This window comes from Streptomyces natalensis ATCC 27448, assembly GCF_000935125.1.
GTDB lineage: Bacteria > Actinomycetota > Actinomycetes > Streptomycetales > Streptomycetaceae > Streptomyces > Streptomyces natalensis.
Window position 1 is genome coordinate 747,735 of record NZ_JRKI01000029.1, and the last position, 180,205, is coordinate 927,939.

A 180,205-nucleotide genomic window follows, 5' to 3' on the forward strand; every position below is an offset into this window, starting at 1 on the left:
AGCGCCAGACCGTGGCGATCTCCCGTTCGCTGCTGGGCGCGCCCCGTCTGGTGCTGCTCGACGAGCCGACCGCGTCCCTGGGCATCGAGCAGACCTCCCAGGTCCTGGACATGGTCGACCAGCTGCGGGAACGCGGGCTGGGGGTGCTGCTGGTCAGCCACAACATGGGCGATGTCAAGGCCGTCGCGGACTGGGTGGCGGTGCTGCGGCTGGGCCGCAACAACGGGTTCTTCGATGTGACCAGCACCTCGCACGAGCAGATCATCTCGTCCATCACCGGGGCCACCGACAACGCCGTCACACGCCGTCAGACACACGGGTGGGAGCTGGAGCTGTGAGCCGCACCTGGACGCCGGGAAAGCACAAGCCGGCCGACACCGCGCCCCGGCCGCCGGGACGGTTCGGGCACCGCGTACGGGGCGCCGCCGCCTCCCTGGGCCGCCGCTTCCGCAGCGGCGAACTCGGCTCGGTCCCCGTCGTGCTCGGCCTGCTCATCGTCTGGATCATCTTCGAGGCGCTCAACGCCGACTTCCTCTCCCCGCGCAATCTCTCCAACCTCAGCGTGGACATCGTCGGCACCGGCCTGATCTCGATCGGCATCGTCTTCGTCCTGCTGCTCGGCGAGATCGATCTCTCGGTCGGGTCGGTGAGCGGTCTGGCGGCGGCCGCCTTCGCCGTACTGAACGTCAACCGGGGGATGGCGGAAGGGCTCGCGGTGCTCCTGGCCGTGCTCGCGGGCACCGCCATCGGCGCCGTCCAGGGGTTCTTCTTCGCGAAGGTCGGTGTGCCGTCCTTCGTGGTGACCCTGGCGGGCCTGCTGGGCTGGAACGGGCTGATGCTCTACATCCTGGGCACCAGCGGCACCATCAACCTCTCCGACAAGGGCCTGGTCGCCATGCTGACCGGCCACTACTTCACCCATGTCGCCGCCGCCTACGGCCTGGCGGCCCTCGGCACCGCCGGGTACTTCCTCGCCTCGTACCACGACGCCCGGCGCCGGCAGGCGGCCGGCGTACCGTACCGGCCGATGCGCGGGATCGTGTGGCGCACGGCCCTGCTCGCCGCGATCGCCCTCGCCGTGGCATGGGTCCTCAACCAGTTCGAGGGCCTGCCCCTGGCGCTGCTGATCTTCCTGGTCTTCCTGGTGGGCCTGGACTGTGTGCTGCGCCGTACGCCCTACGGACGGATGATCTTCGCCCTGGGCGGCAGCGTCGAGGCCGCCCGCCGTACCGGCCTCAACGTCGCCCTGGTGCGGATCTCGGTCTTCATGATCTCCGGCACCATGGCCGCGATCGGCGGCCTGTTCCTGGCCTCCCGGGTCTCTTCGGCCAGCCAGACCTCGGGCTCGGGCAATCTGCTGATGGACGCCATCGCCGCCGCGGTCATCGGCGGGACCAGCATGTTCGGCGGCCGCGGCCGCACCTGGTCGGCGCTGCTGGGGGTGCTGGTCATCCAGTCGATCGCCTCCGGCGTGGCCCTCATGGGCATCCAGACCGCCGTCCAGTTCATGATCACCGGCGGGGTGCTGCTCGTCGCCGTGGTCATCGACTCGCTCTCGCGCCGCGCCCAGAAGGCCCACGGCCGGGTGTGAGGCGGCGGCCCCGGCCATGACCCATCGGACGGGCCCTACCACGGCCTGGCGCCTTCGGCGAGCGCAGCGCGGCACCCGGTGGGGGCATTCCGGCGCGGTTGCGGATGGCGTTCCTCTGCGCAAAGCATGGAGAGGAATGTGCGCTCTCGAAACATCTTCCCGACATGCCTTCTCGAAAAGCCTCTGCTCGAAGGGACGGCAACCTCATGGTCATGGAATACGGACAGCATTGGGGCTTCGCCGCCGACAGCGGCCGCCTCGGCGCGGCGGTCGGTGAGGCCATGCGTGCCGTGGAGGCCCTGAGCGATACGGTCGAATACGCCCCGGAGGGCTATCAGCAGGCCCTGGACGCCCTGCGCCGCTACCCCGACGAGGAAGTCACCGCGGTGTTGCGGCGCGGCTGGGAAACCCTGCCGGAGTCCGCCTATCCCGACCGCTGGGGCGTCGTCCAGGTGCTCACGGACCTCCGGCTCACCTCCGCCACGGAGGTGTTCGAGACGATACTGACCACGCCCATCCCGCCCGAGCGCACCCCGCAGTACCCCTACCCCTATTCCACCGTCGGGGAGGAAATCACCCTCCGCACCACGGCCGTTGAAGGGCTGACCCGCCTGGCCGCGCAGGACGATCCCGGTGCCGTGGACCTCCTCATCCGGCATGTCACCGATGACGACCGCAGCATTCAGACCGCGTGTGTGCGGGCGCTGCGGGACCTGGGCGAGGACGCCGGGGTCGATGTGTCGCCCCTGGTGCCGGACGAGGTCCAGGAGTTGCTGCGGCGACCGGGCTGACGGGTCGAAAGGATGATGCGCCATGACCGACATCCAGGACCGCGGGCAGACGACCATCGCCGACGTCGTCGTCGCCAAGGTCGCCTACCTGGCCGCTGTGGACGTCCCCGGCGTCCACGCGCTGGGCAGCGGAATCTCCCGGTCCGTCGGGGCGCTGCGCAAACGCGTCCCCGGAGGACCGGCAACCACCGTGCACGGCGTGAAGGTCGAGGTCGGCGAGAAACAGGCGGCGGTCGATCTGGACCTCATCGTCGAGTACGGCGAGATCATCCGCGAAGTGGCCGGTGCCGTACGGGAGAGCGTGATCCTCGCCGTCGAGCGGATGACCGGCTTCGAGGTGGTCGAGGTCAACACCGCGGTGAGCGACGTCAAGCTGCCCGAAGAGGAGGAGGAGGCCGAGGCGGAACGCGTGCGGTAGCGCGCCCGCCCCGCGTGCGGGAGCGGGGCGGTCCGCAGCGCCCCGCTCAGCTCGGCCTCAGCCTCAGCCGGTCGTCGTCAGACCGTGCCGGGCCAGCAGCGGTCCGAGGTCCGGATCGCGGCCGACCACGGCGCGGAACGCCGCCATCGGATCGACGCCGGCGCCCCTGCCGAGCAGTTCGCGGCGGAAGATCTCGCCGCTCTCGCGCACCGTCTTGCCGTTCTCCCCGAACCAGCGCACGGTGTCGGCGTCCAGTACCTCGGCCCAGCGGTAGCCGTAGTACCCGGCCGCATAGCCGCCGGCGAAGATATGGGCGAAGTAGCCGGTGCGGTAGCGCGGCGGGATCGCGGGCAGGGCGACGCCGTAGCGCTCCAGCGCGGCCCGCTCGAACGCCTCGGCGCCGTCCGCGTCAGGCAGTTCACCGTCGGCGGGCAGGGTGTGCCAGGCCCAGTCGAGGAGCGCGGCCGCCAGATGCTCCACCACCCGGAAGCCGACGCCGAAGTCCTCCGCCTCGCGCAGCCGGGCCGGCAGATCGGACGGCATGGGCTCGCCGGTGCGGTGATGCCGGGCGTAACGGGCCAGCACCTCGGGCCACTCCGCCCACATCTCGTTGACCTGGGAGGGGAACTCCACGAAGTCACGCGGCACACGGGTGCCCGACAGCAGCGGATAGCGCACGTCGGAGAAGAGTCCGTGCAGCGCGTGGCCGAACTCGTGGAAGAGGGTGGTGACCTCGCTCCAGGTCATCAGCACGGGCTCGCCGGCCGGCGGACTGGCGATGTTGAGGTTGTTGATGACCACCGGTTTGTGGCCCAGCAGCCGGGACTGGGGTACGAGGGAGTCCATCCAGGCACCGCCGCGTTTGGACGCGCGGGCGAAGAAGTCGCCGATGTAGAGCCCGAGCGGGGTGCCGTCCGCCTCGAACGCCTCGAAGACCCGGGCGTCGGGGTGGTGGGCGGCCAGATCGCGGCGCTCGGCGAAGGTGATGCCGTAGACCAGCTCCGCGGCATGGAAGACGCCGTCCCACAGCACCTTCTCCAGCTCCAGGTACGGGCGGAGCGCGGCCGCGTCCACGGCGAAGCGCTCCTTGCGGATCCGCTCGGAGTAGAACTGCCAGTCGGCCGCGCGGATCCCGGCCACCCCGGCGGCCTCGGCCAGCTCCGCGCCCTCGCGCTCGGCGTTGGCGACGGCCGGGCCGATCATCCGGGCGAACATCTCCTCGACGGCCTCGGTGGTGCCCGCGGTCCCGTCGGCGACCACCCAGGCGGCATGGCTGGGGTGGCCGAGCAGCGCGGCCCGTTCGGCGCGCAGGGTGGCCAGCCGGACGGCGACCGGGCCGTTGCTGACCAGTCCGCGCCCCAGGGAGGCGGCAAGCAGCCGCTCGCGCAGGCCCGGGTCGGTCAGGGAGGCGAGCTGGCTCTGGTTGGAGAAGTTCTTGAGGCTGAGCAGGAACCCTTCGCGGCCCCGGGCCCGGGCGTCCTCGGCGGCGGCCGCGATCTCGTCCTCGGGCAGGCCGGCCAGCTCCTCCGCGCTGTCCACGGCCACGGCGGCCGCGGCGGTGTCCGCACGCAGATTCTGCTGGAACTGCGTGCACAGCGAGGCGATTTCGGCGTTCAGCTCGCGCAGCCGTCCCTGCTGCTGCGGGGTGAGCCGGGCCCCGGCCCGGATGCGCAGGGTGTGGTGGCGCTCCAGGACACGCGACTGCTCCTCGTCCAGTCCGAGCTGTTCGCGCCGGGCATGGAGGGCGTCGAGCCGGGCGAACAGGGCCGGATCCAGGAGCAGGGCGTCGTCGTGCGCGGCCAGCCGGGGGGCGATCTCGGCCTCGATCGCCTGGAAGGCGGCGTCGGTGTCCGAGCTTGCCTTGTTGCTGAACACCCTCCGCACCCGGCCGAGCACGGCGCCGCTGCGCTCCAGCGCCTCGACGGTGTTCTCGAAGGTCGGGGGCTCGGTGGCGGCGCCGATGGCCGCCACCTCGGCCAGCTGCTCGGACATGCCGCGCTCGAAGGCCGGCAGGAAGTGCTCCTGCCGGATGCGCGCGAACGGCGGCAGCTCGTAGGGCAGTTCGCTCGGCTGGAAGAAGGGATTCGACGTCACGAAATCGAGCGTACGCCCCGGAGCCGTCCCGGGTCCGGCGGTTGTGGACAGCGGCGGCCGGCGGGCCCGCCACCGGCCGCCGCGTCCCTCACACCGCCCGGTTCATGCGGTCTCGTTCCCGCCGTCCTTCTGTCTCGCGGCCGGGGCGGCGTATCCGGCCGACTGCAAGCGGATCCTCGCGGCGGCGGGGCGGGCGGGCGGGCGGGCGGGCGGGCGGTGCAGCATGCGCGGGAGATGACGCCCGGCTCTTTCGACGCCGTGGTCGACGCCTGCCGGGAGGCGGGCTTCCGCCCGGTGCTGGACGACACCGCCTCGGGTTCCCACGCCTGGGCCGGTGTCGCCGCCGGGCGCGGGATCAACCTCGTCGTGGCGTCGCCGGCCCATCAGCTCCCGCGCGGCATCACGCTCGTACCGCTGGCCGAGCCCCGCCCCGGCCTGCGGATCGACGCCGTCTGGCGGGCCGACCAGCCGCATCCGGCGGTGCCCGGTTTTCTGCACGCCTGCGCCGAACCGGCCCGGCGGAAGGGGTGGCCGACGGGCGGGTGACGGGGCGGTCACAGGGGGCGATCCTTCGACATGCCGGGGACCGCGGAGCCTGGTTGGCTGAGAGATGAGGTAGGGCGACTTTCGCCAACGACCAAGGAGTGATCATGGGCGCTACGGACGAAGCACGTCAGCGTCTCCAGCAGATGCGCGAGAAGGCCCAGCAGCTGACCGAGGCCGCGGAGAAGACCACGGACCCCAAGGAACGGCAGCGCCTCCAGGAGAAGGCACGCAAGCTCAAGAGCCAGACCGAGCAGGAGAGCAGCATGGGCGGCGGGGACATCTTCCCCTCGCAGTGAAGACAGCTCGTCGTGAAGACGGCTTGCAGTGACGTCAGCTCGTCGTGAAGACGGCTCGCACTGAAGACAACTCGCAGTAAGGCCGACGCGGGTGGCCCCCGGCCCGTAAGGACCGGAGGCCACTTCTCTTGCCCGGAGGCCGAGTTGGCCCGCTGACCACGGATGCTTCCCGGGACATCCGACACATCCGCCCCCGCTGCTTGGGTGATCATCCGACCCTGGCCGAGGAGCCGGTTGTCCGCCGACGCCGCGTGGTTGAGTCTTCCCATGGCTGACAAGACCGCTGTCCCCGACCTGGCCCCCGCCCCCGCGCCCGCGGTTCCGCAGGCCCTGACCGACGCGCCCGGCTACCAGGTGCGCCGGCTCCACCAGGCGTATGTCGCGCTGTGGGGACGCGCGGTGGACGCGACGCTCACCGGGCCGCAGTTCGCGGTGCTGACGGCCGTGCATGCGGCTCCCGGACGCGACCAGCGGTCGATGGCGTCGGCGGTGGCGCTGGACACCTCCACGATGGCGGATGTGGCCCGCAGGCTGGAGAACCGCGGTCTGCTCGTCCGCCGTACCGACACCGCCGACGGCCGCCGCAAGCTGCTGTACCCGACCGATGAGGGAGAACGGACCCTGCGCGCCGTCCATGAGCGCGCCCGCTGCCTGGGCGAGCGCCTCCTGGAGCCGTACGACGACGAGCGCCGCGCCGACCTGTTGCGTCTGCTCACGTCCCTGGCCGACCGCTGGGAGGGCCTGGCCACGGGCTGCTGACCGGCCCCGGACGTCCCCCGTCCGCGGGCGCGCCGCCCGCCGGAAGTCGTGGTGCCATGGAGAGACAGTCCGGCACGGGAATCCGGCAACGGCCCGGCTGACGAAGGGATACGTCACCATGAGCGGCGCGCCGTCGCCGGCCGCGTGCCTGCGTTCGCTGCGGGCCGTGGTCCTCGACACCGACGGGGTGATCACCGACTCCGCGCGGGCGCACGCGGCCGCCTGGAAGGGCGCCTTCGACGCCGCTCTGGAGGCCGCCGGCGGGCAGCGGCCGTTCGATCCGGTGGGCGAGTATCTGCGGTATGTCGACGGGCGGTCGCGGCAGGACGGGGCGGCCGCGTTCCTCGCCTCCCGTGGTCTGCGGCTGCCGCTGGGGGAGCCGGACGATCCGCCGGGGACCCGGACCGTGCGGGCGGTCGCGGCCCGTAAGGACGCGCTGTTCACGGCCGGTGTGCGCGCGGACGGCGTCGACGCCTGGCCGGGCACGGTGCGGCTGCTTCAGGTGCTGCGGCGCGAGCGGGTGCCGTGCGCCGCGGTCTCCGCCTCCCGGCACGCGACCGCGCTGCTGTCGGCGACGGGGGTGCTCGCGCTGCTCGATGCCGTGGTGGACGGCAACGAGGCGCAGCGGCTGGGCCTGCCGGGCAAGCCGGATCCGGCGCTCTTCCTGGAGGCGGCCCGGCGGCTGGAGGTGCCGGCCCGGGACGCGGCCGTGGTGGAGGACGCGCTGGCCGGCGTGGAGGCCGGACGGCGGGGCGGCTTCGGCCTGGTGGTGGGCGTGGACCGTACGGGCAGCCCGGCCCGCGCGACCGATCTGCGCCGCAGCGGCGCGGACCTGGTCGTGGCCGATGTGGGCGAACTGCTGACCTCCGGGGAGGGCTGATGGACTCGGGCTGGACCTGGTCGTACGAGGGCTACGACCCGCAGGCGGAGCGGCTGCGGGAATCCCTGTGCACGCTGGGCAACGGCTATTTCGCCACCCGGGGCGCGGCGACCGAGACGCTCGCCGGCCCGTTGCACTACCCGGGCACCTATGCGGCGGGCTGCTACAACCGGCTGACCTCACAGGTGGCGGGCCGGCAGATCGAGAACGAGGACATGGTCAACCTGCCGAACTGGCTGCCGCTGCGCTACCGCATCCGCCCCGACGACGCGCCTCCGGGCCCATGGCTCTCCCCCGACCACGAGCAGCTCGCGGAGTTCCGGCAGACGCTGGATCTGCGGCACGGCACGCTGACGCGCTGGTCGACGTACGAGGACGAGGACGGGCGCCGGCTGAAGGTGAAGCAGACCCGGCTGGTCCATATGGAAGATCCTCATCTGGCCGCGCTGCGCACGCTGTTCACCGCCGACGGCTGGGCGGGCCAGGTCGAGGTGTCGACGGGGATCGACGGCGATGTCCGTAACGAGGGGGTGGCGCGCTACCGGGAGCTGGCCAGTCGGCACCTCGGCGACTGGGAATGCGGACGCGAAGGGTCCGACATCGTGTGGCTGAGCTGCCGCACCCTCGATTCGGACGTCCGGATCGCACTGGCCGCCCGGATCCAGGTCGGCTCGGGGCGGGGCGTGCCGCCTCGTACGACCGCGCACACGGCCGAGGGGATCGGCCAGCGGCTGCGGCTGCCGGTCCTCGGGACCGGCGGAACCGCCGTCGTCGACAAGACGGTCACGCTGTACACCTCGCGCGACCCGGCGATCGGCAGCCCGCTGGAGGCGGCCGTGGACGGCGCGCTGGCAGCCCCGGAGTTCCCCCGGCTGCTGGCCACGCACCGGGCCGCCTGGGAGCACCTGTGGCAGCGGGCGGAGCTGGAGGTGCCCGGGGAGGCGGGCGAGATCCTGCGGCTGCATCTGTTCCATGTGCTCCAGACGCTGTCCCCGCACACCGCCGAACTGGACGTGGGCGTCCCGGCCCGCGGGCTGCACGGCGAGGCGTACCGCGGCCATGTCTTCTGGGACGAGCTGTTCGTGCTGCCGTTCTTGAACCTGCATCTGCCGGAGGTCTCCCGGGCGCTGCTCGACTACCGTCACCGGCGGCTGCCCGCGGCCTGCCGGGCGGCGCGGGAGGCCGGCCGGGCGGGGGCGATGTACCCGTGGCAGAGCGGCAGCGACGGCCGGGAGGAGACCCAGCAGCTGCACCTCAATCCGCGCTCGGGACGCTGGCTGCCCGACCATTCGCATCTCCAGCACCACGTCGGCTCGGCCGTCGCCTACAACGTGTGGCAGTACTGCCAGGCCAGCGGCGACCGGGAGTACCTCTACGGCCACGGCGCGGAGATGCTGTTGCAGATCGCCCGGTTCTGGGCCGACTGCGCGCGCTGGGACCCGGCGCTCGGCCGGTACCGCATCCACGGGGTCGTCGGTCCGGACGAGTACCACGACGCCTATCCGGGCGCGGCCGAACCCGGGCTGGACGACAACGCGTACACCAATGTCACCGCCGCCTGGGTGCTGATGCGGGCGCTCGATCTGGGCCGGGAACTCCCCGAGGCGTTGCGCCGGGAGCTGTGCGAGCGCGAGCACCTGCGCGACGATGACCTGGCCCGCTGGGACGATGTCGCCCACGGGCTGTATGTGCCCCACCACGACGGCGTCATCAGCCAGTTCGCGGGCTATCAGGAGCTCGCGGAGCTGGACTGGGCGGAGTACCGCAGGCGTTACGGCGACATCCGGCGGCTGGACCGGATCCTGGAGGCGGAGGGCGACACCGTCAACCGCTATCAGGCGTCCAAGCAGGCCGATGTGCTGATGCTCGGCTATCTCTTCTCACCGGACGAACTCACCGAGGTCTTCCGCCGGCTCGGCTACACCCTCGACGACGACATCTGGCGCAACACCGTCGCCTACTACCTCTCCCGTACCGCCCACGGCTCGACGCTCAGCGCGCTGGTGCATGCCTGGGTGCTGTCGCGGGTGCGGCACGCCGACGCCTGGTCGTACTGCGAGGAGGCGCTGACCGGCGATGTCGCCGACCTCCAGGGCGGCACCACCGCCGAGGGCATCCATCTGGGCGCGATGGCGGGCACCCTGGACCTCGTCCAGCGCGGTATGACCGGCCTGGAGACCCGCGACGAGGCGCTGTGGCTGGCCCCGGCGCCGCTCCCCCAGCTCTCGAAGTTCGCGGTACGGATCCGCTACCGGCGGCACTGGGACATCGGGCTCCAGCTGCGCGCCGAGCGGGTCCGGGTCGCCGTACCGGACCTGGGGAACGGGACGGTCGAAGTGCGGCTCGGCGGGCGGCTGTTCACCGTCGCCCCGGGAACGACCCGCTGGCTGGACCTCCCGGCCACCTCCGGCTACCCCACCCGATGAAGCCCGGAAGAAGCCCGGAGAGCCCCTAGGGCGTCCCGAGGCAGCCCCGAGGAAAGGAGCCCGCCATGACCGCCAGCACGGATCTGCTCATCGATGCCTTCGGGCGCATCCGGGAGAGCGTCGACGATGTGCTCTCCGGACTCGGCACCGCCGAACTCGGCGCCCGCATCGAGGACGAGGCCAACAGCATCGGCTGGCTCGTCTGGCACCTCACCCGGATCCAGGACGACCACCTCGCCGATGCGGCCGGCACCGAGCAGATCTGGACCGCGCAGGGCTGGTACGAGCGGTTCGGGCTGCCGTTCGCGGACTTCGACACCGGTTTCGGCCACTCCCCCGACGATGTGGCGGCCGTCTCCGGCATCGGCCGGCAGCTCCTGAACGGCTATCACGGCGCGGTGTACGACAACACGGTGCGCTACCTCAAGGAGCTGCACGTCAAGGACCTGGAACGGGTCGTCGACGAGGGCTGGGCACCACCGGTCACGCTGGGGGTGCGGCTGGTCAGCGTGCTCGCGGACGATCTCCAGCACGTGGGGCAGGCGGCGTTCATCCGCGGGGTGCTGCGGAGGGCGTAGGGCGGGCCTGCGCCTGCGCCTGTGATCAGCGGGCGCCCTCGGCGCTGGAGGCGCGCACCACGAGCTCGGGCGTCAGGCGTACCGCCCGGCGGGAGGCGAAGCCGGCCGGGCGGTGGGTGAGCAGGCGGGTGGCCTCGGCGGCGAGTTCGGGGACCGGCTGGCGGACGGTGGTCAGGGCCGGGTCGGCCAGGCCCGCCAGGGGGATGTCGTCGAAGCCGGTGACCGCGACCTCGCCGGGGACGTCGGCGCCCAGTTGGCGCAGCCGCTGGAGGGCGCCGACGGCGATGAGGTCGTTGGCGCAGACGACGGCGTCCGGGCGCGCGGGCCACAGGCGGTCGACGGCGGCGCGGCCCCAGGCGACGGAGAAGTCACCCAGTTCGGTGCGGCCGGGCGCCTGCGGGCCGAAGGCGGCGGCGCCGGTCTCGTAGGCCGCCCGCCGTTCGACGGCCGTGGACGCGGTTCCGGCGGCGCCGATGAAACAGGGGCGGCGGCGGCCGGTGGCGGCCAGGTGGTCCAGGACGAGGGCCATTCCGGCGGCGTTGTCGACGGCGACGGAGTCGGCGACACCGGGGCCGCAGCCGCGGTCCAGGAGGACGAGCGGGACGCGGGCGGCCGCCTCCAGGACGGCGTCCCGGCTGTGGTGTTCGTCGGCCGGGATCAGCAGCAGGGCATCGATCTGCCGGTCCAGGAGGGCGCCTATCCGGGCGGCCTCGGTCAGCGGGTCGTCATCGCAGTCGGCGAGCAGGACGGCGCGGCCCTCGGCGTGCAGGGCGTGCTCCAACTCCCGTACCAGGGAAGGGAAGAAGGGGTTGGTGATCTGCGGCAGGACCAGGCCGACGGTGCCGGTGGAGCGGCTGCGCAGGGCGCGGGCGACCTGGTTGGGGCGGTAGCCGAGGCGTGCGGCGGCCTCGCGCACCGTGCGGGCGGTTTCGGCGCCGACCGGACGGGTGCCGGCCAGGACGCGGGAGACGGTGGCCACCGAGCAGCCGGACGCCCGTGCGACGTCCTTCAGGGTCACTTCGGCCACGCTGCTGCGCCCCTTTGCGCTCGGTCAGGACCCGGGTCGGGCCCGGGTGGCGGCAAACGTTATCACCGCCCTTCCAGCGCGTCCGCGCCGATGAGCAGCAGGTCATATGCCTCACACTCCGTTGACATTCGGCCGGTCGATGGGCGAAATTCCCGGAGAACGTTTTCCCGGGGTAGCAGCCTTCTGCGGGCGCGCCTACGAGACGTCACCCCCGCACCACCACCGCAGAGCAAAGGGGCTCCTCCGTTGGCCAGAAAGATCATTCTCGACTGCGACCCGGGGCACGACGACGCCGTCGCCATGCTGCTGGCGCACGGCAATCCGGACGTCGAGCTGGTCGCGGTGACCACCGTGGTCGGGAACCACTTCCTGGAGAAGGTCACGCGCAATGCGCTGTCCGTGGCCACCATCGCCGGTATCACCGGCGTCCCCTTCGCCGCCGGCTGCCCGCGTCCGCTCGTACGCGACATCCAGATCGCGCCGGAGGTCCACGGCGAGACCGGTCTGGACGGCCCCGAGCTGCCCGAGCCGGCGTTCGCGCCGGACCCGCGGCACGCCGTCGACCTGATCATCGACACCGTCATGGCACACGAACCGGGCGAGATCACCCTGGTGCCGACCGCGGGGCTGACGAACATCGCGATGGCGGTGCGCAAGGAGCCGCGGATCGCGGAGCGGGTGCGCGAGGTCGTGCTGATGGGCGGCGGCTTCCACGAGGGCAACTGGAGCGCGGTCGCCGAGTTCAACATCAAGATCGATCCCGAGGCCGCCCACATCGTCTTCAACGAGAAGTGGCCGGTCACGATGGTGGGCCTGGACCTGACCCACCAGGCGCTGGCCACCCCCGAGGTCGAGGCGAAGATCGCCGCCGTCGGCACCGAGCCCGCGCGCTTCGTCCTGGAGCTGCTGGACTTCTTCCGCGAGGCGTACCGCGAGAACCAGGGCTTCGAGCACCCGCCGGTGCACGACCCGTGCGCGGTCGCCTATGTCATCGACCCGGACGTGATGACCGTCCGCAAGGCCCCGGTCGACATCGAGCTGCGCGGTGAGCTGACCCTCGGGATGACCGTGACGGACTTCCGCGCGCCGGCGCCCGCCGACTGCACCACCCAGGTGGCCGTCACGCTCGACCACGAGCGGTTCTGGAACCTGATCGTGGACGCCCTGGAGCGGATCGGGGAGGGCGGCGCGGCATGAACACCCTGACCACCGACCGCCGCCCGGCCGAGGCGGCCAAGGGATCCGGCGTCCGGATCTCCGTCCTGGTCATCGCGCTGCTGGCGGCATGTTTCGCGTTCCAGCTCAATGCGAGCATGCTCAGCCCGGCGCTCACCAGCATTCAGGAGACCCTCGGCGCCAGCCCCGCGGAGATCGGTCTGACCCAGACCGCGTTCTTCACCTCCGCGGCGCTGTTCTCCCTGTTCCTGCCGCGCCTGGGCGATGTCGTCGGCCGCCGCAAGGTGCTGGCCGGCATGCTCGGCCTGATGGCCGTGGGCTGTGTGGTCGCCGCGCTGGCGACCAGCGTCCCGATGCTGTTCGCCGGCCGCATCATCCAGGGCGCCTCCGGTCCGGTCGTCCCGCTGTGTCTGATCATGCTGCGGGTCGAGGTCACCGAGCCCAAGCGGTACGGCACCCTGCTCGGCGTGATCACCGCCGTCAACGGCGGTATCGCCGGTGTCGACTCCCTGGCCGGCGGCTATCTCGCCGACCACCACGGCTTCCAGTCGGTGTTCTGGGCGATGGCGGTGGTCGCCGCGGTGGCCACGGCGCTGATCGCCACCCTGACGCCCGAGTCCAAGGCGCCCGAGGCGACCCGTATGGACTGGCCCGGCGTCGCCTTCCTCGTCGTGTCCATCGGTGCGCTGCTGATCGCGCTGAACGAGGCCGGCAAGCTCGCCGCGGCCGACTGGTCGCTGATCGCGGTGCTCCTGGTCGTCGCCGTGGCCGCGTTCGCCGCCTTCTGGCGGACCGAGAACGCCAGCGGCCATCCGCTGGTCGCCACCCGGCACCTCAAGCAGCGCGGCACCTGGGCGACGCTGCTGACCACCGTGCTCACCATGACCGGTGTGTTCGCCGTGATGAACGGCCTGATCCCGGCGTTCGCGCAGGACGCCCGGGCCGGACTGGGCATGAGCGCCGAGCAGTCCGCCTGGTGGACCCTGACGCCGTACGCGCTGGCCGGTCTCGCCATGGGCCCGGTCGCCGGCCGGCTGGCCGCCACCTTCGGCTACCGCCGTGTGCTGCGCTGCGGCCTGGTCGGCTCGGTGGCGACCGTCGCCTTGATGTTCCTCACCCTCGGCAGCCACTCGCGTCTCCTGCTGCTGGCGGCCTCCCTCCTGGTGGGCATCGCCTACGCGGGCGTGGCGAACATCGTCCTCAACGGGCTGGGCATCGTCCTGTCCCCCCGCGAGAACCCGGGCTTCCTGCCCGGTCTGAACGCGGGCGCCTTCAACCTCGGCGCGGGCCTGAGCTTCGCGCTGCTGTACGCGGTGAAGACCGCCTGCGACCCGGCGGACGCCACGTCCCACGCCGGGTACACGGCCGGCATGATCGCGGGCGTCGTCATCATGGCCCTGGCCATCGCGACGTCGTTCCTGATCCCCAAGCCGGTGGCCGCCGAGACCACCGCCTGAGCACGCCGCCACCGGGTCACCGCCCGTCCCCGAGACAGGCGGTGACCCAGGCGTGGAAGGCCCCGATGTGGTGCTCGCTGGGCACCAGCACCCCGCCGTCGCGGTAGGCGCGGGAGTCCATGGCGGGCTGGGTGCGCTCGCAGGCGGCGAAGTCCTGGGCGTTGACCCGGTGGAAGAGCTCGACGGACCGCGAGACATCGGCGCCGGAGGCGACGACCTCCGGCAGATACAGCCAGTCGCATTCGACGCGCGTCCGGTCGGCGGCCATCGGGAACATCCGGTGGACGATGACATGGTCGGGGACGAGGTTGAGGAACGTCTGCGGGCGGACGGTGACCGCGTAGTAGCGGCGGTCCTGGGCGTCCTCGATCCCCGGCAGCCGGCCGAAACCCGCGCTGCCGTCCACGGTGAACCCGGCCGCCTCCTCGGCGAATTCCGCGCCGTGTCCGACGTAGCACTGCGCGGCGAGTCCCTCCGCGAACTCCGGGAGCACCTCGGTCAGTTCGGGGTGGATGGTCGCGCAGTGATAGCACTCCATGAAGTTCTCGACGATCAGCTTCCAGTTGGCCCGCACGTCGTAGGTGATCCGCTTGCCGAGGGCGAGGCGCTCGGTGCCGTAGCGGTCCAGGGCGGCGGCGTCGCCCAGCCGTTCGGCCGCCGCGCCGATCACCGTCTCCTCGAACGACGGCGGCTGATCGGCGAGGCACACCCAGGCATACCCCAGCCATTCGCGCAGCGGGACGGCGACCAGACCGCGGGCGGTGCGGTCGAGGTCGGGCATCTTCCGGAGGTTGGGGGCGGCCACCAGGCGGCCGTCGAGGTCGTAGGTCCAGGCGTGGTAGGGGCACTGGAGGCTGCGGCGGACCTCGCCGGACTCGTCGGTGCACAGCTGCGCGCCGCGGTGCCGGCAGACGTTGAGGAAGGCGCGCAGCGCGCCCGAGCGGTTGCGGGTGATCAGTACGCTCTCCCGGCCGATGGGCACCGTACGGAAGGCGCCCGGCCGCTCCAGGTCGGCGGCGCGCACCGCGCAGCACCACAGCCGCTCGAAGATCTTCTCCTGCTCCTGACGGAAGAGGCCGGGGTCGGTGTAGTGGTGGCCGGCGAGGGTGGCGATCAGGGTGGGGGACGTCGGGGTCGTCGTCACGGGCGTACTCCTGGTGTGATCGAGCTCGCCTCCGGGGCGGACTCAGGCGGGCGCGGCGGCGAGGCGGTGCGGGTCGAACAGGCCGATGGGGTGCGCGGTGGCACCGGTCAGGGCCAGGTCGGCGAGGATCTCGCCGACGACGGGCACGAACTTGAAGCCGTGCCCGGAGAACCCGCAGGCCACGGTGACCGAGTCCGGGTGCGCGGGATGCCGGGCGAGGACGAAGTGCTCATCGGGAGTGTTGGAATACATGCAGGTGGCGGCCTTGAGGAAGGTGCCGGGCAGATCGGGGAGGCAGCCGGACATCCGGTCCGCCATGGCCGCCACCTCGTGGTCGTGCACCGTGCGGTCGATGGTCTCGGGAGTGCAGACGGTGCCCTTGCGGAAGAAGGCGACCTTGGCGCCGAGGTCCGGTCCGTCGATCGCGGGGAAGCCGTAGACCTGGACCCCCGCCGCGTCCTCCCAGATGTAGACGGGGTGGTGCGCGGGCAGGAACGGGCGGATTCCGCCGCGCGGTTGGAACCAGTACATGAGGTGCCGCTCGATGGTGAACGGCACCCCGAGGTCGGTGAGCAGCTGCGGCGCCCAGGCGCCCGGACAGATCACCAACTGGCCCGCGGTGTAGGTGTTTTCGGCGGTGTGGACGCGCACGCCGTCGCGGTAGGGCTCCCAGCGGACCATCGGCTCGTCGAAGTGCAGCGCGGCGCCCTGCCGGGTGGCGAGCTGGAGGTGCGCGGCAACCAGGTTCTCGGGGCGGACCAGGCCCGCCCGCCGCTCGTACAGCGCGACCTCGTCGTCGTGCGGGGTCAGGGTCGGGAAACGACGGCGGATCTCCGGGGCGTCCAGCATCTCGTGGGGCAGATCCCACTGGAGGGCCGAGCGCAGGGAACCGGCCACCGTCCGCGAGGCGGGGCGTCCGACCATCACCCCGCCGCACAGGGTGGCGATCTCCCGGCCGGTCGCCCGCTCCACCTCCGCATACAGCTCGTACGCGCGCAGCAGCAGCGGCACATAGGCGGGGTCCTCGAAGTAGGACTGCCGGGTGAGGCGCGAACCGCCGTGGCTGGAGCCGCGGTGGTGGACCGGGCCGAACTTCTCCAGGCCGAGCACGCGGGCTCCCCGTGCGGACAGATGGTGGGCAGCGGCGCTGCCCATACCGCCGAGACCGATCACGATCACGTCATGGGTGGGGGACATGGTGGCCTCCTCGCGGCGACTGCGCTCACGTCAGGATGTGGGTCATCTTCGCGTCGAACAGCGGCTCTTCGGCGACGGTCGCGGGGAGCCGCGCACCGAAGTACTCGATATGGACGCCCGTGCCGGGGGCGAGCGGCGGCAGCCAGGCGTAGGCGATGCAGCGGCCGAGGGTGTAGCCGTAGGCGGCGCTGGTGACGTAACCGGCCACGGCATGGATGGGGGCACCTCCCGTGCATGGGGGTCCCCCCGCTCGAGCGGAGTCGAGAGTGGGGGAGGAGTCGAGAGTGGGGGAATACACCGGTTCCTTGCCGAGGACGACCGCCGCCGGGTCGTCGAGGAGGAGGGGCGTCAGCGTACGGGCCAGCGGGGCGTCGTCCAGTGCCGCCCGTCCCAGGAACTCCTTGTCCCGGCGGACGGCGAAGCCGAGGCCCGCCTCGTACGGGGTGTGCTCGTCGGTCATGTCCACGCCCCAGGCGCGGTATCCCTTCTCCAGCCGCAGGCTGTTGAACGCGCTGCGCCCGGCGGCGATCACCCCGTGCTCCCGGCCCGCCTCCCACAGCGTGTCCCACAGCCTCAGGCCCAGGTCGGCGGTGGTGTACAGCTCCCAGCCCAGCTCGCCGACGTAACTCAGCCGCAGCGCCGTCACCGGCACATGGCCGAGGTAGGTCTGCCGGGCGCGGAAGTAGCCGAAGCCCTCGTGGGAGAAGTCGTCGCGGGTGAGCGGCTGGACGAGGTCGCGGGCGAGCGGCCCCCATACGCCGATGCAGCAGGTGCCGGAGGTGACGTCGCGAAGGTGAACTCCGGCGGGCGCATGGCGCAGCAACCAGTCCAGGTCGGAAGGGGAGTTGGCGCCGATCTGGAAGCGGTCGTGGGCCAGGCGGGCGACGGTGAGGTCGGAACGGATGCCGCCGGACTCGTCCAGGAGGAGGGTGTAGGTGACCGCGCCGGGCTTTTTGCGGACGTTGTTGGTGGTCATGTGCTGGAGGAAGTCCAGGGCGCCGGGGCCGGTGACCTCCAGTCTGCGCAGCGGAGTCATGTCGTAGAGGGCGACCCGCTCCCGTGTCGCCCGCGCCTCGGCGGCGGCGATCGGCGACCAGTACCGGGCCGACCAGGCGTCGCGCTCGGGGAGGCGGATGCCGTCGGCGAGCGGGGCGTTGGCCTCGTACCAGTGCGGGCGCTCCCAGCCGCCGCCTTCCAGGAAGTACGCGCCGAGTTCCTGCTGACGGGGATGGAAGGGGCTGGTGCGCAGTGGGCGGGGGTGCTCCATGGGCTGGAGCGGGTGGATGATGTCGTAGACCTCGACGAAGTTCTGGGCGCCGCGATCGGCGGTGTAGGCGGGTGAGCGCTGGGCGTCCTCGAAGCGGGCGACCTCGCATTCGTGGAGGTCGGCGGCGGGGCGGCCGTCGGTCATCCACTCGGCGACGGCCTTGGCGGCGCCCGCGGAATGGGTGACCCAGACCGCCTCGGCCAGCCAGAATCCGCGCAGCTCACGGGATTCGCCGAGGAGGGGCATGCCGTCGGGGGTGAAGGAGAAGACGCCGTTGAAGCCGCGCTCGACGGTGGCTTCGGCCAGCGCGGGCAGCAGGTCGAGGGCGTCCTGCCAACTCGGGGCGAAGTCCTCCTCGGTGAACGGCAGCGAGGACGGCATGAGGTGGGGGTCCCTCCTGCTCGAACGCAGCTGTGAGCTTGGGGGAGCCTCGTCGTAGGCAGGGACCCTGAGGGGGTCGACGGGCATCGGGCGGTGGGCGTAGGAGCCGATGCCCAGGCGGCTCCCGGAGGGGTCGAGATGCTCGCGGAAGTACAGATCGCGGTCCTGGAAGCGCAGGATCGGCCGGATCGCCTCGGTGCCCGGGGCGTGGGCGCCGGTCAGTTCGGGCAGCGGTGCGGTCGTGGCGTACTGGTGGGCCAGCGGCAGCAGCGGGACGTCCACACCGGCCATCGCCCCGATCACCGGGCCCCAGAATCCGGCGGCGGAGACGACGTGGTCGGCGGGGAAGGTGCCGCGGTCGGTGACCACCGCGGTGATGCGGCCGTCCGCCTTTTCGAGGCCGGTGACGGTGTGCCGGTCGAGGAAGCGGGCGCCGCGGCTCTCGGCCCGTGCGATCTGGGCGCGGCAGGCGGGCAGGGCGCGGGCCAGGCCGTCGTCGGGGGTGTGGAAGCCGCCGTGCAGGCGGGTCTCGTCCAGCATCGGCCACAGCTTTTTGCACTGCTGCGGGGTGAGCAGTTCGCCGCGTACGCCCCAGGAGGCGGCGAGTCCGGCCTTGCGGTGCAGATCTGCCCAGCGGGCTTCGGTGGTGGCGATTTCGAGGCCGCCGACGGGGAGGAAACAGGGCAGTCCGTCGGCGTCGAGGGAGCCGAACTTCCGGACGGTGTAGGCGGCGAACTCGGTCATGGTCTTGGCCGGATGGGTCTGGAAGACCAGGCCGGGGGCGTGTGAGGTGGAGCCGCCGGGGGCCGGGAGCGGGCCCTGTTCGAGGACGGTGACCTCACTCCAGCCGCGGGCGGTCAGCTCGTCGGCGAGGGAGCAGCCGACGATGCCGGCGCCGATGACGACCACGCGGGATCGGTGTGCGGGCGTACGGGACATGGCCCTCCTCCTGGCGACGCCAGTGTTGCGCACTGCACGACTGGTTGCGCGATAGGAGACATCGCGCGCCGGGAGACATCGTGAAAGCGGCGCCTCGGCAGCGTCAAGAGGCCCGGGACGGCTCGTCACAAAAGGCCGGTTACGGACGCGGACACGGCGGCGGGGCCGAAGCAGCCGCTCCGGCCCCGCGCCCCTCCCCCAGCCGTCTGCCGGGGGACCCCCACCTCGCTTCGCTCGCCCCTTGCGCCTCAGCCGCTCAACAGGCGTATCCCATCCGCCGCGAGAGCTCCGCCGCGGCGACGACGGTGCGCTTGACCACCTCCGCGAGCCGGTCCTCGGCCAGCCGGTAGGCGGGCACCGACACGCTGATCGCCCCGATGACCGTCCCGTCGTGCGCCCGTACCGGCGCGGCCACCGCACGCAGCCCCAGCTCCAACTCCTCGATGGCCAGCGCGTATCCGCGGTCGACCACCTCCGCCAGCTCCCGGCGCAGCGCCGCGGGCGAGGTGAGCGTCCGCTCGGTCAGCCGGGGCAACTTCCGTGCCAGATAGGCTTGTTGGACCGCATCCGGCTGATGGGCGAGGAGCGTCTTGCCGCTGGAGGTGGCGTGCAGCGGGGTCCGCCGGCCGAGCCAGTTCTGCGCGGTGACCGAGGCCGGGCCGCGGGCCTGCATGATGTTGACGGCGGCGGTCTTGTCCAGCACCGCGATATTGACCGTTTCGCCCAGCTCGTCGGCGAGGCCCCGGCACACCGGGGCGCCCTCCTGCGAGATGTCCAGCCGTACGGCGGCCGCCCCGGCCAGCCGCAGCACCCCCGCGCCCAGGTAGTACTTGCCGCGCTCCTGCTCCTGCGCGACCAGCCCCCGGTTCTCCAGCACCCCGAGCAGCCGGAACGCGGTCGATTTGTGCACGCCCAGCTCGTCGGCGACCTCGGTCACCCCGGCCTCTCCGTGCCGGGCGAGGATCTCCAGGACGCTCACCGCGCGGTCCACCGACTGCACCGCACCGGCCGGCCCTTTCGCCGCCCTGGGCGCCACCCGCTCCGCCGCCGTGTCGGTCATCGCGCCGACCCCGCCCTCTGCCAGTGCCCTCGCCGCATCGATTCCGCTCCTTCGGTCGTCGTGGTCCACGCCGACGGAGAGCGCTGCGCCATCGACGACATCCGCCCGCACCGCCGGGCCTCGCCCGGCGCCCCGCGCAGGGGGTGTCTGGTCGACTGCCCGCTGTGCGCCACTTCATTCGATCTGTCACCGACGGCGGCCCGGCCGGTGTCCGACGGGGCGGCGTCCACCGGCCCGCTTGACACCCCGCCCCCGTCGGGTCGACTATCCCGGGGTGAACCTGTCAGACAGCCAGACAGCTGGCGAGATGCCGAGGCGTGTCAGCGCGATGGAGGCGGTGCTCGGCCACCTCCGCGGCGCGATCGAGCGCGGCGACTACGCGGTCGGGGACAAGCTGCCGTCCGAGGCGGAGCTGTGCCGACGACTGGAAGTGAGCAGGCCCGTCCTGCGCGAGGCCCTGCGGGCGCTCCAGACCATGGGGCTCACCGTCTCGCGCACCGGCAAGGGCACCTTCGTCGTCTCCGACGGCGCGGTCGCCGACCCCACCTTCGGCGACTACGCGGCCAGCGATCTGCTGGAGGTGCGCCGCCATGTGGAGATCCCGGTGGCCGGGTACGCCGCCGTGCGCCATACGCCCGAGGACCTCGATCACCTGACCCATCTGCTGGAGCGGATGGAGCGGGAGACCGACACCACGGCCTGGGTCGCGATGGACACCCTCTTCCATCTGGCCATCGCCCAGGCGGCGCGCAATCCGGTCTTCCGGCGGGTCATCGAGGAGATCCGCGATGCGCTGGCGCGTCAGTCGGCCTTCCTCAACGAACTCGGCGGACGGCGCGAGCAGTCCAATCGCGAGCACCGGGCGATCGTCGAGGCGCTGACCGACCGGTCCGAGCAGGACGCCGCCGAGGCGATGGCCCACCACCTCGCCCGCGTCGAGTCGACGCTGTCCACCATCGTGCGGCCGGCCCACCGTACGGCCCCCTCCCCCTCCCCCGACGCAGAGGACCAGGCGTGAGCGAGCGGAGCGTGGGGGTCCCCCCGGCCGGAGGCTGGGGGAGAACAATCAAGAGGTGCGCGCCTCGCGAATGCGGGGCCGAGCGAAGCGAGGTTTCGGCATGAGCGAACAGTCCCTTCGGCAGTCACCGCCGTCGTCCACCCGCCGCACGCCGGGCGCGCCGCCCGATGTGCGCGAACCGGCCCATGCGCCCGTCGCCCATATGGTGCGCGGCGGTCTCGTCGAAGGGGTCCACCACGGCTCGGTCGTCGTGCTGGCGGCCGACGGCAGCGTGGAATTCCAGGCGGGCGACATCGAGGCGGCGTTCTACCCCCGCTCGGCGCTCAAGCCGCTTCAGGCGGTCGGTCTGCTGCGGGCGGGGCTGCCGCCGCTGGACGACGCCTCGCTGGCGCTGACCGCCGCCAGCCACTCCGGCGCGGCGGTCCACCTCTCGGCGGCCCGGCGGCTGCTGCGGTCGGCCGGGCTGACCGAGGACGCACTGCGCAACGTCCCGGATCTGCCGTACGGCGCCGAGGAACGGGAGGAGTGGCTGCGGCGCGGCCTGGGCCCCACCCGGCTCGCGCAGAACTGCTCCGGCAAGCACGCCGCGATGCTGATCACCGCCCAGGCACGGGGCTGGTGCCTGGACAGCTACCTCGATCCCGGGCATCCGCTCCAGTGGGAGCTGGCCGCGGCGGTGGAGGACCTGACCGGACAGGGCATCGCCCACGTCACGGTCGACGGCTGCGGGGCGCCGCTGTTCGCCGTCTCGCTGCACGGTCTGACCAGGGCGGCGGCCCGGCTCGCGACCGCCGCACCGGACACCGACGAGGGCCGGATCGCGGCCGCCATGCGCGCGCACCCGGAGATGATCGCCGGGGAGGGGCGGGACGTCACCCGGCTGATGCGGGCGATACCCGGGATGATCGCCAAGGACGGCTTCGAGGGCGTACAGATCGCGGCGCTGCCGGACGGCCGGGCGGTCGGCGTGAAGATAGCCGACGGCGCCGACCGCGCCCGGATGCCGGTGACGGCCGCGGCCCTGGAACGCTGCGGGCTCGACCCCCGGATCCTGGCCCCCTTCGCCGCCGCACCGGTCATCGGCGGCGGTGAGCCGGTCGGTTCCCTGCGCGCCGCGGGCACGCTGGCCCCGCACTCCGCCCCGTAGCCGCTCCCCCACCCCTCTCCCGCAAAGGACACCCGCACCATGACCGCCGCCTGCCCCGGCCACCGCCGCGAACACGATCTCCTGGGCGACCGGGACATACCCGCCGACGCCTACTGGGGCGTGCACACCCTGCGCGCCACGGAGAACTTCCCCGTCACCGGGACGGCGATCTCCGCCTACCCGCACCTGATCAACGCCCTCGCCGCCGTCAAGGAAGCCGCCGCGCGGGCCAACCAGGACCTCGGGCTGCTCGCCCCCGAGAAGGCCGACGCCATCGCGGCCGCCTGCCGGGAGATCCGGGAACAGGGCCTGCTGCACGACCAGTTCGTCGTCGACGTCATCCAGGGCGGCGCCGGTACGTCGACGAACATGAACGCCAATGAGGTCATCGCCAATCGCGCCCTGGAGATCCTGGGCCGCGCCAAGGGCGACTACGGCAGTCTGCACCCCAACGAGGACGTCAACCTCGGCCAGTCCACCAATGACGTCTACCCGACCGCGGTCAAGGTGGCCACGGTCATCGCCGTCCGCGAACTCCTTGAGGCGATGGGCCTGTTGCGCGAGACCTTCGCCGCCAAGGCCGAGGAGTTCCGCGACGTCCTCAAGATGGGGCGCACCCAGCTCCAGGACGCCGTGCCGATGACGCTGGGCCAGGAGTTCTCCGCGTATGCGGTGATGCTGGAGGAGGACCAGAGCCGGCTGGCCGAGGCCGCGCTGCTCATCCACGAGATCAACCTCGGCGCCACCGCCATCGGCACCGGTCTCAACGCCCCGGAGGGCTATGCGGAGGCGGCCCGCCGCCATCTGGCCGCGCTCACCGGCCTGCCGCTGGTCACCGCGGCCAACCTCGTCGAGGCCACCCAGGACTGCGGGGCGTTCGTCCATCTCTCGGGCGTCCTCAAGCGCATCGCCGTCAAGCTCTCCAAGAGCTGCAACGACCTGCGGCTGCTCTCGTCCGGTCCGCGGGCCGGGCTCGGGGAGATCAATCTGCCGCCGGTGCAGGCGGGTTCGAGCATCATGCCCGGCAAGGTCAACCCGGTGATCCCCGAGGTCGTCAACCAGGTCGCCTTCGAGGTGATCGGCAACGACGTCACCATCACCATGGCAGCGGAGGCCGGTCAGCTCCAGCTCAATGCGTTCGAGCCGATCATCCTGCACTCCCTGTCGGAGAGCATCCCCCACCTGGGAGCCGCCTGCCGCACCCTGGCCGACCGCTGCGTCGCGGGCATCACCGCCAACACCGAGGCGCTGCGCGCGACGGTGGAGAACTCCATCGGCCTGGTCACGGCGCTCAACCCGCACATCGGCTACACCGCCGCGACCACCATCGCCCAGGAGGCGCTGGCCACCGGGCGCGGCGTGGCCGAACTTGTCCTGGAAAGGGGCCTGCTGCCGGCCGACCGGCTGGCGGATCTGCTGCGGCCGGAGGTGCTGGCGGGGCAGTAGGCGCCGCCCGCCGCCGTGGTCGGCGCCGCCGATTTGGCGAATGTCACAGATCAATGGCGCCGACAATTCCGGACATTACGCCCGTTTCTTGAGGGTGGTCGCGGCCGGTCCCCGTATCGTCACCGTCGTCCCTTTACGGAAATGTGCCGTAATCCATGGCACATCGGACGGCCGGAACGGATGTCCCTCATGCGCGCATCGCTCACGTCTCGCCGTGCCCGACGCGGCCTGGCCGCGGTCGTGGCGGCCGGCACGCTGCTCACGGTCGTCAGTGCGGCGACCCCCGCGATGGCGAGCACCGCCAGTTCCCCCGCGGGCGCCTCGCAGGTGGAGTGCAGTTCGGACAAGCCCGGACTCGCCTCCACGCTGTCGCACGACATAGCGGCCGCCCTCGACGGCCGCAAGGGCCAGTCGGCCATGGCCCTCTACGACCGGACCACCGGGACCACCTGCCGTTACCGCGCCGCCGAGCACTTCGACTCCGCGAGCGTGGTCAAGGTCACGGTGCTCGGGGCGCTGCTGCACCGGGCCGACGAGGCGCACCGTCGCCTCACGGCGCAGGAGGACCGCTGGGCCACCGCCATGATCACCAAGTCGGACAACGCCTCGACCGACGCCCTCTGGCACGAGATCGGGCTCGCCGGGGTCGAGCGGTTCCTGGATCTTGCGGAGATGCACGACACGGTGCCGGGCACGGGCGGCTCGTGGGGGCTCACCCAGATCACCGCGGACGACCAGCTGTCGCTGCTGCGGCTGCTGACGTCGGAGAACGACGTCCTGACCCCGGCCGACCGGGCCTACGCCCTGGACCTGATGCACCGGGTCGAGGCGGACCAGCAGTGGGGGGTGCCCGCGGGGGCGCCCGCCACGGCCACCGTGCACGTCAAGAACGGCTGGCTGCCCCGCAAGACCAACGGCTGGCGGGTGCACAGCGTCGGCGTCTTCACCGGCGGCGGCCATGACTACGGCATCGCGGTCCTCTCGCACGGCAACCGCACCATGCAGGACGGCGTGGCCACCATCGAGGCGGCCGCGCGGCTGATCCAGCGCGATCTGACGTCGTAGCGGTCGGGCGTCGCCCGCGCCGCGTCAGCGCAGCCGGGCGATGAGGACGGCGACGTCGTCGTGGTCGTCCGGATCGCGCAGGGCCTCCAGGAGGCGGTCGCAGGTCTCCTCCAGCGAACGGTCGGGGGCGTCCAGCAGGCGCAGCAGCAGCGCCAGGCGCTCGTCGAGGGGGTCGTGGCGGGTCTCGACCAGGCCGTCGGTGTAGAGGACCAGCCGGTCGCCGGGGCGCAGGTCGAAGGTGGTGTCCTCGAAGGGGACGCCGCCCACGCCGAGCGGCACGCCGGTGGGCAGATCCAGCAACCGGGGCGGCTCGCCGGTGCGCATCAGCACCGGGGGCAGATGTCCGGCGACGGCGATGCGGCAGGCGGCGCGGTGCGGGTCGTAGACGGCATAGGCGCAGGTGGCGTACTGGTCCAGATCGGCGGTGATCTTGTCGATGTGCCGCAGGACGCCGGCCGGCGGGATGTCGAGGTCGGCCAGCGTGGAGGTGGCGGTGCGCAGCCGTCCCATGGTGGTGGCGGCGTTGATGCCGCTGCCCATCACATCGCCCACGACGAGCGCGGTCTTGTCGGCGACGAGGGGAATGACGTCGAACCAGTCGCCGCCGACCTCCAGGGTGGTGCCGGCGGGCCGGTAGCGGGTGGCGATCTCCAGGCCGGTCCGCTGGGGCGGGCGGCCGGGCAGCAGGCTGCGCTGGAGGGTGACGGCGGCGTCGCGCAGGCTCTGGTAGAGGCGGGCGTTGTCGATGCAGACGGCGGCCCGGTCGGCCAGTTCACCGGCCAGGGTCAGATCGTCCTCGTCGAAGGGCTCGGGATTACGGGCGCGGGTCAGGCACAGCGCGCCGAGCACCCCGCCGCGGGCGATCAGCGGCGTGGTCAGGTAGGTGTGGACGCCGGCGCGGGCCAGGAGGGCTGCGGCCTCGGGGTCGCGGGCGATCCGGGCGAGGTCCCGGTCGTCGACATGCGGGACCAGGATGGGGCGCCCGGTCCGTACGCACTGGGTGACCAGCCGGTCGGCCCCGTAGCGGGCGAGGTGGCCGGGCGGGTCGGCGGCGCGGACCGCCTCGCTGGGGTAGGCGGCCTTCACGGCGAGGGCCCGGAAGAGCGCGGGGCGGGCGCCGGGCTCGGCGGGCCGGCGGTCTTCCAGAACGGAGTCGAGGACGTCCACCGCCGCCACGTCGGCCAGTTCGGGCACCGCGACATCGGCCAGTTCGTGGGCGGTGCGGTCCACTTCCAGCGTGGTGCCGATACGGGACGAGCCGTCGGCGATCACGGCCAGGCGCCACCGGGCGCGGGCCGCCTCCGTGGCGGCCCGTTGCCGGTCGGTGACATCCACCAGCAGGCCCGCCACGCCCAGGACCCGCCCGGCGGGGTCCTCCAGCCGGTAGTAGGAGACCGACCAGGTGTGATCGTGGCCGGGATCGGCGGGGGTGCGGCCCACGGTGTACTCGTCGACCAGGGGGCGGCCGGTCTCCAGGACCTGCCGCAGTGCGGCCTCGATCTCCGCGGCGTCCAGGAACGGCAGCACTTCGTGGACCGTACGGCCGAGATGGTCCTTGGCCGGGATGCCGTTCATCCGCTCCAGCGCCGGGTTGACGGCCAGATAGCGCAGATCGGTGTCGAGGACGGCCACCCCGATCGGGGACTGCGCCACCAGCCGCGTGGACAGCGCCACATCCCGTTCCACCTGGCTGAGCGTCGCCTCGTCGGTGGCGATGCCCAGCGCATAGAAGTCGCCGCGGTCGTCCAGCAGCCGCATGTTGCGGAACTCCACCAGCGGCATGCTGCCGTCCTTGCGGCGTACGGGAAAGGACCCGGCCCAGACCTCGCCCGTCCCCATCACCTCGGTGAACAGCCGAAGCACCAGGTCAAGATGTTGGGGAGGGACCAGCAGCGGTCCCGCGTGGTGGCCCAGCGCCTCCTGCGCCGTATAGCCGAACAGCGCCTCGGCCTGCGGGCTCCACAGCACGATCCGGCCCTCGGCGTCCAGGACCACCGCCGCCACGCCGAGCAGATCCAGCAGCCCGCTGCGCTCCGCCGACCCGGACGCCCACTGCCCGTCCGCGGAGCCGAAGGGGACCCCTGTACTCATCGCAGGCACTCCCTCCGCCGGTGAACGCGCACCTCGCGGTCCATCCATGGTCCCCCGGACCCGGGCGAATGCGCAGCACGGTCGCCGCTGCCGGGCGCGGGGGCGTGGTCAGCGGTCGGCCGCGGCACGGCGGCGGGGCTTGGCGCGGATATGCATCCGCTCGCCCTGGCGGCCGAAGATGCTCAGGACCTCCACGGGCCCCTCGCCGGTGGTGCCGAACCAGTGCGGCAGCCGGGTCTCGAACTCGGCGGCCTCGCCCGGTTCCAGGGTCAGATCGTGGTCGGCCAGGACCAGCCGGAGCGTGCCGGAGATGACATAGAGCCACTCATAGCCCTCGTGGGTGCACGGCTCGGGGGTCTTGCGGGTGGGCGGGAGCACCATCTTGTAGGTCTGGTGCGGGCCGGGCTGGCGGGACAGCGGCAGCACGGTGGTGCCGTTCACGGTCCGGGGCGTGATCCGCACCCGGGGATCGCCGACCTCGGGCGCGCCGACCAGTTCGTCCAGCGGCACCTGATGGGCCTGGGCGATGGGCAGCAGCAGTTCCAGGCTCGGGCGGCGCTGCCCGGACTCCAGGCGGGACAGGGTGCTCTTGGAGACGCCGGTGGCCTCGGAGAGGGCGGCGAGGGTGACGCCGCGCTGCGTACGCAACCGCTTGAGGCGCGGGCCGACCTCGTCGAGGACCTGGGCGATGGCGGGTGCGGGCTCCATGGCGCCCATTGGACATGGTCGTCCCCGAAACGGCAATAGGGGTTGTCGATTATGGACAGGGAGGGGCGGACCGAGCACCCGACGCGGGCGGCGCCGTCCGGACGGCGCCGCCCGCGTCACCCGCGTCGGCGGGAGGGCTCGGACGTCAGGATTCGTTCCGGTCGCGGTCCTGCATGGCCGCGGTCATGACGTCGTTGACCGCGGTCTCGGTGGCCGCCTTGGTGATGCCGAGGCCGGACAGGACGCCCGTACCGGCCTCGCGTTCCAGCAGGGCGAGCAGGATGTGCTCGGTGCCGATGTAGTTGTGGCCCAGGCGCAGGGCCTCGCGGTAGGTGAGCTCCAGCGCCTTCTTCGCCTGCGCGTCGAACGGGATCAGGGCCGGCAGCTCCTCGGCCGCGGGCGGCAGCGCCGCGGTGGCGGCCTCGCGGACGGCGTCCGCACTCGCCCCCTGCTCCACCAGCGCCCTGGCCCCGATCCCGTCCGGCTCGGTCAGCACCCCCAGCAGCAGATGCTCGGGACGGATGGTGTCGTGGGAGGCCGCGCGGGCCGCCTCCTGGGACGCCACCACGGCCTTGCGCGCCCGCGGGGTGTAGCGGCCGAACGCCTGCTGCGCATCGAAGTCCGCCGGTTCGCCGGATCCCTTGGGCACGAAGCGCTTCTGTGCCGCCTGCTTGCTGACGCCCATGCTCGTGCCGATCTCCGTCCAGGACGCGCCCGAACGGCGCGCCTGGTCCACGAAGTGGCCGATCAGATGGTCGGCCACATCGCCGAGGTGCTCGGCGGCGAGCACCGCGTCGGAGAGCTGGTCGAGTGCGTCGGTGTGGACGTTCTTGATGGCCTCGATCAGATCGTCGAGGCGGACCGGATTCGTTGTGCGGTCTGAATTCCCCATGCGTCAACCATAGGTTGACGACCAGGGGAACGTCAACCCTTGGTTGACGATCGTCGACACCGCTCCCTCCGGCTGACGGCGAACGTGGCCGAGGCGCGGTCCGTGCACACCGCCTGACCCTCTCGTCGGGTCCGGCGGGCGGGGTGGGACGATGTGCAGGTCATGGATGCGGGGCAGATACTTCGGGGGCTGCGCGCCGCGGTGTTCGCCGCGGTGTGTGTGCTGCTCGCTGCGCTCGGACACATGGCGATGTCGGATACCGCGGTGCCCGGGTGGATGCTGCTCACGGCCGGCGCGGCCACCGCGTCCGGCGCCTGGCTGCTGGCCGGGCGCGAACGCGGCCCGCTGCTGGTGGGGTTGCTGACCGTCGGCACCCAGGCCGCCCTGCACAGCGCGTTCTCCCTGGGCCAGGCGCTGGCCGGCGCGGGGGCCGAGCGGGCGTCACTGGCCCAGCAGTGGGCGAACACCTGGCTGTGCGGTGCGCAGGGGATGTCGCCGGCCGACATCGCCGCGGCACACCGGGACATGGCCGGGATGCCGGGCATGGACGCCATGGCGGGCACGGGCCGGACGCCCGCCGCCCACGGGATGCATGCGATGGGCGGCGACGCGGCCGGCATGCTCGCCGTCCACCTCCTGATCGCCGTGCTGAGCGCATGGTGGCTGTGGGGCGGTGAACGGGCGGCGTTCCGGCTGGTACGGGCCGTGTCGGCACGGGTGTTCCCGCCGCTGACGCTGGTGCTGCGCATCGTTCTGCCCGAGACGCCGCCTGCCGTACGGCGCGCCCGGCAGGAGCCGCGGCGTGCGGTGCGCCGACTGCTGCTGGCCCATACGAGGTCGTTGCGGGGTCCTCCGCGGGAGCCGGCTGTCGTCTGACAGCACGGTCGAACTCCCTTCACCGGCCGCCCGCGCGGCGGCCGGATCATGCCATGGACTCCCGAGGACTCCGAATGATGTGTGCGATGACTCCTGTCCGGACGGGGCGCTGCGGCGACCCGTCAGCCGGACGCCGACCGCGACCGCAGACGGTCCAGCAGCGCCTCGGCCGACGCCGTATCGCCCTCGGCGGCGACGGCGGCCCGGCCGAGGTCCGCCGCCAGCTCCCGTGCCCGCGCCTGCCACTGGCGGCAGCCCGCGCAGCCCGACAGATGGGCGTCGAGCCGGCGGTCGGTGACGCCGGGCGGCAGTTGCTCGCCGTCGAGGCGGGCGGAGAGGGCCGTACGGATGCGCGCGCAGTGCATGGGCCCATCCTCCCCGACGCGCGGACGGGCGGCGAGGGGCGGTCGCGCCATGCGGGATGACGAGGCGGTGACGCGGTGGGCGCTGGCCGCCCGCGGCGGTGACGAACGGGCCGTGGAGCAGTTCGTACGGGCCACCCAGCTCGACGTACGGCGCTATGTGACGCATCTGAGCGGCGATCCGCAGGCCACCGACGATCTGGTGCAGGACACCTATGTCCGGGCGTTGCGCAGTCTGCCGGGATTCGAGGGCCGGTCCTCGGCGCGGACCTGGCTGCTGACGATCGCCCGGCGGGTGGTGGCGGACCGGATCCGTGCGCTGGCCGTACGGCCCCGGCTGGCGGCCACCGACGACTGGCAGTCGGCGGCGGAACGGGTGCAGCCGCGCGGGGTGCCGGGCTTCGACGAGGGCGTCGCCCTGACGGAGCTGCTGTCGGCGCTGGGACCGGGGCGGCGCGAGGCGTTCGTGCTGACGCAGCTGCTGGGGCTGCCGTATGCGGCGGCCGCCGGGGTGATGGGCACTCCCGTGGGGACCGTCCGGTCCCGGGTGGCGCGGGCGCGGGAGACGCTGATCGCGCACCTGGCGGAGGCGGAACGGGCCTGGGAGCCCGCCGCCGACGACCGGTCGCGCGCCCTCGCCGACGCAGTGGCCTGACGGCCCGTCAGGCCACCTCCGTCGCCTCGGCCCCCGCACCGGTCCGTCCGGTGCGGGGGCCGTCGGCTGGGGGCCGCTCAGAGGCGTACCCCGGCCTCGGGCGCGGGAGCGGCGGACGGCCGGACGCCCCGCCCGCGGCGCAGCGGGGAGCGCCAGGCGCGATGGCCCAGCAGGCCCAGGACGGCGGGCAGCAGCAGGGCTCGGACGACCAGCACGTCGAGGGCGACGGCCAGGACGAGGCCGACGCCGATCGTCTTCAGGAAGACGACGGCGGAGAAGGCGAATCCGCCGACCACGACGGCGAGCAGCAGTCCGGCGCTGGTGAGGGCGAGGGGTGTGCTGTCCCCCGCGCCCCCGTCATCGCCCGGCGAGCGTCCTGACCGCCCGCGCCCGGACGGTCAGCGGCGGGCTGTCGCGGAAGTGGAGGGTGAAGGTGAGGCGGTCGCCCGGTGCGAGCCGGGGCGGCGGGGTGACCATGACGTCCAGGCCGGACGGGGTCATCCGCAGGGTGCCGCCCGCCGGAACGGTGACGGCACCGGCCATCTCCATCCGGCCTGCGTTGCGCCCGATGTCGACGGTGCGGCTGAGCATGGCGCGACGTCCGGGCGGGGCGGTGACGCCGGTGAGGACGTCGTTCGCGGTGCCGGTGTTGCGCAGGGTGAAGAACGCGGCGGTGGACTCCGTGCCGTAGGGAATCAGCACCCGGCCCTCGGCGGCGCGGAGGCGTGCGGGGGTGCCGGCGTTGCCGGTGGCGGTCCAGGCGGTGAGGGCGCCCAGTGTGACCAGCCAGACGAGCAGCGGTACGGCGGCAGTCCGCAGGCGGTTCATGAGGTTCACGAGGTGCATGAGGTCTCCCCGGGAGCGGACGTACGGGGGCGGCGGGAGCGCCGGGCGGGCCCCATGGCCTGCCGGGCGGATCCCGTTGCCTGCCGGGCGGATCCCGTTGCCTGCCTGGCGAGTCCCGTTGCCTGTCGCGCCGGCTGCCAGGCCCGTAGGCGGAGGCTGTTGCCCACCACCAGCAGCGAACTGGCGGACATCGCGGCGGCGGCGAGCATCGGATCGAGCAGGCCGACGGCGGCCAGCGGCACGGTGACGAGGTTGTAGCCGAAGGCCCAGACGAGGTTGGCGCGGATGGTGGCCAGGGTGCGGCGGGCCAGCCGTACCGCGTCGGCGATGGCCTGGAGGTCCTCGCGGACGAGGGTGACGTCCGCGGCGCCGATCGCGGCGTCGGTGCCGCTGCCCATGGCGATGCCGAGATCGGCGCATGCCAGGGCCGCGGCGTCGTTGACCCCGTCGCCCACCACGGCGACCCGGCCGCCCCGTTCCTTCAGGGTGGTGACCAGGGCGGCCTTGTCCTGCGGGGTGGCGCGGGCATGGATCTCGGTGACGGCGAGATGTCCGGCCACGGCGCGGGCGGTGGCCTCGCGGTCCCCGGTGGCCAGAACGGGCCGCAGGCCCAGGCGGCGCAGATGGTCGACGGCCCGGTAGGCATCGGGGCGCAGCGCGTCGCCGACGGCGAGCACCGCCTCGGGGGTGCCGTCCACGGTGACCAGGACCGCGCTGTGCCCGGCGGCCTCGGCCTCCCGTACGGCCTCGGGCAGCGGCGCCGGAAGGCCGGCCGGATCGCCGGGCGGACGGCCGACGGTCACCCGGCGCCCGTCCGCCGTCCCGCGGACGCCCTCGCCGGGGGTGGCGCCGAAGTCCCGTACGGATGGCAGCGGTTGGTCGCCCAGGCCACGGAAATGGGCGGTGACCGCCCGCGCCAGCGGATGTTCGGAACCGTGCTCCACGGCCGCGGCCAGGCGGAGGGTCTCGGCCGCGGCGAGGCCGTCGGCGCGCGGGGTGAGGGCGGTGACGCTCATGGCGCCGGTGGTCAGGGTGCCGGTCTTGTCCAGGACGACGGTGTCGATGCGGCGCAGCCGCTCCAGGGCCCGCGGACCGCTGACCAGGATCCCGAGCTGGGCGCCGCGCCCGGTGGCGGCCAGCAGCGCGGTCGGGGTGGCCAGGCCCAGGGCGCAGGGGCAGGCGACGACCAGGACCGCGACGGCCGCGGTGACGGCGGCCTGCGGAGCCGCTCCGGCGCCGAGCCAGAATCCCAGGACCGTGACCGAGACGGTCAGCACGGCGGGGACGAAGACGGCCGCGACCGTGTCGGCGAGCCGCTGCACCGCGGTCTTGCCGGTCTGGGCGTCCTCCACCAGCCGGGTGATCCGGGCGAGTTGGGTATCGGCGCCGACCGCGTCGGCCCGGACCACCAGCAGCCCGCCCGAGTTGACCGCGCCCCCGACCACCCGTGTACCCGGCCCGGCTTCGACCGGCCGGCTCTCCCCGCTGACCAGCGACAGGTCCAGGGCCGAACGGCCCTCCGTGACGGTGCCGTCGGTGGCCACCTTCTCCCCCGGCCGTACGAGGAACAGCTCGCCGACGCGCAACCGGTCCACCGGAATGCGGTGTTCGGTCCCGTCCCGGCGTACCGCCACGTCCTTGGCGGCGAGCGCGGCCAGCGAGCGCAGCGCGGAGCCGGTGCCGCGCCGGGCCCTGGCCTCCATCCGGCGCCCGGCCAGCACGAACAGCACCACGCCCACGGCCGCTTCCAGATACAGCTGCGCGCCCGGGTCGCCGGCCGTGGGCAGCAGGGTGAACGGCATGGTCATACCGGGCGCACCGGCGCCGCCGAGGAACAGGGCGTAGACGGACCAGCCGAAGGAGGCGGCCACACCGAGGGAGACCAGGGTGTCCATGGTCGCGGCGCCGTGCCGCAGGCCGCGCAGCGCACGGGTGTGGAAGGGGGCGGCGCCCCAGACGGCGACGGGGGCGGCGAGCACGAAGCACAGCCACTGCCAGTGGCGGAACTGCCAGGCGGGGACCATGGACAGGGCCAGGACAGGGAGCGAGAGCAGGGCCGTCACCAGGAGGCGGTGGCGTTCGGCGCGGGTGGTGTCGTCCCCGGCCGGGGGCTGCGTGGTGTGCGCGCCGCCGGTCCGCTCGCCGTGCGCCCCGCCCTCGCCGGCCGGCTGCGCCGCCGGTTCGGGCAGCTGCGCGGTGAAACCGGCCGCCTCGACGGTGGCGATGAGGTCGTCGACCGGCAGCGTCACCGGATGGCTGACGCGGGCCCGGCCGGTGGCCAGGTTCACCGAGGCCGATACGCCGTCCAGCCGCCCGAGTTTCCGCTCGACCCGGCCGACGCAGGCGGCGCACGTCATCCCGCCGACGGTGAGGGTGGTGGTACGGGAGGGCACGGGCGGCGCGGTTCCGGGCGGGGGTGCGGCCGTCATCGTGCGCCGCCCATCCCGGGCATCCGGCCCATGTCTCCGGCGGGCCCGGGGACTTGGGTGCGGGTGCCGCCCTGGGGGTGCAGGCCCGGCGCGACCGGTCCGGCGGCGGCGCCGGCTCCGTACGCGAGCACGAAGAGCACCGCCAGGAGGGCGAGGAAGCCCACAACGGACCGGGCGGGCAGGAGGCGCCGGACGGCCGGGGGAAGCGCGGGCCGGCTGCGGTCGGCCGAAGAGACCGCGGGGACCGGAGAGGGAGTCATCGCCGCTCCTGAGTTGGGGGTGGAGATGCGCATCCTGGCAGGCCACGGCGGGTTCGAAGGCTCAAAAGTCCCCCGGGCGACGCGTGAGGTTTCTCCCTCGTACCGGCCGGAACCGGGCCGCCCGCCGCGCCGACTACCTGGGTTTGCGCACCCGGCGCGGTGCGGCCGGGCGGGACCTCTGTGGGCGAAATCCCCCCGTTCCGTGGGAACTCCACGCCGTCGCCGCCCGACCTCTCCCACGCCGCACCGTCCGGGCGCGGCGCAGGAGACGACCAGAGGAGACCACCGGCATGGCCGCAGCGCCGGAGCCCGTAGAGCTGTACGGGACGGACTACACACGCGACCCCTACCCCCTCTACGCCGAACTGCGGGCGCGCGGCCCGGTCCACCGGGTCCGTTTCCCCAGCGGGGTCTGCGCCTGGCTCGTCACCGGCCATGAAGCCGCCCAACGGGCGCTGACCGACCCGCGGCTGGGCAAACACCACTCCCGGGGCAACGCCGCCTGGCGGGCGCGGGCCTCGATCATGCCCGAGCCGCAGCACTCACAGCTCCAGGTGCATCTGCTGCACCAGGACCCGCCCCAGCACACCGCGATGCGCCGGCTGATCACCGACGCCTTCGCGCACCGGCGTATGGAGGAACTGCGCCCCCGCTTCCAGGACATGGCCGATGCCCTGCTCGATGCGCTGCCCGGCACCGGGCGCGCGGACCTCGTCGAGGGCTTCGCCGCGCGCTTCCCGTTCCAGGTGCTGGCCGAAGTCATCGGCCTGCCAGGGCAGTTCGCGGACCGCTTCGACCGCGACTGGGGCAAGGTCGTCCAGCCCGTCGGCCCCCAGGACCCCGGCCGTCCGGCGTACGAGGCGCGGCTGCGCGGCCTTCAGCGGTACATCGCCGATCTGGTGGCGTACAAGCGCCGCGAGCAGGGCGCGGATCTGCTCTCCCGGCTGGTCGCCGCCTGCGACGACGGTCGGCTGCGGCCGCCGGAGCTCGACTCCATGGTCTTCCAGCTGCTGGTCGCCGGGCAGGAGCCGGTCACCAACCAGATCACCACCGCCCTGGTCGCCCTGCTGCGCCACCCCGAGCAGCTGGAGACGCTGGCCGCCCGGCCGGAGCTGCTGCCCCGTGCCGTCGAGGAACTCCTGCGCCACGACAGCGCATTCGAGCTGACCACCTGGCGCTTCTTCGCCGAGGACGCCGATCTGTACGGGACCCGTGTCCCGGCGGGCGATTCGGTGATCGTCTCCCTGTGCGCGGCCAACCGCGATCCGCGCCGCTTCCCCGACGCCGACGCCCTCGACCTCGACCGCTCCCCCAACCCCCATCTCGCCTTCGGCCACGGCATCCACTTCTGCCCCGGCGCGGCGCTCGCCCGTATCGAGCTCCAGGTCGCCCTGGGCACGCTGCTGCGCCGGCTGCCGGGCCTGCGGATGGCCGTACCGGAATCCGAACTGACCTGGATTCCCGCGGTCCTCGCCCGCGGGGTGGACCGGCTTCCGGTGGCGTACGGGCCCGGCCACACCGCCTCCCCGGCCACCGGCCACCACACGTCCCCGGCCACCGGCTGCCCCGTCCTCCACGCCCCGGACGCCGCATGCTGACCGCCGCGCCGCGACCGCACCCCGGCCCGACCGCCGGCCACCTGGCGACCGCCGAGGCGATCCTCGCCCTGCTCCTCCCCCACCGCCGCACCCTGGACGACGGCCCCCACGAGCCCGGCCCGGCCGCCTGCGGCCCCCAGCTGCGCAGGCTCCTTCCGGCCATCGCCGCGGGCGCACCGGTCTCCTTCACCCTCCCCGGCTTCCCCTGCAAATCCCCCAACCCGGCGAAGGTCCTCGGCCACCTCCCCGACGAGGGCGAACGGCTCGCCCTGCGCTTCCTGGACGGACTGTGCGCCCGGATCGCCGCCGTCCACCCGCCCGGCGCGCGGATCGTCCTGTGCGCCGACGGCCATGTCTTCGGCGACCTCATCGGCGTCCCCGACGCGCATATCGACGCCTACGGCGACGCCCTGCGCGCGCTGATCCGCAGCGAGGGCCTGGCGCATCTGCGCCTGTTCGATCTGCGCGAGGTGCTCGGCGATCTCCCGTACGACGAGAAGCGCGCCCGGGTCCACGCCCGCCACGCGCCGACGCGGGAGGCCCTGCGGGCGCGGATCCGGGCCGGCGACGAGGAGACCCGGCGGCTCTACCAGGGCATCACCCGCTTCCTCTTCGAGGACACCGCCTCCTTCGCCGGGACCCGCTCGGCGCTCCAGCGCGACTGCCGGGCCCGTGCCTACGGCGTGATCCAGCGCAGCCGGGCCTGGGGCGCGCTGATCGCCGAACAGCACCCCGAGGCGGTCCGGCTGTCCATCCACCCGCAGCCGCGCGGTGCGGCGAAATTCGGCATCCGGCTGCTCGACGCACCGGATGTGTGGATGACGCCGTGGCATGCCTGCGTCCTCCAACACCGGGACGGACGGCTGGAGTTGATGCGCCGGGCGGATGCCGAACGGCTCGGCCGGCTGGTGCTGCACCAGGGGCGGCCGAGCCATTTCGAGGCACGGTGAGCGCCTACGCCGTACGTCGGTGATCGAAGGCGATCAACGGGTCCCCGGTGAGCGGGTGTTCGGTGACTGCGGCCCGCACGCCGAAGACCTCGGCGAGCAGGTCGGGGGTGAGTACCGCGCGGGGCGGGCCGGAGGCCACCACTGTGCCCTGGTGCAGGACGTGCAGGCGGTCGCACAGGGACGCCGCCGCGTTCAGGTCGTGCAGGGAGATCAGGGTGGTGCGGCGCTGGGCCCGCAGCAGGGCGAGGAGTTCGACCTGGTGCTGGATGTCGAGGTGGTTGGTGGGCTCGTCCAGCACCAGGACCCGCGGCTCCTGTGCGAACGCCCTTGCCAGCAGGATCCGTTGACGCTCGCCGCCCGAGAGTGCGGAGAAGCGCCGGGAGGCGTGGCGGGCCATGCCGACGGCGGACAGGGAGCGCGCCACGATCTCCCGGTCACGGAGGTCGTCGCCCGCGAAGGCCCGCTTGTACGGCGTGCGGCCCATCACCACCACCTCCGCCACGGTCAGCTCGAAGTCGCTGCCGCGTTCCTGCGGAAGCGCGGCGACCTGCCGGGCGGTCTGCCCCGGGCTCAGGGCGCGGATATCGGTTCCGGCCAGCAGCACCCGCCCGGCGGTGGGCCGCAGATGGCGGTAGACGGTGCGCAGCACGGTGGATTTGCCGCTCCCGTTGGGGCCGACCAGCCCGGCGATCTCGCCCTCGGCCGCCACCAGGTGGACGCCTGCGACCACGTCCCGGCCCGCGTAGCCCACGTGGAGATCCTCGATCTCGACCTTCATCGGCCCGTCTCCATCCGCCGGTCCAGGATCAACAGCAGGGCGGGGGCCCCGATCATCGCCGTGACCACCCCCACCGGCAGCTCCTGGGTGTCCATGGCCGTACGGCACACCACGTCGACGATCTCCATCAGCACCGCGCCGGTGAGCGCGGCGAGCGGGAGCAGGCGGCGGTGGTCGCCGCCGATGAGCAGTCGGCACAGATGGGGCACCATCAGGCCCACGAAGGCGACCGCTCCGGAGACGGACACCAGGACGCCGGTCAGCAGGCCGGTCACCACGAAGAGTTCGCGGCGCAGCCGGGTGACGGACACGCCCACGGCGGCCGCGGTCTCATCGCCCATGATCAGGGCGTTCATGGCGCGGGCGCGGGACTGGAGGGCGAGCAGGGCGGCGGCGACGGCGAGCGCGGGCAGCCACAGGACGTCCCAGGTGGCCCCGCTCAGGCTCCCCATCAGCCAGAACAGCACGCTGCGGGTCTGCTGTTCGTCCCCGGCCCGGAGCACCAGATAGCTGGTGAAGCCGGACAGGAACTGTCCGATGCCGACGCCGGCCAGGACCAGACGCAGGGGGGAGAATCCCCCGCCGCGCCGGGCCATGCTCCACACCAGCGCGAAGGCGCCGAGCGCCCCGGCGAAGGCGGCGGCGGACAGGCCCAGCGGACCGTCGGCGCTCATACCCAGCACGATCGCGGCGACCGCGCCGAGGGAGGCGCCGTTGGAGATGCCCAGGAGATACGGATCCGCCAGCGGGTTGCGGACCAGCGCCTGGGTGGCCGTACCGATCAGGCCCAGTCCGGCGCCGACCAGCGCGGCCAACAGGGCGCGAGGGACCCGGAGCTGCCAGACGATCAGGTCGTCGGTGCCGGGCCGGGGCGCGGCGCCGCCGAGGCGGCGGAGCACCACGGACCACACCTCGCCGGGCGCGATGGTGGTGGAGCCCAGCGCCACGGCGGCGGTCAGGGCCACCGCCAGGGCGATGCCCAGCCCCAGGGCGAGCGGCGCCGGGCGCACCGTACGGCGCATCCGGCCGGTGACCGCCGCCACTACCGCCCGGCCCGGAAGGCGCCGGGGTGGATCGTGTGCGCGATCCGCTCGACGGTGTCCGCGGTGCCGACGCCGGCGATCGTCGTACGCTCCGAGCCGATCCGCAGGAGCCTGCCCTCGCGCACCGCCCGCAGCCCCTTGGTGGCCGGGAAGCTCTTGAGGAACGCCTCGGCCCGGTCGTACGCCTTCTCGGTCGCCGCCGCATCGCCCCGGTTGCGGACCGCGAGCTGGATCCAGTCGGGGTTCTTGGCGACCACGTCCTCCCAGGAGACGGGCCGGAAGTCGCCGTCGCATCCGGCGAGGACGTTACGGGCCCCGGCCTGGGTGATCACGGCGTTGGCGACCTGCTTGCCGCAGACCGCCATGGGCTGTTTGGTGCCCGCGTCGAAGTCGAAGAAGAAGTAGCCGGGGCGTTTGTTCTCCGGGATGTCGCCGAGGGCCTTGTGCACGGCGGCGGTCTTCGCCCGCATACCGGCCACGAGCTGCCGCGCCCGCGGGGCGGTGCCGGTCACCGCGCCCAGCCGCATGAGATCGCCCTCCACACCGGACAGGTCCTGCTGCGGCCCCTTCGCCATCGAGGCGCAGGCGGTGGAGGCGAGGGAGACGTGCTTGATGCCCGCCGCCCGGAATTCCTCCTCGGTGGGTGCGCTGCCCGCGCCGCCCATGTTCCGCATCGAGGAGAAGGTGTCGACGTAGAGGTCGGCGCCCGATCCGAGGAGCTTTTCCTTGGCGATGACGGTCCTGCCGAGTACCGGCACCGTGCGCGCCTGCGCACCGAGCTTGCCGGTCAAGGCGCCCTTGCCGGGCGGGAATCCGGTGCCGATGACGCGGTCGCCGGCGCCGAGCCGCAGCAGCATCTCCAGGGCGGCCGCATTGCTGGTGACGATCTTGCGGGGGGCGGCGGTGAAGAGGGTCTTCGCGCCGTGGCAGTCGGCCACCGTCACCGGGAAGCCGCCCGCCCCGCGTCCGGCCGCGTCCGCGTGCTTCCCCCCGTCGGCCGCTCCCCCGCACGCGGTCGCGGCCAGCGCGACGGCCACCGCCATCGCCGACATCTTCAACGGACGCATCGGACCTACTTCCCTGTGACTCGCTGCTCGCGGGCCGCCGTTACGGCCCGGCACAGGTAGTCGGCCCGGTGGCGGCCGCGGTTCCCGCGCGTCGTCAGGGCGTCGGACGCCTCAGGTGTTCAGGCCGCTGCCCTGGGGCCCGTAGAGGTCGAGCAGGCGCATGCGGGTGTGGTGCAGCCGGTCGGCGACGGTCTCGGCGACATAGCGGTAGACGGCCCGGCCCAGGACGGGATCGGACTCGCACAGGGCGCGGACCACCGTGGCGTCGAATTCCACGGCCTCCACCGGGCCGGTGGTCCCCGCGCCCAGGTGCCACAGGTAGGGCGGGAAGAGCCAGGACCAGCCGAGCAGCTCATCGCGGCCGAGGGTCTCCACGACCACCGCCCGGCGGCCGGGTACGTGCTGGTCGAGGGCGACCTTTCCGCTGCGGATGATCCAGAAGCGGTCGGCCCGCCGGCCCTCCTCGAACAGCCGGGTCTCGCGGGGCAGGGACACCTCGCGGGCGACGTCGGTCAACTTCCGGCGCCGGTCCGGCGGCATCGCATCGAACAGGTCCTTCGCTCTGGCCATCTCATCCTCCGTCTGCCGGCTGCTGCCCGCTGTGCACGATATGCGGTGCTTTACGGGGATGCCGGGAGCGGCTCGGCGGCCGGGCGCAGGGACGGCGGGCCTTCCGGGACACGGGCCTCCGGGACAACGGCCTCAGGTCAGCTGACGGCGGACCAGCTCATGGAGGTGCCCGCCGGTGTCGGCCAGCAGGGCGGCGGGGGCACCCTGCTCGACCACGCGACCCTGCTCCATCACGATGACCCGGTCGGCGTCCATGACCGTGGACAGCCGGTGGGCGATCACCAGCCGGCTGGCGCTGAGTTTGCGGGTGCTGTCGATGACGATGCGCTGGGTCTCGTTGTCCAGGGCGCTGGTGGCCTCGTCGAAGAAGAGGATCCGCGGGCGGCGGATCAGCGCCTGGGCGATCATCAGCCGCTGCCGCTGCCCGCCGGAGATCGCACCGCCCCCGGCGATCATCGTGTGCAGTCCCATGGGCATCCGCTTGATGTCCTCGGCCAGGCCCGCCATCTCGGCCGCCTCCATGGCCTCCTCCGGGGTGAAGGACTCGGCGCCGCAGATGCAGTCCAGGATGGAGCCGGTGAGCGGCTGGGCGTTCTGGAGCACCACCCCGCACTGGCGGCGCACCGCGGCCTGGTCGAGCGCGGCCAGGTCCTGGCCGTCGTAGAGCACGCTGCCGGAGGTGGGGCGGTCGAAGCCGATCAGCAGGCGCAGCAGCGTGGATTTGCCGCAGCCGCTGGGGCCGACGATCGCCACGAACTCGCCGGGCCGCACCTGAAGGGAGACGTCGTCGAGGACCAGCGGGCCGTCGTCGGTGTAGCGGAAGGAGAGCTTCTTGGCCTCCAGGGCGCCGGTGAGGGTGCCGGGCTGGGCGCTGCCGCCGCGGACCTCGGGGGTCTCGTCCAGGACCGGTTTGATCTGCTCGAACATCGGCAGCGCGGCGGCCGCCGAGACAAAGGCGCCGGTGATCTGGGTGACCGAGGTCAGCAGCATGGTCATGGAGGTGCTGAAGGTCAGAAAGGATCCGGCCGACATGCTGCCGCGGGCCGGTCCGGCCAGCAGCATGAACATGGTCAGCGTGCACAGCGGCAGATAGACGGCGTTGAGGACGGTGGTCAGGTTCTTGATCCGGCCGGCCTTCTGCTGGAGTTCCCGCGAGCGGGCGAACTCGCGGGCCCAGGCGGCGTACGCAAAGCTCTCCGCCGCCGCGACGCGCAGTTTGGGCAGTCCGCGCAGGGTCTGGAACGCCTGGTTGTTGAGCTTGTTGGAGAGTTTGATCAGGTGTCGCTGCCAGCGCAGTTCCCACAGACCCATGGCGAGGAAGACCGCGCCGATGACGAGCAGCATCCCGATCGCCGCCAGCGCCAGCGGCACGCTGTACACGAGCAGCAGGACGAGGTTCATCGCGCCGACGGTGACCGACTGCACGGCCACCGGGCCGATGCCGGACAGCACCCGGCGGATGCCGCTGATGCCCATGGCGGCGCTGGCCAGCTCGCCGGTGGAGCGTTCGGTGAAGAAGCGGGTGGGCAGCCGCAGCAGCCGGTCCCATACGGCGGGCTGGAGGGCGGCCTCGATCCGGCCTTCCATCCGCAGCACGGTGAGGTTCTGGAGCAGCATGAAGGCGGCGGTGACGACGCTGCTGATGATGACGGCGAGGGCGACCTGGACGATCAGGCTGCGCTCGGCGGCCGGTACGTAGACGCCGAGCACCTTGCCGGTGGCGATCGGGACCAGCGCACCGAGGCCGACCGTCACCAGGCCGCTGAGTGCCAGATTGCGCAGGTCCATCCGGGTGTCGCGCAGGCTGAAGCGCATCAGCCGCCACAACGTCATCGGCCGCTCGGGCAGCGGGCGGTAGAACATCACGGCGTTCGGTGCGAACTCGTCGGCGTTGTCCTTGCCGATCCGGATGCGCAGTCCGGACGCCGGGTTGACGGCCTCGTAGCCGCCGCGGCGCCACAGCAGCGCGACCGGCGCACCGGATTTGGCGCGGTGGCCGACCAGGGGGCCGGTGTCCGTCCGCCACCAGCGGTGGCCCAGGCGGACCGCGCGGGTGCGGATGCGGGAGCTGACGGCGATCTGCTCGACGGGGGTGATGCGGTCGTTGACCGCGCCGCCCCTGGGAGGTTCGGTCAGGGTGATCCCGGCGGCCTCGGCGACCGTACGGCAGACCGCGAAGGTGGCGTCGGCGGTGGCGCGGTCCTCGGACCCGCCGCGGCCGCCGCGGTCCTGGCGGCCGATGGAGGCCAGCAGCGCCTGGTCGGCCCGCTCGCGGACCGCCTCGCCCGCCTTGATGCCGGCCGCCGTACGGTCCTCGTGCGCCCGCTCCAGCTGCTCGATCCAGCGGTCCACCGCCGACAGCAGCCGGTATTGCTGATTGACCATCTGCTGCCACATCGCGGCGTCGACGAGCAGATCGCCCGCCGCCTCCGCGCTGTAGGAGGCGCCGTACTGGACGCTGCCGGGCGGCACCGGCATCCACAGGATGTCGTCGTCGGCGACCGCGTCGTCACCGGGCCGGCCCTCCAGCGGGGCCTCGAAGAGCACGCCCAGGCTGCGGGCGGTGCCGAGCGCGAAGGCGTGCTCCAGGGCGGAGGGTGCGCCGCCGCCCAGGGTCCCGTTGGGGTCGTAGCCGTCCTCGTATCCGTAGCCGACCTCGTGGCCGACCTCGTGGCCGTACTCGGGGCGCGGCAGTTCGCGCAGCGGGATGCGGCGCAGTGTGCAGTCCTGGGAGGGGCGGCCGAGGAGGGTGTGCTGGGGGCCCTGGACCGGGCCGAGCAGCAGGGTGCCGGTTTCGAGCCGGCCGAGGAAGTGCCAGTGGCCTTCCTGGACGGCGTCGACGGCGAAGAGGTCGAGAGCGCCGCCGGTGACCAGCCACAGGACGTGCGGGCCTTCCAGGGGGACGCTGCGCAGGCCGGTGCAGTCGACGGGGGTGCCCAGTGCGCCCATCGCCTGCGTCACCGCGTCGAGCTCGTCGGGTCCGGTGACCGCGGACGGGTGGGTGGATGCCACGTCAGTGCTCCTTGACCAGCTCGGCGTAGGCGCCGCCGGCGGCGACCAGGTCCTCGTGCCGGCCGCGTTCGACGACCACGCCGTGGTCGAGGACCACGATCTCGTCGCTGTCGCGGACCGTGCTCAGCCGGTGGGCGATGACCACGCAGGCACAGCCGCGCCGCCGCAGATTGTCGATGATGGTCTGTTCGGTACGGGCGTCCAGGGCGCTGGTCACCTCGTCCAGGACCAGGATGCTGGGCCGCCGGACCAGGGCGCGGGCGATCTCCAGGCGCTGGCGCTGGCCGCCGGAGAAGTTGCGGCCGTCCTGTTCGACGCGGCTGTAGATGCCGTCGGGGCGGCGGGCGATGACATCGTCGTAGAGCGCGGCGTCGCGCAGCGCGGCGATGACGGCGTCGTCGGGGATGGACGGGTCCCACAGCGCGACGTTGTCGCGGACCGTGCCCTCGAAGAGAAAGATGTCCTGGTCGACGAAGGACACGGAGGCGGCCAGCGCGCTGCGGGGGATGTCCTCCAGGCGCTGTCCGTCGATGCGGATGGTGCCTTCCCAGGGGCTGTAGAGGCCGGATATCAGCCGGGAGACGGTGGATTTGCCGCTGCCGGAGCCGCCGACGAGGGCCACCTGGCGGCCGGGCCCGACGGCGAGGGAGAAGCCGGTGAGCAGGGGTTTGTCCAGCGGGCTGTAGCCGAAGGTGAGGTTTTCCAGGGTGACGTGGCCCTTGAGGCGGCGGGTGTCGGTGCCGGCCCCGGGGCGGGAGTAGAGGGTGTCGGCGGGGAAGGACTCGACGTCCTTGAGGCGGGCGACGTCGGCGGCGAAGTCCTGGATGCGGCCGGCGACTCCGTTGAGCCGGGTGACGGGCGCGGTGAAGCGGGTCACCAGCGCCTGGAAGGCGACCAGCAGACCGATGGAGATATGGCCCTCGACGGCCCGCAGGCCGCCGATCCACAGGATGAGCGCGCTGTTGAGGGTGGCGAGGGTGGGGGCGACGACCGCCAGCCAGGCGCTCGGCACGCCGAGCCGCTGCTGTTCCTCCAGGGTGGTGGCGTGCTGGCCGGCCCAGCGGCGGAAGTAGCCGTTCTCGCCGCCGGTCGCCTTCATCGTCTCGATGAGCTGGAGGCCGGTGTAGGAGGTGTTGGTCAGCCGGGCGGTGTCCGCGCGCAGCTTCTGGGTGTGGGTGGCGCGGATGCGGATCACGATGCGCATCGCGACGACGTTGAGCAGCGCGATGCCCACGCCGATGACGGTCAGCTGGGGGTCGTAGGTCCACAGCAGGAACGCGTAGAGGATGACGACGATGCCGTCGACGCCGGCCGCGGCCAGGTCACGGGCCAGGGTTTCGGCGACCGCGTCGTTGGACTGGAGGCGCTGGACGAGGTCGGCGGGGCTGCGCTGGGCGAAGAAGGTGACCGGCAGCCGCAGCAGATGGCGCAGGAAGCGGGCGCTGGTGAGGGTGGAGGAGATGATGCGGCCGCGCAGCAGATTGGCCTGTTGCAGTCCGGTCAGGACGGCGGTGAGCGCGACCATCGCGGTCATCGAGGCGAAGAGCGGCCCCAGCAGCGAGGTCTGGTTGCCGATCAGGAACATGTCGATGTACGTACGACTGAGCGCGGGCACCGCGGCGCCGACCGCGACCAGCAGCAGGCTGGCGAGCAGGGCGGCCAGCAGGGTGCCCTTGGTGCCGCGCAGCCGGGCGGGCACGGCGCCCAGGATGCCCGGTTTGCGGCCGCCCTTCTCGAAGGACTCCGACGGTTCGAAGACCAGCGCGACACCGGTGAAACTGGTGTCGAAGTCCTCCGTCGCCACGAAACGGCGGCCCTTGTCGGGGTCGTTGATGTGGACGCCCTTGCGGCCGAGTTTGCGGCCCGTGCCGTCGTAGACGACGTAGTGGTTGAACTCCCAGAAGAGGATGGCGGGCGCCTGGACCTCGGCGAGCGCGGCCGGTTCCATCTGCATGCCCTTGGCCGTCAGTCCGTAACTGCGGGCGGCCTTGAGCAGATTGCTGGCGCGGGAGCCGTCGCGGGAGACGCCGCAGGCGATCCGCAGTTCCTCCAGCGGCACATGGCGGCCGTAGTGGGCCAGGACCATCGCCAGGGAGGCGGCGCCGCATTCGACGGCCTCCATCTGGAGGACGGTGGGGGTGCGGACGGCCTTGGCCTTCGTGGGCTTGGGGGCCGGGGCGGGAGCCCGGCGGGAGCGGCGGCCGGGTGCGGGTTCGGGGCGGTGCCGGCGGCGGCCCGGGGGCGGCAGCTGCTGCGGGGCGGGGGCGCCGGCGGCGGGTGGCTGGGGTGCGCTCACGGAAGCAGCCAATCGATCGGATGCTGCTCGGCCAGGTGGACGGCGCCGCCGGCCATGGTCATGGAGTCGACGGCGAAGGGCGGGCCGTCGGAGGTGGACCAGGCGTAGCCGGACCGGGTCTGCGCCGAGCGGTCGAGCTTGACCAGGACGGCGACGGGCGGGCCGTGCTGCGAGAACTGCTCGCCGAGCTGGCTGCTGCCCAGGTAGGTGCCGATGCTCTGGCGGGTCTGGGTGGCGCGGCCGACCGCCTGCACATGGCCGCGCAGCACGCCGTACTGCTGGCTCGGGACGGACTGGACGGTGAGGTCGACCGAGGCGCCCACCGGGACCGACGCGGCGCTCTCGGCCGGGACGTAGAGCGTCGCGGTCAGCGGGTCGTCGGGGCGGGCGATCCGTTCGACGGAGGCCACGTCCGCGCCGGTGGTGACGACCGAGCCGATGGTGGCGACCATGCCGGTCACCCGGCCCGCGGCGATCGCGCGCACGACGGCGGTGGTGCCGCGCTGCGTACGGACCTTGAGCACGGGGGCGTTGGCGGCGACCGGCTTGCCCTCTTGGGCGAGTACGGCGGTGACCTGGCCCGCGACGGGGCTCTGGAGGATGTAGCTGCCCTGACCGTGGGTGAGGATGCCCGGCGCGTCGAGGGTGGAGGAGACGGTGCCGTTCACCGCCCAGACGGCGGCGCCGATCACCACGGCGACGGTGACGATCAGTACGAGCCAGCCCTGGGGGCGGGCGAAGCGCACCGGAAGATCGATGTCCTCCGGTGACTGCAGCTTGGAAAGGGCCTGTTGGCGGAACTGCACGACACTCTTCCCTCAACTGCCATGGTCTGTCGGGACGGCACGGACACGACGAAGGCGCCCGGCCTTCACTGCGCGGCCGAGCGTACGGTGTCCTGTCCGGGGCGTGGAAGCCGGGTGCCCCGGAAACCGGCCAAAGCCTGGTGTTCCGGGGCAGCCGACCGGCATGTCGGCAAAGAGGGGACGCCGACGTGCCATGGCGCTCAGAGGCCGGTGGCGAGGCCCGTGACCTGGGCGGTGTTGACGCCGGTCGCGCCCTCAACGGTGCCGGTGACGGTGCCGAGGGTGCCCGCGACGTTGAGGCCGGTGGCGCCCGCAACGGTGTTGGTGGCGGTGTTGAGCAGGCCACCAACGAGGCCGCCGGCCACGTTGTCCAGCTCGTTGTCAGCGATCTCCTGGGTCTGAATCTCGCGCATGATGATTCCTTTCGGATACATATTTCACATTGCTACGGCCGAGTCGTCCGACAGGGCGATACGGCCCCGGCAACGGGTGTGCCGGGACGCGAAATCGAGAACCCCTGTGCGACTTCCGCGGTGCGATGGATCAAAGCATGCAGGCGTGCTGGTCTGCTAATCCGACGACCGCAGATCCGGACCCCAAGCCTCCACCGAATTACGTGACGTGGATACATGTTCATGACTTGGTGGCAGCTTCTTCACAACTCCCGACGCCCCGGCCCCACCGTTTTGGCGCGCCCTTTACCCCGAACGCGACATTCCCGCCCCAAACCATGGATCCGCAGGTCAAGCCATGAATGGCCCGCACTGGACGGTGCCGGGGCGGTGCCGTCGATGTGGAGATTTTCTGAAGGCTGACAATTTTTGCGCGACTCTGACGCGGCGCGCCCGCAGATCCGTAGAGGTTGCCCGTGGCACCTATCAACGGGATGTTGCCGCGCATTAACCACGTATGAATCCCCGGCGCTTCCCGGGCGATATTACCGGGAATGCACGCCGCAATCCTCACAGCATTGTGACAGAAACCTATCGGCTATCCAGAGAACGGACATAACCGTATAACGACGTCACGCGGGACGCGGGGGAAATGCGCGGTTCGCGACGGAGCGCCCGCCACCGATGGCAGCCGCGCCCGCCCTGCGGCACCGTGACGGGAGGGGGCCGTGGACTACGCAGGGAGGGCTGGACATGGATCCGGTCGAGGCGCTGGAGCGGATCGCCTTTCTGCTGGAGCGGCAGGGCGCGGTGACCTACCGCGTCCAGGCCTTCCGTACGGCCTCCGCGGTGATCGGCCACCTCCCCGCCGACGAGCTGCGGCGACGCGCGGCGAACGGTTCGCTGGCGCGGCTCAAGGGGCTGGGGCCCAAGACGACCCGGGTCGTGGCGGAGGCGCTGTCGGGCGGCGTACCGGAATATCTGGCGCGGCTGACGGAGGAGGCGGGCGGACCGCTGGTCGACGGGGACCGGGGGCTGCGGCTGCGGCGGGCGCTGCGCGGCGACTGTCATCTGCACTCGGACTGGTCGGACGGCGGCAGCCCCGTGGCGGCGATGGCCCGCGCGGCCCGGGATCTCGGCCATGAATGGTGTGCGCTGACCGACCACTCCCCCCGCCTCACCGTCGCCCGCGGGCTGAGCGCCGAGCGGCTGCGGGAGCAGCTGGCGCTGGTGGCGGAGGTCAACGCCCGCCTGGCCCCGTTCCGGCTGCTCACCGGAATCGAGTGCGACATCCTCGACGACGGCGCGCTGGACCAGGAGCCGGAGCTGCTGGCGCAGCTCGATGTGGTGGTGGCCTCGGTCCACTCCAAGCTCCGGATGGAGCCCCGCCCGATGACCCGCCGTCTGCTCGCCGCGGTCGCCAACCCCCTGGTCGACGTCCTGGGCCACTGCACCGGCCGCCAGATCACCGGCAGATCGCGCCCCGAGTCCCGCTTCGACGCCGCCGAGGTCTTCGCCGCCTGCGCCGCCCACCACACCGCCGTGGAGATCAACTGCCGCCCCGACCGCCTCGACCCGCCCCGCCGCCTGCTCCGCCAGGCCCTGGAGACCGGCACGCTCTTCGCCGTCGACAGCGACGCCCACGCCCCGGGCCAGCTGGACTGGCAGATCTACGGCTGCGCCCGCGCGGAGGAGTGCGGCGTACCGGCGGAGCGGGTCATCACCACTTGGACGGCAGGGGAGTTGAGGGAGTGGACACAGACGGGGCGGGTGCCGGAGCGCTGAGCCTGTCCGATGGGTCAGGCCCCAGAACCTGGGCGACGAGCCCCCGGGCGGCGCGACCGTTGCGCCTCCCCTCCGCCTCACCCATGTGTGCCATTCATCGGACTTACGGGCCAACTGATAAGCCGGACAGCGCCAGTTCGCCGGGCCGGCATCGGTGCGCGGCGGTCGGGAGACTCGGCGCGTCTCCGAGTTTGTGCATGACCTTTCGTATTAACCTCCGTTCACTGTATGAAGTTGATCGCTTACCGATCGCTTCCGTTCGATCTATCGGAGATGACATGCGCAAGCTTCGCAAGGCTGCCGTCGTGGTAACCGTCCTCGGAAGCGTCGGCCTGCTCGGTGCCGGCACCGCTTACGCCGGCGGCGGGACCAGCGACTACAGCCGCACCCAGACGGTCCGCGAGGGCTCCTACCAGCCGCAGTCGAGCGGTGGCCACCGACACGGCAAGTCGCACGCCCGCAAGACCTACATCCGGCAGACCACCTCGTGCAGGACCTTCGAGAAGAACAGCGACGTCCTGGGCGAGATCGGGGCGGACGACCCCCTGTGGATCCTCACGCACGGCCTGCGGTCCAGGCCCGAGGTGCAGAAGACCCGGATCGGCTCGTCCGAAGGGTGCAACAACATCATCCGTCTGTAACGGATGGGGCGGACAGCGGAAAGGGGTCCCCGGGCCGAGCCTCAGGCACGGCCCGGGGACCCCTTTTGCGACCCTTCGCCGGGGCGCGCCGCGGGGGTCAGCCGGGCCGTCAGCACGTACGCGACCACCACCGCCACGATCACCAGCGGCAGGACGGTCAGCCCCGGGCGGCCCAGCAGCAGGGCGGCCATCAGGACGGAGGTCAGCGGCAGGCGGAGCATGGCGACCGTCATGGCGCCGATGCCCATGGCGGAGGCTGCGGTGATCTGGAGGCCGGGGAGGTGGGCGAGGGCCACGCCGCCGACGGCGCCGATGAACATCGCCGGGAAGATGGGGCCGCCGCGGAAACAGATCAGGGATGCGCAGTAGGCGAGCCCTTTGCACACCACCAGGAGCACCAGCGCCGCCGCCGAAAAGCCGGCGGTGTGGTCGAACAGCGAGCCCAGCGCGGACTGGCCCGAATACAGCAGTTCGGTGGCGGGCTCGCCGGTGGCCTCGGCGAAGGCGATCGCCAGGCCGGCGACCGCGAGGGCCATCGCCACGGTGACCGGGAGCCGGTGACGGATGACGCGGCCCTTGAGGGCGAGGGAGAGGCGCCGTACGCCGCATCCGGCGAGGGCGGCGAGCGCCCCGATGACCAGGGCCCAGCCGAATTCCGGGAGGGTCGGGGCGGCCGCCTCGGGGACATGGTGCAGGGTGAGGGAATAGGTGCCGAGGCCGGTCCAGTCGCCCAGGCCGGTGAAGATGAGCGCGCCGATCCCGGACGCGAGCAGACCGGGCACCAGCACCGCGCCGAGCAGCGCCCCGCCCTGACCCGAGGTCTCCATCAGCAAGAACGCACCCAGGAGCGGCGAGCCGAACAGGGTGCTGACCGCCGCGAAACTGCCGGCGGCGCCCACCACCCCGACGGCCTGCTCCGGTGCGTCCCGCCGGAGCAGCCGTACGGCGCCGGCCGCCAGCCCGCCGCCGAGGGCGATCAGCGGCGCCTCCGGGCCGAGCACCGCACCGCAGGCGAGGGTGGCCAGCGCCGCCAGCACGATCCCGGGGAGCGCGGCGAGCGGCGGCGGGCCGCTGAACGCGAATCCGTCGGCCGGTTCATGGCCGCCGTCGCCCGGGAGGTGACGGATGATCAGCACCACCAGCAGTCCGCCGGCCGCGAGCAGGGGCAACGGCCACCAGACGGGGGAGGCGGAGAAGCCGAGCGCCGTCGGCAGATCGTGGTAGAGCAGCGGTTCCAGCTCATGGACCAGGGCGAGGAAGCCGAAGGCCGCGGCGCAGATGGGCAGGCCGAGCAGCGCGGCCAGCAGCAGGAGCCCCAGATAGCCGCGGCTGCGCAGCAGCGCCGCCGGGTCCTGTGGCGCCCCGGCCGGAGCCCCGCCCACCGGTCCCGACCGCCCGACCGCCATGCGCCTCGCCTCCGCCTCGCCGTGCGGGATCCGGAGCCGGGAGGACGCCCGGCGCGCCGTCCGGCCTCCGCCGTGCCGAGCCTGCCACGGCCGCACCGGGGCGAAAGGGACGACACGGCCGGGCGGCGGCGTCCCGGCCCGCCGGATCACCCCTGGGGCGCCGCCGCCTCCTGGAGGGCCGTCAGCACCGGCCGCAGCAGGGGGTGTTCCTCGGCCCCGCGGCGTACGGCGGCGAAGACCCGCCGGGTGGGGGCGACGCCGTCGACGGGCCGGACCACCACCCCCGTCAGGTCCATGTCCGCGAGCGCCGAGCGCGGTACGAGGGCGACCCCCGCCGCGGCCGAGGCGAGCGAGACCACCGCGCGGAAGTCGTCGGAAAAATGCTCCAGCCGCGGCTCGAATCCGGCGTATTCGCAGGCCAGGACGACGACGTCATGGCAGGGGTTGCCGGTGTAGGGGCCGATCCACGGATCGGCCGCGAGATCCGCCACCGCCACCTGTGCGGCGTCCGCGAGACGGTGGCCGACGGGCAGGACGGCGTCGAACGGCTCGGCGTACAGCGGGACGCGGGTCAGCCGGGGGTCGTCGGCGCGCGGCGCGCCCCGGTATTCGACGGCGACCGCCACATCGACCTGCCGGTCGAGGACCATCACCAGGCTGGCGTCCCCCTCGGCGTCCTGGACGCGGACCCGGATGCCGGGCGCGCGGGCGGCGAGCGTGGTGATCGCGGGCGCGACGACCAGCGAGATGCCGGTGGCGAAGGCCGCGACGGTCACCACGCCCGCGTCGCCGGAGCCGTACGCGGCCAGCTCCGACTCGGCGCGCTCCAGCTGGGCCAGGACGGCGTTGGCGTGGCCGAGCAGGATCTCGCCGGCGGCGGTGAGCGTCACCCCGCGGGCGCTGCGTTCGACCAGGCGGTGGCCGGTCTCCTGCTCCAGGGCGGCCAGCTGCTGGGAGACCGCGGAGGGGGTGAGGTAGAGCGCGGCGGCCGCAGCGGTGACCGTACGGTGGTCGGCCACCGCGCGCAGGATGTGCAGCCGCCGTGCTTCGATCATGTTTCCAGTTTCGCAGGGGCCGGCCGGATCACTTCCCCAGGGCGGCCCGCGCCGCGATGAAGGCGTCCACGGCCCGGTTGACGTCGTCGGTGGAGTGCGCCGCCGACAGCTGGACGCGGATGCGTGCCTGGCCCTGGGGGACGACCGGGTAGGAGAAGCCGATCACATAGACGCCGCGCTCCAGCAGCAGCTCCGCCATCCGGGCCGCCTCGGCCGCGTCGCCGATCATGACGGGGGCGATGGCGTGCTCGCCGGGCAGGATGTCGAAGCCTTCCTCGGTCATCCGGGAGCGGAACAGGGCGGTGTTGGCGTTGAGACGTTCGCGCAGGTCGCCGGCGGACTCCAGCAGGTCGAGGACCTTGAGGGAGGCGGCGGCGATCACCGGGGCGAGCGAGTTGGAGAAGAGGTACGGGCGCGAGCGCTGGCGCAGCAGGGCGACGATCTCGGCGCGGGCGGCGACATAGCCGCCGGAGGCGCCGCCGAGGGCCTTGCCGAGGGTGCCGGTGATGATGTCGACGCGGTCCATGACGCCGTGGAGTTCGGGGGTGCCGCGGCCGCCGGGGCCGACGAAGCCGACGGCGTGCGAGTCGTCGACCATCACCATCGCGCCGTAGCGGTCGGCCAGATCGCAGATCTCGCCCAGCGGTGCGAGATAGCCGTCCATGGAGAACACGCCGTCGGTGACGATGAGCTTACGGCTCGCGCCGCCCTCGGCCGCCTCCTTCAACTGCCGTTCCAGATCGGCCATATCGCGGTTGGCGTAGCGGAAGCGGCGGGCCTTGGAGAGCCGGATGCCGTCGATGATGGAGGCGTGGTTGAGGGCGTCGGAGATCACCGCGTCCTCGGGGCCGAGCAGGGTCTCGAAGACGCCGCCGTTGGCGTCGAAGCAGGAGGAGTAGAGGATGGTGTCCTCCTGGCCGAGGAAGCCGGAGATCCGCCGCTCCAGCTCCTTGTGGACCTCCTGGGTGCCACAGATGAAGCGGACCGAGGCCATGCCGTAGCCCCAGCGGTCGAGGGCCTCGTGGGCGGCCGCGACGACCTCGGGGTGGTCGGCGAGGCCGAGGTAGTTGTTGGCGCAGAAGTTGAGGACCTCGCCGGGGGTGCCTCCGGCGGTGACCGCGACGGTGGCGGACTGCGGGGTGCCGATGACGCGCTCGGGCTTGTGCAGTCCGGCCTCCCTGATCTCGTCGAGGGTGGTGCGCAGGTCGTCGCGTACGGAGTCGAACATCGGGGTTTTCTCCAGGAGTTGGGGTGGGACGGGACCGGGGGTCAGGCTGTCCAGTCGAGGATGACCTTGCCGCCGCGGCCGCCGGCCGCGTCGTCGAAGGCGGCGTCGAAGTCCTGGTAGGGGTAGCGGCCGGTGATCACCGGGGAAAGATCGAGGCCGCCTTCGAGGAGCACGGACATCGCGTACCAGGTCTCGAACATCTCGCGGCCGTAGATCCCCTTGATGGTGATCATGGAGGTGACGATCCGGGACCAGTCGACGGCGAATTCCTGGGCGGGCAGGCCCAGGACGGCGATCTTGCCGCCGTGGGTCATGTTGTCGATCATGTCGCGCAGCGCCTCGGGGCGGCCGGACATCTCCAGGCCGACGTCGAAGCCCTCGCGCAGGCCGAGCGCGCGCTGGCCGTCGGCGATGGAGGTTTCGGCGACGTTGAGCGCGAGGCTCGCGCCGACCTTGCGCGCCAGTTCCAGGCGCGGCCCGCTGACGTCGGTGATCACGACGTTGCGGGCGCCGGCGTGCCGGGCGACGGCCGCGGCCATGATGCCGATCGGGCCGGCGCCGGTGATCAGGACGTCCTCGCCGACCAGCGGGAAGGACAGCGCGGTGTGCACGGCGTTGCCGAACGGGTCGAAGACGGCGGCGATATCGAGGTCGACGGGGTGGCGGTGCACCCACACATTGGCCGCGGGCAGCGCCACGTACTCGGCGAAGGCGCCGTCGCGGCCGACGCCGAGGCCGATCGTGGCGCGGCACAGATGACGCCGTCCGGCCAGACAGTTGCGACAGCTCCCGCAGACGAGATGGCCCTCGCCGCTGACCAGATCGCCGGGGGTGATGTCGGCGACGTCCCGGCCGGTTTCGACGACCTCGCCGACGAATTCATGGCCGAGGGTCAGCGGGGCGCTGATGGACCGCTGGGCCCAGCCGTCCCAGGAACGGATGTGCAGATCCGTTCCGCAGATGCCGGTGCGCAGCACCTTGATCAGGACATCGCCCGCGCCTACGGCCGGCTCGGGCACCTCCGTGAGCCACAGTCCGGGCTCCGCCTTCTGCTTGACCAGTGCTTTCACCGTGGACGCTCCCCGTACGTGCAGAGACCTGCCGGGGGCGCTTTTCGGCCGCCCGGTCCGTGTCAGAAATCTCCCGCACACGGGCCGGTCGGTCCATCGAGGTTTTCTTAAGCGGGGTCACAGCTGTCCTGTACGCCCCCTGGATGCATGGCCGCCCCGGGGACTCCGCGGGCGGTGCCGGGGCGGCCGCGGAAAGGACGGCAAGGATTTCCTCCGGGTTTGTGATGCCATCGGCACGGCGAAAGTCGTGGAGCGAAAGAGGCATTCCGCTGAGACGGTCGGCGGCCATATCCCTTCCCCGCCCCGGACTCATTCCCCTCGAAATACTTAAGCGAAATAGTTAAGCGAATCCGGTGCGCGCGAAGGTGCAGGCAGGGGCTATACGAGGACCCCGAAAACAATGTCCTGAATCGGATTGCCCCGCGAACGATCGGCTGACTAACGTCCTTTCCGCTGAGCAGTAGCCAGCGAACACCGCCTCATGATCGGGGAGTTCCATGGAAACTCTGTCAGTATTCGTCCCTCGCCCGGCCGGCGTTCTCGACCGGGAGCCGGAGGTCTTGTTCCTCGACGGCGCGCAGGAGGTGCAGGCCGATGCCTGCCCCATCACCATGTGCGCCGACCACTGCGTCGGTACCCACACCGGCTGAGCCCTCCGCGGAAATCCTGAAATCGCCCGGCTGACGGGCACGGCCCCGAGAGGGATGCACTGTGACGCATTGGCAGGCGGAGGACGCGCTTGCGGTCCTGGGTGACGGGGCATCGCTCTCGGGGTTCGCCACGACCACCGGCCCCTTATGGACGCATGTCCGCCCGCACGAGGCGGCCCCGCTTCCCGACGACGGCTGGAAATTCCATATCTCCTCCCGGGCGGCCACCCTCCCGGAGCTGGCGGACCGCCTGCTTCCGGTTCTTCTGCGGGAGTGCTGTCACTTCAAAATCGCCCGCTCCGACGAGGTCCTGTCCCGGCTCAACTCCGGCCTCCGGTACCCGGCCGCCATCGGCAAGGCCGTCACCGTCTATCCGGAGCAGTCCCGCGTCCGCGAACTGGGACTGCTGCTCGCGGAATTACTCCGGGGACACGCCGGCCCCCGCGTCCTGAGCGACCGCCGGGTGGACGGCCGGGCGCCCGTGTACTACCGGTACGGCCCGTTCCGTTCCCGCTGGTCCTCCGGGGCCCAGGGCCTGCCCGTCCTGCGGATCCACGGCCCCGGCGGTGAGGGCTTCGACGCGGCGGCCACCCTCGCCTACCGGCAGCCCTCCTGGGTGGCCGATCCGTTCGTCACGGGCGACGGTTCCCGGCCGGTGCGCGAGGCCGAGCCGGAGCTGCTCGGTGGCCGGTTCCGCGTCGTCGAGGGCGTCTTCCAGGCGGCGCACGGGAACGTCTACCGCGTCCTGGACGTCCGCTCCTACCGGCCCGGTGCACCGGCGCTGATCGTCAAGCAGGCCCGCGCATACGTCGGCGAGTCCGCCGGGGGAACCGACGTCCGGGCACGGCTGCGCAACGAACGGCGGATCCTTGAGGCATGCGCCGCCGTGCCCGGTATCCCGCGCTTCCTCGATCATTTCTCGCACGGCGACGACGAGTTCCTGGTGACCACCGATGCGGGCGGCACCCATCTGCTCAAAGTGATCGAGAGCGACGGCGCCATGCTGCCGCCGCCCGCGAACGACCCGGCCGGGACCGCCGGGCGCGCCTTCGCCCGGCTGGCCGCCGCCCTCGGCGACACGCTGCACGCCCTGCACCGGCGCGGAGTGGTCATGCGCGATCTGACCCCGCGCAACATCGTGCTGCGGGACGGCCGCCCCAGCATCATCGACTTCGGCATCTCGGCGCTGGACGGCTTCCATCTGCCCGGCGGCACCCCCGGATTCGCTCCCCCCGAACAGCTGGCGGACGAGGACCCGCCGCGCGTCGAGGACGACCACTACGCGCTGGGCATGGTGCTCGCCCATGCCGCCACCGGGGTGCTGCCCCTGCCCGGTGCGGCCACCGCCGTGCTCGCCCGTACCCGGATGCGGCAGACCCTGGCCGCGGTCCACGGCGGCGGCCGGCCCGGCTTCGCGGCGCTGATCGCGGATCTGACCTCCGGCGACCGCGCCACGGCGGGCCGGGCGGCCGACCGGCTGCGCGACGGGTCCTGGCTGACCGAGGCGCCCGGCCGCGACCGCGCCGTGCCGGTCCTGCCGGAGGTGGGGACGGAGGTCTGCGTCCGGCTCGAGGAACGGACCCTCGGGCTGCTCGTGGACGGGGCCGGGGAGTACCAGTTCGGCGGCGAGCCCGGCGATTTCGCCGCCGTGGACGCGGCCGTGTACTCCGGTGGCGCGGGGATCGGCCTGGAGCTGCTGCACCACCGCGGCCGGCCGGGGGTGGACGAGCTGCTGGAGCGGCTCGCGGCGCACTCCGTGACGGCCCTGCACAGGGTGGCCCCGGCACCGGGGCTGTTCTCGGGACGCACCGGCACCGAGATCTTCCTCGCCGCGGCCCGGGCGGCCGGGGTCGCCATGCCCCACGAGGTGCCGCCGGCGTCCGGCAACGGCGCCCGGGACGGGGAACTGGACGTGATCAGCGGCCGTGCCGGGGTGGGCCTGGGCGCGCTCCTGCTGGGGGATGTCGAAACGGCGCACGACCAGGCGCGGCGGCTGGTGGCGCAGCCGGGCCTGAGCGTGCTGCCGCCGCTCGGCGCCTCGATCGCGCAGAACCCCGCGTTCGGCTATGCCCATGGCTTCGCGGGGGCGACCGACTGCCTGATCGCGGTCGCCGCGCACACCGACGATCCGCAGCTGCACGGTGCGGCGCGGCGCCGCGCCCGTGCCCTGGCCGAACGCGTCCTCCGGTTGGTCGCGGGGGGCGAGGTCGCCGCGGCCTCCCCCATGACGGCCTCGTGGTGCCGCGGGCTGGCCGGCGCCGCACGGGTCCTGCTCCATGCCCATCTGCGCTACGGCGAGGCCGCGTTCCTGACGTCGGCGCAGGCCGCCGCGTCCGCCTGCGCCGCCTTCCTGCCCCGGATGAGCAGACCGGGCCAGTGCTGCGGCATCGCCGGGGTCGGCAGCATGCTCGTGGACATGGCCCGGGCCACCGGTCAGGAGCGGTTCCAGGAGGCGGCCCGGACGGCGGCCCGTCAGCTGCTGATCCGCAGTTACGGCCCGGACGACGCTCCCCTGTTCGTCCACCCCGACTTCCAGCAGCTGCCCTACTCCTGGTCCCAGGGGTACGCCGGCGTCCTGGCCTTTCTGCGCCGCCTGAACCGGCCGGACACCCCGGAGCCGCTGCCGTCGCCCGCGGGCATGCTCAGCGCCGCGCCCATGCCTCGGCGAACATCTCGTGCAGCGGGCGCGGCGGCAGCAGACGGGTGAACGGGCCGTCCAGTTCGCGTTTCCCGGTCGCCGCGGCCAGATGGGCGTCGAGTTTGGCGGTCTCCAGGGGCAGATGGGGCGCCTTGAGGTCCGTCCAGCCGCCGGGGAGGAAGGCTGTCCGCCCGGCGCGGCTGCGCTTTTCGGTCACGACGGCCCCGGTGGCGGCCAGTTCGGCCTGGACGGTGCGGTGCCGGGCGGTGCTCCAGCCGTTCCACCGGCGGACGTTGCGGTCGGTGGGGCGGGCCAGGGTGGCCAGCTGGAGGTGGAGCGCGGCGGCGTCGCGGCCCACGCCCAGTGCCCCGGCCGCCTCATCGACCAGCTCCGGCACGCTCAGCAGCGGGTTCGCCTCGTAGCCGCCGGCCGGTACGGGGGTGTCGGCGGCGCGGGCGGCCAGGTCGGCGATGCCGTCACGCAGCACCCGAATGCGCTCGATCTCGCCGCGCAGCTCGGTCATGCCCAGCTCGGCGCACAGCCGCGCCATCGCCGCATACGTCCCGGGCCGGCCGAAGCCGGCGGGGCGCAGGAACACCGAGCTCCAGCCGCCGGCCACCTGGACGAGCAGCAGCCCCTGGTCGTAGTACATCGGCGGGCGGGCCCGGTCGCTCAGCGGCGGCTCCAGGGCCACCACTTCGTACCGCTCCGGCCCGAACAGGGCGCTCATCCGCTCCTGGTCGAGCGCGAAGCGATCGCTGCGCAGGCGGACGAGCAGGTCCGGGGCGTCCAGGCGGTCGGCCAGCCGCGCGCAGAGCGCCGGCAGCCCGGCGAGGGCCCGGTCGCCGACGGGGCGCTCGGTCAGCGCCCAGGACAGGGCGGAGGCCAGATCGCGGTACGGGGTGTCATAGCTGGGCCGCTCGCCCGGGGAGCCGTCGGCCGACACCGGGTGGACGTACAGCGAGCCGTACTTGTTGGCGACGATGACCCGGCGCAGGTCCTCGGTCAGCAGACCGCCGCCCCGGGGATCGCCGAGCGCCGCCGCCATGCTCTCGTCGGCGCCCAGTTCCTTCTCCAGTTCGTCGCTCAACTCCTCGTCCAACGGCGGACGTTGGCCCAGGAGAGCGGTCCAGGCGCCGGCCATCCGCTCGGCGGCCGCCACCGGTCCGGAGGCGGTCCACAGCTCCGCCGGGTCGTCGGGCAGGCCCGCCGCGAGGACACGCATCCGGTCCGCGATGCCGAGCCGCCCCGCCAGCGCCTCGGCCGCGCTCGCGACCGAGGCCGTGGCCTGGAACGGCTTGGCGCGCAGCAGCCGCGCGGTCTCCCCGTAGCCCGGCCGGGTGGGCAGCCCGGCGAGCGCATGCACGGCCACCGCCCGGCGGACCCCGCTGCGGGCCACGAAGGCCGCGACGGCCTCGGGCGTCAGGCGCAACGGGCCGTGTTCGGAGAGCAGTTGCAGCAGTCGCGTCAGCCGGCTCGCGTCATCGCGGGTGACGGTGACCGTACGGATCTCGGTGGCGCCCTCGGGCACCGGCGCCGAGGCGGGCTGCACAAAGCGGTAACTGCCGGTGGGCCGTAGCTCCGCGGTGGGCTCCGGGGCGGCGCCCTGGCTGCCGTCGCCCATCCCGGTGGCCACCGCCCGGCCCGTCGCGCACAGCGGGCGCAGGGCCTCGCCCGAGGCGCGGCCGAGCCGCCAGCTGCCGGGCTCGGCGAACGGGGACGCGGCCCAGGTGCGCAGCAGGGCGCTCAGCGCGGCGCGGTCCTCCTCCGGCGTGGCCGGGCAAAGGCAGCGCCAGGCGGCGGCCTCGATGCCGTCGCCCAGCAGCACCGCCCAGTCGCGGGGCCGGGCGGGCGGACCGACCCGGCGGGTGGCGTCGTCGATCCGGCCGCGCAGGAAGGCGCCGTCGGCGGCGATCGCGGCGACCGTGGCGGGCAGATCGGGGACCTTGGGCGCGTTGTAGGCGACGGAGTACGCGAGCAGGTCGCGCAGGGCGGTGACCAGCGCGGTGTCGGTGGTCTCCGCGGCGGGGCGGACCCGGGCGCCGGAGACGATCAGCGCCGCCCGCTGCGACACGGCGCGGCGGCGCTCCAGCAGCCGGGCGGCGGTGCCCACGGCCCGTATCACGCCGTCCAGGACACCGGGGTCGCGCACCTCCGGCAGCACCCGGGCGGCCGCGGCGCGGACCGCCTGCTCGCGGTCGGGTGCCTCGCCGTCGGTGCCCGCCTCCAGCAGGGCCTGCACCGCGTCCGCTTCGACCGTCCGCAGTGCCTTGGAGGACTCGGCGTCCCGCGGGGTCAGGAAGTGCCAGAAGGCGGGCGGCGGGAACATCGGCCCGTCGGCGGCGGCGCCCCCGGACCGCTTGCCGTGCGGGAAGCCACGCACCTCCCACAGCAGGGAGTTGTCCGTTGCTGCGTAGCAGCGCATCGGGGAGTGGTCGGTCACCACAGCCTCGGCGCCGCCTTCCGGCAGCCGGACAACGCCCCAGGGATCCTCGCCGGGATGGGTGACACGGAAGGTGGCGCGCCGTCCGTCGATGCCCTCCAGCAGATAGCGCACCGGGGCGTTGCCGCCGTGTTCCCAGTGCAGGACCCGGCAGCCGGAGACGCCGTCCACCTGGCCCAGCGGGGAGTCGGGGGCGCCGGGCGGCAGCGGGGCGAGGGTCTGCATGTCGTGCGTGCGGAACAGGCCCGCGGGCGGGGCGGCGGCGAGGAACGGCGGCAGGGCGGTGTTGTCGGTACGCCGGCCGGTCTCGGGATCCATCTCCCGCCAGGCGTCGTCGCGGCCGCCGCGCCGCTCCCCGAAGAGGCAGGAGCTCCACAGCCGCACGCCGTCGCCGAGTTGCTGCTCGAAGTGGTCGATGCCCTCGCGGCCGCCCGGCCTGAGCACCCGGGTGCCGTCGTAGCGGCCGCCGCCGTCGGGGGTGGCGAACTGGTAGCCCAGGGCGCCGTCCGTGCTGCCCCCGTAGGGGACCAGGCCGAGCGCGTGCTCGGGTGTGAAGACGGCCTCGGGCTCGTCGGCCCAGAAGGCCCGCTCCGCGGAACGCCCATAGTGCTTGCCGGTGTTCCAGCCGATCAGAAAGCTGCCGCCGACGAAGAACACCGAGTGGACGGCGGCCTCTTCGGGGAGGGCGAAGGTGCACGAGCCGCGCTCCCCGCTGTGGTCGACGGCGATCGCCCGGTCCCGGGCGAAGACGGTCAGCACCGGCCAGGTGCAGGTCACACCGCTGACGGCCGCCCCGCCGCCCAGGCTCCGTACGGCGTCCTCCAGGGCGGGCCAGGCCAGTTCCTCGGGCAGGCCGGCGCGCAGCGTCCGCAGCAGGGGGCCGACGCCGTCGAGGGCCTCCAGCGCGGTGTCGATGCCGTCGAGGGCGGCGATGGCGAGCGGAGCGAGGGCCTTGTCCAGTGTGGTCATGGCCTCCTGCGCCGCGCCCAGTCCGCCGTCCGCGACGGCGTCCAGCAGCCGGGTCACCCGCTCGTGCAGCGCCGCGTCGGTCCCCTCGGCGAGCGGCAGCCGCGGCGCGCCGGCCCGCGGGGCGCGCGGCGCGTACGACGTGCCCGCCAGGCGGACCCCGAACACCGGGTGGGCGGCCAGCGCACGGTAGTCGCGCCGGGCCGCCGGGCCCCAGAACGTCAGCCCCACGCGCGGTCCGGGGTCGGCCACCGCGATGCCGTTGGCCAGGCAGATGTCGACGAGGTCGGCGTCGAGGAGCGTGTGGCGGAAGCGGGAGCGGTGCAGGGTGACCTCGCCGCCCTCGGCCCGGATCCGCGCGGCGATACGGGGCACCAGGGCGTACAGCTCGTCGGGCATGGGCTGCCGCCGGACCCCGGCGTTCGAACCGCGGTAGGAGTAGTGGAACGCGAACCGGCCCAGCCACTCCCCCAGTCCGCCCGCCGGGACGATCCGGCCCTCCGTCAGGGCGTCGTCGACCCCGGTGGCCGCCAGCAGCCGCAGCCAGGCCGCACCGTCGGTGACCGAGGTCGGGAACAGCTCCGCCAGCGCCTGGCGCACCGGCGCCGCGGGCGGCACCTGGGCGAGGACCGGCCCGAGACCGTCGAGCAGCGCATCAGGGAGGGGGCGGCCCTTCGACGCCACGAGGAGGTCGCCGAGGGCCTGGGCGCTCTGGGCGCTGCCGAGCCCCGCCGCCTTGGCCGATGCCTGCACCCTGCGGTGCAGATCGTTCCCGGGCGCGCCACCGCCGACGAGGAACGCCCGCAGGAACCGCAGGAACTCCTGATGGGCGTCGGCCGCTTCGAGGGTGGCGTGCAGCCGCCGCTGATGGACGGCGATCTCCTTGCCGGGCAGCGCACCGAGGCGGGCGTAGAGCAGGACGTTGGCCCGGTGGTACGCCTCGTCGACCGACAGGCCGTGCGCCTTCTCGGCCGTGCGGGCCAGGCCGTATGCCGTACCGGAGTGGCGCGGCAGCCAGGGGCCCAGGCGATGGCCGACGGTGTCCCAGAACCACGGCAGATACGCCGCCGGAAGCCTGTCCGCGCGGCGCTTGAACTCGTCCATGAACCGGCCCGGTTTGTTCACCGCGCGACCCAGGCCGTCCGTCACCGTCGCTATCAGGTCCTGGGCCTCGCCCTCCCCCTCGGGCGCATGCAGCCGCGCCCAATCGAGGAAGACGGTCGAGTTCTTCGGTTCGGCGGGCGGCATGACAGGCAGTGCAGACATGTCTCGAATCCTGGCATGCGGCACTGACAATCGGCCGCCGGGCGCCGGGCGGGAGGGTACGGGGCCCGGTGCCGGGGCCGGCGGAATTCATCGCACCTTGAGTGGGCCCGAGACGGCGGTGGGCGGGCTGCGTACGACTGGGTGGCAACAGTTGCCCCGGCCGCCGCCGGCGGCGGCCGCCCCAACCCCAGCTGGAGGTCAGTGACGTGAGCCCCCGACAGCACAGCCGCAGGCAGGCGGGCCATCGGCAGGTGAACAAGCGCACCGGCGCCATCGCAGGCGCCTCCGCCGCCGCCATCGCCGCGGCCGCGTTCCTGCTGCCCAACGCCCATGCCAGCACCGACACGACGCCCACCCTGCGCACCTTCAGCGCCCCGTCGGCCGCCCGGCTCGCGGCGACCCTGAAGTCGGACCTCGGGGACAAGGCGGCCGGTTGGTACCTGGACGGCTCGACCGGCCACCTCGTCATGAATGTGCTGAGCAAGGAGGAGGCCGAGCGTGTCACGGCCAAGGGCGCGGTCGCCAAGGTCGTACGCCACAGCATGGCCGCCCTCGAACAAGGCACGCGGACGCTGCGCGCCACGGCCTCCGTCCCCGGTACGGCCTGGTCGATCGATCCGCGGACGAACAGAATCGTGGTGCTCGCCGACCGGACCGTCACCGGACGGAAGATGGCCGCCCTCGCCAAGGCCACCGGGCAGATGGGCGAGATGGTGACCGTCAAACGGTCGGCGGGCGAATTCCGGCGCTACGACGGCGGGGACGCGGGAGCGGGTACGGGAATGGACGGAGGAGGGATCGGCGGAGGAGGGATCGGCGGAACGGATGCCGGATCCGGTATGGGAGGTGACTCCGGCGCGAGCACCGGAGGCGACGCCGGAACGGGAGGAGACGCCGGAACCGGAGGCGACGCCGGGGCAGAAATCGGCGGCGACTCCGGAGCCGGAACCGGAGGAGACGCCGGCGCGGTTGCGGGCGGGGACGCCAGTGCGGGCGCAGGTGGCGACGCCAGTGCGGGCGCGGGTGGCGACGCCAGCGCCGGCGCAGGCGGCGACGCGGGAGCCGGCGGTCAACAAGGCGGCACCGGAGCCGGCGGTCAACAGGGCGGCAACGGTGGCCAGTCCGGCGCCACGCCCGCCGGCGGCGACGCCATCTTCGGTGGCAACGCCCGCTGCTCCCTCGGCTTCAACGTCACCGTCCAGGGCGCCCCGGCCTTCCTCACCGCGGGCCACTGCGGCAACGACTCCAAGACCTGGTCCGCCGACCAGGGCGGTCAGCAGCTGGGCACCGTGAAGGACTCCAAGTTCCCCAAGACCGACTTCGCGCTGGTCACCTACGACGATGCGAGCGCCAAGCCGCAGAGCGCGGTCACCCTCGGGAACGGCAAGACCCAGCCGATCACCAAGGCCGCGGAGGCCGCCGTGGGCATGAAGGTGCAGCGTTCGGGCAGTACCACCGGGGTCCACGACGGGACCGTCACCGGTCTCGACGCCACCGTGAACTACGGCAACGGAGACATCGTCAACGGCCTGATACAGACGGACGTGTGCGCCGAACCGGGCGACAGCGGCGGTTCGATGTTCTCCGGGGACTCGGCCGTCGGGCTGACCTCCGGTGGCAGCGGCGACTGCACCAAGGGCGGGGAGACGTTCTTCCAGCCGGTCACCAAGGCGCTCGAAGCGACGGGCGCGAAGCTCGGCGCCGGGAACTGACGGCACACAACCGACAACGCACGAAGCCCACTTGACCCCCACCATGGCGAGGGCCCCGCACCGTACCCGGCGCGGGGCCCTCGCCCCCTTCCCGAAATCTTCCCTCAGGGCTTCCCTCAGCCTTCCCTCAGGGCTTCCCTCAGCCTTCCCTCAGTGCGCGATCCCATCGATCAGCTCCCGCGCCCCCTGCCGCAGCAGGGCCACCGCCACCGACGTGCCGAGCGTCTCGGGGGTGAGCGGTCCGGCCCATTCGTGGGCGTTGAGGACCGTCTTGCCGTCCGGGGTGAACACACAGGCGCGCAGGGACAGTTCGCCGCGCCGGTCGGTCGTCGCAAGGCCCGCGATCGGGCTGTTGCAGTGGCCCTGGAGGACGTGCAGCAGCATCCGCTCGGCGGTGGTCTCGCGGAAGGCCGCGGGGTCGCCGAGGCCGCTGACCGCATCGATGGTGGCGGTGTCGTCCTCGCGGCACTGGAGGGCCAGGACGCCCGCGCCGATCGGCGGGCACATCTCGTCGACGGACAGGATCTGGGTGATCACGTCCGTACGGCCGATGCGCTCCAGCCCGGAGACCGCCAACAGCAGCGCGTCGGCCTCGCCCGCGGCCAGCTTCGCCATCCGGCGGTTGGCGTTGCCGCGCATCGGGACGCAGGTCAGCTGCGGATGCGAGGCGGCGAGCTGGGCGATGCGCCGTACCGAGGAGGTGCCGATACGGGTCCCGGCGGGAAGTTCGTCGAGGGTGAGACCGCCGGGGTGGATCAGCGCGTCGCGGACGTCGTCGCGTGTGAGGAAGGCCGCGAAGGCCGTGCCGGCGGGCAGCGGCCGGTCGCCGGGGATGTCCTTGACGCAGTGCACCGCGAGGTCCGCCTCGCCGGCCAGAAGGGCGGCGTCGACCTCCTTGGTGAACGCGCCCTTCCCCTCGACCTGCGAGAGGGCGCCCATCCACCGGTCGCCGGTGGTCTTGACCGGGACGACCTCGGTGGCGGTGGCGGGGTGCAGCGCACGCAGTTCGGCGCGAACGCGCTCCACCTGGGCCAGGGCCATGGGCGAGTCACGGGAGACGATGCGGATCAGTTCTGGGGAACGGAGCGGCTCTGGGGCGGACATGACGCCACGATAGACCCTCGGTTCCGGTGATCCGGGGCGGGGCCGCGGTGGCCGCCTCTCCGTTGGCCAGAGCCTTCCGGGGGCCGAAGTCAGGGCGCCGAGACGGTGAACAGGCCGCCGTCGGGGTCGCGTATGACGGACTGGACGCCGGTGCCCTCGGGGCTCTGGGTGATGGGGGTGACGGTGCCGCCCGCGGTGACCGCGGCGGCGGTGACCGCCTCGATGTCGCGCACCGGGAAGTAGACGTGCCAGCGGGGGCGCACCCGCGGGTCCGGGGCGGACTCGACGGCGCCGCCGCGCAGGGTGGCGACGGTGTGGGTGCCGTCGCTGACGATCACCTGCTCGTGCTCGTAGGCGACGTCGCAGCCGTCCGGGGTGGCCCAGTCGAAGACCTCCGCGTAGAAGATGGCGGCCTCGAAGGCGTCGCGGGTGCGCAGTTCCAGGCAGGCCGGTGCGCGGCCGTGGCCGACCGACCAGGACAGGGTCTTGCCCTCCCAGAAGCCGAAGGTGGCGCCGTCGCGGTCGGCGGCCAGGGCGGCGCGGCCGGGGCCGAGTTTGAGCGGGCCGACGGCGACGGTCGCGCCGCGCTCGCGGATGCGGGCCGCGGTGTCGTCGGCGTCGGCCACCGCGAAGTACGAGGTCCAGGCCACCGCGACCTGGAAGTTCTGGGCCAGCGCGCCGATCCCGGCGACCGGCTCCCCGTCGGACATCGCGACCGAGAACTCGTCGCCCAGGCTGGCCGGCCGGAAGGTCCAGCCGAGCACCGCGGAGTAGAACTCCTGCGCCGTCTTCAGGTCGCGGGCCAGCAGGCTGACCCAGCACGGCGCACCGCGTCGGGGGACGACGGGCTTCAGGGGGGACATGAAGATCTGCCTCCTCGTACTCACCGCCCTTTCCCACTGTGCCAGCGAGCGCCGGGGGCGGCGACCGGGATGGCCTCCCCCGCACTCCCCTCACCGGGCGCAACCACATACGGCCCAGGCCCCGGCCCGCCACACCGCGGGTGGCCAGAGCGGTTGTGCCGCTCTTGATCAGGATCGATGCTGGAGGTACTGAACCGGGCTGGGTTGATGCCATGAACGCATGGAATGGGGTGGAGAGCGCCGACTTCCGTGGTCCCCTCGACGTCACCAGGGCGGCCACAGCGGTGCTCGACGCCCGCGACCTGGTCATCGGCTGGAGCCCGGCGGCCGAGCGGCTGCTCGGGTACCGGGCGCAGGAGATCGTGGGGCAGCCCCTTAAGACCCTGCTGCCGCATCTGGGCACCGGTACGGCGGGGGAATCGCCGCCGGTGCGGATGCCGGGCAGCGTCTCGCGTACGGCGCGGCACCGCGACGGGCGGCTGCTGTCGGTGGCGACCTCGATCTGCCCACTGGCCGACACCGGGGGCATCGCCGGCACGCCCGCCCGGGTCCTGGTGGCGGCCGAGCTGGACGGGCTGCGGGCGTGGGAGTCGCAGCAGGCCATGCTGCACGGACTGGCCACCCAGTCGCCGGTGGGTCTGGCGATCTATGACACGGAGCTGCGGCTGACCTGGTTCAACGCCACTTACGGGCGGGAGATCGGGCTGCCGCTGCGGGAATTCATCGGCAAACAGGCCGATGAGCTCTATCCGCGGGGCGAGTTCGTCACCGAGGGGTATCCGCGCAGTACCCAGGCGGTGATGGGGCAGGTGCTGGACACCGGTGAGCCGGTCGTCGATCTGCATTTCGTGGGGCAGCTGCCCACCGATCCGGGGAGCGAGCACGTGTGGTCGTGCTCCTACTACCAGCTGCACGACGCCGACGGCCGGGTGCTGGGGGTGTGCGAGGACGCCTTCGACATCACCGGCCGCTATCAGGCGCAGCGGCGGCTGAACCTCCTGGTGGACGCGGGCGCCCGGCTGGGGACCACGCTCGATATGACCGTCACGGCCCGGGAGATCGCCGAGGTGGCGGTGCCGGAGTTCGCCGCCACCGTCACCGTCGATCTGGTGCAGTCGGTCCTGGAGGGTGAGGAGCCCGAGCACGGGGTGGGGCTGCCGACGCTGGTGCGGGTGGCGGAGCGGTCGGCCGGGGAGAGCGGGGGCACCAGGACGGCGAACGGTGCGCACCGGGTCGTTCATCCGCCGGGCTCGCCGCAGTACCGCAGTCTGTCGTCGGGCGGGATCGTGCGGGTGGAGAGCACCATGGTCGTGCCGCTGCGGGCCGGTGGCACCCCGCTGGGGCTGGTCACCTTCGTGCGCGGCAGGCATCCTTCCGTCTTCGACAGCGGCGAGGTCGAGCTGGCCGACGAGCTGGTCACCCGTACCGCGGTGTGTCTGGACAACGCCCGCCGCTACACCCGTGAGCACGCCGCCGCCCTGACCCTCCAGCGCACGCTGCTGCCGCAGCATGTGGCCGCGCAGTCCGCCGTCGACCTGGCCCACCGCTATCTGCCCAGCGACAACACCGCCGGGGTCGGTGGCGACTGGTTCGATGTCATCGGGCTGTCCGGGACCCGGGTGGGGCTGGTGGTCGGGGACGTGGTGGGCCACGGTCTCCAGGCGGCGGCCACGATGGGCCGGATGCGGACGACGGTACGGGCGCTGGCCCGGCTGGATCTGTCCCCGGACGAACTGCTGAGCCGGCTGGACGACCTGGTGGGGCAGCCGACGGGGGAACGCACCGGCACACCGGGCGCCGAGGCCGGCGAGGACGTGGCCACCGGGGTGACCTGCCTGTACGCCATCTACGACCCGGTCTCGCGGCATTGCACCATGGCGCGGGCCGGGCATCTGCCGCCGGCCGTCGTCGACCCCGAGGGCCGGCTGTCGTTCCCCGATCTGCCGGCGGGCCCGCCGCTGGGGCTGGGGGGCCTGCCGTTCGAGTCGCTGGAGATCGAGCTGCCGGTGGGCAGTCTGCTGGCGCTGTTCACCGACGGGCTGGTCGAGGGGCGCGAGCGGGACATCGAGGCGGGGCTGCGGACCCTGGGACGGGTGCTGGGCGAGAACCGCAGACCATTGGAGGAGCTGTGCGACCGCGCGGTGGCCGAGCTGCTGCCCGCCGGCACCGCGGCCGACGACTCGGCGCTGCTGCTGGTGCGCACCCGCGAGCTGGATGCCCGGCAGGTCGCCGCCTGGGAGCTGCCGGCCGAGCCGGCGGCGGTGGGCCGGGCCCGCGAGCTGGCCACCGGGCAGCTGCGGGCGTGGGGCCTGGAGGAGCTGTCGTACGCCACCGAGCTGGTGGTCAGCGAGCTGGTCACCAATGGCGTACGGCATGCGTCCGGGCCGCTGCATCTGCGGCTGCTGCGCGATCTGACCCTGCTCACCGAGGTCTCCGACACCGGCCACACCTCGCCCCATCTGCGGCACGCCGCGAGCGACGACGAGGGCGGGCGCGGGCTGTTCATCGTCGCGCAGCTGGTGCAACGCTGGGGGACGCGGTACACGCCGTACGGGAAGACGATCTGGACCGAGCAGGGGTTCCCGCCGGGCTATCCGGGGACGCCTCGCCCGGTCGGGTAGGGCCGGTGTCGGAAGTCCCGTCGTCCGCCCGAAGGGCGGGCCCCGCGGTGTCCGGTGCGTGCGATCGCAAGGCGGAGGGTCGCCCCGATACTGGGCGTATCGGGGTGATCCCGACAACGCCGCGAGCGTGCGTGCCGGGCGCCGCGGGGCAGGGGGCACCTCCCGGACGAAGTCTGGGGGAGGGACTTCCGACACAGGCCCTACGGCCCGTGGGCATGCGCCGGCGGTACGCCGTGCGGGTGTCGGCGGGTGGGCCGATGATGGAGGCAAGCGGCCGCCCTGGGATTCGGCGGGCGCGGGACAAGGAGGACCTGTGACGAGCAACGGGAGCCAGAAGTCGGCCGCGCCGCGGCCGGTGGAGCTGTACACGGGTGGCGAGCGGCCCTTCGATGCGGAGGACCTGGTCAAGGCTTCCGGGCGGGAGCCGACGCCCGAGAGCCTGAAGTGGGCCCAGCGGCTCATCGACGAGAAGGGACCGGCCGCCATCGAGCGGTATCTGCCGTGACGTCCCGATGATCACGGAAACCCGGACCTCGCGCGGCTGAGCGCTGCGTGGGAGCCGGGTTCGCCGTCGGCCGCGTACGGGCCGTGCGGCGCGGCTAGTGTGTGGCGATGACCATCGAACGTACGGGCCCGCCGCTGCGCGCGGGGGAACGCGAGTCGCTCCGGGCGAGCCTCGACTTCCACCGGGCGACGCTCGCCCTGAAGACCGACGGCCTGGACGCCGGACAGCTGCGGCGCCGCTCGATGCCGCCGTCCGGGCTCTCGCTGCTGGGGCTGGTGCGGCATATGGCGGAAGTGGAACGCACGTGGTTCCGGCGGGTGATCGCCGCGGAGGACATCGGGCTGGTGTGGTCGCCGGAGGGCGACTTCCAGGTGGCGTACGACGCGGCCGCGGCCGACCCCGAAGAGGCGTTCGACGCCTGGCGGACCGAGATCGAGCACGCCCGGCGCATCGAACGGGCCGCGGAGTCCCTGGAGGTGACGGGGTATCAGCCGCGGTGGGGTGAGCATGTCTCGCTGCGGACGGTGATGCTCCACGTGATCCACGAGTACGCCCGGCACAACGGCCATGCGGACTTCCTGCGCGAGGGGATCGACGGGGTGGTGGGGGTCTGAGGAACGCGCTCCGGGGCGGGCACCTGCCCCCGTCCCGGCGGGGGCGGGGGCGGGGGCAGGCGCGGTGCCGCCGGGTCAGTGCGCCAGGAGCCGGCGCAGCCAGTTCAGCGGCGCGACCGCCGCTTCCCGGGAGAGCGCGGACTTCGGGGCCATGCCCGTGAAGCCGTGGAAACCGCCCGGCCAGACGTGGAGTTCGGCCCTGCCGCCGGCCTGCCACAGACGCGAGGCGTAGGCGATGTCCTCGTCCCGGAAGGTCTCGGCCGAGCCGACGTCGATGAACGCCGGCGGCAGCCCGGACAGGTCCTCGGCGCGGGCGGGCGCGGCGTAGGGCGAGACGTCCGGGCCGCCGCGCGCCGCTCCGAGCAGTGCCGTCCAGCCGGTGTCGTTGGCCGTACGGTCCCAGACGCCGAGGCCCGCCATCTGGTGGCTGGAGGGGGTGTCGTTGCGGTCGTCGAGCATGGGGCACAGCAGCAGCTGCCCGGCGAGCTCGGGGCCGCTGCGGTCGCGGGCCATCAGGGCCACGGCCGCGGCGAGTCCGCCACCGGCGCTGACGCCCGCGACGACGATACGGCCGGGGTCGACACCGAGGTCGGCGGCGTGCCCGGCGGTCCAGAGCAGACCGGCGTAGCAGTCCTCCACCGGTGCCGGGTGCGGATTCTCCGGGGCGAGCCGGTATCCGACCGAGACCAGGGCCGCGCCCAGCTGCCGCGCGACCTCCGCGAAGCCCAGGGCGCCGCTGCGGTGATCCCCGACGATCATGCCGCCGCCGTGGATCGCGTAGAGGGCGGGCGTCGGCGCCTTCGCCCCCACCGGACGCAGGATCACCAGCGGGACCTCCGGCTCGCCCTGCGGCCCCGGGACGGTGCGGTGCTCCACCTCGAAGGCGCCGTCGAGGGAGAGCAGCTCGTCCGAAGGCACCGCTCTCATGGGCGAGTTGCGCAGGTCGGGGATCATCTCGGGCCGGATGGAGGGCGACATGTCCTGGCCTATGGCCTCCAGGGCGAGAGCCAGTTCGGGGTCGAACGGCGGCGGCGGGCCGATGGGGGTGGGCCGTTCCTGGGCGTGCCGGGTTTCGGTCATCTGTTCTCCTCGGGTCCGGTGCCTGGGTCGCGTACGGAATCCCCGTCGTCAACCACGGACATCCTGCCCCGCCATGGGCGCCCCGTGCCGCATCACGGGGCGGAGAGGCTCCGCCGGGCGAGGGGGGCGGCCGAGCAGGACGGTCAGCAGCGCGCCGAGCAGCGCGAGGGCGCCCGCCAGCAGGAAGACCGCGGACAGGCCGGCGGCGGCGTAGGCGGTGCCCAGGAGGGCGATGCCGAGGGCGAGGCCGAGTTGGCGGGCGCCGTTGGCTGCCGCGGCGGCGACACCGCTGTGGGCCGAGGGCGCCGCGGCCATGGCCGTGGCCGGCAGTACGGGCGAGACCAGCCCCGCGCCGGCGCCGGTGAGGACGAGGCCGGGGAGTAACACCGGCCAGGACGAGCCGGTTTGCGCGGCGAGCAGGGTCAGATCGCCGATGCCCACCAGGAGGCAGCCGCCTGCGATGGCCCACCGCGCGGGGACCCGGTGCAGTGCGCTGCCGGCCAGCGCGGAGGTGACGAAGAAGGCCAGCGGCTGGGCGGTCAGGACGAGCGAGGTGGCGAACGCGCCGAGTCCGTCGTGGTGCTGGAGCCGGAGCGAGAGCACCGGCAGGAAACCGAAGGCGGCCGGATAGTAGGTGCCGGAGGCGATCAGCAGTCCGTTGAAGGCGCGGGTGCGGAACAGGGCGAGGGGGAGCATGGGGTGCGCCGAGGCCCGTTCGACGAGGACGAAGACGAGCAGCGCCGCGGCGCCCACCGCGAAGCCCAGGAGCGTGACGGGATCGCCCCAGCCCCGCTCGCCGCCGCGGACGAAGCCGAAGGTGACGCCGGTCGCGGCCAGGGTGAAGGCGGCGATCCCCGGCCAGTCGATGCGGGCCGGGGTACGGGCGTCGGCGGCCAGCACCTTCCAGGACAGCAGCAGGGTCGCCAGGCACAGCGGGACCGCGCCGTGGAAGAGCCAGCGCCAGGACAGGAACTGGGTGAGCATCCCGCCCGCGACATTGCCGACGCCCGCGGCGGCCCCCGCGACCGCGCCCCAGACGGCGAAGGCGCGGGCCCGGTCCCGGCCGCTGTAGGTGAGGCCGATCAGCGGCAGCAGGGTGGCGAACATCGCGGCGCCGGCGATCCCCTGGACGGCGCGGGCGGCGATCAGCAGCGGGGCGTCGGGGGCCGCTCCGCAGGCGAGGGTGGCCAGGGTGAAGACGGCGAGACCGAGGAGGTAGAGCCGTTTGCGGCCGAGGGTGTCGCCGAGCGATCCCATGCCGAGCAGCAGTCCGGCCAGGGCGAGGGTGTAGACGTCGACGATCCATTGCAGGGCGCCGAAGTCCGCGTGGAGGTCGCCGGCGATGCGCGGCAGCGCCACCGTCACGATCGTGGCGTAAACGAGCAGGAGGAAGGTGCCGAGGCAGGTGGCGACGAGGGGCAGCCACGTGCCGCGGCCGGCCGAATTCCGGTCGGGCAGGGGTGAGTTCATACGGCTCACCCTGCTGTAATGCTCTTATGCAGCTGAACCCTTACGGGCGCGATCTCGTCCGCTTTGTGATCGACCTCACGAACACGCCTCCGACCTGCGCCGGGGAGCTGGCCGAACGCTGCCGGGCGGGCGGCATGCTCCTGGAGGACCCCGTGACGGACACGGATCTGACCGAGGTGCTGGCGTTCCTGACGCGCTGGGCAAAGGTGGTGGACGCCGCCACGGACGCCCGCCGGGCGGCCCTGCTCAACGAGCTGCTCGCGGAGTTCGCCGAGCATCCCCGGCTGACCGACCACGGGGGCGGCATCTGGCACATCCACTATCGCGACGATCACCGGACCCCGGCCGGCGTGCTGTGCGCGGTGGCCGCCGTCGGCACCGCACTGCATCTGACCTCTCTGGGCATGCACCGGCTGGGCCGCTGTGCGCTCGCCGACTGCCGCCGGGCCTATGCCGACTTCAGCCGCGCCGGGCGGCAGCGGTACTGCTCCCCCGCCTGCGCCAATCGCGATGCGGTGCGCCGGCATCGCGCCAAGAGGGCGACGATGAGCCGATCATGACGGGTTTTCCGCCCCGTTCATCCGTCAACTATTCGTAAATGTCGGCCAATTCGACGGCGACTTCCAGCCACCCCGCACTCCGCTCGACTACCCACACACGGCGCGGCACCGCACCGTTTCGGCCACCCTCGGCCCCCGCGATCGCCGCTTTCCCTGCACGCCGGACCCGCTCCGGACACATTCCCGGCACGTTCCTGCGGCGTTGGCGGCGCCGCCACCCTCCGTACAGTGAGCCGTCGCCTGCTCAGGCCAACCGGCGAGTATCTGACGCTGCGCCAGGTCAGCGGGAAAACGTCCAAAGACCAACTGCGATTAGCGGACGCTACTTTCCGGAAGCATGCGATCACATGTAGCGTTCGACTGAACCTGAGCCGCGGCTTTGCACCATGTCACGGCCGGGCCACGGGACTGGGCGTGCACGCTTCCGGTACGAACGGAGCGAAAAGCCCCGCCGACCGCACCGGGGGCGCGCCGCGCTCGTCCCGTAGTGCCGTTGCACACCGAACGTCGAGCACCGCCATGTCTCTGTCCGTACACGCCTGCTTTGCAAGAGGAATGGGCCCAGATCATGTTTATGAACTCCTCGACGACCCTTGTCTTGCGACCAGAGTCGGAGTTCGGCCTGCCGGCCGACGCCGCCCCCGACGACGGGCCTCCGCTGGCGGTCGACCGGCTTCCCGACGGCAAGTGGCAGCTGACCCTGCACGACCTCGAACCGGTGTCGGTCCACCGGCTGCCGGACGAGGTGCACATCATCCTGGCCCCGCCCTGCGGGGAGCCACTGCGCCCCACCACGGCGAAGACGCCGCCGCCCCCGGAGCCGGCCCCGGACCCGATACGGATCGATACCGCGGCCCGCACCGTATACATCGAGGGACGTCAACTCGATCTGCCACGGCTGGAATTCGACCTGCTCGCCCACCTGGTACTGCACCCCCAGCGCGCCTTCACCCGGCAGCAGCTGATGGACGCCCTGTGGCCCACCTGCCGCTCCAGCGCCCGCACCGTTGACGTCCACATCGCCCGCCTGCGCCGCCGACTGGGACCGGGCTGCCGCGACTGCATCAGCACCGTCTTCGGCATCGGCTACAAATACCTGCCGACCCCCTGAACCGTCCCGCATCCCTCACCCGGCCGGTTCCCGCACCCGGCACGGTCGTTCTTCGGCCCTGTACGCCCCCACACCGGCGCCCCCCGTACGCCGGTGCGGGGGCCGGGGCACGAGGTCATCCGGCCGCCGGCCGCGCCGGCCCGGGCTCCTTGCGGACGAAGGCGCGCCGCAGGGCGTGGTACGGCTGGTCCGGGCCGAAGAACTGGGCGTGCATCCGGGCCAGTTCGTCCGCCCGGTAGGCGGCGAGCGGCCGCCGCGCCTCATCCCGTTCCCGGGTGGCCTTCTTGGCGGCGATCCGCGGCTGGCAGGCGGCCGACGCGGCCAGCCGGGCGGCGAGGCGAGCGGTCGGTGCGGTGAAGTCCTGCGGGGCGCAGTCGACGATCCGGTCCGCCAGCCCGCACCGCTGAGCTGCGGCGGCCGTGACCGGCAGCGCCCGCTCCATCAGCTCCGCGGCCGCCTCCGGGCCCACGCGGCCGGGCAGGGTGTAGGTCCAGTACTCGGATCCGTACAGCCCCATCAGCCGGTAGTGCGGATTGAGCACCACGCCCGAGCGGCACCAGACCTCGTCGGCCGCCAGCGCCAGCATCGTCCCGCCCGCCGCCGCGTTGCCGCCCAGCGCCGCGACCACCAGCCGGTCGGTGGTGGTCAGCACGGCGTGGACGAGGTCGTCCATGGCGTTGATGTTGGCCCAGGACTCCTCGGCGGGGTCGGCGGCGGCCTCGATGACGTTGAGGTGGATGCCGTTGGAGAAGAAGTCCCGGCGGCCGCCGAGGACCAGCACGGACGTCGGCCGGGAGCAGGCGTGGCGGTAGGCGGCCAGCAGCCGGCCACAGTGGTCGGTGGACATCGCGCCGCCGGGGAAGGAGAAGCGCAGAAAGCCGACCGGGCCGTCCTCGTGGTAGCGGATATCGGCCCAGGTGCGTCCCGCGGCGGTGCCGTCGTCCGCCTCCAGCGGCGCGGGGATCTCGGGTACGGACGGCAGCCGGTCGCCCAGCGCCAGGGTCGCGGGCAGTTTGACGGTACCGGGCCCGCCCGGGGTGCGCGGCGGGCGCAGTTCGGGGATCCACACCGCGCCGTCGACGGTCGCCCGGCAGATCGCCCCGCACCGGGTGGCGAGGATGTCGCCCGGCTCGCCCTTCAGGGTGTCCTCGGGGTGGCCGCCGTGCAGGAACCAGGTCGCGCCGAGGAGTTCATCGCGGACGCCGGGCCGGGAGTCGGCGGCGCGCAGGGTGCGCAGGACCGTCGCGGCCGGGGCGCTGCGCCAGTCGATCCGGCGCTCGCCCTGACGCAGCGGCGGCCGGGCCCGGCCGGGCCGTTCGGCGGCGGGGAGGGAGTGCTGGGGCCGCGGGCGGTAGGTGCCGGAGGCGAAGCGCGCGACGGCGGTGTGGACCGCCGCCATCGCCGCATCGGCGATCTCCCCGCGGTAGAGGTCGCTCTTGCCGACCTCGGGGACGGGACAGTCCGCGGCGGCCCACACATCGCCCGCGTCCATCTCGTCGTTGGCCTGGAGCACGGTGACGCCCCAGCGGTCCGCGCCCAGGTGCACCGCCCAGTCCACGGAGGACGGCCCACGGTCGCCCACGGGGCCGGGATGCACGATCAGGCAGGTGTAGGCGGACCACACCTCCCGCGGCACGGCCGTGGTGAGCATCGGCGCGATGACCAGGTCCGGGGCGTGGCTGCGTACGGTCGCAAGGAGCGGTGTGCGGCGGGTGACCAGCTCCACGGACACCTGGTGCCCGGCGTCGCCGAGTTCGGCATGGACGCGCTGTGTGAGGCTGTTGAACGCGCCGGCGATGAGCAGGATGCGCACGGCAGACTCCCCTGAACTGGTACCGATGAGCCGTCGGCCGTGATCGTTGCGCAGAAGCCGGGGCGGGGCACCGGACCCGCGGTGCGGGTCATCCGATCGGTGGCCGCCGGGCGGCGCAATGGGCGGATACCAGGACAGATTCCATGACGGAGCAATGAACTTCCCCTGGCGGAACGTTACTCTTGATTGACATCGACTTGGCGATTCTTTTACTTTCGAATCCTCGGGAGGCGTGCCCCCACCAGCGCAAAGCCCCCGTGGTGGCTATGAACGGAAACATCCCGTCATTTCCTGTTTTCACTGAGGAAACCTGGCGGGTGCAGGGTGGGGACGTCCGGCGGACTCGGGACACAGGACACAGGACAGGCACGGGGGGAACCATGGGGAACGGAACCGGCATACCCGGCGCCACCGGCACCACCGGTGTGCTCGCTCTCGTCCTTCGCCGCCTGCGGCGCCTGCGGCGGATGAGCCGTGTGCCCCTCGCCGCCTTCGTCGCCGCACTCGCCTTCATCCTGGCCGGTGCGGCCACCGCACCCGCCCTGGCCGCCCCCGCGCCGCCGGCCGCCATGGGCGCCGAGTCCGCCAAGGCGGCACCGGTCGCCGACTCCGACGCGGACACCGGCGGGGACTGCGACGGCATGGAGGACGAGCGCGGCGGGCCGTGGCGCGCCGCGCGGACCGCGGTCGGCGTCCCGCAGCACAGCGGGCGGCCGCTTCCCCCCTGCCGTACCGATCCGACCTCCGCGCCCGCCGTCGTGACCGGACCGGTGCCGGACGGCAGAACGGCGCGGGCCGCCGCCTCGGCCGGACCGCTCGAACTCCCCGTACTGCACTGCGTATTCCGCTGCTGAGCGGTGCCCGGTGGCCGTCGCCACCGCTCGCGCACCGCATATTCGCGCCACCCCACGGTGGCCTCACAGCAGGAGACCTCCTCGTGGAGACCTTCATCCAGCATGCCCGCGGCCGCACGGCCCGGATCGCCGAGCGGCGGGAGGAGCGGGAGTCCTATGGCCGGCTCGCCGCCGGGCAGTCCCCGCTCGCCCTGTTCATCACCTGTTCCGACTCCCGGGTCGTGCCGTCCCTGATCACCGGCGCGCGGCCCGGTGAGCTCTTCGAACTCCGTACGGCGGGCAACGCCGTCCCCGAGTACCGGGAAGGCACCGCGCCGAGCGCGGAGGCCGCCACCATCGAGTACGCCCTGCGGGTCCTGGGTGTCGCCGACGTCGTCGTCTGCGGTCATTCGCACTGCGGCGCGGTCGGCGCGAAGATCCGCGGCGAGGATCTGACCGGCGTCCCGGCCGTACGGGAATGGCTCGACCGGCAGCTGTCCGACGCGCTGCCGAAGGACGAGGAGCCGACGGTGGCCGCCGCGGTCCAGCAGCATGTGCGCGAACAGCTGGGCCGGTTGCGCCGCTACCCGTGTGTGCAGGAGCGGCTGGCCGCCGGCGAGGTGACGCTGCACGGCTGGTTCTACGAGGTGCACACCGGGCTGGTGGCCGCACACCAGCCGGCCTCCGACCTGTTCCTCCCCCTGTGAAGGCGGGTGCGTACCTCATGAAGAACGCACGACTCGCCGTCTTCCGGGCGGACTTCGCCGCCTCCCTCGTCGTCTTCCTGGTCGCCGTCCCGCTGTGTGTCGGGGTGGCGGTCGCCTCCGGCGTACCGGCCGAACTGGGGCTGGTCACCGGGATCGTCGGCGGGCTGCTCACCGGACTGCTGCCCGGCAGCAGCCTCCAGGTCAGCGGCCCGGCCGCCGGACTGACCGTGCTGGTCTTCGAAGCCGTCAAGGAATACGGCCTCGGGGCGCTGGGCGCACTGGTGCTGGCGGCCGGTGTGCTCCAGCTGGCCATGGGCGCGCTCCGGCTCGGCCGGTGGTTCCGGGCCATCTCGGTCGCCGTGGTCCAGGGCATGCTCGCCGGCATCGGCCTGGTCCTGATCGCCGGACAGGTCTACGCCCTCACGGACGCCAAGGCCCCGGGCGGGGGCCTGGCCAACCTCGGCGGGCTGCCCGGCCTGGTCACCACCACCGCGGGGTCCGGGCCCGCGCTGACCGCGTTGGCCATCGGTGCCGCCACCATCGCCGTCCTGGTGCTGTGGCCCCGCTGGCGGCCCGCCGCGCGGATCCTGCCGGCCCCGCTGGCCGCGGTGGCCCTGGCCACCACCGCGGTGGCGGTGCTGGACCTCCCGGTGGCCCGGGTGCGGGTCAGCGGACTGCTGTCGGCGATCCAGCCGCCCGGCCTCGCCGACCTGGGCCGGCTCGCCGATATCGGCGTCCTGGGCACGGTTTTGGCGTTCACCCTGATCGCGTCGGCGGAGTCGCTGTTCAGCGCGGCCGCGGTCGACCGGCTGCACACCGGGCCGCGCACCGACTACGACAAGGAGCTGATGGCCCAGGGTGCGGGCAACGCGGTCTGCGGGGCGCTCGGCGCGCTGCCGATGACCGCGGTGATCGTGCGCAGCGCCGCCAATGTCCAGGCGGGCGCCCGGACCAAGGCGTCGCGGGTGCTGCACGGCGCCTGGCTGCTGCTCTTCGCCGCGGCCTTCCCCGCGGCGCTGGGCGTCGTGCCGGTGGCCGCGCTGGCCGGCATCCTCGTCCACGCGGGCTGGAAGCTGATCCCGCTGCGCGAGCTGCGGCCGCTGTGGCGCGAACACCGCGGCGAGGCGGTCGTGCTGCTGGCCACCGCGGTCGCCATCGTCACGGTCAACATGTTCGAAGGTGTCCTCATCGGGCTGCTGATGGCCGTGGCCAAGACGGCCTGGGAGACCTCCCACGTCCATCTGGAGATCGACGCCCCGGACGGCGACGGGCCGGTGCGGGTACGCGCGGTGGGCAACGCCACCTTCCTGCGGCTGCCCAAGCTCCTCGACCAGCTCGACGCGCTCCCCCAAGGCCGCGAGGTCGCCCTCGATCTCAGCGGTCTGCGCCATCTCGACCATGCCTGCGGCACGGCACTGACGAACTGGGCCGAGGCGCACCGCCGCAGCCGCGAGCGGACGGCGGAACCGGTGTCCTGAACCGGACTCGGCGCCGGAACGGGCGGGCCGGGGGCTACGGCTCCCGGCCCGCCCGTGCGTCGGGGTGAACCGCGCGGCCCAGCGGCGCGGCGGGGGAACGCTGCGTGCGCGCCGGTCGTTGAGTGGGTCGAGTGGACGTCAGGACTGTCACGAGGGGACGGACGACGGTATGCCTCTTCAGGGTGAGTACGCGGCGAGCCCGGCGCAGTGGGTGCGCGATCAGGTCGCGCTGTACGAGAGCTCCGGCGGCACGGAGGGGACGACGATAAGGGGCCTGCCGGTGGTGATCCTCACGACCCGGGGCGCCAGAAGCGGGAAGATCCGCAAGAGCCCGCTGATGCGGGTCGAACGCGACGGCACCTACGCCGTGGTGGCCTCCGTGGGCGGCGCTCCCGAGCACCCTCTGTGGTACCGCAATGTGCTCGCCGATCCACGGGTCGAGCTCCAGGACGGCCCGGTGCGCCGGGACATGACGGCCCGTGAGGTCACCGGGGAGGAGAAGGCCCTGTGGTGGGGCCGCGCGGTCGAGGCGTTCCCCGATTACGCCGACTACCAGGAGAAGACCGAGCGGCAGATCCCGGTGATCGTGCTGGAGCCCGCGGCCGCGGAGCACTGACGGGCGGTCACCGGACGGCGCCGCGGCCGCCCGTCCACGGGTCCACGGATCCGCGGGTCCACGGGTCCACGGGTCCACGGGTCCACGCTCCGCCCACAAGGCTGCCCGCAGGTCCGGCTACAGGCCGACGAGCGTGACCTCGGTCGCCTTGACGCTGGTCCAGACGGCTGCGCCGTCCGCCAGGCCGAGGTCCAGCGCGGCCTGCGGGGTCACCTCGGCCACCAGGTCGGGGGCCTTGGGCGAGGTCACCAGGATGCGCAGCCGGCTGCCGGCGGAGGTGATTTCGCGGACGGTGCCGGGCCAGACGTTACGGGGGCTGCCCGCGGGCCGGTCGAGGTGGACGGAGACCGCCTCGGGGGCGATGATCGCCAGCGCCCGGGTGCCGTCGGGCAGGGGGTCCGCGGCGATCAGCTGCCCGCCGCCGTCGAGCCCGAGCCCGTCGGCGGTGGCGGTGCCGGGCCAGGCGTTGCGGCCCAGCATCCGGGCGACCCAGGGCGAGCGGGGGTGGCGGGTCACCTCGGCGGGCGGCGCGTCCTGAAGGGCGCGGCCGCCGTCGAGGACGAGCACCCGGTCGGCCAGCGAGACCGCTTCGACGGGGTCGTGGGTGACGATCAGACAGACACCGCCGAAGCCCGCGAGATGGCGGCGCAGGGTGTGCCGCACATGGGCGCGGGTGGTCTGGTCCAGGGCGGCGAGCGGTTCGTCGAGCAGCAGCAGCCGGGGGCGGGCGGCCAACGCCCGTGCCAGGGCGACGCGTTGGGCCTGTCCGCCGGAGAGCTGGGCGGGTTTGCGGTGGGCGAGGTGGCCGACGCCGAGCCGGTTGAGCCACTGCTGGGCGGTGCGGCGGGCCTCGGCGCGCGGCGTGCCGTGGGCACGCAGTCCGTATGCGGTGTTGGTCAGGGCGCTCAGATGCGGGAAGAGCGCGCCGTCCTGCGGGACCCAGGCGACGCCGCGCCGGTGCGGGGGCAGCGCGCTGACGTCGGTGTCCCCGAGGCGGAGGGCGGCGTGGGCGCGCGGGGTGAGGCCGAGGAGGGCGCGCAGCAGGGTGGTCTTGCCGGCGCCGTTGGGGCCGACGACGGCCAGGGTGGTGCCCGGTCCGGCGTCCAGGGTCAGTTCGGTGAAACCGGTGACCTCGGCGCGCAGCGGCCAGTGGCTCTCGGGGGCGGGGGGTGCGGCGTCGGCGGCCAGGGCGGGGGCGGACTGCGGGGCGGCGTCTGGGGTGGTGAGGCCGGTGGTGTCTGCGTCGGGGAGGGCATCGGCGCCGGTGGTGTCGGCCAGGCGGACGGAGCGGGTGCGGGCCGCGCGGTCGGCCGTGCTGCCGGTCCAGCGGCCGCGCAGCGCCACCAGGACGGCCATCGCGATGACCAGCAACAGCAGGGAGACCGAGGTGGCGACCTCCGGGGAGTCCTGGAGCAGCAGATAGACCTCGAGCGGGAGGGTCTGGGTGGTGCCGGGCAGGTTGCCGGCGAAGGTGATGGTGGCGCCGAATTCGCCGAGCGCGCGGGCCCAGGTCAGCGCGGCGCCGGCGGCCAGGCCGGGGGCGACCAGGGGGAGGGTGACGGTGCAGAAGACCCGTACCGGGGAGGCGCCGAGGGAGGCCGCCGTCTCCTCGTAACGGGGGCGCAGACCGGCCAGGGTGCCCTCCAGGCTGATGACCAGGAACGGCATCGAGACGAAGGTGGCCGCGACCACGGCGCCGGAGGTGTGGAAGGGCAGGGTGAGGCCGAAGGCGTCCTCCAGCCAGGGGCCGAGCAGCCCGCGGCGGCCGAAGCCCATGAGGAGGGCGACGCCGCCGACGGTCGGCGGCAGCACCATCGGCAGCAGGACCAGCGAACGCACCAGCGCCTTGCCCGGGAAGCTGACCCGCGCCAGCAGCCAGGCCAGCGGCACCCCCAGGAGGAGCGAGAGGCCCAGCGCCCAGAAGGAGACCAGCAGCGAGAGCCGGAGCGCTTCGGTGACGCCGGGGCTCGTCAGATGGTCGCCGATGTCGCCCCAGGTGGTGCGGGCGAGGATGCCGCACAGCGGCATCAGCAGGAACGCGATGGCCAGCAGCGCGGGCACGCCCAGCGCGAGGGGGGCGCGGGTGCCGGGGGTGCGGGGCCGGGCCGTCCGGGGTGCCGCCTTCGGCCGGGGCAGCGTGCGCGGACGGGTCATCGCGGGTCCGGTGGGGGTGTCATCGCGGGTCCAGGGGTCGCGGCGGGAAGGGTCGGGCGGGGGCGGCCGAACCGTACCCGGCCGGGCGGGGCCGGGCCGCGTACGGCGAGGGCGCCGCAGGGGGCCGTCCGCTCCCCCGAGCCGGACGGACCCCTGCGGCGCCGCGGGACCGTTACGGCTTCATGAAGCCCGCGTCCCGCAGGATCTTCTGCGCCTCGGGGCTGCTGAGCCACTTCACGAACGCGGCCGCGGCCTTGGCGTGCTCGGAGTACTTCAGCGTCGCGGCCGGGTAGGAGGCGACGGCGTTCTGCGCGTCGGGGATGTCGACGGCGTCGATCTTGTTCGGCGCGGTCTGGGCGTCGGTCTTGTAGACGATGCCGGCGTCGGCCTCGCCGAGCTCCACCTTGCTGAGCACGGCACGGACGTTGGCCTCCTGAGAGACCGGCTTGACGTTGAGCTTCTGGGCGTCCAGGACCTTCTTGCTGTAGCGGCCGACGGGCACCTCGGGGGCGGCCAGGACGACCTTCAGCTTGCTGTCGGTGAGGTTCTTCAGGCCCGTGATCTTCTTGGGGTTGCCATGGCCGGTGGCGATGACCAGGCGGTTCTTGGCGATGACGGTCGGATCGGCGGCGTCCGCCTTCAGCCCGTCCATGGTCTTGGTGTCGGCGGTGACCAGGGCGTCGGCGGGGGTGCCCTCCCGGACCTGGGCGGCCAGTTCCTGCGAGCCGGCGAAGGAGAACGTGACCTTGGTGCCGGGGTGTTCCTTCTCGTAGACCGCCTTGGCCTTGTTGAAGACATCGGTCAGCGACGAGGCGGCCAGCACGGTGAGGTCGGCCTTCGGGACACTGCCGCCCGACTTCCCCGCGCCGTCCTTCTTCCCGGTGTCGTTGCCGCAGGCGGCGAGCGGGACGAGGAGGGCGGCGGTGACGAGAGCGGCGGCGGTACGGCGCCGGGTGACGACTCGGGACATGGGCGGGACTCCTTGTGACGCGGGCGGCGAACGCCGCCCGAGCGGATGGTGACCAGCCGCGCCGTGGACGGGCGACGCCGCTGCGGTGAGGCAGCCGACCGGTGGGGACGGTGGGTGCGGTTCGGGTGGTGCGCTGGTGTCAACGCGATCCGGGTGCGTGAGGCAACGCGGTCCGGGCGGGGCGTACGGGGGCGGCCCGTGCGCGGCGCCGCGGGAGCGGGCCGTCGCGGTTCAGGTGCGGTCGATGTGCACGCTGGTGGACTTCACGCGGGCGGTGGCCTGCATGCCGACCTCCAGCCCCAGCTCCTCGACCGCTTCCCGGGTCAGCAGGGACACCAGCCGGTGCGGCCCGGCCTGGATTTCGACCTGGGCGGCCACATCGCCGAGCTTGACGGCGGTGACGATGCCCGGGAAGGCGTTACGGGCCGAGGTGTAGGAGGCGTCGTCGTCACCGGTGCCGTTCTGGGCGACCTCGATGGAGAACGCGGCCAGATCCCGGCCGTCGATCAGGCGGCGCCCGCTGTCGTCGCGATGGGTGGCGACCTTGCCGGCATCCGCCCAGCGCCGGGCGGTGTCCGGGCTGACGCCCAGCAATCGCGCCGCCTGGCCGATTGTGTAGGACTGCATGTGCGACAAGATAGGCAGCATTGGCTGGCATTTGCAATTCTTTTGGCGAATGCATATAGCATCCGCAAGGCCCATTGGAGGAAGAGCCAAGGACTCCTTTCCGGTCACCGGCGCCTGCACTGCGCACCCGGACGCCTGCGGGGAGTGCGGATAGAGTGCAAAGGAAAGCGGCATAACGGAAATACCCGATATCTGACTCTTCCGCAGAGGCGCCCCTCATGAGCTTGAGCATTCGCAACCAAATTCCCGGCACCGTCACCTCCATCACCACCGGCGAGGTCATGGCGACGGTCAAGGTCCGGCTGGACGGCGGACAGGACATCACCGCCGCGATCACCCTGGAGGCGGCCAAGGACCTGGGGCTCGCGGCGGGTTCGGCGGTCCGTACGCTGATCAAGTCCACCGAGGTCGCCCTCGCCACCGGCGCGGTCGACGGGCTGAGCATCCGTAACCAGATCCCCGGCACCGTGGAGGGCGTCTCCACCGGCGGGGCGATGGCCGGGGTCAAGGTCAGCGTGGCGGGCGGTGAGCTGACCGCGGCGATCACCAAGGATGCGGTCAACGACCTGGAGCTGACCGCCGGCTCGCCGGTCACCGCGCTGATCAAGTCCACCGAGATCTCCCTGGCCACCGCCTGACCGCGGCGCCTCGACGGCCCGCCCCACCGCACGCCCCCGCCCGGCCGCGGGCCTCAGGTTCCGTCCGCCACGGCGCACATCCCCGGCACCGCGCAGGCGCCGACCCAGATCCCGGTGATCGCGCTGATGTACCGCGCCCCGCAGCGATCCGAGGGCACCACCAGCTGGCTGCCCGCCTCGTCCAGCGCACGCCCGTCCAGCGCGGTGGCCAGCAGGATCGGCGAATCGCCGAAGTCCGCGTCCAGCTCCGCCCAGGAGACCACCGTGTGGTGCCCGTCGCCGCCGGTGACGGACAGGAGGAAACGGGAGCGGTCCTTGCGACGGCGGGCGTCGAAGGCCGGGCCCGCCGCATCGATGACCTCCCGTAGCAGCGGCCCCTCGAAGGTGTGGTGCTGCGGCCCGTTGGTGGCGCAGTCGAAGACCACCTCAGCCCGCCGCTGCGCCCAGCGCTCCCGCAGATCCGCGACGGTCAGCGCGAGCGGGTGGCGCAGCTGACCGCGGATCACCAGGCGCCGGAGACCGGCGGGTACGGAGACGGGGCGGGGCGGCGGCGGGCTGAGTCGGCTCATTCGAGTCCCCCTCAAGGCTGTTCGCGTGGCGACTGCCTCCTGTGATGCCCTGTCGATCCGCCGCTGAACCACGAATACCAGGGAAATACACGAGTTCACCTCGCGGGTGAGAGGGAGAATGGCCCATCCGGGCGGCATGTCCGGGTTGTATTCCGGCCATGCGCGCCGGGGCACGGGCGGCACCGGCCTGCGGGCTCACACCGGCGCCCTTCCCCACACCGTCGCACCTGCTCACACCGTCGTACCTGCTCACACCGACCCTTCCCGCGACGGGTGCGCGGCGGCCGATCCGCCCTCCACCGCCCCGCCCGCCCGGTGCTCCTCCAGGGCCAGCCACACCTTGTCGCGCAGCAGCGGGACCTCTGTGAAGCGCACCCCGGTGGCATCGCGCAGCGCATTGGCGAAGGCGGGCGCCACCGGATTGAACGGGCTCTCGCTCATGGACTTGGCGCCCAGCGGGCCGATCGCATCGGAGGTCTGCATGAAGTGCACCTCGGTCCGCGGGACATCGGCGTAGGCCGGCAGCCGGTAGCGGCGGAACGCGGGGGTGACGACCTTGCCGCCCTCGTCGATGAGGACCTGCTCGAAGAGGGTCGCGCCGAGCGCCTGGGCGACGCCGCCCTCGACCTGACCGCGGCACTGCATGGGGTTCATGACCTTTCCCGCATCGGCCGAGTGCACGCTGCGCAGGATCTTCATCTCCCCGGTGCCGGGATCGACCGCGATCCGGAACCACTGGGCGTTGAAGGCCACCGAGCGGGGCGAGCCGCCCCAGTGGCCGGCCGCCGACATCTCCACTCCCCGGCTGCGCGCGGCCTCGTACAGCTCCTTGAGCGGCACCGGGCGCCCCTCGCACTCCACCGCGTCCGCGGTCAGCCGGCACAGGCTGCGCGGCACCCTGACGTGTTCCGCCGCGAAGGTCAGGATCCGCTCGGCGAGGCCGTTGGCCGCCTTCATCACGGCCTTGCCCGCGACGACCGTGCCCGCCGACCCGAACGCGCCGGTGTCGTGCCGTACGACATCGGTGTCGGACTGCCGGACGGCGATCCGGTCCACGGTGGTGCCCAGCGCGCCCGCGGTGATCTGCTGGTGCACGGTGGTCGTTCCGTTGCCGAACTCGGCGGTGCCGACGGCGATGTCGTAGGTGCCGTCCTCCAGCAGCGTGACCGTCGCATCGGCGAAATGGCCGCCGGGCGGGCCGGTGGCGATCATCGACATGGCGGCGCCCTGTCCGACCAGCCAGCCCTCGGGCGCCTGGTCGGCGCTGGTGTCCTCGGCGATGGCGTCCCGTACGACCTTCAGACACTGGTCGAGGCCGTAACTGGCGATGTGCAGGTCCTCCTCCTCGCCACCGGGGCTGATCATGTGCTCCCCGGGGCCGATGATGTTCCGCTCGCGGAAGACCAGCGGATCGATGCCGAGGCGGCGGGCGAGCTCGTCCATGGCCGACTCCACGGCGAAGGTCACCTGGCCCAGCCCGTAGCCCCGGAACGCCCCGGCGGGGACGGTGTTCGTGTAGACGGAGTAGGCGTCGACCTTCTTGTGCGGGGCGCGGTAGACGGCCATCGACTCGCCGACGCTGTGGAACATCACGGCGGGGCCGTGGTTGCCGTAGGCGCCGGTGTTGGAGACGACCCGGAGCTGGAGCGCGGTGAGGGTGCCGTCCTTCCTGGCGCCCGCCTTGATACGGATGCCGAACGGATGCCGGGTGGTCGCGCCGAAGAACTGCTCGGCGCGCGTGAACTCCAGCTTCACCGGCCGCTTCAGCCGCAGCGCGGCCAGCACCACGATGTCCTCGGTGAGCATCTCCTGCTTGCCGCCGAATCCGCCACCGACCCGGCCCGCGACCACCCGGACCTTCTCCCGCGGCAGGTCGTAGAGCGCACACAGGGCGCGGCGGGTAAGGAACGGCACCTGGGTGCTGGAGCGGACCACGAGCCGCTCCCCGTCCTCTTCGCCGCCTTCTTCTCCGTCCTCGAAGTACGCGACGCAGCCGTGTGTCTCCAGGCTCGCGTGCTGCACCCGCTGCGTACGGAATCTCTCCTCGTAGACGAGGTCGGCCGCCGCGAAGCCGTCCGTCACGCTCCCGATCTCGCCGTGCACCTCGCCGACGACGTTGTTCTGCGGCCGGGCGATCCGCGACGCTTCGGCCTCCTTCGCATGGATCACCGGAGCGCCCGGGCCCATCGCCTCCTCCGGGTCGAGGACGTACGGCAGTTCCTCGTAGGTGACGACGACCTGGCGGCAGCCCTCCTCGGCTGCGGCCTCGGTGTCGGCGACCACGGCCGCCACCCGCTGGCCGACGAAGCGGACCACGTCGTCCAGCACCCGGGTGTCGTCGGGGTCCTCGGTGGGGTGTTCGTGCCGGGCCGAGGAGAAGTGCCGCTCGGGGGCGTCGTGGTGGGTGAGGACGGCGTGTACGCCGGGGACGCGGAGCGCGGCGGCGGTGTCGATCGCGACGATCCGCGCATGGGGGTGCGGGGAGCGCAGCAGTTTCATGTGGAGCAGCCCGGGGACGTCGATGTCGAAGGTGTAGCGGGCGGTGCCGGTGACCACCTGGGGTCCGGCCGGGGCACCCAGATTGCGGCCGACCGCCCGCCCCGGGGACGGTTCTTCGACGTTCTTGACGCCGCGTATCGCGTCCTCGATGGCCCGGTAGCCGGTGCAGCGGCACAGATTGCCCTTGAGGGCGCGCGGCAGATCGGCCAGCTGGTCCTCGTCCAGCTTCGCGGTCGTCATCAGGAATCCGGCCGTGCAGAAGCCGCACTGGAAGCCCTGGGCGTCGAGGAACTTGCGCTGGACGGGGTGGAGTTCGCCGTCGGCGCCGGCCAGGCCCTCGACGGTGGTGACCCGGCGGCCGTCGGCGCGCACGGCCGGATACAGGCAGCTGTGCACCGGTTCACCGTCGACATGGACGGTGCAGGCACCGCAGTCACCGGCGTCGCAGCCCTTCTTGACGCCGAACCAGCCGCGGTCGCGCAGATAGGTGCGCAGGCACTGGCCGGGGCGCGGTGGGGCGTCGAAGGACCGGTCGTTGACGTGTATGTCGAAGCTCATCGCCCGGCCTCCCGGCCCAGTTCCCGGCGGATCTCCTCGCAGAGCCGCAGCGTCATGTGCCGGCGCCAGGCCGGCAGTCCGTGGATGTCGTCGAACCAGTCGCCGTCCGCGACGGTCCATTCGAGGGTGTCGCGCAGCTCCTCGGCGTCCGGCGCGACCGGGAACCAGAGGCGGAACGGCCGTACGGTGGCGGCCGTGACCGTCATGGCCAGCGAGCCGTCCAGCGGGTCGAGGGTGCCGATGACCAGCGCGCCGGAGCGGCCGAGTCCGTAGAGGGACGCCTGGCGGAAGGCCGTACGGCACACCAGGGACCGGGCGGGCAGGGTGACCGAGCGCAGCAGTTCGCCTTCGGCCAGGTCCTTGCGGCCGGCGCCGGTGATGAAGTCGGCGACCTTGAGGTGGCGCCGGGTGCCGTCCTGGGCCTGGAGCAGGGCGGTGCCGTCGAGGGCGGCGGTCAGCGAGATCATCGGGCCGGCGGGCAGGCCGTTGCAGAGGTTGCCGCCGACGGTGGCCATGTTCCAGATCTTGAACGAGGCGAGGAAGGCGCGGCAGCACTGTTCGAACAGCGGTGCCGCGGGGGCGGCGTAGGTCCGCGCGAAGCGGGAGAGCCGGGCGATGGTGCAGGTCGCGGCGATCTCCAGCGAGCCGTCGGGCAGCCGGTGCAGCGGCTCCCAGCCCATCCGGCCGAGGTCCACCAGGCGCCGGATGTGCGGCTGTGGCTCGGAGAAGAGGTAGGTGCCGCCGCCCAGCCAGGCGTCGCCGCTGCGCCAGGGGGCGCGCTGCCGGGCGTCTCGCACCTCCAGCACGGTGTTGAGGTCCATGCGGCGAGTCAAGCAATCGGGCGGCGCCCGGCACGACTGGTGCGCAGCACGGAAAACGACAAGCGCGACGGCCCGTATCTGGATGATTGACCAAGAGGTGTTTGGCCGGGAGAGGCTTGCATTTACCATGACGGAACTCGCATGCACCTTGCGAATATGAGAAGGGTGCCTGCGAGTGCCGGGGCCTGTTTCCCTCCGTCCGCCCGCTCCGGCAGCCGCCCAAGGAGCCATCCATGCACGTCGAAGACCTCCTCCGGCTCGATTCGCTCGAGCTGACCCTGCTGTGGGGCGAGAGCGCGCTGCTCGCCCGGGACGTCAGCGGGGTGACCGCCACCGATCTGGAGGATCCGGAGCGGTTTCTCCAGCCGGGCGAGCTGGTGCTCAGCGGGCTGGTGTGGTGGTCGCCGGGCGACGACCACGCGAAGGTGGACCGCTTTGTCTCCGCGCTGCGTTCGGCCGGGGCCGCGGCCCTGCTGGCCGGCGAGGAGACCCACGGTGCGGTCCCCGACGTCCTCGTCGACGCCTGCCGCGAGCACCGGATCGCCCTGATAGCCGTCCCCGCGCAGACCACCTTCCGGGCCATCACCGAGGCGGTGTATCTGCGCCAGTGGGGCGATCTGAGCCGGCGGCCCACGGGCCACTACGCGCTGCCGGAGAACGTCCGCACGGAACTGGCCGGTCTGCTCGCCGAGGACGCCGCGCCGGATGCGCTGCTGGACCGCGCGTTCGCGCATCTGGGCGGGCCCGCCTGCTATCTGCTGACGGCCACCGGGCGGGAGATCGCGCGCACTCCGGCGGCCCCACCCCTGCCCGCGCACCAGGCCGTTCGCGAGCTGACCGGCGGGACGGGCACCAGCCTGCGGATCGACGGGGACTGCGGCCCGTACGACAGCTGGCATCTTCATCTGGGGGGCGAGGCCGACGCCCCACCGCGGGTGCTGCACGACATCGCCGACGTCTTCGCCCAGTACCGGCACCGCCTCGACCGCGGTCGGGCGGCCGGGCGCCGCGCCGCCGACGCCCTGGTGACGCTGATCGACACCGCGGCGGCCGACGGCACCGCGCTGGACGCCGCCCTGCACGCCGCGGGGCTGCCCGCCGCCGGGCCGTACCGCGTGGTGGTCGCCTCGGTGGGCGGCGAGGAGAGCGAGGGGGCGGTCGGGGCGCTGGCGGAGGCGCTGCGGCACTCCCCCGGCGAGCCGTTCGCGGTCGGCGGCCTGCCGAGCGGCGAGGCGGTCGCCGTCGTCCATGCGGACCCCGGCGCCGAGACCCGCACCGCGCTCCGCGAGCTGTGGCCCGGCCTGCACGGCTGCCGTCCGCAGGCTCCGCTGCATGCCGGTGTCAGTGCCCTCGCGACCGCCCCTGACGGCCTCGATTCCGCCCTCTCCCAGGCTCGTTACGCACTGGCCGCGGCCCGCGCCGAGGCCCCCAAGGACGCCCGGGTGACGTCCGTCGGGGACCTCACCACGCTCGGCAGCCTGCTCGCCGGGGTGCCCGCCGAGGTCCGCGCGGCGTTCAGCTCCCGCGTCCTGGGTCCGCTGGCCCGCGCGGGCAGCACCTCGCACCGGATGCTGCTGGAGACCCTGGAGGTGTTCCTGGCGCAGCACGGCTCGTGGGCCCGTACGGCCGAGACGCTGCATCTGCATGTCAACACGGTCCACTACCGCATCCAGCGCATCGAGGTGCTGACGGGCCGCGATCTGTCGCGCCTCGACCACAAACTGGACCTGCATGCGGCGCTGTTGTGCCGGTAGGCGCGTGTGTGCGGGTAGGTGCTGTTGTGCCGGTACGCACTGTTGTGCCGGTAGGTGATGTTTCACGTGAAACATGCCGGACCCGTCGGTGCGGGCGGAATCCGGTGCCAACTCGGGCCGGGAGAGCGCGCGTTACTGCCGTCGGTCGTCCGGCCGGTCGATGTGGACGTTGGTCGACTTCACGCGGGCGGTGGCGGTGACGCCGACCTCGATGCCGAGTTCTTCGGCCGCCTCACGGCTGACCAGGGACACCAGCCGGTGCGGTCCGGACTGGATCTCCACCTGCGCGACGACGTCGTCGAGGACGACGGAGGTGACGATGCCGGCGAAGGAGTTGCGGACGGAGGTGCGGACCTCGCCGGGGACGGGATGCAGTCCGGCGGCCCGGTCCTTGGCGAACGCCGCGAGCCCGACGCCGTCGATCACACGGTTGCCCGAACCGTCCCGGTCCATCCGCAGCTGACCACCGTCGGCCCAGCGGCGGACGGTCTCCGAACTCACTCCCAGCAGCCTGGCTGCCTGACCAATGCTGTACGTCGGCACCCCCGCACTCTAGCTCCGCCCGCCGTTCATCGAGTCGGCGTCCCCCGCCGTGGCGGCTCGGCCGGACGGGGGCGCTGGGCGCGCTCGGCGAGGTCTTCCAGGGCCGGGAGTGCGTCGCGCAACAGGCGCCTCCGGTCGGGGGGCAGCTCGGCGATCTCCGCGGCGAGTATGCCGGTGGTCTCCTGCCGTACGGAGCGCAGCAGCTGCTGCCCGTCGTCGTTGAGGCTGATCAGGCTGGCGCGCTGGTCCTCGGGGTCGGGGCGGCGGACGATCCAGCCGCAGCCGTAAAGGAGGTCGACCATCCGGGAGGTGGTGGACAGCGCGATGTTCATCCGGTTGGCCAGCTCGCTGATCCGCAGCGGGCCGTGGGCATCGAGCACGGCGAGGGCGGTCAGCCGGCTGGGGGTGAGATCGCCGTGCACGCTCTGACGACGGAGCAACGGCAGGAGGTGCTGGAGGACGGCGCGCAGGCGGCCGGCCAGTTCGGCGGACGTACCGGGCGCGGAGGTGGGGGTCTCCATCGGCTCTCCCTGGGGGTCACCGTCGGCGGGAGGCGCGCGGGCGCGCCTGGGCCGCGGGTCCGGAGTGGTCGGGACGCTCGGCGGGGTTGACCTACGGAGGGCGCATCGGTGCATTGGTTGCTTGATGTCAACCAACTTCCACTCTAGACCTCGCCCGGGGACGCGACCAGGCCCCGACGGCACACGGGTCCCGCCTCCGGCCCGTACGGGCCGGCAGCAGCTCCCAATGGAGCAGTGCGCCACGGACCCGGTGGCGGCCGTCCGGGCGGTTCCGTAAGCCGTTCGGGGTTCACCGGATGGCGATCAACTGCCTCGCAAGCAGGGGAAGTTGGAGGACCGTGCCCGGACCGGTCCGGGCAACCCGCCCCGTACGGGCGGTTCTCGGCGCAGCGGCACGAGGGAGCGCAGCGTTGGACTTCCGATTGCGACCGATTTAGGCCGATGTAAGGCTGGTCCCGTCCGTCGCACAAGGAGGAAAAACCTATGGTTACGGATCGCACAGCATCGACCGAAACGACCAGCCTGGCCGCCGAAGTCGAAGGACTGCTGGACTCTGCCGAACCGCACGGCGTGTTCCGCGACACCCGCGAGTGTGCTGGGGGCCTGGCGCTGTTCGGGCTCCTGCTCGTCTCGCCGCCCACTCCCCGTCCGAAGACGGACCCGCGATAAAAGGGGCACGCGTTGGCTGAACAGGCACAGGGCGCAGTCCCACTGAGCGCTGTGATTGCCGATGCCGCAACCGGGATCGCCCTCGCCCTTCGGGGTGAGGGCGACCCTTACGCCCTGTCACGCATTCTGCGGCAGGGCGATGCGGTCTCGCTCGGGGCGCTGCGGGTGCTGGGCGCGGACGCACTGGCACCGTATGCACTGGACCACCGGGTGTGCCCCGGTGGCGACGACGAGAAGGTGGTGCGCGAGGCGCTCGCCGCCTATCCACCGGGAGCCGACGCCTCGGAGGTGTCGGTGTGGACCTACCGGGGCCTGGTCGAGGCCTCGCACTCGTTGCTGCCCGGCGGCGCGGAGCACTGGCCGCAGCCACCGCAGGCGGGAGCCGACTGGGTGCGGGCGGACCCCTGGCCCAAGCTCGCCCACCGGGCGTCCCAGCTCGCCGCGCTCGCCCTCCCCGGGCTCGCGCCGGGTCTCGCCGAGGATCTGACGGCCCGTACGGACGACCTGGCGCGCGGCTTCGTGCGTGCCGTCCGCCGCCGGGACTGGTTGCAGGCGGCCGGTGTGGGCCGCTGGCTGGCCCGGCTGCCCGAGGTGCCGCAGTCCCTGGGGCTGGATGCCGGGCTCGCCTTCGTACGGCAGATGAGCGGCGGCGACGCCCGGGTGGCGGTGCAGGTGGCGGCCGCCCGGCGGTTCTACGGGCGGGGTTGGTGACCGGCGGCCGGGGCGACCCCGGGCTGCTGGACCGGATGGTCGCCGACTGCCTGGGCTGGCTGGATGCGGCGCGGCCGCACTTCCGCCTGCCCGCGAACGCGACCACCGACGCCGACCCGAACCTGACCCTCAAACCGCTCGGCGAATTGGCCGAACTGGCCCATCTGATCGGTGAATTGCACCCGATCGGGGACATCCGCCAGGTGGCGCGCGATCTGTTCGCGTTCGCCTGGGAACAGACCCGCGACGGCGAGCTGTTCGCCGAGCTGATCCGCGGCGAGCCGTTTGCCACCTATCCGATGGAGCTCTACGGGGCCTTCGCCCAGGCCGGGCTGCGTCATGAGGACGTCGAGGAGCTGCTGGCCACGACGGCCCGGCTGCGCGGCCGGCGGGTGGCGCGCGAGGACCACACCCGTACGCTCGCGGTCCTCAACGCCGAGCGGCGCATCGGGCTGGTGCAACATGCCGACTTCGACGCCGAGTTCGCACGCACGGGGCTGGGTCTGCTGCCGGAACCCTGGGTGCTGGACCGCAAGGCCGCGTACGGCGTGACCCACGACGTCTTCCATCTGACGCAGTGGGGCCGCCTGCGCGAACGGCTGGCCCCCGAGTTCGCCGGCTATCTGCGGCTGTGGCTCCCCGCCTGGCTGGAGAACTGGCTGGAGGAAGAACTCTGGGACCTGGTGGGCGAGTTGCTGGCCGTGAGCGCCTGCCTGCCCGACGCCCCCTGCGATCCGGGCGCCTGGCAGCGGCTGGCCGGTGCGCAGCGGGCCGACGGGGCGGTCCCGGAGACCGGCGCCGCGCCCTGCCCGGACGACCCCGCCGGGGTCTTCATGGCCTGCTACCACTCCACCCTGGTGACCGCGTTCGCCGGGACTCTCGCGCGCACCGCCCGCAAGCCCCCGGCGCCGGGCACGACAAGTGCGAAGGCCCGGCGCGCCCCCTCCGTACGCTGCGAAAGCGAGGCACTTCCGTGACGGTGACGGCCGCACCCGCTCCCCCGGCGCTGCTGCACGGCGTCGGCGACCGGGCCCTGACCTGGCTCGACAAGCACCGCGAGTTCTTCCGGCCGACCGATCAGGACCGCGCCAGCGGCGCCGCGCTGATCGAACGGCTCAAGCCCATCGGCGAGTTGGCGATCAATATGCAGGTGCTGTTCCGGGAGGGCGTGGCCGGTTCCCGGCAGCACGCACGGGCCGGGCAGCTGCTGGACTTCACCTGGCGGGAGCTGCTGGACGGCGGCAATGTGCTGGCCGCGCTCCAGCACGAGGAGCCGTTCTCGCCCGTTCCCCTGGAGGTCTATGCGACCTTCCACGAACTGGGCCACCGCCATCCCGCGCTGGAGACCGCCCTGGAGGTCGTCCGGCGCACCGCCACCTGGACGACGCTGGAGTTGGTGCCCAACCGGCGGCTCGGCGTCCTCAACGCCGAACGAAGGGTGCAGCTCCCGCCGAGCGCCGATTTCGACCAGGCGCTGGCGGCCACCTGGCTGGGCCGGATGCCGGAGCCGTGGACGGTGCAGTACCACATCGCCTACGACCTCACCCACACCATCTTCCATATCACCAACTGGGGCGAGGCGCCCGAGCGCATTCCCGCGGCGCTCGCCGACTATCTGGCGCGCTATCTGCCCGCCTGGATGGACGACTGGGCCGACATGGAGCACTGGGATCTGCTCGGTGAGCTGCTGGTCGTCGATGCCTGTCTACCGCGGCCCACACTGGACGGACAGATGTGGGAGCGGTATGCGGCCGCGCAGTCCGACAGCGGGGCGATGCCCATTCAGCACGGTATGCCGGCCGGAGATCCGGAAGAGGTCTTCGATCTGGTCCATCACCCGACCCTGGTGGCCGCGTTCGCCTCGGCGATGGCCACCTCCCGGTCGCTCTCGGCCGCCGCGGCCGGATGAGCCGCGCCCACGCCGGCGGCGACCTGGGTGACCGTCTCGCGGAGGCGGTCACCCTCATCGACGCCCCGGACATCGTGCTGGCCGTCACCCACCGCAGGCGGCGTTCCGTCATCACCGGGGGCACCGCCCTCGCCCCGCCCACCCCCCGGCATGCGCTGCGCTACGAACTCGGCTCGCTGTCCAAGACGTTCACCGTGCTGCTGCTCGCCGAGCTGGCCGAATCGGGCGCGCTGTCCCTCGACGACCGGCTGTCGAGCCATCTGCCCGGACTGCACCTGCCGCACGCCGCCTCGCGCCGGATCACCCTGCGCCATCTGGCCACCCACACCTCCGGGCTGCCCCGTATCCCGGCCGACCTGGTGGCCGGCGCGCTGCTGCACCCGTACCGCAACGGCTACACCGGTTACGACACCGACCGGCTGCTGACCACCTTCGCCCGGACCTGGCCCCGCAGCGCCCCCGGCACCCGCTGGCGCTACTCCAACTTCGGGCTGGCGCTGCTCGGCCCGGCGATCGAGAGCGCCACCGGCACGGACTTCGGCACCCTGCTCACCGAACGGGTGCTCAAGCCGCTCGCCCTGAACGGCACCACGCTCGGCGCCGGCACCACCGGGACCGACGCCATCGGGCACCGTACGAACGGCAGAACGCCGGTCCGCGGCACCGACATGGGCGGCTTCCGCGCCGCCGGAGCCGTGCATGCGCCCCCGGACGATCTGCTCACCTATCTGGAAGCGCATCTCTTCCCCGAGGACACCCCGCTGGCCGGGGCGCTGCGCGCGGTGCAGATCCCGCAGCTGCGCCGGGGCTGGCGGCACCGCCACACCCACACCCTCACGTGGTTCCACCACCCGGCGCCGCGCGGCCCGTTGCTCTTCCACGCCGGGGCGACCTTCGGCCAGCAGACGTTCCTGGGCTTCCACCCGGTCTCCGGCACGGCCGTGGTGGCCGCCGCCACCCGGCGCGGCCGCACCTGCCATATGGTCGACACCGCCTACGAGCTGCTGTACGAACTGGCGGACGAGCCCGCGGACGCGGAGCAGGGGTAGGGCCCTTCTGATGGATCTCCGTGGGAGAAGGAGCGGCGTCCGGTGCGTGCTCTCGGCGTGCCGCGCGGAAGTCCTCGTAGCGGCGCTACTTGGGCTTTCGTGCGGTGCGGCGAGAGGGCGTGCCGGGCGTCGCGACGCCGCGGAGATCCATCAGAAGGGCCCTAAGGCTCGCGCCGACCCACCGGACAGGCCCTAGAGATCGCCCGCCAGAACCCTGGCCAAGGAGGTCTCGGGGCGGGCCTCGGTGCCCCGGCGGTAGGCGTCCGCATACGCCTTGTCGCCGATCGCGGCGCGCGCCCGCTGCTCGCACTCCTCGCGGACGGCGCGCAGTTCGGGGGTGCCGCGCTGGGGGTGCCCGACGGTGCGCCAGTAGGCCTGGCCGGTGCCGTAGACGACGGCGGCGCTCTCGCCGTTGCCCTGGGCGGCGACCGCGGCGGCCAGCAGGTCCAGGCCGAGGGCGATGCCGAAGTTGTCGCCGATGGCCTGTTTGGCGGCGAGCATGGCGCGGGCGTGTCCGGCGGAGTCCTGGGGGCGGCCCTGGAGGAGGGCGATCAGCGAGAGCTGGTAGTCGGCGTAGGAGCGGGCCCAGTACTCGCCGTGCGCCACGCAGTCGCGGCGCAGTTCGGCGGCCTCGGCGCGGGCCTCGGTGAGCTTGCCCAGGGCGGTGAGCGCGAAGATCCGCACGATGTGGCAGCGCAGCCGGGCGGCGGAGTCGAAGGGGGCGTCCGGCATCGGGCCGAGCACATGGTCGGCGACGGTGTACCCGGCGAGCGGACGGCCGGCCATCAGATGGGTCAGGCCCACCAGATAGCCGGCCGCGAGCATCGCCTCCGCATCGCCCTCCTCGCGGGCGGCGCGCGAACACTGGCGGCCCAGTTCGTCGGCGGTGTCCAGATCGCCCTGGAAGAGCAGGGCGACGCCGAGCATCCACAGCGCCCGGGTACGGGCCGGGCTCGGGGCCAGGCGGGCGGCCAGGGCGCGCTCAAGATAGCCGCGGGCCTCGTGCAGATGGCGGCAGCAGCTCCAGAAGAAGCCGATGCAGGCGCTGAGTTCCTGGGCGCGCTCGGGGTCGGCGACCAGGAGGTGGTCGAGCGCGGTGCACAGGTCGACATGGGCCTCGGCGACCCGTTCGTACCACCGGACCTGGTCGGGGCCGAGCCAGCCGGCGTCGGCCCGGCGGCCGAAGCCGAGGAAGTGCTCGGCGTGCCGGTCGGCGAGCGTCCCTACCTCGCCCAGTTCCGCCAGCCACAGCCGACCGTACTCGCGCAGGGTGTCGAGCATGCTGAAGCGCTGCCCCTCGCGGCTGATCACCGACTTGGCGGCCAGGCCGGCGAGGGCGGTGCGGACGTCCTGGGGGCTCAGCGGGCCGCCGGCGCAGACGGACTGGGCGGACTCCTCGTCGAAGGTGCCGCGGAAGACGGACAGCCGGGCCCACAGCAGCCGCTCCAGCGGTGCGCACAGCTCATGGCTCCAGCCGATGGCGGTGCGCAGGGTGCGGTGCCGCGGGGGGCGGGCCGACGGATCGCCCGCGAGCGCCTCGAAGCGGGAGTTGAGGCGTTCGGCGACCCGCTCGGGGGAGCTGTCCGCCAGCTGGGCGCCGGCCAGTTCCAGGGCGAGCGGGATGCCTTCGAGACGGCGGCAGATGGCGGCGGCGGCCACGGCGTGCGCCGGGTCGGTGAGGCGGAGGCCGGGTGCCGCGGCCCCGGCGCGCTCGCGGAAGAGGGCCAGCGCCTCGTTGTCGCCCTCCACCGACAGCGGTTCGACCTCGGTGATCCACTCGCCGACCACGTCCAGCGGCTGCCGGCTGGTGATCAGGACGGTCAGCAGCGGCGCGGCCGTCAGCAGATCGCCGATCAGGTCCCGGCAGGAGTCGACGAGATGCTCGCAGGAGTCCAGCACCAGCAGCATCCGCTTGTCCGACAACCAGTCGCACAGCGCGGCCACCGGCATCCGCGCGGTGTGGTCGGACAGGCCCACGGCGTCGCAGACGGCGGCCGGCAGCAGCCGGTCGCCCTGGAGCGGCCACAGGTCGGCCCAGCGCACGCCGTCCGGATGACGGGTCGCCGCGGCGGCCGCGGCCCGCATCGCGATGCGGGTCTTGCCGACGCCTCCGGGGCCGGTGAGGGTGATCAGCCGGTGCTGCGCCAACTCGATGTTCACTCTGCGCAGTTCGTCCCTACGCCCGACGAAACTGGTGGATTCTTCGGGAATATTGCTCGCCACCGGCCCAGTTTGCCCCACGCGGCCCCGGGAAGGGGCCGTGACGTACCCGTTCGCCCGATGGCGTGCGGTGGCGCACCACGGCGTCAGGGCAGGCCGCGGTGGTACGGGCGGGGCGCGGTGTCACCCGATGGTTTGCCGTGACGAGGTTGACGTCCGTCCCCCGCCCGCCCCCGGGCCGCCGTCCCGGCCTCACCCTTGCACAACTCCCCCAAGGAAAGGGCTAGTTGTGCTGTCGGCACGTCCGTCCGCCGGGCGGAGGTCCGGCGCGGCGTACGGCCCTTGTCGATGATTTGTGCGCGGGTTCCCCCGACCAGACCGGGGCGGTCCGGGGCGGCCGGTGCCGTGTGCGGGTCGGCGTCCGCGAGCCGGCCGAGCAGATCGAGGAAACGGTCCTGGTGGGCGGCGAGTTCGCACTCCTCGTACAGCGCGGGGTTGGCGTCGTGGTCGATGCGCAGACCGGCGCCGTGGGGGCGGCGGTGCAGGGTGAGAGTCATATCGTCGACGGCGCCGGCGGCGAGGTGGTGGATGGCGGAGGGCGCCCCGGCGAAGGCGGGGGCGTCGTCGCCGTGCAGGAGGTGGATGCGCGGTCCGGTCAGCCGCCGGTGGCCGGGCAGGCCGAGGTCGCGGCGGATGTCCTCCGGGCGGTAGCGCTGGTGGCGGCGGGCGGCGCGGACGGCCAGGACGGTCTGGCGGGTCAGATCGGCGAAGGTCGCCCCTGCAGGCACGGCCAGGCGCAGCGGCAGCACGGTGCCGACGGCTCCGGGGACGCGCAGCGCGGTGGCGCTGATCCGGCCGCGCAGCGGGAGGCCGAGGACGACCTCGCGGCTGCCGGTGGCCTGTGCGAGATGGCATGCCTGCGCGGTGATCAGGACGTCGGGCCAGGTGGCGCGGACGGCGGCGGCCAGGGCGTCGATCCGCTGGGTGAGTTCGGCGCCGAGGTGGGCGGTGGTGCGCAGGGGTGTACGGGCGGCGGGGGCGCTGCGGCCGGCGAGGGTGGGGGCCTGCGGGCGGTCGGCGAGGGCGTGCCGCCAGTAGGTGCGGTCGGCGTCGTAGCCCTCGCCCGCCCGGTACGCGCGCTCCTCGGCCGCCAGGTCCGCGAGCCGTCCGAAGGGGCTGGGGCCGGGGTCCTCCCCCGCGGCGAGGGTGGTGTAGAGCTGGGCGACGCGGCGCAGCACGAGGGTGAAGCCGTGGCCGTCCAGCGCGAGGCGGTGCACCCGCTGGTACCACAGCCAGCGGCGTGCGCCCACCTGGAACAGGGCGTGCCGGAAGAGCGGTCCGGCGGCGAGGTCGAAGGGGCGGGCGAGGTCGTCGCGCATCCAGGCGCGGGCCACCGCGTCCGGATCGCCCAGGTCGAGAAGGGTGGCCGCGTGCAGGGCGAAGCCGTGGCCGGGCGGCTCGATCTCGACCGGGAACTGCCGCGGCCCGTCGGGCGTTTCCTCGATGCGCAGCCGCAGCGCATCGCTCTCGCCGACGGTCCGGTGCAGCGCCTCGGCGAAGCGGACGGCGTCGAGCGGGCCGTGGATCTCGACGCAGGCCGCAGTGGTATGGGCGGGGCTGTCCGGATCGCGGGCCTGCGCGTGCCACAGGGCGCGCTGGGCGGCGGTGAGCGGGGCAGGCAGAGGGCTCGGCATGGGGGGCCTTTCGCGGCGGCGGAGAAGGGGGACGGGGTGCGGCGTGCGACGTGCGGGGTGGGATGACGGGTTACGACGAGGGGCGGGTCGGTCAGGCGAACTGTGTGGCGCCGCCGTCGACATAGAGGTCGTGCATGGTGATGTGGCGGGCGCGGTCGGAGACCAGAAAGGCCACCGCCTCGGCGATGTCGAGGGGTTCGGCGATCCGGCCGAGCGGGGTGTCGCTGTGCGGGGCCTGGAGGTCCCCGTAGGTGCAGCCGGGCGAGACGACATTGCAGCGCACACCGCTGCCCGCCAGTTCCAGGCCGAGGGATTTGGTGAAGAGGGTCGCGGCGGCCTTGGACGCGGCATACGCGGCCAGTCCGGCCCGCGGCACGCCGGCCGCATGGGAGCCGACGGTGATGATGCTGCCGGCCCGGCGGGCGGTCATTCTGCGGGCCACGGCGCGCGAGAGCCGGAAGACACCGGTGGTGTTGACGGCGAACGTGTCGTCCCAGTCCTGGTCGGTGAGGTCGACGACGGACGCGGTGCGCAGCACGCCGGCCACGTTGACGAGGATGTCCAGGGGGCCGACGGTGCGTTCGGCGTCGTCCACCAGGGCGTCGACTGCCGCGCGGGCGGTGAGGTCGACGGCGCGGGCGGTGATGCGCGCCCGCCCGTAGGCGGCCTCCAGGGCGGCGATGCCGTGCGCGTCCTGGTCCACGGCGATCACCCGCGCGCCCTCCTCGGCCAGCAGCCGCGCCACGGCCTCGCCGATGCCCCGCCCGGCGCCGGTGACCAGCGCCGTACGCCCGGAAAGCTCGGAATCCCACACGCCCGCATCCCCTCGCCACGAATCAACTTAGGCAAGCCTAACCTAATGCGCGGCGCGATGGTCGGCGGCCGCCCGCCCGGACCCCGCCAAGGAAGCCAAGAGGTCGAGGCGGTCAAGGCGGGCAAGGAGGCGAGGAGACTAAGGAGGCGAGGCGGTCAAAGAAAGCCAACGGCGTTACGGGCGGGGCACCTTGTGTTACGGCCGACGCCGGGCAGGGCACAACAACGCCTGTGACGTCGCAAGCCCCGTCCCCCGCCCGCGATCCGTCCGTACTCCGCCGCCGAGCCGCTCCGGGAAGGGAGGGACACCCCGTGTCCCGCGACGACGACCGCCAAACCGGCGACCACACCGGGCAGTTCCGGCAGGGCGCCGGCTGGCTACTGCTGGCCGCCGCACTCGGCGGGCTGGGCACCGGCATCGCCCTGGGCGAGGCCCTGCCGCTGGCGGGCGGGCTGGTCCTGGCCGGCGTCTCCGGGAACCTCCTGACAGCGAGCCGCCGGCCCACCCGCCCCGAATGAGGGCGAACGGGCCGGCGGAGGTGCCACAGGCTCCGTACGGACCTGTCTCATACCGCAGGGACCTGCCTCATGTCGTACGGCGACTCTTCGCGGCCGCACCGATGCACATCGCCCCGAGCAGCAACGTCAGCCCTCCGATCACGATGTTGTTCCAGATCACGCCCGCGTCCGGGCCGGTGCCGACGATCCAGGGCGCGATGATCAGCCAGGCACCCATGGCACACATGGCGCCGCTCAGGCCGTACATCCGGTCCGGGGTGACGGTGAACCCGACCGCCAGCAGGGCGATGGCGATGCCGAGGATCAGGTTGTGCGTCAGGAGTGCGGGCTGCGAGGTCGCGTAGTGCACGATCCATGGGGATGCCGCGCAGTACAGGCCGACCAGGAACACCGGCCCGTCAACGAGGACCACATCACGCCCGCCGAGGACTCGCTCGTAACGAGCCTGCATCTCAGAAACATCGGGGTGACCTGCAAGATCGCCCCTGTGGTGCGAGAGGTCGGCCATCCGACTCGCCTCCTTCGTTCTGCAAGCCTGGCCGTATCGCGGCATGAATACCGCGCACTCTTTATTTTGCGCTTATGTCGCCTTTATGTGTAGACGGGCGACCGAGTTTCTGCGGACCCGAAGGTGACGCGTACCGGCGAGCCCGGTCAGCGCGTGCTCCCCAGCCCCAGATTCCAGCGCCCGCCCCGGCCGCTGAGCTCGGTCACGGACAGCGGCGGAACGTCCAGCCGCCAGAACGTCTCCGGCGGGAGCCGCAGCGCGGCCACCACGGCGGCGCGCACCATCTCCACCTCCACCACGGCCAGCACCCGCCCGGACGTGGCGGCCAGCCCCGCGAGCCAGTCCCCGGCCCGTTCGCACAGCGCATGCAGCGATTCCCCGCCGTGCCCGGTGAAGCCGGGGTCGGACAGCCAGGCGGACACCGCCTCCGGTTCCCCTTCGCCCACCTCGGCCAGGGTCCGGCCCCGCCACCGGCCCATCGCCCAGCCGGGCGGCCCCGGCTCGGGCGCGGGCTCCGCCGGCAGCCCGAGCTCCTCGGCCGTCCGACGGCACCGGACGGACGGCGCGACCACGATCCGGGACGCGGCCGGCCACGATCCGGCCATGGCGCGCGCCCGCCGCACCCCGGCCGCACCGAGCGGCCCGTCGTCGTCGAACCGCACCGCGCGCTGCGCCTCGCCCGCCGCAGGTGAGATCAACATCACCCGAGTTGTCATGCCCGCTTCTCCCGCTCCCGAACGGCAACGTCAACACATATCCCGCCAAGGGAAGTTGACTCAATCATGCGCCCCTCCCTGCCCCTGTCCGCCCCCTGGATGACCTTGGCTCGCCGGTCGGTTCGCGGTAGCGTCCCGATGATATTGACGATGACATGACGGAAGCCGGTGGGATCCCGGCGCGGTCGCGCCACTGTATGTCCGGTTTTGACTCAGCCCCACAGGGGCCGGGACCGGGCAAGCCAGACCCGCCATGTCGTCCGGCGCTCCATCCACCAGGGACGCGAGTTCCCTCTCACAGGAGGTCCCCCGCCATGGCTCAGACCATCGCACCCCCGGCCACCGGCACCGCCGCCCCGGCCCCGCTCCCCCTCAAGGCAATCGCCCCCTGGGCGCTGTTCGTCGGCGTCCTGATGCTGGTCCTGCTCTACTTCATCGGCGCCGAGCAGGGCGCCACCTCCGTGATGTCCGGTTCGGACGTCCACGAGTGGGTCCACGACGGACGCCACCTCCTCGGCTTCCCCTGCCACTGAGCCGGCGCCGTTCCATGAACTCCGTCACCATCAGACATCTCCTGACGCGCGGCATGCTCGCCGGTCTGGGTGCCGGTGTCCTCGCCCTCGTCGTCGCCTATCTGCTGGGCGAGCCGAGAGTGGACGCCGCCATCGCCTTCGAGGAGGCGCACAGCCACGAGCACGAGATGGAGGTCGTCAGCCGCGGTCTCCAGTCCACGGCGGGGCTGGCGACCGGTGTGCTCCTCTACGGCGTCGCCCTGGGCGGGATCGCCGCGCTGGCCTTCTGCATCGCACTGGGCCGGATCGGCCGCTTCGGCCCCCGGGCCACCGCGGCGCTGCTCTCCGGCGCGGCACTGCTCGCCGTCTACCTCGTACCGTTCCTGAAGTACCCGGCCAATCCGCCGTCCGTCGGTGAACCCGACACCATCGGCAAGCGCACGGCCCTGTACTTCCTGATGATGCTGCTCAGCGTGCTGCTGGCGGTCGCCGCCACGATACTCGGGCGGCGGCTGGCACCCCGGCTGGGCAACTGGTACGCGACGGTGGCGGCCGGCGCGGCGTTCGGCGTCGCCATCGGGCTCGCCTATGCCTTCCTGCCTGCGGTCAACGAGGTTCCGAAGGACTTCTCGGCAACCTTGCTGTGGCAGTTCCGGCTGTCGGCGATCGCCGTCCAACTGGTGCTCTGGACCGCCTTCGGGCTGCTCTTCGGGCATCTGGCGGAACGCGTGATCGCACCGGAGCGGGCCACCGCGCCCGCCGAGGCGGCACCCGCCGCATCCTGACGGCCGACGCCGCAAGGGGAGGGCCTTCGGACCCTCCCCTTCGGTGTGTGCTCACGACAGCCCCGGGATGCCGTCCAGATGGGGCAGATCATGGTCGAGGCGTTCCCGTTTCGCCCGCAGATAGCGGATGTTCTCCGCCCCGGGCGGCATCAGCAGAGGGACCCTTTCGTCGACGGCGATGCCGTGCCGCAGCAGCGCCGCCCGCTTGCGGGGGTTGTTCGACAGCAGCCGTACGGAGGCCACGCCGAGGTCCTGGAGAATTCCGGCGGCGACGCCGTATTCCCGGGCGTCGACGGGCAGTCCGAGCGCGATATTCGCATCGACGGTATCGAGCCCGTCCTCCTGGAGTTTCATCGCCCGGAGCTTGGCCAGCAGCCCTATTCCGCGGCCCTCATGTCCCTGGAGATAGACGAGAATTCCGCGCCCCGCCGCCACGATCGCCTCCAGCGCCGCGGACAGCTGGTCGCCGCATTCGCAGTGCGCGGAGGCGAAGACATCTCCGGTCAGACACTCCGAATGCACCCGGGTCAGCACCCGCTCCCCCGCCACCTCGCCGTGGACCAGGGCCACTTGCTCCGTTCCGCTGCGCAGGTCGAGATAGCCGACGGCCAGGAATGCGCCGTGCGCCGTGGGGAGGCGGACCTCCACCACCCGCTCGACCCGGGAGCCGGCATCCGCCACGACAGAGGCATCGCTATGGGGGTCCGTCATGGCGCGATCGTACCGGCGGGGGCGGCCGGTTGGCAGGGATTACCGTCCTGCTTATGCTGCGACGGCCCGGCAAGTGAGCGCGACGAAAGGCCGCAACCCCCCATGACCGCATCGGCATCCCGGAATTCGGCCCGTGGGCTGCTCCCGGCGGACACCACCGAGGAGGTACGGGCGCGCCGGCCGCGCTGGGCCTTCCTGCCCGTCGGCAGCTTCGAACAGCACGGCCCGTTCCTGCCGTTGACCACCGATACGGTCATCGCCTGCACCATCGCCGAGGAGCTCGCCGCGGCCCATCCGGGCCTGCTGCTGCCCCCGCTCACCGTCTCCTGTTCCCAGGAACACGCCTCCTGGCCGGGCACCATCAGTATTTCCGCCCGTACCCTGCACAGCGTCGTCACGGACATCGCCGATTCCCTCCGGGCCTCTGGTATCCACGCCCTGATTCTGGTGAACGGACACGGCGGAAATTACGTACTGCGCAATGTGGTTCAAGAATCCGGCGGCACGGGGATCCGTATGGCACTCTTCCCCGGCGCGGCCGACTGGGATGCGGCGCGCAAGCGGGCGGGGGCGGGGACCACCGCCCACAGCGATATGCACGCCGGCGAGGTGGAAACCTCCCTCCTTCTGCACGCCCATCCCGCATTGGTGCGCCCCGGATACGCCTCGGAGGAATCCGCGGACCATATCGCCGATGACCGCAGGCATCTGCTCACCCTCGGCATGCCGGCCTATACGGAATCCGGGATCATCGGCCGCCCTTCCCTCGCCTCCGCGCAGAAGGGCGAAATGCTGCTGGCCGGGCTGATCGAGGCATTCGGGGCCTATACCGCGCTCTTCGGCATGGAGGCGGAAAACCATGGCTGAAGCGCTCGACGCGGAGGCGGCGTGGGAGCGGCTGCGCCGCATCCGTACTGCGGCGGATGCCGCGGCCGCCGGGCTGGTGCCGGACTCCGCGTCCGGTGACCGGGCACCGGACGAAGGCGAGGCGCGGCAGAGCGACGACGGCCCACTGCGGTGGGCGGGGCCCGCCACGCCCGGGGCGGCGCGGCTGGCCGAACGCTATCTGCCGCTGTGCCTGGCCGGTCCCCGTATCGCGTTCGCCCAGCTCGGGCAGAGCCTGGACGGCTTCATCGCCACCCGTACCGGCGATGCGGACTATGTCACCGGTGAGGAGGACCGCCGCCATCTGCACCGGCTGCGGGCGCTGGCCGATGCGGTGATCGTCGGGGCCGGGACCGCGGTGGCGGACGATCCGCGGCTGACGGTGCGCGCCTGTGCGGGCGACAACCCGGTGCGGGTGGTGCTCGATCCGCGGGGCCGGGTGCCGCGCGGGCGCCAGGTGTTCACCGACGGCGAGGCGCCGACGGTGTGGGTGGTGGGCCCGGAGGGCGCCGGGCGGGCGCGGGCGGCGGCGGGGTCGTGCGGGGCCCGCGGCGATGCCGACGGCTGCGGCGTGGACATCCTGGTGCTGCCCGACGCCGCGGCCTTCGCCCCGGCCCGGCTGCTCGCGGTCCTGGCACGGCGCGGGCTGGGCCGGGTGCTGGTCGAAGGCGGCGGGGTGACCGTTTCACGGTTCGTCAGCGAGCGTGCGCTGCACCGGCTGTATCTCACCGTCGCCCCGGTCCTGCTCGGCGACGGCGTACCCGGCCTGCGGTTTCCCGGTACGCCCGTGATGCGCGACGCGCTGCGCCCGCCGCTGCGCCGCTCGCCGCTCGGCGCGGACACCCTCTTCGAACTGGAGCTGGAGGCGCCGGGCGGAGAGTGAGGTACGGCGCACCGCCCCGCCTGCCTTACGCGCCCCCGCCCGCCTTTTCGGCGAGGGCCGGCGCAGGCCCCGCCGCGGCCAGGTCCGCCGCTCGCCGGGCAAGCAGTCCGGCCGCCCAGCGCACCACCAGCACCCCGGCCCCCGGCAGGCTCGCGGCGAACGCCAGCACCCCGTAGACCACGGCCGAGGCGAGGCCCTGCGCCGCGCCCAGCCCGGCCGCGCCGAACGCCCAGGCCGCGACGCCTTCCCGCGGGCCCCAGCCGCCGACGTTCAGCGGCAGCGCCATCGCCAGCAGCGCCAGCACCACGAGCGGTACCAGCTCGGCCACCGGTGCGCTCACCCCAGCCACCCGGGCGGCCAGCACAAACATCGCCAGGTACCCCGCGAGGACCACCACGGACGAGAGCGCCACCCCCGGCCAGCTCTCGCGGGCGAACAGGGCGCGGCGGGCCTCGGCCAGCGCGGTGCGGACGGCCCGCCCCGCGCGGGACGCGCCCCGGCTCCAGTACGCGACGGCAACCGCCGCCGAGGCCACCACGGCCGCCGAGACCCACCCCGCGGGCGTGCCCAGCAGTTGGCCGGCCTGCGCAAGGGCCGGGGACGGCCGGACGAGCAGCACCGCGGTCCCGGCCACCAGCAGGACGAGCTGGCCCGCGGTGCGTTCCAGGACCACGGCGCGCACACCGCGGCCCAGGTCTCCGGCGCTGCGGCCGTGGCGCACCGCGCGGTGGACGTCGCCGAGCACCCCGCCGGGCAGTGCGGCGTTGAGGAACAGCGCACGGTAGTAGTCCGCGACGGCCCGGCCGAGCGGCAGCCGCAGACCGAGGCCGCGGGCCACCAGGCACCAGCGCCAGGCGCTGAAGACCGTGGTCAGCAGGCCGAGCACGAGGGCGGACAGCAGGGTGGGGGCGTCGATACGGCGCAGGCCGTCCAGGAAGGCGCCAGATCCCAGACGCCACACCAGCACCCCGAGGATGCCCGCTCCCCCGAGCATCCTCAGCCACGCCCAGACGGACCGTTTCCTCATGCCGGCCGGCCGCGTCATCCAGCGGTGCCGGGGCGCGGTCCGGGCAGTGCCAGCAGGTCCGTGTGGTGCACGGTGACCGTCAACTCCCCGGCCGCGCAGGCCGCCAGCCGCCGCGCCAGATACGCCTGCGCCCGCTCCCCCAGCTCCGGCCGCTGTTCGCACGCCGCGTCCACCCAGCCGTGCAGCCAGGCGGTGGTGAGTGCGTCCTGCGGGCTGCCGAGCCGCCAGGGACTGGACCGCGTCAGCACCGTGGCGCCCTGCCGTCGGAACGCCGTCGTGGCCGCCGCGGCCGCATCCGGCCCGAGCAGCCGCCGCCCGTCGCCGTCCGTGCGGCGCTGATGGTCGTTGAAGGCGGCGCCGAGCGCGTCGTCGAGCGGCTCGTACGGCGTGAGGTCAGCGCGCCCGGCGACGGAGAGCGCCAGCAGGGCGGGGCACCCGGCGTCGGTGCAGGCCGCGGCGAGCGCCGCGACCTCGTCGGCGGTGAGCAGATCCAGCAGCGCGGAGGCGGTGACCAGCGAGGTCCCGGCGAGTTCCGCAGCGGTCAGCCCGGTGAGGTCGCCGCATGCGGTGGCGGCCGTCACGGCGCTGCCGTCGGCGGCGGCCGTGGGCATCGCGTCCGCGGCGCGGGCGAGCAGTGCGGGGTCGTGGTCCTGGAGGATCCAGTGCTGCGGGCCGGGAAGCCGGCCGGCGAGCCAGCGGCCCATGGAGCCGGTGCCGCAGCCCAGATCGCGGATCATCGTCGGCTGCTGCTGTCCGTCGCGGGCGGCGGGCAGCGCCGCACGCAGCGGCCCAAGCAGGTCGGCCGCCCGCGCGGCGGCGTCGGCGGGCTCGCGCAACTGGAGCCATTCCGGGGCGAACCGGGGCCGCCCGGGCGCCGTCATGCCTCCGCCTCGGGCGCGCGGCGAAGCCGTTCGAGCACCTCGGCCAGTCGGTGCGTCGTCATCTGCCACCCCTCCAGCATGGCACGGCGGTCCCGCGCCGCGATCTTCAGCCGCTGCCGCAGCTCGGCGTCGGTGAGCCAGCGGCGCAGCGCCGCGGGGAGCGCCGCGGGGTCGTCGGACGGTACGAGGAGCCCCGGCAGGCCGCCGTCCGGGGCCCGCCCCAGGGCTTCCGGAACGCCGTCCACGGCCGTCGCCAGGACGGGAATGCCCCGCGCCAGCGCCTCGGTGACGACCATTCCGTAGGTCTCGGCGTACGAGGCGAGCACCAGGAGATCGGCGGCCGCGTAGCGGGCCTCCAGCTCGGCACCCACCTGCGGCCCGGAGAACCGGACCCGATCGCCGAGTGCCAAGTTCTCCGTCATTTTGTGCAATTGGGAGACATGGTCCGGGTTGTCGCGTAGGGCGCCCACGCATTCGCCGGTCCAGGGCAGATCCGCGACGGCGGCAAGAGCGTCGATCAGACGGCGGTGCCCCTTGCGCGGTGTGACGGCGGCGACGCACAGCAGCCGGGTGGCGCCGTCCGTCCCGGGCGCGAGGGGCGCGGGGTCGGCTCCGGGCGTGGCGACATGGACCCGGTCGGCGGGGAGCCCGTGCAGCGCGACCAGCCGCCGCGCGGCCCAGCGGCTGGTGGCCACCACGGCCCCTGCGGCGTGCAGCGCGCGGCGCTCCCGGGCCGTCAGCTCGCGGGCGACGCCGGGGGCGAGGCCGGTTTCGTCGCCCAGCGGCAGATGCACCAGGACGGCCATCCGCAGCCGGCCGGCCTCGGGCGCGAGGACCTCGGGGACCCCGCAGGCCACCAGGCCGTCCAGGAGGACGACGGCGCCGTCGGGCAGCGCGGCCAGACACCGCGCCAGTTCGCCGCGCGCCCGCGCATCCGGCCGTGGCCAGCTCCCGCGCAGGGCGTATGCACGCACGCGCCACCCGGCCGCCGGGAGCGCCGCGCACACCCGCCGGTCGTAGACGTTCCCGCCGCTCGGCGCGGCGAGGGCGTCCACGTCTCCGGGCAGCACACAGTGCACCAGGCGCTCGGCGGCTCCCGGGCCGGGGCGTGTCACAGAGTGCGCTCGTATGTCGCCCAGGCGATATGCGATTCGTGCAGGGTGACGGATATACCGGACAGCTCCCGGGCGCTTTCCCCGAGGTTTCCGGCGTGTACGCGGTCGGCAAGGCGGTCGGCGATCACTTTGGCCAGGGCCTCCGTCGAGGTGTTGATGCCGGCGAAGGCCGGCTCGTCGTCGAGGTTCCGGTAGTTCAACTCCGCGATCACCCCGCCGAGTTCCTGAGTCGCCAGGCCGATGTCGACGACGATGTTGTCGGCGTCGAGTTCCGCGCGGCGGAAGGTGGCGTCCACCACGAAGGTTGCGCCGTGCAGCCGCTGCGCGGGGCCGAAGACCGCGCCGCGGAAGCTGTGGGCGACCATCAGGTGATCGCGGACGGTGATGCTGAACACGGTGGATCCTCCGGTGTGCTGACGGTGCTGGCGGGTTGGGAGGGTGTGAGGGCTGCGGCGGGACGCGGTCAGCCGGCCGGGCGGGCGGCGGGCGGTCCCGCGGTACGGGCTACTCGCGGTCCGCCCCGTCCCCGTACCGGATGCGGTGGCACAGCGCGGGCAGTGCGCCCGAGGCGAGGCCGGGCATGATCTGGGGCAGGTTCTCGAAGGCGGATTCGCCGGTGATCAGCGCATCGAAGGCGGGGTCGGCGAGGAGATCGAGGGCGAGCGCGAGCCGGTCGGCGAAGCCGCGGCGAGCGCGCCGGGCCGGGGAGACGGCGCCCACCTGGCTGCTGCGGACGACCAGGCGCCGGGAGTGGAACGCCTCCCCCAGCGGCAGGCTGACCTGCCGGTCGCCGTACCAGCTGAGTTCGATGACCGTGCCCTCCGGGGCGAGCAGTTCGAGGGCGCGGGTGAGCCCGGCCCCGGTGGCACTGGCGTGCACGACGAGGTCGCATCCGTCCAGCGCTTCCCCGGGCAGCGCGAAGGGGACGCCGAGCGCCTCTGCGGTCGCCGCCCGCGCGGGATCCGTGTCGACCAGCTGCACCCTGAGCGCGGGGTAGCGGGCGAGCACGGCGGCGACGGCGCAGCCGACCATCCCCGCGCCGACCACCGCGATCCGGTCGCCGAGCAGCGGCGCTGCGTCCCACAGAGCGTTCACCGCGGTCTCCACCGTCCCGGCGAGGACGGCCCGCGCGGCGGGAACGGTGTCCGGCACCGGGATCACGGCGCTGGCCGGGACGACATAACGCGTCTGATGCGGATGCAGGCAGAACACCGTCCGCCCGAGGAGCGGCGCCGGGCCCTCCTCGACGACCCCGACGCCCAGATAGCCGTACTTGACCGGCCCCGGGAAATCCCCTTCCTGGAACGGCGCGCGCATCGCCCCGTACTGGCTCGCGGGCACCTCGCCGCGGAACACCAGGCTCTCGGTCCCCCGGCTCACACCGGACCACTGCGCCCGCACCAGCACCTCGTCCTCGCCGGGCACCGGCAGCGCGACCTCGCGGATCTCGCCCCGTCCGGGAGAAGTGATCCAGAATGCCTGGGCGAGGCGCGACATCGGATCCTCCTGGACGCTTCGGCGCGGGATCGTTAATGCTGGGGCACTGCACGGCGGGGATCCTGGGGGATCTTGATGACGCCGTACGATACGCGGCGGTCATCGCCTGCGCCATACGTCTCGGGAGGCCCGGTGACCGTACAAGACCCTTACGGCATAAGGCCGTACGCCACACCGCCGTACGGCCCGGACATGACCGCCGGAATGGGCGTGCAGCTGTTGGTGCTGGAGGTGCTGTGCCGGGCGGTCGGCCTGGGGACCGCGGGGTGGCTGACCGGCTCCACCTTCGCGGTGGTGACCTGGGCGGTGCTGATGATCGCGCTGCGTCGTTCCTGGACCGGCCCGTTCGGCCCGGCCAACCGCGTCACCCTGGCCCGGGCCATTCTGGTCGGCGCGGTGACGGCTCTGGTGGCCGACTCCTTCGAACACCGGGCGCCGGTGGGGGTGCTGGTCGCGCTGGCCACGGTGGCGCTGGTCCTGGACGCCGTCGACGGCCATGTGGCACGGCGTACGGGCACGGCGACGGCGCTGGGCGCCCGCTTCGACATGGAGGTGGACGCCTTTCTCATCCTGGTGCTGTCCGTCTATGTCGCCATGCCGCTGGGCGGCTGGGTGCTGGCCATCGGCCTGATGCGCTATGCGTTCGTCGCCGCCTCGTGGGCCCTGCCGTGGCTGCGCGGCGATTTGCCGCACAGCATGGCCCGCAAGACGGTGGCCGCGCTCCAGGGAATCGTCCTGGTGGTGGCCGGCGCCGGAATCGTGCCGCACACCTGGGCGTTCATTGCCGTGGCGGCGGCCCTGGCGCTGCTGGTGTGGTCGTTCGGGCGGGACATCGGGTGGCTGTGGCGGACCCGGACCTGATCCGGCGCGCCGGGCCGGGGACTGTCCAACGGGTCGGCCTGAGACCTGTCCGACGGGCCGGGCCGGGCTGGGCTGAGCCGGGCTGGGCCCGCGGCTCCCCCGGCCGACGCCGGGAGGTGCCCCCACCCAGGCGCCGCGCCCCGAGCCCTACGTCCCCGCGTGCCGGCCCAGATAGACCACCAGCGCCAGGAAGAGCAGCAGCAGCTGGCCGACGAGAAGGGCGAGCAACATCCGCTGCCAGACGCTGCGTTGGGCCGGACGGTGCGGCACATGCACCGCGCCGGGCAGCCGCGCCAGCTGGCGGCCGGGGCGGACGGCGGTGGTGGTGCCGCGCCGGATGCCGCAGCGCGGCGACGTCCGGTGGCGGGCGACGGACTCCGGGCAGCCGCGGCCGTGTCCGCGGACGGTGCGCAGCGGACGGCGGGTGTGGTGGCGGCCGCGGCACGGGCGGGCGGCGCCCGGCCCGGTGGCCGACGGTATGCAGGTGCGCGAGCGGACCGCCCGCCACGACGGCGGCCCTTTACGCCTGGCTGCGGCCATCGGCGCTCACTCCCCGGGGCGGCGGGCGGACATCACGACACCGCCCCCGCACTCGCGACCGCACCCGCCGCCGCACCCGCCGCCGCGGCGCCGCCCTCGCCCTCCCGCAGTGCGGCAAGGAGCGCATCGCGGCCGGTGAGCACCTCGGTCAGCACCCGCCGCGCGGCGCGCAGCAGCTCCGTGACATCGCCGCCGGAGAGTTCGTAGACGACGGTGGAACCGCTGCGGGTGGCCGTCACGATCCCCGAGCGGCGCAGAACCGCCAGTTGCTGGGAGAGCGCCGAGGGCTCCACCTCGATCGCGGACAGCAGACTGCGCACCGGCAGCGGACCGTCCTGGAGCAGTTCCAGGACGCGGATCCGGACCGGATGGCCCAGCATCCGGAAGAACTCGGCCTTCGCCTGGTAGAGCGGGGCCTGAGCGCGCGGCCCCCATGCCCCGGTCATGCCGGCGCCCCGCTCTGCGGACCGGGCCCGGACCCGCGGTCGGGGTCGATGCCGATGTTGTGGGCGATGCGCAGCGCATCGTCCAGCTCGTCCTGCGCCACGGCCAGCGCATAGGCGTCGTCCGCCGACGCCGCCGTGGCCACGGCGGCGCGCGCCGCGCGTACCCGTTCCCGTACCGACTCGGCGTAACCGCCCACGCATGCCCTCCGCGTCCAGGCCGACCGGCCGTCGCGTCATCTGTTGAATTGCGGAATTCTGCAACTGTAGACGACGAGGGCGGGCGGGCCCTATGGGTCGGCGGACTTGAATTCCTCCGGAGGCCGCAAAACGGCCACAAGCGGCGCGATCCCCTACCCCGCGGCCTGCGTCCGGGCCGCCGCTATCTTTTCCCGCGCCTCCGCCAGGTCCTCTTCGGTGGGGGCGTCGTCCTGGGTGAGCGCGCGGCGCCAGTAGCCGGTGAACTCGATCTGCCGTTTGGCCAGGCCGCGCTCCTCCACCAGATGGCGGCGCAGTGCGCGGACGGTGCCCGCCTCACCGGCCAGCCAGGCGAAGATCCGGCCGGAGGGGAGGACGGCGTCGCGGACGGCACTCAGCAGCCCCTCGCCGTGTCCGGTCGCGAGAGCGTTGCGGTGCACCCAGTGGACCGTGAAGTCGGACTGTGTCACCCAGGACTGCTCCTCCACGGCGTCGGCCACCTCGATGCACGCCAGCGCGCGAAGGCCCGGCGGCAGCGACTCCACCAGCGAGCCGATGGCCGGCAGGGCCGTCTCGTCACCGGCCAGCAGCAGCGCATCGGCCTCACCGAGCGGCAGCGGCCTGGCGTAGAGCGCGTCCGGCCCGTACCGCGCGAGGGTGTCGCCCACGCGGGCACCGGCGGCCCAGCGGGTGGCCGGTCCGGTGGCGGCGGCGTCCTGCGGTGCGGTCGCGGCGCCGTGGAGCACGAAGTCGACGGCGATCCGGTGGCGTTCGGCATCGTAGGACCGCACCGTATAGCTGCGCATCCAGGGCCGTTCGTCCTCGGGGAGGGCGAGAAATGCCTGGTACCAGCGCATCGGATCGTCGTCGGCCCCCCTCTGCGGGAGGCGGGGTGCGGTCCGGCCCGGCTTGGGGAAGAGCAGTTTGAGCTGCTGGTCGGGCCAGGTGGGGAAGTCGTCGAGACCGTCTCCGGCGAAGGTGATACGGACCATCCGCGGGGTGATCCGCCGGACGTCGGTGACATGAAGGAGCGCGACAGGCAGGTGCGTCATGGAAGTCCCCCTGATATCTTTACGTCGTAAAGAGTTCGTCTCGACGAGGTTACTTTATGCCGTAAGGAGTTCGCAAGTGGTTCTCTTCGCCGGCCAGGGCGACGCCCGCCGTTCGATGTCCCTGCTGTGGCGCGCCAAGGACGCCAAGGGCGGTGGACCGGCCGGGAAACGGTCGGCACCCGGCCCCAAGCCCGCGCTCAGCGTGGACGCGATCGTGGACGCCGGCATCGCGCTCGCGGACGCCGAGGGCCTGGCCGCGCTGTCCATGCGCGCGGTCGGCGCGCGCCTGGGGCGGACCGCGATGGCGCTGTACACCTACGTCCCCAGCAAGAGCGAGCTACTGGACCTGATGTACGACCGGGCGCTGGCCGAACTGCCCACCGACTACGACCTCGCGCAGGGCTGGCGGTCCGCCGTGACGTCATGGGCCGAGGACACCTGGGAGTTCTATCTGCGCCACCCCTGGGTGCTCCAGGTCTCCCAGGCCCGCCCGGTGCTGGGCCCGAACGAATATGTCGCGCTGGAGACGCTGGTGCGGCTGCTGTACGCGACGGAGCTGGACTCCGCGGTGCTGCGCCGTATCGTCGGCGCACTCTTCCACTTCGTGCGCGGCGCCGCCCAGACCGTCACCGAATCGCGGCTGGCCGCGGCGGCGACCGGCGTGTCCGACGAGGAGTGGTGGCAGTCGCGCTCCAGCGTCCTCGGCGAGGTCGTCCCCGATTTCCAGGACCGCTTTCCGCTCGTGGTCCGCCTGGAGACCGAGGGCGCCGCCCCGCACACCGGGGGCGCGGAGCCGTACCTGGAGCGCGAGGCGAAGACCACCTTCGAGGTCGGCCTGGACGTCCTCCTGGACGGCATCGCGGCGTCCATCGACAAGTCCGGCCGGTGAGGCCCTCCTGACAACCCGTCAGAACGCCTCCCCCGCCCGCCTCTCGGCCACCCGGGTGCCGCCAGAAGGGCGAGAGCGGCGTGTACGCGGCCGACCGCGGCCCCGGTGAGGGCACCCGTCCGTGACCATGGCCGAGCGCTCCCGGTGACGGACGACAGGAGGCATCCCGTGCGCGGACGACCCTTGGCCCGCAGATCACTCCTGGCCGGTGCGGCCTCGCTCGGCCTCCTGGGGGCGGCCGCGACACAAGCGGCTCCCGCAGGCGCGTCCCGTCACTGGGTCGGCGGCTGGGCCACGGCCCTGACCCCGCCCGCCCGCCGGGGCCGCTCCGTCGCCGGCTTCACCCATCGCACCGTGCGCCTGGTGGTGCATCTGTCGGTCGGCGGCGACCTGGTCCGGCTGCGGCTGTCCAATCTGTACGGCACCCGGCCGCTCGACCTGGGCGCGGTGACCGTCGCCCGGCGGGCGAGGGGCGCGGCGACCGAACCGGGTACCGGGCGCCGGGTGACCTTCGCCGGACGCCGCTCGGCCACCCTCCCCGTGGGCGCGGAACTCGTCAGCGATCCCGTACGGCTGACCGTTGACGCCGACCGCGACCTGGTGGTGAGCATCCATCTGCCGACCGCCACCGGGCCCACCACCTGGCACGGCGGGGCGAAGCAGACCAGCTATCTCTCCCACCTGGGCGATCACACCGCCGACGAGACCGGCTCGGCCTTCCCCCGGCGGCTCCTGTCCTGGTACTTCCTGGAAGGTGTGGACGTCGCCACGACGGCCGCGGACCGTACGGTGGTGGCCTTCGGCGACTCCCTCACCGAGGGCGGCCGCATCCCCGACGACGTCAACCAGCGCTGGCCGGACGTGCTGGCCCGGCGGCTGGCCCGGGCGCGGCGCGGCCGCGGCCTCTCCGTCGTCAACGCGGGCATCGGCGGCAACCGGCTGCTGAGCGACCGGGGGACCGGCGCCGACGGCCGGGTCCACCTCGGGGTCAACGGCGAGGCCCGGTTCGCCCGCGATGCGCTGCGGCAGACCGCCGTCTCCGACGTCATCGTGCTGCTGGGCACCAACGACCTGGGTTCCCGCGTGGGGGTGCACCGGCATCACCGGGTGACCTCCGGCCAGGTGATCGCGGGACTGGCCGCGCTGGCCAACCGGGCGCAGGCCGCCGGGGTCGCCTTGCATGCGGGCACCATCATCCCCAACGCCCTGCTGACCGGAGCGGGCGAACGGATGCGCAGGCAGGTCAACCACTGGATCCGCACCACGCGGACCTTCGACGGCATGGTCGATTTCGATGCGGCGCTGCGCGATCCGGCGGAGCCCCGGCGGCTGCACCCCCGTTACAACAGCGGCGACGGCGTGCATCCGAACACCGCCGGTATGCACGCCATGGCACAGGCGGTGGATCTGTCGACGCTGGGCCGCGCGGGAACGTATCTTCTGCCCGTCACCGGCTCAGGCGCATCTGGCGGCCGTCGCGCGGCCGCACCGCAACCAGGGCAGCTCCCGCCCGGTTGAATCCGGACATGGACCTCAAAAAGACCACCGGTCATGTTTTTCAGCAGCTCTCGCTCTCTCCCCCGCATGCCTGGCGGCCCGCCGAGGAACCGACGCCGATCTTCGACCAGCTGCTTCGGGAGTGGCGTGCGGGGGCGCTGCGACCGGTGTTGTCATGGCCGGTCGACGATGCCGGGAAGATCAGGCCGGACGCCGCTGTTGTCACGGACGACGGACGTCCCTGTCCGCGCACCCGCCTTGAGGAGCATGACCGTGAGTCTGTACGACATTCCACTGCGCACCCTGACCGGTGACCCCGCCTCGCTGGCCGACTACCGCGGCCGCGCGCTGCTGGTCGTCAATGTGGCGTCCAAGTGCGGGCTGACCCCGCAGTACTCGGGCCTGGAGCGGCTCCAGGAGCGCTACGCCGACCGCGGCTTCAGTGTGCTGGGCTTCCCCAGCAACCAGTTCGCGGGCCAGGAGCCGGGCAGCGCCGAGGAGATCGCGACCTTCTGCTCGACGACGTACGGGGTCAGCTTCCCGCTGTTCGAGAAGACCGATGTCAACGGTGCGCAGCGCCATCCGCTGTACGCCGAGCTGACCGCCGCCAAGGACGCGGAGGGCGCGGCCGGTGACGTCCAGTGGAACTTCGAGAAGTTTCTGATCGACTCTCAGGGCGCGGTCGTGGGGCGGTTCCGGCCGCGCACCGAGCCGGAGGCCGATGAGCTGGTGGCGGCCATCGAGGCGGCGCTGCCCGCCTGATACCCGATGCGGTCCCCGGGGCCACCGGTCAGACGGCCACGCAGTCGGCCAGGCAGGTGGCCCCGGCGATGCCCTCGGTCACGATCTCGAACTCCTCGGTCAGCGCGGCCATCCGCAGCAGCCGCGCGACCCAGCCGTCGTCCTCGACGCCGGTCAGCCGCAGCCGTCCGCCGCGCTCCCGCGTCCGGTGCCGGGCGCGGCACAGCAGGCCCAGCCCGGCGCAGTCCATGAAGGTCACCGCGCGCACATCGAGGACGAGGTCGGTGCGCGGCCCGCCGGTCAGCGCGTCCAGCCGGCCGGCTGCCACCGACGCGGCCAGGATGTCCCACTCCCCGCGCAGTTCGAGCACGAGCGTGCCGCCCGCCTCGCGGAGGTGGCCGAAGAATTCTTGGTACGGGTGACCCTCGGCCATCGGCCCGACCCACTTTCCTGTCAGGGAGCGAGACAGCGCCACTCAGGTGGCGAAGGCATACGGGGGGAAGGGTAGGTACGCGGTACGGTCTGTGTGCCTGCTCGGGGTGCGTATTCCGTGCCTTACGTTGTACCGCTTACCCGGCTGTCATAGCGTCAAGTCCTGGTGAGAACCGCGTAAAAAGGTTGGCTCAATTGCGTCTGGCGGCGGCCGCCTCGGCGCGGTCCTCCGCCGCCGTCCGGACGAACGGCCGGTCGCGCGGCGCGAGATGGGCGGCCGGACCGGCGGAGCGCAGCACCACATCCAGCGCCAGGTCCGGATCGCTGGTGTACCGGCCGCTCGCCCAGGCCGCGTTGGCCTCGATGACCGCCCAGTTGCCGTCGAGAGGCCGATGTCGACGACGATGGCGGAGGGCAGGCCACCGCCGCAGCGCGCGAGGAGTTCGGCGCCGAAGGCGGCCGCGTCCGGGCCGAGCGGTCCGAGGCTCAGGCGGCCGTCCTCGGCATAGCGGCTGCCGGTGCGCACCTCGCCGTCCAGGAGGTAGAGCCGGTATTCGGCGGCGAAGGTCACCACGTCGGAGACCAGGACGAGGGTCTGCGGATCGACGGCGTCGGGGCCCGGCAGCCGGGAGCCGTCGGCGTAGACCATGGCCCGGATGCCCTTGTCGTTGGGTGATTTGACGAACACGGGCCGGCGCAGGGCGTACGCCTCGCGGACCGGCAGCGCGCGGATCTCGCGCCGTACCAGGTCGCGGGGCAGCTCGGCGAGCCAGTCGGCCGGGGCTTCGAGCGGGGCGAGGCCGAGCGGGGCGGCCACCGCGTCGGCGAAGGACGGTCCGGCGTGCAGATGTGTGGCCCGTAGCCCGTCGGGGACGGCGAAGGTGGGCAGCTGGACGGTGTCCAGTCCGCGGCGGCGGGCGGCCTCGCGCAGCGTTTCGGCGGATGCGGTCAGCCGCGGCGGCAGGACAAGGGTCCCGGGCTCCCCCGCCGCCGGCCGGGCCGTGATCCGGTCCGCTCCCCCGTAGCGCATGCCCGCCATCGTAGCCATGGGGCGGGCGCCCTTGAGGGTGACCGCGGCGGGAATCCCTTGACCTCAATATTGGTTGAGGTTCTAGGTTCCTTCTATGTCGCCGGTCCTTCACGGCGATCCCGTGACGACGCCGACAGACAGGAGTCCCCCATGGACATGGAAGTCACCGCCTGGCATTCCCTGCACAGCACCATGACCGCGCAGCAGGGCAGCAGGCGCTTCTCCCGCGGAACCCTGCGCCGGATCGCGGCCTTCGCCCGGCCGCACCGCAAGCGCCTGGTGTGGTTCCTGGTCCTGAGCACCGTGACCGCGATGCTCGCGGTGGCCACCCCGCTGCTCGCCGGGCGGGTGGTCGACGCGATCGTGGGCCGCGATGCGCCCGGTGTCGTCCTGGGGCTGTCCGGGCTGATCGCCGTGATCGCGCTCGCCGAGGCGGGCCTGGGGCTGCTGACCCGGTGGCTGTCTGCGAGCATCGGCGAGGGGCTGATCCTGGATCTGCGCACCACCGTCTACGACCACGTCCAGCGGATGCCGATCGCGTTCTTCACCCGCACCCGTACAGGTGCGCTGGTCAGCCGCCTCAACAACGATGTGATCGGCGCCCAGCGCGCCTTCAGCGACACCCTCTCCGGGGTCGTCAGCAACATCGTGACGCTGCTGCTGACCCTGGTGGTGATGATGAGTCTGTCCTGGCAGATCACCGTGATCGCGCTCGTCCTGCTGCCGGTGTTCGTCCTGCCCGCCCGCCGGGTCGGACGACGGCTTGCGGGGCTGCGGCGGGAGGGCGCCGACCACAACGCCGCGATGGGCACCCAGATGACCGAACGGTTCTCCGCGCCCGGCGCCACCCTCGTCAAGCTGATGGGCCGCCCGTCCCGCGAATCGGCGGAATTCGCCCTCCGGGCCCGTCGGGTACGGGACATCGGCGTCCGCTCGGCGATGGTGCAGACCTACTTCGTCACCGCACTCACCCTGGTCTCCGCCCTGGCGCTCGCCGTCGTCTACGGGCTCGGCGGCTTCCTCGCCCTGCGCGGCCACCTGGAGCCCGGCGCGATCGTCTCGCTCGCCCTGCTGCTCACCCGGCTCTACGCCCCGCTGACCGCGCTGTCCGGGGCGCACATCGAGGTGATGAGCGCGCTGGTCAGCTTTGAGCGGGTCTTCGAGGTGCTGGACCTCAAGCCGCTGATCACCGAGAAGCCGGACGCCAGGGAGGTGCCGGACGGCCCGGTCTCGGTGGAGTTCGACACCGTGCGCTTCGCCTACCCGTCCGCCGACAAGGTCTCCCTCGCCTCCCTGGAGGAGGTCGCCACCCTCGACACCCGGGGCGGCGAACAGGTCCTGCACGGCGTCTCCTTCCGCGCCGAGCCGGGCCAGATGGTCGCCCTCGTCGGCTCCTCCGGTGCGGGCAAGTCGACCATTGCGCAGCTGCTGCCGCGGCTCTACGACGCCGACGGCGGCGCGGTACGGCTGTCCGGGGTGGACGTCCGCGATCTGACCGCCGCCTCGCTGCGCGATGCGCTCGGCATGGTCACCCAGGACGGGCACCTCTTCCACGACACCATCCGCGAGAACCTGCTGCTGGCCAGGCCGGAGGCGGCCGAGGAGGAGCTGTGGGACGCGCTGCGCCGCGCCCGTCTGGAGGAGCTGGTCCGCGCCCTGCCCGACGGGCTGGGCACCGTCGTCGGCGAGCGCGGCTACCGGCTCTCCGGCGGTGAACGGCAGCGGCTGACCATCGCCCGGCTGCTGCTCGCCCACCCGCGGGTGGTCATCCTGGACGAGGCCACCGCCCACCTGGACAACACCTCCGAGGCCGCCGTCCAGGAGGCGCTCACCGAGGCCCTGGAGGGCCGCACGGCGCTGGTGATCGCCCACCGGCTGTCGACCGTACGGGCCGCCGATCTGATCCTCGTCGTCGAGGGCGGCCGGATCGTCGAGCGCGGCACGCACGAGACGCTGCTGGCGGCCGATGGGCGCTATGCGGAGCTGTACCGGACGCAGTTCGCCACCGAGACGGATTCGCACGAGGCTGCGGGGCCGGATGAGGACCTGGTGACGGGGCCCGACGAGGACCGGAGCGCCCGTGCGGACGAGGACCGGGATGCGGGCCCGGAGCTCAGCGGGGAGCCCGCCCTGGTGCCGTGAAGTCCCGCCGCTTGGCCCCCGCTCTCTTGGCGGGGGCCTTCCTATGCCGAAAACTGAGGCAATGACGCAGCGCGCGGAACACTCGACCGTCATGGACCGCCTCGCGATCGACGATCTGATCACGGGCTATGCGATCGCCCTGGACGACGGGGACTGGCCCGCCTACCTGTCCCTGTTCACCGACGACGGCAGAGCCGACTACCGCTCGGCGGGCGGTATCGAGGGCGACACCACGACGATCACGGCCTGGCTGACCGAGGTGCTGCACCACTTCCCCATACGGCAGCATCTGATCGTCAACCGCCGGATCGCCCTCGCCCGGCAGGACGGCGCCCCGGGCGACACCGCCACCGTCCAGGCCGACTACCTCAACCCGATGCGGCTCGGCGGCCCGGCGGCCCCCGATGACGGCCCCGCCGGCCCCGCGGCCCCCACCGGCCCCAACTACACCTGCGCCGGCCGCTACGCCTTCACCGCCCGCCGCACCCCCGACGGCTGGCGGCTGGCCGAGGTCGTCGTGCACGAGAAATGGCGCGAGGTGGCAGCGGCCGGGGAATGAGCACGCACGTGGCTGCGCAGGGAGACGCTATGCACATATCGCTCGGCTCTCGCCCCCGATGGCTCGCCTCCCCCTGGTGGCGGGGCCTGGCGGCCGCGCTCGCCGGGGCGCTCCCGGTGCTGGTCTTTCCGGCGCCGTCCTGGTGGTGGCCGGCCTACGCCGTCCTCGTCCCCTGGCTGCTGCTGGTGCGCACCGCCCCGACCGTACGGCGGGCGGCGGCGGACGGCTGGCTGGGCGGCACCGGCTTCATGCTGGCCGTCCACCACTGGCTGTTGCCGAGTCTGCACGTCTTCATCCTGGTGCTGGCCCTGCTGCTGGGGGCGCTGTGGGCCCCCTGGGGGATCCTGGTGCGCGCGCTGCTGGGGGGCGCGCCGGGCGCCGGGAGGTGCGCCGCCGCGCTGGTGCTGGTGCCGTCGGGCTGGCTGATGGTGGAGCTGGTCCGCTCCTGGGAATATCTGGGCGGCCCGTGGGGCCTGCTGGGCGCCAGCCAGTGGCAGCTGCCGCCCGCGCTGCGGCTGGCCTCGCTCGGCGGGGTGTGGCTGGTGAGCCTGCTGATCGTGGTGGTGAACACCGCGCTGGCCGAACTGCTCGCCCGTCCGGCGGCCTGGCGGCCGGCCGTCACCGGACTGCTGGTGTGCGCCCTGGCGGCCACCGCGGCCTGGTGGTGGGCGCCGGTCCCCCGCCCGGCCGGGACGGTACGGATCGCCGTCGTCCAACCGGGCGTCATCGACGCCCCCGCCGCGCGGCTGGCCCGCAGCGAGGCGCTGGTCCGGTCGCTGGCGGGCCGCGGAGTCCGCCTCGTCGTCTGGGGCGAGAGCAGCGTCGTTCAGGACCCGGCCGACCATCCCGCGCTCGCCGCCCGGCTCACCGCGCTCGCCCGGCGCACCGGCGCGGATCTACTGGTCAACGCCGATGCCCGGCGCCCGGGCCGGCCGGGCATCGAGAAGAGCGCGGTACTGATCGGGCCGCACGGGCCGACCGGCGACCGCTACGCCAAGATGCGCCTGGTGCCGTTCGGCGAGTACATACCGGCCAGGCCCCTCCTGGGCTGGGCCACCCGGGTGGGCAAGGCCGCGCCCGCCAACGGGATCCGCGGCACCCACCAGGTGGTGATGACGATCCCCTCGGCGGGCGGACTGCGCATCGGCCCGCTGGTCTGCTTCGAGTCCGCCTTCCCGGACATGAGCCGCCATCTGGCGCGCGACGGTGCCCAGGTACTCGTCGCGCAGACCGCCACCTCGACCTTCCAGGACAGCTGGGCACCGGCCCAGCACGCCTCACTGGCGGCACTGCGCGCCGCGGAGAACTGGCGCCCCGTGGTGCACGCCACGCTCACCGGCATCAGCGCGGTCTACGGCCCCCGGGGCGAGCCGGTCGGCGAGCGCCTCGGCACCGACCGCAGCGCGGCGGCCGTCTACGACCTCCCGCTCGCCGAAGGCACCAGTCCGTACACCCGGTGGGGCGACTGGGCGCTGTACGGGGCGATCGGCGCGCTGGTGCTCTCCGGCGCGTACGCGGGCGTACGGACGCTCGGGCGCCCTCAGCCCTCCTGCGTCGCCTCGCGCACGATGCGCTCGCACAACTCGTGAGTCTTCAGGGCGTCCACAGCGCTGAGCACCTCGCCGGCACGTACCGAATCGAGGAACGCGAGCACCGCCTGCTCGATACCCCGTTGCCGCGCGACCGGCACCCAGTCGCCGCGGCGGCGGATCGTCGGCTGTCCCTTGTGGTCGATGACCTCGGCGAGGTTGACGACCTGGCGCTTGGTGTCCTGCCCCGACACCTCCAGGATCTCCTCGGCGGAGCCGCTGAGCCGGTTCATGATGCCGAGGGCCGTGAAACCGTCACCGGACAGCTGGAGCACCACATGCTCCATCAGCCCCCCGCGGATCCGGGCCCGCACATCGATGTGGTCGGCCTCGCCGGGCACCAGGAACCGCAGGGTGTCGACGACGTGGATGAAGTCGTCCAGCACCAGGGTGCGCGGGTCCTCGGGCAGGCCGACGCGGTTCTTCTGCATCAGGATCAGCTCGCGGGCGTGCTCGCGGCACTGGGAGTAGGCGGGCGCGAAGCGGCGGTTGAACCCCACGGCCAGCCCCACCCCGCGATCCTCGGCGAGGCGCACGATGCGCTCGGACTCGGCGAGTTCGTAGGAGATCGGTTTGTCGACATACGTCGGTACGCCGGCCTCGATCAGCCGGGTGACGATCTCCGGGTGCACGGACGTCGGCGCATGCACGAAGGCCGCGTCCAGCCCGGCCGCGAGCAGCGAGTCCAGCTCGGTGTGCAGCTGCCGGGCGGGCAGCCGGCAGCCGTCGCCGACCCGTTGGAGCGTGGCCGGAGTGCGGGTCTGCAAGTGCAGCTCGATGCCGGGCTGCGCGCCCAGTACCGGGAGGTACGCCTTCTGCGCGATGTCTCCGAGCCCGATGCAGCCGACCTTCACGCGTTCTCCCTGTTCGTTGCGGTGAGCGGGACCCGGGGTGCTTCCTCGGCCCCTCGGCCGGAAGCTTACGGCGCGGCAGGCGGACGCCAGTCGGCAATGCCGTCGAGGGCGCGCAGCGGGAGATCCGGGGCGAGGCGGGCGGTGGTCGCCATCAGGGCGTCGCGCAGCAGGCAGGCCGGCCGGGCGCGCCAGGTGGTGAGCCGGCCGATCCGCTCCGTCCGGCGCACCACCTCCATGGTGCGCGGCAACCGCTCCCGGGTGTAAGCGCCGAGCGCGGCGCCGAGGTCTTTGTCCGGGGCTGCCCGGTGGGCGAGCACGACGGCGTCCTCGATGGCCTGACAGCCGCCCTGACCGAGGTTGGGGGTCATGGGGTGGACGGCGTCGCCGAGCAGGGCGACGCGTCCCCGGTGGAAGGCGGGCGGCGGGGCGGCCGCGCTGCACACGTCGTTGCGGAGCACGGCAGCCGGATCGACGGCGGCGAGCAGCGCGGGGACCGGGTGGTGCCAGTCGCCGAAGCGGCGCAGCAGTTCGGCCCGTTCGTCGCCGCCGGGGGCGCGTCCGCCGGGAGGTACGACCGCGGTGGCGTAGGCGTAGACGCGCCCGCCGTGCAGGGGTTGTGAGCCCCACAGGCCCCCTGGGCCCCACGTCTCGTGCGGCGTCGGCGTGCCGGGGGCCGTGGCGGCGGGCACGACGAATCGCCAGGCGGTGAAGCCCGCGTAGCGGGGCTCGGGGTGGCCGGGAAAGACGGCCCGGCGCACCGCCGAACGAATCCCGTCCGCGCCCACGACGAGATCCGCGGTCAGCTCCTCGTCACCACACCGCACCCTGGCGGCACGGCCGCCGGGCGCCGGGTCGCCCACGTCGACGAGCGTGGCGACGGCACCGGTACGGACGGAACCGGCCGGCAGCCGCTCGGCGAGCAGCTCGACGAGTTCGGCACGGGGAGCGACGACGACCGGCCCGCCGAAGCGCCGGACGGCGGCGGCATTGTCCGTACGGGCGAGGACGCGGCCGCCGGGTAGGCGGATCGCGCCGGTGGCGCGCCAGGCGGCGAGCGCGCGGACCGCATCGCCCACACCGAGGGTGTCCAGCGCGCGCTGGGCGTTGGGCGCCAGTCCGATTCCCGCGCCCACCGGCTCCAGCGCGGCGGCCCGTTCGAGAACGGTGACCGCCCAGCCGCGCCGGTCCAGCGCCACCGCGGCGGTGAGCCCGCCGATTCCCCCGCCGATCACGATCGCGGTACGCCGCTCCATGGCCACTCCCACTGTCCTTGGTGTCCTTGCGCCGCCCGGGGCGTCCACCTGTGGGGCAGCCGGGCGCCGGAACTACGCCTGTAGTCACAGCTTACTACGGATGTAGTCGCGATTCACTACAGGTGTTGTTGCGCTCACCACGGCCGCAGTCGCGGTCACGGCCGTCGTCGCGGCCACAGTCACAGCCATCGCCGCGGCCACAGCCGCAGCCACAGCCACCCCCAGGCGCCACTCACCCACCTGGACAGTGCAGCACTACAGACGTAGTCGGACCCGATAAACTCCTCCCCCATGAACACCCGCAGCACCACCCCGCGTCATCAGCTGATCGCCGACACCGCCCTGGCACTGCTCGCCGAACGCGGGATGCGCGGGCTCACGCACCGCGCCGTCGACGAAGCGGCGGGGCTGCCGCAGGGCTCCACCTCGAATCTGGCGCGTACCCGGGCGGCCTTGCTGGAGAGCGCCGTACGACGGCTGGCCGAACGCGAGGCGGCCGTCCTCACCCCCGACGCGATGCCGCCCGCCACGAGTGACGGGAGCATCACACCGGCGGCCGTCGCCGAGGCACTGTCCCTGGCCCTCCACCGCTATCTGTCCCGCCACCGGCAGTTGGTCGTCGCGCGCTACGAACTGGCGCTGGAGGCGACCCGGCGGCCCGAGCTGCGGGCCCCTTACGACCGTGCCGGGCGGGCCTTCCGGGAGCCGATGGCGGCGATGCTGAGGGCGGCCGGCTCCGCCGACCCCGAGCGGCATGCGCTGAGCATGATCGCCTGGTGCGACGGGGTGCTCTTCTCCTGCACAGCGGGGCAGTACCACGCCGCCGTACCGAGCCGGGCCGCCCTGCGCACCTCCTGCGCGGAATTGCTGAACGGGATGCTGCCGAGCCGGCCCGAGTAGCCTGCCCCTCCCCCGTCCCGCCCCGTCCGCTACCCCCCGGCGCTCCAGCCCCTGCCCCCGTCCCCGTCCAGCCGGACCGCCAGCCGGTCGATCGCCTCCCGGAGCCCCTGCCGGTATTCGCCGTCGGCGAGGCCATGAGTGGAGGCGCGGGCCCTGAGCAGCTGGGCGCGGGCGTCGGCCGGGCGGTCCAGGGCGACGTAGTCGGCGGCGAGATTGAGGTGGAGGGAGGGGAAGAAGGCGCGCAGGGCACCGGCGTCCGTCCCCTCGGCCGGTGCGGTGACGAAGCCCTCGGCCGCCTCCAGGGCGCGCAGGTCCCAGTCGAGCTCGTCGCGCGGGTCGTCCTGGGTGTCGGCCATGTAGTGCGCGAGCGCGCAGCGGTGGAAGGCGTCCCCCTGCGGCCCCAGCTCGTCCCACAGGCCGGCGAGGCGGTTGCGTGCCTCTTCCCGGTCGCCGGCGCGATGCAGCATGATCGCCTGGCCGATCCGGGTGAGCACGCCGTCCGGGGGCACCTCGTCCAGAGGCGACTCGTCCCGCCGCTCCTCCTCCATCGCACTCACCCCGCGCTCGCTCGCCGCCCCGGAGCGGCTGCGCCCCGGAGCGTGTCCGCCCTGGCCCTTCCCCCGACGCTAACCGCCGGGGGAAGCCTCCGCGCGGCGTGCGCGGCGCGCGGAGGGGGTGTCTCGGCCCCTGCGGGTCAGTCCTGATGCAGGTCCGGAATGCGCCAGTCGATCGGGGCGTGGCCCTGGGCGGCGATCGCCTCGTTGATCTGGGTGAAGGGGCGGGAGCCGAAGAACTTCTTCGCGGAGAGCGGGGAGGGGTGTGCGCCCTGCACCACGGCATGCCGGTCCTGGTCGATCAGCGGGAGCTTCTTCTTGGCGTAATTCCCCCACAGCACGAACACCGCCGGGTCCGGCCGGGACGACACCGCGCGGATCACCGCATCGGTGACCTTCTCCCAGCCCTTGCCCTTGTGGGAATTTGCCTCGCCCTCGCGGACCGTGAGCACGGCGTTCAGCAGCAGCACGCCCTGCTGCGCCCACGGCAGCAGATAGCCGTTGTCCGGGACGGGGTGGCCCAGCTCCTCCTTCATCTCCTTGTAGATGTTGCGCAGCGACGGCGGCGTCTTGACGCCGGGCTGCACCGAGAAGCACAGGCCGTGGCCCTGGCCCGCGCCGTGGTACGGGTCCTGCCCGAGGACCAGCACCTTCACCTGGTCGTACGGCGTGGCCTCCAGCGCCGCGAAGACCTGGTCGTGGGGCGGGTAGACCGGTCCCTGGGCCCGCTCCTGCTCGACGAAGTCGGTCAGCTCCTTGACATAGGGCTTCTCCAGCTCCTCGCCGAGGACCCCCCGCCAGGATTCGGGCAGCATGTCGGTCACCACGTCAACAACCTCCGGTGTACGTTCCGTTCTCGTCATCAGAACCTACCGGCGACCACTGACAACGGGGCCCGCGGGCGGCGGATCACGGGGCCCGCCGCGGGGCGGCGGGGCCTCAGGCGCCGTCCCTCAGGATCCCATACGGGGAGTGGGGGCGGGCGCCTCGGCGCCCGCCCCCACTCGGCTCCTCCCGCTCAGACCCCGGCGTTGAGGAACAGACCGCCGTCGACGACCAGCGTCTGCCCGGTGATCCACCCCGAGGCGTCGGAGAGCAGGAAGGCCGCGGCCCCGCCGATGTCCTCCGGGACGCCGAGCCGGGCCATGGGGTAGCCCGACGCCGCCTCCTCCTCGCGGTTCTCGTAGAGCGCGGCCGCGAACTTGGTCTTGATCACCGCGGGGGCGATGGAGTTGACCCGGGCCACCGGCGCGAACTCATGGGCGAGCTGCTGCGTCAGGTTGACCATGGCCGCCTTGCTCATGCCGTACGCGCCGATGAAGGGCGAAGCGTTGAGCCCGGCGATGGAGGTGATGTTGACGATGGCGCCGCCGTTGTCCTTCTGCCAGGCGTGCCAGGTGCGCTGGGCGAAGCCGAGCGCCGAGATGACGTTGGTCTCGAACACCTTGCGCGCGACGCCGAGGTCGAGGTCGGCGATCGGGCCGAACACGGGGTTCGTACCGGCGTTGTTGACCAGGTAGTCGACGCGGCCGAAGATCTCCATCGTCCGCTCGACGGCGACGGCCTGGTGAGCCTCGTCATGCGCCTTGCCGGCCACGCCGATCACCCGGTCGGCGCCCAGATTCCCGACGGCCTCCTTGAGGGCGTCCTCGTTGCGCCCGGTGATCACGACGCGGTCGCCGCGGGCCACCAGGGCCTGGGCGATGCCGTAGCCGATGCCCCGGCTGGCGCCGGTGACCAGCGCCACCTTGCCGGAGGGCTCGGGAAGCGCGCTGTTCTGCTCGGTCATATCCATGACTCCTGGGGTCAGTTGAGCGGTCCGCCGGCGACGTACAGGACCTGGCCGGAGACGAATCCGGCCGCCTCGCCCGTGAAGAAGGCGATGGCGTTGGCGATGTCCTCCGGCCTGCCGACGCGCTGCACCGGGATCTGCGTGGCGGCGGCCGCCTGGAAGTCCTCGAAGCCCATGCCGACCCGCTCGGCGGTGGCGGCGGTCATGTCGGTGGCGATGAAGCCGGGGGCGACGGCGTTGGCGGTGACGCCGAACTTGCCGAGCTCGATGGCAAGGGTCTTGGTGAAGCCCTGGAGACCGGCCTTGGCGGCCGAGTAGTTGACCTGGCCGCGGTTGCCGAGCGCCGAGCTGGAGGAGAGGTTGACGATCCGGCCGAACTTGGCGTCGACCATGTGCTTCTGACAGGCCCGCGACATCAGGAACGCGCCCCGCAGATGCACGTTCATGACCGTGTCCCAGTCGGTGTCGCTCATCTTGAACAGCAGGTTGTCGCGGAGCACACCCGCGTTGTTGACCAGCACGGTGGGCGCACCGAGCTCGCTCGCGACACGCTCGACGGCCGCCTCCACCTGGGCCGCGTCCGAGACGTCGCAGCCGACGGCGATGGCCTTGCCGCCCGCCGCGGTGATCTTCTCGACGGTCTCCTTGCAGGCCGCCTCGTCGAGGTCGAGTACGGCGACGGCACGGCCCTCGGCCGCCAGGCGTACGGCGGTGGCCGCGCCGATGCCGCGGGCCGCGCCCGTCACGATGGCGACGCGCTGCTCGGTGGTGGACATGCGGGTTCTCCTCACCTCGAAACCTCGAAAGCGGCTCGCCGCACCGGCCGAACAGGTGAGCAACCGCTTAGTAGGGCTGACGCTAGAAGCCCGGCCACCCGCTGTCAACGCCCCGCCGCCGCGCCGTAACCCACCTCACCTGATACCGCCGCAACCGCCTCCCCCGAACACAAGGGCGCCGGGCCCGTCCCACGGACAGGCCCGGCGTCCCTCACGGCATTCCTGCGGCTCAGCGCACCTTCGGCGCACACCCTGGCACCATCCGGCGCGCCCTCAGCGCACCAACAGCTCCAGCAGCCGTTTCGCCTCCGCGGCGGGGTCGGTGGTGAGCCCCGTGTGGACCGGGCCCGGCTGGACGATCGTGCTGCGCGGGGCGATCAGCCACCGGAAGCGCCGCCCCGCATCGTCCTCGGCCGCCTGGCCGGCCTGCGCACCGCCGTGGCAGATGCCCTCGACGGCCGCCAGCGCGGCCCGTACGCCCTCGACGTCGCACGAGGGATCCAGGGCGCGCAGCCGGGCCTCGTCCAGATACGTACACGCCTCGACGAAGCGCCGGGCGCGGCAGTACACGATCACCCCGGCGTTGATCATCTCGCCCCGCTCGACCCGCGGGACGACCTTCAGCAGGGCGTACTCGAAGACATCGCGCCCGTTGTGCAGACCGTTCACTTCACAGCCCTCCGCGGCAGCTTGCCGGCCAGCCATTCCGGTGCCTGCGAGGGGGCGTCCTTGCTGCGGTCCCCGATGGTGATCTGGTCGCTGATGACCTCGGCACGGGCCAGCAGCGTCCGGACGTAGGCCCGGCGCACCTCGTCCGGCGAGTCGAATCCGGGCTCGTCGGTCAGCCACTCGTCCGGGACCTCGGCCGTGATCTCGGTCAGCAGATCCTCGGTGATACGGGGCGCGAACTCGGCAGCGGCCGAGGCCAGGTCCGGGGCGAAGGTGGCCAGCACATGGTCGGAGGCGTTGAACGGCTTGATGGCGGCCTTCTCCGCGCCGGGCCAGTTGTGGTGCCAGATCATGGTGGCGCCGTGGTCGATCAGCCACAGTTCGCCGTGCCAGACCAGCATGTTGGGGTTGCGCCAGGACCGGTCCACGTTGTTGATCAGCGCGTCGAACCACACCACACGGCCCGCCTCGCGCGCGCCCACCTCGAAGGCGAGCGGATCGAAGCCGAGCGATCCGGGGAGGTAGTCCATGCCGAGGTTCAGTCCGCCGCTGGCCTTGAGGAGTTCCTGCACCTCCTGGTCGGGCTCGCTCAGACCGATGACGGGGTCGAGCTGCATCTGGACCAGATCCGGCACCCGCAGACCGAGCCGACGCCCCAGCAGCCCGCAGATGATCTCGGCCACCAGGGTCTTACGGCCCTGACCTGCACCGGTGAACTTCATGATGTACGTACCGAGATCGTCGGCCTCGACAATCCCCGGGAGCGATCCGCCCTCACGCAAGGGCGTGACATAGCGGGTCGCTGTGACTTCTGTCAGCATTTTCCCAGGCTATCTGACCCAGCGGCCTGAGAATCCATAATTAGATCCGGATTCGCACAAGCCGGGGAATCCGCCGCGAACAACCCTGGGGAGAATCCGGGGAGTTCCTACCGGCACGGTGGACTCCTGTTCCTCCCGAGCAGTCCGTCAATGGCGGTGCGCCCCATTGCTTCCGGCCTCCGGCACGAAGTGAGCATAGTAACCGAGCGTGACAGTCGGCGAGGAGCGCCCGAGCCACCGCGCCAGAGTCACCGCGGACTCTCCCGCCTCCAGCATCATCGAGGCGTAGGTGGGCCGCAGCACATGGAATTGAGGCTGTTCCAACCTGGTGGGATGGCTCATGAGTTGGATGGCTCAGCGATACGACGAAGCTCCTGGCAGACGGCGTCATGACCAAGTTCCACCGTGCTGCCAGGAGCCTCGTGTGCTTGAGCCCTTTTCCACCTCAGGTTGAGGCACCGACCGCCGTCAGCCCCCCCCAACATGGCCGTGCGCGAACCGGCCCGCAGTCACACACCGGCAACCCGTCAACACCCCTCGCGTGAGCTGCGCGAACGTTAACTACCCGGCCATGGCCATGGCCCCGGAGTCCGTGCACCGGATCCAGGCTTGTGTCCGAACATCGCTTCCCCGAGGGGGACTTCGGTCCCGCTCAGCGGAAGCCCGGCTTCCGTCATTCAAGGCACCATCGCGCGATGCGGGTCCCCCTTCCCCTCCGGTACCCCATGTGCCAGGACCAACTTGAGCAGGAGCACGACAGGGAGCCAGTTCAGACCGTCCGGGCCGGGCGGGAGCGGAGAGACCATCGCGCCGGCCACGACGGTGGCCAGGGCGATCGGCCGTTGCAGCCGTTCGGGCGCGGCCTCGACGGCGATGGCGCCGGCGAGGGCCCAGCCGTACCAGAGCGTCCCCCACCACCAACTGCCGCCCGGGAAGAGGAGGCCGGCGAGGACCGGCTGGATGTGGAGTCCGGTGAATCCCACCGGGTGGTGGACGAAGCGGATGAGCTTCGGGGTGTCCGCGGGCAGCGGTGAGTGGTAGAAGCTCTTCGCGGTGTCGAGCCCGTTGGCCACCACTCCCCCGACCAGGTCCCACACCAGCGAAATGGCGAGCAGCCACTGCCACCAGGCCCAGCCCGCATGGCGGTTGGCCACGGCCAGGGCGAGCGTGCCGAGCGCTGCCGTCCCGTGGGCCAGGAGCTTCTCCGTAGGTGTGGCACCGGCGCCGAAGAGCCAGTCGCGCCGTTGGGCTTCCATCGTTCCTCCGCGGTCCGACGCTTCGGGGATCACACGCACGCGGAGTCGCCGGACGGCGCCCGCTCCCCGGCCGGGGCTTCGTCGTTGCGCGCGCCCGGGAGGACATGGCGGACGCTGAGGACGGTGGCCAGGGCGATGACACCGCCGACCACGGGCACCGCCCCCTCTCCGGCCGCCGAGAGCGCGAGCCCGCCCACCGCACCGCCGATCGCGACCCCCAGGAACTGGGCGGAGAAGTGCAGGCCCAGGGCCTGGGACCGCTGCTGCGGCGCAAGTCCCGCGAGCCGCGTCTGCTGGCTGATGCCGCCCGACCACCAGGCTGCGCCGACGGCGAACAGCAGCGGGAAGGAGACGACCCTGGACACGGCGGGCACGTGCACATACGTCATGAGGGTCAGAACTGCGAGGAGCAGGGTGATCAGGAGCAGCGCGGTGCGCAGCACGGTCGCGAGCGGATGCCTGGCGAGCACCCGGCCGATCAGCCGCCCCGCGAGGAATCCGCCCGCACCGAAGACGATCATCAGAGCGGCCACGCCGTCACTGCCGAGGCCGGTCGCCCTGTGCACCACGGGCGAGAGGTACGTGTACACGGTGTACGCGGCCAGAAAGAGCCCGAGTGTGGTCAACAGGCCCCACCTGATGGGGGTTTGGCGAAGAAGGTTGAGCCGTCCAGCGGTGGAGGCCGTGGAGGTGGGGACCTCGGGGAGCCAGACCCATACGGCGACCGCCGTGATCAGTGCGAGAGCGGTGACGAAGCCGAACGCGGCCCGCCAGCCGAAGGCGGCGCCGACGATGGTGCCGATCGGCGCGCCCAGGGTGAGGGCGATCGCGTTTCCGCCGGCCGTCACGGCGATCGCCCGGGGCAGCTCCTCGGGCGGGCACAGGGCGGCGGCCGCCGCGGCCGCCGGGGCGGCGAACAGCGCGGCACCCAGCGCGGCCAGGACCCGCGCTCCGGCCAGGGCCACGACGTCGGGCGAGGCCGCGGCTGCCAGATTGGCCGCGGCGAACCCCAACGCGGCCCAGATGAGCAGCCGTTTGGGCCGCACGTTGCGGAACAGCCCGATCAGCGGCGGCCCGGCCAGGGCGTACACAACCGCGAAGACCGTGACCATCTGCCCGCACACGGAGACCGTCGAATGCAGGTCGTGCGCGACGTCCGGCAGCACACCGGCGATCACATACCCTTCGGTTCCTACTGTGAATGTACCGAGGGCTAAAAGGTAGATTCGTGGGTTCATGCGTCCAACGGTACAACCGTTCTTGAACCTTTGGACATAACTCAAGGCGATTCCAATGGGGCGCGCCCAAAAGGCTGTTGGGTGAGTGGGTGGGACTGAACTGCGCGTGCGGCCACGGTCCGCGCACTGCCGCGCCGGTCGCGGGCCCATGACAGCGAAGGCGATGGACATGGTTACCTTGAAGTCCCCCCGCCCGCCGCGCACGCTTCGACACACCTCCGACAGCATCCGCGCCCGTCACCACACGACCTCGCCAGGAGGTCGAAGAAGGCCGACCACCATGCGAGACACCTTCCACGCCGAGCTGGCCAACGTCAGCCTTGCCGACGCGATGCACGGTCTGAGCGATCCGCTCAGACTCCGGATCGTCGGGCTGCTCGCCCACCAGGGCGAGACCGAATGCTCCGACATCTACAACGCCCTGGGCATCAGCAAGTCGAACGCCTCGCATCACTTCCGCGTGCTGCGCGAGTGCGGGATCCTCCTGCGCACCCACCAAGGCCAGCAGCAGAGCGCCCGGTTGCGCGCCGACGAGTTCGAAGCCCGCTTCCCCGGCCTGCTGCGCGCGGTCCTGGACAACGTCGACCCGGCTTGACCCACCCTCGTGAGGGGGCGCAGGTCGGTACACTCCACGGCCGGGTAGTTAACGTTCCCGCAGGTCAGGCAGCACCAACCGGATCACCGACATCGTGAAGGCCATCGTCGCCCTTCACCATGCCTCAACCTGAGGTGGAAAAGGGCTCAGGCCAGAGTCCCGCATACTCGCATCTCCCCAGGTCGGGGCGGCTGGGTAGACGACTTCATGACGTACGTACCGAGATCGTCGGCCTCGACGATCCCCGGGAGCGATCCGCCCTCACGCAAGGGCGTGGCATAGCGGGTCGCTGTGACTTCGTCAGCATTTCGCCAGGCTACCGGCCGTCTCGGGTGCGACATCCAAGGTTTTTCCGGCTCCCGGCGGCCCGACTCCCGCTCCCTCCGGCCTCGGGCATGACGTGCGCGGAGTCAAGCTGCCGCAATACCTCGAAGGGGTGACCCGAACCGTTCGAGTACCCGCAGGCGCGCACAGGTCAACGGCCGCACGACCCGAATCAGCAATCCGAACGTATGTCCAGTATTTGCCCCTGAAGTACCCGTTACGGGGACCTGTTCGGGGCCGTTCCTAGAGCACCTGTACTCATCGGTGCCGCTCCTGGAGGAACCATGCATCCCTTACCCCTCCCCGTGATCGCCCTTGCCGTTTTCGAACATCGGCAGCCGGACCGCCATGTGTCCACCGGCTCCTCAGGGCGCATTGTTGACGCTGCCGCTCGCGGTACCGGCCACTCATCACGCATGGATACGAGGTGGGCGGCATGAGCGAGTCCACCGAGGCCGGCAGCAGCGGCGGCGGTGCCGTACCGGCACCGCGGTCCGCCCCGCTGCCCCTGCCCCCGGCCGCCGTGCCCGCCGGCCCGCAGGACGGCGACCTGACGGAGGAGCTGGAGGAGGCGTACTGGTCCCTCTACGACGGAGCCGCCGCGAAGGCAACGGTGCGTCAGGTCCTGGCGCGGCTGCCGCAGATCATGCGGCAGATCGGCCGGCTGGCCTGGCGGGCCGACCGCGCCGCCACCATCGCCGTGATCGTCCTCCAGCTCGCCTCGGCGGCGACGACCGCCTTCGGGCTGATGGCGTCCGTCGCGGTCCTGCGCGAACTGTTCGCCCAGGGCCCCACCCCCGACCGGGTCCGCACGGCCGTGCCCCAGATCCTGACCGTGGTCGCGTTCCTTGCCGCCCGTGCCCTGCTCGAGGCGGGAGTCGCGGCCGCCCAGGCCCGGGTCACACCCCGGATCCGCACCGCGCTGGAGTGTGAGCTTTTGGCGTTGACGGCGCATGTGCGGCTGACGGTCGTCGACGATCCCGACTGGCACGACGAGGCATACCGGGCCAACGACAGGGGGTTGTTCTACGCCCGGCAGATCGTCGGCCAGGTCGTCGACCTGGCCTCGGCCACGCTCGGGCTGATCGGCACCGCCAGTGTGCTCAGCGTCCTCCACCCGGCGCTGCTGCCGCTGCTGCTGTTGTCCGTCATCCCGGTCGGAGCCGCCGCTGCCCGCAGCGCTCGGGCTCGCTTCCATTCCTACCGGCGGTGGAACGCCCTTCAGCGTCGGGTCCGGGTGTTCTCGTGGCTGCTGCTGGAGCCGGACGCCGCCGCCGAGCTCCGCTCGGACACCGCCCAGCCCGCCCTCCTGGACGAACACCGCAGGCTGATCACCAGGATCGCCGACGAGGACACGCGGCTGGGCATGCAGTCCGCCGCGGTCGCTCTGGCCGGGCGGGCCGTCGGGGGCATCGGTATCGGCATCACGTACACCGCCCTGGGTGCCATGCTGATCGCGGGGTGGCTTCCCCTGGCGGCCGGCGCGGGCGCGGCCCTCGCCGTCCAGACCAGCCAGACCGCGCTGAAACGCCTCGTTGACGTCGCGCACCTCGTCTACGAACACGCGATGTGGGTCGACGACCTCCTCGCCTTCCAGCAGCGCTGCCGCCAACTCCAGCCCCGCACCAGCGAGATGACCGCCCCCGCCACCGTGCAGACGATCGCGCTGCACGACGTGTCCTTCACCTACCCGGGCAAGGACACCCCGGCCCTGGACGGCGTTTCCCTCACGCTCACCGCAGGCGAGACGGTGGCGTTCGTCGGACTCAACGGCTCGGGCAAGTCCACCTGCGCCAAAGTCCTCGCCGGCCTGTACGACGCGCAGCAGGGAAGCGTGTGCTGGGACGGGGTGAACGTGCTGGACATGGACGCCCAGTCCCTGCACCAACGGGTCGCCTGCGTGCTACAGGACCCGCTCCGCTTCCCGTTCAGTGCCCTGTCGAACCTCACGGTCTCCACGGGCACCCTCACCGACGCGGACCCGCAGCGGGCCCTGGACGCCGCGCGGGCCTCCTGCGCCGAGGAGGTCATCGCCGGCCTGCCGCGCCAGTGGGAGACGCTGCTGTCCAAGAGGTTCCGCGGCGGCCAGCAGCTGTCGGCCGGCCAGTGGGCGAAGATCGCGGTCGCCCGCGGCCTGTACAAGAACGCGCCGGTGCTGCTGCTGGACGAGCCCACCGCGAGCATGGACCCGCCCTCCGAACACGGCATCTACGAGGCGGTCCTGCGAGGCAAGCTCCGCAAGGACCAGATCACCGTGCTGATCTCGCACCGGCTGGCCAGCGTCGTCGAATGTGACCGGATCTACGTCTTCGACGGCGGCCGCATCGCCGAGTCCGGCTCCCACCGCGAACTCATGGCCCAAGGCGGCGAATACGCCGCGATGTTCCGTCTTCAGGCGTCCGGCTATCAGCCCACGCCCGAAAGCGATGCGGAGGGGGCCCACCGGTGAACGGGACCGCGGCCGCAGCGCTACGCCGCGCGCATCAGCAGATGGCCTCGTCGGCGTAAAGGACGGCCACGTCATCGTAGGCGCCAGCTGTAGTAGTCAGATATGAGGAAGGCTCAGACACGAAGGCCGACCTCAGACCATCGACCGGTGGCCGCCCCCCCGGGGCAGGGTGGCCGATGTTCCCCTCCGCCTCGGAGAAAGATCACTGAACGCGGTCGGAGACCGGATAGGGGACGAAGGTGCTGCTGTTCTCGTCGATGGCGAGCGGGCGGCCCAGCGGCGGCACGGCGCGCTGGGGGCAGTCGAGGCGTTCGCAGATGCGGCAGCCCATGCCGATGGGGGTGGCGGCGGAGGCGTTGTCGAGGTCGAGGCCGTCGGAATAGACGAGCCGGGAGGCGTGCCGGATCTCGCAGCCGAGGCCGATGGCGAAGGTCTTTCCGGGTTCGCCCCAGCCGCCCCGGTGACGGGTGACCGCGCGGGCGGTCCACAGATAGCGCTGCCCGTCGGGCATCGCCGCGATCTGGACATGGATACGGCTGGGGGCGGCGAACGCCTCGTAGACGTTCCACAGGGGGCAGGTGCCGCCGGCCCGGGAGAAGTGGAAGCCGGTGGCGGACTGGCGTTTGGACATGTTGCCGGCGCGGTCCACGCGTACGAAGGAGAACGGGACGCCGCGCAGTCTGGGGCGCTGGAGGGTGCTGAGGCGGTGGCAGACGGTTTCGTAGCCGAGTCCGAAGTGGTCGGTGAGGAGCTCGATGTCGTACCGGACGTTCTCGGCGGCCGTGTGGAAGGCGCGGTACGGCAGGATCAGCGCGGCCGCGTAGTAGTTGGCGATGCCGATGCGTGTGAGGGCGTGCGTGTCCGACCCGGTGGGGAAGTCCTCGGCGGCCAGCCGGTCCAGTTCGTCGCCGTACTCGAACAGGGCGAGCTGCGTGGCCATGCGGAACGCCTGCTGGCCCGGCCGGAGCCGGCTGGAGAGGTGCAGGGTGCGCGACGTCTCGTCGTAGTGGTGGAGGCGTTGGGCGGCCTTGGTCGTGACGCGGACGCCGTGTGTCTCGGCGAGTCTGCCGGAGAGGACGCTGACGACGTCGCCCGGTCGGATGCCGATGCGGTGAGCCAGGTCCTCGGCTGCGAGATCGGCGTCGTGCAGGTAGTTCTGGCGGCGGTAGAAGAACTCCCGGATCTCCTCGTGCGGTGAGCGGGGAGCGACGGGTTCGCCGTCCCGGTCGTCGGCCGTCCCGGCGATCCGTTCGGCGAGGACCTGGCCGCGTCGGCCCAGATCGAGCAGCACCCTGGCGACGGCCGGCATCCGGGAGGCGAGTTCCGCGAGATCCGACGGTGAGACGCGGGCCTCGGCGACCTCGCCCGCCAGCGCCTCGCGCAGGTCGGCCACGAGTCGGCCGGTGTCGCGTTCCGAGAAGAAGCCGGGGTCGACACCGAAGGCTTCGGTGAGCCTGAGCAGCACGGGCACGGTGAGCGGGCGGGAGTCGTGCTCCATCTGATTGAGGTAGCTGGGCGAGATGCCCAGCACCCGGGCCAACTCGGCCTGGCTCATCCGCCGTTCCTCGCGCAGACGCCGCAGCCGCGCTCCCGCATACGTTTTGCTCACCGCGCTCCTTCCCCGTCGGGTCACCTGTCGGTCCGGCCGTGGGCGCAGCCGTCGACGCGGGGTCCAGCGTACGCGGCATTCCTTCTCTGCGACCCTTCGCAATCTTGGCAGTTGGAGCGGAGAAGATTCGCAGAACTTGGCATGAGTCCACGATTGATGGCACTCGGTGCCGATGTCAGAGTTCCCGTGCGGCCCGCCGGACCCTGGCGGCCGAGGCGGATCACCGGGCGCGATTCACCGCCCTGACGTCGGAGAGCCCGGCATTTTCGGCTCGGCTGCCAGACCGCATTGCTCAGCTCCGCCCTCGATGGGACGGCGGGCCGCATCCCAGTGACGACACACAGTGCCATTTATCTTCGGAGCCGGTGCACGGCCGAGGAGACATTGGCAGATCACGCGACTCTTGGAGACGGTGAAGGTCATGGCAGAGGCGAAGACGACTGCGGCCGACCAGCTTGCGCAGCGGTGGGCCACCGATCCCCGCTGGCAGGGGATCGAGCGCACCTACAGCGCCGAGGAGGTGGTCCGGCTGTCGGGCAGTGTGCGTGAGGAGCACACCCTGGCCCGGCGCGGCGCCGAGCGGCTGTGGCGGCAACTGCACGAGCAGGACTACGTCCATGCGCTCGGTGCGCTGACGGGTGGTCAGGCGGTCCAGCAGGTCAGGGCCGGTCTCCAGGCCGTCTACCTGTCCGGATGGCAGGTGGCCGCCGACGCCAACCAGGCCGGCCACACCTACCCCGACCAGAGCCTGTACCCCGCCAACTCCGTTCCCCAGGTGGTGCGCCGGATCAACAACGCGCTGCTGCGCGCCGACCAGATCGCCACCGCGGAGGGCGGCACGGACACGACGGACTGGCTGGCGCCGATCGTCGCCGATGCCGAGGCCGGGTTCGGCGGTCCGCTCAACGCCTTCGAGCTGACCAAGGCGATGATCGCGGCCGGTGCGGCCGGCATCCACTACGAGGACCAGCTCGCCTCGGAGAAGAAGTGCGGCCACCTCGGCGGCAAGGTCCTCGTCCCCACCGGGCAGCACATCCGCACGCTCAACGCCGCCCGCCTCGCCGCCGACATCGCCGATGTGCCGACGGTGATCGTGGCCCGTACCGACGCGCTCGCGGCGAACCTGCTGACCAGCGACATCGACGAGCGCGACGCCGAGTTCGTCACGGGCGAGCGGACCGCCGAGGGCTTCTACCGGGTGCAGAACGGCATGGCTCCGGTGATCGCCCGTGGTCTGGCCTATGCCCCGTACGCCGACCTGATCTGGGTCGAGACGGGTACGCCGGACCTGGCACAGGCCCGGGAGTTCGCCGAGGCCATCCACGCGCAGTACCCGGACCAGATGCTGGCCTACAACTGCTCGCCGTCCTTCAACTGGAAGGCGGCGCTGGACGACGACCAGATCGCCAAGTTCCAGCGGGAGCTGGCCGCGATGGGCTACCGCTTCCAGTTCATCACCCTGGCCGGTTTCCACTCCCTCAACCACGGCATGTTCGACCTCGCCCGCGGCTACGCCGAGTCCGGTATGACCGCCTATGTCGACCTCCAGGAGAAGGAGTTCGCCGCCCAGCAGCACGGCTTCACCGCCGTCAGGCACCAGCGCGAGGTCGGCACCGGCTACTTCGACCAGGTCTCCACCGCCCTCAACCCGGCCTCCTCGACCACCGCGCTGGCCGGCTCCACCGAGGAAGAGCAGTTCCACTAGGACGCTTCGGCGCCCGCGTATCGCGTCGGCCCGTGATCGAGCGGGGCCGGACGACCGTCTCCGTCCGGCCCCCGCTCCTCCCCTCGTCAGGAGACCCGCATGTCCATCAGCGCACTGACGCACCGCGTCCAGGTCCTCGCGGCACCAGGGCACCGCCATGAGGAGATCCTCACGCCGGAGGCCCTGGACTTCGTCGGCCACCTCGCCGCCGCCTTCGCGGAGCGCCGCCAGGAGCTCTTGAAGGAGCGCACGCGGCAGGCGGCGCGGCTCGCCTCCGGATCCCCGCTCGACTTCCCCCTCGCCACGACCGCCGTCCGCGCGGACCCGTCCTGGCGCGTCGCCCCGCCGGCGCCCGGACTGACCGACCGCCGGGTGGAGATCACCGGCCCTCCGGAACGCCGTACGGCCGTCAACGCCCTCAACTCGGGGGCGAGGGTCTGGATGGCCGACTTCGCGGACGCCACGGCCCCCACCTGGGACAACATCGTCGACGGCCAGCTCACCCTGCTCGACGCCATCGAGCGCCGTATCGACTTCACCACCCCGGAGGGGAAGGCGTACCGCCTGGGCGACCAGGTCGCCACCCTTGTCGTCCGCCCCCGCGGCTGGCATCTCCTCGAAGAGCACCTGGAGTTCGACGGCCGGCCCGTGCCCGCCTCGCTCGTCGATTTCGGCCTGTACTTCTTCCACTGCGCGCAGCGCCGGATCGACGCCGGAAGCGGCCCGTACTTCTCCCTGCCCAAGCTGGAGAACCGGTATGAGGCACGGCTGTGGAACGACGTCTTCGTCCTCGCCCAGGAACTCCTCGGCATCCCCCGCGGCACCGTCCGTGCCACCGTCCTCATCGAGACGATCACCGCGGCCGTACAGATGGAGGAGATCCTCTACGAGCTGCGCGAGCACAGTTCCGGGCTCAACGCGGGCCGTTGGGACTACCTGTTCAGCCTGATCAAGACGTTCGGGCACCGCACCGACTTCCTGCTGCCGGACCGGGCGAAGGTCACGATGACGGCTCCGTTCATGCGGGCGTACACCGAACTGCTGGTGCGTACCTGCCACAAGCGGGGCGCCCACGCGATCGGGGGCATGGCCGCCCAGGTGCCCAGCAGGGACGCGGAGGCCAACGAGGCCGCTCTGGCCACCGTCCGGCTGGACAAGGAGCGCGAGACGGAGGACGGCTTCGACGGCTCCTGGGTCGCACACCCCGGCCTCGTGCCCGTCTGCCGCGCGGTCTTCGACGACGTCCTCGGTGACCGGCCGCACCAGATCGAGCGGACCCGTGACGATGTCGAGGTGACCGCGGCGGACCTGCTGTCCGTGCGCCGTACCAGCGGCCCGCCCACACGGGAGGGCGTGCGCACCGACATCGCCGTCGCCCTGCGCTACTTCGACGCCTGGCTGCGGGGCAGCGGGGCGGTCGCCCTGTACGGCCTGATGGAGGACGCGGCCACCGCCGAGATCGCCCGGGTGCAGATCTGGCAGTGGCTGCGGCACCGCGCCGTCGACCGGGAAACCGTGCGGCGGCTGCTCGACGAGGAGACCGCCGCGCTGGGGGCCGAGTACCCCTGGGCCCGGGTCGAAGAGGTCCGCGCGCTCTTCGAACGGACGGCCATGGCAACGGAGTTGCCGCCGTTCTTCACCCCCGATGCCTATTCCCGGCACCTCGTCCGGCACCCGGAGGCACGCTCATGAGCCGGCAGATCCGCCGGGTCGGCGTGGTGGGCGGCGGCCAGATGGGGGCCGGCATCGCCGAGGTGTGCGCCCGCGCCGGGCTCGACACCGTCGTGTGCGAGGCGGACGCGGTCGCCGCCCGTGCCGCCCGCGAACGGGTGGCCGTCTCCCTGGAACGCGCCGTCCAGCGGGGGAAGCTGGACCGGATCCCGGCGGAGGACGCGCTCACCCGGATGGTCTTCACCGGCAGCCTCGGCGACCTCGCCGACCGGCAGCTGGTCGTCGAGGCCGTCGTCGAGAACGCCGAGGCGAAGACGGAGGTCTTCACCGCACTGGACAAGATCGTCGAGGACCCGGAAGCGATCCTGGCCACCAACACGTCGGCCATTCCCGTCATGCGCCTGGGCATGGCCACCCGGCGCGCCGACCACGTCCTGGGGCTGCACTTCTTCAATCCGGTCCCGGTGCTGCCGCTCGTCGAGGTCGTCACGTCGCTGCACACCGCACCGCATGTCACCACGACAGCCGAGGAGTTCGTCACCACGGCGCTGGGCAAGACCGTGGTCCGCTCCCAGGACCGCGCCGGCTTCGTCGTCAACGCGCTGCTCATTCCCTACCTCCTGTCGGCGGTCCGCATGGCCGAATCCGGCTTCGCCTCCGCGGCCGACGTGGACGCCGGGATGGAGCTGGGCTGCGCGCACCCGATGGGCCCGCTCAAGCTCGCCGACCTGATCGGCCTCGACACGGTCGCCTCCATCGCCGCATCGCTCTACGACGAGTTCAAGGAACCCCTGTACGCGCCCCCTCCCCTGCTGCTGCGGATGGTCGAGGCGGGGCTGCTCGGCCGCAAGACGGGCCGTGGGTTCCACACCTACGACCGGGGCTGAGGGGCCCGGGTCAGGCCGGGGTTGAGGGGCCCCGGCCGCTGTGGGACGAGGTGCGGGGCGACAGGAACGGCCGCCCCGCACCTCGTCCGGCCGTCGTGCAGCCTCCGGTTCCGGCGGTCCTGCATCGTCCGGTTTCCGGCTGTCCTGCATCCCGCGGTCCCGGCGGTCGTGCATCCCGCGGGCGTGTCTCATGTCACCGTCCGCGATGCGATCAAGGCTGTGCGGCCCGCGGATTGTCCCTCTAGGGTGACGGGTGCAGCTGGTTCGCCCTGTCCGCCAGGCAGGAGCGTCGTAAGAGGGAACCCGGTGGGAATCCGGGACTGCCCCGCAGCGGTGAGTGGGAACGACCGCCGTCTTACGCACTGGGCCCGGACGGGTCTGGGAAGCGACGGCCAGTAGGTGTCTCGTACGCGTACGAGACGGGCCCGCGAGTCCGAAGACCTGCCCGTTGCCCGCACGCGACCGATCGTGTGCGGCCATCCCGGTGACCTCGTGGGCGGGTCGGCGTACATATCGAGCGGCACCCGCGCGGACATCGCGTCGTGGTCCGCCCGGTCGTTCGTTCCTTCGCGCTCTCGTCCCGTCTCCGGGATACCGACGAGACATCTTCGCGAAGGAGAGTTCCGTGACAGCGAAGTCCGCAGCCGCGGCAGCACGGGCCACCGTGTACGGCTACCCCCGCCAGGGACAGCACCGTGAACTGAAGAAGGCCGTCGAGGGGTACTGGAAGGGCCGCGTCGGCGCCGACGCCCTCCGGCAGACCGCACGGGACCTTCGCCGGTCACACTGGCAGCAGCTGGCCGACGCCGGCATCCACGAAGTGCCGTCCGGTGATTTCTCGTACTACGACCACGTCCTGGACACCAGCGTCATGGTCGGCGCCGTCCCCGAACGGCACCGCGCCGCGGTCCGCACCGACGCCCTGGACGGCTACTTCGCGATGGCGCGGGGCAACCAGGAGGTCGCCCCGCTGGAGATGACCAAGTGGTTCGACACCAACTACCACTACCTGGTTCCCGAACTCGGCCCGGACACCGTCTTCACCGCCGACTCCACCAAGCAGGTCGCGGAGCTGACGGAGGCCCTCGCCCTCGGGCACGCCGCCCGCCCGGTCCTGGTCGGGCCGGTCACCTATCTGCTGCTGGCCAAGCCCGCTCCGGGGGTGGCCGCGGACTTCGAGCCGCTGACCCTGCTGGACCGGCTCCTTCCGGTGTACGCCGAGGTCCTCGCCGATCTGCGGGCAGCGGGCGCCGAGTGGGTGCAGCTCGACGAGCCCGCGCTGGTCCAGGACCGCACACCGGCCGAGCTGAATGCCTCCTCCCGCGCCTACCGCGAACTCGGCGGTGCCGCCGACCGGCCGAAGCTCCTGGTGGCCACCTACTTCGGCCGTCTCGGCGAAGCGCTGCCCGTCCTGGCCAAGGCGCCGGTGGAGGGTCTGGCCATCGACTTCACCGAGTCGGGCGCCGCCAACCTCCAGGACCTCGCCGCGGCCGGCGGACTGCCCGGAAAGCGCCTGGTCGCGGGCGTCGTCAACGGCCGCAACATCTGGATCAACGGCTACGCGAAGTCGCTGTCCACTCTGGGCACCCTCCTCGGTCTCGCCGACCGCGTCGACGTCTCGGCCTCCTGCTCCCTGCTGCACGTCCCGCTGGACGCCACCGCCGAAAGCGATATCGACCCGCAGATCGCCCGATGGCTCGCCTTCGCCCGCCAGAAGACGCAGGAGATCGCGGTCCTGGCGCGCGGCCTGGCACGGGGCACCGAAGCCATCGCCGGTGAACTCGCCGCGAACCGCGCCGACCTCGGCTCCCGGGCCGGGTCGGCACTGACCCACGACCCCGCGGTGCGGGCCCGCACCGCGGCCGTCACCGAAGCCGACGGGCGCCGCTCGCAGCCGTATGCCGAACGGACCGCCGCCCAGCGCGCGCACCTCGGGCTGCCGCTGCTGCCCACCACGACGATCGGTTCGTTCCCGCAGACCACCGAGCTGCGGGCCGCACGGGCCGATCTGCGCGCCGGACGGATCGACACGGCCGGTTACGAGGACCGGATCAAGGACGAGATCCGCGAGGTCCTCGCCTTCCAGGAGAAGGCCGGGATCGATGTGCTGGTGCACGGCGAGCCCGAACGCAACGACATGGTCCAGTACTTCGCCGAACAGCTCACCGGCTACCTCGCCACCCAGCACGGCTGGGTACAGTCCTACGGCACCCGTTACGTCCGCCCGCCGGTGCTCGCCGGGGACATCTCGCGCCCCGAGCCGATGACGGTCCGCTGGACCACCTACGCGCAGTCGCTCACCGAACGGCCGGTCAAGGGCATGCTCACCGGCCCGGTCACCATGCTCGCCTGGTCCTTCGTCCGCGACGACCAGCCGCTGGGCGACACCGCCCGCCAGGTGGCGCTCGCCCTGCGCGACGAGGTCGACGACCTGGAGGCGGCCGGGACTTCGGTCATCCAGGTCGACGAGCCCGCGCTGCGCGAGACGCTGCCGCTGCGCGCCGCCGACCACGCCGCCTACCTGGGCTGGGCGACCGAGGCGTTCCGCCTCACCACCGGCGGCGTACGGCCGGAGACCCAGATCCACACCCACATGTGCTACGCGGAATTCGGTGACATCGTCCAGGCGATCGACGACCTCGACGCCGACGTCATCAGCCTGGAGGCCGCCCGCTCCCATATGCAGGTCGCCCGCGAACTGGCCTGGCACGGCTACCCCCGTGAAGCCGGACCCGGCGTCTACGACATCCACTCCCCGCGGGTCCCCGGCGCCGAGGAGGCGGCGGCCCTTCTGCGCAAGGGACTTGAGGCCATCCCGGCCGAGCGGCTGTGGGTCAATCCCGACTGCGGCCTGAAGACCCGCGGCTGGCCCGAGACCCGGGCCTCCCTGGAGAACCTGGTCACGGCCGCCCGCGAGATCCGCAACGAGCTGGCCGCCGAAGGGTCCTGACCCGCTCCCTTGCTGCTACCCCCTCCCCTGGCGGTGCACGACGCCTGGGGAGGGGGGACCGGTCCCGTCACCGTCACCGTCACCGTCACCGTCAAAGGATCTCGCTCCCTTTCGCGTCGCGTTCTTTTGTGCCTATACACCCTTGGAGCCTTTGGCTCCTCCAGGACAGTGCGACGGAAGGACGACGCCTTGGACGGCACCTCGGACCACGCGGCTCCGGATCCGGCCGGATTCCCGCGGCAGTTCGCGCGTACCCGCCGGTTCTCGCTCGGTGTGCCCCGCCAGTTCACCGTCTCCCCCGATGGCCGGCGGGTGCTCTTCGTGCGTACCGGGTCGGGCCGGGACCCCGTAGGCAGGCTGTGGCAGTACGGGGACGGCGCGGAGCGGCTGTTGGCGGACCCGGCGGTCCTGGTGGGGGCCGGGGCGGAGACGGTGCCGGAGGAGGAGCGGCTGCGCCGGGAGCGGGCGCGTGAGCGTTCCGTGGGGGTGGTGGCGTATGCCGCCGACGGAGCGGCCCGTCTGGTGGCCTTCGCGCTGTCCGGGGCGCTGTGGGCGGTGTGTACGGACGGCGGCGCGCCGTTCCCCGTGGCGGCGGCCGGCCCGGTGGTCGATCCGCGTCCGTCCCCCGACGGCCGGTACATCGCCTACGTGAGCGCCCGGTCGTTGCACGTGGTCGGCCTCGACGGCACCGACCGCCAACTGGCCCGCAGCGAAGGGCCGGAGATCACCTACGGGCTGGCCGAGTACACGGCCGCCGAATCCATCGGCCGGTCGCGCGGCTACTGGTGGGCGCCGGACAGCAGCCGCCTCCTGGTGGCGCGGGTCGACACCTCCCCCGTGCAACGCCGTTACCTCAGCGACCCGGCCGACCCCGCCAAGCCGCCGCGGGCCATCCGTTATCCGGCGGCGGGCACCGCCAATGCCGAGGTCACCGTGCAGCTGGTCGCGCTGGACGGGCGGCGGGTGGAGGTGGCATGGGACCGGGCGGCGTATGAATACCTCGTCGCCGCGGGCTGGGACGCGCACGGTCCGTTCCTCGCCGTACAGAGCCGTGACCAGCGCACCGTACGGACCCTCGCGGTCGACCCGGCGACCGGCGCCACCGAGGTGCTGCACGAGCGGACCGATCCCGCCTGGGTCGAGCTGGTGCCCGGCACGCCCGCGCGGACCGCCTCCGGGGCACTCGTGCTGCCCGAGGACACGCCCGACACCCGCTGTCTGACCGTCGGCGGCCACCGGGTGACGGGCGACGGCCTGCAACTGCGCGAGGTCCTCGGCACCGAGGGCGAGCGGGTGCTGTTCACGGCGAGCGAGGACCCCACCGAGACCCATGTGTGGTGCTACGAGCCCGGCCCCGGCGCACACCGGCTGAGCCGGCAGCCGGGCCGCTACGGGGGCGCGGGGCGGGGCGGCACGGTCGTGCTGGCCGGGGTCACGGCACGGGGCGCCGAGGTGACGGTCGTCCGGGGCGGGGCCGGTGCGTACGCGCCCGTAGGGGGCCTCGTCTCACGCGCCGAGCAACCGGTGGTCGCCCCGCGGCCGCGGCTTCTCACGCTCGGCGAACGGGAGCTGCGCGGCGCCCTGTACCTCCCGTCCTGGCACCGGGAGGGCACCGGGAAGCTGCCGGTGCTGCTCGATCCGTACGGCGGGCCGGGGATGCAGCTCGTGGGACGGGACCGCGGCTGGCCGGCGTGCGTGTCCCAGTGGTTCGCGGAACAGGGGTTCGCGGTCCTGGTGGTGGACGGGCGCGGCACACCGGGGCGGGGGCCCGCCTGGGAGAAGGCCGTGCACGGTGACCAGCTCGGGCCCGTCCTCCAGGACCAGGTGGACGCGCTGCGCGCCACCGGGGAACGGTGCGCCGCCCTGGATCTGGGGCGGGTGGCGATCCGCGGCTGGTCGTTCGGCGGCTTCCTGGCGGCCGCCGCCGTACTGCACCGGCCCGATGTCTTCCACGCGGCGGTGGCCGGCGCCCCGCCCACCGACCAGCGGCTGTACGACACCCACTGGAAGGAACGGTTCCTGGGCCACCCTGACGCGCACCCGGAGCACTACGCGCGCTCTTCTCTGGCCGGCCACGGCCACCGGCTGCGCCGCCCGCTGCTGCTTGTCCACGGGCTCGCCGACGACAACGTGGCGGCCGCGCACACCCTGCGGTTCTCGGCGGAGCTGCTCGCGGCGGGGCGGCCGCACACCGTACTGCCGCTGCCCGGGGCGACCCACTCCCCGGCCGATGACACGGTCAACGAGAACCTGCTCAGGTTCCAGCGGGACTTCCTGCTGGATGCCCTGGGGACGGCCGGCGGGTGAACGGGAGGGGAAGGGGTGAACGGGAGAGGCGGCGCCTCCGTATGGCATGAGGAACCCCCCGACGGCATGGGGATCCCCATACCGAACGCACCAGGAACCGGAGGCACACCATGGCTCGACGGGAAGCGACGGAGCGGGCAGCACAGCGGACGGCTGCGCGGCGCAGCGGCCCGGGGCGGACGGCTCCGGAAGATGCCCTGAGGGAACGGTCCCCGGCAGAACCGGCCGCACCGGTGGCGGCAGCGGAACCGACGGCCCCGGGGCCCGCGGCCGGGACCACGCGGCGGGCCGTCGTCGTGGCGGCCGGCGCGGTCGGGATGACCGCGGCCCTGGCGGCGTGCGGCGGGGGCTCGTCCGAGGCCGGGGCCGTCCTGGGGAAGACCTCCGAGATCCCCAAGGGCGGCGGCAAGATCTTCAAGGCCGAGAAGGTGGTCGTGACCCAGCCGGAGGGCGGTCAGTTCAAGGCGTTCTCCGCGGTCTGCCAGCACGCCGGCTGTCTCGTCGGCGAGATCTCCGACGGCACCATCAACTGCCTGTGCCACGGCAGCAAGTACGACATCAAGGACGGCAGCGTGAAGAAGGGCCCCGCCACCAAGGCGCTGCCGCCGGCCCAGGTGACCGTCAAAGACGGGTCGGTCACCCTTCGCTGACCGGACGTCAACCGGAGGTGGCGCCGCGCCCCGCCCGGCTCAGCGGGCGCGGCGCGGCCGTTTCCAGCAGCCCAGGAGGTCGTCGGTGGTGGCGATGGTGGCCACCAGGGCGAGCGTGTTACGGACCATCGCAGGGGTGTATTCGGCGGGTACCCCTGCGATGGCGTCCGCGGGGACGACGACCGTATAGCCGCGGTTGACCGCGTCGAAGACGGTGTTGGGGATCGCTACGTTCGCCGACACCCCGGTGACCACCAGGGTCCGGCACCCGACGTTGCGCAGCAGGGCGTCGACATCGGTGCCGGCCATCGGGGACAGGCCGTGCAGCCTGCGGACCACCAGGTCGTCATCGGAGACGGGGATCGGGTCGGCGACGCGTACCGCGGTGGAGCCGGTGATCTGCTGGACGGGCAGCCGCTCGGCCGCCCGGAAGAGGCGGGCGTTGCGGTTGGCGCCGCGTCCGTCGGGGCGGCGTTCGGCGATCGCGTGCATGACCTGGACCCCGGCCTCATGAGCGGCCGCCACCAGGCGGGCGATATTCGCCAGCGCCCCCGATCCACGGGCCACGTCGGCAAGTTCGGGCAGCGCGCTGTCCGTGCCGACCACACCACGCTGGCACTCGACGGTGAGCAGCACGGTGGTGGCCGGGTCCAGTTGCCCGGCGAGTTGCGCGTACGGCGGCATGAAGGGCCCTCTCGTGTGGCGGAGCGCGAGGGTAGCCGCCATTGCGTCCGCGAGGAAGAGGCCCCATGATTTCTGACGCATCGTCAGCACCCTGCTGTCCGCACTTGGTCATCAGCACTTCGTCATCAGCAGTCGTCGGCAGCACTTCGTCATCACCACTTCGTCATCAGGGCTTCATCGTCAAGGCTTCTCGCGGCACCACACACCCAACGGCAACGGAGGGGATCACCCATGGCGGACACTCAGCGGCGCGGGCGCCGGATCATGATGGCGCCGGACGAGCTGGACGCGTTCCTGGCGGCGCAGCGGACCTGCCGCGTCGCGACGGTCGGCGGTGACGGGGCGCCGCACGTCGGGGCGCTGTGGTTCGCCTGGGACGGTACGGCGCTGTGGCTGTACTCGATCACCCGCAGCAAGCGGTGGGCGCAGCTGCGCAAGGACCCGCGGATCGCGGTGGTCGTCGACGACGGGGACGCGTACGGGGAGCTGCGCGGGGTCGAGCTGACGGGCGAGGCGGTGCGCGTCGGGGAGGCGCCCCGTACGGGTGAGCGGTGTCCCGAACTGGACGGTCCGGAGCGGCTGTTCGCGGCCAAGTACTTCGGGATGGAGGCCATGCCGCACGACGGCCGGCATGCGTGGCTGCGGCTGACGCCGAGGTCCGTCGTCTCCTGGGATTTCCGCAAGATGGCGGGCTGAATCGCGCCGGCGGCGGCCGGGCCGGGCGCTCGCGAAGGGGGCAGCAGGGCGAGATCGCGCGGTCACGGACCGCATTGTCAGTGGTCTCTGCGAGAGTGGTGTGGTCAGCCCGTCCGGCGCCGTCGCAGGCGCGGGAGCGGGGTGACCCGGCCGTCATGGCCGGGCGCCGACCAGGACGAAGGAGACCCGGTGAACGTGCTCTTCCCCGCGCTGCACGACGCATCGCCCGCCACCGCGCTGCGCTTCGGCGACCGCGCGCTCAGCTATCGCGAGCTGGCCGCCGTGGCCGCGCCGCTCGCCGGGCGGATCGCCGGCGAGAGCCGGGTGGCGCTGTGGGCGACGCCGACGCTGGAGACCGCGGTCGGTGCCGTCGCCGCGCTGCTCGCCGGGGTGGCCGCGGTGCCGGTGAATCCCAGAATCGGCGAGAGCGAGCTGGCGCACATCGTGGCGGACAGCGCGCCCTCGCTCGTCCTGGCCGCGCCCGGCGAGGAGCTTCCCGCCGCGCTCGCCGCGCTCCCCCGGACGGACATCGAGGCGGTCGCCACCGACTCCGAACCGGCCGCGCTGCCCTACGAACCGGTCGACGAGACCCCGGCGATGGTCGTCTACACCTCCGGTACGACCGGCCCGCCCAAGGGTGTGGTCCTCTCCCGGCGCGCCATCGCCCACACCCTGGACGCGCTGGAGGACGCCTGGCAGTGGACAGCCGCCGACGTCCTGGTACATGCCCTGCCGCTGTTCCACGTCCATGGCCTGATCCTCGGCATCCTGGGACCGCTGCGCCGCGGCGGAAGCGTCCACCACCTGGGGCGCTTCAGTACGGAAGGCGTCGCCCGGGAGCTGTCGGCGGACGGCACGATGCTGTTCGGGGTGCCGACGATGTACCACCGGCTGGCCGCCGAGGCCGGGCGCGACCCGGTGCTCGCCAAGGCGCTCGCCGGGGCGCGGCTGCTCGTCTCCGGTTCGGCCGCGCTGCCGCTGACCGATCATCAACGGCTCGCGGCGGCCACCGGACGGCGGGTGATCGAGCGGTACGGCATGACGGAGACGCTGATGAACACCAGCGTGCGGGCGGACGGCCCGGAGGCCACCGGGACGGTCGGGGTGCCGCTGCCGGGCGTGTACGTCCGGCTGGTCGACGACACCGGACAGGCCATCGAGGCGAGCGACGGCGAAACGGTGGGCGAGATCCAGGTCCGCGGTCCGAACCTGTTCACCGAGTACCTCAACCGCCCCGATGCCACGTCCGCGGCGTTCGACGGCGGCTGGTTCCGTACGGGCGATGTGGCGGTCCGGGATCCGGCGGGGAACTACCGCATCGTCGGCCGCAAGGCCACCGACCTGATCAAGAGCGGCGGCTACAAGATCGGCGCGGGCGAGATCGAGAACGCCCTCCTGGCGCACCCGGGGGTCGCCGAGGCGGCCGTCACCGGCGAGCCGGACGACGACCTCGGCGAGCGGATCGTCGCCTGGATCGTGCCCGCAACCGGTCCGGACGCCGGGCCCGCCCCCACCGCCGAGGAGCTGGCCGAGCATGTCGCCCGTCAGCTGGCGCCCCACAAACGGCCCCGCGTGGTGCACTTCCTCACGGCCCTGCCGCGCAACGACATGGGCAAGATCCTGAAACGAGACCTCCATGCATGAGCCCGGTTTCCCGGCCCCGGTGCCGAGTATGCGGCTGACGGCTCGTCAGGTCATGGCGGCGGTGTCGGACTCCTGTGTCGAGCTGCCGACGACCGAGGCCACGGGATCCGGCAGACCGGACGGTCCGCTCGGCTGGCGCGGCTACGACGCCTCCCGGGCCCGGGCCCGCGAGCGTACCGGCGAGGAGGAGTCGGTGGTCACCGCCCTGGCGACCGTGGGCGGCACCGAAGTCGTCCTGATCTCCTTCGAGTTCGGCTACCTGGGCGGCTCCCTCGGCGAACGGACCGGCGACCGCCTGGTGGCCGCCTACACCGAGGCCCGCGAGCGCCGGCTGCCGCTGGTGTCGCTGATCGCCACGGGCGGCAGCCGGATGCAGGAGGGGATGCGGGCGCTGACGCAGCTCCAGCGGGTGGCCGGGCAGTCGGCGCTGCACCACGCCGCCGGGCTCGCGCATCTCGCCGTACTGCGCGATCCGACCACCGGCGGCGGCTGGGCGACGCTCGGCGCGGCCGCCGATGTCCTCCTCGCCCTGCCCGGCGCGCAGATCGGTTTCGCCGGTTCGCGGGTGCGCCCGGCGGACGCCGATCCGGCCGCCTACTGCGCCGAGGGCCAGCTGGCGGCCGGTCAGATCGACGCCGTCGTCCCGCCCGACCAGCTGCGCGGCACGCTTCAGCGGTGGCTCAGGCTGCTGGCCGGCGCGGGCGGGCCGGGGGCCGTACCGGAGGCCGCTCCGCCGCCGGCCGCGCTCGGCACGGGCAATCTGCCGGAGACCGGCTGGCGGGCGGTGGTCCGCGCCCGCGATGCCCGCCGCCCACGCGCCGAGGCTTATCTGCGTGCGTACTTCGACGACTGGGAGGAGATCCACGGCGACCGCTGCGGCGGCGCCGACGGCGGCATACGCTGCGGCCTGGGCCATCGCGACGGCCACACCATCGCCTTCGCGGCGCAGTGCGGTACGGCCACCCGCCCGGCCGGATTCCGTACGGCCGCCCGGCTGGTCCGGCTCGCGGACCGGCTCGGCATCCCGGTGCTCACCCTGATCGACACCCCGGGCGCCGCCAATGACGCCGCGGCCGAACGGGCCGGCGCGGGTGCGGCCATCGCCGACGCCTTCGCCGCGCTCGCCTCGGCCCGCGTACCGGTCACGTCGCTGCTCATCGGCGAGGGCGGCTCGGGAGGCGCCCTCGCCCTGGCCGCGCCCGGCCGCCTCTGGGCGACGCCCGACAGCTATTTCTCGGTGATCGCCCCGGAGCTGGCCGCCGCCATCCTCAAACGCGACCCCCAGGAGGTGCACCACACCGCCGACCAACTCCGCATCCGGCCCCAGGACTTGCTCGCCCTGGGCATCATCCGCGATATCGTTCCGCCCGCCGGGTCCACACCGGCCTGAGCCTTGTCCGCGTATGGCGGGCCGACCGGAGCCGGGCCGCGTCAGCCACACCGGTCCGCGCCGGGCGGGCCGGAGTCACGCCCACCCGAACCGCTCCCGTCCGCGCCGGGCCGACTCGCATCCCACCGGCCCGTGTCGCACCGGCGCCCCGAACTCCTTTGGCCAGGCCGCCCGCCGCAGCCGCTTCCGTATCGCCCCCGCTCAGCCGTCCGCCACGCGCTTGCCCGCCTCCTGGAGTGCGGCGACGGCGGCGCGGATCGAGGGCCGGCGGTCGGCGTCCGCGCGCCAGATGGCGTAGACATGGCGGCACATCGTATGGCGTACGGGCACCACGCTCACGCCCTCCGGGACCGGTCCGCGACCGAGGCGCGGGGCGACCGCGACGCCCAGCCCGGCCGCGATCAGCGCGAGCTGGGTGTGGTGCTCCTCGGCCATATGCGTGATACGGGGCTCCACTCCGCTGCTGCGCAGGGTGAACAGCAGCCAGTCGTGGCAGAACTCCGCCTGCGGCCAGGAGATCCACTCGTCGTCGGCGAACTCCTCCAGATCGACCGTTTCCCTCTGGGCCAGCGGGTGGTCCGCCGGCATCGCCACATCCGCCAGATCGTCGAGGAGCGGGGCCTTGGCCAGGCCCTCGGGGAGCGGAAGCGGCCGGTTGTGCCAGTCCAGAACGACCGCCAGATCCAGATCACCGCGCACCACTCCCCGTACCGAATCGCCCGGCTCCAACTCCCGTAGCCGAGCGTGGAGTTGCGGGTGATCGGTGCGCAGGGAGACCAGCGCCGTCGGGAAGAGTCCGCGGGCGGCGGTGGGAAATGCGGCGAGCCGCAGTTCGCCCACGGCGCGGCCGCGGTGCTCCTCCAGCTCGGCCTGCGCCAGCTCGACCTGCGAGAGGATGCGCCCCGCATGATCGGCCAGCAGCCGGCCGGCATCCGTCAGCCGTACCCCGCGTCCGTTCTTCGCCAGCAGCTGCTGTCCGGTTTCCCGCTCCAGCTTGGCGATCTGCTGCGAGACGGCCGAGGTGGTGACATGCAGCCCGTCGGCGGCCACGCTCACCGAGCCGTGGCGGGCGACGGCGCGCAGCACTCGAAGGCGATCCAGGTTCAACACATTAGCGATGCTACGCGATACAGCGCACAAAAACTCGCTTGTGCTACGAAGTTGGGCTCAGCATCGTAGAGCCCATGAGCACCGCCCCCGGCCCCGCCACCGACGCCACCCGCACCACTCCCCCTTCCCCCCGCTCTTCCACGACGCCCGGCACCCAGCGCACCGAAGCCGACGTCCATGACACCGGCAGCACCGCCGCCTCCGGCGATCTCCCGGCCGGTTCCGCCCGTCGCCGCACCCTCGGCTGGCCGGTGCGCTTCGCCATGCTCTGCGCGGTGTGGGGGTTCAGCTTTCTCTTCATCAAGGTGGGCACCGAGGGCTTCGTCCCGTTGCAGTTCACGCTCGGCCGGCTGGCCTTCGGCGCGCTCGTTCTGCTGGTGATCCTCGCGATCAAGCGGGAACGACTGCCGCGCTCCCGGCGGATCTGGGGCCATCTGACGGTCGCCGCCTTCATCCTCAACGTCCTCCCCTTCACCCTCTACGCCTACGCCGAGACGACCATCCCCTCCACGCTGGCCGGCATCTGCAACGCCACCTCCCCGCTGTGGGGGATGGTGCTCTCGCTCGTCGCCCTCTCCGAGGACCGCCCCACCCGGCGCCGGGTCGCCGGACTGGGGATCGGATTCCTGGGCGTGCTCACGGTCCTCGGCGCCTGGCAGGGTTTCGCCGGTACGGACCTGGCGGGCACCGCGATGGCACTGGGCGCATCGCTCTGCTACGCCATCGGCTGGATCTACGTCCGCCGCACGCTGGCCGACGTCGAGCACTCCCCCCTCGCCATGACCGGCACCCAGTTGCTGCTCGCCACCCTCCAACTGGCCGTGGTGACGCCCCTGTTCACCTCCTGGCCGACCTCCTTCCCCCTCGCATCGGTGCTCTCCGCCTTCGCTCTCGGCGCACTGGGCACCGGCTTCGCCTTCGTCCTCCAATACCGCCTGGTCGCCGAGATCGGCCCCACCACGGCCCAGATGTGCACCTACTTCATCCCGGTCATCGCCACCGCCGCCGGTGTGACCCTCCTGAACGAAAAGCTCAGCTGGAACACCCCGGTCGGCGCCCTGATCGTCCTGGCCGGCGCCGCCCTCACCCAGAGCAAGCCACGCCGCAAGCCCTAGCAACACCCCCGGCGCCGGCCCCGGCCGCGGCCCCCCGAAGCCACTCCTCTGGAGAGCCCCCGAGCCCCCACTCGGGGGCTCTCGCCGTGGCACCGAGGGGGCACCTGACTCTCACTCATATCTCCGCGCCTCCCCCACTCCTACGGCCGCCGCGACCGCATCCGCCACCGGGTCGATGTCGTCATCGGCAAGCGGGGACACGGTGATCCGCACACCCGGCGGGGAGTGCATCCGAAAGCGCGCCCCGGGCGCCACCGCCCAGCCGGCATGCAGGAGCCGGGCGACGGCACCGGTCTCGTCGGGGACCGGAACCCAGACGTTCATCCCGCTGAGCCCGCGGGCCCGCACTCCTCGCTCGGCCAGCGCGCGTATCAGAGCATCCCGCCGGCGACCGTATGCCGCGGCGATGTGCCGCGGGTCGATGGCGGAGGTACGCCACAGATGGACGACCGCGTCCTGGAGGAGATGACTGACCCAGCCCGGCCCCAGGCGCTGTCTGCCGCGCACCCGGTCCACCGTCACTGCATCGCCGGTGAGCACCGCCAGGCGCAGGTCGGGGCCGTACGCCTTGGCGGTGGAACGGACCAGGACCCAGTGGTCGGTGACGGCGGAGAGCGGATGGAGCGGCAGGTCGACGATGCCGTGGCCGTGGTCGTCCTCGATGAGGAGGACGCCGGGGTGCTCGGCGAGCAGGGCACGCAGTTCCCCGGCGCGGGCGCGGCCGATCGCGGCTCCCGTCGGGTTCTGCGCCCGGTCGGTGACGACAACGGCGCGGGCCCCGCCACGGAGGGTCTGCGCCAACTGCTCGGGCAGCGGGCCGTTGTCGTCCACCGCGACCGGCGCGGGCCGCAGCCCGAGCGCCGGGATCAGATCCAGCAGACTGCCCCACCCCGGGTCCTCCACCGCCACCGTGTCGCCGGGCCGCAGATGCGCGGCGAGCACGCGCTCTATGGCGTCGAGCGAGCCGCTGGTCACAGCGATCGGCGCCTCGGGCAGACCGTCGCGGAGGAAGGCTGCGCGGGCCAGCGCCTCGAGATCGTCGTCGATGGTGGGCGCGCCGTAGAGCGTGGGCCGCCGGGTGCTGCGCGCCGCGGCGTGCGCCAGCGCGCCCTCCAACGAGGGCAGCAGTGCGGGATCGGGGTTGCCGTCCGAGACGTCCCGTACGCCTGGCGGCGCTTCGACCCGCAGCGCCTCGCGGGGGGTGCTGGCAGGTCTGGGACGCACCCGGCTGCCGCGCCGGCCCGCGGTTTCGATCACCCCGCGGTCGCGCAGCGTCCGGTATGCGGACGCGACCGTATTCGGATTGACCTCAAGGTAGACCGCCAACTCCCTTAGGGGAGGCAGCAGTTCGCCTGGTTGGAGCTCGCCCGCACCGATGACTTGCTCGACACTGGCGGCAATGTCCGATGCGCGCCGCCCTTCGATCCGATACTCTCCTAGCACAAACACGATTATGCACTAGTTCAAAAGATTCGGCAAGGGCACAAGCCGGTGAGGACGAACCGGCGGAGAGGACGAGGCGAGCACCGTGGCACGGGAAGCGACGCAAGTAGCGGCAGAGCGAACAGACGAGGAAGCGGCAGAGGGCGCGGCAGCAAAGGTGGCAGGTGAAGTGGCGGGAGAAGCGGTAGGAGAGGCGGCAGGAGAAGCGCTGCGGCCAGAGGCCCGGGCAGCGGACGTCGCAGGACGCGAAGCAGGCACCCCCGCAGAAGCCGCTCCGGACGCGGCGCCGACGTCGTCATACGCACCGACCGACCGCACCGTCCCCACCCGCGCCCGCGAGCGCGCGACCTACGACCACGAGACGGTGCACGCCATCCTCGACGCGGGATACGTCTGCCATCTCGGCTTTGTGCGCGACGGCGCACCGGTGGTGCTGCCCACGCTCTACGGCCGCGTCGGCGACCGCCTCTATGTGCACGGTTCGACGGGCTCCCGCCCGCTGCGGATGGCCGGCGCAAGCGGCGAGCAGGCCGAGCCCGGTCTGCCGGTCTGTGTCACCGTCACCCATGTCGACGGGCTGGTCCTGGCGAAGTCCGCGTTCCACCACTCCATCAACTACCGCTGCGTCGTGGTCCACGGCACCGCCCACCAGGTCCTCGACCCGGACGAGAAGTCGGCCGCCCTGGACGCGTTGGTCGACCATGTCCTGCCGGGCCGCGCGGCCGACTCCCGTCCGGGCAACGCCAAGGAACTGGCGGCCACCGCCGTGCTGCGTCTCGATCTGCGCGAGGTGTCCGCCAAGATGCGCACGGGCGGCCCCCACGACGAGCCGGAAGACCTCGCCCTGCCGTACTGGAGCGGCGTCCTCCCGGTGGCCCCGGTCTACGGCGCCCCCATACCGTCCGACGACCTCGTGCCCGGCACACCGCAGCCCGCCTACCTGAAGACGGCTGAGGAGTTGCCATGCTGATTCATCCCTGGGACGCCGCCACCGACGACGCCGAGTGGCAGGACTGGCTCGCCGCGCACGACTTCGGGCAGCTGGCCGTCAACGGCCCGGCCGGTGCGCCCCCGATGGTGCAGCCGACGCATTTCGCCTACGATCCGGTCCGCCGTGAGGTGATCACGCACCTCGCCCGCCCCAACCCCCTCTGGCGCGCCCTGGAGGAGCATCCGACGGTCCTGCTGAGCGTGGTGGACGACTACGCCTTCATCCCCGGCCCCTGGCAGGCGGACGAGGACCAACCGCCCGAGCACGGCGTCCCCACCAGTTTCTATGCCGCGGTGCAGCTGACCTGCACCGCCCATGTGGTGGACGACCCGGAGGCCAAGGCGGCGCTGCTGCAACGCCAGATGGGCCATTTCCAGCCGGAGGGCGGCTCGGCCCCGGTGCGGGCCGGACAGGCTCCGTACGGCCGACAGCTGTCCGGATTGCGGGGGCTGCGGCTCGAAGTGCAGGACGTACGGGCCAAGTTCAAGTACGCGGGCAAGCGGGGCGAGGCCGTCCAGCGCCGTATCGGCCAGCGGCTGGCGGAGCGGAACGGCCCCGGCGATGCGGCGGCCCGCAGCCACCAGGAGCGCCGCCGGGCCGCCCGGTCCGTCATGCCGCGGTAGCACACCGAAGTGCCCGGCCGACGCGCCGGCCGGGCACCCCCGCTCAGCCCGCCACCGGCACCACATCCGGTTCGGCGGGCGCCGGCGCACGGCGCGCCTCCGTCACCGCCAGGGCCACAACGGCCGTCAGCAGCACACCGGTTCCGGCCGCCGTGGTCACCGTGAGCCGCTCCCCGAGGAACAGCACCGCGATGGCCGCGGCCGACACCGGCTCCAGCAAGAGGATCACCGATGCGGTCGCGGCGCGCACCACGGCCAGCGACGCGAAGTACAGCACATAGGCCAGCGCCGTCGGCACCGCCGCGACATACCCCAGCAACAGCAGGCTGCGGCCCAGGCCGTGCGCCTGCGGCCAGAGCCCCTCCACCAGCGCGAACGGCAGCATGCACAGCGCCCCGACCGCGAAGGTGCCCAGGATCGCGGCATACGGACTGCCGTTGCCGTCCCGGGCCGGCCGGCGGGTGATCAGCGTCATCGCCGCACAGCCGGCCGCGGACAGCAGCGCACAGCCGACCCCGGCGGGCCGGACCGTGGCGCCGCCCCCGCCGAGGACGAGAATCGACAGCCCGGTCAGCGCCCCGGCGACGGCCAGGACGCCGCCCGCTCCGAGCCGTTCGCCCATGGTCAGGCGGGCGCCGACGGCGATCAGGACGGGCGCCGCCCCCATGGTGACGACGGTGCCCACGGCCAGGCCGGTGTCCTGGACCGCAGCGAAGTAGGACGTCTGGAAGACGGCGAAGGCGACGCCGGTGAGGGTGATGCGTACGGCGCGGCGTCGCATCGGCTCATTCGAGGCCGGGGCGGGGGTGGCACCGGACCGGTGGCGCAGTACCGCGCGGACGGCGACCAGCAGCACCAGGCCGCCGACGGTGCGCCAGAAACTGATGGCCAGGGGGCCGAGGCCGCTGCCCCGGTAGAGGAGGGCGGCGGTCGCACCGGCCGTACCCCAGGCGATGCCGGTGAGCGTGACGTACAGGAGTCCCCGGCCCACGGGCAGGGCGGGGGAAGGCGTGGAATGCATGAGAGAGGTGCTCCGGGAATCCGGCACGGCGCACTGCGCCGCGGAATGGTCGCATGGTCCCGTGGTGCAGGCAGCGCCAGTCGGCCCAGGACCTCGCCCGGGCCGGGGATTACTCGGAGGCCGCCGCCCGCCTTATGCGGCAGGAGGGGGCAGCACAGTCAAACGCATGATCGATACCCTACGTCGCGCTCGACTTGACCGACAAGCCTTCCCCGGCCGACGGCACACCCGATGTCACGACCGCCGCCCTGCCCTCTCCGCCCGGCGCCGGATCCTTCCGCGCCGTGGCCGGTTCCTTCGGCTTCGCCGACTGTGCGATGAAGGCGCCCACCAGGACCACCACACCGCCGATGATCTGCGGCAGGGAGAGATGCTCGCCGAGCAGCACCCAGGCCAGTACGGTCGCGATCACCGCCTCCAGGCAGGCCACCACCCCCGCCACCTGGGGCGAGAGCAGCCGTATGGAGACGACTCCGGTGAGATAGGCGGCCACCGTGGCGATCAGCACGATCCAGCCGAGGAGCAGCAGAGCCGGGACGTGGGTGCCGTTCATCTCGGCGCTGCCGCCGAGCACCTCCCAGCGCAGGGTCCAGGGCCGGGCGATCACGGTGAGGATCACGGCGCCGATCAGCAGGCCGTAGGCGATCACACCGAGCGGGTCCACGGCGTCCTCGCCGTCGCTGCCGTGGTCGGACAGCACGAAGTAGCCCACCTGGCAGCAGGCCGCCCCCAGCGCCAGGGCCAGCCCGACGGCATCGAAGCTGAGCCCGGACCACACCTCGACGACACAGGCGAGGCCGCCGACGGCCAGCACGACGCCGACGGCCGCCGCCCGGGTCACCGGCCGTTTCTGGACGAAGCGCACCCAGCCCAGCACGAGGGCGGGCGCGAGGTATTCGATCAGCAGCGCAACGCCGACGGGGATCCGGGATATCGCCGCGAAGTAGCAGGCCTGGACTCCGCCCACGGCCAGTAGGCCGTAGCCCATGAGCAGGGCGGGCCGACGGCGCAGCAGACCGCGGTGGCGCCAGGTCAGCGGCAGCAGGACCAGCGCGGCACCGGCGACCCTCAGCCAGGTGACGTGCAGCGGTGCGAGACCGGCCTCGATCAGGGGCTTGGCGGCGACGCCGGAACCGCCGAACGCCAGCGCGGACAGCAGTGCGATGCCGATGCCCGCACCGCGCCCGCGCGGACCGTTCGCCGGGACGGCCGGTGACGTCCGTGTGGTCCCCGCGGACCCTGATGCCGCTGGGCCCGTACCGGCAGCCGGGCCGGCGGGGCTCCCCGAAGACGTATGCATTCGGCCATGATGACAGCCGCCGTCAGCAGCGCCCCCGCCGAGACCCCTGTCACCCCTGGCCGGACGTGGTCAGCTCGGGCCGGGGCCGCACCTGTCCAGGCGTGCGGCGAGCCGGCCGGTGTCGACGGAGGCGCGGCGCAGCACCTCGACGGCCCGGGATTCGGGGTCGTCCACCAGGGCGGCGAGCAGATCGAGGCAGCCGGCGCGGGTGGCGTAGCGGGCGTGGGCGCGGTCGAGGGCACCGTCCAGGGCGGCGGCCGCGGCCGGTGACCATCCGGGGACGCCGCCCTCGGTGACCAGGGGGACCGCGCCGGAGTCCTCGACGGTGCCGTGCCATTGGAGTCCGTAGCCGATGCTGCGCTGGACGAGATACCCGAGCAGCCGGGCGATCTGGGGGCCGCCGTCGAAGGCGTCGCGCACCGCGGGGTCCGACTCCAGGAGGCCGTGCAGCAGATGCGCGGTGTCCACCTGGCGGTCGCCGTCGCGGGTGGCCCTCCTGCGGGCGGCGGAGACGACGGACGCCAGTTCCACGGTGAGCTGGGTGTCGAGGTCCACCTTGGCGGGGCCGTCGCCGCCACTATACGCAGTACGGTTTTGCACAGACCCACCCCACCAGTCCCTGCGGCCTGGAACATCCCCGCTGGGAAGCATTTGCGCATCCCACGCTGGTTGGGGACGACCACACCGTTTCTCCTCCTTAGGGAGGAGATGGGACGGAGACGGGAGGAAGGTCGACGGATGGCCGAAACCCGCGTCTCGCACGCACCACCGGAACACCACCCGTCCCACCTGCCTTCCGTCTGTTTTTCGTCAGTCCGTCCCTCGTCCGGCTGTTTCCCCGGCGGCGCCTCTGCACGAGTCTGATGGTGTATCAGCATTGAGGCCCGCGACTCTTGAACCTTCGCCTCCCTGCGGCTACGTTCCGCGGCACCAGCCAGGGACAGGCACCGAAGGGGTGGTCGTATGGCCGATGTCACCGCTCAGGCCCGGATCGAGGCACCGGCCGAGAAGATCTGGGACCGGCTGACCGACTTCGACTCGTACGGGCAGTGGAACGCCACCCACACCGACTTCCCTCAGGGCGGCCCCGCGGCACTCGAAGTGGGCGCGAGCTACGCGGAGAACATGAAGCTGATGGGCTTCCCCGCCGAGGTCGGCTGGACCGTGCGGGAGGTCGAGCCCGCCCGCCTCCTGGACATCGAGGGCAAGGGCCCGATGGGCGTCAGCCTGGGGATGCGCTACCAGCTGACGCCGGACGGCAAGGCCACGACGGTCCGGATCGACGGAACGTTCACCGGGGCCGCGGTCTCCCTGATGGCCGGCAAGCTCAAGGACTCGGCGAGCGCGGCGCTCAACGAGTCGCTGCGCAAGCTCGCGGGGCTGGTGGGCTGAGGCGGGGCACGCCACGCCGGGCGCACCCCGTACCTCTGCCCCGTTCCCCCTGACCCCGCTCCCCCACGACCCCGCTCGGTCCTCCCTGTCGAGGACCAGCTTCCTCGGCGAGGGTCAGTCCTCCTCGGCAAGGATCAGATACAGCTCCTTGCGGGCCTTGTTGACCACCGCCATGGCCTTCTCCCGCTGTTCGGGACTGCCGGTGGCCCACACCTGGCGGAACGCCTCGACCAGACCGCCGCCCGCCTTGCGTATCTCGTTCATCGCCTCCCAGTCGACGCCGCGTCCGGCGTCCTCCCAGGGGACGTCCGAACCACTCTCGGCCTCGGCGCGGCCGGCCTCGGTCAGGGAGAAGAGCTTCTTGCCGCCCTCGCTGGCGTTGGTGATCAGCCCCTCGTCCTCCAGGAGCTGGAGGGTGGGATAGACCGAACCGGGGCTGGGCTTCCACGCCCCGCCACTGCGCTCGGCGATCTCCTGGATCATTTCGTAGCCGTGCATCGGACGGTCCTTGAGGAGCGCCAGTATCGAGGCGCGCACATCGCCGCGCCGCGCCCGGCCGCGCGGTCCGCCGCCGCGGCCCCGGCCGCCGAAGGGCGGGCCCCCGAAAGGCGGCCCGAAGCCGCCGAACGCGGGGCGCCCCCGCTCGAAGCCGCCGGCGAACTCTCCCCAACCGCCCCGGCGCCCGGGGCTGCCGCGCTCATGGCGCTGCTCGTGTCCGTGCTCGTGAGGGCCGCCGTGGTGATGTCCCTGTCCACGCATGGTGGTGCCTTTCTGCTCGTATCGCCGTGTTCTCGCTTCGCCGTGGTGCACCCACGGCACTGCCTGTATCGCCATCCATCGTTGACCGATCGCGATGCCTCAACGATATATCGAGAAGACTTGCCGAACAACCCCCTTTTTCCGGTGACCGCCGCGAGCCCTCCCGCCAGTTCTCGCCGCATCGCGCACCCGATCCGGGGCCAATTTCCCGGGATTGGCCTTGGCCTGCGGTTTTGTGGCGCCCCTACGCTCGCGGCCATGAGGATTCGTATCGTCGACGCCTTCAGTGCGCGTCCGTTCGCCGGCAACCCCGCAGGAGTCGTGCTCCTCGACTCCGACGCCTTCCCCGACGACGCCTGGCTCCAGCGGGTCGCTGCCGAGGTCAACCTCTCCGAGACCGCGTATGCGCATCGGCTGCCCGCCGGTGGCGACGCCGACTGGGCGCTGCGCTGGTTCACGCCGGCCGCCGAGGTGAACATGTGCGGGCACGCCACCTTGGCCACCGCGCATGTCCTGCACACCACCGGGGCCGCGAGCGGCACGGTGCGCTTCCGTACCCGCAGCGGGGTGCTGATCACGACCACCGGGGACGAGGGGGCGATCACCATGGACTTCCCCACCGCGCCGCTGACCGAGGTGGCGGTGCCGCCGGTCGTCGCATCGGCACTGGGCACCGAGATCCGGTCGGCGTACGACACCGGCCCGCACGTCGGCGATCTGCTGGTCGAGCTGGCCGACGAGAAGGCCGTGGGGGCGCTGGCGCCGGACCTCAAGGCGCTGGCGGGGCACGGCGGCCGGGGCGTGATCGCCACCGCACGCGCCGAAGACCCCGACGGCGGCTACGACTTCCGCTCGCGCTGCTTCTTCCCGGGGCTGGGTATCGACGAGGACCCGGTGACGGGGAGCGCCCACACCGCACTCGCCCCGTTCTGGTCGGCGCGCCTGGGCCGCGAGGCCCTGGTCGGGTTGCAGGGCGGGCCCCGTACCGGATGCGTACGGACCGAGCTGCGCGACGACCGGACGCTGCTGACCGGGAGCGCGGTCACCGTCATCGACGGCGAACTGCTCGCCGGCTGAAACCTGCGGACGGCCGAACCTGCGGACGGCGCGGGCCGCTCAGCCGGCAGCCCTCACACGGCACCCGCCCACATGGCGTCCCGCGCCCCGCATCAAGCCGTCGGAAGCCACCCCACCCGGCCCGCGAGCAGCGCATAGCCGACGAACGCCACGATGTCGATGAGGGCATGGGCCGCGACCAGCGGCCCGACCCGGCCCCAGCGCCGGTAGAGCAGGACGAAGATCACGCCCATCACCATGTTGCCGAAGAAGCCGCCGATGCCCTGATAGAGGTGGTACGAGCCGCGCAGCACCGCGCTCGCGGCGAGCGCCGCCATCGGGGCCCAGCCCAACTGGCCCAGTCGGCGCAGCAGATAGCCGACGACGATGACCTCTTCCAGGACGGCGTTCTGCACCGCGGAGGCGATCAGCACCGGGATCTTCCACCACACCTCGGGCAGCGCCTCGGGGACCACCGTGAGGTTGACTCCGGCCGCCCGCGCGCCCAGATAGAGCAGCAGTCCGCTGCCGCCGATGACCGCGGCCAACCCGACCCCACGGCTCAGATCAAAGCCCGGCCGCCGCCGGTCGAACCCGATGGCGCGCAGTCCGCCCGCCCGTTCCCGCAGCAGGAAGTGCGCCACCAGGGCGACGGGCACCAGGGCGGTCGCGATGCCGAAGAGCTGCCACGCCAGATCCAGCCAGGGGCGCCCGGGTGCCTGAGAGGCATTGAGCGTGGCCGCCTGGTGTTTGAGGGCACCGGACTTGGTCACCGAGCCGATGAAACTGATCAGTGCCGACAGTGCGCTGGCTCCCAGCGAGAGCGCCAGTACGAGCAGCGTTTCGCTCTTCAGGATGCTGCGGCCGGGCCCCTCCGCGGTCCCCGCACCGCTCCCCGTACCAGGCCCGTGACCTGGAACGTCCGCATCGGCCACAGGACGTGTCTCCGGCTCCACGCTTCCTCCACTTCCGCACTGCCGTCTCTTCGCCATCACCGTCCCGCCAGGGTCTCGGCACCAGTGGCGAAGAGCGCGCGACAGGCCGGGGACTCGTCCACGCAGTCGACCGGCTCCGGGCCCGCGGGCGCTGCGAGCACCGCACGGGGGCGCTGCCGCATCAGACGTGAGCGTCACCGCAGCAGGACGTCACAGCTTGCCCGATCCGTCCGTACCGCGGGCCACCGGGGTCCGCCCTCGGCACCCTCCGGGCGGCGGCTCGCGATGCGCGTTACGCGCTCTCCACCGCGTGCCGCGGCCCCGGTACGGCCGACGCGCCGGCCGGCCAGGCGACCGGCCAGGTGTGCACGGGGTCTCCGGCGTGCATCAGCTCGCTGTAGCGGCGGGTCATCGCGGTCAGCGCGGCGTCGCGGTCCAGCCCCTGGCGCAGGGCGTGGTGGAAGGCCGCGGCCTGCCAGGACGCGCCGTTGACGCGGCGGGCGCAGCGGTCCTCGATGATGCCCAGATACAGGTCCCGGTCGGCCGGTTCGACGCCCCAGGCGTCCAGGCCGGCCGCCGCCAGGGGCAGCAGTTCCCGGCGGACGAGCCGTACGGCGGGGATCTCGGCGATGCCGCCGCCGCGGCCGGGGCGGGGCCATTGGAGGTCGGCGTCGATGCCGTAGCGGCAGGCGGTGTCGAAATTGGCGGCCGCTGCGGCGAACGGCAGACGGGTCCAGATGGGGCGGGGCTCCTCGGCCAGCGCCCGCACCAGGCCGTAGTAGAAGGCCGTGTTGGCGATGACGTCGGCGACGGTGGGGCCGGCGGGCAGGACGCGGTTCTCCACCCTCAGGTGGGCCTTGCCGTCGGCGACGGCGTAGACGGGGCGGTTCCAGCGGTAGACCGTGCCGTTGTGCAGCACCAGTTCGGCGAGGTCGGGCGCGCCGCCCTCGGCGATGGTGCGCAGCGGATCCTGGGGCCCGCAGATCGGCAGCAGCGGCGGGAAGTACCGCAGATTCTCCTCGAAGAGGTCGTAGGCGGAATCCACCCAGCGCTCCCCGAACCAGGTGCGCGGGCGCACTCCCTGGGCCTGGAGTTCGGGTGCCCGGGTGTCGGTCGACTGCTGGAATACCGGCGGCCGCGATTCGCGCCACAGCTCGCGGCCGAAGAGGAAGGGCGAGTTGGCGCCGACGGCGATCTGTACGGCGGCGATGGCCTGCGCGGCGTTCCAGACGGCGGCGAAGCGGCCCGGGGTGACCTGGAGGTGCAGCTGGACGGACGTACAGGCGGCCTCCGGCGCTATCGAGGCCGAACGGGAGACCAGATGCTCCACGCCCTGTATGTCGATCGCGAAGTCCTCACCGCGGGCCGCCCGCATCTGGTCGTTGAGCAGCACATAGCGGTCGATGGCGGAGAGATTGGCGGCCGTGAGGTCGGTGGCGGCCAGGGTGGGCAGGATGCCGATCATCACTATCCGGGCGGCGACCTCGCGGGCTTTTCGGTCGGCGTAGGCAAGGCCCGTACGGAGTTCCTCGGCAAGCTGGTCCAGGACGCGGCCGGCCAATCGGTGCGGGGCGATGTTGACCTCAAGATTGCACCGGGCGAGTTCGGTCTGGAAATCGCGGCTGGCGATGCGCTCCAGTACCTGGGAGTTCAGCATTCTCGGCAGCCCGTCCGCGCCCGCGAGATTCAGCTCGATCTCCAGGCCGATGAGATTCTTGGGCCGGTCGAACCGCTTCTCCGCCAGGAGGGTGCGCAATCCGGCGAGACACTCGTGCAGCTTTCTTCGATAACGCTCCCGGTCGGCCAGGTCGATCCCGTCCGCGGCGACCTTCTCCCCCATCGAAGGGTCCCTTCTCGATCGAGCGAACGGCCCGCGGCCACGGGCCGGTTGGGCCGTCCCCGCCACCACCGGGGCACGCGCTACGGTCGATGATGCCCCGGCAATCTGATCGATAACGCATCGGCGGTGTGACGCTCCCGATAGGCTCGAAGCGACGGATTGGCCGGATGGAAGCCGGCCTGCGGACAGAACGGGCGCGGGGTGCGACGCGGCACATTCCCCGGGCATATCTCGACGGCGATCGCCATCCGCATTTCTCTTGTGAAAATCACCGATGAGATCCGGCCTACCGCTTCCGGTGGGAAATACGAGGTGGCGCCTCCAAAGGCCCGTACAAAGCGGCGAAAATCACCCCGCGAAGGGCCTCGCAAAAGGGTCTGGATTCCTCCTTGCAGGAAATCGGCAAGCAAAGTAGCCGAAACATTTTCAGAACATACGTCGTATAAACTCCGCACACGAGGCAGAGAGTTGACGCCCGGTGCCGTGGCGTACCCGCCGGCGCCGGAGCACTGCGGTGCCGCCCCACCGGGCCGCCGCTCCGGTCGGCCATGCTCTGGCCCCGCAAGCTGACAGCGCCGTCCGCACCTGCCCGGCTTCACCGTGTCTCCGAAGTGAGAGGCGACCCACCATGCCGCTGCACCTCCCCCCTGCCCCTGCGCCCGCCCTGCGCAGCGTTCTCACCGCCCTCGGCTCGCCCACCGCCCTCCGCGAGGCCCCCGCCGCCCTGCGCTCCGCGCACGGCCCGCTCGCCCCCGATCACCCCTTGCCGGTCCACGTATGGAAGGACGTCCGCGGCGCGAGCGGCCCGCCACGCACCCGGCTGGCCGGATGGCGCTTCCTGGTGCGCAGCGGGGAGCGTGCGGCGGCGGCAGCCGAGGCACGGCTCACCGCCGACGGCTGGACGTTCTCGCACTTCTGCGGCGGCCCCTACGTCGCCGCCACGGAACAGGCTCTCCACCAGGCCGAAGCGCTGGCCGTGCCGTACCAGCCACGGCTGCTGTCCGTACCGGAGCTGTACATGGTCACCCTGTGGCTGCACCACGACACGGCCTCGGACGGCACCGACGGTCTGCCCGCCCCCGGCGATCTGCTGGTGCCGCTGGCGCCCGCCCCGCCGGGCATCGCCCCGCACCGCCCCCACCGGGTCGCCGATCTGCTGCCGCGGCTCACCCTCCGCCTCACCCCGCCCGGACCGCTGCTGGACTCCCCGGCCGCCTGAGGGCGTACGCCGTAGCCCGTCCCCGGCGCCCCGCGCTCCCTTGTGGCCGCGGGGCGCCCGGCTGCGTCCGAGTGCGTCCGTCAAGGGCCTCCGGAGTCGCGAAAACACCTTCCGGCCCCCTTGAGGACCCCAACCCCCTTGGGTACGAATGCATTTGAACCGCCCGCACGGGTGATGCGTCCTTATCCAGTGCGCACAACTGCTGCGAAATCCCTGCGGAAACCCGTCCGTGGGGCAACACTGGGACCAACCGAGGGAAACGGGGGAGCGGCCATGGCCATCTCATCGAGCCGCACTACGACGTTCACACCGCAGCGAAAGACAACTTCCATGTGCCAGCACCAACCTCCTTGCCCGTCCGCGGACTCCAGCGACCGGGAAGCCGCGCATCCCGTGGCGCACCACCCCGAGCAGGGCTGGAGCCTGCTGTGCAATGGCGTCCTGCTCTTCGAGGACACCGGTGAGCTGCTGCCCGACGGGCAGGTCATCGCCCCGCACCGGCCGCAGGCCGTCGCCAGCGTGGCCTGACCTCCGGCGCCTGGCAGAACAACAGGGCCCCCGGCGAGTGCGCCGAGGGCCCTTGACGTTGTCCGGAGGGACCGGTGGTGATCAGCCCTCGTACTCGTCCAGCGGCGGGCAGGAGCAGACGAGGTTGCGGTCACCGAAGGCGCCGTCGATCCGGCGCACCGGCGGCCAGTACTTCTCCGCCGCCACGACACCGGCCGGGAAGACGGCCTCCTCGCGGGTGTAGTGGTGGTCCCACGTGCCGGCGAGCGCGGCCGCGGTGTGCGGGGCGTTGCGCAGCGGGTTGTCGTCCTTGTCCCACTCCCCCGAGCCGACCTTCTCGATCTCCGCGCGGATGGCGATCATCGCATCGCAGAACCGGTCCAGCTCGTCGAGGTCCTCGCTCTCGGTGGGCTCGATCATCAGCGTGCCGGCCACCGGGAAGGACATCGTCGGCGCGTGGAAGCCGTAGTCGATCAGCCGCTTGGCGACATCGTCGATGCTCACGCCGGTCGCCTTGGTCAGCGGCCGGACGTCGATGATGCACTCGTGCGCCACCAGGCCGCCGGGGCCGGTGTAGAGCACCGGGTAGTGCGGCTCCAGGCGCTTGGCGATGTAGTTGGCGCTCAGGACCGCGACCTGGGTGGCGCGCTTGAGCCCCTCGCCGCCCATCAGGCGCACATACGCCCAGGAGATCGGCAGGATCCCGGCGGAGCCCCAGGGGGCCGCGGAGATCGGCCCGACGCCCGTCTCGGGGCCCGCGGTGGGCTGGAGCGGGTGGTTGGGCAGATACGGCGCCAGGTGGGCGCGTACGCCGACCGGGCCGACGCCGGGGCCGCCGCCGCCGTGCGGGATGCAGAAGGTCTTGTGCAGGTTCAGGTGCGAGACATCGCCGCCGAACTTGCCGGGCTCGGCGAGACCGACCAGCGCGTTGAGGTTGGCGCCGTCGACGTAGACCTGGCCGCCGGCGTCGTGCACCGCCGCGCAGATCTGGGTGATGTGCTCCTCGAAGACGCCGTGCGTGGAGGGATAGGTGACCATCAGGACCGCGAGCTCGTCACGGTGCTTGTCGATCTTGGCGTGCAGATCGTCGGCGTCGACCTCGCCGTCCTCGCCGGTCTTGACGACGACGACCTTCATCCCGGCCATGACGGCGCTGGCGGCGTTGGTGCCGTGCGCCGAGGACGGGATCAGGCAGACCGTGCGCTGCTCGTCGCCGTTGGCGCGGTGGTAGGCGCGGACGGCCAGCAGACCGGCCAGCTCGCCCTGCGATCCGGCGTTCGGCTGGATGGAGACCTTGTCGTAGCCGGTGACGGTGGCCAGCCGCTCCTCCAGCTCCTGGATGAGCGTGAGGTAGCCCTGGGCCTGGTCGGCGGGCGCGAAGGGGTGCAGCTGCCCGAACGCGGGCCAGGTGACCGGCTCCATCTCGGTGGTGGCGTTGAGCTTCATCGTGCAGGAGCCGAGCGGGATCATGCCGCGGTCCAGCGCGTAGTCCTTGTCCGCCAGGCTGCGCAGGTAGCGCAGCATCGCGGTCTCGGAGCGGTACTGGTGGAAGACCGGGTGGGTCAGGTAGTCGTCGCCGCGCAGCAGCTCCTGCGGCAACGTTTCGGCAGCGGCGGCATCCAGCTGCTCGATGTCGGCCTGCACCCCGAAGGCGCCCCAGACCCCGGCCAGCTGTGCGCGTCCGGTGGTCTCGTCGCAGGCGATGCCGACCAGGTCGGCGTCGACCTGGCGGAGGTTGACACCGGCCTCACGGGCCGCGGCGACGACCTCGGCGGCCCGGCCGGGCACCCGCGCGGTGAGCGTGTCGAAGTACGTGCCGTGGACGATCTCCACGCCGCCCGCGCGCAGGCCCTCGGCCAGGATCGCGGCGTAGCGGTGGGTGCGCCGGGCGATGGTCCGCAGGCCCTCGGGGCCGTGGTAGACCGCGTACATGCCGGCCATGACGGCGAGCAGCACCTGCGCGGTGCAGATGTTGCTGGTGGCCTTCTCGCGGCGGATGTGCTGCTCACGGGTCTGGAGCGCGAGGCGGTATGCCTTGTTGCCGTCGGCGTCGACGGAGACGCCCACCAGGCGGCCGGGCAGACTGCGGGCGAACTTCTCGCGTACCGCCATGAAGCCCGCGTGCGGCCCGCCGAAGCCCATCGGGACGCCGAAACGCTGGGTGGTGCCCACCGCGATGTCCGCGCCGAGCTCGCCGGGCGAGGTCAGCAGCGTCAGGGCGAGCAGATCGGCGGCGACGGTGACGACCGCGCCCAGCTCCTGCGCCTGCGCTATGACCGCGCGCGGGTCACGCACCGCGCCGGAGGCACCCGGGTACTGGAGCAGCAGGCCGAAGACGCCGCGCTCGGCGATCTCGGCGGGGATGCCGTCGGACAGGTCCGCGACGACGACCTCGACGCCGGTCGGCTCCGCGCGGGTCTGGATCACCGCGATGGTCTGCGGCAGACAGTCGGCGTCGACCAGGAAGACGCCCTGCTTGACCTTGCCGACCCGGCGGGAGAGCGCCATCGCCTCGGCGGCGGCGGTGCCCTCGTCCAGCAGGGAGGCGCCCGAGGTGGGCAGCCCGGTCAGGTCGGCGACCATGGTCTGGAAGTTGAGCAGCGCCTCCAGGCGCCCCTGCGAGATCTCGGGCTGGTAGGGCGTGTACGCCGTATACCAGGCCGGGTTCTCCATGACGTTGCGCAGGATGACCGGCGGGGTGAAGGTGCCGTGGTAGCCCAGGCCGATCATGGAGGACAGGACCTGGTTGCGCTCGGCGAGGCCGTGCAGCTCCTTGAGGACCTCGGCCTCGGTACGGCCCTGCGGCAGGCCGAGTGCCTCCGCGCTCTTGATCACGTCGGGGACGGCGGTGTCGGTGAGCTCGTCCAGCGAACCGAAGCCGACCTGCGCGAGCATCTTGGCCTGCGCCTCGTGGTCGGGACCGACGTGCCGGTGCTCGAAGGGGATACCGCGCTCCAGCTCGGTCAAGGAGATGCGATTGGTGGTCATCTGCGGGGGCCTCCTGGTCATAGCGACCTACGAGGGGCACCACGGCGCTGGTGCCCGGACGGCCTCCCCCTCTGTCATCTCAACCTGAGAGCTTCACCGGCCCGCAGGAGGCGGCCCGGCTTTCACCGTCGGTGAGGAGGGGTCCCGGCGCTGGTGCCTTTCCGCGGCCCGACCTGCTTTCCAGAGTGACCTCGTCCATGCGGTACGGATGCCTGAGAGATTCCGGGGAGGAGTTGCTCCTTCGGCGCCCCCGTCGCGAACGACAAGGGACTCTCCCGCATGGGGTCAGCGGCCATTCGCCAGCCTACCAGCGCACCTGTTGGGCGAACCTTCGAGTGGCCGGGGCGGGAAATGTGCCGTTTGGTAGGTGTCACAGGGCCGTTGCGACCACTAGGAGGGGCCGTGCACACCGATATTGATCCCCGGAGCCTGATCGGCCGCAAAGCGTTCGACAGGAACGGCACCAAGATCGGCACCATTGATGAGGTCTATCTCGATGACGCGACCGGCGAACCCGAATGGGCGGCCGTGCGCACCGGCCTTTTCAGCCGGGATGCGTTCGTCCCCCTGGAACCCAGCGAGCTGGTCGAGGAAGGGCTACAGATCCCCTACGACCGCAAGCTGATCAAGGACGCCCCGGATTTCGGGGTGGGCCGCCATCTCTCCCCCGAGCAGGAACTCCAGCTCTACCACCACTACCGGCTGGATATCTCCTCCCCGGAATCCGACGCCGCTTCGCCCCCGGGCGACAAGGACTTCGGCCACGTCGCCGGATCGGACGACTGACCGGCCCCGGGTCCCCCGCCCACCAGCGGCAACGGCTCCCCTGGCCGCAGCGCCGGATCATCGACGGCAAAGGTCCGCACCCTTCCCGGTGCGGACCACGGCTGCTCGAAACGTACGGTCACTCTCCCCACCCCGCTGCCCTGCACCCATCCGGCGCCGTAATCGTCGTGCACCACATCGAGCCCCGGTGACCAGCGGCGCGGCAGCTCCTCCTCCGGCTCCGGCTCGCCCCCCTCCGCCCCTGCCGGTTCCGCCGCCGCCCGGGCGCTCTCCTGCGCCTCCTGCTCCGTCGCGAGCTGCGCGAAGAGATCCTCCTGGGTGAAGTCGGCCAGCCCGCTCACGCCCACCCCCAGCAGCCGCACTCCGCCCGTGGTGTCCACCGTCTCCAGGAGGCGCGCCACGGCCTCCCGCACGACCGCGGGGTCGTCCGTGGGCCCGCGCAGCGTCTCCGACCTGGTCAGCGTCGAGAAGTCGTAGTTACGGACCTTGATCACCACCGTGCGCCCGGACCGCCCGGCCGCCCGCAGCCGCTGCACACACCGCTCGGCCAGCCGCATCAGCTCGGTCCGCACCCGCGTCCGGTCGGTGAGATCGACCTCGAAGGTGTCCTCCACCGAGATCGACTTGGCATCCCGCTCGGCCACCACCGGGCGGTCGTCCTGGCCCAGCGCCATCGCGTACAGCCCGGCGCCGTGTGCCTTCCCCAGGAGCCGGACCAGCTCGTCCTCCCCGGCCTCCGCGGTCTCCGCGACAGTGTGGATCCCGGCCCGGCGCAGCGCCTCGGCCGTGGCCGGCCCCACCCCGGGCAGCGTCCGCACCGGCATCGGCCCCAGCAGCTCCCGTTCCGTACCTGGCTCGATCACCACCAGGCCGTCCGGCTTCGCCGCCTCGGACGCGATCTTCGCCAGCATCTTGGCCCCGGCCAGCCCCACCGAGCCGGTCAGTCCCGTGGCCTCACGGATGTCGCGCCGCAGCCGCTCCCCCACGGCCCGTACGGCATCCGCCTCGGGCGCCACCCCGCCCGCCTCCAGGTCCACGAACGCCTCGTCCAGGCTCAGCGGCTCCACCAGCGGCGACAGCGCATGCAGCAGCTCCATCACCTTCTCGCTGACCTGGCGGTAGAGCTCGAAGCGCGGACTGAGATAGGCGGCGTTGGGGCACAGCCGACGCGCCTGCGCGGTCGGCATGGCCGAGCGGACACCGAAGACCCGGGCCTCGTACGACGCCGTGGCGACCACCCCGCGCGGCCCGATCCCGCCGACGATCACCGGCTTCCCGCGCAGGCTCGGCTTCGCCGCCTGCTCGGCAGAGGCGTAGAAGGCATCCATGTCCAGATGCAGAATCGTCGGCGCGGGTCTCACACAACCGATCCTCCCGCACCCCACTGACAATCGGCCCGAACCCGCTCCGAGGGCCGCGGCGGGCCTAGTGAGGGCTCAGCCCGCCCGGTTGCGCCGACGCGCGAGTTCGTCGTGCGGGTTCTCCCCGATCAGCGTCTCGCCGGTGTCCAGCCGCTCGCCGTGCAGCTCCGACAGCGCGGCCTCCACATCCCGCAGCACCACGCCCACCGCGATCCCGAAGACGCCCTGACCGCCCTGGAGCAGATCGACGACCTGGTCGGGCGAGGTGCACTCGTAGACCGTGGCGCCGTCGCTCATCAGCGTCATCCGCGTCAGATCGGCCAGCCCGCGCGAGCGCAGATGCTGGACGGCGGTGCGGATGTTCTGCAACGAAACCCCGGTGTCCAGCAGCCGCTTGACGATCTTCAGGACGACGACGTCCCGGAAGTTGTACAGCCGCTGGGTGCCGGAACCGTAGGCGGGGCGGATGCTCGGCTCCACCAGACCGGTGCGCGCCCAGTAGTCGAGCTGCCGGTAGGTGATCCCCGCCGCCGCACACGCGGTCGGTCCCCGGTAGCCGATGGTCTCCGCCGCGCGGTCACCCGACACCGCGGCGGGCCGCGCCGGTGCGCGGTTCGCTGCTGCATTCGGGTGGAGCGGCAACGCCCCTTCCGCCGCCGTACCGTCGCCGGTGATTGCCACGCCGCCCTCCGTCCTCCACGTCCCGGACGGGACCTGCCTTATCGACGGTATGCAGTCACTGGGGGTGCGTCAACGATCGCCGCGCTCGCCACGCCGAGTGATAATCACCCTACGAGTGGTTTCTCGTGACCTCGCGCGGGGAACGGCTAAAGAGTTTGGCCGGAATCAGACGCTTGGGCCGGCCGGGTCACTGGCTGCTGCTGCCGAAGTCCTCGGGCGAGATCTGATCGAGGAACTCGCGGAACTTCTCCACCTCGTCCTCCTGCTCGTCCGGGATCGCGATGCCCGCGTCGTCCAGCACACCGTCGGTGCCGTAGATCGGCGTACCGGTGCGCAGCGCCAGCGCTATGGCGTCCGACGGACGCGCGCTGACCTCGACGCCGCTGGCGAAGACCAGTTCGGCATAGAACACCCCCTCGCGCAGATCCGTGATGCGGACCTGCGTCAGCTCCTGGCCCACCGCTTCCAGCACATCCTTGAAAAGGTCGTGCGTCAGCGGCCTGGCAGGGACCATGCCCTGCTGGGCAAAGGCGATGGCGGTGGCCTCCCCCGGCCCGATCCAGATGGGCAGGTAACGATCGCCTCCCACCTCCCGCAGGAGCACGATCGGTTGGCTGGAAGGCATTTCCACCCGGACACCCACGACGTCGAGCTCGTTCACACAGCAACCCTAGGACGTGCCCGGCCGGTTTGGGTAGTCGGGCAGTCATTTGGTCACGGGAGGCGGACCTTCAGGACGGTCTGGACCCATGCGGCATGGAGGCGTACGGACAGGGTCGCCAGCTCCCTGGCGGTGGCCTCCGCATGCGCCCTGGTCTGCGGATTACGGTGCCGGCGAAGCGGCGCCACGACCTGCTCGACAAGGCCCGCCTCGCGCTCGGCGGCCGCCTTGACGGCACGCAGATGCCGTGGTTCGAGACCGAAGCGTCCCAGCTCGGCGACGAGTTTCGCCACCGTGACGGCCTCGCTGCCGTAGCTGCCGTCGGCATCGGGCGCGACCAACCCGTACGCCTCCCAGTCGGCCAGCGCCGCCTCGTCCGCCTCCGCGGCTTCCAGCAGCTCCTCCCGGCCGACCCGGGCGGCCGGTGCACGGTCCTCGCCCGCCTCACGCATCCCCGGAACAAGATCCCGGGACGCGGTGGCCTGGGCCGGCAGCTGCACCTGCTCACCGCGCTCCAGGGCGTCCAGATGCTCGCGGATGACTTTCAGCGGAAGATAGTGGTCACGTTGCATCCGCAGCACGCCGGCGAGCCGCTCGACGTCGGCGGGCGTGAATTTGCGGTATCCGGAAGGCGTGCGCTCCGGCTCGACCAGCCCCTCGGCCTCCAGGAAGCGGATCTTGGAGATGGTGACCTCGGGGAATTCCTCGCGCAGCAAAGTGAGCACCGTACCGATGCTCACCGGCTTGCCGTCCGAGGAGGCGGCGCCGGAGGACCCGGCACCGCCTTTCGGTGTGGGGCGCATATGCCTTCCCTGGCCGGTCAGATACCGGCGCCTCGCTGGCTCGCGTAGAAGACCAGCCGGAACTTGCCGATCTGGACCTCGTCCCCGTTGGAGAGCGCGACCGAGTCGATCGGCTCGCGGTTGACGTACGTGCCGTTCAGGCTGCCGACGTCGGCGACCGTGAAACGGCCGTCGGGGCCGCGCCGGAACTCCACGTGGCGGCGCGAGACCGTCACGTCGTCCAGGAAGATGTCGCCCTGCGGGTGGCGCCCGGCCGTGGTCAGCTCGTCGTCCAGCAGGAAGCGGCTGCCCGAATTCGGTCCCCGGCGGACGACCAGCAGCGCCGAGCCCAGCGGGAGGGCGTCGACCGCCGCCTGGGCCTCGGGCGACAGGGACGGCATCTGGGTCTGGCCCGTCGCCTCCGCGTCATAGGCCTCGATGCCCGAAATGGAGATCGTCGACGTCGTCTCGGACGCGCGTTCGGGCTGGGCGCCCGCGCGCAGCGGCGCACCACAGTTGGAACAGAACCGGCTCGCCTCGGCGCTCCGGTGCCCACACCTCGTACAGACCAGCACAGCCGAACCTCCACCCGGGGTTGAGGCCGATGGTTCCTGGGAACCTATGCGGGCGGCACCGGAGGGGTCAACAGAACCCGCGCCGTGCCCCCCGGACGGACCGCTGACCTCGTCACGGAAGAGCGGACGGTCCGTCCCGGCGTCGCCCTCCTCGGACCGGCCCGCGGCACGATGCCGCGCCGAGCCGCTGCCGCCTTCCTGGCGTGCGCTCTTGCCGAACAGCTTTCCAAACAACTTCACGGGCGATTCCCCTTGAACGAAACAGACCCGCCCGTGGGGCAGGACGAACCCTCGATGCACACACCGGCCGATCCGGACATCCTGTGAACGTCCGTGGCCATCAGACAGTTTCCACCACACACCACAATCACGGTGCGCCGACCCCCCGCTACCTCATGCCCTCCCCGGGCCATCGCCATACGTGAACCCCTCACTGCGATGACGACCGAGCGTAGTCAGGCCGCTTCGCCTCTCGCAAGGCATCCACAATGATCTTCCTTTGTCGGGTCACAGACACCCTGGCCTGCTCCTTTTCCAAAGTCTGAACCACCCCGCCGGGGATGTTCAGAGCCGGTTCCAGATCTTCGGGCTTACCGATGACCTTGAAACGGTAGGGCTGGGTGACCCGCTTTCCGTCGATCCCCACGCCGCCGCTCACATCCGAGAGATACGTGTTCGCGACGACCCGTACGTTGTTGACCTGGATGGCCTCGGCACCGGCCGCCCGCAGCTCCTGGATGGTGTCCAGCAGCTTGTCCGCCTCGACGGAGTGGGAGGCGTCGTCGATGGTCAGGGTGATGCCGGGGCCCTGCGCCGCGACGGTCCCGGCCAGCACGCCCAGCTGCTGTTCCTTCTCCACGGTCTGCTTACGGGCCTCCTCGGCCTGGTCCGAGCTGTTCTCCAGCTCGGTCTTCTGCCCTTCAAGACGCCGCTGCTCGTCCGTCAGCCGCTGGGAGCGGTTGTCCAGTTCATCCAGAATGCGCACCAGATCCTCCTGGCGCGCACCCCGCAACGCGCTGCTGTCACTCGTGGAACGTACCTGAATCGCCAGGCCGAGACCGAGAATGAACAGGAGCAGAGCAACGATCAGTTGAGCCCGGGTCAGCCGCGGCGGCCACAGGCTCGCGACGAGGCGCTGACGGCCGGTTTGCGGCTCTCCGGATGTCCCATCTTCCGCCACCGGGGCGGCGCCACCGGCATCTGCCGGTTTATCGGCGGTCTGCCGCGTGTCGTCCGATTTGCGCCCTTCTGGTTCCTCCCCCGCAACCTTGGGGGCGGGCCGGCTCTCCGGAGGCATCGGCCGCCGGTCGGCGGGCCCGCGGCCCTGCTGCGGCTCCGGCTCACGCTGCTCCGGCTCGTGCCGCTCCGGCGTCTTCTTCTCCGGCCCGGGGGTCTCGTCGGCTGTCATCCGCCTCACGCCCTGAAAACGTGCCGGCGGATCGCGGCCGCGTTGGAGAAGATCCGGATACCCAGCACCACGACGACTCCGGTGGAGAGTTGGGCGCCGACGCCCAGTTTGTCGCCGAGGAAGACGATCAGCGCGGCGACCACGACGTTGGAGAGAAAGGAGACGACGAAGACCTTGTCGTCAAAGATGCCGTCCAGCATCGCGCGCAGACCGCCGAACACGGCATCCAGCGCCGCCACGACAGCAATCGGCAAGTAGGGCTCGACCACCGTCGGCACCACGGGTCGGACCACAAGCCCGACCACGACTCCCACAATGAGGCCCAGTACGGCGATCACGATGTGCCCTTCCCTGTGTCGGCGCCGTCCGCCTTGGCGGCACCGGCCTGCGGCTTTGCGGTACGTACGGTCAAACTGGGCGCGGGCGGCAGCATGAGCTCACCCTCGGCCGAAATCTTGGTGCGCACGCCGTAGTTCTCCTGCAGTACCCGCAGATACTGACCGTCGGCGCTGGCCTGGAACGCGGTGCTCAGCCGCTGCCCGTCCCCCACCGCCAGCACCGTATAAGGCGGTACCAGTGGCTTGTTGTCGACCAGTATGGCGTCTCCCGCGGCCCTGATCGCCGAGAGTGACGTAAGCCGCTGTCCATTGACCGAGACGGCCTCCGCACCGGACTCCCACAGGCCGTTGACGACGCGCTGCATGTCCCTGTCCCGTACCCGCCCGGTGTCGGAGAAACCACTGCTCTCCCGCGGGCCGCCCCCACTGGACTCCGCATCCTTGGCGTCGTCCACCACCAGTTTCACGCCAGGGCCGGTCACTTCGGTCGAACCGGACAACAGGGCCAGCAGATCGACCTTGTCGCCACCGTGCGTCTTCAGCGCCTCGTGCTGCATTCTGCTGACCGCGTCCCGGGTCGCATCCACCCGCTTTTGCTGTGTGTCCGCCGCGCTGGTGCCCTTCTGGATGCGGTGGATGAGCTCCTCGCGTTCCTTCGCGAGCGTCGGTGCCGATATCCGCGCCTGAGCGGCACCTACCGTGACCACCACGGCCGCCAGGACGAGACCGGTGGCCAGGCCCAACTTTGCGCGCAGAGTGCGCGGCAGACCGCTGACGCCCGCGGCGGATTTGCGCGCAGCGGCCTCCGCATACCCGTCGTCGAGGCTGTGATCCATCACATTGGTCAGCAGCGACATCGACGCGTCGGGGCGCGCGGCCGGCTTCCTTGGAGTGCTCCGATCGGGGCGCTGCTGCGACATGCCGCTCATCGTCGCACGCCGCACTGACAGTCTCCCAATGGCCCCACCGGCGTGCCCGATTACGGGCACGCCGGTGTGCCGCGGTTCATCGCCCGGCGCTGTCCACCACGGCCGACCACTCGTCCAGCAGCTGCTGGGCGGAGGCGTCGTCCGGCCCCTCCGCCCACAGGTGCGTGACCGCCTCGGCCGGGTCGGGCAGCACCAGCACCCAGCGGCCATCGGTCTCCACGACCCGTACACCGTCGGTGGTGTCCACCTCCCGGTCGCCGGCCGCCTCGACCACATGCCGCATGACCAGCCCCTTGACCGCCCACGGCGTGGCGAGATCGCGGCGCAGGACATGCGCCCGTGGGATCCGCGCATCGATCTGGCTGAGCGTGAGCTGCGTGCGGGCCACCAGGCCGATCAGCCTGACGAACGCGGCCGCGCCGTCGAAGACGCTGCTGAACTCGGGGATGATGAACCCGCCCAGCCCGTCACCACCGAAAACCGTGCCCTCCATCCGGCCCACCCGGGTCAGATCGTCGGGCGAGGTGGTCGTCCACTCCACCTGGGTCCCGTGATACGCGGCGACCTGCTCGGCGATCCGGGTCGTGGTCACCGGCAGCGCCACCCGCCCGCTGCGCCGCTCGGCCGCCACCAGATCCAGCATCACCAGCAGCGCACGGTCGTCCTCGATGATCCGGCCGCGCTCGTCCACCAGGGACAGCCGCTCGCCCACGGGGTCGAAGCGCACCCCGAACGCCGCCCGCGCGGACGCCACGATCTCACCGAGCCGGACCAGGCCCGAGCGTCTGGCCTCGGCCGTCTCGGTCGGCCGGGACTCGTCGAGACCGGGATTGATCGTCAGCGAGTCGACCCCGAGCCGCCCCAGCAGACTGGGCAGCACCAGACCGGCGCTTCCGTTGGACGCATCCACGACGACCTTGAGCCCGGAGTCGGCGATACCCGTGGTGTCCACGGCCCGCAGGACGGATCCGGTGTACGAGTCGAAGACGCTCGCCGGGAAACGCAGATCACCGATCTCGCCGGGGAAGGCGCGGCGGTATTCCTGACGGGCGTAGACCCGGTCGAGCTTGCGCTGGCCGGCCTGCGAGAGGTCGGCGCCCCGCTCGTCGAAGAACATGATGTCGACGGAGTCCGGCACCCCCGGCGTCGTCCGGACCATGATGCCGCCGGCGCTGCCCCGGGCGGTCTGCTGGCGGGCGACCGGAAGCGGAACGTTCTCGAGATCCCTCACATCGATGGCGCTGGCCTGCAAGGCCGAGATCACCGCGCGCTTGAGCGCCCGCGCGCCACGGGAGTGGTCACGGGCGGTGGTGACGGTCGACCCCTTCTTGAGCGTGGTGGCATACGCACCCGCGAGCCGCACCGCCAGCTCCGGAGTGATCTCGACGTTCAGGATCCCCGACACCCCGCGTGCCCCGAACAGATGCGCCTGGCCGCGGGACTCCCAGATCACCGACGTATTGACGAACGCACCGGCCTCGATCGTCTTGAACGGATAGACCCGCACGTTCCCCTGAACGATCGACTCCTCGCCGATCAGACATTCGTCGCCGATGACCGCGCCGTCCTCGATCCGCGCGGCCCGCATGATGTCGGTGTTCTTACCGATCACACAGCCGCGCAGATTGCTGTGCTGCCCGACGTAGACGTTGTCGTGGACCACGGCCTTGTGCAGAAAGGCGCCGCTCTTGACGACGACATTGGAGCCGACGACCGTGTGCTCGCGGATCTCCACACCGGCCTCGACCTTGGCGTAGTCACCGATGTACAGCGGCCCCCGCAGCACCGCGTCGGGATGCACCTCCGCACCCTCGGCCACCCACACGCCCGGCGAGATCTCGAAGCCGTCGATTTCGACGTCGACCTTGCCTTCGAGGACATCCGCCTGCGCCTTGACGTAGCTCTCGTGGGTGCCGACGTCCTCCCAGTAGCCCTCGGCGACATAACCGTAAATCGGCTTGCCTTCCTTCATGAGCTGCGGGAAGACATCGCCGGACCAGTCCACCGGAACATCCGGCTCGAAGTAGTCGAAGACCTCGGGCTCCATCACGTAGATGCCCGTGTTGACGGTGTCCGAGAAGACCTGGCCCCAGGTGGGCTTTTCCAGGAACCGCTCGACCCGGCCGGCCTCGTCGACGATGGTGATGCCGAACTCCAGCGGATTGGGAACCCGGGTGAGGCAGACGGTGACCAGGGCGCCCTTTTCCTTGTGGAACCGGATCAGATCGGAGAGATCGAAGTCGGTGAGGGCATCACCCGAGATGACGAGAAAAGCATCGTCCTTGAGGGCCGCCTCCGCGTTCTTCACGCTCCCCGCGGTGCCCAGTGGCTTTTCCTCGTTGGCGTATGTGAGCTCCATTCCGAGCTCTTCCCCGTCGCCGAAATAGTTTTTGACGAGCGAGGCAAGGAATTGCACGGTCACGACGGTCTCGGTGAGACCATGCCGTTTCAGCAGCCGCAGCACATGCTCCATGATGGGCCTATTGGCCACCGGCAGCAGCGGTTTCGGCATGCTCGAGGTCATAGGGCGAAGGCGAGTGCCTTCGCCGCCTGCCATCACAACGGCCTTCATGTCGGAAGCGTCCTCCTCTAAGAGACGAACGGTCTTGCCGACTTCACTTGTCCAGGTCGCCCACTGTTGCTGTGCTCACGTTCGGGCACCGGACCTTGGCATAATCTGCCGGTTCGACGAGCTCAGTCGGCCGTGGCGTCCGCCCTGATGAGCCGGCGGACCTGGACCACGTAGAGGATCCCTGCCCACCAATACAGCGCCGTACCCCATCCCGCGAACGCCCAACCGAAAATTGTAGCGAGGGAGTGAAGCCAGGTGCTTCCGCCGCTCAGCAGGAGCAACGGGAAGGCATACATCAAGTTGAACGTAGCCGCTTTGCCCAGAAAGTTCACCTGGGGAGGGCCATACCCGTGACGCCCCAGGAATCCGACCGCGATCAGCAGCATCAGTTCGCGCGCGAGCAGTGCGGCGGTGAGCCAGAACGGCAGGATCTCACGCCAAGTCAGGCCGACGAGGGTGGAGAGGATGTACAGCCGGTCGGCCGCCGGATCGAGGATCCGGCCAAGACTGCTGATCTGGTTCCAGCGGCGGGCGAGCTTCCCGTCCAGATAATCGCTGACGCCGCTCAGCGCAAGCACCAGCAACGCCCAGGCGTTGGTGTTCGGGCCGCCGAATTCCGGCCAAAGGATCAACCACAGGAACACCGGCACGCCGACGAGGCGAGCCATGCTCAGAATGTTCGGGATGGTGAGGACGCGATCCGTCTGTACCCGCGTCTCCTGGACCTCCACTCGGAAGCCTCCTGGGTGAAATGTGCCGACGATACCCCTGACCTTACCTGCCGCGCCGACCACACCGCGCCGCGGGTCCCCGATCCGGGAAACGCGAAAGAGCCCCGCCGGGAACGTGGTTCCCGACGGGGCTCTCTCTAAGAATTGTTCGGCGGCGTCCTACTCTCC

160 protein-coding genes, 2 pseudogenes and 3 riboswitches (1 of these 165 running past the window's edge) are annotated in these 180,205 nt (G+C 72.4%); of the genes and pseudogenes, 74 read left to right on the forward strand and 88 right to left on the reverse strand.

Annotated elements, in window-relative coordinates; genetic code table 11:
• The 4 genes from SNA_RS22785 to SNA_RS22800 form a co-directional block, all read left to right on the forward strand.
• On the forward strand, window positions 1-338 hold the end of the coding sequence (locus SNA_RS22785; RefSeq protein WP_030069521.1) for an ATP-binding cassette domain-containing protein. It extends 442 nt beyond the left edge of the window; the window shows 338 of its 780 coding nt (coding positions 443-780); the start codon falls outside the window, past its left edge; it ends in the stop codon at window positions 336-338.
• Entirely contained in the window at window positions 335-1,591 is a 1,257-nt protein-coding gene (locus tag SNA_RS22790) for a sugar ABC transporter permease (RefSeq protein WP_044366418.1), read from the forward strand. Before SNA_RS22785 ends, SNA_RS22790 begins: the two co-directional genes overlap by 4 nt.
• A 164-nt stretch (window positions 1,592-1,755) precedes the next feature.
• On the forward strand, window positions 1,756-2,382 hold the full coding sequence (locus SNA_RS22795) for a HEAT repeat domain-containing protein (protein ID WP_157880046.1): 627 nt from the start codon (window positions 1,756-1,758) through the stop codon (window positions 2,380-2,382).
• A 22-nt stretch (window positions 2,383-2,404) separates the two neighbouring features.
• Window positions 2,405-2,800 (forward strand): Asp23/Gls24 family envelope stress response protein, encoded by a 396-nt coding sequence (locus SNA_RS22800; RefSeq protein WP_030069525.1) that lies wholly within the window; start codon window positions 2,405-2,407, stop codon window positions 2,798-2,800.
• A 63-nt stretch (window positions 2,801-2,863) separates the two neighbouring features.
• On the opposite strand, the gene SNA_RS22805 is transcribed toward SNA_RS22800, so the two are convergent.
• Window positions 2,864-4,894 (reverse strand): M3 family metallopeptidase, encoded by a 2,031-nt coding sequence (locus SNA_RS22805; RefSeq protein WP_078970108.1) that lies wholly within the window; start codon window positions 4,892-4,894, stop codon window positions 2,864-2,866.
• 234 nt (window positions 4,895-5,128) lie between these two features.
• Here SNA_RS22805 and SNA_RS22810 point away from each other — a divergent pair, with 234 nt between their 5' ends.
• From SNA_RS22810 to SNA_RS22835, 6 genes are all read left to right on the forward strand, one after another.
• The gene (locus tag SNA_RS22810) at window positions 5,129-5,440 is read left to right on the forward strand and encodes a LysR substrate-binding domain-containing protein (protein ID WP_044366423.1); all 312 of its coding nucleotides are present in this window, start codon (window positions 5,129-5,131) and stop codon (window positions 5,438-5,440) included.
• Window positions 5,441-5,544: 104 nt separating this feature from the next.
• On the forward strand, window positions 5,545-5,736 hold the full coding sequence (locus tag SNA_RS22815) for a DUF6381 family protein (RefSeq protein ID WP_030067225.1): 192 nt from the start codon (window positions 5,545-5,547) through the stop codon (window positions 5,734-5,736).
• A 267-nt stretch (window positions 5,737-6,003) separates the two neighbouring features.
• The gene (locus SNA_RS22820) at window positions 6,004-6,495 is read left to right on the forward strand and encodes a MarR family winged helix-turn-helix transcriptional regulator (RefSeq protein WP_030067226.1); all 492 of its coding nucleotides are present in this window, start codon (window positions 6,004-6,006) and stop codon (window positions 6,493-6,495) included.
• A 118-nt stretch (window positions 6,496-6,613) separates the two neighbouring features.
• Window positions 6,614-7,375 carry an HAD family hydrolase gene (locus tag SNA_RS22825; RefSeq protein WP_044366425.1) on the forward strand — a complete coding sequence of 254 codons (762 nt, stop codon included), beginning with the start codon at window positions 6,614-6,616 and terminating at the stop codon, window positions 7,373-7,375.
• Complete coding sequence (locus SNA_RS22830; protein ID WP_044366426.1) at window positions 7,375-9,801, forward strand: glycoside hydrolase family 65 protein; 2,427 nt, start codon at window positions 7,375-7,377, stop codon at window positions 9,799-9,801. Before SNA_RS22825 ends, SNA_RS22830 begins: the two co-directional genes overlap by 1 nt.
• 65 nt (window positions 9,802-9,866) lie before the next feature.
• Entirely contained in the window at window positions 9,867-10,379 is a 513-nt protein-coding gene (locus SNA_RS22835; protein WP_030067230.1) for a mycothiol transferase, read from the forward strand.
• A gap of 25 nt (window positions 10,380-10,404) precedes the next feature.
• On the opposite strand, the gene SNA_RS22840 is transcribed toward SNA_RS22835, so the two are convergent.
• The gene (locus SNA_RS22840; RefSeq protein WP_044366427.1) at window positions 10,405-11,406 is read right to left on the reverse strand and encodes a LacI family DNA-binding transcriptional regulator; all 1,002 of its coding nucleotides are present in this window, start codon (window positions 11,404-11,406) and stop codon (window positions 10,405-10,407) included.
• A gap of 246 nt (window positions 11,407-11,652) precedes the next feature.
• Here SNA_RS22840 and uriH point away from each other — a divergent pair, with 246 nt between their 5' ends.
• Window positions 11,653-12,603, forward strand: a complete 951-nt coding sequence (gene uriH / locus SNA_RS22845; RefSeq protein WP_030067233.1) for a uridine-preferring nucleoside hydrolase UriH — start codon at window positions 11,653-11,655, stop codon at window positions 12,601-12,603.
• Complete coding sequence (uriT, locus tag SNA_RS22850; protein ID WP_044366428.1) at window positions 12,600-14,039, forward strand: uridine transporter UriT; 1,440 nt, start codon at window positions 12,600-12,602, stop codon at window positions 14,037-14,039. Before uriH ends, uriT begins: the two co-directional genes overlap by 4 nt.
• Window positions 14,040-14,055: 16 nt before the next feature.
• Here the strand turns inward: uriT and SNA_RS22855 are convergent, their stop codons facing one another.
• The 4 genes from SNA_RS22855 to SNA_RS22870 form a co-directional block, all read right to left on the reverse strand.
• Window positions 14,056-15,183: an aromatic ring-hydroxylating oxygenase subunit alpha gene (locus SNA_RS22855; protein WP_030067234.1), complete on the reverse strand. Its 1,128-nt coding sequence runs from the start codon at window positions 15,181-15,183 to the stop codon at window positions 14,056-14,058.
• 42 nt (window positions 15,184-15,225) lie between these two features.
• On the reverse strand, window positions 15,226-16,380 hold the full coding sequence (gene solA / locus SNA_RS22860; RefSeq protein ID WP_030067235.1) for an N-methyl-L-tryptophan oxidase: 1,155 nt from the start codon (window positions 16,378-16,380) through the stop codon (window positions 15,226-15,228).
• Between the two features lie 25 nt (window positions 16,381-16,405).
• Window positions 16,406-18,967 carry a GcvT family protein gene (locus SNA_RS22865; RefSeq protein WP_030067236.1) on the reverse strand — a complete coding sequence of 854 codons (2,562 nt, stop codon included), beginning with the start codon at window positions 18,965-18,967 and terminating at the stop codon, window positions 16,406-16,408.
• Window positions 18,968-19,223: 256 nt separating this feature from the next.
• A complete protein-coding gene (locus SNA_RS22870; protein WP_198535115.1) occupies window positions 19,224-20,027 on the reverse strand; it encodes an IclR family transcriptional regulator in 804 nt (267 codons plus the stop codon).
• A gap of 274 nt (window positions 20,028-20,301) precedes the next feature.
• Here SNA_RS22870 and SNA_RS22875 point away from each other — a divergent pair, with 274 nt between their 5' ends.
• From SNA_RS22875 to SNA_RS22890, 4 genes are all read left to right on the forward strand, one after another.
• On the forward strand, window positions 20,302-21,045 hold the full coding sequence (locus SNA_RS22875; protein ID WP_030067239.1) for a FadR/GntR family transcriptional regulator: 744 nt from the start codon (window positions 20,302-20,304) through the stop codon (window positions 21,043-21,045).
• Window positions 21,046-21,145: 100 nt separating this feature from the next.
• Complete coding sequence (locus SNA_RS22880) at window positions 21,146-22,192, forward strand: asparaginase (protein ID WP_044366435.1); 1,047 nt, start codon at window positions 21,146-21,148, stop codon at window positions 22,190-22,192.
• A 39-nt stretch (window positions 22,193-22,231) separates the two neighbouring features.
• The gene (gene aspA, locus SNA_RS22885; protein WP_044366437.1) at window positions 22,232-23,638 is read left to right on the forward strand and encodes an aspartate ammonia-lyase; all 1,407 of its coding nucleotides are present in this window, start codon (window positions 22,232-22,234) and stop codon (window positions 23,636-23,638) included.
• Window positions 23,639-23,827: 189 nt separating this feature from the next.
• On the forward strand, window positions 23,828-24,703 hold the full coding sequence (locus SNA_RS22890) for a serine hydrolase (RefSeq protein ID WP_030067243.1): 876 nt from the start codon (window positions 23,828-23,830) through the stop codon (window positions 24,701-24,703).
• 24 nt (window positions 24,704-24,727) lie between these two features.
• On the opposite strand, the gene SNA_RS22895 is transcribed toward SNA_RS22890, so the two are convergent.
• From SNA_RS22895 to SNA_RS22905, 3 genes are all read right to left on the reverse strand, one after another.
• Complete coding sequence (locus tag SNA_RS22895; RefSeq protein WP_044366440.1) at window positions 24,728-26,794, reverse strand: SpoIIE family protein phosphatase; 2,067 nt, start codon at window positions 26,792-26,794, stop codon at window positions 24,728-24,730.
• Between the two features lie 108 nt (window positions 26,795-26,902).
• The gene (locus SNA_RS22900; RefSeq protein ID WP_030067246.1) at window positions 26,903-27,502 is read right to left on the reverse strand and encodes a helix-turn-helix domain-containing protein; all 600 of its coding nucleotides are present in this window, start codon (window positions 27,500-27,502) and stop codon (window positions 26,903-26,905) included.
• A 145-nt stretch (window positions 27,503-27,647) separates the two neighbouring features.
• Complete coding sequence (locus SNA_RS22905) at window positions 27,648-28,394, reverse strand: Clp protease N-terminal domain-containing protein (protein WP_044366442.1); 747 nt, start codon at window positions 28,392-28,394, stop codon at window positions 27,648-27,650.
• Window positions 28,395-28,556: 162 nt separating this feature from the next.
• Here SNA_RS22905 and SNA_RS22910 point away from each other — a divergent pair, with 162 nt between their 5' ends.
• Window positions 28,557-29,270 (forward strand): hypothetical protein, encoded by a 714-nt coding sequence (locus SNA_RS22910; RefSeq protein ID WP_030067248.1) that lies wholly within the window; start codon window positions 28,557-28,559, stop codon window positions 29,268-29,270.
• 122 nt (window positions 29,271-29,392) lie between these two features.
• Here the strand turns inward: SNA_RS22910 and SNA_RS22915 are convergent, their stop codons facing one another.
• Complete coding sequence (locus tag SNA_RS22915) at window positions 29,393-29,635, reverse strand: zf-HC2 domain-containing protein (protein WP_044366444.1); 243 nt, start codon at window positions 29,633-29,635, stop codon at window positions 29,393-29,395.
• Between the two features lie 49 nt (window positions 29,636-29,684).
• On the opposite strand from SNA_RS22915, the gene SNA_RS22920 reads away from it, so the two are divergent.
• Window positions 29,685-30,287, forward strand: a complete 603-nt coding sequence (locus tag SNA_RS22920; protein ID WP_044366446.1) for a sigma-70 family RNA polymerase sigma factor — start codon at window positions 29,685-29,687, stop codon at window positions 30,285-30,287.
• A 77-nt stretch (window positions 30,288-30,364) separates the two neighbouring features.
• On the opposite strand, the pseudogene SNA_RS22925 reads toward SNA_RS22920, so the two are convergent.
• The 4 genes and pseudogenes from SNA_RS22925 to SNA_RS22940 all read right to left on the reverse strand — a co-directional run.
• A pseudogene (locus SNA_RS22925) lies at window positions 30,365-30,613 on the reverse strand (MMPL family transporter); the annotation flags it as partial.
• A gap of 31 nt (window positions 30,614-30,644) precedes the next feature.
• Complete coding sequence (locus tag SNA_RS22930) at window positions 30,645-31,133, reverse strand: copper chaperone PCu(A)C (RefSeq protein ID WP_030067251.1); 489 nt, start codon at window positions 31,131-31,133, stop codon at window positions 30,645-30,647.
• Window positions 31,121-33,562 carry a heavy metal translocating P-type ATPase gene (locus SNA_RS22935; protein WP_078970109.1) on the reverse strand — a complete coding sequence of 814 codons (2,442 nt, stop codon included), beginning with the start codon at window positions 33,560-33,562 and terminating at the stop codon, window positions 31,121-31,123. Before SNA_RS22935 ends, SNA_RS22930 begins: the two co-directional genes overlap by 13 nt.
• Window positions 33,559-33,822 (reverse strand): hypothetical protein, encoded by a 264-nt coding sequence (locus tag SNA_RS22940; protein ID WP_037791008.1) that lies wholly within the window; start codon window positions 33,820-33,822, stop codon window positions 33,559-33,561. The genes SNA_RS22935 and SNA_RS22940 overlap by 4 nt, the downstream gene beginning before the upstream one ends.
• A 290-nt stretch (window positions 33,823-34,112) precedes the next feature.
• Between SNA_RS22940 and SNA_RS22945 the strand changes: the two genes are divergently transcribed.
• Window positions 34,113-35,420, forward strand: coding sequence for a cytochrome P450 family protein (locus SNA_RS22945; protein ID WP_044366449.1), 1,308 nt, complete (start codon window positions 34,113-34,115; stop codon window positions 35,418-35,420).
• Complete coding sequence (locus tag SNA_RS22950; protein ID WP_044366450.1) at window positions 35,414-36,370, forward strand: L-tyrosine/L-tryptophan isonitrile synthase family protein; 957 nt, start codon at window positions 35,414-35,416, stop codon at window positions 36,368-36,370. The genes SNA_RS22945 and SNA_RS22950 overlap by 7 nt, the downstream gene beginning before the upstream one ends.
• A gap of 4 nt (window positions 36,371-36,374) precedes the next feature.
• Here SNA_RS22950 and SNA_RS22955 read toward each other — a convergent pair whose 3' ends face one another.
• From SNA_RS22955 to SNA_RS22990, 8 genes are all read right to left on the reverse strand, one after another.
• Window positions 36,375-37,148: an ABC transporter ATP-binding protein gene (locus SNA_RS22955; protein ID WP_030067257.1), complete on the reverse strand. Its 774-nt coding sequence runs from the start codon at window positions 37,146-37,148 to the stop codon at window positions 36,375-36,377.
• Window positions 37,145-38,170, reverse strand: a complete 1,026-nt coding sequence (locus SNA_RS22960) for a FecCD family ABC transporter permease (RefSeq protein ID WP_044366694.1) — start codon at window positions 38,168-38,170, stop codon at window positions 37,145-37,147. The genes SNA_RS22955 and SNA_RS22960 overlap by 4 nt, the downstream gene beginning before the upstream one ends.
• Window positions 38,171-38,190: 20 nt before the next feature.
• Entirely contained in the window at window positions 38,191-39,258 is a 1,068-nt protein-coding gene (locus SNA_RS22965; protein WP_241779787.1) for an ABC transporter substrate-binding protein, read from the reverse strand.
• Window positions 39,259-39,369: 111 nt separating this feature from the next.
• On the reverse strand, window positions 39,370-39,828 hold the full coding sequence (locus SNA_RS22970; protein WP_030067261.1) for a cyclic nucleotide-binding domain-containing protein: 459 nt from the start codon (window positions 39,826-39,828) through the stop codon (window positions 39,370-39,372).
• 132 nt (window positions 39,829-39,960) lie between these two features.
• Window positions 39,961-42,777: an NHLP bacteriocin export ABC transporter permease/ATPase subunit gene (locus tag SNA_RS22975; RefSeq protein WP_078970130.1), complete on the reverse strand. Its 2,817-nt coding sequence runs from the start codon at window positions 42,775-42,777 to the stop codon at window positions 39,961-39,963.
• 64 nt (window positions 42,778-42,841) lie between these two features.
• Entirely contained in the window at window positions 42,842-45,136 is a 2,295-nt protein-coding gene (locus SNA_RS22980; protein ID WP_044366455.1) for an NHLP family bacteriocin export ABC transporter peptidase/permease/ATPase subunit, read from the reverse strand.
• Entirely contained in the window at window positions 45,133-45,942 is an 810-nt protein-coding gene (locus SNA_RS22985; RefSeq protein WP_044366456.1) for an HlyD family efflux transporter periplasmic adaptor subunit, read from the reverse strand. The genes SNA_RS22980 and SNA_RS22985 overlap by 4 nt, the downstream gene beginning before the upstream one ends.
• Before the next feature lie 200 nt (window positions 45,943-46,142).
• Entirely contained in the window at window positions 46,143-46,355 is a 213-nt protein-coding gene (locus SNA_RS22990) for a hypothetical protein (RefSeq protein WP_030067268.1), read from the reverse strand.
• A gap of 732 nt (window positions 46,356-47,087) precedes the next feature.
• Between SNA_RS22990 and SNA_RS22995 the strand changes: the two genes are divergently transcribed.
• A complete protein-coding gene (locus SNA_RS22995) occupies window positions 47,088-48,119 on the forward strand; it encodes a PHP domain-containing protein (protein ID WP_030067269.1) in 1,032 nt (343 codons plus the stop codon).
• Window positions 48,120-48,397: 278 nt separating this feature from the next.
• Entirely contained in the window at window positions 48,398-48,760 is a 363-nt protein-coding gene (locus SNA_RS23000; protein ID WP_030067270.1) for a hypothetical protein, read from the forward strand.
• A gap of 41 nt (window positions 48,761-48,801) precedes the next feature.
• Here SNA_RS23000 and SNA_RS23005 read toward each other — a convergent pair whose 3' ends face one another.
• The 4 genes from SNA_RS23005 to tdh form a co-directional block, all read right to left on the reverse strand.
• On the reverse strand, window positions 48,802-50,166 hold the full coding sequence (locus SNA_RS23005) for a chloride channel protein (RefSeq protein ID WP_044366696.1): 1,365 nt from the start codon (window positions 50,164-50,166) through the stop codon (window positions 48,802-48,804).
• 146 nt (window positions 50,167-50,312) lie between these two features.
• Window positions 50,313-51,221 (reverse strand): LysR family transcriptional regulator, encoded by a 909-nt coding sequence (locus SNA_RS23010; protein ID WP_044366457.1) that lies wholly within the window; start codon window positions 51,219-51,221, stop codon window positions 50,313-50,315.
• A 28-nt stretch (window positions 51,222-51,249) separates the two neighbouring features.
• Window positions 51,250-52,449 (reverse strand): glycine C-acetyltransferase, encoded by a 1,200-nt coding sequence (locus SNA_RS23015; RefSeq protein WP_030067274.1) that lies wholly within the window; start codon window positions 52,447-52,449, stop codon window positions 51,250-51,252.
• Between the two features lie 41 nt (window positions 52,450-52,490).
• Entirely contained in the window at window positions 52,491-53,519 is a 1,029-nt protein-coding gene (gene tdh, locus SNA_RS23020) for an L-threonine 3-dehydrogenase (RefSeq protein WP_030067275.1), read from the reverse strand.
• A gap of 497 nt (window positions 53,520-54,016) precedes the next feature.
• On the opposite strand from tdh, the gene SNA_RS42660 reads away from it, so the two are divergent.
• The gene (locus SNA_RS42660; RefSeq protein WP_157880047.1) at window positions 54,017-54,169 is read left to right on the forward strand and encodes a hypothetical protein; all 153 of its coding nucleotides are present in this window, start codon (window positions 54,017-54,019) and stop codon (window positions 54,167-54,169) included.
• A gap of 61 nt (window positions 54,170-54,230) precedes the next feature.
• Window positions 54,231-56,876 carry a class III lanthionine synthetase LanKC N-terminal domain-containing protein gene (locus SNA_RS23025; protein WP_052808964.1) on the forward strand — a complete coding sequence of 882 codons (2,646 nt, stop codon included), beginning with the start codon at window positions 54,231-54,233 and terminating at the stop codon, window positions 56,874-56,876.
• On the opposite strand, the gene SNA_RS23030 is transcribed toward SNA_RS23025, so the two are convergent.
• The gene (locus SNA_RS23030) at window positions 56,812-61,482 is read right to left on the reverse strand and encodes a hypothetical protein (RefSeq protein ID WP_044366459.1); all 4,671 of its coding nucleotides are present in this window, start codon (window positions 61,480-61,482) and stop codon (window positions 56,812-56,814) included. The genes SNA_RS23025 and SNA_RS23030 overlap by 65 nt on opposite strands.
• 206 nt (window positions 61,483-61,688) lie before the next feature.
• Here SNA_RS23030 and SNA_RS45445 point away from each other — a divergent pair, with 206 nt between their 5' ends.
• Window positions 61,689-63,194 (forward strand): S1 family peptidase, encoded by a 1,506-nt coding sequence (locus tag SNA_RS45445; RefSeq protein ID WP_052808965.1) that lies wholly within the window; start codon window positions 61,689-61,691, stop codon window positions 63,192-63,194.
• Window positions 63,195-63,344: 150 nt separating this feature from the next.
• Here the strand turns inward: SNA_RS45445 and hemC are convergent, their stop codons facing one another.
• Window positions 63,345-64,298: a hydroxymethylbilane synthase gene (gene hemC / locus SNA_RS23040; protein ID WP_030067282.1), complete on the reverse strand. Its 954-nt coding sequence runs from the start codon at window positions 64,296-64,298 to the stop codon at window positions 63,345-63,347.
• A gap of 89 nt (window positions 64,299-64,387) precedes the next feature.
• Window positions 64,388-65,161 carry a VOC family protein gene (locus SNA_RS23045; RefSeq protein ID WP_030067283.1) on the reverse strand — a complete coding sequence of 258 codons (774 nt, stop codon included), beginning with the start codon at window positions 65,159-65,161 and terminating at the stop codon, window positions 64,388-64,390.
• Window positions 65,162-65,373: 212 nt separating this feature from the next.
• On the opposite strand from SNA_RS23045, the gene SNA_RS23050 reads away from it, so the two are divergent.
• The 3 genes from SNA_RS23050 (at window position 65,374) to SNA_RS23060 (ending at window position 68,901) form a co-directional block, all read left to right on the forward strand.
• The gene (locus SNA_RS23050; protein WP_044366463.1) at window positions 65,374-67,782 is read left to right on the forward strand and encodes a SpoIIE family protein phosphatase; all 2,409 of its coding nucleotides are present in this window, start codon (window positions 65,374-65,376) and stop codon (window positions 67,780-67,782) included.
• Between the two features lie 313 nt (window positions 67,783-68,095).
• Entirely contained in the window at window positions 68,096-68,287 is a 192-nt protein-coding gene (locus SNA_RS23055; protein ID WP_030067288.1) for a hypothetical protein, read from the forward strand.
• A 107-nt stretch (window positions 68,288-68,394) separates the two neighbouring features.
• Complete coding sequence (locus SNA_RS23060) at window positions 68,395-68,901, forward strand: DinB family protein (protein ID WP_030067289.1); 507 nt, start codon at window positions 68,395-68,397, stop codon at window positions 68,899-68,901.
• A gap of 75 nt (window positions 68,902-68,976) precedes the next feature.
• Here the strand turns inward: SNA_RS23060 and SNA_RS23065 are convergent, their stop codons facing one another.
• Window positions 68,977-69,981 carry an alpha/beta hydrolase gene (locus tag SNA_RS23065; RefSeq protein ID WP_044366464.1) on the reverse strand — a complete coding sequence of 335 codons (1,005 nt, stop codon included), beginning with the start codon at window positions 69,979-69,981 and terminating at the stop codon, window positions 68,977-68,979.
• 48 nt (window positions 69,982-70,029) lie between these two features.
• A complete protein-coding gene (locus SNA_RS23070; protein WP_044366466.1) occupies window positions 70,030-71,451 on the reverse strand; it encodes an MFS transporter in 1,422 nt (473 codons plus the stop codon).
• A 26-nt stretch (window positions 71,452-71,477) separates the two neighbouring features.
• On the opposite strand from SNA_RS23070, the gene SNA_RS23075 reads away from it, so the two are divergent.
• Together SNA_RS23075 and SNA_RS23080 are read left to right on the forward strand one after the other, a co-directional pair.
• Window positions 71,478-72,011 carry a CGNR zinc finger domain-containing protein gene (locus SNA_RS23075; protein ID WP_030067292.1) on the forward strand — a complete coding sequence of 178 codons (534 nt, stop codon included), beginning with the start codon at window positions 71,478-71,480 and terminating at the stop codon, window positions 72,009-72,011.
• Window positions 72,012-72,609: 598 nt separating this feature from the next.
• Entirely contained in the window at window positions 72,610-73,122 is a 513-nt protein-coding gene (locus tag SNA_RS23080; RefSeq protein ID WP_420823499.1) for a winged helix-turn-helix domain-containing protein, read from the forward strand.
• Between the two features lie 115 nt (window positions 73,123-73,237).
• On the opposite strand, the gene SNA_RS23085 is transcribed toward SNA_RS23080, so the two are convergent.
• Window positions 73,238-74,935, reverse strand: coding sequence for an enoyl-CoA hydratase-related protein (locus SNA_RS23085; protein ID WP_044366468.1), 1,698 nt, complete (start codon window positions 74,933-74,935; stop codon window positions 73,238-73,240).
• 380 nt (window positions 74,936-75,315) lie between these two features.
• Between SNA_RS23085 and SNA_RS23090 the strand changes: the two genes are divergently transcribed.
• The 4 genes from SNA_RS23090 to SNA_RS23105 all read left to right on the forward strand — a co-directional run bounded on the left by SNA_RS23090 (window position 75,316) and on the right by SNA_RS23105 (window position 78,569).
• Entirely contained in the window at window positions 75,316-75,789 is a 474-nt protein-coding gene (locus tag SNA_RS23090; protein ID WP_030067297.1) for a hypothetical protein, read from the forward strand.
• Between the two features lie 83 nt (window positions 75,790-75,872).
• Complete coding sequence (locus tag SNA_RS23095; protein WP_044366471.1) at window positions 75,873-76,475, forward strand: carbonic anhydrase; 603 nt, start codon at window positions 75,873-75,875, stop codon at window positions 76,473-76,475.
• 17 nt (window positions 76,476-76,492) lie between these two features.
• Window positions 76,493-77,953 carry a SulP family inorganic anion transporter gene (locus SNA_RS23100; RefSeq protein WP_044366474.1) on the forward strand — a complete coding sequence of 487 codons (1,461 nt, stop codon included), beginning with the start codon at window positions 76,493-76,495 and terminating at the stop codon, window positions 77,951-77,953.
• Between the two features lie 169 nt (window positions 77,954-78,122).
• Entirely contained in the window at window positions 78,123-78,569 is a 447-nt protein-coding gene (locus SNA_RS23105; RefSeq protein WP_030067300.1) for a nitroreductase family deazaflavin-dependent oxidoreductase, read from the forward strand.
• 117 nt (window positions 78,570-78,686) lie between these two features.
• Here SNA_RS23105 and SNA_RS23110 read toward each other — a convergent pair whose 3' ends face one another.
• From SNA_RS23110 to SNA_RS23120, 3 genes are all read right to left on the reverse strand, one after another.
• Complete coding sequence (locus SNA_RS23110) at window positions 78,687-80,723, reverse strand: ABC transporter permease (RefSeq protein WP_044366476.1); 2,037 nt, start codon at window positions 80,721-80,723, stop codon at window positions 78,687-78,689.
• 172 nt (window positions 80,724-80,895) lie between these two features.
• Window positions 80,896-81,693: a molybdate ABC transporter substrate-binding protein gene (modA, locus tag SNA_RS23115; protein WP_030067304.1), complete on the reverse strand. Its 798-nt coding sequence runs from the start codon at window positions 81,691-81,693 to the stop codon at window positions 80,896-80,898.
• Between the two features lie 231 nt (window positions 81,694-81,924).
• Window positions 81,925-82,320, reverse strand: coding sequence for a TOBE domain-containing protein (locus SNA_RS23120; protein ID WP_030067305.1), 396 nt, complete (start codon window positions 82,318-82,320; stop codon window positions 81,925-81,927).
• A 218-nt stretch (window positions 82,321-82,538) separates the two neighbouring features.
• On the opposite strand from SNA_RS23120, the gene SNA_RS23125 reads away from it, so the two are divergent.
• A complete protein-coding gene (locus SNA_RS23125; RefSeq protein WP_030067306.1) occupies window positions 82,539-82,958 on the forward strand; it encodes a TOBE domain-containing protein in 420 nt (139 codons plus the stop codon).
• Between the two features lie 53 nt (window positions 82,959-83,011).
• Here the strand turns inward: SNA_RS23125 and SNA_RS23130 are convergent, their stop codons facing one another.
• From SNA_RS23130 to SNA_RS23140, 3 genes are all read right to left on the reverse strand, one after another.
• On the reverse strand, window positions 83,012-83,527 hold the full coding sequence (locus tag SNA_RS23130; protein ID WP_030067307.1) for a molybdopterin-dependent oxidoreductase: 516 nt from the start codon (window positions 83,525-83,527) through the stop codon (window positions 83,012-83,014).
• Window positions 83,528-83,776: 249 nt separating this feature from the next.
• Window positions 83,777-86,584 (reverse strand): molybdopterin-dependent oxidoreductase, encoded by a 2,808-nt coding sequence (locus SNA_RS23135; protein ID WP_030067308.1) that lies wholly within the window; start codon window positions 86,582-86,584, stop codon window positions 83,777-83,779.
• Entirely contained in the window at window positions 86,581-87,405 is an 825-nt protein-coding gene (locus SNA_RS23140; protein WP_044366478.1) for an FAD binding domain-containing protein, read from the reverse strand. Before SNA_RS23140 ends, SNA_RS23135 begins: the two co-directional genes overlap by 4 nt.
• A 233-nt stretch (window positions 87,406-87,638) precedes the next feature.
• Between SNA_RS23140 and SNA_RS23145 the strand changes: the two genes are divergently transcribed.
• Entirely contained in the window at window positions 87,639-89,159 is a 1,521-nt protein-coding gene (locus tag SNA_RS23145; protein WP_044366480.1) for a PucR family transcriptional regulator, read from the forward strand.
• Between the two features lie 132 nt (window positions 89,160-89,291).
• Here SNA_RS23145 and SNA_RS23150 read toward each other — a convergent pair whose 3' ends face one another.
• Both SNA_RS23150 and SNA_RS23155 read right to left on the reverse strand, forming a co-directional pair.
• The gene (locus tag SNA_RS23150; RefSeq protein WP_030067313.1) at window positions 89,292-89,702 is read right to left on the reverse strand and encodes a TOBE domain-containing protein; all 411 of its coding nucleotides are present in this window, start codon (window positions 89,700-89,702) and stop codon (window positions 89,292-89,294) included.
• 26 nt (window positions 89,703-89,728) lie between these two features.
• On the reverse strand, window positions 89,729-90,223 hold the full coding sequence (locus SNA_RS23155; protein WP_030067314.1) for a MarR family winged helix-turn-helix transcriptional regulator: 495 nt from the start codon (window positions 90,221-90,223) through the stop codon (window positions 89,729-89,731).
• A gap of 483 nt (window positions 90,224-90,706) precedes the next feature.
• On the opposite strand from SNA_RS23155, the gene SNA_RS23160 reads away from it, so the two are divergent.
• Genes SNA_RS23160 through SNA_RS23180 form a run of 5 tightly spaced genes read left to right on the forward strand, consistent with a single transcriptional unit; the run spans window position 90,707 to window position 94,561 of the window.
• Window positions 90,707-90,892, forward strand: a complete 186-nt coding sequence (locus SNA_RS23160; protein ID WP_030067315.1) for a hypothetical protein — start codon at window positions 90,707-90,709, stop codon at window positions 90,890-90,892.
• A 51-nt stretch (window positions 90,893-90,943) separates the two neighbouring features.
• On the forward strand, window positions 90,944-91,603 hold the full coding sequence (locus tag SNA_RS23165; protein ID WP_030067316.1) for a hypothetical protein: 660 nt from the start codon (window positions 90,944-90,946) through the stop codon (window positions 91,601-91,603).
• Window positions 91,600-92,580: a DUF6895 family protein gene (locus tag SNA_RS23170; RefSeq protein WP_030067317.1), complete on the forward strand. Its 981-nt coding sequence runs from the start codon at window positions 91,600-91,602 to the stop codon at window positions 92,578-92,580. Before SNA_RS23165 ends, SNA_RS23170 begins: the two co-directional genes overlap by 4 nt.
• Complete coding sequence (locus SNA_RS23175) at window positions 92,577-93,512, forward strand: DUF6895 family protein (RefSeq protein ID WP_030067318.1); 936 nt, start codon at window positions 92,577-92,579, stop codon at window positions 93,510-93,512. The genes SNA_RS23170 and SNA_RS23175 overlap by 4 nt, the downstream gene beginning before the upstream one ends.
• On the forward strand, window positions 93,509-94,561 hold the full coding sequence (locus tag SNA_RS23180) for a serine hydrolase domain-containing protein (protein WP_037791018.1): 1,053 nt from the start codon (window positions 93,509-93,511) through the stop codon (window positions 94,559-94,561). The genes SNA_RS23175 and SNA_RS23180 overlap by 4 nt, the downstream gene beginning before the upstream one ends.
• Before the next feature lie 192 nt (window positions 94,562-94,753).
• Here the strand turns inward: SNA_RS23180 and SNA_RS23185 are convergent, their stop codons facing one another.
• The 3 genes from SNA_RS23185 to SNA_RS23195 all read right to left on the reverse strand — a co-directional run bounded on the left by SNA_RS23185 (window position 94,754) and on the right by SNA_RS23195 (window position 99,229).
• Entirely contained in the window at window positions 94,754-96,784 is a 2,031-nt protein-coding gene (locus tag SNA_RS23185; RefSeq protein ID WP_044366483.1) for an ATP-binding protein, read from the reverse strand.
• Between the two features lie 83 nt (window positions 96,785-96,867).
• A complete protein-coding gene (locus SNA_RS23190) occupies window positions 96,868-98,415 on the reverse strand; it encodes a condensation domain-containing protein (protein WP_030067322.1) in 1,548 nt (515 codons plus the stop codon).
• 91 nt (window positions 98,416-98,506) lie between these two features.
• Window positions 98,507-99,229, reverse strand: a complete 723-nt coding sequence (locus tag SNA_RS23195) for an SDR family NAD(P)-dependent oxidoreductase (protein WP_030067323.1) — start codon at window positions 99,227-99,229, stop codon at window positions 98,507-98,509.
• Between the two features lie 311 nt (window positions 99,230-99,540).
• Between SNA_RS23195 and SNA_RS23200 the strand changes: the two genes are divergently transcribed.
• Complete coding sequence (locus SNA_RS23200; RefSeq protein WP_044366486.1) at window positions 99,541-99,747, forward strand: hypothetical protein; 207 nt, start codon at window positions 99,541-99,543, stop codon at window positions 99,745-99,747.
• A 67-nt stretch (window positions 99,748-99,814) separates the two neighbouring features.
• Here SNA_RS23200 and SNA_RS23205 read toward each other — a convergent pair whose 3' ends face one another.
• Together SNA_RS23205 and SNA_RS23210 are read right to left on the reverse strand one after the other, a co-directional pair.
• Window positions 99,815-100,255 carry an SPW repeat protein gene (locus SNA_RS23205; protein WP_030067324.1) on the reverse strand — a complete coding sequence of 147 codons (441 nt, stop codon included), beginning with the start codon at window positions 100,253-100,255 and terminating at the stop codon, window positions 99,815-99,817.
• 146 nt (window positions 100,256-100,401) lie between these two features.
• Entirely contained in the window at window positions 100,402-100,971 is a 570-nt protein-coding gene (locus SNA_RS23210; protein ID WP_044366487.1) for a histidine phosphatase family protein, read from the reverse strand.
• 314 nt (window positions 100,972-101,285) lie between these two features.
• Between SNA_RS23210 and SNA_RS23215 the strand changes: the two genes are divergently transcribed.
• A complete protein-coding gene (locus tag SNA_RS23215; RefSeq protein ID WP_030067326.1) occupies window positions 101,286-101,504 on the forward strand; it encodes a CbtB domain-containing protein in 219 nt (72 codons plus the stop codon).
• Between the two features lie 14 nt (window positions 101,505-101,518).
• Window positions 101,519-102,268, forward strand: coding sequence for a CbtA family protein (locus SNA_RS23220; protein ID WP_044366489.1), 750 nt, complete (start codon window positions 101,519-101,521; stop codon window positions 102,266-102,268).
• Window positions 102,269-102,319: 51 nt separating this feature from the next.
• Here SNA_RS23220 and ribA read toward each other — a convergent pair whose 3' ends face one another.
• Window positions 102,320-102,979: a GTP cyclohydrolase II gene (ribA, locus tag SNA_RS23225; protein ID WP_044366491.1), complete on the reverse strand. Its 660-nt coding sequence runs from the start codon at window positions 102,977-102,979 to the stop codon at window positions 102,320-102,322.
• 102 nt (window positions 102,980-103,081) lie between these two features.
• On the opposite strand from ribA, the gene SNA_RS23230 reads away from it, so the two are divergent.
• The gene (locus SNA_RS23230) at window positions 103,082-103,846 is read left to right on the forward strand and encodes a creatininase family protein (RefSeq protein WP_030067330.1); all 765 of its coding nucleotides are present in this window, start codon (window positions 103,082-103,084) and stop codon (window positions 103,844-103,846) included.
• The gene (locus SNA_RS23235) at window positions 103,839-104,747 is read left to right on the forward strand and encodes a RibD family protein (protein WP_030067331.1); all 909 of its coding nucleotides are present in this window, start codon (window positions 103,839-103,841) and stop codon (window positions 104,745-104,747) included. Before SNA_RS23230 ends, SNA_RS23235 begins: the two co-directional genes overlap by 8 nt.
• Window positions 104,748-104,772: 25 nt before the next feature.
• Here SNA_RS23235 and SNA_RS23240 read toward each other — a convergent pair whose 3' ends face one another.
• The 5 genes from SNA_RS23240 to SNA_RS23260 form a co-directional block, all read right to left on the reverse strand.
• The gene (locus SNA_RS23240) at window positions 104,773-105,792 is read right to left on the reverse strand and encodes a lysylphosphatidylglycerol synthase transmembrane domain-containing protein (RefSeq protein WP_104532037.1); all 1,020 of its coding nucleotides are present in this window, start codon (window positions 105,790-105,792) and stop codon (window positions 104,773-104,775) included.
• Complete coding sequence (locus tag SNA_RS23245; RefSeq protein ID WP_044366493.1) at window positions 105,789-106,655, reverse strand: class I SAM-dependent methyltransferase; 867 nt, start codon at window positions 106,653-106,655, stop codon at window positions 105,789-105,791. The genes SNA_RS23240 and SNA_RS23245 overlap by 4 nt, the downstream gene beginning before the upstream one ends.
• On the reverse strand, window positions 106,652-107,770 hold the full coding sequence (locus tag SNA_RS23250) for a glycosyltransferase family 4 protein (protein WP_052808966.1): 1,119 nt from the start codon (window positions 107,768-107,770) through the stop codon (window positions 106,652-106,654). Before SNA_RS23250 ends, SNA_RS23245 begins: the two co-directional genes overlap by 4 nt.
• The gene (locus SNA_RS23255) at window positions 107,767-108,165 is read right to left on the reverse strand and encodes a 6-pyruvoyl trahydropterin synthase family protein (protein ID WP_030067337.1); all 399 of its coding nucleotides are present in this window, start codon (window positions 108,163-108,165) and stop codon (window positions 107,767-107,769) included. Before SNA_RS23255 ends, SNA_RS23250 begins: the two co-directional genes overlap by 4 nt.
• A gap of 109 nt (window positions 108,166-108,274) precedes the next feature.
• Complete coding sequence (locus SNA_RS23260; protein WP_030067338.1) at window positions 108,275-109,267, reverse strand: zinc-dependent alcohol dehydrogenase; 993 nt, start codon at window positions 109,265-109,267, stop codon at window positions 108,275-108,277.
• A gap of 204 nt (window positions 109,268-109,471) precedes the next feature.
• Between SNA_RS23260 and SNA_RS23265 the strand changes: the two genes are divergently transcribed.
• Entirely contained in the window at window positions 109,472-110,128 is a 657-nt protein-coding gene (locus SNA_RS23265) for a CDP-alcohol phosphatidyltransferase family protein (RefSeq protein WP_051877355.1), read from the forward strand.
• 147 nt (window positions 110,129-110,275) lie between these two features.
• Here SNA_RS23265 and SNA_RS23270 read toward each other — a convergent pair whose 3' ends face one another.
• The 4 genes from SNA_RS23270 to SNA_RS23285 form a co-directional block, all read right to left on the reverse strand.
• Window positions 110,276-110,668 carry a hypothetical protein gene (locus tag SNA_RS23270; protein ID WP_044366499.1) on the reverse strand — a complete coding sequence of 131 codons (393 nt, stop codon included), beginning with the start codon at window positions 110,666-110,668 and terminating at the stop codon, window positions 110,276-110,278.
• A gap of 32 nt (window positions 110,669-110,700) precedes the next feature.
• Window positions 110,701-111,114, reverse strand: a complete 414-nt coding sequence (locus SNA_RS23275; protein WP_030067341.1) for an ArsR/SmtB family transcription factor — start codon at window positions 111,112-111,114, stop codon at window positions 110,701-110,703.
• Complete coding sequence (locus SNA_RS23280; protein WP_030067342.1) at window positions 111,111-111,311, reverse strand: hypothetical protein; 201 nt, start codon at window positions 111,309-111,311, stop codon at window positions 111,111-111,113. Before SNA_RS23280 ends, SNA_RS23275 begins: the two co-directional genes overlap by 4 nt.
• Before the next feature lie 153 nt (window positions 111,312-111,464).
• Window positions 111,465-112,361 carry a siderophore-interacting protein gene (locus SNA_RS23285; RefSeq protein ID WP_030067343.1) on the reverse strand — a complete coding sequence of 299 codons (897 nt, stop codon included), beginning with the start codon at window positions 112,359-112,361 and terminating at the stop codon, window positions 111,465-111,467.
• A 76-nt stretch (window positions 112,362-112,437) separates the two neighbouring features.
• Between SNA_RS23285 and SNA_RS23290 the strand changes: the two genes are divergently transcribed.
• The 4 genes from SNA_RS23290 (at window position 112,438) to SNA_RS23300 (ending at window position 115,509) form a co-directional block, all read left to right on the forward strand.
• Entirely contained in the window at window positions 112,438-113,250 is an 813-nt protein-coding gene (locus SNA_RS23290) for a TetR/AcrR family transcriptional regulator (protein WP_030067344.1), read from the forward strand.
• Between the two features lie 168 nt (window positions 113,251-113,418).
• On the forward strand, window positions 113,419-114,768 hold the full coding sequence (locus tag SNA_RS23295; protein WP_078970112.1) for an SGNH/GDSL hydrolase family protein: 1,350 nt from the start codon (window positions 113,419-113,421) through the stop codon (window positions 114,766-114,768).
• 8 nt (window positions 114,769-114,776) lie between these two features.
• On the forward strand, window positions 114,777-115,061 hold the full coding sequence (locus tag SNA_RS42665; protein ID WP_157880048.1) for a hypothetical protein: 285 nt from the start codon (window positions 114,777-114,779) through the stop codon (window positions 115,059-115,061).
• Window positions 115,021-115,509, forward strand: coding sequence for a glutathione peroxidase (locus SNA_RS23300; protein WP_030067346.1), 489 nt, complete (start codon window positions 115,021-115,023; stop codon window positions 115,507-115,509). The genes SNA_RS42665 and SNA_RS23300 overlap by 41 nt, the downstream gene beginning before the upstream one ends.
• A gap of 28 nt (window positions 115,510-115,537) precedes the next feature.
• Here the strand turns inward: SNA_RS23300 and SNA_RS23305 are convergent, their stop codons facing one another.
• Together SNA_RS23305 and SNA_RS23310 are read right to left on the reverse strand one after the other, a co-directional pair.
• On the reverse strand, window positions 115,538-115,921 hold the full coding sequence (locus SNA_RS23305) for an STAS domain-containing protein (RefSeq protein ID WP_030067347.1): 384 nt from the start codon (window positions 115,919-115,921) through the stop codon (window positions 115,538-115,540).
• A 190-nt stretch (window positions 115,922-116,111) separates the two neighbouring features.
• Window positions 116,112-116,950, reverse strand: a pseudogene (locus SNA_RS23310) (ATP-grasp domain-containing protein).
• 150 nt (window positions 116,951-117,100) lie between these two features.
• Here SNA_RS23310 and SNA_RS23315 point away from each other — a divergent pair.
• The 3 genes from SNA_RS23315 to lnt all read left to right on the forward strand — a co-directional run bounded on the left by SNA_RS23315 (window position 117,101) and on the right by lnt (window position 121,240).
• Window positions 117,101-119,092 (forward strand): ABC transporter ATP-binding protein, encoded by a 1,992-nt coding sequence (locus tag SNA_RS23315; RefSeq protein WP_044366501.1) that lies wholly within the window; start codon window positions 117,101-117,103, stop codon window positions 119,090-119,092.
• 61 nt (window positions 119,093-119,153) lie between these two features.
• Window positions 119,154-119,651, forward strand: a complete 498-nt coding sequence (locus tag SNA_RS23320) for a nuclear transport factor 2 family protein (protein WP_044366503.1) — start codon at window positions 119,154-119,156, stop codon at window positions 119,649-119,651.
• Between the two features lie 29 nt (window positions 119,652-119,680).
• Window positions 119,681-121,240, forward strand: a complete 1,560-nt coding sequence (lnt, locus tag SNA_RS23325; protein WP_044366504.1) for an apolipoprotein N-acyltransferase — start codon at window positions 119,681-119,683, stop codon at window positions 121,238-121,240.
• Here lnt and SNA_RS23330 read toward each other — a convergent pair.
• Both SNA_RS23330 and SNA_RS23335 read right to left on the reverse strand, forming a co-directional pair.
• Window positions 121,192-122,094 (reverse strand): Gfo/Idh/MocA family protein, encoded by a 903-nt coding sequence (locus tag SNA_RS23330; RefSeq protein ID WP_030067354.1) that lies wholly within the window; start codon window positions 122,092-122,094, stop codon window positions 121,192-121,194. The two genes, lnt and SNA_RS23330, sit on opposite strands and share 49 nt — an antisense overlap.
• A gap of 65 nt (window positions 122,095-122,159) precedes the next feature.
• The gene (locus SNA_RS23335) at window positions 122,160-123,347 is read right to left on the reverse strand and encodes an FAD-dependent monooxygenase (protein ID WP_030067355.1); all 1,188 of its coding nucleotides are present in this window, start codon (window positions 123,345-123,347) and stop codon (window positions 122,160-122,162) included.
• Window positions 123,348-123,638: 291 nt separating this feature from the next.
• Here SNA_RS23335 and SNA_RS23340 point away from each other — a divergent pair, with 291 nt between their 5' ends.
• Window positions 123,639-124,247, forward strand: coding sequence for a TetR/AcrR family transcriptional regulator (locus SNA_RS23340; RefSeq protein ID WP_044366506.1), 609 nt, complete (start codon window positions 123,639-123,641; stop codon window positions 124,245-124,247).
• A 29-nt stretch (window positions 124,248-124,276) separates the two neighbouring features.
• On the opposite strand, the gene SNA_RS23345 is transcribed toward SNA_RS23340, so the two are convergent.
• The 8 genes from SNA_RS23345 to SNA_RS23385 form a co-directional block, all read right to left on the reverse strand.
• Entirely contained in the window at window positions 124,277-124,795 is a 519-nt protein-coding gene (locus SNA_RS23345) for a hypothetical protein (RefSeq protein WP_030067356.1), read from the reverse strand.
• A 146-nt stretch (window positions 124,796-124,941) separates the two neighbouring features.
• A complete protein-coding gene (locus tag SNA_RS23350) occupies window positions 124,942-125,616 on the reverse strand; it encodes a uracil-DNA glycosylase (RefSeq protein WP_030067357.1) in 675 nt (224 codons plus the stop codon).
• Window positions 125,617-125,819: 203 nt separating this feature from the next.
• Window positions 125,820-126,590: an SDR family oxidoreductase gene (locus SNA_RS23355; protein ID WP_044366510.1), complete on the reverse strand. Its 771-nt coding sequence runs from the start codon at window positions 126,588-126,590 to the stop codon at window positions 125,820-125,822.
• A 17-nt stretch (window positions 126,591-126,607) separates the two neighbouring features.
• A complete protein-coding gene (fabG, locus tag SNA_RS23360; RefSeq protein ID WP_030067359.1) occupies window positions 126,608-127,369 on the reverse strand; it encodes a 3-oxoacyl-ACP reductase FabG in 762 nt (253 codons plus the stop codon).
• A gap of 273 nt (window positions 127,370-127,642) precedes the next feature.
• Window positions 127,643-128,038, reverse strand: a complete 396-nt coding sequence (locus tag SNA_RS23365) for a DUF3037 domain-containing protein (RefSeq protein ID WP_030067360.1) — start codon at window positions 128,036-128,038, stop codon at window positions 127,643-127,645.
• Window positions 128,035-128,859 carry a HipA family kinase gene (locus tag SNA_RS23370; RefSeq protein ID WP_030067361.1) on the reverse strand — a complete coding sequence of 275 codons (825 nt, stop codon included), beginning with the start codon at window positions 128,857-128,859 and terminating at the stop codon, window positions 128,035-128,037. The genes SNA_RS23365 and SNA_RS23370 overlap by 4 nt, the downstream gene beginning before the upstream one ends.
• A gap of 677 nt (window positions 128,860-129,536) precedes the next feature.
• Window positions 129,537-130,115, reverse strand: a complete 579-nt coding sequence (locus SNA_RS23380) for a hypothetical protein (protein ID WP_051877357.1) — start codon at window positions 130,113-130,115, stop codon at window positions 129,537-129,539.
• A gap of 29 nt (window positions 130,116-130,144) precedes the next feature.
• Window positions 130,145-131,581, reverse strand: a complete 1,437-nt coding sequence (locus SNA_RS23385) for an MFS transporter (protein ID WP_078970113.1) — start codon at window positions 131,579-131,581, stop codon at window positions 130,145-130,147.
• 52 nt (window positions 131,582-131,633) lie between these two features.
• Between SNA_RS23385 and SNA_RS23390 the strand changes: the two genes are divergently transcribed.
• Window positions 131,634-131,948 (forward strand): ArsR/SmtB family transcription factor, encoded by a 315-nt coding sequence (locus SNA_RS23390; protein ID WP_030067365.1) that lies wholly within the window; start codon window positions 131,634-131,636, stop codon window positions 131,946-131,948.
• Window positions 131,949-132,708: 760 nt separating this feature from the next.
• Window positions 132,709-134,721, forward strand: a complete 2,013-nt coding sequence (locus SNA_RS23395; RefSeq protein ID WP_030067366.1) for an ABC transporter ATP-binding protein — start codon at window positions 132,709-132,711, stop codon at window positions 134,719-134,721.
• Between the two features lie 202 nt (window positions 134,722-134,923).
• On the opposite strand, the gene SNA_RS23400 is transcribed toward SNA_RS23395, so the two are convergent.
• Window positions 134,924-136,330: a short-chain fatty acyl-CoA regulator family protein gene (locus SNA_RS23400; protein ID WP_030067367.1), complete on the reverse strand. Its 1,407-nt coding sequence runs from the start codon at window positions 136,328-136,330 to the stop codon at window positions 134,924-134,926.
• A 421-nt stretch (window positions 136,331-136,751) separates the two neighbouring features.
• Between SNA_RS23400 and aceA the strand changes: the two genes are divergently transcribed.
• The 6 genes from aceA to SNA_RS44225 all read left to right on the forward strand — a co-directional run bounded on the left by aceA (window position 136,752) and on the right by SNA_RS44225 (window position 146,500).
• On the forward strand, window positions 136,752-138,035 hold the full coding sequence (aceA, locus tag SNA_RS23405; protein ID WP_030067368.1) for an isocitrate lyase: 1,284 nt from the start codon (window positions 136,752-136,754) through the stop codon (window positions 138,033-138,035).
• 99 nt (window positions 138,036-138,134) lie between these two features.
• The gene (gene aceB, locus SNA_RS23410; protein WP_030067369.1) at window positions 138,135-139,727 is read left to right on the forward strand and encodes a malate synthase A; all 1,593 of its coding nucleotides are present in this window, start codon (window positions 138,135-138,137) and stop codon (window positions 139,725-139,727) included.
• Entirely contained in the window at window positions 139,724-140,593 is an 870-nt protein-coding gene (locus tag SNA_RS23415; protein WP_030067370.1) for a 3-hydroxybutyryl-CoA dehydrogenase, read from the forward strand. Before aceB ends, SNA_RS23415 begins: the two co-directional genes overlap by 4 nt.
• A 243-nt stretch (window positions 140,594-140,836) precedes the next feature.
• A riboswitch (cobalamin riboswitch) is annotated at window positions 140,837-141,056 on the forward strand.
• Between the two features lie 162 nt (window positions 141,057-141,218).
• Window positions 141,219-143,543, forward strand: coding sequence for a 5-methyltetrahydropteroyltriglutamate--homocysteine S-methyltransferase (gene metE / locus SNA_RS23420; protein WP_030067371.1), 2,325 nt, complete (start codon window positions 141,219-141,221; stop codon window positions 143,541-143,543).
• A 189-nt stretch (window positions 143,544-143,732) separates the two neighbouring features.
• Complete coding sequence (locus tag SNA_RS23425; RefSeq protein WP_044366514.1) at window positions 143,733-145,850, forward strand: prolyl oligopeptidase family serine peptidase; 2,118 nt, start codon at window positions 143,733-143,735, stop codon at window positions 145,848-145,850.
• A gap of 233 nt (window positions 145,851-146,083) precedes the next feature.
• Window positions 146,084-146,500, forward strand: coding sequence for a Rieske (2Fe-2S) protein (locus SNA_RS44225; protein ID WP_030067376.1), 417 nt, complete (start codon window positions 146,084-146,086; stop codon window positions 146,498-146,500).
• 39 nt (window positions 146,501-146,539) lie between these two features.
• On the opposite strand, the gene SNA_RS23435 is transcribed toward SNA_RS44225, so the two are convergent.
• The gene (locus tag SNA_RS23435; protein WP_030067377.1) at window positions 146,540-147,184 is read right to left on the reverse strand and encodes a cysteine hydrolase family protein; all 645 of its coding nucleotides are present in this window, start codon (window positions 147,182-147,184) and stop codon (window positions 146,540-146,542) included.
• Between the two features lie 231 nt (window positions 147,185-147,415).
• On the opposite strand from SNA_RS23435, the gene SNA_RS23440 reads away from it, so the two are divergent.
• The 3 genes from SNA_RS23440 to SNA_RS23450 all read left to right on the forward strand — a co-directional run bounded on the left by SNA_RS23440 (window position 147,416) and on the right by SNA_RS23450 (window position 150,914).
• Window positions 147,416-147,880 (forward strand): pyridoxamine 5'-phosphate oxidase family protein, encoded by a 465-nt coding sequence (locus SNA_RS23440; RefSeq protein WP_030067378.1) that lies wholly within the window; start codon window positions 147,416-147,418, stop codon window positions 147,878-147,880.
• A gap of 189 nt (window positions 147,881-148,069) precedes the next feature.
• Entirely contained in the window at window positions 148,070-149,524 is a 1,455-nt protein-coding gene (locus SNA_RS23445) for an acyl-CoA synthetase (protein ID WP_044366516.1), read from the forward strand.
• Window positions 149,517-150,914 (forward strand): carboxyl transferase domain-containing protein, encoded by a 1,398-nt coding sequence (locus SNA_RS23450; RefSeq protein ID WP_241779788.1) that lies wholly within the window; start codon window positions 149,517-149,519, stop codon window positions 150,912-150,914. The genes SNA_RS23445 and SNA_RS23450 overlap by 8 nt, the downstream gene beginning before the upstream one ends.
• Window positions 150,915-151,115: 201 nt before the next feature.
• Here SNA_RS23450 and SNA_RS23455 read toward each other — a convergent pair whose 3' ends face one another.
• Complete coding sequence (locus tag SNA_RS23455) at window positions 151,116-152,024, reverse strand: LysR family transcriptional regulator (RefSeq protein WP_044366518.1); 909 nt, start codon at window positions 152,022-152,024, stop codon at window positions 151,116-151,118.
• A 74-nt stretch (window positions 152,025-152,098) separates the two neighbouring features.
• On the opposite strand from SNA_RS23455, the gene SNA_RS23460 reads away from it, so the two are divergent.
• A complete protein-coding gene (locus SNA_RS23460; RefSeq protein WP_037791048.1) occupies window positions 152,099-153,139 on the forward strand; it encodes a DMT family transporter in 1,041 nt (346 codons plus the stop codon).
• 111 nt (window positions 153,140-153,250) lie between these two features.
• On the opposite strand, the gene SNA_RS23465 is transcribed toward SNA_RS23460, so the two are convergent.
• Window positions 153,251-154,582, reverse strand: a complete 1,332-nt coding sequence (locus SNA_RS23465; RefSeq protein WP_044366709.1) for an aminotransferase class I/II-fold pyridoxal phosphate-dependent enzyme — start codon at window positions 154,580-154,582, stop codon at window positions 153,251-153,253.
• A gap of 169 nt (window positions 154,583-154,751) precedes the next feature.
• Here SNA_RS23465 and SNA_RS23470 point away from each other — a divergent pair, with 169 nt between their 5' ends.
• Both SNA_RS23470 and SNA_RS23475 read left to right on the forward strand, forming a co-directional pair.
• Entirely contained in the window at window positions 154,752-155,552 is an 801-nt protein-coding gene (locus SNA_RS23470) for a pyridoxamine 5'-phosphate oxidase family protein (RefSeq protein ID WP_420823500.1), read from the forward strand.
• Window positions 155,546-156,196, forward strand: a complete 651-nt coding sequence (locus SNA_RS23475) for an FMN-binding negative transcriptional regulator (protein ID WP_044366520.1) — start codon at window positions 155,546-155,548, stop codon at window positions 156,194-156,196. Before SNA_RS23470 ends, SNA_RS23475 begins: the two co-directional genes overlap by 7 nt.
• Window positions 156,197-156,239: 43 nt before the next feature.
• Here SNA_RS23475 and SNA_RS23480 read toward each other — a convergent pair whose 3' ends face one another.
• The 3 genes from SNA_RS23480 to SNA_RS44785 all read right to left on the reverse strand — a co-directional run bounded on the left by SNA_RS23480 (window position 156,240) and on the right by SNA_RS44785 (window position 159,117).
• Window positions 156,240-157,217, reverse strand: coding sequence for a DMT family transporter (locus SNA_RS23480; RefSeq protein ID WP_030067388.1), 978 nt, complete (start codon window positions 157,215-157,217; stop codon window positions 156,240-156,242).
• 178 nt (window positions 157,218-157,395) lie between these two features.
• Window positions 157,396-158,517, reverse strand: a complete 1,122-nt coding sequence (locus tag SNA_RS23485; RefSeq protein WP_078970116.1) for an EamA family transporter — start codon at window positions 158,515-158,517, stop codon at window positions 157,396-157,398.
• A 69-nt stretch (window positions 158,518-158,586) separates the two neighbouring features.
• Window positions 158,587-159,117, reverse strand: coding sequence for a Clp protease N-terminal domain-containing protein (locus tag SNA_RS44785; RefSeq protein ID WP_030067390.1), 531 nt, complete (start codon window positions 159,115-159,117; stop codon window positions 158,587-158,589).
• 363 nt (window positions 159,118-159,480) lie between these two features.
• Here SNA_RS44785 and SNA_RS23495 point away from each other — a divergent pair, with 363 nt between their 5' ends.
• Window positions 159,481-159,909 (forward strand): type II toxin-antitoxin system Rv0910 family toxin, encoded by a 429-nt coding sequence (locus SNA_RS23495; protein WP_030067391.1) that lies wholly within the window; start codon window positions 159,481-159,483, stop codon window positions 159,907-159,909.
• Window positions 159,910-160,023: 114 nt separating this feature from the next.
• Here the strand turns inward: SNA_RS23495 and SNA_RS23500 are convergent, their stop codons facing one another.
• On the reverse strand, window positions 160,024-160,668 hold the full coding sequence (locus SNA_RS23500) for a PadR family transcriptional regulator (protein ID WP_030067392.1): 645 nt from the start codon (window positions 160,666-160,668) through the stop codon (window positions 160,024-160,026).
• A gap of 258 nt (window positions 160,669-160,926) precedes the next feature.
• Between SNA_RS23500 and SNA_RS23505 the strand changes: the two genes are divergently transcribed.
• Window positions 160,927-161,745 carry a PhzF family phenazine biosynthesis protein gene (locus SNA_RS23505; protein ID WP_044366522.1) on the forward strand — a complete coding sequence of 273 codons (819 nt, stop codon included), beginning with the start codon at window positions 160,927-160,929 and terminating at the stop codon, window positions 161,743-161,745.
• Window positions 161,746-161,837: 92 nt separating this feature from the next.
• Here the strand turns inward: SNA_RS23505 and SNA_RS23510 are convergent, their stop codons facing one another.
• Together SNA_RS23510 and SNA_RS23515 are read right to left on the reverse strand one after the other, a co-directional pair.
• Window positions 161,838-162,716, reverse strand: coding sequence for a CPBP family intramembrane glutamic endopeptidase (locus SNA_RS23510; RefSeq protein ID WP_420823501.1), 879 nt, complete (start codon window positions 162,714-162,716; stop codon window positions 161,838-161,840).
• Between the two features lie 235 nt (window positions 162,717-162,951).
• On the reverse strand, window positions 162,952-164,499 hold the full coding sequence (locus tag SNA_RS23515) for a glutamate-cysteine ligase family protein (RefSeq protein ID WP_044366524.1): 1,548 nt from the start codon (window positions 164,497-164,499) through the stop codon (window positions 162,952-162,954).
• Between the two features lie 628 nt (window positions 164,500-165,127).
• On the opposite strand from SNA_RS23515, the gene SNA_RS23520 reads away from it, so the two are divergent.
• Window positions 165,128-165,718: a hypothetical protein gene (locus tag SNA_RS23520; protein ID WP_044366526.1), complete on the forward strand. Its 591-nt coding sequence runs from the start codon at window positions 165,128-165,130 to the stop codon at window positions 165,716-165,718.
• A gap of 330 nt (window positions 165,719-166,048) precedes the next feature.
• Complete coding sequence (locus SNA_RS23525; protein ID WP_030072501.1) at window positions 166,049-166,246, forward strand: DUF5999 family protein; 198 nt, start codon at window positions 166,049-166,051, stop codon at window positions 166,244-166,246.
• Window positions 166,247-166,327: 81 nt separating this feature from the next.
• Here SNA_RS23525 and gcvP read toward each other — a convergent pair whose 3' ends face one another.
• The gene (gene gcvP / locus SNA_RS23530) at window positions 166,328-169,213 is read right to left on the reverse strand and encodes an aminomethyl-transferring glycine dehydrogenase (RefSeq protein ID WP_030072499.1); all 2,886 of its coding nucleotides are present in this window, start codon (window positions 169,211-169,213) and stop codon (window positions 166,328-166,330) included.
• Between the two features lie 64 nt (window positions 169,214-169,277).
• A riboswitch (glycine riboswitch) is annotated at window positions 169,278-169,402 on the reverse strand.
• 1 nt (window position 169,403) lies between these two features.
• A riboswitch (glycine riboswitch) is annotated at window positions 169,404-169,501 on the reverse strand.
• Window positions 169,502-169,615: 114 nt separating this feature from the next.
• On the opposite strand from gcvP, the gene SNA_RS23535 reads away from it, so the two are divergent.
• Window positions 169,616-169,999: a PRC-barrel domain-containing protein gene (locus SNA_RS23535; RefSeq protein WP_030072497.1), complete on the forward strand. Its 384-nt coding sequence runs from the start codon at window positions 169,616-169,618 to the stop codon at window positions 169,997-169,999.
• On the opposite strand, the gene SNA_RS23540 is transcribed toward SNA_RS23535, so the two are convergent.
• The 10 genes from SNA_RS23540 to clsA form a co-directional block, all read right to left on the reverse strand.
• Complete coding sequence (locus SNA_RS23540) at window positions 169,909-171,360, reverse strand: DNA polymerase IV (protein WP_078970120.1); 1,452 nt, start codon at window positions 171,358-171,360, stop codon at window positions 169,909-169,911. The two genes, SNA_RS23535 and SNA_RS23540, sit on opposite strands and share 91 nt — an antisense overlap.
• Before the next feature lie 75 nt (window positions 171,361-171,435).
• Window positions 171,436-172,002: a MerR family transcriptional regulator gene (locus SNA_RS23545; RefSeq protein WP_420823505.1), complete on the reverse strand. Its 567-nt coding sequence runs from the start codon at window positions 172,000-172,002 to the stop codon at window positions 171,436-171,438.
• Between the two features lie 226 nt (window positions 172,003-172,228).
• The gene (locus SNA_RS23550) at window positions 172,229-172,702 is read right to left on the reverse strand and encodes a bifunctional nuclease family protein (RefSeq protein ID WP_030072492.1); all 474 of its coding nucleotides are present in this window, start codon (window positions 172,700-172,702) and stop codon (window positions 172,229-172,231) included.
• Window positions 172,703-172,755: 53 nt separating this feature from the next.
• Complete coding sequence (ftsR, locus tag SNA_RS23555; protein WP_030072490.1) at window positions 172,756-173,505, reverse strand: transcriptional regulator FtsR; 750 nt, start codon at window positions 173,503-173,505, stop codon at window positions 172,756-172,758.
• A gap of 17 nt (window positions 173,506-173,522) precedes the next feature.
• Complete coding sequence (locus tag SNA_RS44240) at window positions 173,523-174,371, reverse strand: FHA domain-containing protein (RefSeq protein WP_241779801.1); 849 nt, start codon at window positions 174,369-174,371, stop codon at window positions 173,523-173,525.
• Window positions 174,372-174,489: 118 nt separating this feature from the next.
• Window positions 174,490-175,467, reverse strand: coding sequence for a DUF881 domain-containing protein (locus SNA_RS23565; RefSeq protein ID WP_104532038.1), 978 nt, complete (start codon window positions 175,465-175,467; stop codon window positions 174,490-174,492).
• A 5-nt stretch (window positions 175,468-175,472) separates the two neighbouring features.
• Window positions 175,473-175,805 carry a small basic family protein gene (locus SNA_RS23570; protein ID WP_003984969.1) on the reverse strand — a complete coding sequence of 111 codons (333 nt, stop codon included), beginning with the start codon at window positions 175,803-175,805 and terminating at the stop codon, window positions 175,473-175,475.
• The gene (locus SNA_RS23575; protein WP_037794056.1) at window positions 175,802-176,725 is read right to left on the reverse strand and encodes a DUF881 domain-containing protein; all 924 of its coding nucleotides are present in this window, start codon (window positions 176,723-176,725) and stop codon (window positions 175,802-175,804) included. Before SNA_RS23575 ends, SNA_RS23570 begins: the two co-directional genes overlap by 4 nt.
• A gap of 85 nt (window positions 176,726-176,810) precedes the next feature.
• Window positions 176,811-179,306 (reverse strand): mannose-1-phosphate guanyltransferase, encoded by a 2,496-nt coding sequence (locus tag SNA_RS23580; protein WP_030072482.1) that lies wholly within the window; start codon window positions 179,304-179,306, stop codon window positions 176,811-176,813.
• A 122-nt stretch (window positions 179,307-179,428) separates the two neighbouring features.
• Window positions 179,429-180,037 carry a cardiolipin synthase ClsA gene (clsA, locus tag SNA_RS23585; protein ID WP_030072480.1) on the reverse strand — a complete coding sequence of 203 codons (609 nt, stop codon included), beginning with the start codon at window positions 180,035-180,037 and terminating at the stop codon, window positions 179,429-179,431.
• Window positions 180,038-180,205: the final 168 nt, after the last annotated feature.

Excerpts from the sequence above, each read along its gene's own strand:
- SNA_RS22795 (WP_157880046.1), top strand. The coding sequence starts at position 1,756 with ATGCCTTCTCGAAAAGCCTCTGCTCGAAGGGACGGCAACCTCATGGTC.
- SNA_RS22800 (WP_030069525.1), top strand. The coding sequence starts at position 2,405 with ATGACCGACATCCAGGACCGCGGGCAGACGACCATCGCCGACGTCGTC.
- SNA_RS22810 (WP_044366423.1), top strand. The coding sequence starts at position 5,129 with ATGACGCCCGGCTCTTTCGACGCCGTGGTCGACGCCTGCCGGGAGGCG.
- SNA_RS22815 (WP_030067225.1), top strand. The coding sequence starts at position 5,545 with ATGGGCGCTACGGACGAAGCACGTCAGCGTCTCCAGCAGATGCGCGAG.
- SNA_RS22820 (WP_030067226.1), top strand. The coding sequence starts at position 6,004 with ATGGCTGACAAGACCGCTGTCCCCGACCTGGCCCCCGCCCCCGCGCCC.
- SNA_RS22825 (WP_044366425.1), top strand. The coding sequence starts at position 6,614 with ATGAGCGGCGCGCCGTCGCCGGCCGCGTGCCTGCGTTCGCTGCGGGCC.
- SNA_RS22830 (WP_044366426.1), top strand. The coding sequence starts at position 7,375 with ATGGACTCGGGCTGGACCTGGTCGTACGAGGGCTACGACCCGCAGGCG.
- SNA_RS22835 (WP_030067230.1), top strand. The coding sequence starts at position 9,867 with ATGACCGCCAGCACGGATCTGCTCATCGATGCCTTCGGGCGCATCCGG.
- uriT (WP_044366428.1), top strand. The coding sequence starts at position 12,600 with ATGAACACCCTGACCACCGACCGCCGCCCGGCCGAGGCGGCCAAGGGA.
- solA (WP_030067235.1), bottom strand. The coding sequence starts at position 16,380 with ATGTCCCCCACCCATGACGTGATCGTGATCGGTCTCGGCGGTATGGGC.
- SNA_RS22865 (WP_030067236.1), bottom strand. The coding sequence starts at position 18,967 with ATGTCCCGTACGCCCGCACACCGATCCCGCGTGGTCGTCATCGGCGCC.
- SNA_RS22870 (WP_198535115.1), bottom strand. The coding sequence starts at position 20,027 with ATGACCGACACGGCGGCGGAGCGGGTGGCGCCCAGGGCGGCGAAAGGG.
- SNA_RS22880 (WP_044366435.1), top strand. The coding sequence starts at position 21,146 with ATGAGCGAACAGTCCCTTCGGCAGTCACCGCCGTCGTCCACCCGCCGC.
- aspA (WP_044366437.1), top strand. The coding sequence starts at position 22,232 with ATGACCGCCGCCTGCCCCGGCCACCGCCGCGAACACGATCTCCTGGGC.
- SNA_RS22890 (WP_030067243.1), top strand. The coding sequence starts at position 23,828 with ATGCGCGCATCGCTCACGTCTCGCCGTGCCCGACGCGGCCTGGCCGCG.
- SNA_RS22895 (WP_044366440.1), bottom strand. The coding sequence starts at position 26,794 with ATGAGTACAGGGGTCCCCTTCGGCTCCGCGGACGGGCAGTGGGCGTCC.
- SNA_RS22900 (WP_030067246.1), bottom strand. The coding sequence starts at position 27,502 with ATGGAGCCCGCACCCGCCATCGCCCAGGTCCTCGACGAGGTCGGCCCG.
- SNA_RS22905 (WP_044366442.1), bottom strand. The coding sequence starts at position 28,394 with ATGGGGAATTCAGACCGCACAACGAATCCGGTCCGCCTCGACGATCTG.
- SNA_RS22910 (WP_030067248.1), top strand. The coding sequence starts at position 28,557 with ATGGATGCGGGGCAGATACTTCGGGGGCTGCGCGCCGCGGTGTTCGCC.
- SNA_RS22915 (WP_044366444.1), bottom strand. The coding sequence starts at position 29,635 with ATGCACTGCGCGCGCATCCGTACGGCCCTCTCCGCCCGCCTCGACGGC.
- SNA_RS22920 (WP_044366446.1), top strand. The coding sequence starts at position 29,685 with ATGCGGGATGACGAGGCGGTGACGCGGTGGGCGCTGGCCGCCCGCGGC.
- SNA_RS22930 (WP_030067251.1), bottom strand. The coding sequence starts at position 31,133 with ATGCACCTCGTGAACCTCATGAACCGCCTGCGGACTGCCGCCGTACCG.
- SNA_RS22935 (WP_078970109.1), bottom strand. The coding sequence starts at position 33,562 with ATGACGGCCGCACCCCCGCCCGGAACCGCGCCGCCCGTGCCCTCCCGT.
- SNA_RS22940 (WP_037791008.1), bottom strand. The coding sequence starts at position 33,822 with ATGACTCCCTCTCCGGTCCCCGCGGTCTCTTCGGCCGACCGCAGCCGG.
- SNA_RS22945 (WP_044366449.1), top strand. The coding sequence starts at position 34,113 with ATGGCCGCAGCGCCGGAGCCCGTAGAGCTGTACGGGACGGACTACACA.
- SNA_RS22950 (WP_044366450.1), top strand. The coding sequence starts at position 35,414 with ATGCTGACCGCCGCGCCGCGACCGCACCCCGGCCCGACCGCCGGCCAC.
- SNA_RS22955 (WP_030067257.1), bottom strand. The coding sequence starts at position 37,148 with ATGAAGGTCGAGATCGAGGATCTCCACGTGGGCTACGCGGGCCGGGAC.
- SNA_RS22960 (WP_044366694.1), bottom strand. The coding sequence starts at position 38,170 with ATGCGCCGTACGGTGCGCCCGGCGCCGCTCGCCCTGGGGCTGGGCATC.
- SNA_RS22965 (WP_241779787.1), bottom strand. The coding sequence starts at position 39,258 with ATGCGTCCGTTGAAGATGTCGGCGATGGCGGTGGCCGTCGCGCTGGCC.
- SNA_RS22970 (WP_030067261.1), bottom strand. The coding sequence starts at position 39,828 with ATGGCCAGAGCGAAGGACCTGTTCGATGCGATGCCGCCGGACCGGCGC.
- SNA_RS22975 (WP_078970130.1), bottom strand. The coding sequence starts at position 42,777 with ATGGGCGCACTGGGCACCCCCGTCGACTGCACCGGCCTGCGCAGCGTC.
- SNA_RS22990 (WP_030067268.1), bottom strand. The coding sequence starts at position 46,355 with ATGCGCGAGATTCAGACCCAGGAGATCGCTGACAACGAGCTGGACAAC.
- SNA_RS22995 (WP_030067269.1), top strand. The coding sequence starts at position 47,088 with ATGGATCCGGTCGAGGCGCTGGAGCGGATCGCCTTTCTGCTGGAGCGG.
- SNA_RS23000 (WP_030067270.1), top strand. The coding sequence starts at position 48,398 with ATGCGCAAGCTTCGCAAGGCTGCCGTCGTGGTAACCGTCCTCGGAAGC.
- SNA_RS23005 (WP_044366696.1), bottom strand. The coding sequence starts at position 50,166 with ATGGCGGTCGGGCGGTCGGGACCGGTGGGCGGGGCTCCGGCCGGGGCG.
- SNA_RS23010 (WP_044366457.1), bottom strand. The coding sequence starts at position 51,221 with ATGATCGAAGCACGGCGGCTGCACATCCTGCGCGCGGTGGCCGACCAC.
- SNA_RS23015 (WP_030067274.1), bottom strand. The coding sequence starts at position 52,449 with ATGTTCGACTCCGTACGCGACGACCTGCGCACCACCCTCGACGAGATC.
- SNA_RS42660 (WP_157880047.1), top strand. The coding sequence starts at position 54,017 with ATGGAAACTCTGTCAGTATTCGTCCCTCGCCCGGCCGGCGTTCTCGAC.
- SNA_RS23030 (WP_044366459.1), bottom strand. The coding sequence starts at position 61,482 with ATGTCTGCACTGCCTGTCATGCCGCCCGCCGAACCGAAGAACTCGACC.
- hemC (WP_030067282.1), bottom strand. The coding sequence starts at position 64,298 with ATGTCCGCCCCAGAGCCGCTCCGTTCCCCAGAACTGATCCGCATCGTC.
- SNA_RS23045 (WP_030067283.1), bottom strand. The coding sequence starts at position 65,161 with ATGTCCCCCCTGAAGCCCGTCGTCCCCCGACGCGGTGCGCCGTGCTGG.
- SNA_RS23050 (WP_044366463.1), top strand. The coding sequence starts at position 65,374 with ATGAACGCATGGAATGGGGTGGAGAGCGCCGACTTCCGTGGTCCCCTC.
- SNA_RS23060 (WP_030067289.1), top strand. The coding sequence starts at position 68,395 with ATGACCATCGAACGTACGGGCCCGCCGCTGCGCGCGGGGGAACGCGAG.
- SNA_RS23065 (WP_044366464.1), bottom strand. The coding sequence starts at position 69,981 with ATGACCGAAACCCGGCACGCCCAGGAACGGCCCACCCCCATCGGCCCG.
- SNA_RS23070 (WP_044366466.1), bottom strand. The coding sequence starts at position 71,451 with ATGAACTCACCCCTGCCCGACCGGAATTCGGCCGGCCGCGGCACGTGG.
- SNA_RS23075 (WP_030067292.1), top strand. The coding sequence starts at position 71,478 with ATGCAGCTGAACCCTTACGGGCGCGATCTCGTCCGCTTTGTGATCGAC.
- SNA_RS23090 (WP_030067297.1), top strand. The coding sequence starts at position 75,316 with ATGGGGAACGGAACCGGCATACCCGGCGCCACCGGCACCACCGGTGTG.
- SNA_RS23100 (WP_044366474.1), top strand. The coding sequence starts at position 76,493 with ATGAAGAACGCACGACTCGCCGTCTTCCGGGCGGACTTCGCCGCCTCC.
- SNA_RS23105 (WP_030067300.1), top strand. The coding sequence starts at position 78,123 with ATGCCTCTTCAGGGTGAGTACGCGGCGAGCCCGGCGCAGTGGGTGCGC.
- SNA_RS23110 (WP_044366476.1), bottom strand. The coding sequence starts at position 80,723 with ATGACCCGTCCGCGCACGCTGCCCCGGCCGAAGGCGGCACCCCGGACG.
- modA (WP_030067304.1), bottom strand. The coding sequence starts at position 81,693 with ATGTCCCGAGTCGTCACCCGGCGCCGTACCGCCGCCGCTCTCGTCACC.
- SNA_RS23120 (WP_030067305.1), bottom strand. The coding sequence starts at position 82,320 with ATGCAGTCCTACACAATCGGCCAGGCGGCGCGATTGCTGGGCGTCAGC.
- SNA_RS23125 (WP_030067306.1), top strand. The coding sequence starts at position 82,539 with ATGAGCTTGAGCATTCGCAACCAAATTCCCGGCACCGTCACCTCCATC.
- SNA_RS23130 (WP_030067307.1), bottom strand. The coding sequence starts at position 83,527 with ATGAGCCGACTCAGCCCGCCGCCGCCCCGCCCCGTCTCCGTACCCGCC.
- SNA_RS23135 (WP_030067308.1), bottom strand. The coding sequence starts at position 86,584 with ATGAGCTTCGACATACACGTCAACGACCGGTCCTTCGACGCCCCACCG.
- SNA_RS23140 (WP_044366478.1), bottom strand. The coding sequence starts at position 87,405 with ATGGACCTCAACACCGTGCTGGAGGTGCGAGACGCCCGGCAGCGCGCC.
- SNA_RS23145 (WP_044366480.1), top strand. The coding sequence starts at position 87,639 with ATGCACGTCGAAGACCTCCTCCGGCTCGATTCGCTCGAGCTGACCCTG.
- SNA_RS23155 (WP_030067314.1), bottom strand. The coding sequence starts at position 90,223 with ATGGAGACCCCCACCTCCGCGCCCGGTACGTCCGCCGAACTGGCCGGC.
- SNA_RS23160 (WP_030067315.1), top strand. The coding sequence starts at position 90,707 with ATGGTTACGGATCGCACAGCATCGACCGAAACGACCAGCCTGGCCGCC.
- SNA_RS23180 (WP_037791018.1), top strand. The coding sequence starts at position 93,509 with ATGAGCCGCGCCCACGCCGGCGGCGACCTGGGTGACCGTCTCGCGGAG.
- SNA_RS23190 (WP_030067322.1), bottom strand. The coding sequence starts at position 98,415 with ATGCCGAGCCCTCTGCCTGCCCCGCTCACCGCCGCCCAGCGCGCCCTG.
- SNA_RS23205 (WP_030067324.1), bottom strand. The coding sequence starts at position 100,255 with ATGGCCGACCTCTCGCACCACAGGGGCGATCTTGCAGGTCACCCCGAT.
- SNA_RS23210 (WP_044366487.1), bottom strand. The coding sequence starts at position 100,971 with ATGACAACTCGGGTGATGTTGATCTCACCTGCGGCGGGCGAGGCGCAG.
- SNA_RS23215 (WP_030067326.1), top strand. The coding sequence starts at position 101,286 with ATGGCTCAGACCATCGCACCCCCGGCCACCGGCACCGCCGCCCCGGCC.
- SNA_RS23220 (WP_044366489.1), top strand. The coding sequence starts at position 101,519 with ATGAACTCCGTCACCATCAGACATCTCCTGACGCGCGGCATGCTCGCC.
- ribA (WP_044366491.1), bottom strand. The coding sequence starts at position 102,979 with ATGACGGACCCCCATAGCGATGCCTCTGTCGTGGCGGATGCCGGCTCC.
- SNA_RS23230 (WP_030067330.1), top strand. The coding sequence starts at position 103,082 with ATGACCGCATCGGCATCCCGGAATTCGGCCCGTGGGCTGCTCCCGGCG.
- SNA_RS23235 (WP_030067331.1), top strand. The coding sequence starts at position 103,839 with ATGGCTGAAGCGCTCGACGCGGAGGCGGCGTGGGAGCGGCTGCGCCGC.
- SNA_RS23240 (WP_104532037.1), bottom strand. The coding sequence starts at position 105,792 with ATGACGCGGCCGGCCGGCATGAGGAAACGGTCCGTCTGGGCGTGGCTG.
- SNA_RS23245 (WP_044366493.1), bottom strand. The coding sequence starts at position 106,655 with ATGACGGCGCCCGGGCGGCCCCGGTTCGCCCCGGAATGGCTCCAGTTG.
- SNA_RS23260 (WP_030067338.1), bottom strand. The coding sequence starts at position 109,267 with ATGTCGCGCCTCGCCCAGGCATTCTGGATCACTTCTCCCGGACGGGGC.
- SNA_RS23265 (WP_051877355.1), top strand. The coding sequence starts at position 109,472 with ATGGGCGTGCAGCTGTTGGTGCTGGAGGTGCTGTGCCGGGCGGTCGGC.
- SNA_RS23270 (WP_044366499.1), bottom strand. The coding sequence starts at position 110,668 with ATGGCCGCAGCCAGGCGTAAAGGGCCGCCGTCGTGGCGGGCGGTCCGC.
- SNA_RS23275 (WP_030067341.1), bottom strand. The coding sequence starts at position 111,114 with ATGACCGGGGCATGGGGGCCGCGCGCTCAGGCCCCGCTCTACCAGGCG.
- SNA_RS23285 (WP_030067343.1), bottom strand. The coding sequence starts at position 112,361 with ATGACGCACCTGCCTGTCGCGCTCCTTCATGTCACCGACGTCCGGCGG.
- SNA_RS42665 (WP_157880048.1), top strand. The coding sequence starts at position 114,777 with ATGGACCTCAAAAAGACCACCGGTCATGTTTTTCAGCAGCTCTCGCTC.
- SNA_RS23305 (WP_030067347.1), bottom strand. The coding sequence starts at position 115,921 with ATGGCCGAGGGTCACCCGTACCAAGAATTCTTCGGCCACCTCCGCGAG.
- SNA_RS23315 (WP_044366501.1), top strand. The coding sequence starts at position 117,101 with ATGGACATGGAAGTCACCGCCTGGCATTCCCTGCACAGCACCATGACC.
- SNA_RS23320 (WP_044366503.1), top strand. The coding sequence starts at position 119,154 with ATGACGCAGCGCGCGGAACACTCGACCGTCATGGACCGCCTCGCGATC.
- lnt (WP_044366504.1), top strand. The coding sequence starts at position 119,681 with ATGCACATATCGCTCGGCTCTCGCCCCCGATGGCTCGCCTCCCCCTGG.
- SNA_RS23335 (WP_030067355.1), bottom strand. The coding sequence starts at position 123,347 with ATGGAGCGGCGTACCGCGATCGTGATCGGCGGGGGAATCGGCGGGCTC.
- SNA_RS23340 (WP_044366506.1), top strand. The coding sequence starts at position 123,639 with ATGAACACCCGCAGCACCACCCCGCGTCATCAGCTGATCGCCGACACC.
- SNA_RS23345 (WP_030067356.1), bottom strand. The coding sequence starts at position 124,795 with ATGGAGGAGGAGCGGCGGGACGAGTCGCCTCTGGACGAGGTGCCCCCG.
- SNA_RS23350 (WP_030067357.1), bottom strand. The coding sequence starts at position 125,616 with ATGCTGCCCGAATCCTGGCGGGGGGTCCTCGGCGAGGAGCTGGAGAAG.
- SNA_RS23355 (WP_044366510.1), bottom strand. The coding sequence starts at position 126,590 with ATGACCGAGCAGAACAGCGCGCTTCCCGAGCCCTCCGGCAAGGTGGCG.
- fabG (WP_030067359.1), bottom strand. The coding sequence starts at position 127,369 with ATGTCCACCACCGAGCAGCGCGTCGCCATCGTGACGGGCGCGGCCCGC.
- SNA_RS23370 (WP_030067361.1), bottom strand. The coding sequence starts at position 128,859 with ATGCTGACAGAAGTCACAGCGACCCGCTATGTCACGCCCTTGCGTGAG.
- SNA_RS23380 (WP_051877357.1), bottom strand. The coding sequence starts at position 130,115 with ATGGAAGCCCAACGGCGCGACTGGCTCTTCGGCGCCGGTGCCACACCT.
- SNA_RS23385 (WP_078970113.1), bottom strand. The coding sequence starts at position 131,581 with ATGCTGTCGGAGGTGTGTCGAAGCGTGCGCGGCGGGCGGGGGGACTTC.
- SNA_RS23390 (WP_030067365.1), top strand. The coding sequence starts at position 131,634 with ATGCGAGACACCTTCCACGCCGAGCTGGCCAACGTCAGCCTTGCCGAC.
- SNA_RS23395 (WP_030067366.1), top strand. The coding sequence starts at position 132,709 with ATGAGCGAGTCCACCGAGGCCGGCAGCAGCGGCGGCGGTGCCGTACCG.
- aceA (WP_030067368.1), top strand. The coding sequence starts at position 136,752 with ATGGCAGAGGCGAAGACGACTGCGGCCGACCAGCTTGCGCAGCGGTGG.
- aceB (WP_030067369.1), top strand. The coding sequence starts at position 138,135 with ATGTCCATCAGCGCACTGACGCACCGCGTCCAGGTCCTCGCGGCACCA.
- SNA_RS23415 (WP_030067370.1), top strand. The coding sequence starts at position 139,724 with ATGAGCCGGCAGATCCGCCGGGTCGGCGTGGTGGGCGGCGGCCAGATG.
- SNA_RS23435 (WP_030067377.1), bottom strand. The coding sequence starts at position 147,184 with ATGCCGCCGTACGCGCAACTCGCCGGGCAACTGGACCCGGCCACCACC.
- SNA_RS23440 (WP_030067378.1), top strand. The coding sequence starts at position 147,416 with ATGGCGGACACTCAGCGGCGCGGGCGCCGGATCATGATGGCGCCGGAC.
- SNA_RS23450 (WP_241779788.1), top strand. The coding sequence starts at position 149,517 with ATGCATGAGCCCGGTTTCCCGGCCCCGGTGCCGAGTATGCGGCTGACG.
- SNA_RS23460 (WP_037791048.1), top strand. The coding sequence starts at position 152,099 with ATGAGCACCGCCCCCGGCCCCGCCACCGACGCCACCCGCACCACTCCC.
- SNA_RS23475 (WP_044366520.1), top strand. The coding sequence starts at position 155,546 with ATGCTGATTCATCCCTGGGACGCCGCCACCGACGACGCCGAGTGGCAG.
- SNA_RS23480 (WP_030067388.1), bottom strand. The coding sequence starts at position 157,217 with ATGCATTCCACGCCTTCCCCCGCCCTGCCCGTGGGCCGGGGACTCCTG.
- SNA_RS23485 (WP_078970116.1), bottom strand. The coding sequence starts at position 158,517 with ATGCATACGTCTTCGGGGAGCCCCGCCGGCCCGGCTGCCGGTACGGGC.
- SNA_RS23495 (WP_030067391.1), top strand. The coding sequence starts at position 159,481 with ATGGCCGATGTCACCGCTCAGGCCCGGATCGAGGCACCGGCCGAGAAG.
- SNA_RS23500 (WP_030067392.1), bottom strand. The coding sequence starts at position 160,668 with ATGCGTGGACAGGGACATCACCACGGCGGCCCTCACGAGCACGGACAC.
- SNA_RS23505 (WP_044366522.1), top strand. The coding sequence starts at position 160,927 with ATGAGGATTCGTATCGTCGACGCCTTCAGTGCGCGTCCGTTCGCCGGC.
- SNA_RS23510 (WP_420823501.1), bottom strand. The coding sequence starts at position 162,716 with ATGGCGAAGAGACGGCAGTGCGGAAGTGGAGGAAGCGTGGAGCCGGAG.
- SNA_RS23515 (WP_044366524.1), bottom strand. The coding sequence starts at position 164,499 with ATGGGGGAGAAGGTCGCCGCGGACGGGATCGACCTGGCCGACCGGGAG.
- SNA_RS23520 (WP_044366526.1), top strand. The coding sequence starts at position 165,128 with ATGCCGCTGCACCTCCCCCCTGCCCCTGCGCCCGCCCTGCGCAGCGTT.
- SNA_RS23525 (WP_030072501.1), top strand. The coding sequence starts at position 166,049 with ATGTGCCAGCACCAACCTCCTTGCCCGTCCGCGGACTCCAGCGACCGG.
- gcvP (WP_030072499.1), bottom strand. The coding sequence starts at position 169,213 with ATGACCACCAATCGCATCTCCTTGACCGAGCTGGAGCGCGGTATCCCC.
- ftsR (WP_030072490.1), bottom strand. The coding sequence starts at position 173,505 with ATGCGCCCCACACCGAAAGGCGGTGCCGGGTCCTCCGGCGCCGCCTCC.
- SNA_RS23565 (WP_104532038.1), bottom strand. The coding sequence starts at position 175,467 with ATGACAGCCGACGAGACCCCCGGGCCGGAGAAGAAGACGCCGGAGCGG.
- SNA_RS23575 (WP_037794056.1), bottom strand. The coding sequence starts at position 176,725 with ATGTCGCAGCAGCGCCCCGATCGGAGCACTCCAAGGAAGCCGGCCGCG.
- SNA_RS23580 (WP_030072482.1), bottom strand. The coding sequence starts at position 179,306 with ATGAAGGCCGTTGTGATGGCAGGCGGCGAAGGCACTCGCCTTCGCCCT.